Origin of the sequence: Herminiimonas glaciei (assembly GCF_042664955.1) — a bacterium.
Taxonomy (GTDB): Bacteria; Pseudomonadota; Gammaproteobacteria; order Burkholderiales; family Burkholderiaceae_D; genus Oxalicibacterium; species Oxalicibacterium glaciei.
The window spans coordinates 402,408-630,664 of record NZ_JBHTBU010000002.1; the positions used below are offsets into that span (position 1 = coordinate 402,408).

Genomic DNA, 228,257 nt, shown 5'->3' on the forward strand with positions numbered 1-228,257 from the left:
GCAATTCGGGATCGACTTCCGGATCGACCACTTTTTCCATCCAGATATTGATACCGCGATTGAGCCAGATGGCAATCTGTATGCCGATCAGGATGATGCCGACTTGCGATAAGCGCAGTTCGACGATGGCGGGCAGGCTGAGGGTGTTGAGGCCGATCAGGATGGAGAGCAGCAAGAGCAGGAAACGTTTGGTGCCGGCCAGTGTGCCGACGATGACTTCATCGACGCGGCGTTTGGTGAGAAGGTGGAGCACGGACATGCGGCGCTTCATTAAACGCATCAGGAAGCGCGTCAGCAAATCCATGACGAGGAAACTGACGACGGTTGCCAATAATGCGTGCAGCCAATCTTCCAGCGAAATACCAAACATAAACCAGTCTTGCAGTAACATCATTCATTCACTCCTTGTACCAATGCATTTTGCATGATTTGCACATGCGACAACTTTTAGCTATTAAGGTAGAGGTTGCATGGCGGGAATAGTTCGCAAGGAATGTCGACCGATGTTTGTCGATGGCGCGCAGAGGTATGCGGGTTGCGGCTTTCCCGCTTAAGATCAATTACTTATTAAGCTCAGCTTATGGATGCTTCGACTTCTGAATTGCCCTTGTTTCCCGAGTTGCAACCTTATCGCAGTGGAATGTTGCAGGTTGATGCGCGCCATACCCTGTACTGGGAAGAGTGCGGCAATCCGGCCGGGGTGCCGGTCTTGTTCCTGCATGGCGGGCCGGGCGGCGGTATTTCGCCACGGCACAGGCAATTCTTTGACCCCGCGTATTACCGCATTGTTTTGTTTGATCAGCGCGGTGCGGGTAAATCGACCCCGCTCGGCGAGTATCGCGATAACACGACGCAATTGCTGATAGCCGACATCGAAGCCTTGCGCGCCATGCTGGGCATACAGCAGTGGCTGGTATTCGGCGGATCATGGGGTGCGACCCTTGCACTGGCATATGGGCAAACACATCCGCAAACCTGCCTCGGCTTTATATTGCGCGGCATCTTTCTTTGCACCTGTGCGGAAATTGATTGGTTTATGTACGGCATGCGCTGGTTTTTTCCGGAGGCGCATGCGGCATTTGTGGCCGCTATCCCGCCGGAAGAGCGCGGGGATTTGCTGCAAGCTTATAAACGTCGTTTGTTCAGCGAAGATACCGAGGTGTCGTTGCAGGCAGCGCGCGACTGGAGTCGTTATGAGGGCAGTTGCCTGTTCCTGAAACCACCGCCGGAAATACAGCAGATGTTGAACGACGATGTGGTGGCGCTGGGCGTGGGGCGACTGGAGGCGCATTACTTCCTGCATCAGGGTTTTATGGAAGAAGACCAGTTGATCCGTGACATCGGCAAGATCCGGCATTTGCCGGCGATGATTGTGCAGGGACGTTACGACGCTGTATGTCCGCCGGTGTCTGCGTATCGCTTGCATGAAGCGTGGCCAGAGGCGCGTTTGCAGATCATCGCAGATGCCGGCCATGCGGCGCTGGAGCCCGGCACTGCGGCCGCATTGGTCGCGGCAACTGAACAATTCCGTTTGCAGCAAGGCTTTGTCTGAACAAGTAGTGACCAACAGCAAGATGGCGATGTGCGCGCGATGTCGTTAAGATAGTCGCTGACGAGATGCGGTTGGTTGCGCATCGGATAGTTGATTTCATGCAGAAGATAAAAGAGCGATGATAAAAATGCGGATCACCATATGTGCAGTGGCGCTGTTACTGGCGGGCTGCGGCGCGCGCACTTTGCTGGACAAGCCGGCAGAAACCACACCGGACGGCACTTCCACGGCTGACTCGATCAGCGAGTACCAGCTCGCATTGGCCCATCGCATTACGCAGGTTAATTCCACCAAGGTCTATATCGGTCGGCCGCAAGCCTTGCTGCGCTCGGTAGTGGTGGTCAAGTATGTGGTCGATGCGAATGGCAGCCTGTTGCGCAGCGAAATCATGCGCTCGAATCGCGACCGCGTGACCGAGACCACGGCACTCACCAGTGTGCGCAATACCGCGCCTTTCCCCAAGCCCGCGCCGTCCTTGCTGCGCCATGGCCGCGTTGAAGTGATCGAAACCTGGCTCTTCAATAAGGATGGCCGCTTCCAGTTGCGGACCATAGCCGAACCGCAGATGGATGAGTAAGCGCTTCATGCTGATGGCAGGAGCGATACCGTCTTGAGTAGCGGCTGGCTGTTTAATGCAGCAGCGAGCGCATTGCTGTTGCCGCCCTTAAACCTGATCCTCTTGTGCGCGCTGGGTTTGTTGCTGCGATCACGCTGGCCGCGTCTGGGTGTGGCCGTGTCAGTACTGGCTTTGCTGGTGTTGACGGTTTGCAGCACACGGTTCGGTGCCGGACTATTCATCGTGCCGCTGGAAAATCAAAACCCTCCATTGCAAGTTGGCGATGCTGCCGGGGCACAAGCCATCGTGGTGCTTGGTGGCGGCCGTCTAAGCAATGCGCCGGAATACGCCGGGCAAGACATTCCGGGTGCGGCCAGCCTGCAGCGCCTGCGGTATGCGGCGAATCTATATCGCAGTACGCATTTGCCGGTATTGGTCAGCGGTGGTCATCCGGATGGTGGGAGTACATCTGAAGCCAGCGAGATGGCGCGCGTATTGAAGGAAGATTTCTCAGTGCCGGTGCGCTGGTTGGAAGAGGCTTCCAATAACACTGCCGAAAACGCGCAATTGTCAGCGCGCATGCTGCGTGCCGCAGGTGTGCAGCGTATCTTGCTGGTTACCGATGCGATCCATATGCAGCGCGCCAAATGGGCTTACCAGCAAGCCGGGCTGGAGGTTGCGGCCGCACCGACCATCTTCGTCAGCCGCGCACACGCTACCCCGGCCGACTTCCTGCCATCCGGTCAGGGCTTGCAATTGAGCTCTTATGCCCTACATGAATGGCTAGGCCTGGCCTGGTATCGCTGGCGGCATCCGAATCTGGCTAAGTGAGACGCACGAAATAAATTGCGTGGAATAAACATAGCTCAGGCACGCCGCCGCGAATCTGCTTAAAATGGCTGGGCTGGTACTTATTACCGGCGTATCACCATCATTATTTTTTTCGGGGGCCGCAGCATGACTTTGATTGATAGTAAGCGTCCTTCCAAGCTGTACTACTTCTCGGAGCGCAATGGTTTGGAGCGTTCCTTATCCCTGGGCGAGTTCCGCCTCAGTCCGCCAACATCAGACCAGATCTTGCTGCCTAATGACAGTTACCTGGTATTGAGCATGACCAAAACCTGGGACGGCACCCTGTTCGACGCCATGCCCAGCATAGATTCCTATCTGGTGGTGCACGATGCCGAGGAATTCGGTGAGCGCGTACATCGCGCAGCGCAAAAGGTTTTGCCTAACTGGGCGGGCATAGATGCGGCTATTTCCTATGGTGCACCTAGTCCACTCGGCAAGATTTTTTCCAAGGCGCAGAACCTCGCAGGCCAAAACGAATGGCGTTTTGCATGGCGTCCCATGCAGAGCTGGGCTTCGGTCAATCCAGTAGTCATCCAGATCGGCAATATCGAAGATATCGCCGAACTCCATAGCCGGCACGATTAAGCAGTCCAATCTTCGCGTAGGTCCGGCATTTCCAGGAACGGAAAACGATGAAAACACTCACATTCGACGTTGCAGTAATTGGTGCCGGTAGTGCCGGGATGTCGGCCTATCGTGCAGTCAAGGCGCATGGCAAAACCGCGGTCCTGATAGAAGGCGGCCCATACGGTACAACCTGCGCACGCGTAGGCTGCATGCCGAGCAAGTTGCTGATCGCGGCAGCCGAAGCTGCACATGCAGCGAGTGAGGCACCGGGCTTTGGTGTACATCCTGGTCCTGTGCGCATAGACGGCAAGCAAGTCATGCAGCGCGTCAGATCCGAGCGTGATCGCTTTGTCGGCTTCGTGGTGGAAAGCGTGGAATCGATAGACCCGGCCGAGCGCCTGCACGGCTATGCTCGTTTCATTTCTCCCGGTTACCTGCAAGTCGGCGACGATACGCAAGTGATGGCGGAGCGCGTCGTGATTGCGACCGGTTCCACGCCGCAGATCCCGCCGGAACTGCGCGGGCTGGGTTCGCGCGTGATTACCAGTGACGATATTTTCGAACGCGACGATTTGCCGGAATCGGTAGCCGTAGTTGGGGCCGGCGTCATCGGACTGGAACTGGGGCAAGCCTTGCAGCGCCTGGGTGTGCGCGTAGCCTTGTTCGGGCGCAGCGGTCGGGTCGCGCAACTGGACGATGCGGGGGTCAATCAAAGCGCAATCGATGGCATAGGTGCGGATCTGGATTTGCGCCTGAATACCAGCGTGGTGTCAGCGCGAGTGGTGGGCGAGCAGGTCGAATTCGTCTCGCGCGACAAGGATGGCAAGGAGCGTACCGAGCACTTCCAGTATGTGCTGGCAGCTGCCGGTCGTACACCGAATGTACAGAATATCGGACTGGAAAACACCGGTTTGCAATTAAACCCGCAAGGTATCCCCTTGTTCGATTCATTGACGATGCAATGCGGCAATAGCGCGATTTTCATTGCGGGTGATGCGGATAATGACCGCCCGCTGCTGCATGAGGCGGCAGATGAAGGACGTATCGCTGGTGACAATGCAGTGCGCTTCCCGGAAGTCGTGGCAGGTCTGCGGCGTACCCGTCTGATGATTGCTTTCACTGATCCGCAGATTGCAGTGGTCGGGCAAACCAGTAATGATCTCAAGCCGCGGCAATTTGAAGTCGGACAGGTTTCGTTTGCGAATCAGGGGCGCAGCCGTGTGATGCGACAAAATCGCGGCTTGCTGAAAGTCTACGGCGAGCGCGGTACGCATCGCTTCCTCGGTGCCGAAATGGTGGGGCCGCGGGCTGAACACATCGGGCATCTATTGGCATGGGCGTGTCAGAGCGGGATGACGGTGGGACAAATGCTGGATATGCCGTTCTACCACCCGGTGGTGGAAGAGGGGCTGCGGACTGCCTTGCGCGAACTGAAGGAAAACCTGCTGAAAGAAGAGGATGCCATCGAGCACTGCACCGATTGCACGCCAGGTACCTGAAAGCTTCGGCGCAAGGCGGTTTATTTGCGCCAAATGTGCGGTAACGCTTATTCGCGCCAGGCAAAGTATGATAAAACTGAACTACGCGATTGCAACTAAACAATAATGCGCAGGTCACAGCGCTGATTGCCTATATAAGTATCCGGAGAAATCCAGAACACAATGGCAGTATCATAGTCAATCGCAATGCAGTATCTCAACGCAGGCCCGTTTGACAGATCCGTACTGAAAACGCGACACTGCTTTTGTCCAGCCAGAAAAAAAGGGGCCTTATTATGAAAGCATCTACCTTGAAAACCACACGGAGCGATATGAAAACCTTAGTCAAAGACGCCCAGGAATTATTTCGTGAAGCTACCAGCGCGACCGGCGAACGCGCAGATGAGTTGCGTAACCGCGGTTTGCAATTGCTGGATAACGCACTGACAAAAGCACATGAAGTGCAAGCTGCCGCGATTGAAACCGGTAAGGAAGTGGCAGAGAAAGCGGACGATTACGTGCATGAAAATCCATGGCGCGCAGTGGCGATTTCGGCTGGTGTCGGCGTATTGGTGGGGCTTTTGATCTCGCGTAAATAAGTCACCCGGCATTCGATATGGAACAGCAAACTCCGCGTCCTTCGGATTTCAGGCCCGGCTTGGTCAGCGGTGCCGTCAATCTTGCAAAAAACATGTTCGGCTTGTTGATGAGCCGCATCGAGCTGGCAGCGCTTGAGCTGGCTGAAGTCCGTGCCAATGCATTGAAACTGGTCGCGCTGTTTGTACTTGGCGCGATAGTCGCGTTGTTTGCCATCGGCTACTGGAGTGCATTGATTGTCTATCTCAGCTGGCCTGCGCTTGGCTGGAAGATATTATTGATACTTGCGATTATCTTTACGGCGATCGCGGTTGGCATCCTGTTGTATGTCCAGTCCCTGCTGCGGGAAGGAAAACTGTCGATGCCGGCAACCATGGCTGAATTGCGTAATGACCATGACGCGCTGTTGTAAGCCAAGAGGATTTGCATGACTACACATCATCAGGAACCGGAAGAGTCGTCGGCACAACGCAAGCAAAGATTGCTTGAGCAATGCAAAGCCTATCGTGTTGCGATTGGCGAAGCACGTAATGTCGTACGTGAAAACCTCGGTGCGGATGCGATTGCGAAGACGGCGATCGGTTTGGTCAGTGTCCGCGCGCAGTCAGCCTTTGCGAGTGTTTCGGATCTGTTCGACTTGAAAAGCCTGACCGGTGAAAGACTGCGTCGCTTGCTGCCATTGGTCGTGAGTGGCGTATCCTTGCTGACCAAACGTTCGGTCTTGCGGCCTGTCCTGCGTGGCGCTTTGGTGGTGGGCAGTGCCGGTACTGCGCTGTACTTCCTGTCGAAGAAAAAGAAAGCCAAACACGTCGCATTGCACGAGCATTTGTAATTACGTGCGAATGAACGAAAAAAAAGCCGACTTCAAGTCGGCTTTTTTATTTGTTGTGCTTACTTGGCAGGGGCTGGGGCATCTGCCGCCGGTGCCGCTGCAGGAGCAGCAGGTGCCGGTACGGCCGGCTCGGCGAATTTTGCACCGGCGCTGTTGGCCATCAAGACCACGACGCGTTCAACTTCGATATCGTCCAGATCCGGATTGCCACCTTTGGCCGGCATGGCGCGGATACCTTCGATCGCGTGCTTGGCCAGTGTGCTGTAACCCTGGGCAATACGTGCGCTCCAGGCTGCAGTGTCGCCCATTTTAGGAGCGCCAGCTGCGCCGGTTGCGTGGCAGGCGGCACATGCCATCTTGAAGACTTCATCGCCTGTTTTCAGGACTTTCGGTGCATTCACATCTTTGAGTGTGAAGCCGGTATCGGCTACCGGTTTGATGCGGGCGGCAACCGCTTCAGGTGACAAACCATCGGAACCGGCGCCTATGTGTTTTTCGTTGGTGACAAACATTACCAGTAAAACGATACAGACTATCGGGACCAGGAAACCTGCCAGGATTGCCAGGATGAGTTGCTTAGGCGTTTTGATCGCGGATTCTTCTTCGTGGTGTGCGTCGCTCATTATTCCCTCAATACAATTATAAAAATCGTTCTACGGGCGCATGCTCCCTTGCTACGCGTTGCATGCCCAGGCGGATAACACAATTACAATGCCGCCAAACGCTCGATTATAGACGCAAAGCAAATGATAGGGAACGGGAAAACGTCGCTTTACGTGGACGGAAAGGCAGAAAAACGGTATCCTGCAGGCCTCCTCAGTAGTCCTTCATGCGGCTGTAGCTCAGTGGATAGAGTATTGGCCTCCGAAGCCAAGGGTCGCTGGTTCGATTCCAGCCAGCCGCACCATTAAGTCTTGTAAATCAAATAGTTGTAAATCCAGCGAGCAATACGGTTGTCTTTTGACACCTGCTTTTCATTAGTCGTTTTTGAGAGTTTCGTTGTTCCGATACGCGTATTCTGGATTGGGCCAGCTTGGTGGCCAAGATATGCCGTATCCCATATTTAAGGGATGTCCCATTTCTTGCTAAATAGATAAAATGCGGCCGGCAAGTTTCCCTTAAACAACTTTTAATACGGATGAAAACAATGAAGAAACAGTTACTGGTAGTTTTGCTTGGCACCGCTTTGGCCGCACCAATGGCCGCATACGCAGAAGGCGCATATGTAGGTGTCAACGTTGGACGTAGCGACCAGAAATTGTCGGTGGATGGTATCGGTTCGATTTCAGATAGCGGCACCGGTTACAAAGTCTACGGTGGTTACGGTTTCAATAAAAACTTTGGCCTTGAAGCTGGCTACAACAAACTCGGCACAGGCAAGGCATCGTATGTTGATGGCGCCAACTCTGGCTCGATCAGCTCCAAACCGAGTGCTTTCTACCTCGCAGTAACAGGCACATTGCCTGTGAATGAACAATTTTCGCTGTTTGCAAAAGTGGGTGCATCGTTCAATCGCACAAAAGTGTATGCAGAAGAAAATGGTGTGAGCGAGAGCGCAAAAGAAAACCACACAAGCACTTTGTTGGGTCTGGGCGCGTCATACAACTTCACGAAGAACGTCTCGGTAGTGGCTGAGTACGAAGATTTCGGCAAAATCGTTAAAGTGGATGGCTTGCATTTGAAGGCAAACCTGCTTTCGATCGGTGTACGTTACAAGTTCTGATCATTCGGCCTGTAAAAAAAAGCCTGCTGATGCAGGCTTTTTCTTTTTGAAGCGCACCTGTTTGGCTCTGGTACGCAAAGGGATGGCGCTTGTCTTGCTATTCACGGAAAAGCGTAACCATCAAATCACGCATCCATTTGTTCGCCGGGTCGTAATGGAAGCGTTCATGCCAATGTTGCTTAATGTCGACATTCGGGAAAGGTATTGGTGACTCGAGGATTTTGATGTTGGTCGAATAAGATGCGATCTTTTGCGCCATGCGGAAAGGAATCGTCGCGATCGCATCGGTTTGCTCGATGATCATCGGCAGCACCAGGAAATTCTGCGAAGTCATGACTATCTTGCGGCGCAAATGCTCGGTCAGTAAAATTTTTTCGATGGCCGCATCATGTCCGGTATTGGCCGACATCACGATGACATGCGGTGTATCCACATACTGTTGTGGTGTCAGGCTGTCATGCACGGTCGGATGACCCTGGCGTGCTATGCATGCGAATTTGTCGGTATATAGCCGCTGCTGGTAGAACCCTGCTTTCAGGTAGGGAAACAAACCGACCGCCAAATCGATCTCGCCATTGGCCATCGCCTCCTTTGCACCTTGCTCGGGAATCCGACGTACCCGTACACAGGCATTCGGCGCAGCGACCTGGATGTGCTTCAACAGTTTCGGCAGTAACAGGATTTCGCCAATTTCCGTCATATAGAAGGAAAAGGTTTTGGTTGTGGTGGCCGGATCAAACACGGAATTGATCTGCAGGGCGGACGTGATCAGTTCGCATGCGCGACTGACCGGCTCGATCAGCTGCTCGGCGTAGGGGGTAGGCTGCATGCCCTGGCTGGTACGTACGAACAAGGGATCGTTAAAAATAATTCTCAGGCGTGCAAGAGCGTTACTCATGGCCGGCTGGCTAACCCCGAGTCGAACGGCGGCAGACGTCACGTTGCGTTCTTTGACGATCGCATCAAAGGCAACGAGTAGATTGAGGTCTACGGAAGCAATGTTCATATCTTGTGCATATAGGAAGCAGGGAAACGCAATACTGATTCGAACAAACTATATATCACATTAAATTCGCAATATGCCCTGGTCGCAGTATTCATAACACGTATGCATTGCATATCGAACGCCACATAGACAAATGTGAACCCCACCCTTAAATTCTCTTCAAGTATCGCAAGCCAGAGTTGATAACTCGCAATGAGTACCGTAATTGCATAGAAGCGGGAACAGAGTGCATGGATGCCGGAATGAGCGGTACATGCATTCCTGTCACGATCTCCCGCAGTCCCCCGAAGCACGGTATGAATCCAGAAACTCAAGCTGAAAACAGATCAGACCGGGAGCAATGAGATGTTGATGGATGACAAAAGGATAGTGATCGCCTTTGGCGGCAATGCGAGTTATCCACCGAATATCAAGGGGTTGGCGGAAGAGCAATTCGCCCTGATCCAGGTCGCCTGCGAGCATCTGGCGCGTTTGCTGGAAGGCGGTTTCAAGCTGGTCCTGACGCATGGCAACGGGCCGGTGGTCGGGAATATCCTCTACCGCATGGCAAAGACCGCGAATGAACTCGCGCCCATGCCGATGGATATTTGCGTTGCCCATTCGCAGGGCGGCATGGGTTACATGCTGCAGCAGACCCTGATGAATGTGCTGCATGAACATGAGATCGATGTCAGTGTTTCTTCCATCATTACCCAGGTAGAGGTAGCTATCGATGATCCTGCCTTCCTGAAACCGAGCAAGCCGATAGGGAAATTCTTCACCAAAAGAGAAGCCGAGGCGATGGCCAGGGAAACAGGATGGAAGTTTATTGAAGATTCCAATCGCGGTTACCGGCGTGTGGTGCCGTCACCGATACCGTTGCGCATTCTGGACATTGCCGCCGTCGAAGCGTTGATCAAGGCAGGGGTCGTCCCGATCGCCGCAGGTGGTGGGGGGATTCCGGTCATCCGGGATATCCATGGTGAGTTCCACGGCGTGCCGGCAGTCATCGACAAGGATTACACCAGCGCGTTACTGGCAAACCAGATAGGCGCAGGAACCCTGGTCATGTTGACAGGTGTTGAGCGTGTGGCGCTGGATTTCGGTAAGCCAAGCCAGCGCCTGTTAAGCGAAATAAGCATGGCCGATGCCGCCCGTTACATGGCAGACGGCCAGTTCCCGTCCGGCAGCATGGGCCCCAAAATCAGTGCCGCGCTGAAGTATCTGGAAAATGGCGGACGGCGCGTCATCATCACTTCCCTGGAGCATGCGTTTGAAGCGTTGCAGGGGCGGGCTGGTACAAGGATAGTGCCCTAAATGAATTCCATTGCAAACATTACTGAAAACACCATCAAGATAATCGGTTTCAAGGCATATGAGGCATTGACCGCGGCAGGAGGCGATGCGCAATCGATCCCCGGGTTTGCCCATACTCCTTACCTGCACGTATGCGGTGAAATCATATGGCTGGGTTCCGACCCGGCGGAACTGCATCCGCGCGCCGTCATCCTGGAAAAACCGTTCATCATCAAGGGCAAGTTGCAGCATTTTGATACCGGCGATATTCGTCCCTGGTATCCGCGACGCAGCGTGCTGACAGCTGTTGACTTACCGCAGCTCATCGCTGCCTGCCGCCAACTATTTGAGCCCTTGCATGCACTTGGTCCCGTCAGGGGCTTCGGAGCGATGTTGTTGGACCAGGAGCCCGAATATCCACTCAAGCTGGCGATCCGCAATATTGAAAACATTGCCTGTGGCTTCCGCAAGGATAGTCCCGAACATGTCTACCAGGCGGCGCTGCCGCTGATCGGCTTCGGTTCCGGCATGACGCCGTCCGGGGATGACTTCATCGGTGCTGCATTGTTTGGGCGTGCATTGCTGGAAAAAGGGAATGCCCTGGATGTCGATGCCTGGGATGAAGTGGGGCGACGCCTGATTGCAAAGGCCAGGGATCGCAGCCACATCATCAGTGCGACCCTGATGGCGGATCTGGTACATGCACAAAGTTTTGCGCCGCTGCATCGATTGTCTGAAGCGCTGGTCCATGGCGAATCGCAAGACGAAGCCCTGGCGGCGATCCGCGAACTGGTGAGTATCGGCCATTCCTCCGGTTGGGACATGTTAAGCGGATTTATTGTCGGGATTACCGGGCAAGTGTCTTTGCGTGATAGACATTCAATATGAGGTCCAAGTTAAACGGTACGGCTTTGTGCCGACGCCTCGCCAACCTGATGCGACCGCATGTTAACAGGTCGACCAAACTGATAGGAATTCATACCGGTGGTATCTGGGTCGCGGAATACCTGCGCACCGCGCTTGAACTGACTTCACCGATCGGTACGCTGGATGTGTCCTATCAACGCGATGATTGCGGGCACAGACAGTTGAACTTTGGCGTGCACCGATCGAAAATTCCGTTTGATATGAATGGGCAACAGATCATCATCGTTGACGATGTCCTCTATACCGGACGTACGATACGCGCTGCGATCAATGAAGTATTTGAATATGGCCGGCCGGAAAAAATCGAACTGGCGGTAGTGGTGAATCGTGGCGGGCATGAATTACCGGTCAAGGAAACTTTTTGTGCGAAGCACATCAATTTGCCTTACACGCAATCACTGAAACTGATACGCGACAACGAAGGTTGCCTGATCTTTCATCTCAACGAAAACGAAGAAAAAGCGACACGCTAAGCGTGAGCTTTGTTTTTACTGGCGTGCCAATAAAAACAGGTGAACGGCAACTCTGCCGTTCACCTATACCTATGCTGCCAGGCGGCTTACTTTTGTGCGTCCTTGGCAGTGTTCTCAATCTTTTCACCGGCTTTTTCAATTTGCTGGCCGGCTTTGTTCATGGTTTGATCCACTTCTTTCCCCGCTTTTTCGGCAGGACCTTCTTTATGGCACCCGGCCAAAGCCAAGGCCAGCATGCCCGTCGCCATTGCTGCAATTGCCCCGTTTTTATATCTGCTCATTTACTGCCTCCTGGAATGTGTTGACTCGCGGTTTCAGATTTACTTTTTGTTTTTGCCGACTTCGTTACCAATCACACCACCTACTGCTGCACCACCGACTGTGCCCAAGGCACTGCCGCCAGTCAACACTGCACCACCGACTGCACCGGCACCAGCGCCGACTGCCATGCTTTTTTCGCGATGTGACATATTTTCACAACCGGCAGCGCCAAGCAATACAGTGGCGGCCAGCACCGAGAAGAGAATTTTCTGTGTCGATTTCATGGGGAATCCTTTTGAATTATCAATGAGTACATAAGATTGACTACCAACTTACCTGAATAATTCCCCGCGCTTGGTGCGCTAGCGCACCCTGGGGGCGAGAAAGTTGTTTGTTGGCATGAGTCAATTGCCGTTTTGCATTACGACGATGAATGCAAGGGATCATGAATATGAATTGCCTGTGCAATGCAGGCTGTACAGAGTGAACACATGGCAAAAGAAGTGCGCCATTCATTGTGTGAATCAAGGCTATTCGCCAGCGTGCGTAGACGCACATTTCATCCATTCCTAGTATCAGCTCCCATCTTTGCCAGTAAAGATGCACGTGAAAAATTCACACGTGTTCAATCCGCACTGGCATCGATGGTGGAGATGTACCGGAAATAATTTTCGTATGCAACAGCTGTTACTCACATTTAATTAATCTAATAAAAGAGACGAATCGTGAAATCAAAAATATTATTCAGCGTATTGTTGACTGCTTCCATCCTTTCTTACAGCAGCCTTTCGCGGGCACAAAGTTCCGTCACCATGGAAGGTATAGCAGACGGCTTTATGGGCTCCATGCGGAACAGTGGTGACGCAGCGCGCACATCCAAAATTGACAGCGGTGGTTTATCAACGTCATACATAGGCTTCAAGGGTTTTGAAGACCTCGGCGGCGGCCTGAAGGCAAGTTTTGCCCTTGGTGCGTTTTACCGCATTGACGACGGCGCCTACGGTCGTTTTGGCGGCGATACCTTTTTCGCGCGTGATGCCAACGTAGCCTTATCAGGCAGCTTCGGCAAACTGACACTGGGTCGCATGACGCCGCCGACGACCTTGCCGCTGTATATGTTCAATCCGGTAGAGGATTCCTTCTCGCTGTCGCCACTGGTCTTGCACACTATCGTCGGTACGAATGTATTCCCGGGTACCTTTGGCCGTACGGATAGCGCATGGAGCAATTCGATTGCCTATACCTCGCCAACATTTGCCGGCCTGACCATCAACCTGCACTACCAGTTCGGCGAAGCGGCGGGCAATTCATCCAAGAACAACAAGGGGGCGAACGCACTGTATCAAAACGGTCCCTTGGCGCTGGGGCTGGCTTATCACGATGTGCAGGTCGGCAATCCGGTCGACAATCCCATCGTGCCGAACGGGCCGAGTGTAATGTTATCGGTACCGGTACCCGGCGGACCGAACCTGGTGGCAACGCGGCAAAAGCTCGCGTTTGTCGGTGGCAGTTATGATTTTTCCTACCTGAAGTTCTTTGCCACATACGACCGGGCGACGCATGACGTCGACCTCAAGGACCAGACCGGCACGCTGGGTCTGAGCGTACCAATCGGCAATGGCAAATTGCTGGGCGCGGTGGCCCAGACCAAACGCGAGAGCGCCTTGTTTTCAGATGTCAAACGCACGACGGTTTCTGTCGGCTATGACTACTTCCTTTCCAAGCGCACCGATCTCTACTCCTTCCTCATGAACGATAAAACCACAGATTACGCAAATGCGGTCAGCGTTGCCGTGGGTATGCGCCATCGCTTCTGACGAACTGTGTGCCGCCCCGCTCAGGGTGGCACATGACTGCTGTCTTGTAGTTGCTGAAAGCAATCGGATTCCAACCATTCATGCTGTGAATTCACAGCATACGGTTGGGGGCGTAGACAAAGGGAAACCCTATTTCTAAGATCGATTTCAATCTAGCCCATAAGTATTTTCCTGATGCCAAAAAACAAAATGTAGATGGTCAGTTTTGACCTGTGCTGACTTTCTCGGACTGCTTAATCGTAATCAAACATACCTATAAAGGGGACAAGCATGAAGACTAGCCGTAGAACATTTCTGAAAACAGTTGCCACTTCCGCCGGTGCCGGCACACTCGCTTATGGCCTTGCGCCGTTTGCCATGGCTGCGGATCCGATCAAGATCGGGATCCTGATGCCCGGTTCAAAACTGGACCATGGCTGGATGGAATCGGCATACAACGGCATCAAGCGTGCCGAAGCGCGTTACGGCAGCAAGGTAAAAATTTCATTTATTGAAAACGTGAAGTTCGGTGACATGGAACAAGTGCTGGTGTCGCTGGCTTCCAAAAACGACTTGGTGATCGGTGCTGCCGGCCAGACCCAGGCATCGGTGCTCAAGGTCGCACAACGTTTTCCCAAAGTAAAATTTTCTATCGTCGGCCCCACCGGTACTCCAACCAGTAATGTCGCGCAATACGACGTGCTCCAGGCACAGATCGGTTTTATCGCAGGTGCGGTCGCCGCGATGTCGTCGAAGAACGGTGCGGTCAGCTATGTCGGTGGTGCCGAAATCCCGGCCATCGTTAACACCGGCAAGGAATTCGGTAATGGTGCGCGTTACGTCAAACCTGATATCAAATACTTTGAAACTTACACCGGTGACTTTGATGATGTCACCAAAGCCAAAGAGGCGACACTGGCCGCCATCGGGCAGGGCGCGGATGTGCACTACAACATCCTGAACCTCGGTGTACGTGGCATGGAGCAGGCGGCGCGCGACAAAAATACCAGGATGATCGGCAGCTACACCAATTATTGCGCTGATAAAAACCCGCTGTACCTGGCGTATACCGTGAGCGGCATCGGGTTCATGCTGGAGTATGCAATCGACCAAATGGTCGCGGGGACCTGGAAGCCTGAGTACAAGCCATTCGGACTTGCAATGGGTCCGCAATCGGCGGGCATAGAAGTGTGCGGTGGCATGACGCCGCAAATGCAGGCCAAGGTTAAGGAAATACAGGACGCGCTGCTAGCCGGCAAAATCAAAGTCCGGGTGGGATAAAACCATGGCGATCCTGGAAATTGCGGGCGTTACGAAACGCTTTGGTTCGCATTTGGTCCTGAATGATATTTCCCTCAACGTCGAAGCCGGCGAAGTGCATTGCCTGCTGGGTGAGAACGGTGCAGGGAAGTCGACCTTATGCAATCTGATCTTTGGTGTGCATCGGCCGGATGCCGGCCTTATTAAATATGACGGTGGCGAATTCCGTCCTAGTGGACCGGCGCATGCGCTTGAGCTGGGAATCGCAATGGTGCACCAGCACTTCAGCCTGGTTTCCAATATGTCGGTGGTGGAAAACCTGATGCTGGGGCGGGCGCAAGCCATCCTCAAACAGGATTTCATTATCCGGCGCATGCAGGAGCTGGCGGATGAATATGATTTGAAGATTGATCCGCATTGCATCGTCGGCGACCTGTCGGTGGGCGAGCGGCAACGCATTGAAATCATTAAATGCCTGTTGAGCAATCCTCGCCTGTTATTGCTGGATGAACCTACTGCCGTATTGCCGCCGGAAGAAGTTGATTCGCTCCTGACGGTTTGCCGCAAGGTGGCGGAAAGCGGTCGTGGCGTGATCCTGGTCACACACAAGCTGGCGGAAATTGCCAAGGTTGCCGATCGCACCAGCGTCCTGCGCCAGGGACGGATTGTGGAAAGCGTTTGTATGGAAGGAGCCGACATGCATGCGCTGGTGCGTTCCATGGTGGGTCGTGACGTCAAGTCCGGTGACTCCGTACTCGCTGCAACGCTGGGCATACTGAGCGAGGCAGATCAGGATGCAGCGAACGCTACGCCAGTGGCCGCCGCGGTTGTCAACAGCCGTTCACTTGGCTTGCCGGCCCTGCAGTTACAGGGACTGTCATTCCAGGACAAGGATGGCGTCACACGCCTGAGCGACGTGCATCTGTCGGTCGCACGGGGTGAGATCGTCGGCATCGCAGGCGTCGAAGGCAATGGCCAAAGCGAGCTCGGTGCCATCATCGCGGGCTTGCTGACACCGACCGGCGGTGCGATGAAGATAGGTGAACAAGACCTGACCGGCAGTTCAGCCCAGGACATCACCGATGCCGGTGCCGGCATCATTCCGGAAGACCGGCATGCCGTTGCATGTATCTCGGAACTCAGCGTTGCTGAAAATTTATTCCTCGGTTCACTGGAAAAATTCTCCCGCTTCGGTTTGCTCGACCGGGAAAAAATGGCGAAGCAGGCGGCGACCATGATGAGCGAGTTCGACGTGCGTGCCACCAGTCCCAATGCGCCGATGTCCAGCCTGTCCGGCGGCAACCAGCAAAAAGCGGTGCTGGCCCGGGAACTATCGCTGGATCCTTTGATATTCCTGTTGGCGGCACAGCCCACACGCGGCCTGGATGTCGGTGCGGTGGAAGCGGTTTTCAATCGCATTCGTACCGCAGCGAGTAATGGCCTGGGTGTCTTGCTGATTTCCAGCGACCTGAATGAATTGATTGCAGTGTCCGACCGTGTGGCGGTTTTGTATCGCGGGGCTATCGTCGGCGAATTGCCGGCGGATCCGGCCAATCGCGAAAAAATCGGCGCCATGATGTCCGGCCATTTGCACTAGGAGAATAAAGCATGACGAACAAATCCGCTCTTTGGAGCGAGGGGAATAGCCCTTTCAGTTTTAAATTTCATTTGCCCTTGAAAGTCATCGTGCCGGTATTGGCAACCGTGGTCGCCCTGTTGCTGGGCGTAGTACTGATTGCCTGCACCGATAGTTCCGTGAGCGAAGCGATAGAAGCGTTTTGGGATGGCATGGTAGGGAGTGAATACAACATAGGCGCTTCCATCAACCGTTCCATCAGCCTCGGTTTGGTAGGCCTCGGATTTATCTTTGCCAATCGCGCCAACCTGACGAATGTCGGCGGGGAAGGGCAGATCGCAATAGGCGGCATGCTGGCCACGGCGATGGCTTTGCATGGTGCCGGTAACCTGCCTTTCGGCTTGGCTTTCATCCTGCCAATGCTGGCCGGAACCCTGGGCGGTGCCTTATGGGGTGGCCTGGCGGGTGCGCTTAAATCATGGCGCGGCATTAATGAAGTCATCAGCACATTGCTGCTGACCTTCATTGCATTGCCCCTGGTGTATTGGTCGGTGGAATCGGTGCACCTGCTGCGCAAGCCGATGACACAGGTATCTGCTTTGCCGGAATCGATGATTATTCCGGATGCGACCAAGCTGCCTATGCTGTTCCCGTCCAATCCGATGTCGCCCTTGCATATCGGCCTCATCCTCGCCGTGATTGCGGTGATCGCGGTCGGCATCGTACTGAGCCGCACCCCTTTCGGTTTGAAATTGCGCGCGGTCGGACTGAACCAGATGGCTTCGCGCCGTGCCGGTATGCGCTCCGGCTTCCTGGTGGTATTGGCGATGGCAATTGCCGGCGGCTTCGGTGGACTGGCCGGTGCCATCATGATCCAGGGCCAACAGTACTACCTCACCAGCGATTTTTCTTCCGGTTACGGTTTTGACGGCCTGGTTGTGGGCTTGCTTTCACGTGGTTCAGCCTGGGGTGTCGTCGTCGGTGCCTTGCTATTCGGTTTCCTGCGCTCCGGCAGTATCGCGATGGAAATCATGGCACATGTACCGGCTGCGGTGGTGTTGATTAGTCAGGGGCTGATCGTGATTGCGATTGCCGGCTCTGCGATTTTTATGGATAGGAAGGCATCATGAGCGAAGATCAATTGGCAGTATTCCTTGGCTCCGGCCTGCGCCTGGCGATGCCTATCATCCTGGCCGGCATGGGCGAGCTGGTGAGCCAGCGCGCCGGCGTATTGAACCTGAGCCTGGACGGGATGATGTTGACGGCCGCCTTTGCCGCCGCATGGGCTTCGTGGGTAACCGGCAGTCCGGTGATCGGCGTCCTGGTTGGCGTCATGGCATGCCTGATCGTAGCTTTCTTCCAGGCCATCCTGAGTGTCACCCTGCGCGCGAACCAACTGGTGGTGGGCATAGGTTTCAATATCCTGGCGCTGGGGGCGACGACTTTCCTCTATCGGGAAATTTTCGGTCCGCTGTCACGTGACACCATTCCGGGTTTTGCCAAGCTGCATATTCCCGGCCTGAGTGAAATCCCGGTCATCGGTCCCGCACTGTTCCAGCAAACCGGCCTCGCATACATCGGCCTGATTATGGTGGTGGTGACCTGGGCCATGTTGAAGTACACGTCGTTTGGCCTGGCGGTGCGTGCAGTGGGTGAAGATCCGCGCGCTGCCGACAAGGCTGGTATCAACGTGAAACTTATCCGCTATCTGGGCGTGCTGTATGCCGGCACACTGGCCGGCCTGGGAGGTGCATTTATGTCGATTGCAGATAGCAATACTTTCACCGAGGGCATGACACGCGGTGCCGGTTACCTCGCTATTACCGCAGTGATCTTTGGTGGCTGGGCGCCATGGAAAACACTGGGTGCCTGCTTGTTGTTTGGCTTCGCTACCGCGTTGCAATTCCTGGCGCCGGCAATGAACCTGAACATTCCGGTGGCATCCCTGCTGATGCTTCCTTATGTACTGGCATTGTTTGCGATTGCAGGGTTTGTCGGCAAGGGCCGCCAGCCCTCCGGCCTGACCCTTGCATTCGAGCGTGGGCGCTAGCGGGACATGCTTAGGCTTGTATAAAAATTTATAAAAAATAACTTTATCGAAGGAGGATGTATGAATGCGAAGAATGCGCAAGCTGTAAGAAATGAGAATGCGGAAACCGGATTGAACCGTATCGGTTCAGTGCGGGCCCATAACCACTGGATGGTGAACGCAGAGCATGTGGATCTGATCGGTACGCCGGTGCATCCGGCACCGATCACGATTCAATCCGATCCGCAGACCGTGACCTTTGATGCACATCGGACGGCCCTGGTGGTCATCGATATGCAAAATGATTTCTGTGCGAAAGACGGCTGGGTCGATCACCTGGGTGTGGATTACACACCTTGTCGCCAGCCGATAGAACCATTGAAGAAGTTGCTGCCGGTATTGCGTGATGCCAATGTGCCTATCATCTGGGTGAACTGGGGCAATCGCCCGGACCTGCTGAATATGCCGCCTAACCAGCACCATTTGTATAAGCCTAAAGGCAGCGGGATCGGCCTTGGTGAGCAACTGCCGAAGCGTGTCGCCAACGTGCTGGAGAAAGACAGCTGGGCTGCGGCGGTAGTGGATGAACTGGAAATACATCCACAGGATATTTGCGTCGATAAATATCGTATCAGCGGATTCTGGGATACGCCGCTCGACAGCATCCTGCGCAATATGGATATCAAGACCCTGATGTTTGCAGGCGTGAATACCGATCAGTGCGTACTGTGCTCATTGCAGGATGCCAACTTCCTCGGTTATGCCTGCGTCATGGTGGAAGATTGCTGCGCCACGACTTCACCGGAATTCTGTACGCAGAATGCCGTATTCAATGTGAAGAAGTGCTTCGGCTTCGTCTCCGACAGCGACAAGATTATCGCCGGCTTCAAAAACAAATAACCGGCAGGCTGAATTTCCTGTCTCTCTTTTTCCTTTATAAGTTGAGTTTGCTCATGCGTACGGTATCCCAATTGCTGATGTTGAAAAACAAAAGCCTGTGCAGTACATGTTCACGTACGCCCTTGATAGACGCCCTGAAAATTATGGCTGTACATGACGTGGGTGCGATGGTTGTAATTGATGAAGGCAAGCTGGTCGGCATTCTGTCCGAACGGGATTATGCCCGCAAGGTTGCACTTGCCAACAAGAGTTCTACGGATATCTGCGTCGGTGACATCATGACCAGCCGGGTGACGACCGTGAGCAAGGAGCACACGGTGGAAGAGTGCATGACCCTGATGTCGGATGGAAATTTCCGCCATCTTCCGGTGACAGAGAAAGGCTTTGTCATCGGCGTGATTTCGATAGGGGACCTGGTGAAAGAAGTGATTTCTACCCAGGAAGAGACGATCCAGTATCTCAAGACCTATATCCATAGCTGAGCGTAGTGACGCCCGATAGTGGCGGAATGAAGATAGTTGTTTGATGCAAGCCCTATGGTGATCGCAATGCCGGAAGTATCTGCTGATGCGATCACCATTGTTTTTTTCGCCCGGGTCAGATATAAGACAGTTGAAACAATGGGCAAGCCGTGCCATTGAATGAGATGTGTCCTATGTTTAATCCGCACTCCAGCCATTATTGTACAAAGCTTTCTACAGCTTGAATTCATTTGTGCAAAAACGGAGGAGATGGCAATGATCAAACAAATTGGGGTAATGGTCATCAGTGCGGCACTGATGACGCCTGTGCTGGCGCAGGCGGAAGGTGCTTATATTGGCTTCAATGCCGGACGTGCCAATCAGAAAGTCAATGTAAGTGGCGATGACGGAGATGGTTCGGTGAAGGATAACGCTACCGGCTACAAGTTATATGGCGGCTACGAATTCAATCAGTATTTCGGTGTACAGGGCGGCTATATTGATTTGGGAAAAGGAAAAATCGCTTATGCCGATAGTGATGTGCAAGGCAATTTTAGTAGCAAAGTAAGGTCGCTTTATATTGCCGCGACAGCCACCTTGCCCATCAATGAGCAGTTTGCGCTATTTGCCAAATTGGGTGTGTCGCGAAATCGCGTCAAGATAGTGGATGTTTACACGGATGCCGGAGTGGCTGGATATATCTCTGAGTCGGAAACCCGTACGACGCCGCTGATCGGTATTGGTGCTGCTTACAATTTTTCAAAGAAGCTGGCCGCTGTGCTCGAGTATGAAAATTTCGGCAAAGTCGCTAAAGACGATGGTGTCAATCTGAAAGCAAACCTGTTCTCTGTCGGTCTGCGTTACAAGTTTTAATGCTGTTTGACTTAAAAAAGGCCAGCTCTCATCGTGACGAAAATTTGCAAGGTATCAGTGCGTAATTCCTAACGTGGCCAGAAACAGTCAAAAAAAAGCCAGCTTGCAGCTGGCTTTTTATATTTACGCTTTGACGTTGGCAGCGATGTGGGCGAGGGCCTCTTCGACCTGATCGACCAGGATCAGGCATAAATCGCCTGCTTCCAGTTTCGCCAGGGCGGTATCGATGGCGATGAATTCACCCTGGATTTCCTGCGTGAAGCGGGTGCGTTTCGCGTTGCTCAGGCCGTCACGCAGCAAGGCCAATACTTCACCATCGGCACGGCCGCGCTGGCATTGGTCTTCATAGAGGATCACATCGTCGAACGCATCGCCGAGGATCTGGGTCTGGCGACGCAAATCTTCGTCACGACGATCGCCGGCACCGCTGATAACTACCATGCGGCGCTTGGCCGGCATGCCTTCCACGGCACGGGTCAGGGCTTCAATCGCGTCCGGATTGTGGCCGTAATCGGCGATAACGGTTGCACCTTTGTGCGAAAAAATATTGAAGCGACCTGGTGTGGAGCTGGCGCTGTTTTCAAAAGTGCGCAAGCCTTCCAGCACCACGTTCCAGTCGAGGCCAAGGCCCCATGCGGCACCGATTGCCGCCATCGCGTTTTCAACCTGGAAGCCGACAGTACCGTTATGGGTAATTGGAATGTCGGAGAGCTGGATGCGGTGTTCGAACTTGCCTTCGGACAGTACGATCGCATTGCTATCCTGGAACAGGACGCGGTGACCCTGTGCGCGATGCGTAGCGAGTACGGCATGGTTACTGTCTTGTGCAAAGAAGGTCACGCTGCCCGGGCAGCTGTTGGCCATGTTTGCAACCATAGGATCGGCAGCATTCAGCACCGCCGTACCGTTAGGTGCGACGTTTTGTACGATCACGCGTTTGACGACGGCGAGGTCTTCCACCGTCGAGATGAAATTCAGGCCAAGGTGATCGCCGACGCCGATGTTGGTGACAACTGCAACGTTGCAACGATCAAAGCCGAGGCCTTCGCGCAAGACGCCGCCACGTGCAGTTTCGAGTACGGCAGCATCGACGTCCGGATGCATCAGTACATTGCGTGCGCTGCGTGGGCCGCTGCAATCGCCGGTGTCGATGCGTTTGTTTTCGATATACACGCCGTCGGTGCTGGTCATGCCGACACGGTATTTATTACCTTGCAAGATGTGCGCGATCAGGCGGACGGTGGTGGTCTTGCCATTGGTGCCGGCTACCGCGACGACCGGGATGCGGCCATCGTCACCTTCGTCAAACATGGTGGAGATAATTGCTTCGCCGACCGGACGGCCTTTGCCGAACGATGGTTTGATGTGCATGCGCAAACCAGGCGCGGCATTGACTTCAACCACGCCGCCGCCTTGTTCTTCCAGTGTCTTGAGCACGCTTTCGCATACCAGGTCGATACCGCAGATATCCAGGCCTATCATTTGCGCCGCTTCTACTGCGCGTGCTGCAAGGTCGGGATGGACATCGTCGGTGACATCGGTAGCGGTGCCACCGGTACTGAGGTTGGCATTGTTGCGCAAGACAACCTGTACGCCTTTAGGCGGTACGCTTTCCAGCGTGTAGTTGATCTTTGCCAGGGTTGCCAGCGTCAGGTTGTCGACCTTGATTTTGGTCAGCGGGCTGGCATGGCCATCACCGCGCAGTGGATCGAGGTTAACCTGGTCGATCAGCTGGCGTATGGTTTGTACACCGTCGCCGAGGACTTCCGGCGGTGCGCGACGCGCAGCAGCGATCAATTGTTTGCCGACTACCAGCAGGCGGTAATCGTGGCCGGGCAGATAGCGTTCGACCACGACATCACTGCAAATTTCGTAGGCAACCGCAAAAGCGGTTTTAACTTCTTCTTCCGTCTTCATATTGACGGCAACACCTTTGCCCTGGTTGCCATCGCGTGGTTTGATGACGACCGGTGCACCGATATCGAGGGCGGCTTGCCATGCTTCTTCTGCGGTCGTGACCGAAGCTCCGTCAGGTACCGGCACGCCGGCAGCGGCGAGCAAGACCTTGGTCATTTCCTTGTCTTGTGCAATCGACTCAGCAATAGCGCTGGTGAAACCGGTTTCTGCCGCCTGGATACGTTTCTGACGGCTGCCCCAGCCGAATTGCACCATGCTGCCTTCGGTCATGCGGCGGAATGGAATGCCGCGTGCGACTGCAGCATCGACGATGGAGCCGGTGCTGGGTCCGAGGCGGATGTCTTCATCGAGTTCCCGCAAGCTGGCCAGTGCGGTTGCGAGGTCGAAAGGCGTATCTTCGGTCGCGGCGCGACACAGGTTTTGCGCCAGTTCGAACGCGAGGCGGCCGACGGCTTCTTCGGTGTATTCGACGACTACCTGGTAAATACCAGGCTCAACGGTTTGGATGGTGCGGCTGAAAGTGACCGGGCAGCCAGCCTGCGCTTGCAGGCCAATGGCGGCGCTTTCCAGTACGTGTGCCATCGAGAATGTGGTTTCGGCCGGTTCCAGGAATTTGATTTCCGGAAAGCGTGCACGCAAACGGTCTTCGAAACCAGGAATTGCAAGTATGGTTTGTTCGATTCCATTGCAGGACACAATGGCTTCGATCGACGTATGTCGGCTCCACAGGTTGGGGCCGCGCAAGGCGCGAACGCGTGATATTTCCATGAGCATCTTCCTTCTTGGCGCAACGGTTCTCTTTTTGCCGCTAGCCGGTGCTTTATCGATTAACGCATCGAGATAGACTGCGTTGGTCTCTTTATTTTCGTGATGTGCGTATACTGAGCTCATGATTTTCAGGCCCTGATGTTAGCATCTGTTGATTCAAATGTTTCTATCCCGGCCTTCATCAAATCAGGGCTAATGCCCAAGGCCCATGCTGCTGCAATTGCTGCCAAGCTGTTTTCGATACTGAGGTCGGCACGCTCTTGCGCTGCGCTGACCAATACTTCTTCCTTGCCCGTTGCCAGTACGATATTGCCGTCACGTACGAATACGCTGCGGCCTCCTTCGGCCTGGTGCGCGACGATGACAGGTGTCGCTGGTGAAGCTGCAAAGAAAATCACGCTGCCATCGCACAACGAGGCAAATTCCGCGACGCGGGCATCGGCTGCATTGAGTACGGCGACGCCGTCCGGCAATACGATATCGACCTGGGTGCGGGCGACCTTGGTCATCTGGTCCGCGTCTTCGATGTAGTACTCAGGCAGTTTGTCGGCAGGGTCGATATTCGTTACCACGCCAACCTGGCACCAGTCATAAGCGATGCCTTCGGACAGGATTGCCTTGCTGCTGTTTTCAAACACGGCTGCTTCGACCATGCGATTGAGCAAAACCTGGCGGGTGGCCTGCCAGTTGTCGCTCTTTTTCTGCTGGACGTGACGTTGATGCAGGAACAAGCCGTCGCGGCATGCGAGGCCGACGTACTTGCCTTGCAAGTGCAGCAGCCATGCGATCAGGCGCGAGACCACGGTGCTGCCGTGCGAGCCGGTTACGCCGACGATAGGAATGCGGCCGTTTTGATCTTCCGCAAACAGATGATCGACGATTGCACGTCCGACCGGACGCGCCGGGCCGTCAGCTGGTTTCAGGTGCATCAGCAAACCAGGGCCGGCATTGACTTCAACAATGGCGCCACCTTGTTCTTCCAGTGGACGGGAAATATCTTCCGCCACCAGGTCGACACCGGCGATATCCAGGCCGACGATGCGTGCAGCCAATGAGGCGGCCGCGGCAACGCTAGGATGTACCTGGTCGGTAACGTCGAACGCGACATTGCCGTTACGTTGTACCAGGATCTTTTCACCGGCGGGCGGAATGGATTCGGTGGTGTAACCCTGGCGCGCCAATTCCAGCAAGACGACGCGTGGATCATCCGCTTCATCGATCAGGATCAGGTTCAGCGGGCAGTCTTCACTGCTGCCGCGACGCGGATCGCTGTTGAGCTGGCTATTGATCAGGGCGGAAATATTCGACACGCCATCGGCGACGACCGAGGCTTCTTCGCCGCGTGCCGCCGCGACCAGGCGGCCACCGATGATCAGCAAGCGGTGTTCATTGCCGCGCACAAAGCGCTCGACGATGACGTCGCTGCTTTCTTGCTCGGCCAGCAGGAAGGCGGCTTCTATATCTTTTTGGTTATTCAGGTTGGTCGAGACGCCGCGGCCATGGTTGCCGTCCAGCGGTTTGATGACAACCGGCAAACCTATGCTTTCAGCAGCATCCCAGGCATCGGCGACGCTATTGACGATGCGGCCTTCCGGAACCGGTACGCCACAGGATTGCAGCAAGGTTTTTGTTAACTCTTTGTCACTGGAAATGGTTTCTGCGATGGCGCTGGTCTGGTCGGTTTCCGCCGTCCAGATGCGGCGCTGGCGTGCACCGTAGCCAAGTTGCACCAGATTGCCTTCGTTCAGGCGCATCGACGGAATGCGTCTATCGGTCGCGGCATCGACGATACAGCCGGTGCTTGGTCCCAGGGCAACTGATTCCAGGATGTCGCGCAAATTGTCGACCGCGCCTTTGACGTCAAACGGTTTATCCTGGATCGCTGCCATGACCAGGTCACGCGCGGCAACCAGGGCGGCGCGGCTGACTTCTTCGTGGCGGGCGCGGACGACTACCTTGTACACACCGCGTTTTGATGTTTCACGCGCTTTGCCGAAACCGCTTTGCATGCCGGCCAGGTTTTGCAGCTCGATCATCACATGTTCCATGATGTGGCCGGGCCAGGTGCCTTCACGCAGGCGCATCAAAAAACCGCCATGTACGCCGACGCCGCAGTGATGTTCGACCAAGCTAGGCAACCAGGCGGTCAGCCGCTCATAGAAGCCGGGGATAGTGTTGGAAGGAAAGTCTTCCAGTTCACCAATATCAACCCATGCCTCCAGCACTGGACGATAAGTCCAGATATTTGGTCCGCGTAAACTTAGCACATCGATAATATCGATGGTTTTGTTGTTCATTTGTAATGGAAAGTGTGTAGGGGGAAAGCCAAAACTCAGTGGCTAAAATAGCTGTAACGCGCTCGCGGTTCTTTGGTTTACTTATTTAGTGATTATATTTTTGATGCGCGGGAATACGACAAACAAGTCGGGTGCGTTTGGATATACTGGCCGCCAATTTGAGACAAAACCATATATTCTGGTCGCAAGTTCACGAATATTCGTTCTTTACGGAAAAACCCTCCCAGTTTTGATGAAAACCACCTCTTCACTGCCAGCAAAAAATGCCCTCCCTGCGACATGGCAGGATGTTAACGTCCGTTTGGGCAAGGATGAAATCATACTCGCTCACCTCGAGCTTGATCTTGATTTAAGTCTACATTTTGTGTCTGGCATTGTAATTCTTACAAATTTACAACTGTTGTCACGTTCGCATGGCGAATCGACCTGGCAAGCCTGGCCTTTGCGCGCCGACCTGGCGCTGAAACACCATGACCACGCCGGGGTCGGCACGCTGGAATTGCACGATACCAACGCCCGTCTGGCGCAATGGCGTTACACGCTGGCGCAGAATCCGCAAGCCTTGCAGCTCATTACCGAATTCGAACAGCAACGCCATGCGATTGCGACCGGCGTCGCGCAGCTCAGGCCGGAACCAGAAGAAGTCCAAGATGACGATGACGCCGAGGACGGCAACGCAGCGGAAGAGCAACCGCCATCAACGGCATCGCTGTTCCGCTTATGGCGTTTCGCCAAACCGTATCGCGGTCAGTTATTGCTGGGTTTCATCCTGACGCTGGCGTCGACCGCGGCGACCCTCGTTCCACCGTATATGACGATGCCTTTGATGGACAACGTTTTGATTCCATATCAAAACGGTGTGCCTATCGACAAAGGCCTGGTCGCGCTCTATCTCGGCGGCTTGTTCGGCTCGGCCTTGTTTGCCTGGGGTTTGGGCTGGGCGCGGACCTATATCCTCGCATTGGTGAGTGAGCGCATCGGCGCAGATTTGCGCACGACCACTTATGAACATTTGCTGCGGCTATCACTCGAGTACTTTGGCGGTAAACGTACCGGTGACCTGATGACGCGTATCGGTTCCGAGACCGATCGTATTTGCGTGTTCCTGTCGCTGCATTTGCTGGATTTTTTCACCGACGTCCTGATGATCGTCATGACGGCGGCCATCCTGATTTCGATCAATCCCTGGCTGGCCTTGGTGACCCTGTTGCCGCTGCCTTTCATCGCGTGGATGATCCATGTGGTGCGCGACAAACTGCGCAATGGCTTTGAAAAAGTGGACCGCATCTGGTCGCAGGTGACCAATGTGCTGGCCGATACGATACCGGGCATCCGCGTGGTGAAAGCATTCGCGCAGGAAAAACGCGAAGCCGCACGTTTCCGCGAAGCGAATAATCACAACCTGGTCGTCAATGATCGCGTCAACAAAGTCTGGTCACTGTTTTCGCCTACCGTCACTTTCCTGACGGAAATTGGTTTGCTGGTGGTGTGGGCACTGGGTATCTGGCAAGTATCGCAAGGCATGATCACCGTCGGTGTGCTGACAGCATTCCTTGCATACATCAGCCGCTTTTACACGCGCCTGGATTCAATGAGCCGTATCGTATCCGTCACGCAAAAAGCAGCGACCGGCGCCAAGCGTATTTTCGATATCCTGGATCATGTATCCAGCGTGCCCGAAGCAAGCAATCCGGTGCACCTCGAAAACGTAAAAGGCAAAATCACAATCAAGGATATCGGTTTCCGTTATGGTAATCGTGCCGTGATACGCGGCCTCGACCTGACGATCAATCCGGGTGAGATGATAGGCCTGGTCGGCCATAGCGGTTCGGGCAAGAGCACACTGGTCAATCTGATTTGCCGTTTCTACGATGTATCGGCCGGTGCAATCATGGTCGACGGCGTAGATGTGCGTTCGATCCCGATCCCGGAGTATCGCCGTAACATCGGCCTGGTCTTGCAGGAACCTTTCCTCTTCTTCGGCACCATTGCAGACAATATCGCTTACGGTAAGCCGGATGCGAGCCGTGAAGACATCATTGCGGCGGCACGTGCCGCGCATGCGCACGAATTCATCCTGCGCCTGCCGCATGGTTACGATTCGATGGTGGGTGAGCGCGGACAGACTTTGTCCGGTGGTGAGCGCCAGCGTATTTCGATTGCCCGTGCCCTGCTGATCGACCCGCATATCCTGATCCTGGATGAAGCGACCTCATCGGTGGATACAACGACAGAACGTGAAATCCAGAAGGCGCTTGATAACCTCGTGCGTGGTCGTACCACGATTGCCATTGCGCACCGCTTGTCGACATTGCGTCGCGCCGATCGCATCGTCGTGATGGATAGAGGGCAGATCGTCGAAGTCGGTTCGCATGATGAATTATTGCAGCGTGAAGGCGCGTACTACAAGTTGTATCAGGCGCAACAGCGGCAGGCGGAAGATATGCTGGAAGATGGAATCAAAGCCGGGGAGGTCGCATGAGCAATTTTCAATTAACGCGTAACGCCTTCGGCAAACTGATTTATTCTGCGCCGGGCGAGGAAGTGCAGGAGGGTGTAGTACCGGTACGTTCTTTTCCTATCGCCGCACCTGATATCGGTATTGCCATCGTCAGTCCGGACGGACATGAGCTGGCATGGATAGAGAAATTGAGCGACCTGCCTGATGCAACGCGTCTCTTGCTGGAAGAAGAATTGGCGAGTCGTGAATTCTTGCCGGAGATCAAGCAGATCAAGCGCGTCTCGGTATTTGCTTCGCCTAGCACCTGGACACTGGCAACCAATCGCGGTGATGCCACGCTGGTGTTGAAGGGTGAAGAAGATATCCGTCGCATCGGTGAATCGGCATTGATCATTGCCGATACACATGGCATCCAGTTCCTGATTCGTGATTTGAATAAACTGGACAAGGCCAGTCGTAAATTGCTGGATAGATTCTTATAATCTGATGCGCGCCCGGGGGGGGCGCATCACTGCTGAGGAGCAATGTTGATGTCCGAGCGTCCGCAAAATCGTCTGCCAGCAGTACTGCAAAACCTGGCCTTGCCGGTCATCGGTGCGCCGATGTTCATCGCCAGTGGTCCGGCGCTGGTCAAGGCGCAATGCAAGGCCGGCATAGTCGGTGCCTTTCCAGCCCTGAATGCACGGCCGCCTGAATTGCTGGATGCGTGGCTGACTGAAATCCAGGCCGATCTGGCGGCTTACAAAGCGGCCCATCCTGATGCCATCGTCGGACCGATCGCCGTCAATCAAATCGTGCACCAATCAAATGACCGCCTCGCGCATGATGTCGAAGTCTGCGTTCGACATCGTGTACCCATCATCATTTCATCTCTGCGTGCACCACCAAAAGAAATGATGGATGCGATCCACAGCTATGGCGGCATCGTCCTGCACGATGTGATTTCGATACGCCATGCACAGAAAGCACTGGAAGCCGGCGTCGATGGCTTGATCCTGGTTGCTGCAGGTGCGGGTGGCCATGCCGGTACCTTGTCACCATTTGTACTGGTGGGCGAAGTGCGCAAATTCTTCGCGGGACCGATAGCCCTGTCCGGCGCGATTGCGACCGGTGATGCGGTGCTGGCAGCGCAGGCAATGGGGGCTGATTTCGCCTACATAGGTTCACGCTGGCTGGCAACGAAGGAATCGAATGTCGATGATGCCTACCGCGAAGCGATAGTCAGCTCGGCTGCGGCCGATGTGGTTTATACCAATTTGTTTACAGGTGTGCATGGCAACTACCTGAAAAAATCCATCATCAATGCCGGGCTGGATCCGGACAACCTGCCGCAGGCTGACAAGACGGTGATGAATTTCGGTTCCGGCAGCGGCAGCAAGATCAAGGCTTGGCGCGATATCTGGGGCGCCGGCCAGGGCGTTGGCCTGATCGACGAAGTCGCCAGCGTGGCAGATATCGTCCAGCGCATGAGCGCCGAATACGCCGCCGCAAAAAAACGTTTGCAGATATAAAAAAAGCCCTCATCCAGGATGAGGGCTTTGTCGCTTAGCGGCAAGGATTACACACCAAAGCGTGCGCCTGCACCCAGCAAGGTCGCAACACCGAGTATTGCAAAAATGGCCGCGGCGATCCGGTGCACGATTTTCACAGGCATGCGGTCGGCAATCTTGTCACCGAAATAGACCGCCGGTGCATTCGCCAACATCATGCCGAAAGTCGTACCAGCCACTACCCACACGAAGGAATGGAATTGCGCCGCCAGTGCAACGGTCGCGACTTGCGTCTTGTCGCCCATTTCCGCCAGGAAGAAGGCGATCAGCGTGGTCATGAACACACCGTACTTCGCCAGCTTGGTATCGTCTTCATCGAGTTTGTCGGGGATCAGCGTCCAGCCTGCCATCAAGATGAACGACACACCCAATACCCAGCGCAATACTTCCGGCCCGAGCATGGTCGTGATCCAGGTGCCGATGGCGGCAGCGAATGCGTGATTGGCGATGGTCGCAACGAAGATCGCCAAAACAATAGGCAAGGGTCTGCGGAATTTTGCTGCGAGGAGGAAGGCAAGTAATTGCGTTTTATCGCCGATTTCAGCGAGGGCAACGATGCCGGTAGAAACGAAGAATGCTTCCATATTGGGTATGACTTTCTCGGGCCGGACGAATAACCAAAGACCAAACGACGACCCCGGCCCATGCGGTCGTCACTTGATCAATGGTCTCGCCAAGTCTTGCGACTATCTGCACCATGGCATGCGTGCCAAGAGTGTTGATGCAGATCCCCTTGTTGCCAAAGGCCGGCTACTCCCCAATGTTCAGGCGTAATGATAGCAGAATCGCGCGCCGTGGTTTTATCTTTTGCCGCCGGGCATGCCTATTTGTCATCGGTGGGGAATTATCGCGCCGTATAAGGTTCCTACCTTGGTAACAGTTGAAAACGCAGTGGAACAACAAAAACCTGATGACAGGGGTTGTCGGATTGCAATCAAGGAGGAAGCATGAGCAAGCAGATTTCAGTCAATACCAAGCGCCCCACAGAAACAAAGGGAAAAGACCAGAAAGATTTAAAGCTGCCGCATGAAACGGATGAGTCATTCGATAGCCAGGCCAGCGCGCCGCGCAAAGTCATCCATCAGGCCTTCGAAGATATTGAGGAGGGGCAGATGGATACGGATCGCAGGGGTATGCCCGGGGTCGAAGAAGTGCAGCGCAAGCGCGCCGGACAATCAGTGCAAAAAGATATCCCGGCGTCTTCAAGGACGCCGCCCAGTACACCAAAGAAATGAGTGTGTATGAATGCAAACAGCCCTCGCAAATACGAGGGCTGTTTGCATTTGACGTGTACTTGGGCTGTGCTTAATCGCTGATCGGGACGCTGCCGGCAATCGATGAGCGGCTACCGGCGACTGCCTGGTTGCTGCTGCCGTGGTAAGCGAAGGCAAGTGAAGTTTTGACCGATGGCGTGGTGTTGACACCTGCGGCATGGAACAGCTTGCTATGGAAAAACACGACATCTCCCTGGTGCAGGTCGACGGGTACGCCTTGTGCAAACAGGGTTTCATTCGGCGCATGGTCAGGGCGCAGGAAATCCAGGTCATCCAATTGCGCGCGCGTAATATCAAGGCGATGCGAACCAGGGATGAACTTCAAGCCGCCGTTCGCCGCGATTTCATCGCCCAATGCGAGCCACACGCAAATCAGGTCGGGTTGGGTAAACGACCAGTAGCGGATATCGCGGTGCCAGCCGGTCGCCGTGCCGAATTGCGGATGCTTGGTCATCACTGAATTGTGATGTGCCAGCGTCAGGTAAACCTGTTCGCCGAACAGTTGTTTGAGCTTGTCAACGATGCGCGGATCGCGCGCCCAGTCATGGAAGCACGGATCGCGATGATAAGCGCCACGCAAGCGTCGCACGGTACGGCCGCCTTCTGCATCCAGTGATGACGGGGCGCCCGGATAGCCGAGCTCGGCTTCATACTCCAATGGTTGTTGCGCTTCTTGTAGCTGCCTCCGCGCCACGGCCAGCATGTGTTCACACGCGGCCGGTTCCAGCAACTTCCGGAAAACCAGATAACCGTCTTTTTCGAATTGTGCAATCTGTGCGCCGGAAAGTGCCGTGTCCATTGGTGTAATTTGCTCCTTGCTCATTTCGGGTGTAGGGAATATTGATGCAGTGTAGCGCTTTGCCGACTTCATTGCAGGTGGGCAAATGACGTAGATCAAAAATGCTGCAAATTTAAGGTCGACGCTTTGCAGTTGATCCTATAAGCCGCTGGGCTGGTAGTGATTGCCTGCTGCATTCCATTTTTCGACATGCCACTTCCAGTTGATGCGGCCTATGACATTGCCCTCCGCATCCAGGCCTTCGACCGGTCCGTGGAATACGGCGAACATCACGCCGCCATCCGGGCTGACCGGCTGGTGTATCGCACCTTCGTTTTCCCACAGATAGCAGCCGGTGGTAAATGGGCGTTCGGGTTCGTCGTGATAATAAAAACCGCCTTCAATCATATAGCCTTCGACTGCACCGACATGCCTATGGATAGGCGCGACTGCGCCGGCTTCAAATCGGATGAGCAGCGTGAAGTGTCCGGTTGCCGCATTTGCGTGCAACAGTTTGAAGTGTGCACCCGGCATCGCCCATGGCAACCATTCCATGTCTTGCGGATGGCAGGTGAACAAAGTTGCATCTGCTGCGGGTGTTTGCTTCTGTGTACTCATGGTGTTCTTTGCCAATTGCATTTACGTATAATGAAAAAATTCCAACAAGTCCTGCCGCCATGACCCGCATCTGCCCGAAGTGCTCGTATGTCCGCAAACCCGGCGATGAAGCCCCCGAATGGCAATGTCCGTCGTGCCAGGTTGCCTATATCAAGGCATCCGGCGAACCGGTGGCAAGCAATCATGGTCGCTATGGTACGCCTGCTGCAAAAAACCGGAATAAATCTTCCGGTTTCCTGAAATGGGTGCTGGTGTTGGCCATGCTGGGTGTGGCGTTCTTCCTCGGCAAACCGTTATGGTCGGGTAAGCAGGCACCGACGGCAGTGGTTTCCAGCGTACAGCCGGAAGTGACATTGTATGCCACCGAATGGTGTGGCTATTGTGCCGCCACTCGTAAACTGTTTGAAGAAAAAGGCATCGCTTATACCGAGCTTGATGTCGAAAAAACCAGTGCCGGTTATGAAGGCCACAAAAAACTGGGTGGCAACGGGGTACCGCTGATCGTGATTGGCGACGAGGTCATACGCGGTTTTGATGAAAGGGCTTTGCAGAAGAGCCTTAAACCCTGGTTCAAATAATCCTGATTGAAATATGAAAGGTGCATATGCGCAAAACTAAACTTCCATCCGGTACCGCCGTACCTGTTCTTGGCCAGGGCACCTGGTATATGGGTGATGAAGCACATCGCCGGGCCGATGAGATTGCCAGCCTGCGCCTGGGCCTGGATCTCGGTATGACCCTGATCGATACGGCAGAAATGTATGGCGATGGCGCATCGGAAAAACTGGTCGGCGAAGCAATTGCCGGCCGTCGTGATGAAGTCTTCCTGGTCAGCAAGGTATTGCCGAGCAATGCGTCGCGTAGCGCTACCATCGCTGCATGCGAACGCAGTCTGCGGCGCCTCGGTACCGATTGCATTGACTTATATCTGCTGCATTGGCGTGGTCGTACACCGTTCGCGGAAACTATCGCCGCCTTTGAAGCCTTGCAGGATGCCGGCAAGATCCGTCACTGGGGTGTGAGCAATATGGACGTTGACGATATGCGCGAAATTGCACGGGCACCGGGTGGCGATGCGATGGCGACCAACCAGGTTTTGTATAACCTGACCCGTCGTGGGATTGAGTTTGATTTGTTGCCACAGGCGCAAGCACGCGCTTTGCCGCTCATGGCTTATTCACCGATCGAGCAAGGACGGCTGACCGAATATCCGGAAGTGCAGGACATCGCGGAGCGACACGGAGTGACGCCGGCGCAAGTGGCGCTGGCCTGGGTTTTGCGACAGGAAGGTGTGATTGCTATTCCTAAAGCATCGACGCCTGCGCACGTACGGGAAAATCGTGCCGCGCTCGACCTGCAGTTAACAGCTGAAGACCTCGAAGAGCTGGACGATATGTTCCCGCCGCCGGATGGACCGGAATCGCTGGAAATGATTTGATATCGGTTTTATTCGGGTACTTCGCTGCAGTCTTCCAGCGCACCACGCAGTAAATCAAATGCAGCCCGCTGGAATTCTTCGGCCTGGCTGCATTTCATCTTCAGGCGCAGTGTGACGATATCGCCATACTGCGCATCAAGCACGCTGACCCCTTGTTGTTCACAATAGCGACGGAAAGTCGATTCATCGGCGAACTGCAAGGCATAACGTCGTTCACACATTGCTTCGACCGGGATCAATTCGGCGTTCTTGACCGCTTCCGAAATTGCCTGTCCGTATGCACGCGTCAGACCGCCTGCACCCAGCTTCATGCCACCCCAGTAACGCACTACCACCGCCAGTACATTGAAGACATCCTTGTGGACCAGGACGTTGTACATCGGGCGCGCCGCCGTGCCTGAGGGTTCGCCGTCGTCATCCAGGCCGGAGTCGCCATCACACATCAGGACCCAGCAAAAATGCACTGCATTCGGGTGTTCAGCGCGCAATTCGGCCAGCTTCACGCGCGCTTCCGCCCGTGTCGTAAGCGGGTAGAGCAGGCCGATGAAGCGGCTTTTCTTGATTTCTATTTCGGCGCTGGCCGGTGCAACTAGCTGGTACATGGTCGATTGAAAAACTGCAGAACAGCGATGATAAGCGACTAAGGGGCGCAGCGGCTATCCCCATGTCGCCGAGCCGTTTGCGCCCGTAAACCCATATTTATGGGATGGGATATGTTGCCGTACGGATATAACATCAAGGCGTCGGGAGTCATCCGGCCAGATGATTTTCTGCTTCGCCCCGGTGCGCAAGCCATGCCCGGCCCCGGAAATTTCCCCCTATATGCATCGCCAGCCAGACGGATCCTCTCGTATTTCAGACAGAGGCGGATGGCGTTCCTGTTCAATTTATCGAAAGTCGCTTCATTATGAAAAATCTGAAAATCGGTCAACGCCTGACCCTGAGCTTCGGTAGTGTGGTTGCAGTACTCATCATCCTGGCAGTGATCGCCTTCACTCGGCTGGACAAGCTGGACGCAGCGATAGGCATGGTCAGCAATGATCGCTATCCGAAGACTGTCAACGCCCACATCATCAAGGACACACTGAATGAAACGGCGCGCAATATGCGCAACGCCCTGTTGATGACCGATACCGCGCAGATCAAGGGCGAGCTGGATACCATCGCGCAAGGTTCGGTCACGATAGGCGAAGCACTGGATAAACTGGATCGAACGATCAAAAGCGAAAAAGGACGCACCTACATCAAGGCACTGACCGATGCGCGCAGCCGGTTCACGCCGGCCAAGGACAAATTCGTCACACTGATTGCGCAAGGGATGCGGGCGGAAGCGCAGATATTGCTGTTTGCCGAAGTGCGTCCGGCCCAGTTGGAATACATGGCAGGCCTGGACCGGCTGGTCGAATACCAAAGCAATTTGATGCACAAGGCGGGCGAAGACGCGCATGAGGTTTCTGCCAGCGCGCAACAACTGGTGGGCATCCTGTCTGTCCTTGCCGTGATCATCAGTGCTTTCCTCGGCTTCCTTGCGACGCGCAGCATCACCCGTCCGTTGGGCCAGGCGGTGGGATTGGCGCGCAAGGTAGCGGATGGTGACCTGACCGGTACGATCGTCGTGACTTCCAGGGATGAAACCGGCCAACTCTTGCAAGCGCTGCAGGATATGAATAACGGCCTGGTGCGTATCGTCACGCAGGTGCGCATGGGTACCGATACCATCGCCACCGCTTCCAGCCAGATTGCGACTGGTAACCTCGACTTGTCATCGCGCACCGAGGAACAGGCCAGTTCGCTGGAAGAAACCGCATCGTCGATGGAAGAGCTGACTTCCACGGTCAAACAGAATGCCGATAACGCACGGCAATCGAACCAGCTGGCGTTAACGGCTTCGGAAGTCGCGGTGCGGGGTGGTGCCGTGGTATCGCAAGTAGTAGACACCATGGGTTCGATTAATGAGTCCGCCAACAAGATCGTCGACATCATCGGGGTCATTGATGGCATTGCCTTCCAGACCAATATCCTGGCCTTGAATGCGGCTGTCGAAGCCGCGCGTGCCGGCGAACAGGGCCGTGGCTTCGCGGTGGTGGCATCGGAAGTACGTAACCTTGCACAGCGCTCGGCGAGTGCGGCGAAAGAGATCAAGACCCTGATTGATGATTCGGTGGAGAAGGTAAACAACGGGTCACGCCTGGTCCATGATGCCGGTACCACGATGGCGGAAGTGGTCGAAAGCGTTCGGCGCGTGACTGACATCATGGGTGAAATCACCGCAGCGAGCCAGGAACAGACCGACGGCATAGAGCAAATTAACCAGGCCGTGATGCAGATGGATCAGGTCACGCAGCAAAATGCGGCGTTGGTGGAAGAAGCTGCGGCGGCAGCCGAGTCATTGCAGGACCAGGCGAATAACCTGTCGCAGGTGGTGAGCGTATTCAAACTCGATGCGAATGCAGTTGCGTTGGCACCGACGAACCGCGTGAGCACGCCGCCCAGTCGTCCCCTTGGCAAGCCAAACGCGCAACAGACACGTGCTGCCAATGTTGATAAACAGATTGTTCGCCAGCGGGCCAGTGTTGCGGCTGGTGACGGTGATGAGTGGGAGCAGTTCTGACACGGGATAAGCGAAACATAAAAAACATCCAATAAAAAACCAGTCCGCGGACTGGTTTTTTATTGCGGCAGTATTTGCCTGCGTTGGCATTACCAGCGCAACACGCGCGGCCCTATGATTACTCCGATGACGCTGGGAATCAGGATGCCGATCAGGTACCAGAAGCCTATAAACGGCGCGGCGATTTCCGGGCAATGGAATGAATACACCAGTGTTGCCGCGGTGCCTGCCGCAAAGCCGGCACCGGCACCGGCCAGCCGCAGGCGGGTAGGAGCCAGCTGGCGCATGACTTTCAGGATTGCGACCAAGATAGGCAGGGACAGGATGGCGATAAGCCACGAGCAATAGTGCCAGGTATCACCCCAGAACAAATAGGCGCGTTGTTCGGGCGCGGCCTTCATCATCGATATCCCTGCAATAATCCATATCAATAGTATCGGTAGTGCAATCAGCCACGGCAGTTTCTTGATCCGGGCGCCCGGAGCGGACAGGCGGGTGACCGCCAGCCAGCCGCTTGCAGCAAGTGCGAGGACAAAAGCCATTTTGATCCAGAACGCCGGCAGCATTGCCAGTGCACCCAGGTTAGGACGCAAACCGAGGACCACCAACATCAGGATGATGCTGAGCAGCAGGCCACCGGCAATCATCACGGCGAATTGCAGCACCGGTAGCTTGGGTGCTGAAACATCCGGCCCGCTGGCCAGCATATTAATCAAATCATCTGTTTTCATCTTCATTCCGTAGTTTCATCGCCAGGGTCTTCAGGCCGCGATGCACTGCGACTTTGACGGATGCTTCCGATATCTTCAGTGCGTTGGCCGTTTCGCGTACCGACCAGCCCTCCAGTTTGGTATGCATGATGGCGGCGCGCTGCTGTTCCGGTAACAGGTCGAGCACCTTGCTCAAATCGCGTTGCGCCTCATGGGCGTCACTATCGGCTGTGGAAAATAATTCATTTTCATCATCCAGCGGATCGTTCAGCATTTCCCGCCTGGTATGGCGGCGCAACCAGTCAATCAGTTTGTACCTTGCGATTGCATAAACCCATGCAGTCAGGGGCGCATCGACCTCATATGTCATGCGCTGGTTATGTATTGCCAACAGCGATTCCTGTACCAGGTCTTCCACTTCATCCGGCCAGCGGCTGAGGCGTCGTCGCAGGAAGGCGCGCAAATAGCTTGCCGTTAACTGCAGGAAATTGCGATAGGCGGCTTCATCACCCGCCAACCCTTGCACGAATAGCGCATGCAAGCGCAACTCGCCCAGTTCATTGCGATCCGGCTTCTCTCTATTAGTTATTCGTTGCATCGGGGCTTTCGGTAACACGATATGCAAAATAAATTTCGCAAAGAATAAATTTAATTCATTTTTCTTGTAACCAAATTCGTTTTCAGTGCGAACTACCTTTTACATCATCACTGTAATGGATCAGTTTATGAAACCGCCAGCCCTGACTATCTTCGCTTCTGCTGCCTGCATTGCGCTACCGGCGTATGCAGGAACGGCTTGTGAAGTCAAAAGCGGAGCGACGACAGCCGCGCTGGTAGAACTTTACACTAGTGAAGGTTGTTCGAGTTGTCCTCCTGCTGACAAGCAACTGGGTCAATTGAGTCGTCAGTCTGGTGCGCAAGCCGTGGTAGTGCCATTGGCGCTGCATGTCAGTTACTGGGATGCGATAGGTTGGAAAGATCCTTATGCGCAAAAGACATTTGACCTGCGCCAAAGTGCATTATTGGCCAATCGCAAGAATCATATCGTGTACACCCCGCAGTTTTTCGTCAATGGTAATGAGTTGCGTGCATGGCGTAGTGATTTGCCTGCAGCGATCAGGGCGATCAATAGCAAGCCCGCAGCGCTCGACATGCAATTAAAAATGACCGCCACTGGCGGCAATGTCCTTACCTTGACGGCTGACGTGCTTGCACGTGAGCAGAAAGCGACAGGTGCGCTGTATGTTGCGCTCACCGAGAATGCGTTGACATCAGCGGTATCACGGGGAGAGAACAGTGGCGTCACACTCAGGCATGAACATGTCGTAAGGGCCTGGTTCGGTCCCCTACCTTTGGTGCAGGGTGGCGCCAGCTGGCAGCAGCGCATCGCGTTGCCGGCCGAATGGCGGCGCGAGCAGCTGCAGGCTGTGGCCTTCGTGCAGGATGCGCGCGACGGGAGTGTCCTGCAGGCAGTGAGTACGGCATCGTGTAATCAGCGGGGAGAACTATGATGGCCGGCGATCATGCAACGATACATCCGGTGTGGCTGCGAGTGTCGCACTGGATTAATGCCATCGCTGTCCTGTTGCTGATTACCAGCGGCTGGCGCATCTATAACGCATCCCCATTCTTTGATTTTTCTTTTCCGGCAGATCTGACTCTGGGCGGTTGGCTGGGAGGTGCCTTGCAATGGCATTTCTTTGCCATGTGGCTGTTGTTCGTCAACGGCATAGTCTATCTCGCCATCAATCTGTTTTCCGGGCGCATGCGTCGTCAGTTCTTTCCGATCTCGCCACGTGCATTTTTACAGGACATGGCGGCAGCACTGAAAGGCAAATTGGCCCATGCCGATCCACGCAAGTACAACACCGTGCAAAAAGTGGCTTATCTGTTTGTGGTCGCTGATTTGATCCTGATCGTGCTGTCCGGCCTGGTGCTGTGGAAGTCGGTGCAATTTCCCTTGCTGCGTGATTTGTTGGGCGGCTACGAAGCGGCACGTCGCGTGCACTTCTTTGCGATGTCGGCATTGTTTGGTTTTGTGGTCGTACATCTGGTGATGGTGGCACTGGTGCCACGTACCTTGGTCGCGATGATACGCGGCCGTTGAACAGTCGGGGAAAGCATATGTTGAAGAAGAAAAATATAGCAATGCCGGGTAACGGTGCGGCGATATTGGCGGATGCCATTCGGCAGGTGGCCGAGCCATCGCGTCGTGCCTTCCTGCAGCGCACCTTGACCCTGGGCGGACTTTCTTTGCTCACCGGTTGCTCCATTAGTGATGACAGCAGCGTAGAGCAGGCATTGGGCAAGGTATCCCAATTTAATGACAAGGCGCAGGCTTTGATTTTCGATCCGAACCGCCTGGCACCGACTTATCCCGATTCCATGATCACACGGCCGTTTCCATTCAATGCTTACTACGGGGTGGACGAAGTAAGGCAGGTGGATGGTGATGCCTGGCGACTCGAACTGAGTGGACTGATCGCCAATCGCGCGCCTTGGAGTCTGGCACAACTGCGGCACCTGCCGCACAGCGAACAGGTTACCCGCCATATCTGCGTGGAAGGCTGGAGCGCGATAGGAAAATGGGGCGGTGTGCCGTTTTCATACTTCCTGCGTCGCATCGGTGCCGACCTGAGCGCGAAGTATGTCGGCTTTAAATGTGCCGATGATTACTACACCAGCATTGATATGCCGACTGCGCTACATCCGCAAACCTTGATGGCGCTGACGTACGACGGCAAGACCTTGCCGCCGGAGTACGGCTATCCGATGAAGCTGCGCATGCCGACCAAGCTCGGCTACAAGAATCCGAAACACATACAGGCAATTTATGTCACGAATAAGTATCCAGGGGGCTATTGGGAAGACCAGGGATACAACTGGTTCGGTGGCAGCTGATAACAGCCGCCCTGAAGTTTTACACGCGCAGTTCTTTTTTAAATCAATCAAAGGAAATACATCATGAAAACAATTACTACTGCAGTTCTCTCCGCTTGCCTGTTGATGTCGGGTGCCGTATTCGCACAGGATGCAATGAAGAAGGATGGTATGGCACACGACGGCATGGCGAAAGACAGCATGTCCAAGGATGCGATGAAAAAAGATCACATGGCCAAGGATGGTATGGCCAAGGATGGCATGAAGAAGGACTCCATGAAGAAAGACCACATGGGTAAAGATGCGATGAAGAAAGATGGCATGGGCAAGGATGCCATGTCCAAAGATGAAATGAAGAAGTAAGGTGCTATGGCCTTAGCCGTGAGGCTAAGGCCGGATAGTCTTATGCGCGCAGATAAGCCCAGCCTTCGTGCTGGCGCTGCGCAATATGCAGCACAGCTGCGGCTACCACTGCGATGTTGTCCGGTGCCTGCAAGTCATTGGCGACCAGCGAGTTGCGGCATACCAGCAGGTGAGTGTCGACTTCATGCGGCTGTTTCAATGCAGCGACTACAGCGCCTGCGTTGGCGACCAGTTCCACTTGTGCGTCCGGTTCAGCCTTCAGCAGATTGGCGAGATTGCGACGCCCGCGTTCCAGTGCTTCGGGTGTGGGGGCGTGTATCACTAAACGTACCATGTCATTTCCTCTTCATTGAATGCGAAGGTTCTTACTGTACGCCTAGTTGCGCTGACAGGTGTTCGACATACCGGCCGAAGGTGGCATCCGCGCGGTTGCGTGGTCGCGGCAAATCGATTTGCAGGTTTTCGACGACTGTTGCCGGACTGCCACCCAGTACGATGACGCGATCCGCCAGGAAAACGGCTTCATCGATATCGTGCGTCACGAACATCACCGCCGATTGCGTCGCGTGCCAGATGCGCATTAGTTCAGCCTGCAGATTGCGACGCGTCAAGGCATCGACCGCGCTGAATGGCTCATCCATTAGCAACAAGTCCGGTTGCACCGCCAGTGCGCGTGCAATACCGACGCGTTGTACCTGGCCGCCGGAAAGTTGATGTGGCCAGCGTTCACCAAATTCTGCCAGGCCGGTTAACTGCAAGGCTTCCCTGATGCGCAGCTGCTGTTCGCTCGCATCTATGCCCAGTGTTTCCAGGCCGTAGGCGACATTGTCGGCGACAGTGCGCCAGGGTAGTAATCGACCATCCTGGAAAACCACTGCGCGACGACGCCGTCCCGGTAGCTGCGGTAGTTTGAGCTGCACGTCACCACTGCTTGGCGTAATCAATCCGGCTGCCGCGCGCAACAGTGTGGATTTGCCGACGCCGGAACCACCGACGATGGCGACGAATTCACCCGCTTCTATGGTCAGCGACAAGTCCTGTATGACAGGCGCGTTGGCCCCCGGATGCAGGTAGGCGATACGATCGAATTCAATTACGGACGCCATGCCAAAACCCTTTTCTCGATCAGGACGTAGATCAAATCACTGACCGCATACACCAGCGAAATCGCCAGCATGTAAACCACTACCGCTTCATACGCGCCCACACCTGCGGCGGCATTCATCTCTTGCCCCATGCCGGGCACACCCAGCAACTCGGCCGCGATCAGGGTCATCCAGGCCTGGCCTATGCCGGTGCGTATGCCAGCCAGGGTGCCTGGTGCAATCGCGGGCAGGGTAATGCTGATGGCACGCCGCCAGTAGCTGCCTTGTCCGAAGCTGCGTGCCAGTTCGTAGAAACGCGGATCAATGTTGCGTACCGCACTGGCAGTGGCGTAGTAGTTGATCCAGAACACGCCGATGGAAATCACGAAGGCCGCGCCGGCATGACTGACCTTGAACCATGCAATCGCGAACACGACCCAGGCCAGCGGCGGGATAGGGCGCAGGATGCGGATCAGGTAAGCCTGCAATAAATCAAACGGACGTATGGTCGCGGCGGCCAGGCCAAACAGGATGCCGAACAGCGTACCCAGTCCCAGGCCCCAGAAGTAATGGATCAGGCTGGAGCCGATGGCGGGCAGCAGGCGGCCAGCACTCCATTCCTGCATGAAGGCTTGCGGTAACTTGAATGGATCCGGCAGCGTGCCGGGATTGACCCATGCAAAATAACCGGAAGCTTTCCATAACAATACGAATAAAACGACACCTGCGACACCGTAGGCCGCACGCGTCAACCAGCTAACTGAAGACTGCTTCATAAACTGCCATTTCCGGGTTTAGCGACCAGCTGCGACAGCATCATAGAAGCGTGTGTCGAACAACTTGGTGGCATCAGCCGGTGCACCTTCCAGGGTACCGGTTTCGGCCTGGAATTTTTGCAGTACCAGTGTGGCTGGAATGATGGTGTTTGGATTCGCAGTGAATTGGCCTTTGGAGTTGCGTATGGCTTTTTCCACCAGTGCGACATCGAGGCGTCCGCCGCCGACATACTTCTGTACGAACGGTGCCGCCTGCGCCGGATTGGTTTCCAGTACCTTGGTTGCAGCGATATGCGCTTTGACCAGTGCCTTCACTACGTCCGGTTGTTCGCGTATCAGTTTTTCACGCACCAGCAATACAGCACCTGGCTGATGTGGGAACAGTTCCGAACCACGTGCGACTACGCGTGCTTTCGGTGCCTTGGTCAGGACGGTGGTGACAGTAGGTTCGAGGATGGCTGCGCCATCGATCGCGCCGGTCAGCAGTGCTTGCTGGATTTGCGCCTCGCCTTGGTAGATCAGTTTGAAGCTGCTCGGGTCAACCTTGGCGCGCTTGCGCAACCAGTATTGCAAAGCTGCTTCCGGGACCGCGCCGCGTGGATAGCTGGCGATGATAGGCTGACGGCCGTTATCTTTTGCGAAGCGCGCGAAGGCGGTCGAGGCATCACCGGATGCGAAGTAAGGCGCGAGGTTGCCCATCGCGACAAAGCTGACCTGTTCGACGATATTCGATGCCACGACCTTGATGTCAGCACCCTTGGCGCTGGCGACCAGCGCCGGGCCGATGCCGACATAAGCGACATCCAGCTGACCAGCGAGCAAGGCTTGCACCAGCGCCGGACCGCTTTGGAATTGCACCAGTTTGGCGCTGCGTACTTCAGGCGGCAGCGTGTTTTGCTCGTAAGCAATGAATAATTGTGCTGCCGGGATGATCGGCAGGTAACCGACTTCGAGCGGAGCCGCGTGCGCGGCGGATAGGCCGAGTGCGAGGGCAACAGATGCGAGGATGCGTTTCATTTTGATGGCCTTGGGAGACATGTGGGATACAAGACCGTCCATTGTATTGAAAGCATGCTCCAGGCTTTAATAACAAAAAGAAATAACCTTAGTTGCTTTTTGTGGGGCTGTATCGTCCCGGAAGCCGCGACAGTACTGCATTTCTTCGTGACACTTGCTATCGTAAACACAATAAAAAATGGCGACCCGATATCGTGGTCGCCATTTTTGTCGCAGCAAACAAATTCCCGCAAATGCTTACGTGGTCAAAGGCTTGTAGCGGATACGCTTAGGTTTGGCACCTTCTTCACCCAGGCGTTTACGTTTGTCAGCTTCGTATTCCTGATAGTTGCCGTCGAAGAATGAAACTTGCGAATTGCCTTCGAAAGCCAGGATGTGGGTCGCGATACGATCGAGGAACCAGCGATCATGTGAGATCACCAATACGCTGCCGGCAAATTCCAGCAAGGCGTCTTCCAGCGCACGCAGGGTTTCAACGTCCAGATCGTTAGACGGTTCATCGAGCAGCAGGACGTTGCCGCCCATCAGCAGGGTCTTGGCCAGATGCAAACGACCGCGTTCACCACCGGACAGGTTGCCGACGATTTTTTGCTGGTCGCCGCCTTTGAAGTTGAAGCGACCGAGGTAGGCACGCGACGGCATTTCAAAGCGACCCACGGTCAGGATGTCGGCACCGCCGGTGACATCTTCAAACACGGTCTTGCCATCATTCAGCGTATCGCGTGACTGATCGACGATAGAGACTTTGGCGGTAGTGCCGATCACGACTTCACCGCTATCAGGTTGTTCCTTGCCGGTGATCATTTTGAACAACGTCGATTTACCGGCACCGTTCGGGCCGATGATGCCGACGATAGCACCGGCAGGAATGCGGAAGCTCAGGTTGTCGATCAGCAGGCGATCGCCGAATGCCTTGGAGACATTTTTGAATTCGATGACTTCATTACCGAGACGCTCAGCGACCGGGATGAAGATCTCCTGTGTCTCATTGCGCTTTTGGTATTCGTGTTCGGACAACTCATTGAAGCGGGCCAGACGCGCTTTCGATTTGGCCTGACGGCCTTTCGGATTCTGGCGTACCCATTCCAATTCCTTGGCGATGGTTTTCTGGCGCGAGGATTCCGATGCTTCTTCCTGCTTCAGGCGATCGCCTTTTTGTTCCAGCCACGAGCTGTAGTTGCCTTTCCATGGAATACCATGGCCGCGATCCAGTTCCAGGATCCATTCAGCGGCATTGTCGAGGAAGTAGCGATCATGGGTAATCGCGACCACGGTGCCGGGGAAGCGTTGCAGGAATTGTTCGAGCCAGTCCACCGATTCAGCATCCAGATGGTTGGTCGGTTCATCGAGCAGGAGCATATCGGGTTTGGATAGCAGCAAGCGGCACAAAGCGACGCGACGCTTTTCACCACCGGACAGGACACCGATTTTGGCATCCCATGGTGGCAGGCGCAATGCATCGGCAGCCATTTCCAGTTGCTGTTCCGGGTTGTCGCCGGCCGAGGTCGAGATGATGGCTTCCAGTCGTGCCTGCTCGGTTGCGAGTGCGTCGAAATCAGCATCCGGTTCCGCATACGCGGCATACACTTCTTCCAGCTTGGCCTTGGCTTCGAATACTTCACCGAGGCCGCCTTCCACTGCCTGGCGTACGGTTTGTTCCGGATCGAGTTGCGGTTCCTGCGGCAGGTAACCGATGTTGAGGTTAGGTGCCGGGCGTGCTTCGCCGATGATGTCGGTATCGATACCGGCCATGATTTTCAGCAGTGTCGATTTGCCCGAGCCGTTCAGGCCCAGTACGCCGATTTTGGCGCCGGGGAAGAAGGACAGCGAGATGTCTTTCAGGATCTGACGTTTCGGTGGGACGATCTTGCCCACGCGGTTCATGGTGTAAACGTAATTTGCCATTGTTATTTCAAGATGAGGTTGCTTGCCAAAGAGGTGGGTGCAAGGATAACCGATGCGGGGCGTCAGGGTAAGTGCGATATCAATACTGAAGCGGATATCGATGGCAAAATGCATTTAAAACCGAAAATTTCGCGGTTTGTAAACTAGGGCTGGGCGAGATTCAACTTTAGTGCAACACTGTGTAGACGGAAGCTCATGTTTACTTGCATTATGGAGTCGCATATCCTATTGTGCGACGCACCATCCCTCTAAAGAGAGCACTCTTTGGCTTCACCAGATAAAAAAAGCAGTCTCGCTGCATTGACTCTGGCCGCTGTCGGCATTGTGTACGGCGACATCGGTACGAGTCCTTTATATACGATGAAAGAGGTGTTCTCCAAAGAACACGGCCTGGCCCTCACACCGGAAAACCTGCTCGGTGTTGTTTCATTGATCGTCTGGGGCTTGATCATCATCGTTTCACTCAAGTACGTCACGCTGGTGCTGCGCGCGAATAACCGCGGCGAAGGCGGCATCATGGCCTTGATGGCACTGGCGCTTTCTTCGGTGACACGCAATTCACGCTGGTATTTCCCGCTGCTGGTCATGGGTTTGTTTGGCGCCACGCTGTTCTATGGCGATAGCGTGATTACACCGGCGATTTCGGTATTGTCCGCGGTCGAGGGCCTGAGCGTCGCGACCGAAACATTTGATCCCTATGTGGTGCCGCTGACAGTAGCCGTGCTGGTCGGCCTTTATTCGCTGCAGGCGCGCGGTACCGCCGGCATCGGTAAATGGTTCGGTCCCATCATGGTGGTCTGGTTTGCGACGCTGGCGGTGATGGGTGTGGTCAATATCATTGATGCGCCGCAAATCCTGTACGCACTCAATCCATGGCATGCATTGCACTTCCTCGACGGCAATCGCTTCCTCGCATTCATCGCGCTGGGTGCAGTGGTACTGGCGTTCACCGGTGCCGAAGCACTGTATGCGGATATGGGGCACTTCGGTGCCAAGCCGATCCGCATGGCCTGGTTCCTGGTAGCCTTCCCGGCGCTGGCATTGAACTACCTGGGACAAGGTGCTTTGCTGCTGATGCATCCGGATGCCGTGACCAATCCTTTCTATCAGCAACTCGGGGCATGGAGTATTTACCCCCTGGTGGCGCTGTCGACCATGGCGGCCATCATCGCATCACAGGCGACGATTTCCGGCACATTCTCGATGACCAAGCAGGCGATTGCACTGGGCTTCCTGCCGCGCATGAAGATTGAATTTACGTCGGCCAGCCAGATTGGACAGATTTATATTCCTGCGGTGAACTGGCTGCAGATGACGGTAGTAGTGATGGCCGTGGTTGGTTTTGGCTCCTCGTCCGATCTGGCAGCGGCATACGGTATCGCCGTGACTGCAACCATGCTGGTGACCACGATACTGACCTTCTTCGTGATCCGTTATCGCTGGAAATACAATCTCTTGCTGTGCCTGGCTTCGACCGGTTTCTTTCTGGTGATCGATCTCAGCCTGTTTTCGGCGAATATGCTCAAGCTGTTCCACGGTGGCTGGTTCCCGCTCTTGCTCGGTACGATCCTGTTCACGCTGATGCTGACGTGGAAGCGTGGTCGTGAACTGGTGTTCGAGAATTTGCAAAAGCATGCGATTCCGCTGGAGGATTTCCTCGCCTCGCTGTTCATCTCGCCACCAACCCGCGTCCCTGGCACTGCGATTTTCCTGCGTGGTGAATCGGATGGTGTACCGCATGCGATGTTGCACAATCTGTCGCACAACAAAGTGTTGCACGAACGTGTCGTGTTCCTGACGGTGCGTATGATGGAAGTGCCGTATGTGCCGACTACTGATCAGGTTCGCATTCATTTGCTGGGCGATGATTGCTATCAGATGGATGTGACTTACGGTTTCAAAAACGTGCCGGATATTCCTGCCGCTTTGGAACTGGCAAAAGACCAGGGACTGGAATTTGAAATGATGGAGACTTCATTCTTCATCGCACGCCAGACCGTAGTGGCGAATCCGGTGCGCGGTATGGCGTTGTGGCGTGAACACATCTTTGTCGCGATGTCGCGCCATGCACGCGGTGCCGCGGATTATTACCAAATTCCTTCGAACCGCGTGATTGAATTGGGTACCAAGGTAGAAATTTAAGCGTTCATTTCCATCAACAAAAAAGGCAACACAGCTGTGTTGCCTTTTTTAATGCCTGCCTATTTTTGCGTATCAGCAGCAGGCTGCCTGTAGTTTTGCCATAGTCCGTCTGCCGAATACAAACCGAGCGCGATCCAGATCGCAGCAAAGCCGACCAGGCGTGCACTACTGAATGGCTCGTGGTATAGCCAGACACCAACCAGTAATTGCAGCGTCGGCGTGATGTATTGCAACAGCCCGAGCGTGGATAACGGTATGCGACGTGCTGCTGTAGCAAACAGCAGCAATGGAATTGCCGTAATCGGACCGGCCGCAACCAGCAGCCATTGCGATGTAGCCGGCGCATGGATGAAGCTGTTACTGCCATTCCAGGCCATCACCGCCAACGCAAGTACTGCGAGCGGGAACAGCAGCAAGGTTTCCAGCGACAATCCTTCCAGCGCACCGAGTTTGGCCGTTTTACGCAACAAGCCATAAGTGCCGAAAGTCAGTCCCAGTATCAGGCCTATCCACGGTAAATGTCCATTCTCCCAGGTCAGCCACGCGACCCCCAGTGCGGCGACAAGCACAGCGGCCCATTGCAGGCGACGCAGGCGTTCACCCAGAACGAGAAAACCGAGCAGCACATTCACTAGCGGCGTCATGAAATAACCGAGGCTGGCATCGATGATGCGATCGTGATTGACCGCCCAGATATAGACAAACCAGTTGGTTGATAACAGCAGTGCACTGGCGGTAAAGCCGGCCAATACCTTAGGCTGGCGCAAGACAGTGCCTAACCACGCCCATTGCCTGCGCACGGCGAGCACGATGAGCAGGAAACCGAGCGCCCACACCATGCGGTGCAGCAGGATTTCCAGCGGCGCAATATCGTGCAGCGATTTGAAATAAATCGGAAACGAGCCCCAGGCCACATAGGCGCAGAGTGCGTACAGCATGCCGGGATTCATGATGGATAGGTCCGTAAAGAAAGGGCGGAAAGTTGCCCTGTGTAACGGAAGGATTATCCCAGTAATCGGCGAAGCGTGTTTTTGACGGGGAAAATGTGGTTTGTCCGCCAAGATAAAACATGAGCGAATAAAAAAACGCACTAAAGCCGGAAGGCCTTAGTGCGCGAGAGGGCACTGCTGAGAGAGGGTTTAGCCGGGCATCAGAAGGTGTAATTGGCAGAGATCCATAGGCGACGTGGTTCCATAGTGCTGATGTACTGATTGGCAAAGCCGGCTACCGGGCGTGTTGGGCCGTTCGCTGTGGTTGTGACCGGGCGGTAATCAACAAAGTTTTTACTCAACAAATTGTTAATCGCCATGTTGAAGGAGAAAGCTTTATTCACCTTATAAGTGCCACCTATGTTCAGTAATGTATAAGCCTTGAAATCACCGAGTAAGGCTTTGGTATTGGTGAACGCACCGGTATCTTCGGGGCGATAGCGTTCGCTTTTATATTCTGCTTGTGCCCACAAGTTCAATTGTTCTGTGGTGCGCCAGTCAAGTTTCACGTTGGCTGCATGCTTAGGCGTGTTTTCCAAAGGCTTGCCGATGTTGGCGCCGCTTTTTTGTTCGCTATCTGTATAGGTATAGTTAGCCGCTACCCGCCAGACGCGGGCAAATTCCAGGCTACCACCGAGCTCCAGGCCTTTTACCGTCGCATTGCTGACGTTAACAGGAAAACTGCCTTGGGCACCTCCACTTGGGGGGACATAGTTACTAATGTTGCTAATCGCATCCTTGAAGTCGGTCTGGAATATGGTGGCGTTGGCACGGAAGCCTTGGTTATTGTCGAAGTAAGTCCCGAATTCACTGCTCACGCTACGTTCCGGCTGCAATGCGGGATTGCCATATAAGGGAGTGGTGCCCTGACCACCGATACCTGACAAGCCGTTCACTAGTTGTTCCAGCCCCGGGGTGCGATACGCTTTGCTTACCCCGCCTTTAAAGGTCCATTGATCCGTTGCATTCCAGACCAGGTACGCACGCGGCGTGGTGGCACCGCCGAAGGTGCTGTGATTATCGTGGCGCACGCCGACCGTCAGCGCCAGATCCTTGCGGATGCGCCATTCGTCTTCGGCAAAGACACCGACTTGTTTTTGATCAAAGCCGCGCGGAGCGATCGCATCGATCATCTTGGCTTCCCACCATTGCGCGCCTACGCTCAACATGTGGGTATCGAGTGCTGTCACCAGCTTGGTATCAAAAATGGTGCTTTCAGATTCCAGGGTACGTGGGCTGCCTGCAGGTTTGCCACCCGGTGCCAGGGTCGGAATGGTGCGACCTATGGTTTCTGTCTTGGTATGGCTGATGCTGGATTCCAAAACGCTATTGGCCATACGCAAGGTATGCGCCAAGGTGATTTGATCCCGGTTGAATTTTTGTTCCGGCAAATAACCACGGCGGTCGGTTGGTTTGTCGAGTGTGCCCAATTGGCCGCGGCTGTTGTCGTAAGTTTGTCGCGAGCTATCGATATCCAGTGAAATATCATTGTCTTTGTTTGGCGTAAAAGTCAGTTTGGCGCCTGCAGTATCGATGGTCGATTTAACCGGGTCATTGCCCAGTGTCAGGCTACCTGGCAGCTTGCCTGGCCACTGGATATTGGAATCATCGCGGTGATACCGGCGTGCACGCACTTGCAGGCCGAACAGGTTTTCTACCAAAGGCCCGCTCAGATATACGCTGCCTGCTTGTGAATTGCCGAATTGGGATTCACCTTGCAAGGTAGTTTCCGCAGTGACGTTGCCGGACCAGACTTTACCGACTTTGCGGGTGATGATGTTGATGACGCCGCCCATCGCATCCGAGCCGTACAGCGTGGACATAGGTCCGCGTATGACTTCGATACGTTCGATGGCGGAAGGTGGTGGCATAAAGGAGGTGGATGTTTCACCAAAGCCGTTAGGTGTGACGCTACCGGCTGTATTTTGCCTGCGGCCATCAATCAGGATCAGCGTAAAACGACTGTTCATGCCGCGCATGCTGATATTCATGCCGCCGGTTTTACCCGGTGCATCGCCGACGTCCACGCCTTCAACGCCGCGCAATGCTTCCGCAACGCTGTTGACGCGATTGGTTTCCAATTGTTCACGCGTAATGATGGTGATACTGGCTGGTGCTTCCTTAATGGTTTGTTCGAAACCCGATGCACTGACGACGACTTCTGCCAGATGCTGATCCGAGCTTTGCGCCGCAGCAGACGCAGATGCAAACAACAAGGCCGCAGCCAGTGGCCAGCTGCGGCGGGCGTGGCGTTCCAGCGCGGTTTCGGTACGGGATGAATTGGTCGCCAAAGGCTCGAAAGGACGTGCGAAGTCCGGGGAATGCTGCGCTGCCATGCTTGCTCCAGAAAAAGGGGATCCCACGCGGGGGAGGTGTTGATGGCTGGCTAGTACACAGGGGGAAATGGAGCGAGGGCGTCCGACTTCGGTGTTTGGCTGGCTGCGTGTTTAACGTTTTCTTAACGTAAATTTAACGCGATACTAATGCAAACGATAATGATTTGCAATACCAGTCAGGAAAGTCAGGGAATTCTTGATGGGAGTGTTGCGTATTTGCATTGATTCGAGCGAGGGACTGGGCAAAAAGCGGATGTGACGACAAATGCGCCGGACAGCAGGGATAAGGCGGGGAAGAACCGGCCGGGCAGAATGCCTGGCCGTTTCAAACGGTTTAACCGTCGGCCGGGTCGTCGAAAAAAAATTCGACCGATTCCGCTTTTTTGCCGACCTGGAGCAAGCCCTGGTCCAGCAGTTCGTCGTAATAACAGACCTGATTGCGGCCGTGGTCTTTGGCGTAATACAAGGCTTGGTCGGCGTGACCAAGGATTACCACCGGGGTTTCTTGCGAAATGCTGGAAAAGCCGATGCTGACTGTGATTTGCCCGATTTGCGGGAAAGAGTGTTGTTCGATACTGGTGCGGAAGCGTTCGAACACCATTTGTGCATCGGCCAGGGTGGCGGAGCGCAGCAACACCACAAATTCCTCACCGCCGAACCGGAACACGCGATCTTGGGCGCGGAAGGAAGTGCGCAATACATTCGCGACCAGGATTAGCACTTCGTCGCCGTACAAGTGACCGAACTGGTCATTGACCCGTTTGAAGTGATCGATGTCGATTACGGCCAGCCATTGCGATTTCACATCTGCATGATGGCGCCGTTCCTCGCGGTCTTCATCGTCGCGCGCAACTGATTCGGATGGCTTGGCATTGACCATGCGCGCGAACTTTTCGTCGAAGGTTTTGCGATTGAGCAAACCGGTCAGCGAATCGCGTTCGCTGTAATCAAGCAAGCTTTGGTAATTGCGATAAACACTCAGGATGCCTTCCATGACTTGCAGCATCTGCGGTGTGAACGGTTGTGTATGCGCAATTTCGAGACAGGTTGAGACTTTGTCGTTTTGCCAGATCGGTATCCACAGGACATGCCGGCCGTTCTCGGTGCTTTCTTCGAGGCGGTTTTTGCGCTGTGCGATACAGGCGACCAGTCCCGGGAAGGAAACGATAGGTTCGCCCGCCTGTTCGGATGAGGTATGTTCTTCATCCACGGTTTGTACCGCGCCGCCGGAGATCCAGACGCGTGGGCGCACGAAGAGCTCACCGCGTGACTGGAATAACTCCATGACGCGCGCCTCGGCCACGCCCACCATATTCAACAAAGCGGTCATTACCGAAATGTCGAGCAGGTCGTGATCGCGATGGCCGGTGATCTCTACCAGATGATCCAGTAGCGATCCCATCATGAGGGGTTCTGAAGTACTCACACGTTACCCATGCAAAGACATTGATCGGTTGTTTGAATCTGTTTAAGCATGGGGCGTGACTTCAAGAAAAATTTTCTATTGAGAGAAGCTAATTTCAAGAGCGCTGAATAACTGATTAAGCCGTTTTTAATGGTTTTTATTGTCTAATTAGTTAGAACCATTCTATCTGAATAGAAAGCAACAAATCCCTTAGTTACCACATGGAAACTATATTTTACGTTTGCTTTTTGTCCTCGCTGTGACATGGGTTGTACTCAACCAACACGCCGTTTTCGAAAAGTAACAAAATAGTTTCCTTGGGGTAATTTATCTCGTGCATATTCTGTGCCCGGCCTTGTTTCTGCGATACTGCGAGTGGCATAAACAGCGATTATCGGCAGTACAGCAGGCGCCCGAGAGCGGAATTCTCTGTAATGATTTCCCCCGGGGCGGCTTGCGGGGAGGTGCACCGTTCTAGACCACAGGCACACCAATTTGCATCATTTTCATGACGCTGTTGTGAACGCGGTCTGCGTCCATGACCTGCATCTGGGAAATTACTGCAATCTCAAGTAGAATTATTTCCACCAAAGTTGGGCTCATCCAGTTTGCTGAATCATTTCCAACATGACTCAGCCGGCTTCAGGTAACGCCAGTCCCGATACCCAACTGGATTCCTGTATTTCCCACGATGCATTTCGTGCACCGTATCTTCCCACCGATAGACCGCCAAGTACCTTTGCAGAATTTCTGCATTGCTTGAACACGCCTGTGCAGGCGGCGCAATCATCGGTGGGCCAGAACGGATATCACTCCAACTTTTACTAAAAGGACTAAAAATCATGATGATCCGCTTGTCAAAAATCGCGATGGTGCTGGCGATGGCCTTGTTTGCATCGCTGGTCAGTTTCGGCAATATCACCGACTACGACACCAACTTTGCGTTCGTGCACCATGTCTTCCTCATGGATACGACTTTTCCCGGCAACAGCATTACCTACCGTGCGATTGAGTCACCGCTGATCCAGCACGCCGGCTATATATTCATCATCGCGCTGGAAACCCTGACCGCGATCCTGTGCTGGATAGGCGGTTTCAAGCTCTTGCAATCGATCAAGGCGGATGAAGCCGTATTCCGGCGCGCCAAAAAGTTTGCAATTGCCGGTTTGACGCTGGGGTTCCTGACCTGGCAAGTCGGGTTTATGTCGGTGGGCGGGGAGTGGTTTGGCATGTGGATGTCGAAGGAATGGAATGGCGTGCCTGATGCCAGCCGTTTCTTCACCACACTGTTGCTGGTATTGATTTATGTCGTCATGTCGAATGACAAACTTGATGAATAGTGCTTGACCTTCCCACGGTGGGAAGCTCTACAGTGTAGTCAGTTGTCCCACATAAGGAGTTGGCCATGTACGAATTGAAAGTTGAAGATATGAGCTGCGGTCATTGCGTGAGCAAAGTGACTAAAACAGTATTGGGCGTGGATGCCGCCGCCAAGGTGGAAGTCGATCTGCCACAAGGCAAGGTGCGCGTGCAGTCCAGTGCGGACCTGGCGGAGATCTCTGAAGCGATTACGGAAGCCGGTTATCCGGTGACTGCCAGTACTACTGTTTAAAAGCAGCGTACTAAAAAGAAAGAGCGGGATGGCTAAGCCACCCGCTCTTTTTTATTGTCCGGATTCAGGGCGATGCTGTAGCAGATCATCTTGCAGCAGATTATCTCCATACGTCCTTAATACTTCAGAAATGATGACCCGGTAACCGTTGAGCCAATTGGAATGTGCGGCTTTTGCTTGTTGATGCACCGGATGCTGGATCAATGCCTGTAGTGATTCAAGCGTATCCCAGTAGTACACATTTGAAGTCAGGCCGCTAGCGCTGTTTTCCCAGGTTTCTTCGCCCAGATAACCGGGCATGGCTTTGGCGGCATCTGCAATGATGCGATCGAGCCGATGAAATTCGTCATCGAACTGTTTGCTGGCGAAGATGAAAGTGGATGAATACATAGTGCTTATCGACCCGGAGGCAGCCTGCCCGAATGGGCTGGGCGGAATAAATATGCCAAAAGCGAAGTTATGACACTACGCTTTTGGTGGAAACTGATTCTCGTCAGTGAGCGCAGCAATCGTGCGCATCGTTGCCGTCTGCCTGCGCCAATCCTTGCAGGATAGGGCAGTCGGCGCGCGCATCACCATTGCAGGTTTGTGCGAGGTGTTGCAAGGTATCACGCATTTCCGTGAGTTCAGCCACGCGCTTGTTCAGGTCCGCTACATGCGCCAATGCAATTGCCTTGACATCAGCGCTGGCGCGATGCGCATCATTCCATAGCGATAGCAAGTCGCGGATCTGGTCCAGCGCGAAGCCCAGCTTGCGCGCCCGCTTGATGAAACGTAGCGTGTGCAAGTCGTTCTCATTGTAAGTGCGGTAGCCGGCGTCACTGCGCGCGCTGGGTTTGATCAGGGCGATGCTTTCATAATGCCGGATCATCTTGGCAGTGATGCCGGATGCATGGGCTGCTTCTCCGATATTCATACTATGTCCTTTCCGTCTGATGGTCGCTTACTTACCGTCACGCACTGCCTGGGCTGTCGGGTGCCAGCGACGCAGGAGCAGCGCATTGCTGATGACACTGACCGAGCTGAAGGCCATCGCCGCACCGGCGAGCATAGGATTCAGCAAGCCGAATGCCGCCAGCGGAATGCCGACCAGGTTGTAGATAAACGCCCAGAACAGGTTCTGCCTGATCTTGCTATAGGTGCGACGCGAGATATCGATCGCATCGGCCACCAGCGCCGGATCGCCACGCATCAGCGTGATACCCGCTGCATGCATCGCAACGTCGGTACCGGTTGCCATTGCGATGCCGACGTGGGCCGCTGCCAGCGCGGGGGCATCGTTGATGCCATCACCGACCATCGCGACGATGTGATCACCTTGTTGCAGCTCGGTGATCTTTGCGGTTTTATCCGCAGGCAGCACTTGTGCGATCACATGCTTGATGCCGAGTGCGCTACCGACAGCGTTAGCGCTGCCATAGTTGTCACCGCTCAACAGCACGGTATCGATACCCAACCCATTCAGGCTGGAGATTGCGCGGGGCGCACTGTCCTTGATCTGGTCGGCAAAGGCGATCAGGCCCAGCAATTCCGTTGGCTCATCTGCCAGCGCCAGCCATGAAATTGTATGACCGGTGTTTTCCAGTTCCTGGGCGCGTTCAGCGAGTGCACCGCCATTCAGGCCCAGCTCTTCTATCATGCGTGAACTGCCGAGTTGCAGGCGACGACCGTTGATGACGGCAGCGACACCGCGGCCGGGCAAGGCTTGCACTTCGCTGACCGGCAGCAAGTCTATATTTTCCTTGCGCGCAGATTCGATGACAGCATGTGCCAGTGGATGCTCGCTGCCGTTCTGGATGGTAGCTGCGAGTTGCAGCAAAGTCTTCTTCGGTATGCCATTGCCCTGCATGTCCGCCACTTGTGGCTTGCCCAGGGTCAGGGTGCCGGTTTTATCGAAGACGACCGTGTTGACGCGATGCACGGTTTCCAGCGCTTCCGCATCCTTGATCAGGATACCGGCCTTCGCCGCGACGCCGGTACCGGCCATGATGGCGGTCGGCGTAGCCAGGCCCAATGCACATGGACAGGCGATGACGAGCACGCTCACCGCATTGATGATGGCAGTTTCCATACCGGCACCAGCCAGCCACCAGCCTATGAGGGTGGCGAGTGCGATCAGCAAAACGATGGGCACGAAGATCGCGCTGACTTTATCAACCAGGCGCTGGATAGGTGCTTTCGCCGATTGCGCGTTCTCCACCATGCGGATGATGCGCGACAAAGTGGTCTCTGCACCGATAGCATCGGTACGCACCAGCAGCAAGCCATCAGCATTGATGGATGCGCCGGTTACTTTGGCGCCAAGCTGTTTAACCACCGGCAGGCTTTCACCTGTAATCAGCGATTCATCAACCTGGCTATTGCCTTCTATGATGGTGCCGTCTACCGCGATGCGTTCGCCGGGGCGTACGACCACAATGTCGCCGACCTTGACCGAGTCGATCGGAACGTCGCTATCAACACCATCGCGGCGTACGCGGGCGGATTCAGGACGCAGTTTTTGCAGCGCGCGTATGGCCGAGGCGGTTTGTTTCTTGGCGCGTGCTTCCAGCCATTTACCGAGCAGGATCAGGGTAATGACTACCACCGACGCTTCAAAGTACAGATGCGGCATATGGTCAGGCATTGCGGTCAGCAGCAAGTAGATGCTCAGGCCGTAAGCGGCACTGGTACCCAACGCGACCAGCAAATCCATATTGCCTGTGCCGGCCTTGACCGCGTGCCAGCCTGCTTTATAGAAGCGCGCACCGAGCCAGAACTGTACCGGCGTTGCCAGCAACCATTGCAGCCAGCCCGGCAACATCCATTCGATACCGAAGGGTTGCAGGAACATGGGCAATACAAGCGGGATGGCGATTAGTGCGGAGTACATGACCGGCAACCAGTCCGGCGCGGATTTCTGTTCACCGGCTTGTTGTGTGCTTTGAGACTTGGTCAGTGGCAGCGCTGCGCCATAGCCGGCTTTTTCTACAGCCGCGATCAGGGCCGCGTTGCTGGTGCCGCGATTGACTTTGACTTGTGCGCGGTCGGTGGCGAGGTTGATGCTGGCGTCGAGCACGCCATCCACTTTGCGCAAGGCTTTCTCAACACGACCGGCGCAGGAGGCGCAGGTCATGCCGGTGATGTCGAGCGTGACTTCTTCCTGCGGCACTTCATAGCCGGCCTTTTCTATCGCCTGCCGGATCATGTCGGCCTGGACTTGCGAGGTCGCCTCAACCGCGACTGAATCGGTGGCGAGATTGACACTGGTTTGTTGCACGCCGGGGATGGCATTGATGGCTTTTTCCACGCGGGATGCACAGGACGCGCAGGTCATGCCCGCCACATCAAGGGTGATGCGACGGAGATTGTTTGCAGCGGTTTGTGGCTGGGCGGTCGTCATGATGGACTCACTGGTGACTGTAGATGTAAGCAGTGTCGACCTTACCATGATGGGAAGGTCAAGGGCTTTTTTCAAGTGCCATATAAAATCCCCGGGCAGGGTAACGCTTGCTGCGAAATTGATGTAAGTATGCGCTCACTTATTTCAAGATCGCCTATTAAAGGTAGCAGGAAGGATATCCCTGCCGTGCCGGAGGAATAGACGGGGTCGAAGATGGGGGCAGAATATTCCGCATAAATAGGAATGATACGCATTATAATTGCGCGATCTGCGTTGCCCGCAGTGCCATACATCGTGGGCGGCTATCTACACTTATATACATACCGACCATTATGTTGCGTGCATCATTTGTCTTATTACATCGCTGGTGTGGCCTGACGATCGCACTCTTCCTCTTGATTTCCGGTTTGACCGGCGCGGTGATTTCCTGGGATCACGAACTGGATGAGTGGCTCAATGAATCGCTATTCAAGGTGGATAGCCGCGGCCCCTATAAGCAGCCGGTCGAACTGGCGCAGGTAGTAGAGCAGGCCGATCCGCGCGCGACGGTTACTTTCATGCCTTTGCAATTCGAGGAAGGCCATGCAGCGCTATTCGGTGTGAGTCCCAAGGTCAATCCGGCGAATGGCCGCCTGTATGAACTCGGCTACAACCAAGTGTTCGTCGATCCGGTCGCAGCCCGCATCGTGGGCCAGCGCGAGTGGGGCGCGGTTTCGCTGTCGCGGGAAAACCTGATGCCCTTCCTCTATAAACTGCATTACAGCCTGCATATTCCGGAAATGTGGGGTATCGATGAATGGGGTGTCTGGTTCATGGGCATTATTGCCGTGATCTGGGTGGTCGATTGTTTCTTCGGTTTTTACCTGACGCTGCCGGTACGGCGCGAAAAGAAACTGGCAGCGGTCGCAGCAAACGCTGCCGACAACCGGAAAACCTGGTGGCAACGCTGGCAACCGTCGTGGCGCGTGCGCTGGAGCGGCGGTTCTTACAAGCTCAATTTCGATTTGCACCGTGCATTCAGCCTGTGGACCTGGGGCTTGCTGTTCATCCTCGCCTTTACCGCGTTTTCGTTGAATCTGTATCGGGAAGTGTTTTATCCGGCCATGTCGCTGGTATCAAAAGTGACCCCCGGTCCTTTCGACGTGCGTACGCCGGTTGCGCCGAATAAACCTATCCAGGCAAGCCTGAGTTTTCCTGCGGCCATAGAAAAAGCCAAGGCGGAAGCCAATAGCCGTGGCTGGCAAGAGCCGATAGGCAGTGTGTTTTACTCGAATACATTTGGTATTTACGGTGCCAGTTTCTTCCATCCCGGCGATGACCATGGCGGCGGCGGGGTAGGGCCTGCAGCGCTTTACTTCGACGGCAAGACTGGCGCTTATGCGGGTAACAAGCTGCCGTGGCAGGGCACCGCTGCCGATATCTTCCTGCAGATGCAGTTCCCGCTGCATTCAGGCCGCATCCTCGGCTTGCCGGGACGCATCCTGATTTCCTTCATGGGTTTACTGGTTGCCATGCTGAGCGTCACCGGCGTGGTGATCTGGTGGAAAAAACGCAAGGCACGCGTGCGTTCAGAGATCCAGGTGCGTAACAGCCTGGGTGCCAAAACGGATTTGCCGGCAGCTACCGCCTAGTCACGTCCGATATACATCGGGTCAGGCGAGACGTAGGCGACGATGCGTCGTTGCAGCAGGCCCGGTGGCGCGACCAGTTGCAGGTCGAAGGAAGTAACGGTGAAGCCTACATAGAAGTGCCAGGCGAAGGATTTGTCACCGACGATGAAGTTGATGATTTCACCGCCTTCGACATTTACCCATTTGGTGTCAGGTGTAATCACTATGGTGCGCACCGCTGCCGCGGCGGTCGCCGGATAACCGAGCAAATCAACGCGTGTGGTTTCGGCAAATGCCGGAGCACTAAGCAACATGCAGGCGCTAAAGGCGAGGGTAAGTAATCTGGTCTGCATGGCAGCCTCCGGTTTATTGCAACAAATGTGCTCTGTTTAGAGCAGCAATTCATCATACAGGTTCCGCTGTTTCCGCATCGCATGCCCCACAAGCAAGGTCGGGCATTCTCCGCGACAATATATCTTTTTGATATATCCAAAGCCAAAATGGATTATTTACAATCGTGGCGTGGGTGACTAACATCGCCCTGTAGCGTTGGTCGCGCATCCTTGCGTGAGACATCGATTCACTCATGGCTTATAGAACTCATTTCATAAATATCCGTGAGATGCGTTCTTGCCAAAAACGGCGCTAGCTGCGTTGTACTCAGTTCTAAAGGAATAATATGCCCGGCTTCAAACGAAAACACCTATCCGTACTCGCCTTGCTGGGCGCACTGGCTTTGCAGCCGGTTTGGGCGGCCGATTTGAAAATCGCCCTGTCCGCCGACGTTTCTTCACTCGATCCGCACTATTTGAATATCGCACCGAATGTGGCCTTCTCTTCACATATCTTTGATGCGCTGGTGAATGTCGATGCCAACGGTAAATTGGTGCCAGGCTTGGCGACCTCGTGGCGTGCAGTCGATGCGACCACCTGGGAATTCAAGTTACGACACGATGTGAAGTTCCATGACGGCTCGAAGTTCACTGCGGAAGACGTGGTGTTCTCGCTGGACCGTCCGGCGAAGCTGACGAACAGCCCCGGTCCTTATACCGCCTATACCAAACAAATCATCGCAAAAAAAATCGTCGATCCGTATACGGTGCGCCTGAGCACTGCCACACCTTATGGCCCGCTGGCACTGGATGTGAGTGCAATCTTCATTGTTTCGAAGAAGGCCGCAGAGAAAGCGACTACCGAGGATTTCAATAGTGGCAAGGCCTTGATCGGAACCGGTCCGTATACATTTGTCAGCTTCAAACGCGGTGACCGTATCGAAGTCGCGCGCAATGACCAGTACTGGGGTGGCAAATCGGATTGGGACAAGGTCAGTTTCCGCATCATCACCAATTCCGCGCCACGCCTGGCTGCTTTGCTCTCCGGTGATGTTGACGCGATCGAAGGCGTACCGACTGCTGATTTAAGCAAGCTCAAAGGCAATGGCAAGTTCAAGCTGGAACAAAAAATTTCATGGCGCACCATCTTCTGGGAAATCGATCAATCCGAAAAAAGCCCGCGCTATGTGACCGACAAGGCCGGCAAGCCCTTGCCGAAAAATCCTTTGCGCGATATCCGCGTGCGCCAGGCAATTTCCAAAGCCATCAACCGCCAGGCATTGGTTGAGCGGACGATGGAAGGACTGGCTGTGCCGGCTTCGAATATCGTCGCTCCCGGCTTGCTCGGCTATAACGCAGCGCTGAAAGTAGAAGCCTATGATCCGGAAGGTGCGAAGAAGCTCCTCGCTGAAGCCGGTTATCCGAATGGCTTTGCTCTGACCCTGCATGGTCCGAATGACCGTTACATCAATGATGCGCAAGTAGTGCAAACCGTTGCGCAATTCCTGAATCGCATCGGCATCCAAACCAAGGTCGAGACCTTGCCGCTGTCGGTTTACTTCAGCAAGGCGCGCGCCGGCGAGTTCAGTGTGGCCTTGCTGGGTTGGGGCACGCTGGCTGGTGATTTCGGTTTGCGTACCCTGGTCGGGACGTCGAATCCGGACATAGGTTGGGGTACCTGGAACTGGGGCAAGTACAGCAATCCGGAACTGGATAAGCTGATTGCCGCATCCCTGGGCTCGGTCGACCAGGCCAAGCGTGAAGGCTATGCGAAGGAAGCCGCAGCCGTCGCGATGAAGGATTATGCGGTCGTGCCTTTACACCATCAATATGCGACCTGGGCAATGCGCAAAGGCTTGAAGTACACTGCGCGTACCGATGAATTCACTTTCGCACATCAGTTCCATCCAGAATAAATCCAGCGTGCTGCATGCTTGCGCTCGTCAACTTGCGGGCGGAAACTGAATCATGCTGGATTTCATCCTGCGTCGCCTCGGACAAAGCATCCTGGTACTGGCCGTCATGTCGCTGCTGGTGTTTGTCGGCGTCTACGCGATCGGCAACCCTATCGATATCCTGCTCAGTCCGGATGCGGACCAGTTTGAGCGCGCCCGTACGATTGCCGCGTTCGGATTGGACAAGCCCTTGTGGCAGCAATATTTCATCTTTATCCAGAATGCGCTCAGCGGTGACCTTGGACGCTCGTTTGCATTCGGCACTTCGGCGCTGGACCTGATCCTCGAGCGCCTGCCAGCGACTATGGAGCTGGCGATCAGCGCCATCCTGATTTCCATCGTGCTGGGCATACCACTGGGTTTGTGGGCCGGTTTGCGTCCACACAGCTGGATAGGGAAAAGCATCATGGCGGTATCGATACTCGGCTTTTCACTGCCGACATTCTGGGTCGGCCTGATGCTGATCATGGTGTTTGCGGTGCACCTGGGTTGGCTGCCAGCCAGCGGACGTGGTGAAACCACTTTACTGCTCGGCATCCCGGTCAGCTTCCTGAGTTGGGATGGCTTGAAGCACTTGCTGTTGCCATCCTTTAATCTGGCATTGTTCAATATTGCATTGGTGATACGCCTGACACGTGCGGGAGCGCAGGAAGCGCTGCTACAGGATTACGTCAAGTTTGCGCGCGCCAAGGGTTTGCACAATAGCCGCATCATCGGCGTGCATGTGCTGAAGAACATCCTGATCCCCATTGTCACCGTGATTGCACTGCAATTCGGTTCCATCATCGCCTTTGCCATCGTCACCGAATCAGTCTTTGCGTGGCCAGGTATGGGCAAGCTGATCATCGATTCCATCCGCGTGCTGGACCGGCCGGTGATCGTCGCTTACCTGATACTGATCGTGGCGCTGTTTATATTGATCAACCTGATAGTCGATGTCGTGTACTCGCTGCTGGATCCGCGAGTACGTTTGTCGGATGCGAAAGGCTGAGATGGAAGCCACGCTGACGCCGACCCCCATCGAAACGCCGTTCCGGCGCTTTAGCCGCAACTTCTTTGCGAGCAAGGTCGCGACGCTGGGCTTCATCGTCCTGTTACTGATCGTGCTGGCAGCTATCTTTGCACCTGTCATCGCACCGCAAAATCCGTATGACCTCGCGCAGATAGATATCATGGATTCGCGCCTGGAACCGGGTAAACAAAATATCGACCACAGCCTGACCTATGTACTCGGTACCGATGAGCAAGGCCGCGATATGTTGTCGGCCATCCTGTACGGCGTGCGTATTTCGATTATCGTCGGTGTGGTCAGTACGGCGATTGCCTTGCTGATCGGCTTGACGCTGGGCCTGTTTGCCGGTTACTTCGGCGGTCGCATAGAAAGCCTGATCATGCGTATCGCCGATATCCAGTTATCCTTCCCGCCGATCCTGGTCGCGCTGATCCTGCTGGCCTTGATGGGGCCCGGTATCGGCAAAATCATCATCGCACTGGTCGCAGTGCAGTGGGCCTACTATGCCCGGACTGCACGCAGTGCGGCTTTGGTCGAACGCAAGAAGGAATATATAGAAGCGGCCAACGGTCTAGGCTTGTCGCCCTTGCGCATCGTCTTTCATCATCTGTTGCCGAATTGCCTGCCGCCGTTGATCGTGATTGCCGCCTTGCAGGTGGCATCCGCCATCTCGCTGGAAGCAACCTTGTCTTTCCTCGGTATAGGCTTGCCGGTGACAGAGCCGTCGCTGGGCTTGTTGATTGCGAACGGCTTTGATTACATGATGTCCGGTAAATACTGGATCAGCCTGTTTCCCGGCATTGCATTGTTGTTGACGGTAGTTGCCATCAATCTGGTGGCCGATCAATTGCGCGATGTACTGAACCCGCGTTTGCAAACACAATGACGACCATCGCTACCCTTACCGTACAAAACCTGCAGATGCATTTCTCTGCGCGCGAAGGCGTGGTGAAAGCAGTGGAAGATGTTTCCTTCTCAGTCGCGCCGGGCCGCATCATGGGCCTGGTGGGCGAGTCGGGTTCCGGTAAATCGATGACTGCGTATTCGATCATGGGTTTGATCGATGCGCCAGGCAAGATAGTCGGCGGCAAAATCCTGTTGCAAGAACAGAACCTGCTGGATTTATCACCTGAAGCGATGCGGCGCATACGCGGCAACCGTATCGCGATGATTTTCCAGGATCCGATGATGACGCTGAATCCGGTCTTGCGTATCGATACGCAAATGATGGAAGCAGTGCTGGCGCATCAGAATGTAAGCAAGGCGACTGCGCGGGCAATGGCGCGGGACGCTTTGGCGCGGGTTGGTATCGCTGCGCCGGATGAGCGCTTGCAGGCTTACCCGCATCAATTCTCCGGCGGCATGCGACAAAGGGTGGCGATTGCCATCGCCTTATTGAACAAACCTGATCTCATTATTTGCGACGAGCCGACGACGGCATTGGATGTCACGATACAGGGGCAGATCCTGTATGAAATGCAAAAGCTGTGCCGCGAATCCGGCACCGCGCTGATCTGGATTACGCATGACCTGTCAGTGATTGCCGGCCTGGCGGATGATTTGTGCGTGATGTATGCCGGCAAGATAGTCGAGAGCGGTACCGTGCAGCAGGTACTGGAGCAAACACGCCATCCGTATACCTATGGCCTGATCGCATCGTCACCGTCGCGCAATATTGCGGGCCAGCCCCTGCGCCAGATTCCGGGCATGACGCCGTCGCTGTTAAACCTGCCATCCGGTTGTGCTTTCCGTACCCGCTGCGAGCGCGCGACTGCGGAATGTGCCAATACGCCGCCGCTGTCTATACATGGCACGCACACCTGGCGTTGCTTCCATCCGGTACCGCAAGCAGTCGAGGCCGCACATGGCTGATCAAGTTTTGCTGGAACTGCGTGATGTCAGCAAGCGCTTCGTCAAGCCGCTGGATACGGCAGCGCGGATTGCCAATTTGTTTGGCGCGCAGCGTAGTGAAGAAGTTGTGCATGCAGTTGATCATGCGAACCTGTCGATTCATTCCGGTGAAGTCGTCGGCCTGGTCGGCGAGTCGGGTTGCGGCAAGTCGACACTGGGACGCATGGCGGTCGGATTGCATACTTTGTCCGCCGGTACGCGCTGGTGGAAAGGCGCAGACATGGCGCAGCTCAGTACGGCTGAGAGACGTCGCACGCAATTGGCGATGCAAATGATTTTCCAGGATCCGTATGCCTCGCTCAATCCACGTATGCGGATACAGGATATCGTCGGTGAAGCACCGCTGGCGCATGGCATGATCGCGGCGACCGAGCAAAAGGATTATGTCGCAGGCTTATTGCAAAAGGTTGGGCTGGATCCGGCGCTGGTACGTCGCTTTCCGCATCAGTTCTCCGGTGGCCAGCGGGCGCGCATAGGCATCGCCCGGGCGTTGGCAGTCAAACCTGAGTTGCTGGTGTGTGATGAAGCAGTAGCGGCACTGGATGTATCGATACAGGCGCAAGTGTTGAACCTGTTCATGGAATTGCGTAATGAACTGAAGCTGACTTATCTGTTCATCAGTCATGACCTGGGTGTGGTGCGACATGTATCGGATCGCGTCGTCATCATGTACCTGGGGCGCATCGTAGAGTCGTCGCCGACTGCCGAATTGTTCGTACAGCCGAATCATCCTTATACCAACGCCTTGCTGGCTTCCGCACCGAAGCTGGAAGTGAAGAAAATCGATTTCGTTGCGGTCAAAGGTGAAATTCCATCGCCGCTGCATCCGCCTTCAGGTTGCCACTTCCATCCACGTTGTCCGCATGCGATGCCGCGTTGCAGCGTGGAGCAGCCATTGCTGAAAGAGATCGCGCCACAACATTTTTCTGCCTGCCATTTGAACGATGCGACTTAGCCGGCGACTTTGGCTTTATTGATATAGCGTCGCGACAGTGCCTCCAGCGGCCCTTGCGTATGGGTACTGAGCCACCAACGGCTCAATAGCAATTGCAGCAACATGACACCGAAGGCGATCGACAGCCAGCCGGCTGGGGGCAAAGTCGCACCGAGGCCAAAGCCGAAGCCTTGTATCAACACCGAACATAGCAGCGATTGCATCAGGTAATTCGTCAAGGCCATGCGGCCGACCGGTGCCAGCCAGTCAGCGGCCCAACGCTGGATAGCTGGGCCGGCCAGCATCAGGCAGGCGACATAGCCAGCAGCCAGGCAGACGCCGCCCACCGGTAGCCACGCATAAGCGATGTAAGAGTAGGGTGACGGATGTAAAGGGTCGATCGCTTCGCTCAGGATCAACGCCGCCCAGGCCAGGTTGAATGGAATGCCGATGCCAAAACCGATGAGCCGTACCCGGCGCCAGAGGGTAGTGTGACGCCAGGGCTGCGTCAGCCAGCCGCGTCTTACCGACATCACGCCCAGCAGGAAGAGCACGGCAATGTGCGGCAGGATGAACACGGATTGCGTGGTCACCGAGATGTAGTCGCGGATACGCTGCACGGCGATACTGAAGTAGCCGCCGTAGGTATAGATCATGCGGGCCGCTTCCACGCCATAGACTTCGTTTTTACTTTGTGTTGCCAGGTCATCGGCACCGAATAGTTGTGCGCCCAGGAAAAAGTTAAGCAGCAGCAGCGCGAAAAAAACACCCAGCCATACATATAGATGCTTGCGTACCTTGCGCAGCCGCGCATTCGCGAGACCGGATAAAACCCAGAAACCGGCAATTGCATACACGGTCAGGATGTCGCCGAACCAGATCAGCACGCCATGCACGATGCCGCAGGCCAGTAGCCACTTCATCCGGCGGCGGTACAGTTGTTCGGCATCGCTCCAGCGCCCGAGCTTTTGTTTGGCCGAGCGCGTGATGAGGACAAAGCTGGCACCGAACAGGAAGGCGAAGATAGGATAAAACTTTTGTTCGGCGAAGAATGCGACGAAGGCTACCGACAATACGTCGAATAGCGAAGCCGTGGCCGGCAGTACGCCATAACGCAGGCTGTTGAAACCCCAGATGAAAGACCAGATATTGACCAGCAGGATGCCGAAGACGGCGATGCCGCGCAATGCATCGATATGCGCGTAGCGGTCATTGCGGTCGGGGTGATGGATATTACTCATGGTTGCCGTCGAGTATGCACGAAGCGAGGGGCTGCAGTTTAGTGCAGCCCGCTGGATGATGCGTATGGATTAATCTGATACGAGTGCGTCCGAAGCAGCATCCGATGTATTGGCGGCTGCCAGCCGGGCCTGGTGTCTTTGCGACAGGACCCAGGTGAATTCGGCACCGAGCAGGAAGATTTGTGCTGAATAATAAATCCATGCGAGCAGTACGACCAGCGAGCCGGCTGCGCCAAAACCGGAGGCCATATTGGTTTTGCCGAGGTAGAGGCCAATCAGGAATTTGCCGACGGTGAACAGCAAGGCGGTGATCACCGCACCAAACCAGACATCGCGCCATGCGATAGTCGCACGCGGCATGAATTTATAAATCATGGCAAACAGCGTCGTGATGACGCCGAAAGAAACTGCCAGGTTTAATATCTCCAGCACGATAGTCCAGTCGCCCAGCATGCTGCCCCACCATTTGCCGAGTGCCGCCAGTGCCGCACTGAGGATCATGGAAACCAGCAACATGAAGCCGAGGCCCATTACCATGCCGAAGGACAAGAGGCGCGTGAAGACGAATTTCCAGATGCCCCCATTCTTGTTGTCAGTCGTTACCTTCCAGATCCGGTTCAGGGCGCTTTGCAATTCACCGAAGACGGCGGTCGCGCCTATCATCAGGGTCAATGTGCCCAGCGTGGCCGCGACGATACCCTGGCCCGGTTGGCTGACCGAGCGCAATATACCCTCCACTGCAGCGGCCCCGGTATCGCCCACCAGCCCGCGTAGCTGCGCAATAATTTCACCCTGTGCCGTGTTTTGCCCAAAGAAGAAGCCGGCAATTGCGATCACGATGATCAACATTGGTGCAAGTGAAAAAATTGTGTAGTAGGCCAGTGCGGCGCCCATGCTCGGTGCAAAATCCTGCATCCAGGCTTGTACCGCTTCTTTGGTCAGTGACCAGGCGTCTTGCAGGTGCGTTGTTTTCATTGTTGGCGTCGCTTTCTGCGGTGATCGGCAATTGGATTTTTTATCATCTCTACTGCAGTTCTCCGAATTGTACCGATTGTTGGCTTGTCATGTGACGCTCGTCACCGTGGCATAAGAATTGCAGTCCGGTAAAGCGGTGACGACCGTAAGCAGGTGATGCGCGCGGCCTGCTATGCTGAACTATCTGTTGCTCCGGATTCAAAATATCTCCATGCCGCGCCGTCATCATCACCATGTTTATGTCGTCGAGTTATCGCCCGATGTGCTTTACGAAGCCCGCTTCAAAAAAGCGAACCCGGATTACGTCCGCGGGAAACCCTGCGTCTACGTTGGCATGACCGGGCTCGACCCGGACCTGCGCTTCGATAAACACAAGGCAGGTATACAGAGCAATCGATATGTCGAGAAGTTCGGTTTACGCCTGTTGCCGGAGCTCTATGCGGTGTACAACCCGATGCCGTATGAAGCCGCATGCGAGATGGAGGTCGAGCTGGGGATCGCACTGCGCGAGGCAGGCTACGGGGTGTGGCAGGCATGATGCCGGAAAAAACATTTAGACGCGGAACCATTCCACTTTTTGTGAGGTCAGACCGACACTCATGTCAAAAATATACGCAAGAACCAGCCTGGCTGGCTGCGGGATTGGTGACAGGAGTACTACCGTATGACTGCCGCGCCGCGCTATAAAACCCGCGACGTAAAGCCAAAATGCCGGGCACAAGCCGGACAATTTCGCTGTAGTTATCGTCTTTTGTCCATATCATCGGCGACGAAAGGTCAATCTTGTTTTAATTCGTAAAGCGCGTCGCGTGGAGCTAAAACACTTTTCAAATTGGATGCGTATTGCAATTAATTGCCACAAGGACTTGGGGCGACTATTTGGGATGTGCATCTTTGCTCCGTGTGAACCCGCATATCTGCGGTAGCAACGGAGGTCCGGGAGCCAGTATGGGGGCGGACAGTTTGTTTAGATTGGAAATCATGTTCTGGAGTTTATTTACACCTGCGCGGGCCGGTCAGCGTATTGCATTGCTGGTTCTTGCATTCATTCCCTGTATTCCTGCGCTTGCGTTTGAGTTCAACGACGTCGCGAAGAAAGCCAAGCAGTTATCGACGACTTCTTACAAGGCGCCGCAAAAAAATATTTCGAAAGCCCTTGAGGGCCTGAATTACGATCAATATCGTGATATTCGTTTTAAACCTGAACGTGCTTACTGGCATGCAGAAAAATTACCGTTCGAATTGACCTTCTTCCACCAGGGCCGACAATTCGAGAGTCCGGTGCGCATCAATGAAATCGTCGGCCAGCGTGCACGCCAGATTCCATTTGATCCCCGCGCTTTCAATTACGGTGCCAATAAACTGACCCCGCATGACCTGAAGCACCTTGGTTATTCCGGTTTCCGCGTGCACTACGCGATCAATACCCCCAAATATAAAGATGAAGTCATGGTCTTCCTCGGCGCAAGCTATCTGCGCGCGGTTGGCAAGGGACAAATCTATGGTCTGTCCGCACGCGGCCTCGCGATCGATACGGCCTTGAATTCGGGAGAAGAATTTCCGAAATTCGTTGAGTTCTGGATAGAGCGCCCGAGTGCCAATAGTAAACAGCTGACGATATACGCCTTGCTCGATTCCCGTCGCGTCACCGGCGCTTATCGCTTCGTCGTAAAACCGGGCGAGCAAACCGTAACCGAAGTGAAGTCGCAGTTATACCTGCGCGAAAACGTCACCAAGTTAGGTATTGCACCGCTGACCAGCATGTATTTCTTTGGCGAGAACCAGCGCTCGACGACCGAAGACTATCGTCCTGAAGTACACGACTCGGATGGTTTGTCGATCCAGTCCGGTACCGGTGAATGGATCTGGCGCCCACTGGTGAATCCGAAGCGCTTGCTGGTGACTTCGTATGGTTTGAGTAATCCATCCGGCTTTGGGTTGATGCAGCGGGATGAAAAGCAAAGCAGCTACGAAGACCTGGAAGCACGCTATGAAACGCGGCCGAGTGCCTGGGTCGAACCGATCGGCAAATGGGGCGCAGGGCGGGTAGAGCTGGTGCAGATACCGACGCCGGATGAGTTCAACGACAATATTGTTGCGTACTGGGTGCCGGATGTGATTCCGAAACCGGGTACGCCGATCAACCTGGATTATCGCTTGTACTGGAACAAGAGTGCGCAACAACGTCCGCCCTTGTCATGGGTAACGCAAACCAGGCGCGGGCATGGCCATTTGCGCAAACCGGATGACAGCACTGCCTTGTTTGTTGATTTCGAAGGGCCGATCTTCAAGAAGCTGCCACAGAATGCCAAGATAGAATTCCGTGCTTCGGCAGACAGCAATGGCGAAATCCTGGAAGCGCATACCTACCGCAATGAAGCGACCGGCGGCTGGCGTGCGGCACTCAGGGTCAAACGGGCAGACGACAAGAAGCCGATAGAATTGCGCGGCTTCCTGCACACCAACAACACAACTCTATCGGAAACGTGGAGTTACATCTTGCCGGCGGACTGATGGACGCGCCACGTATCCCGACCCAATGTCGGCATTACCTCGACCATCTGTCTTTGCCGCAGGCCGACCGACATTTGGTCGAGCAGCGACTGGAAGAGACCGCGACATTTTCCACGCGCGAGGCGATGGCCGATTTGCATCATGCATTGGCCGGCGAGCATGCGCAGCCGGACAATCCGGCTTTGGGCTCCGTCCTTGCCCGCACCAGGCTGGCCCTCGCAGCGAATGCGCCGGATCAGGTTACACCTGCACTGTGCGATGAAACTGGTGCACCTTTGAGTATTGCGCCACCTATCAATCGCGCGTCGATGGTACCCGAGCCCTGGGGTGCATTGAATCCCTTGACGCGCTGGCTGCAAGGTTTATTCAAACGCCAGCCTGCTACACAAAAAACCAAGCCGAGCGAAACGGCATCCGCCAACGACGGTGCCAAAGGTGGCGCACGCCGCCTGACCCTGCTCTTGCTGATGCTGGGGCAGACCGCAGTAGCGACTTATTACATGAGCACTGTCTTGCCCTATCAAGGCAAGCAGCCGCTGGAAATCGCGATGCTGGCTTTGTTCGCATTGTTGTTTTGCTGGGTCTCCGCCGGATTCTGGACTGCGATGACTGGCTTTATCCTGCTGGCGCGCGGCAAGGATCCGCACCTGATTTCCAGGACCGCAGTGAGCAATGGTCCGATAGCGGCTGCGGCGCGTACCGCGATCGTGATGCCTATCTGTAATGAAGATGTGGCGCGGGTCTTTGCCGGTTTGCGTGCGACGTATGAATCGGTGGAAAAAACCGGCCAGCTTGATCGTTTCGATTTTTATGTGTTGAGCGATAGCAGTAACAGCGATATCTGCGCCGACGAAGTAGCGGCATGGGCGATGTTGAGTAAATCGGTGCAGGGGTTTGGCCGTATTTTCTATCGTCGTCGTCAGCGCCGCGTGCGGCGCAAGAGTGGCAATATCGATGACTTTTGCCGCCGTTGGGGCAAAAACTACCGCTATATGGTGGTGCTGGATGCCGATAGCGTGATGAGCGGCGATTGCCTGACCAAGCTGGTGCAATCGATGGAAGCCAATCCCGATGCCGGGATTATCCAGACTGCGCCGCGTGCCGCCGGTCGCGATACCTTGTATGCACGTATCCAGCAATTCTCGACACGCGTGTACGGCCCCTTGTTTACCGCCGGCCTGCATTACTGGCAATTAGGGGAATCGCATTACTGGGGACATAACGCGATCATACGGATGCAGCCTTTCATCGAGCATTGCGCCTTGTCACTGTTGCCGGGTAAAGGGCCGTTTGCAGGTGAAATCCTGTCGCATGATTTTATCGAAGCCGCCTTAATGCGCCGGGCCGGCTGGAAGGTCTGGATCGCGTATGACCTGGACGGCAGTTACGAAGAAATGCCGCCTAACTTGCTGGATGAATTGAAACGGGATCGCCGCTGGTGCCAGGGTAATCTGATGAACTTCCGTCTGTTCCTGTCGAAAGGCATGCATTCGGTGCACCGGGCAGTCTTCGTGACCGGCGTGATGGCTTATCTGTCGGCACCTTTATGGTTCCTGTTCCTGATTCTCTCCACCGGTATGTTGATGCAGCACACGCTGACTGAACCCATCTATTTCACCGAACCGTGGCAGCTGTTCCCGAACTGGCCGCAATGGCATCCAGAAAAAGCGCTGGCCTTGTTCAGCGCCACAGCGACCTTGCTGTTCCTGCCGAAGATCTTAAGTGTGTTGCTGATCTGCATGCAGGGTGCGCAACAGTTCGGCGGCCGCCTGCGCCTGGTTGGCAGCATGTTGATTGAAATGTTCTTCTCGATGTTGCTGGCACCGGTACGCATGTTGTTCCATACCCACTTTGTGATCGCCGCCTTCATGGGTTGGGCGCTGCGCTGGAAATCGCCACCGCGCGAAGATGCAGAAACCAGTCCGGGTGAAGCAATACGCAAACACGGTTTCCATACCTTGCTGGGGCTGACCTGGGGCGGCATCATCTTTTGGCTTAACCCGACTTTCCTGCCGTGGTTGTTGCCTATCGTCGGTTCCCTGGCGGTGGCGATCCCGGTCTCGATATATTCCAGCAAGGTTTCCAACGGTTTGCGTTTCCGTCGCAAGAAACTATTCCTGATTCCGGAAGAGGCACAGCCGCCACTGGAATTGCAGGATATGGTGGCTTACGTCAAGGCCGCGCCACGTACGATGAACTTCGTCGATGCGGTGGTCGACCCGCGCTTCAACGGTATGATGTGCGCCAGCGCTTATATGCATGCCCATCGTTCACTGGCAGCGCAGAACCGGCGCAAGGATCAGGTACAAAATGCGGTGAAGAATGGCCCGACGGCATTGCCGGACGCTCAAAAGAATGGTTTGCTGGCGGACCCTGTGTTCCTGTCGCAATTGCATCTGGATGTCTGGTCATCCGAGCAGGCACATCCGGCCTGGTTCGCGCATTTGCGCGAAACGAAAGAGAAGGAGCAACGCAGCTTGCGGAGCGTCGGGCGTGGCGCCTTGGGTTTAGAAGAAAGAAAACAGCCAGCCTAATCCGAACAGGCAGAATACGAGGGCAGCGACGGTCAGGAGCAAGACGGGAATCCAGATGATAGTGAAAATCAGGGATTGCAACACTACTGCTTTGACGGGCTCTTCGCCATCGCCCCAGCGCTCAGCTATCTTCTCCGCCAGATAGTTTGAGACCGGATTGATCATGTTGGAAATAAAGCCGCCGATAGTTTCCAGAGCCGCCATGTGTCCTCTTGTGATTGATCGATTGTTGGCAATATAACAGCTACTAATTAGCTCGCAAAGATTTTTCCTTACAGTCTTTACCGTGCTTGAAGAGCTGCCGTAACGGTATTTTCATATGCCGGCGCGGCGGCATTTTCCAACGGCAGGAAGATGCGGAAAGTGCTACCTCCTGCAGTGTCCAGCAAGGCGAGTGTTCCACCATGACGCTCGATCAAGTGACGCGCCAGTGTCAGCCCCAGGCCGGTACCGGCCTGGCTTGCGGAAATACGTCCCCGGTAATAACGACTGAAAATTTTCTCGCGTTCATCGACAGCGATCCCGGGACCATTGTCTGCAATATCGATATGCCAGCCATTGCTGACCGGTGCGGCGCGCAAGACTACGGTGCTGCCGGCAGGAGTGTACTTGACGGCATTGTTAAGCAGTGTGCTGATGACCAGGCGCAGGATATCTGCATCGGCCCGTACCGGCGTCTTGACTGATTCCGAATCGATCAGGAACTGATGATTGTCGGCCAGGGGCTTGGCCATGTTCACGGCATCTTCCAGCAGCAAATGCAGGGTGGTATTGGCCGGCTGTATGCCATGTGCGAACATTTTCAGGCGTTCGCTGCTCAGGTATTGCGTAAACAACGACGACAGGCGTTCCGTAGCGCGATGGATTTTCTCCAGTCGCAGCGGTGCTTTGGCAGACCCTTGTTCCCCTTCACGCGTCATGTTTTGCGCAGCCGCGTCGATCACGGCCAGCGGGGTACGTAATTCATGCGACACCATCGCGATGAATTGTTGTTGCTCCTCATGTGCCGCACGTTCCTGTGCCAGCGCTTTTTCCACGTCTTCCATTGCAACCAGCAGGGCCTGGGTACGTTCCGCCACCTGCTTTTCCAGCTCGCGTTCCGAGCTGCGCACAATCTCGATGATGCGGTTTTGCGCCAATTCATTTGCTTCACGCATACGCTGGTAGCGCTTGGTGATGGCGTAAAAAACCGTCAGAAAGACCAGCACTGAAAATGTCGCGGTTGAGTAATTTAAAAAATCATTGCGGACATAGCCGCGTATCGCCAGGAATTGCAGCATGATCGCCAGCACGAATGTACTGCAGGCGATGAAGAAGGGCAGGCGTACTTCGATATTGCTGCGCAAGACATGCTTGACCAGGATCAGCAGCGCCAGTGGTCCGGTCAGGAAGGTGATGGCAAATGAGAGCAGGTTGATGGCTGTCTCGAAACGACTGGTCAGCGCCACGATGGTCACCAACAAGGCATAGCCGCGTAGCGACCACAGGAAGCCCTTGGTCAGGCGCGGCCGTAGTTCACGCATGCCGACAAAGCGGAACAGGAACTCCACCGCCGTCACCATACCGGCTACGAGTCCGAAGAAACGCATGTAATTCAGCTCCTGCATATAATCGGCACCGAAGGCGGCACGCACCGAACTGGTGGCCGGCAGGTTCATGACAAGGACGCAGATGACGTAGAGCGCGAAGTAAAGATAGACGCCGTCGCGGATAGCGCGTTCGAACCAGAGGGCGGTCAGGATCAGCAGGATACAAATGCCGGTTCGTATGCCCCAGATGAATTCTTCCTTCGCAGTCGCACGTGCGAAAGCGGACGGTTCCCACAGCACCAGGTCCTTGGCCATGATTTGTCCGGTGTGTACCTTCATGTAGAAGGTGCGCGGCTGGCCATCGTTAATGACAATTTTATAGAGCGGATTGCGGTAGTCGGTCGCACGCAAGGGCACCACTCTTTCTCCATCCGTATAAAACTCTACATCCTTGGGATGGTAGTAAGCCATTTGTTCGGTGGCGGCAGGCATTTGTAATTCCAGCCACCATTCCTGGGGCTGCGCCGAATCCGGTTGCAGCGTCGCTTTCAGCCAGGCTGTATTGTTGCGGCCTATCTTTTGTAAAACCTCGGGTCTTGGTTCGAACTGCTGCGCCATCTCTGGCTGCATGACATCCGTCAATGTCAGTTTCCCACTCGGATCGACCAGGCTTTCTATCCGAGATGAAATATCTAGACGTTCCTGATCCAGCACTATCGGTTCAGCCAGTACGATAGAACTGCACAGTAGCAGGAGTAGCGGGCAGAGCCGCGGCAAGAGGGTAAGCATAAGATCGGTTGCCATGCGCGAAAAATGTTGACGCATGATAACAAATGCGGACGGCGGGAAGCCGTGCGACTACTTATAGCTTCAGCGCCTGCCGGCTGTCGAAGCGATGCAATTTGCCTGAGAGTGGGTCGGTGAAACTGATGGATTTCGCCAGCAGTTGCAGCGGCTGGCTGTAGTCTTGCGTTGCACCTTCATCCGGATACAGATGTGGATAGATGCGATCGTTGACGATCGGGATGCCGAGCGCCGCCATGTGGGCACGCAGCTGGTGTTTCTGGCCGCTGACCGGTTGCAGCAGATAGCGGCCAAAGTTGCCGCGCGTTTCCAGCAAGGCGATCGCTGTTTCGGAATTCGCTACACCGCTGACTTCGCACATCTTCATGAAAGCTTCGCTTTCAAGCAGGCGGCTGCGGTAAGTGGTCGGCAGTTCGAGGTCGGCCCGCAGCGGGGCGATTGCTTCATACTCTTTGCTGACACTGCGTTCACGGAACAGGGTCTGGTACAAATTGCGCGTCTGCGGCTGTATGGTAAACAACACCAGCCCTGCGGTCTCGCGGTCGATGCGATGCATGGGGGCCAGCGTATCGATGCCGAGCGAGCGCTTCAGGCGTACTAACAGGGTTTCCTGCAAATAGCGACCGGCCGGTGTTACCGGCAGGAAGTGCGGTTTGTCGACCGCCACCAGATAATCATCCTGATATAGCACTACTTCGTCGAAGGGAATGCGCGGCTCGGCAGGCAGGCTGCGGTAGTAATAGATTTTGCTGTGCGGCTGATAAAGACTGTCGGCTGTTAACAAGCGGCCGGCGGCATCAATGACATCGCCGCGTTGCATGCGTGCCAGCCATTCCGCGTGCGGGATGGCCGGGAAGTGTTCAGTCAGGAAGGCAAGGATGCTGGGCCATGTTCCGGCCGGCAGCGCGACGCTGCTGGGGCCGACGCCATCCTTGCTGGGTGGCTGTTGGGTTGCGGCCTTTTTCACTCGCTGTCTGCATCCAGGCGTTTGGCGCGTTGTAGTCGCCATTCCCAATCGGGCTCGCCACCGTACACATCTTCCAGCGTGGTATCGGTTTCCTGCATTTTGGTATCGAGTGCAATGCGGTTATCGAAGACGAAGCATTCACCTTCCCAGTCCTTTTCGGCATCCGGCATTTCGAGGAAATAATTCAGGATGCCGCCTTCCAGTTGATATACCGGCACACCCATGTCCAGCATCCAGGCGCTGGTTTTTTCGCAGCGTATACCGCCGGTGCAATACATCGCCACGCGCTTGCCGCTGGCTTGCCATTCCGGCACATGCTCTTCTATGTACTTCGGGAAGTCGCGGAAATTATCGACGCCGGGGTCGACCGCGTTTTTGAACTTGCCCAGTTTGAATTCAAAGCTGTTGCGGTTGTCGATGACCACGACGTCATCCTGCGCTATCAGGTCGCGCCATTCCTGCGGACTGACATCGATGCCGGTCCTGCCGATCGCGTCGACATTGTCGACACCGAGGAACACAATCTCGGATTTGCGGTGCACCTTCATGCGGGCAAACGGGGCGGTCTTGCAGGCGCTGCGTTTGAAAACGATATTGCTGAAGGCGCCGCCGAGGCGTGGATTAGTCCGGAGTGCGTGTTCGAAACGGTCGAGTGCGGCCGCATCGCCGGCCAGTACGCCATTGATGCCTTCGTCGGCAATCAGGATGCTGCCGAGCAGATCACGCGTCAGTTCGCGGCAAACGGTGACGGCCGCATCAGCGTTTGCCAGTTTGGCAAACTTGTAAAAGGCGATATGGAACTGTTCTGCGCTGGGGGCTAATGTCGAATTCATAGCGTGAATTGTCGCAGAAATTCCGATGTATGGCTGCTGATGACAAGCAGACAAGGTGCTTGGCACCGGCATTAAAAAAGCCGGCAATTTGCCGGCTTTGTGATTCGCTTATCGTATGTTTAGTCAGGCCTGTGCAATTTTTCCGCTTCCTGTTTTTGCTTGCCGGAAGAAAAGATATCCCACAACGTCATGAACAATGCCGCAATGACCGGTCCGATTACAAAGCCGTTCAGGCCCAGCAAAGCCATGCCTCCGACCGTTGAAATCAATACCACGAAGTCTGGCAACTGTGTGTCCTTGCCGACCAGGATGGGGCGCAGGATATTGTCGACCAGGCCGATGACCAGTACGCCAAATGCAATCAGGCTCACGCCTTGCCAGACTGCACCTGTCAACAGGAAGTAAATCGCCACCGGTACCCAGATCAGGGCAGCGCCTACCGCCGGCAGCAGCGAAAGGAAGGCCATCAGTACGCCCCACAGCAAGGCCCCTTGTACGCCGAGGAACCAGAAGGCAATCCCGCCCAGTGCGCCTTGTACTGCAGCCACGATGATGTTGCCTTTAACCGTGGCGCGGATCGCGGTGGTCAGGTTGTTGAATAGTGTGCGTTTGTGATCCGGATTCAAAGGTGCGGCCTGGCGGATGCGGGCGGCGATCTTGTCGCCGTCGCGCAGCAGGAAGAACAGCATGTACAGCATGATCGTGAAGCTGATCAGGAAGTTGAATGTGTTTTGGCCGATGCTGATCGCCTGCTTGGTAATGAATTCGCTGCCTTGTACCGCGGCTGCCGACAGCTTGGCTTGCAGTGTGGCGATATTGGTCAGGCCAAAGCGGTCCATCTGGTTGACGACCCAGGGCGGTAATGCTGCTACGATTTTTTCAAAGTACACCGCGAAATTAATCTGCCCGGAGCGAATGCTGGTGTAAAGATTCGTCGCTTCATGCACCAGTGAAATTGAAATCAGCACCAGCGGCAGGATGACCACTACCAGGCAAATGCCCAATGTTGCGAGCGCAGCCAGGTTGCTGCGCTGGTTCATTTTGATAAGCAGTTTGCGGTAAAACGGGGAAAACAGGATGGCCAGTACCGCGGCCCAGAACACCGCGCCATAGAAGGGCAGCAGGATCCCGATGAAGGCAGCCGAGAAGGCAATCAATAAGGCCAGGAAAGTCTTTTGCTGGATTTCGGGATAGTTCATATGGGAGGCCTTGTGAGCGGAGCTTCGAGTGTTGTTGCTTATGCTACCCGAAGTTATGCAAAAAGTGAGAGCGCTGGCTCACATAAGCGCATATATGTGATGCCGGGCCGGAAGCGGCGGGAAAGGATGCTGGCCGTTGTGACGGCAATGACGAAATTGCGGGCGAAAAAAAGACCGGCGCGGAGGCCGGTCTTAAGACTTACACCTAGTTACTGTAAGCGACGATTAGTCGTTGCTTGCAATCGCTGGTTTTGCCATGTGCTTGGCGCGCAATGGTTTCAATACAAACCATGCCATCAGGGCTGCGGTTGCATTCAATGCGCTGGCAACTACGAACACTGCATACCAGCCGCCGGTTGCGGATGCCAACACTGCGGACAGTGGGACCAGCAGGGAAGCGGTACCTTTTGCTGTGTACAGCAGGCCGGCGTTCGATGCTGCGTATTTGCTGCCGAATGTATCAGCGCAAGTCGATGGGAACAGCGAGTAGATTTCACCCCATGCAAAGAACACGATACCGGTCAGGATAACGAATGCGATTGGGTTGTGGCCGTAGTGGAACAGAGCCAGGATACCAACTGCTTCGATAGCAAACGCGATGAACATGGTTGGTTCGCGACCGATTTGATCCGATACCCAGCCGAAGAATGGGCGGGTCAAGCCGTTCAATACACGGTCAATCGCCAGTGCGAAAGTCAGTGCTGGCAGGGTCAGGCCCATCATGCTGACTTGAACGTCGAACACTTTGAAGTCACGAGCGATCGAGCCCAGTTGTGCAGTTGCCATCAGGCCACCAGCAGCAACCATCACGAACATTGCGTACATGATCCAGAAAACTGGTTCACGCAGAACTTCGCTTGGCTTGTAATCACGTTTGGTTTGTTGAACGTTAGCGACTGCATCGCCTTTTTTGTGTTCAGGAGCACGTGTCAGGAACAGAGCAACCAGAACCACGATGATGCCTTGGCCGATACCGAAGTACAGGAACGCATCTTGGTAGCCGCGGGTAGCGATCATTGCCGAGATAGGAATGATGGTGACAGCGGAACCAGCACCGAAGCCAGCAGCGGTCAAGCCAGCTGCCAGGCCGCGACGGTCCGGGAACCATTTCAATGCGTTACCAACGCAAGTACCGTACACAGCGCCAGCGCCGATACCGCTGATAACAGCTGCAAAGTACAAGGTTGCCAGCGAATCAGCGAACGAGTTGATGAACCAACCCAGGCCGCACAATACACCGCCGACCAGAACCACTGGACGTGGACCGAATTTATCTACGAACCAACCTTCGATAGGTACCAACCATGTTTCGGTCAGAACGAAGATCGTAAATGCAACTTGAATTGCAGCGCGGCTCCAGCCGTGTTTTGCTGCGATAGGATCGACGAACAGCGTCCAACCGTATTGCAAGTTTGCAATCATTGCCATCGCAACGATACCCAGGATCAATTGCATCCAGCGGTAGGATGCTGAACGGCTAACAGTGCCAGTAGCACTCAGCGTAGTTGTTTGATTCATTTTTGCCTTCTCTCAACTCTCAAGTATGAAAATGCACGTCATAATCGTTATTAAACTGTGTGATTACTCAGTACCCTCGTTGTAATAAACAACGGATGATTCATTTCGATCATTTGCAACCGCATCGATCTGTCGGAAAAGTTTGTAGCTCATCCAAACTCGTGCGCGGCTCGTGTTTATTTAATTCAACGACGCTACTATCAAAGAACGGCGCGTCCTTTGCTAGGCCTGAAAGCAAGAATATGAGATATTCAGATTGTGGATATCACGTATTCACGTCGTGAAAAAAAATGTGAATTGTGGATACCACGTAAGTTTTTTGTGGATACTACGTAGAAATTGCGGAAGGGGATGAAACTCGAAGCGGCGGATAGATGGCCGTTTTGAATGACTCTTCAAATGACCATGTATCCGGCGTGTGGAAACAGCTGTAAACGTCCTGATCGCTATGCCTGCAGGGCTTATAGCCAGTATTTTGGATAAGAGCGTTCCTTCGGGATGTTGTTGAAAACAATGGCTACCAGCACCACGATGATGCTGCCGATCAGTGTCGGTGTGAGCAGGAAGCTCCAGGCTGGAGCCGACAGCATGACGATCACCGGATTGGAGCCGGCCGGCGGGTGCACGGTGCGGGTGAGTTGCATGACGGCGATTGCAGTACCCGCTGCCAGTGCCATGCTCCACCAGTGCGCGCCGAACAGGGTGAGGAACAGCAAACCGATCAAGGACGACAGGAAGTGACCGCCAATGGCGTTGCGCGGCTGCGAGAACGGGCTTTCCGGGAAACCGAAGATCAGTACGCAGCTTGCGCCGAATGATCCCAATACCAGTGGCACGTGGCTGATATCAGTGGCGAGGGCGACGGCGGCAATGGCGAGGAAGCCACCCAGCCAGGAAAGCGCAACATGGCGCAATGGTGCGCGCGGTGGCAAATCGGTACCGCCACGCATTTTGGCAAAGAATTTATTCATATGGTGTCCGTAGGATAGGGTTAAGTCTTGGTGTCGGATAAAATACTGTTGGTTGAAAAGACAGACAGATCTGTATATTATCGATGGCGGCGATAAGCTGCAATACTTCTTTATTGAATTGTGAGTAAAAAACAATGGTGGATAAACGGGAAGTCCTGGTGCAGACGGCGATGCGACTGTTTGCGCAGGGCGGCTATACGGGGATAGGCATAGATCGGATCATCGCCGAGGCGGGGATTGCGAAGATGACGCTATATAAGTACTTTCCATCGAAACAGGACTTGATCCTGGAAGTATTGACCCAGCGCGATGTGTTCTTCCGTACTTCCCTGATGAACTACGTTGACCAGCAGGAGGGGCTGGCGCAACAGATACTCGCGCTCTTCACCTGGCATGACCAGTGGTTCAAGCGCAAGGACTTCAACGGCTGCATGTTCATTAATGCAGCGGCAGAATTCCATGAACGCAAAAACCCTATCCATCAAATCTCCGCCTTGCATAAAAAGCTGATCATTGACTATATAGAGTCGCTGCTGAAGGAGACGCACGGTGCGCGGTCGGCAAAGCTGGCGTCACAGATCAATATCCTGCTGGATGGCGCAATCGACGCCGCCCACCTGAGCGGCAATCCCGATGCCGCCATGCAAGCATGGGAAGTGGCGCAATACCTGGTCGAGCGTCCCGCCTGAAAACCGCCCGTCGCCGCGCAGAAGGTGTAAGGTAGCGGCAGCAATGTGCCAGAGCGGATAAATATTTTCCATTCGATGGAATAAACCGGCAACGCCATCGTTTACCTCAATGTCAGCACATTGTTGTGCGTATTGTTGTGTGTCTTGACGTAAATGATCCAGGCCGATGGGAGGGCACAGCGCTTTCCCTGACCGGCTTGCCACCCTTCATCGAAAAGGAACAAAAAATGAAACTCTCACATATCGTATTGTCCGCAGTTGCTGCAGTCGTCCTGTCGGGTAGCGCTTACGCGCAAAGTGTTCCAGTCAAGAAAGCCGACGGCATCCTGGTGACCACCAGCGGCATGACCGTATATACCTTCGACAAGGATGTCGCCGATAGCGGCAAAAGCGCCTGTAACGGTCCATGCGCCACAGCATGGCCAGCGGTGTCCGCAAAAGACGTCAAAGTCAGCCCTCCATACTCCGTGGTGACACGTGACGACGGCACTCAGCAACTGGCTTACAAGGGTAAACCCTTGTACCTGTTTGCTTCCGACAAAAAGGCTGGTGATCGCACCGGCGACAACTTCAAGGATATCTGGCACGTCGTCAAGGACTAAGGCCTGTTGCCCGGATGAGTTCGGTGAGTTGCCATGCAAGATGAACGTGACCGGCTGATCGCCTGTATCCCCCGACTTCGTCGTTATGCCCGTGCGCTGCTGGGTGATCGCGCGGGCGCGGACGACCTGGTGCAGGACACGATGGAGCGTGGCTGGAAAAAATTGTCTTCATGGCAGCGCGGCAGTGATATGCGCGCGTGGCTGTTCGGCATCATGCATAACCTGCATGTCGACCAGGTACGCAAGCCATCACTGCCGACCGAAGAGCTGGATGAACATACGCCGGTGCCGGCTGCACACAATTCTGTGAGCGATGGCCTGGAAATGCGTGACCTGGAATCGGCATTGCGCGGCTTGCCGGCAGAGCAACGCGAGGTCCTGCTGCTGGTTGCGCTGGAAGAGATGAGTTATGAAGAGGTTGCGGCCACCCTGGGTTTGCCGTTGGGGACCGTGATGTCGCGTTTGTCGCGTGCGCGTCAAAAACTGCGTGCGCAAATGGAAGGGCGAGCTGTAGTCTCGCTGTTAAAGGTAGTCAAATGAGCCAGCTATTAGTGACGGAAGCAGAATTGCATGCTTACGTTGACGGCTTCCTGAGCGAAGTGCGCCAACGCGAAGTGGAAGCATATCTGGCAGAACGGCCGGAAGAGCTGGCGCGGGTGCAAGCCTATCGCGCCCAAAACGAAGACCTGCGCGCATTGTTCCAGCCGGTGCTGGATGAGCCGGTGCCGTCGCGCCTGACCTCAGGATTACAGAGCTGGATGCAAACTTATGGCCGTTACGCGGCCGGGCTCCTGCTTGCAGTTGCCGGTGGTATTGGCGGCTGGATGTTGCACGCTGCGACCCAATCAAACACCATGCTGGCACAATTGAATACGTCGCCTGTGCCGCTCAAGGTATCAACACTGGCGCGCCAGGCAGCGGTTGCGCATAGTGTCTACAGCCCGGACGCGCGACGCCCGGTCGAAGTCAGCGCGGAACAGGAAGACCAGCTGGTGACGTGGTTGTCGAAACGTACCGGCAGCCCGATGCGGCCGCCGAAACTCGGCAAGCTTGGTTATGAATTGATAGGCGGTCGTTTGTTGCCGGGAGAAAGCGGGCCGGTGGCGCAATTCATGTATCAGAATGCTCTGCAACAACGTCTGACGCTATACGTGTCTACCGACCAGGCGCAGAATAAGGACACCGGCTTTCGCTTTGCGCAAGAAGGTGCTGTGAATGTCTTTTACTGGATAGACGGCAAGTTTGGCTATGCATTGTCCGCCGGTATTGATAAGGGCGAGTTGGCGAATATCGCGCATGCGGTCTACGAGCAATTGGACAAGACGCAGTAACTCGCCGCACAGATGGTCGCCATACCTAACGTTAATGAATCAGGAGATCAGGATGCTTTATCAGGGATCGTGTCATTGCGGCTTGCTGAAATTTGAAGCCGAAGGTGAGCTGGAACAAGTCGTAGAGTGCAATTGCTCGCATTGCAGTCGTAAAGGTTTCCTGCTGTGGTTTGTCCCGCGCGCGCAAATGAAAATCACCAGCGGTGACGGCAAATCAACTGTCTACAAATTCAATAAACACCGGATCGACCATCATTTTTGCCCGACCTGCGGTTGCCAGACATATGGTTTTGCCAAGGATAAGGATGGCAACGAGATGGCCGCGATCAACGCGCGCAGCCTGGAGAATGTGGATCTCGCCGCCTTAAAGAAACAGCAGTACGACGGCAAGAGCGCCTAGCCTAGCGTCGGCTTACGGGTAGCCTATCGGCTTGCCCGGTAAATCCGGCAGCGGAATGAATTCGGTTTCGCCCGGCACTGCAGCGAAGCGTTGCAGACGCCAGTCTTCCTTTGCCTGTTCCAGTCGCTCTATCGAGCTCGAAACAAAATTCCATACCAGGTACCGTGAACCATCCATGGGTTCGCCACCCAGCAGCATCAGGCGGGTCGTTGCCGTTCCGCTATTGCGCAAGGTCACGGCGGTATTCGCGCGCAACACCAGCAACTGGCCGGGACCAAAGACACCGTCACGACCGAGGTCGAGCTGGCCTTCCACTACATAAATTGCCTGCTCCGGATACTCGGCCGGTACATCGAGCCGGGCTTTCGGTGCCAGTTGCACGTCGACATAAAACAAATCGGACAAGGTCGGCACCGGCGAGCTCTTGCCGAAAAAACTGCCGGCAATAATCTTGGCTGATGCGCCTTCACCTTCAATGATAGGCAAGGCATTGGCTGCCACATGCACAAAGCCGGGATCGGTTTCTTCGTGTTTCCTGGGCAGCGCCACCCAGCATTGCAAGCCTTCCAGCGAAGAACCGCTTTGGCGCAGCGCTGTGCCGGTACGTTCCGAATGCACAATGCCGCTGCCGGCCGTCATCCAGTTAACCGCACCCGGTTGTATGGTCTGGATCGAACCGACACTATCGCGATGTTCGATTTCACCATCAAACAGATAAGTCACGGTGGCCAGGCCGACGTGCGGGTGTGGACGCACGTCCAGCCCCTGTCCTGCGGTGAAAACGTGAGGCCCCATCTGGTCGAGGAAAACGAAAGGACCGACCATGCGCTTTTGCGACGTCGGTAAGGCACGTCGTACTTCAAAGTTGTCGCCGAGATCGCGCGTGCGCGGGACGACGACGGTTTCAAGTGCGCTTTGGTCGGTATCCATAATCCATCCTAAATAGATTTAGTTGGCTTGCGTAATGATCTTGATTTCGCCGGACAGTGCTTTGTGTACCGGGCACTTGTCAGCAATCTTGTTCAGGCTGTCTTTTTGCTCGGCGCTCAGGTTACCGTGGTAGTGCAGGGTGCGATTGAATACATAAGCGCCATCCTGTTCGGCTGCGGTGACGGTGACGTCGACTTTCTCCAGCGGCAGTTCCTTGCGGCCGGCATACATATTCAGGGTTACTGCGGTGCAGGCGCCGAGTGCGGCGGCCAGCAAATCGTGCGGTACAAAGCCGGCATCGTCGCCGCCGAAAGCGGACGGTGCATCAGCGATCAATGTGTGTGGACCGGCTGAAACGATGTGCTGCAGCTTGCCTGCGCCTTTTGTTACTTTGATTTCCATCTGTAATACCCCTAAATGTAATGCGTGATTGATAAACGGGTGAACACCGGTGTCGGTGCGCCAGCTAATTCGTCCTGCGGTCTGGCGTCTGCTTGCCTGTAACAACAAGCGCGCTACCACTATAGCCCAGGCGGAAATACGCTGTCTTGATCTGGGTTTGGTTTGCTGATTTGCAATCTTGCCAAAAAATTCACGCTTGAAAACTTATTCGGCATAAAAATTTTTAACTCTTATATATGACATAAGACATTTGAGTTAAACTATGGACTGCGGCTTTTACACAAAGCGAACGCGCTCTAATTATCTTGACCATGGATAGGACACAACATGCCTAACAGCAGCACGCAGCAGCAAATTCCGGTAACGCTTATTCCCGGCGATGGTATCGGCCCTGAAATCGTTGATGTGGTTGTGCGCGTGTTTGATGCGCTGGGCAATCCATTCGCATGGGAAACCCAGCAAGCCGGTGTGAATGCACTGGAAAAAAACGGCGATTTGTTGCCGCAAACCACGCTCGACAGCATCGGCCGTACCGGCCTTGCACTGAAAGGTCCGCTGAGTACGCCTATCGGTGGCGGCTTCCGCTCCGTCAATGTGCGCCTGCGTGAGACCTTTCAGTTATATGCCAATGTGCGTCCTGCACGCACCATCGTACCGGGTGGCCGTTACGAAAAAATTGACCTGGTATTGGTACGCGAAAATCTGGAAGGCTTGTACGTCGGCCACGAACATTACGTGCCTATCGGTGACGATGCACACGCCGTGGCGATGGCAACCGGTATCAATACCCGCGCCGGCAGCCGTCGTATTTCGAAGTTCGCGTTTGACTACGCGGTACGCAATAACCGCCGCAAAGTCACTATCGTGCACAAGGCCAATGTATTGAAAGCATTGACCGGCCTGTTTCTGGAAACTGCGAAGCAAGTTGGCCTCAATTACGCTGACCAGATCGAATTCAACGATCGCATCGTCGATGCCTGCGCGATGCAACTGGTATTGAATCCATGGCAGTTCGACGTCATTGTTTCGACCAATCTGTTCGGCGACATCCTGTCTGACCAGATCGCGGGCCTGGTGGGTGGCCTGGGTATGGCGCCGGGTGCGAATATCGGCGAACGTGCGGCTATTTTTGAAGCGGTGCATGGTTCGGCACCGGATATCGCCGGCAAGGGCATGGCCAATCCGACGGCACTCCTGCTGGCTGCAGCATTGATGCTGGAACACAAAGGCCTGCACGGACAAGCCAAGTTCCTGCGCGATGCAATTGATTCGGTCTTGGGTGAGGAAAGCGGTCGTACCGCCGACCTCGGTGGCAGCACATCCACTTCGAAATACGGCGATCTGCTGATAGAACGTATCCGCGACCTGCAGAAATAACAGCCAAAAGCGAAGCGGAGTAGTCGGGCCGCTTATAAGAAAAACGCATGAATCCTTGTTGGGATCATGCGTTTTTTATTTTTGTGGTGCCTGCGGTCGTGTCGGTATCCGTAAGACGGTCGCCGCGCCTATTGCCGCCAGCACCAGCAGGCTGACTTGTATCCACGGCCGGCCGGAAAAACTCCAGATTGAAATCGCAATCATCAGCAACATTGAGCCTATTGCCACGCATTTGGTGCGCACGGTGAGGCTGCGATGTTCTTCCCAATTACGTAGCATCGGGCCTATTAGTTGGTGTTGCAGCATCCATTGATGTACCCGCGGTGACGCTTTGGCAAAGCAGGCTGCGGCCAGCAAGACGAAGGGCGTGGTGGGCAAGCCAGGCAGGAAAATACCGATGATACCCAGGGCTAATGCGACGCCGCCGACCAGGCCGTAGAGCGCTTTGGCCAGGCGGGAGCGAGGCTTGCTGTCAGTTATTGCGGCACTTGGTTCTGTCGTCATGAAGCGGTTGGGGAAATATTGGTGGCTGATTCCGGATGATGTCATCGGCTGCTGACAAGTGCGTCAGGGATCAAGAATACATGCTTCCGGCGCAAGCATGGTTCACGGGCGACGTTAGCATGGAATTCCGGCGATAAGGATTGCAGCTTGCGGTTTCATTTTTGCAACGGAAGATCGCGTCTATAGATGCGCGCATTGCAAACCTTGGGCAGTCTCAGCTATTATGAGAATAGTTCTCATTTACATTGATGCCATTGTCGCAATGTCCGCCACCGACTCCATTTTGCAGCAGCAAGTCCATACGCTATACAGCAACCACCATGGTTGGCTGTTCGGCTGGCTGCGCAAAAAACTTGGTTGTGCGCATAACGCGGCGGACATTGCACAAGATACTTTCCTGCGCATCCTGACTGCGCAAGACAAGCGCAGTGACCTGGATTTGCGCGAGCCGCGAGCCTACCTGACGACGGTTGCCGGGCGTGTACTGCTGAACCATTATCGTCGCCTGTCGCTGGAGCGTGCGTACCTGGAAGCACTGGCACTAGTCCCGGACATGTATGCGCCGGCCCCCGAAGATCGCCTCATCATCCTTGAAACCCTGCATGAAATCGACGCCATGCTGGACGCCTTGCCGCACAAGGCGCGCACCGCTTTCCTGCTGGCGCAGTTTGAAGGCTTGAGTTACGCCGAAATCAGCGTACGCCTGGATGTCAGCGTGCGCACGGTCAAACGCTATATGGCGCAGGCCTTTGAAGAGTGCATCATGCTGGATCTCTGATGATATCGACTACCTTTAACGCAGATGACAGTCGTCCCATAGATCGTGCGATTGCACGCGAGGCGGCGCAGTGGCTGGCATCTTTATACGATGGCCAGAGTGAAGATGACATCGCAGCATGCAAACGTTGGCGCGCGGCTGATCCGGAACATGAACGTGCATGGCAACGCGCACAGCGCATCAATCAAAAATTCGGCATCGTCCCCAAGGCAGTCGGCTTGCCGACGCTCGGGCGCAAGATACGGCTTGACCGACGTCGCGCGATCAAGACGCTGCTGGTATTAATGATGGCGGCTCCGATCGGGTATGTCTCATATCGCCATACGCCATGGGCCGCAATGAGTGCCGATTATCGGACGGCGAAAGGCGAGCACCGCGAAATCCAGCTGGCAGATGGTACGTATGTGCATCTGGGTACGGCGACCAGTATTGATATCGAGTTCGATGGTGCGCAACGTCTGTTGCGTTTGCACGCTGGTGAAATTGAAGTGACGACCGGCAGCGATAGCGGACATCCTGCTTATCGCCCATTCATCGTGCAAACCACGCACGGACATATCCGTGCGCTGGGCACGCGCTTTGTAGTGCGGCGGGATGAAGATGCGACGATGACACGAGTGAGCGTGCTTGAACATGCGGTCGAAATCAGGCCGCAGGCCGCAAACGGCAAATTAATTGTTCTCAACGCGGGACAACAAACACGCTTCAGTGAGAGTGGTTTTGAACCGGTCGAAGCCCTTGACCCACATGTGACGGATTGGACCAAAGGTGTGTTGTTTGCCAGCAGGATGCGGCTGGAAGAGTTTGCCGCCGAACTGAATCGTTACCGTCCGGGGCTCTTGCGCTGCGATCCGGCGGTAGCCGGCTTGCGCATCACCGGTGCCTTCCAGCTTGATAACACCGACAACATCCTTAATGCCCTGCCTGACACCCTGCCGGTAGAGGTGTTGTTTCGGACCCGCTACTGGGTCACCATCGTGCCACCTGCCAAGGAAAGCTGACGCGCGCGAGAAATTATTTTTGGATATTTTTGTCTTGCATGTCCCCTTTGCCGATTTCGCGTGTCATTGACACGTAGCTAATGACACCGATCTCGAACAAAGGACGAATAATGATGCATCACCCAACCCGCTCCCCGCGCGCTGCGCAGGGGCAACTCCCGCCAGCGACGCTGATGGCCAGGAATGTCTATTGCGCGTTACTGGCAATGGGTTTGACACTGGGCAGCGCACTGCTTACAGCGCCGGCCTACGCACAAGAAAATACAGGTGCCGTCAGTGCACGCAAAGCATATTCGATCCCGCCTGGTGCGCTCGGCGAGACATTGGCCGACTTCGCCAGCAAAGCCGGGGTAACGATACAAATCGATTCTTCTGTAGTTGAAGGGCGTCGTTCGCAAGGCTTGAACGGCAGCGTTTCGGTTGCAGAAGGCTTTGCCCGTTTGCTGGCAGGTTCAGGTCTGGAAGCAACGGAGCGCAGTCGCAATATCTATGTATTGCGGACGGCACAAATTGAATCGACTTTGCCGGCGGTGACGGTCTCGGCTGCGGCAACTGAAGATGCAACTTCCTATACCGCCCGTACGATATCGATCGGCAAGACGGATCAAAAACTGAAAGACATTCCGCAATCGGTGAGCGTAGTGACGCGTCAGCGTATGGATGATCAAAACATGACATCCATCTATGACGTGCTGGAAAATGTCACGGGCGTGGTAACGACGGCAAGTCCGATGGCGGGCAAATACTTCTTTGCGCGTGGATTTCCGATTACCTCCATGCAGTACGATGGCGTGCCCTTGACGCGGCAGTTTTACTCACAGGCGAGCAGCCTGACTGAAAATATGGCGCTGTATGAACGCGCCGAGGTACTGCGCGGAGCAGCCGGTTTGTGGCAGGGAGCTGATAGCATGGGTGGCGCCGTGAACCTGGTGCGCAAGCGCGGCCAGGCGGAAAAAACCATCAGCGCCACCCTGAAAGCGGGTTCATACAATCACTATGGCGCACAGCTTGATGTCGGTGGTCCGCTCAATGAAAGCGGAACGGTACGTGGTCGCGCCGTGCTGGATTACGACACGCAGGATTCATTCATCGATTTCGTCGGTAGCAAAAATACGACGCTGTACGGTGCGATCGATATCGACCTGACTTCGCAAACCACCCTGGGTGTCGGCTTAAGCTATGAAAAGACTAATGCCACGCCTTCCTTCGCCGGTTTGCCGCGCTATGCGGATGGCGGTTCCTTGGGTTTGCGCCGCAGCACCTTTCTGGGTTCAGACTGGAATGAATTGAATAACCAGCAGACACGGGTATTCGCAGATTTGACACATCGTTTCAATGACGACTGGCGCCTGAAAGTGGGCGCGGTCTACATGAACGAACGTAATGACTCCTTGTACAGCTACGGCCAGGGTGCTATTTCCCGTACGACGGGAACCGGTGCCAACATGGTCGGTGTCGGTACCGATTTCCGCGGTGAGCACATTGGACTGGATGCCGCCTTGAGCGGGAAATTCCAGGCTTGGGGACGTCGTCATGAAATCATAGTCGGGGCCAATTACTCGAATTACACATCAGACGACAAATACGCTATCGCCACCGGCCTCGGTGCGGTCGATGTATTCAATCCGAATCCATATTCACCAAGACAAAGCATGGCCAGCCTCGCCGCACGGTCAGGTTTGTTGGCGACCGGTGCATATGACGTCACCAGTAAAGGTGTGTATGGCACCACCCGGTTGGCGCTCAGCGATCCGTTGAACCTGATCATAGGTGGTCGCGTCAGTTGGTATGAAAATAATTACGATTCGGTCAGCCGTTGGGGGGCGAGCACCACGACCAGCAAGAGTTCGGCAGAGTTTACGCCGTACATGGGCTTGACCTATGCAATCACGCCGCAATGGACCGCTTACGGTAGTTATACCGAAGTGTTCGTGCCGCAAGCGCAACGCACGGCAGCGCAGCAGACGCTGGATCCTATCGTCGGCAGCAACTATGAGATCGGTATCAAGGGCGAGTTGTTCGATCAACGCGTGAATACTTCTTTGGCCTTGTTCCGTTACGTCCACAAAAATCGTGCGGTACAGGATATTGAATCCGGCATGGTGTGTGATGGTGACTATTGCTCGCGGGCTTCCGGCAAAGTACGCAGCCAGGGGCTGGAAGCGGAAATCGGTGGCAAGCTCACTTCACGCCTGAATCTGACTGCAGGATATACCTACAACACGACCAGGTATCTGCAAGATGTCGCCAATGAAGGCCTGATCTTCAATCCACAAGTTCCCAAACATTTATTGCGCGCCTGGGCTGATTATCGTGTGAGTGCATCTGTGAGTGCCGGCCTCGGCATGAGTACCCAAAGCGATACGCAAGGGCGCGACAAGTCGGTGGTGCAGGGCGGTTACACCCTGTGGAATGCACGTGCCGCTTATCGTATAGATCCGCGCTGGACACTGGCGCTGAACGTCAACAATTTGTTTGATAAGCACTATTACGCAACGATAGACAGGACCAACTTTGGTTCGGTCTACGGAAATCCGCGCGAAGTCATGATGACGCTGCGCGGGACCTTCTGAGTCTTGCAAAAAAGCGAGCTTAAAAAACCGGAAGGGCATATCGCCCTTCCGGTTTTTTTATGCTTGATGCATACCGAATCCGAAACCTGAGACTGTGGATTGGGCACAAGATGGATTGGTAATTTTGCAATCCATGCTGCAAGGCAATCCGGGGGTTTAGCGTGGTTATAGATTTGTAATTTTCTTCGCAATGAGAATAATTATCATTTATAATTGCCTCGGAATACTGTTCGGCGTGCGGATTGAGCCATATTTGCGAGGCCGATAATTGAGCAGTTTGGAGGTGAGCAAATGAGCAAGTCCCATCACAACAACTTCGACAATATCGCCCGCGAGCACAGTGTGTTGCTCAACGAATATGGTCGGGTTCAAAGCCGTTGCAGTGAATTGGTTGCCCGGCAGGTGGACCAGATTGAAGCCTTGCGCGCGGAGTTGGCGCGCAAGGATGCAGAAATAATGCGTTTGCGAGCGGAGCTTATTGCGCGTGATACCGAGGTGGCTTTTGCCCGTGAAGACCTGCAGAGACTGGAAGCATCCATTCCGGGCCTGCCTACCCGCATGAGCCTGGTACGTCGGGTCGAAACCCTGACCGAACATATACAAAGCCTGATGCGCGAGCGCCTCGGTTGGCAATGGTGGGGGAAGCCGGTCAAGCAGGAAGCAAGCGCCGCCCATCCGGTCATTCCAGCCGACCTGCGCCAAAAGTCCGTGCTTTGCATCGGCCAGGATGAATCCAGTACCTCGGTAGCGCAAATGGAAGTTGAACGCGCCGGTGGTTACTTCCTGCATCACGACGGCATGGACAGTGAAGATGAAAATGCGCTGGAAGCAAGCCTGGTTGCAGCCGACCTGGTGATTTGCCAGACCGGTTGTGTCAGCCATAACGCTTATTGGCGCATACAGGATCATTGCAAACGTACCGGCAAACAATGTGTATTGGTCAATCAACCGCGTGCGATGCACTTTGTGCGCGATGCGGATGATTTGCTGGCCGTCAGCGCGAATGCCCAGAAAGCGGTGTTCGAAGTAGCCGGCGCACCAACAACCGCAAAATAAGGCCGCTCCATGTCCGCTAACGATAACGCGCTCCATCAGGAAATCACCACCTTGTATAGCGACCACCATGGCTGGTTGCAGGGTTGGTTGCGCAAGAAATTGGGTGATGCGGGCAAGGCGGCGGACCTCGCGCATGACACCTTTGTCCGCTTGCTGGCAAGGGAAGAATTGATTGCGGCGCGTGAGCCGCGTGCCTTCCTGACTACGGTGGCGCAGCGCGTGCTGTTCAGTCACTGGCGGCGCGAAGAACTTGAACGTGCATACCTGAATGCGCTGGCGCATCTGCCGGAAGAATTGGCACCATCACCTGAAGAGCGGGCGATCTTGCTGGAAAGCCTGGTCGAGATCGATCGCATGCTTGATGGCTTGCCGGTACCGGTGAAGCGCGCATTCCTGTACGCGCAGCTCGATGATATGAGCCACGCCGAGATTGCAGCTGAACTGAACATTTCCATCACTACCGTCAAACGTTATTTGATACGTGCCGGCGTGCAGTGCTACTTCGCGCTGGAGCAAGCATGAGTTCTGCACCACCGGGAGCGGCCATCGACGTTTCGCCGCAGGTAGCCAGGCGTGCAGTCGAATGGCTGGTCGCCTTGCAATCCGGCGATGTGTCGCGTGAAGCTTTACAAGCCTGGTTGACGCAACATCCGGATCACGCACGCGCATGGCAAAGGATCGAAAGCGTTAACCACAAACTGCGTGGCGTGGCTTCACCGCTCGCCACCGCACTTGCGCATGCAACCTTGACTGCGCCGCGTTCGAATAAGCGTCGCGCTGCAATCAAGACACTGGCCGCCTTCTTCTTTGTCGGCGCGACGGCTTATATGGCGGAAGAACATTTGCCGTGGCGTGCATGGTCGGCAGACGAACGCACGGCATTGGGTGAGCGTCGCATTATCGTACTAGTGGACGGTACCGAGCTGGTGCTCAATACAGATACAGCAGTCAATGTACGCTTCACGGAACAGGAGCGCCGCGTGATCTTGCTGGGCGGCGAGATCATGGTGACCACCGCCAAGGATGCGCAGGAATTGCCAAGGCCGTTCGTGGTGCAGACCGCACAAGGCGAACTGCAACCTGTGGGCACGCGTTTTGTTGTGCGCCAACAGACAGACCTTAGCAGGCTGGATGTATTCGAAGGTGCAGTTGAGATCCGACCGAAAGATGGCGCCGGACTGAAACGTGTCATACCGGCTGGCCAGCGCGTGCAGTTTACACATGACGGTATATCCGATCCGGTGGCATTGAAGAGCGATGATGGTGCGTGGACCGAAGGCATGATAGTTGCCAGCGGCATGCGTTTGCAGGAATTCCTGGCCGAACTCTCGCGTTACCGTCGCGGGCGCCTGACTTGCGATCCGGCGATTGCGGATTTGCGTGTTTCCGGTAGCTATCCTTTAAGCGATACGGATTTGATACTCACCGCACTGGGTTCGACCTTGCCGGTGGAGATCCATTTCATGACACGTTACTGGGTAACGATACGGCCGGCGCAGAGCGTTTAAATTTTTTTCAATCAAGGTGGTCTGTTTTCGATTCTGCTTGGACATACGAGATAAGCAGCTCATATCTCTAAACCAAAACAGGAATCGAACATGCAGCAAGCACTTAGTATCGAAGGTGGCGACCGCCTTAAGCCGCGCGTCCTTGGCCCGGGCCGACCGGCCGTACTCGCCAGCGCCATTTCCCAACTCTTTCTGGTGGCAGGCGTAGTCACTATCCTCGCCTTGCCGGAAATTGCACAGGCTGCGGATGCGGCACCGGGCACACCGGCCAGCTTTGCCGCGCGCAAAACCTACAATATCCCGGCAGGATCGCTGGAAGCCGCGCTCAACCGCTTTGGCCGCGAAGCCGGCATCCTGCTTTCCTTTCCGACCGAGTTGACGAACGGCCTCAAAACCAAAGGTTTGCAAGGCAGTTATAACGTGCAGGAAGCTTTGCCCTTGTTACTGTATGGCACCGACCTGGTCGCCAGCATAGACGGTGCCAGCGCAGTCATCCGTCGCCAAAGCGCAGCGGTGTCGGAAGCGACCTTGCCAGCCGTGCATGTGACAGCGGTTGCAACCGCGACCACGGAGGGTAGCCAGTCTTACTCTTCCAGCGTAGTGACGCTGAACCGGGGCGAACAAAAATTGAAGGACATTCCGCAATCGGTCAGTGTACTGACACGACAGCGCATGGATGACCAGGCACTCACCACATTGGCGGATGCCGTTGGCAACACCACCGGCCTGGTGGCAACGCAGGGCGTGGGGCCGGGAACGGTCATCATGTCGCGCGGCTTCCAGATCGACAGCTATCAATACGATGGCGTACCGCTGCCGCGCAACACATACTCCATTGGTAACTGGAGCAGCGAATCGCTGGCCTTCTATGATCGAGTTGAAGTGTTACGCGGTGCGGCGGGTCTGACGCAAGGCACCAATAGTCCCGGTGGTGCGATTAACTTTGTACGCAAACGCGGTCAGGCAAAACCGATGGTGACTGTGACGGGTAAAGCCGGATCATGGGATCACTATGGCTTGCAACTCGATGCGGGTGGCCCGTTGAATGCAGAAGGCACATTGCGCGGCCGCGTGGTGGTGGATGAAGATCGGAGCGATTCCTTCATCAACTATGTCTGGGCGAATACACGCACCCTGTATGCCGCACTGGATTACGACATTAGCCCGAACACCACCGTCGGCATTGGTATCAGCAACAAGGAAACACGGTCTCGCCCATCCTTTATTGGCTTGCCGCGTTATGCAGACAAGAGCGATATAGGCTTGCCACGCTCAACTTATACAGGCTCAAACTGGAACCGGGCATATAACGATCAGAGCAGCGTATACGCTGACCTCGATCATCGCTTCAACGACAACTGGTCGTTCAAAGCGTCAGCCGTCGCCATGAGAGAAAAGAATACTTCTGTGCACCAGCGCATATCCGCGGCGGGTACAGGCATTACACCAGGCGGCAACACTGTGCGTTACGGTGACTTTGCGATGAACCTGGAAGGCGAGCAATACGGACTGGATGCTTATGTGCGCGGACGCTTTGAGGCGATGGCGATGAAACATGAAGTCATCTTCGGTGCCAATTACTCCAGATATCATACCGATGATGCGGTAGCTCGCAGATGGACCACAGGTGGGAATATCTTTGCGATAAACAATAATCGTCCATGGCAGGATTTCGCCAGCATAGCGGCAACTCCCGGCTCAACGGGTACCGTTAGTAGCTATGATGTCGAGCAAACCGGTGTCTACGGTACCTGGCGCGCACAACTGACGGATCGCCTGACAGCGATCCTCGGCGGTCGTGTCGGCTGGTTTGAACAGATGTATTCCCAGCCGGCACGCGGCACGGATCCGCGCTATGAAAGTGTGCAAGAGGCTTCCGGTCGCTTCACGCCATATGGTGGCCTGGTCTATGCGTTAAGTGATCAATGGTCGGCTTACACCAGCTACTCGGATGTGTTCGAGGTGCAGTCGGCTCCTACGCTTTCCGGTGCACCTATCAAACCGGTCACCGGCACCAATTATGAGTTCGGCATCAAGGGTGAACTGGCGGATGGACGTGTGAATACATCGTTCGCCGTATTCCGTTACGATCATAAAAATCGCGCAGTAGTCGATCCGGATGGTTTGGGCATGTGTAACGGTAACGATTGTTCGCGAGCCGCAGGTAAAGTACGCAGCCAGGGTTTTGAAGCTGAAGTCAGTGGCGAAGTACTGCGTGGTTTGCAGCTGTTTGGCGGTTACACCTTCAATACCACCAAGTACCTGATAGATCCGGTAAACGAAGGAAAGGTTTTCAGTACCTGGACCCCGAAACATATGCTGAGATTGTGGGCAGACTATAAATTGCCGGGTAACTTGAGTAAATTCAGTGTGGGTGGTGGTGTGAACACGCAAAGTAAGGCCTTGAGCTTTGATAGCAGCTTCGATGTGCCGGGCTTCACCATCTGGAGTGCACGTGCCGCTTATCAGGTGACGCCTGAATTATCACTGGCACTGAATGTGAATAACCTCTTCGACAAGACTTACTACCTGCCTTCGTACAATAGCACCACCGGCAACAATTACTACGGTACGCCACGCAGTGCCTTGTTGACACTGAAGTACACACCACGGTTTTGATCTGACTGACTAGTGATGACGCTGGAATACCTGTAACGGTATTCCAGTGTTTTTTATTTATCGCTGCAGATTACTATGCTGTCACCAACACCGAACGTATTTGCTGCAATGCTGCCGGATCTTCTATCACCGACAAATCACCTGGATCACGTCCTTCACAAATCGCCTGTATCGAGCGACGTAATAGTTTGCCGGAGCGCGTCTTCGGCAGGGCACTGACAAAGTACACATGTGACGGACGGCCTATAGGTCCGAGCCGTTTATCCACCACCTTCATGATTTCAGCTTCCAGCTTGCGCGCTTCGTCGGGATCGGCCGCTGCCGCTGCATTCTTCAGGATGACGAAGGCGACTGCGCATTGGCCCTTGATCGGATTTTCGACGCCGACTACCGCGACTTCCGACACATTGGCATGACTGGAAATGCTTTCTTCGATCTCGCGTGTACCCAATCGGTGCCCGGCCACATTGATCACATCATCGGTGCGACCGAGGATGAAGTAATAGCCATCGGCATCGCGTATGCCCCAGTCGAAGGTTGAGTAGGCTTCGCGTTTGAAATTGCGCCAGTAGGTACTGACAAAGCGCTGGTCGTCGCCGTACAGGGTTTGCAGGCAACCGGGTGGCAAGGGGCCTTCAATAATGACCACGCCTTTTTCATTGGGCGCGCATTCTTCACCGGTATCTTCATTGATGACCTTGGCCTTGTAGCCATACATCGGTTGACCGGGGCTGCCGGAGCGGGTGGGTTTATCGCCTACGCCTTTGGCGACCGAGATGATGGGCCAGCCGGTTTCGGTCTGCCAGTAGTTGTCTATCACCGGCACGCCCAGTACACCCGAGATCCAGTCCGAGGTGGTCTGGTCCAAAGGTTCGCCGGCCAGGTAGAGCGCCTTCAGTGAAGACAGGTCGTGTTTCTGTAATAGTTCCAGCGGCTGTTTCTTCAGCACCCGGATTGCAGTCGGTGCCGACGACATGCGCGTGACCTTATACTTCTCGACGATGCTCCACCATATCGATGCATCGGGTCGTATCGGCAAACCTTCGTAGAGGATGGTGGTCATACCGGCCAACAGGGGGCCGTAGATGATGTAGGAGTGGCCGACTACCCAGCCTATATCCGAAGTGCAGAAAAAGGTTTCGCCGGGTTTGCCGCAAAAGATCAGGTCCATCGAAGTTGCCAATGCCACTGCGTAGCCGCCGACATCGCGCAATACACCTTTCGGTTTGCCGGTGGTGCCGGAGGTGTAGAGGATGTAGGACGGTGCATTCGATTCCAGCCATGTGACCGGTACCGTGGCATCCATATGCTGGCTGCGCAAGGTCGCGTAATCGACGTCGCGTCCTTCGACCGTTTTCATCGGTGCCAGGCCGCGATCCAGCATCAGCACATGGGCCGGTTTGTGTTCCGCCAATGCAATGGCTTCATCCAGCAGGCATTTATAAGGTGTGACGTGACAGCCGCGGGAACCGGCATCGGCCGAGATGATGAGGACCGGTGTCGCATCATCGATGCGCGTGGCCAGGCTGGTCGACGCAAAGCCGCCGAACACTACCGAATGGATCGCGCCTATGCGGGCACAAGCCAGCATCGCAAATGCCGCTTCGGCGACCATCGGCATGTAAATCAATACGCGATCGCCTTGCCCGACGCCGAGCGCCTGCATCATGGCGGCGCTGCGATTTACCTCGGCATGCAATTGCGCATAGGTATAAGTCGTTTCCGTATCGGTCTCGGTAGAGATGGCGACCAGCGCAGCTTGATCGGCCCGCGTTGCCAGGTGGCGGTCCACCGCGTTGTAACAGAGATTGGTTTCACCACCGATAAACCATTTGGCGAAAGGCGGCTTGTCGTAATCCAGTGTCTTGCTGAATGGCTTGTGCCAATCAATACGCTGGGCCTGCGTCGCCCAAAAGCTGTGCGGGTCATCCACTGACTGACGATAAAACGCGTCGTATGCTGCGGCATCGAAACTCATAAGTCTCCTCCGGCCAGGCTATCTCTATATTTATAGTGTCGCTGTGCCGATATGCAGGCACAGCTGGTGACGCTTGCTAGATCACATACATATCCACGTATTCATGGACCGGCATCGCTTCCAGTTTCTTTTGATCCAGTGACACATCAAGGATTCTTTGTTGCTGTTTGGGTGGGAACTGCCGTGCCAGGTTGATCCTGAACTTGGCTTCCAGCAGCGGGATGCCCTCCTTGCGACGACGTGCATGACCGACCGGATACTCGACCACGATTTCCTTGAGTTTCTTGCCATCCTTGAATTCCACCGTCAACGCATTGGCAATCGAACGCTTCTTCGGATCGTGGTAATCCTTGGTGAAGGAAGTGTCTTCTTCACAAACGATTTTGTCGCGCAGGATATCGATGCGCTTGTCGCCGGCGATATCGTCTTCATAATCGGCGGCGGTCAGGCGACCGAAGATAAGCGGTACGGCAACCATGTACTGGATGCAATGATCGCGATCCGCCGGATTATCCAGTGGACCTTTTTTATCGATGATGCGGATGCAGGCTTCATGCGTACGTATCGTGATTTTCTTGATGTCTTCGACTTTCTTGCCGACGCGAGCCAGTTCCTTGTGCAAGGTCATGGCTGCCTCGACTGCGGTTTGTGAATGGAATTCGGCCGGGAAGGAAATCTTGAACAGCACGTTTTCCATCACATAGGATTCGTACTTGCGCTGGAATTTGAAAGGCTGGCCTTTGAACAGTACATCGTAGAAGCCCCAGGTCTTGGCAGTCAGCACCGATGGATATCCCATCTCACCGGTCTTGGCGATCAAGGCCAGGCGCACGGCACGCGAAGTCGCGTCACCGGCTGCCCAGGATTTGCGTGAGCCGGTGTTCGGTGCGTGGCGATAGGTACGCAGCGATTGACCATCGACCCAGGCCAGCGATACGGCATTCAGGATTTCATCACGGTCCAGGCCCAGCATTTCCGCCACTACCGCAGTCGATGCGACCTTGACCAGTACTACATGGTCGAGGCCGACTTTGTTGAATGAATTTTCCAGCGCGATGCAGCCCTGGATTTCATGTGCCTTGATCATGCCGGTCAGCACTTCGCGCATCGCCAACGGTTTCTTGCCGGCAGCGACGGCTTCACGTGACAGCCAGTCGGCGGTGGCGAGGATGCCGCCGAGGTTGTCGGATGGATGGCCCCATTCCGCTGCCAGCCAGGTGTCGTTGAAATCCAGCCAGCGGATCATCATGCCGATATTGAAAGCGGCCTGTACCGGATCAAGCTGGAACTGCGTGCCGGGGACCTTGGCGCCATTCGGGACGATGGTGCCGGGGATGATGGGGCCCATCAGTTTTTTGCAGGCTGGATACTCAAGCGCTTCCAGGCCGCAACCCAGCGTATCGATCAGGCAATTGCGCGCGGTGTCGTAAGCGAGCTTCGATGAAATCTTGTATTTGCTCACGTAGTCGACGATATCGACCAGCACCTTGTCGTGTTTCGGGCGGACATTTGAAATATGGGCAGACATGGGAATCCTGTAATCGCTAATGAAAAGGGAAAAGTTTTACTTGCGCTTGGCCAGCGGCACGAAGGCAAGGTCTTCCGGACCGACATAGTGGGCGGAAGGGCGGATGATCTTGTTGTCTATCCTTTGCTCGATGATGTGCGCGGCCCAGCCGGAAGTACGCGCGATCACGAACAGCGGCGTGAACATCGCGGTTGGCACACCCATCATGTGATAGGACACGGCCGAAAACCAGTCGAGGTTGGGGAACATTTTTTTGATATCCCACATTACCGTTTCAAGTCGCTCGGCGATATCAAACATCTTCAGTGAACCGGCTTCTTCGGATAAGGTGCGCGCGACTTCCTTGATGACTTTATTGCGCGGGTCCGAGATGGTGTAGACCGGATGGCCGAAGCCGATCACGACTTCCTTGTTTTCCACGCGACGCTTGATATCGGCTTCGGCTTCATCCGGGCTTTCATAACGTTTTTGGATTTCAAATGCGAATTCATTGGCGCCGCCATGCTTGGGGCCGCGCAAGGCGCCGATAGCGCCGGTGATCGCGGAATACATATCGGAGCCGGTACCGGCAATCACGCGACCGGTGAAAGTGGATGCATTGAATTCGTGTTCGGCATACAGGATCAGCGAAGTGTGCATCGCTTTTTCCCACAGCGCGGATGGCTTTTCGCCGTGCAGCAGGTGCAGGAAGTGTGCGCCTATCGAGTCGTCATCGGTTTCGACTTCGATGCGTTTTCCGTTATGGCTGTAGTGATACCAGTAGAGCAGGATGGAACCCAGCGAAGCCATCAGGCGATCGGCGATATCGCGTGCGCCAGGCGCATTGTGATCGTCTTTCTCCGGGATGACGCAACCGAGGGCCGAGACACCGGTACGCATGACGTCCATCGGATGCGATGCCGCCGGCAACCATTCCAGCGCAGCTTTGACATTGGCCGGCAAGCCGCGCAATTCCTTGAGCTTGATCTTGTATGCCTTCAGTTCGGCGGCGGTAGGCAGCTTGCCATGCACCAGCAAATGCGCGATTTCTTCGAATTCGCAACTGTCAGCAATATCCAGGATGTCGTAACCACGATAGTGCAAGTCATTGCCGGTCTTGCCAACGGTACAGAGTGCCGTATTGCCGGCGGTGACGCCCGAGAGTGCGACGGATTTTTTCGGTTTGAAACCTGCTGCCGGGGTTGCTTGTGCTTCGCTCATACCTGTCTCCTGGTGGATTGTTGTATTCGGATTTACTTGTCGGCGTATTTCTTTTCCAGTTGATCGAAGAATGGTTTATTGACCAGGCGCTGGCGTTCGCTGAAAGGGCTAACCAGCTGCGGGTCTTCATCAAGGCGATGTGTGTCACGCAAGACAGTCAGCGCTTTTTGCATACCTGCTACTGCACCTTGCAGCGCGGCGTTGGCGTACAGCACGATGCCGTAACCGAGGCCGGCCAGTTCATCGGCGCTGAAGATGGGTGTCTTGCCGCCGATCACCAGGTTCACCAGTTGCGGTTTATCGAGGGCTTGCGGCAGGCGACGGATTTCATCGGCGGTTTCGGTGGCTTCGACAAACAGGATGTCGGCACCGGCTTCGCTATAGCGTGCGGCGCGTTCCAACGCATCGTCAAAGCCATGCACGCCGCGCGCATCGGTGCGCGCCATGATGAGCATGCCTGCATCGCTGCGGGCATCGACCGCGGCGTGGATCTTGCCGACCATCTCGGCGCAGGAAATGACTTCCTTGCCATTGAAATGGCCGCAACGTTTGGGGGAAACCTGGTCTTCCAGTTGTACCGCATCGGCACCGGCGCGTTCCAGTGTGCGTATGGTGTGGCGCACGTTCAGGGCATTACCGAAGCCGGTATCGGCATCGACGATGATGGGGATGTCGACGGCATCGCGGATGCGTGCGGTGTGGTCGGCCAGTTCATTCAAGCCGATGAAACCCTGGTCCGGCATGCCGAAGTACATATTGGTCACGCCGGCACCGGTGATATAGAGTGCCTCGAACCCGAGGTCGGCAATCACGCGGGCGGACAGTGCATTGAAGGCACCCGGAACCAGCAGGCCGCGGCGGGCATACACCTTGTCACGCAACACTTGCTTGCTGCTCTTAGACTGACTGCTCATCGAATATCCCTTAGCCAAGGTGTTTCATGGAGGTGCCTGTTCTCCATAATGGCAATGCGCGTGCCAAGGCGGGATCTGCGCGTCACGACAAGCCCGGCGATGGAGCAGGTTTGACTTAAATACTTTAAAAATCAAGTGTTTGGGAATTTCGGGTGTGTAACACAGCGCATTCAGGAATCCCGGCACCAGCCCAAAGCCGTGTTACATTTGGAACGTTTGAAACGTTCTGGTGAAACATGAAACGTCCATCCTCTCCGTTCCGCGACAACGCCGACAAGCCGGTCATCTGGACCGTCTCGATTTCGCGTTTATTCGAATTGTTCCGTGATATCACGCTGGAATTCGATGAGCAGGCCGATATCGAGCCGATACACCTGGGCTTTGAAGATGCGGTGCGTCACATCCGCGAACGCCTGGCGACCGAGCGTTGCGATGCCGTGATTGCCGCCGGTTCGAACGGTGCCTATCTGAAAAGCCGTTTATCGGTGCCAGTCATCATTGCCAAGGCCAGCGGCTTTGATGTGATGCAGGCATTGGCGCGGGCGCGCAAGATCACACCGGACATCGGCCTGGTCACCTATCAGGAAACCATGCCGGCACTGGCCGAGTTCCAGACTACCTTCGGCCTCAATATTGCGCAGCGCACTTATGTCACGGAAGAAGATGCGCGGGCGCAAATCAATGAATTGAAAACCGCCGGCATCAAGGCCATCGTCGGTGCCGGACTGATTACCGATCTGGCGGAAGAGGCGGGGTTGACCGGTGTCTTCGTTTATTCATCCGCGTCGATACGGCAGGCATTCGAAGATGCGCTGGAACTCGCGCGCCTGACGCAACTGGAAGCGACCCGCGGGCGTAGCTTCCCGGTTGCCGATACCTTGCGCGCCAGGCATCACATCAAGGATTTACGCGGCGAGTCGGCGGCGATGGAAAGTGTGCGGCAATCGATCACGTTGTTTGCGAAGTCGGCTGCCACGGTATTGATCCAGGGTGAAACCGGTACCGGCAAGGAGTTGGTGGCGCAAGCGATGCATCGCGCCCATCCGCTGATGCAGGGCAAGACGCAGGCCGGGCATCCCTTCGTCGCCGTCAATTGCGGCGCATTGGCCGAGTCCTTGTTGGAATCCGAATTGTTCGGCTATGAAGAGGGCGCATTTACCGGCTCACGGCGTGGCGGACGTGCCGGCCTGTTCGAAGCCGCCCATCGCGGTACTTTATTCCTCGATGAAATCGGCGAGATGCCCTTGTCCTTGCAAACGCGCTTGCTGCGCGTGCTGGAAGAGCGCGAAGTGGTGCGTGTCGGCGGCACCCGGCCAATACCGGTCAGCGTGCGCATCATCAGTGCGACCCATTGCGACCTGGATGCGCGCGTGCGGGAAGGACGCTTCCGTGCGGATCTGTTTTACCGCCTGAGCGTATTGCGCCTGAGTTTGCCGCCCTTGCGCGAACGCCAGGAAGATGTGGCCGCGCTGGCCGAATGGTATTTGAAAAATGCATTGGCTGCGCTTGATGTCCGGCCGCCAGCCAATTTACAGGCAGAGTTGCTGACCTGCCTGCCTTTGCTGCGGGCTTATCGCTGGCCGGGCAATGTGCGCGAGTTGCGTAACCTGATGGAGCGTCTCGCCTTGTTTCTGGCGGCGGCACCACTGCAGGCATTGACGCCGGCCTTCCTGAAAAGCATTGCACCGGAGTTAAGTGGTGTCACGACCCCCGATGCGCCGGCCTCGCATGCGCCGCCGGCAGAAGCAGAAACCCTGCAGCAAGTATTGCAGCGGTATCACGGTAATCGCGAAGCGGCGGCGCATTACCTGGGCATCAGCCGTACGACCTTATGGCGCAGGTTACAGGCTGAAAACAGCGAGGAATAAAGCCGCATCAGCCTGTCGTATATCGACGACAGGCCAGATTCATTTGCATTCCTTGTTTACATCCGGCATTTCAGGCATATACAATTGAGAATGATTCTTATCTGCATTTGGTGGCAACAGCCGCCGCAGGATAAGGGAAGCTCATGTCTACGCCAGAACATACATTGCATCAGGACGTTGCGACGCTATACGGCGACCATCACGGATGGTTGCAGGGATGGCTATGCAAAAAACTGGGTAATGCATTTGATGCTGCAGATCTGGCGCAAGATACCTTTACCCGTATCCTCGGCACGCGCGATCTCGCGGGAATAAAAGAGCCGCGCGCTTACCTGACGACCGTAGCCAAAGGCCTGGTGATTAACTGGTATCAGCGGCAGGCCCTGGAACGCGCCTATCTGGAGGCGCTGGCATTGTTGCCGGAGCCGCAAGCGCCTTCCGCCGAACAGCGTTACATCATCCTCGAAACCCTGTATGAAATCGACGCGATGCTTGATGCCTTGCAGCCCAAGGTCAAACGTGTCTTCCTGCTATCGCAGATTGAAGGCATGAAATACGAAGAAATCGCGGTGCTGATGGAAATTTCCGTCATTACCGTGAAGCGTTACATGAAGCAGGCTTTCCTGCACTGTCTGGAATTCCATGGCTGAAGCGCACGGTATGCAAAGGCTGCGTAAGCCGGATGCGATAGATCCACGCATCCTCGATGAAGCGGCGGAATGGCTGATGCAACTCAGCGCAGGTGCGCGGGTGGAAGACCACCGTGCATGCGAGCGCTGGAGCCAGAGCAGTCCGGAACATGCGCGTGCGTGGGCGCGCGCGCAATTGCTGTTAAATAAATTGGGCGGCTTGCCGCCTTCATTGGCGATGCCGACATTGAATCGTACGCCGGATGCCGGGCGGCGCGCAGCGCTTACCAAGCTGGCGGCGATCCTGGCGCTGGCACCGGCAAGCTGGGGTATCTGGAGCGTATTGCAGGCGCAGGACTGGATGGCTGATTACAGTACCGCCGTCGGCGAGCGACGTGTCATGCACCTGGCTGATAACACCGAGCTGACCTTGAACACCGCCACCGCCGTCGATGTGCGCTTCACGGCAACACAGCGCAATGTCCGCCTGCGTAGTGGTGAAATCCTGGTGCAGACAGCGCATGAGGCTGCGGCAGTGTATCGGCCTTTTAGTGTCAATACGCTACAGGGGCAAATGGAAGCCCTCGGTACCCGTTTTAGTGTGCGCCTGGATGGCGACACGACGCACCTGGCCGTGCTGGAAGGAGCGGTGCGCATCACGCCGGATCGTGCCGGCACCGGAGCGCAGCAAGTACTGCGGGCCGGACAGCAAGCGTCATTCACGGACAAGGCTGTCGCCGGTGTCACGGATGCCGACGATGCAGTGCTTGCATGGACGCAAGGCATGCTGGTCGCCGACAAAATGCGGCTGGCGGATTTCGCCGCCGAACTGAGTCGTTATCGCAGCGGCATTGTGCATGTTGATCCGGCGGTGGCCGATGTACGCGTTTCCGGCGCCTATCCGGTCGGTGACACCGACCAGGAGCTGGCCATGCTGGTGTCCACCTATCCGGTCGATGCGGTGACGCGCATGCGCGGACGTTGGATCACACTGCTTGCGCGCTGAGTCGGGATCATTTTTTTGCAGGGCGATGATACTTTTTTTCGTTTCAACTGGCAGAGAGAGTGAAGAACACATTCTCCCTCGTTGAAAAGGAATCCAATTTCATGTCTGCCGCAAGTCCGCGCTTGGTTGAGCGCCGTTTGAATCACGCTGTCCGGGTTGCTTTAATAAGTATGGCTCTCCTTAGTGCTTCTACCCTCATTCCTGTAAGCAATGCTGCCGCCAATACGCTGGATGCGGTGGCTGCACGCCATTACAACATTGCGTCCGGCCCGCTTGGTCGTACCTTATCCACTTTTTCCGCGCAGGCCGGTATTGCCTTGTCGTTTGATCCGGCTTTGACGGAAGGTCTGGTCAGCCCGGCATTGTCCGGTACCTACGCTGTACGCGACGCGATCAGCAAATTGTTGACGGGTAGCGGGCTGGAACTGGTGCAACGGGCGGATGGCACTTATACCCTGGGCAAAACCCCGACCGGCGCGGCGGCACCGCGTGAAAGCTCGACCTTGCCGGAGGTGCAGGTAACGGCAGTGCAAAGTGCCACCACCGAAGGTACTGGTTCATACACCACCGGCTCTGCCAGCACGGCGACGCGCCTGAATCTATCCATCCGTGAAACCCCGCAGTCGGTCAGCGTCATTACACGCCAGCGTATGGATGACCAGGGCTTGTCGCAGTTGTCCGACGTGGTGACACAAACTCCCGGCCTGGTGATTGCGCAAACAGGTAATGGCGGTTCGGATTCCAGCCCGATCTATTCGCGTGGTTTCGTGGTGGAAAACTATCAGGTCGATGGCGTGGGCCAGGTTTTTTCCGGCTACAACTCGCTGTTTCAAACCAACGATATGGCCATCTATGACCGGGTTGAAGTGGTGCGCGGTGCGACCGGCCTGATGAACGGGGTCGGTTCGCCGAGTGCAACCATCAACCTGATGCGCAAGCGGCCGACAGCCCAATTCCAGGCTTCCGCAAAAGTCGAAGCGGGTTCGTGGAATTACTACCGTGCCGAAGCGGATCTTTCCGCACCGCTGAATGAAGCCGGTACTTTGCGCGGCCGGGTTGTGGCTGCCTATCAGGAAAACGATTCCTACATAGACCGCCTGCACGAAAAGAAGGAAATCCTGTACGGGATTGTAGAAGCGGATCTCGGGCCGGCGACGTTGGCGACATTCGGCGCGTCCTTGCAAAACCATGATGCGACCGGCCATTCGCGTGGTGCGCGACCTGCGTATTTTTCAGATGGCTCACGCGCCATCTGGGCACGCTCGGATTCTGCCGCGGCGGAATGGGCTTATTCCAAACGACACAATCAATCCATCTTCGCGTCCATTGAGCATCAATTCGACAATGAATGGATGGCCAAGGCGACCCTGAGCCAGGGCAAGAGCAATTACGATGAACTATTGGGTTATGCGACTGGTGGTAATCCAGATCGCGCAAGTGGTGCCGGTACTATCCTGTATGCAAGTCGCTGGGTTGGAAACCCTACGCAAAACAGCCTGGATCTCTATGCAAGCGGCCCATTCAATTTGCTGGGACGCAAACATGATTTGGTTGTAGGAGCGACAGTGGCACGCACCCAGGTAAATGCACCGACCTATGGCAGCTGGACTTTGTTATCCATCCCGAATATTTACACATGGGATGGCAACACGCCTTTAAATCCCAATAAGCAGATACAAGGAAGTTACACGGATGAAGAAAATGTAAGCAGTGCATATTCAACGGTGCGCTTCAAACCGACTGATGCGCTTTCTCTGATCCTGGGTTCGCGCATTACGAGCTGGGAGCGTCTCCAGTCGTCCGTGAAGGATGCCCGTTACGAGAACGGCAAGGTGACGCCCTACGCAGGGCTGGTTTATGACTTCAATAAAAACTGGTCCGGATACGCCAGTTATACCGATATCTTCAAACCGCAAAATAACAAGACCGCGAGTGGCGACTATATCGATCCTTTGCTGGGAAAAAGTTACGAGATTGGCGCCAAGGCTGAATTTTTCGATAAGCGCCTGAATCTTGGTATGGCCTTGTACAAAATCGAGCAAGACAATCTCGCCGTTTCCATTCCCAATGTCTTTGCACCGGATGGTTCGCAGGCATATCGCGCGGTTTCCGGTACATCGACACGCGGCTTCGAAGCGGAACTGAGCGGGGAGTTGGCGCGTAACTGGCAGGGCTCTATCGGTTTCTCGCGTGGCATTACCGTGGACCGCAACAAGTTGCGGCTGAATACCAATATCCCGCAAAACACCTTTAAGGTCTTTACGACCTATCGCCTGGCGGGCTTTGGCGATGGTTTGACGGTCGGTGGCGGTGTGCGCTGGCAGAGTGAGATTTATAGCGATAACCAGGGACCGGCCAAAGTACGTTTCACACAAGCAGCATATTCGGTCGTCGATTTGATGGCGCGCTATGAAATTTCCAAACAAATGACGCTGACAGCCAATCTTTATAACGCTTTCGATAAATCGTATTACACCGCTACCGGTAACTCCTACTACGGCGCACCGCGCAATATGCGGGTCGGATTGGATATGCGTTTCTAGGTTATTGGTGCTTTTGCAGGATGTGGCAGGCGCCACCCGGAGTGCCGGAGTGCATTCCGGGTGGCCCTTTTTTCAATCTCGTTGGTCATAGTAAGTAAGGGCGATGCTTTTCCCGTCCCGAAAGACAGTTTTTTGATGCAAGTTTGCATGCGTTTTTCAGGTTTTTCATGCTTGGACTACCCGGTTTGCTGCTGGTTTTGGCAGCAGGCCGCGCTGCGCATTGGCGTGTGAGATAGGAAAAATAGCCACTTTCGGGACCGAAATAGGGGTTCAGGTATTTACAGGGTTGTTCCATTTTATTTAACTAAAGGAGATACACATGATCAAGAAAACACTCGCCACCGTACTGTTGTCGTCGTTTGCCATCGCGGCCAGCGCCCACCAGGTATGGGTCGAGCGCGACGGTGCGGGTCCGGCCAAGGTGTATGTAGGCGACGTTGATGGCGAGCGCGACCACGGTGATGACGTTGCCAAACTGGCCGCGACTACCCAGGTATTCGGCAAGGACAGCAAGCAGCCGGCCAAACTCACAACTACCAATGATTATCTGGAAGCAGCGGTAACCGGTAACGGCGATGTGCGCCTGATCGCCGACCAGGTCTGGAAGCCATGGAAAAACAAGGATGGCCAAATGCAGGCGGCTGTATTCAATTCACGTGCCGGCCGTACCGAAACCGCAGCAGCGCTGGATTTCGAACTCGTGCCTGTGAAGGCAAACGGTGACGTATTTACGCTGACCTTCAAGGGTGAACCGGTCGCAGGCAAAAAAGTCAGCGTCATCAATCCGGACAAATGGGTCAAGGCTTTCACCACCGATAAAGAGGGTCGTATCAAGGTGCCGGTCCAAGGCAAGGGTCGTTACATCCTGATGAGCGGCCATGAACTGAAGGGCGACCTCGAAGTCGCCGGCGATAAAGTGCAAAAAGTGTCGTACACCACGACCCTGAGTTTCGTCGCCAAGTAAGCGTCATTGGATGTCAACGTGCGTTATCAGTATCCGATAACGCACGTGTAGTACGGGCAGTTTACCCGCCTGAATAATGATCACCCATGCCGTGGGCTGGCTCACGGCATTTTCTCCGACGATATTCGGAAAGAATTTATACACGAGGTTTTATGCGCATTTCCTTTTCTCCTTTCGCCTTGCTGGCCACCAGCCTTTTCCTCACCAGTGCTGCCGCGCATGCCGATTATGTCTGGCTGGAGCGTGATACCACCGGTGCTGCACATGCGTATGTCGGCGAGTTCGAAGCGGCAAAGGGTGCACCAGGCACAATTACCGGCGCACGTGCCTTTATGGCGGATGGCAAGGATCTTCCTTTGTCGGTGGAGGCGGAGCGCCTGAACATCGCCGCGCCTGCCAGTGGTGACTTGCGCCTGGCGGCGACACGCAGCAGCGATAAAGGCGTGCTGAACTACTTCCAAGCCAAGAACGGCCGCAGTGAAACCAAGGCCGTCAATGATTTGGAATTGGTGCCGACCGAAGCCAATGGCAATACTTTCAAGCTGGTATGGAAAGGCAATACCGTGGCCGCTTCGCAGGTCAATGTCGAAACATCGGAAGGCTGGCGTCGCGTATTGAAACCGGCCAAGGACGGCACGGTCACGCTGACGACGCCGTTTCCCGCACGTTATCTGTTGGAGGTAAGTGCACGCGTGAATGGTTCCGTCACGCTGGACGGAAAAAAATATGATGACGTGCGCCATACCGCAACGTTGACATTTGAGGTCAAGAAATAATGAATACGCGCAAGAGCTTCACCCGCAAGCAAAAAACAGTAGGGCTGCTCGTCCTGGTAGCTGCATTGGCGGCAATCGGCTTGTGGTCCGGTAATCGTAGTGATGCACAGTTTGAAGTAACACCGGTGGCACGCGGCAGTATAGAAGCTACGGTGACCGCGATCGGCACCTTGCAACCGATGAGTTCGGTGGAAGTCGGCGCGCAGGTATCCGGCCAGGTCCTGAAGCTGCATGTGCAGCCGGGTGCCGTGGTCAAGAAAGGCCAGTTGCTGGCGGAGATTGATGCCAGCGTGTTGCAGGCGACGGTAGACGCCGGTCGCGCTCAGCAAAATGAATTGCAGGCGCAACTGGCGGAACAAAGGGCGCAGCATCGCCTGAGTTCACAACAACACGACCGTCAACAACAGATGCACAAGGATGAAGCTACCCGTCTGGAAGACGTGCAGACGGCGGAAGCAAACCTCGCTGCAGCCGTCGCCCGCATCGCACAGACCCAGGCGCGTATTGTGCAAACGCAATCCAGCCTGAAGGCGGATGAAGCGCGCCTCGGTTACACACGGATTTATGCGCCTATGGGCGGCACCGTGATCGGTATCGATGCGAAAGAAGGGCAGACGCTGAATGCGACCTACCAGACGCCGACCCTGATGCGCATCGCCGATCTGTCGGCGATGACAGTGTGGACCACGGTTTCCGAAGCTGATATCCGTCGGGTCAAGGCCGGACAGGCTGCTTACTTCACAACACTGGCAGGTGACCGTCGTCGCTGGACCGGGGAAGTGCGCCAGGTCTTGCCGGCACCGCCGGTCGCTGCCGCAACACAGTCGAATCCAAACCAGACGCCGGTCAGCAAAGTAGTGCAATACACAGTCTTGTTTGATGTGGACAACAAGGATGCCGAACTATTGCCGCAAATGACGGCGCAGGTTTCCTTCATCACTGCATCGGCACGTGATGTGCTGGTGGCGCCTTTGAGTGCCTTGCAGCCGGTGGAACAAAAGCCGCAGGTATATACCGCCCGTATCCTCGGCAGTGACGACAAGCCGCAGACACGTGAAGTGCGTGCAGGCGTAAGCGACAGGTTGGCGGTCCAGGTAGTCGACGGTTTGAAAGAAGGCGAAAAACTGATTACCGGTGAAGTCGTGGCGCAGAGCAAGACACGGAGGTTTCAGTGGTAACAGCGGCGCCACTGATTGAACTGCGCGAGATACGCAAGCAATACGGGGGCAATGGTGATGTACCTGCGGTGGAAGTGCTGCATGGTTTATCGCTGAAGATCCATGCGGGAGAGTTCGTCGCGATAGTCGGCGCTTCGGGTTCCGGTAAATCGACGCTGATGCATTTGCTCGGTTGCCTGGACCGGCCGAGTTCCGGCAGCTATCTGTTTAGCGGACGCGATGTGGCGACGCTGGATAGCGATGAGCTGGCGTGGTTGCGGCGCGAAGCCTTCGGTTTCGTATTCCAGGGTTATCACCTGATTGCAACCGAATCCGCCCGCGAAAACGTCGAGGTGCCGGCCATTTATGCAGGCATGTCGGAAGCGGATCGTGCCGCGCGCGCGTCTGCTTTGCTGACGCGCCTGGGTCTGAGCGACAAGCTGGATAACCGTCCAAGCCAACTCTCCGGTGGCCAGCAACAACGTGTTTCGATTGCACGTGCGCTGATGAATGGCGGTCGTATCATCCTCGCCGATGAACCGACCGGTGCACTGGACAGCAAGAGTGGTGCCGAAGTCATGGCCTTGCTGAATGAATTGGCGGATGCCGGCCACACCATTATTTTGATTACCCATGACCGTGATGTTGCTGACCAGGCGCGTCGTGTCATTGAAATTCGCGATGGCGAAATCGTCGGTGATTCCGGTGTGTCGGTGGTGAAGCAGGCTTTGCCTGCACCCGATATGACGCAGGCCGGCCGTGATGCCGGTGCTTCCTTCTGGGATGATTTGCGGGAAGCGGCGCGCACCGCCTGGCGTGGCATGCGCATGAACCGCACGCGTACCGGCCTGACCCTGCTCGGCATCGTGATCGGTGTCGCTTCGGTAATCGTGATGCTGGCCGTGGGTGAGGGTGCCAAGCAACGCGTTATCGATGAGATGGGTTCGCTCGGTACCACCATTATGTATCTCGGCAGTGGTCATCCGTCGAATGGCGGACCACCGGGACGCTTGACGATAGAAGACCTCGATGCGGTAGCTGCCTTGCCGCAGATCGGTCATGTCATGCCCATCATCGGTGATCCGGTGACGGTACGTTATGGCAATGTGGATCGCCAGGTCTATGCCTTCGCCAGTGCTTATGTGATGCCGCTGGTGCATCGCTGGCGCGTCGGCAAGGGACGCTTCTTTACGCCGGCCGAAGATCGCGACCTGGCGCCGGTCGTGGTGATCGGGCATAAAGCCTGGAAAAACTTTTTCCCGGATGGCAGTGATCCGATAGGCAAGCAAATCCTGATCGTCGATGCACCGTTTGAAGTCATAGGTGTGATGGCGGAACGTGGTGCGGACTCGGGTTCGCAGGATTACGATGAGATGGTCTTCATCCCGTACAACTCGGGACGCATGCGGGTCTATGATGCGCGCGCTGAACCGGACTACACGGTGGTGGAAGCGGCATCGGAAGACCAGGTACAGGAAGCCGAAGCCGCAATGAGGAAATTATTGATAGAGCGGCGCGGACGCGATGACTTCCGCATCGGTAATGCCGCAGCCAAATTACAGGCGGCAGCCCAAACCAGCAATGCGATGAAGATGATGCTGGGTTTGATTGCCGCGGTGTCGCTGGTGGTCGGCGGTATCGGCGTGATGAATGTGATGCTGATGACGGTGCGGGAACGCACACGTGAAATCGGTATCCGCATGGCGACCGGTGCACGTGAGCGGGACATCCTGCGACAGTTCCTGACGGAAGCCGTGCTGGTGTCGGTGGTCGGCGGCGTAATTGGTGTCGTCTCCGGCCTGACGATAGGCGCGGCGCTGCTGTTCTGGAATGTGGCGGTAATTTTCTCGCTGTCGGCGATCATAGGTGCGTTTGCCTGCGCCGTCGCGACCGGTTTGATTTTCGGCTATATGCCGGCGAAGAAGGCGGCCGGGCTGGATCCGGTGATCGCTTTGGCTTCGGAATGAGCGGACAAAGATAATGATAAAGATATTGACTGGATTTTCTGCTGCCTTGTTGCTCGCCGCTTGTGCGACACAAACCACGCAACAGACATTGGCTCCGGAAGTGGCGTCGCAGTGGCGCCAGTCGCAAGGTACGGTTGATGCATCGCTTATGGCATCGTCCGTGACGCGCGATTGGTGGCGCAGTTTTGGCAGCAGCGAACTGGACAATTTGCTGGAAGCAGCGCAAATACAAAGTTATGACATCGCCGCCGCAGTCGCACGCGTGACGCAGGCACAAGCGACTGCCACCATCGCCGGCGCGGCTTTGCTGCCAGAATTGAACGGCAACTTTGGCGCGACCCGCAATGGCCGCCTTGGCGGCGATGGCAATGGCACCGCGCCTGGCACCGTGTACCAGGCGGGGCTGACGGCTACTTATGAACTGGATTTTTGGGGCCGTAATCGTGCCGCGCGTGATAGCGCGCTTGCCGGTTTGCGTGCGGCCGAGTTTGATCGCGATACCGTACAGCTGACGATAAGCGCCGGTGTTGCATCGGCCTGGTTGCAGACGGTGGGTTTGCGTGAGCGTGTAGCGATTGCAGATCTCAGCGTGGCAAGTGCGCAGCGCTTGCTTGACGTGATCGAATCACGTGCGCGCGCCGGCGCGGCCAATCCGCTTGAACTGGCGCAGCAGCGTGGTGTGTTGGCGGCGCAGATGCGTACCCGCGCCGCGATCCGGCAGCAGGCCGAAGACAGCCTGAGCACACTGGCGGTACTGTTGGGGCGCAATCCATCCCTGTTGACGATCGCCGGTACCAATCTGGGCAAATTGCAGGCACCGACGATCGCCGCCGGCTTGCCGGCTGATTTGTTGATACGGCGTCCGGATATTGCGCGGGCCGAAGCGCAATTGAGCGGTGCCGATGCAAATATCATCGCCGCACGGGCGGCAATGTTGCCGCGTATTTCCCTCGGTGGCGATATCACCGCGGGCAGCAATCGTGTCAGCAGCGTGTTCGACAATCCGGTTTATAGCCTGGCCGCCGGCCTGGCTGCGCCCATCTTCAATGCCGGACGCCTGGCAGCCGGACGTGATTTGGCGCTGGCGCAAAGGGAAGAGCTGCTGGCGAATTACCGGCGCGCCATCGTTGCCGCATTTGGCGATGTGGAAACCGCATTGAATGCAGTAGCGGGGATAGATGCGCAGCGTATCGCGCAAGAAGAAGAACTGCGCCAGGCGCAGCGTGCCTTTAACCTGGCTGAATCGCGTTATCGCGCCGGCGCTGAAACATCGCTGACCCTATTGGATGCGCAACGCACCTTGTATGCGGCACAGGATGCCGCTGCACAATTGCGTACGCTGCGTTTACAGGCTGCAGTAAGCCTGTACAAGGCGCTGGGTGGTGGCTGGCAGCTTACTGCTCAGGGGCAGAAGGAATCGGCACAGCCCGTGTCTTGAACGGCGGACGCAGGTGTTCGTCCGGCATCTCGAGCGCTTCCGGTGCGGGTGCTGCCTCATTCGTCAGGTAGCGCTCCACCAGTTGGAAGAAACGGGAATAGAACTTTTCTGATGCAATCGTGGTGCTGGCAACTTTCACCAGCGAATCGTCGCTGGATGAAAAAGGCAGCGACAGCGAGCCCAGTGCACCGACGCCCACGCTGGCCGAGTTATTGATCTTCTTCAAGGCATAGCGGTCTTCCAGCGCATTTGCAAATACCGACGTCAGGTTGCCGTCGGCATTATCGGTGGTGCACACCACGCGGAAAGCGATCTGTACGTGGACATCATTCTCCGGCTGGAAGCTTTTGCGCGCATCGATTTGCGTTGAGGTCGAGGCGCTGATCACATAGCCCTGGCTCAATAGGGTGCGACGCACCGCTTCGCACGCGACATCGGACGATACCGTGAAGCGGCGCGCATAGATTTCGGTCGAATCGAATTTTTCCGTTTGATAGGCAACAGGCTTGGGCCCTGCGCAACCGGCTATCGTTGCCAGCGCGAGTGCCGACAACAGGATGCGGGAGCTGAATTGCATAAACTAAATTCTCCAAAATGAGCGCGTATCGGGCGATGCGCTGTTGATTGACTCTCGTTGCCCTGAAAAATTCCGTCTATTTTCGCCAAGAAAGCAGGTGTTTGCTTTCTAAAAGGCCATTTTTATGGCTTTTTACGTGTTACCGGCAACGCTATGCAAGTATTCTCCCTGTTTTTTGCCCGAATGAAAAATGCACCGGATGCTCCGGCCTTGGCGAATCTCAGTTAATCTTCATGCTTTGTTGCTTCAATATGAGAAAAGTAATGGGTAATCTGGTGATTGTTCGCCACGGCGAGTCACAGTGGAACAGGGAAAACCGCTTTACCGGCTGGGCAGATATTGACCTGACCGCAAATGGCATAGAGCAGGCCCGCTGCGCCGGGCGCGCGCTGGCCAAGGCAGGTTTCCGCTTCGACCTCGCGATTACCTCCATGCTGAAACGCACCATCCGCTCGCAATGGTTGATCCTGGACGAGATGGATGCAATGTTTACACCCATCATCAGCCATTGGCGCCTGAACGAACGACACTATGGCGCACTGACCGGCCATAGTCGCGCGGAAATGATCGAACGCTTCGGCGAAGAGCAGGTCTGGGCATGGCGTCGTGGTTTCGATGCCCGTCCGCCGTTAATGGATATGAATGATGCGCGTGCCCCGCAACAGGAAGCGCGCTACAAGGGCGTGCCACGCGAAATTTTGCCCTTGGGCGAGTCCTTGCAAGATACGGTAGAGCGCGTCAGGGTGATGTGGGATGAGACGATAGCGCCGGTACTCAAGCAGGGCAAGGATGTGATTATTTCTTCGCATGGCAATAGCCAGCGTGCGCTGGTGAAGTTGCTGGAAGATATGCCGGACGAAGAAGTCGCACGCTTCGATGTACCGAACAGTGTGCCGCTGGTTTATAAACTGGATACCGATTTGCGCGTGCTGGAAAGAAGATCGATGACGGATATCCCGCATCCGGGCGCATCTGCGATACTTTGATTAAGCAAGAATCCAAAAAATAAAAAGCCGGCTGACGCCGGCTTTTTTGTTTGTGCATGACTCAGGCACGCATGAAGTTGATATTGCTGCCGAACGAAGGGCCCGCAGGGAATAATTGCCCCAGCTGTTTGTCATTCAGGTAGAGGTGACGTTCCGCGATCTGTGCCAGCACCGCGCGGAAGTCGGTCGTGACTTGCAGGTCGCGGCCTTCATGCAAGCTCTTGCCGGACAATCCCTGCCAGTCGCCGTACACCTTGCCACCGGCTATATCACCGCCGAGCAACCACATCACATTCCCGTGTCCGTGATCGGTACCGCCATTGCCGTTTTGTCTGGCGGTGCGGCCAAACTCCGACATGACGACGATGCTGGTGTCCTGGAACACCGGACCTAACTGTTGCGCCAGGGTTGCGAGTCCTTGTCCCAAAGGGGCCAGGCGATTCGCCAACTGTCCGCTGCCATTGCCCTGGTTTGCATGCGTGTCCCAGCCGCCGAGCGCGACAAAGGCCAGTTGGATATTGATATCGCTGCGCATCAGTTTGGCCAGGCGTGCCGCATCCTTTGGAAAGCCATTCGGCAGAGGTGCGCCATTGTTGGCCATTTGCATTTCATTTTCCAGCGACGCACTCATGACTTCCTTGTGCGCATCCTTGGCATCCTGATAGGTACGGCCGAACTTTTCATTGTTTTGGTAAAGCTGGTCGAAGGCGTTGCCGACTTGTGGTTTGTCCAGCAGGTTGGCCTTGCTGCCGACATCGCCTGCCGGCAGGTTGGTAGCTGACGCGCGACCGGCCAGGATGCGTGGCATTACCGGTCCTATGCTAATGGCGCGGGTCGGTGAGACCGGGCCGGGCAGTACGGTCAGCATGCGATTGAGCCAGCCATCCTGCGTCGATTTTTTGCCGGGTGTGCCGGACTCCATATAATCTTGCGCATCGAAATGGGAGCGGGTCGGATCGGGCGAGCCGCTGGCATGGACGAAAGCCAGCTTCTTTTCCTCCCATAAGGTTTGCAAGGGCGCGAGTGCCGGATGCAGGCCAAAGTAACCGTCGAGGTCAAGTACGCCATTTTCTTGGCCCGGTGCAGCCAGTCCTATGGTCGGACGCAAGCGGGCGTATTCAGGATCACCGTAAGGTGCGACCACATTCAAACCATCGACCGCACCGCGCAACATGACCACGATGAGTTTGCGCTTGTTGACTTCCTGGGTATTGCCGACAGCGGCCCAGGCCGAGCTGCCAACCGGAATCAAGAGCCCGGCAGCGGCCATCATTTGTAAGAAGTTCCTGCGTTGCATAGCTGGCCTCGTCTTTAATCTGGGGAATTACTGCTGCATGAAATCAGGGCTGCCGAGCACCATTGCACTGCGTAGTCCGGCCGGACTGTTCTCTATCGTGCTGCGGGTCGTTGCCGAAATCGCCGGGCCCAGCGTGTGCAGCAGCGCGCCGGTATCCAGTACCGTCGGCGTAGCTGGCATGCGCGCACCATCCATCGCGTTGTCATCAGTTTTGTTCAGCGGCAGGCGACCGGAAGCCAGTGCATTGGCAAATGTAATCCGGCGTGTCAGTGCATCCGGATTGAGCCACGCACCCTGGGTGTTTTTATAACCGTCAGGCGTCTGGCAACCATATAGCGGCATGCCCAGTTGATTCAACGCATTCATGAAGGGACGCACATTCGTGAACTGTACTTCACCGGCGCGTGCGGCCGAGACGATGAATTGATAGGGTGTCTTGAACTTGCTGCCGGTCCCGGCTTGCGCGATGAATTCACGGCTATTGAATAGCGTACGTAATACTTCACGGATATTGCCACCGGTTTCCAGATAGCGCCGTGACAGTCGCTCTACCAATGCTGCGGGCGGTTGGTCCTGTACAAAGTATTGCGCCAGCTGATAGCTGAGATGGCGCGCTGTCGCCGGATGCATGGCGAGGATATCGAGTGCGATTTCACCTTCGGCTTGCCCTTGCGCTGCGATATTGCGCCCTAACCATTGTTTTTCACCATTGTCATGCTTCTTCGGATCGAAGTAAAAGCCGCGATCGCGGCTTGCCAGCTCGCGTTGATTGAAGGTCCATCCGGTGAAGATGCGTGCCAGTTCGGTCACGTCAGCCTGACTATAGCCGCCGTCGACGCCCAGCGTATGCAACTCCATCAGTTCACGCGCGTAATTTTCATTCAGGCCGATGGGTTTGCCTGGTCCCGGATTCTTGCTGCGTGCGGCCGCGTTGTCCGCAGTCGATAACCAGTTATCCAGATAGAACAACATGGCCGGATGCCTGGCCGTTGCGCCCAGCAAATCGCGGAAAGAACCCAGCACATACGGGCGGATCGCATCACGCTCGTAGCTGGCGACCAGCGCCTTGTCTATGCCTTTGCCGGAAAAGACATTGAAATGGTTGTACCAAAAGTCGACCATCACCTCTTCCAGCTGGCGCGGACTATCGATGGCGCGTGCCAGCCTGGCTTCGGCGGTTTGATCAGTCAGGCGCGTGACGAATTGGCGTTGCTGCTGTTTGGCTCCTTCTTCGTTCTGTTGCGCTTCCTTGCGTAGCGAGAGGAACTCTGCGAGGACTGCGCCAGTCGGCTGATTGATGGTGTCCAGCGCCGCGAGTCGATTGCTGAGTGCGGGCGGCAGCGGAATGTTCTCGGGATGGAGCTGCTGTTCTATATAGTTGTCTAGGCCGATCTGCTTCACACGTTCGAGGTCGCCCGGTTTCGGGCCGTAGCCGAGACGATTCAATACCAGCAATGCTTGCTGATCCTGGGCCACAGTTGCTGCTTGCGTTTGCAACGCGCAAACTGACATCAGCAGGAGGATGACGCTACGCAAGGTGTGACGGATAGGGAAGTGCACGTTCATGCCTCCGGGCAAAATGCAGTGGGCAGGCTTGCAAGTCTGGCATCCCTTGCTGCGATGGAATATCTGCCATTGCTGCCAGCTATCAAAATGAAAAGGCCCATACAGGCCTTTTCATTATCTACTCACGATAGACGATTATTTGCCGATCTGCTTGCTCACACCATTTTCCTGCTGGTTCAGGGTTTTTTGTTCCAGCTTGGTGATGTGGCCGCCATTTTGGCTGGCCATTGATTTTTCTTCCTTACGGATTTGATGGTCTTCCTTGTGCAGGTTTTTCGCTTCTGCCTTGGACATTTTTCCTTCTTTTACATCCTGGTGTATGCGTTTGTCCTGGTTATCCAGGCGATGGTTTACTTCGGCGCGACGCGGATGATCTTTTTGAAACTCAGTCGCTGCAAATGACTGTGCACTAACAGCTGCCAGCATGCCGACCACGCCAATCAGGGAGAGAGTTTTACGAATTGAGTTCGACATGATTTTTCCTTAAGTGTTGTTTATGGAGTCTGGTGAGCAGTAGGGGATTCTACTTAGCTACCCCTACATAAACGTGCACGGAAAATCGGCGCTGACAAGGATTGCAACTGAAGTGTAAGCAAGTGTTTCTGCGCTTATGCGCAGTAAAAAGTGCGGCGATGTCAGTGCTTGTGTATGAAAATTTTTTACGACGAAGCTGGCAACAGCGCCGGTTTACTTTTGATGTTTGTCATCAACATGAAACATTTCAATTTTATTCTCCACCTCGCTGTCGGATTGAGGAATTCAGGGATTACTCAACGATGGAATCGCACGCAGTTGCGATCACAGCGCATCGCTTCGCCCACGCATATGCGGGGCGATTTCTTTTTTAAAATCAGGGGAAATCAATGCAGGCTAAGCTACTCAGCATCGTTATCAGCGCCGCTGTCGGATCATTGTTGTTGGCTGGTAACGCATCGGCACAGAGCAATGTAACTATTTACGGTATCGCAGATGCTGGTCTGGAAGTCATCAATAACGCATCTACAGCGGGTAACTCCAATGTGTCGCGTATCAGCTCCGGCAATCTGTCGGGTTCACGCATTGGTTTCCGTGGTACGGAAGAGCTGGGCGGTGGTTTGAAAGCGGTATTTGTGCTGGAAAGCGGCGTCGCTTATGACACCGGTGCTTACCTGCAAAGCAATCGCGCGTTTGGACGCCAGGCTTACGTCGGCTTGCAAGGTTCATGGGGTAGCTTGTTGCTGGGTCGCCAAAACAGCCTGATGCTGGAATGGATGAGCAAGTACAACACCATGGATAACGCAACCTGGTCGTCCAAAGTACATGACGCTTCCTTCTCGGATCGCATGGATAACTCGGTCAAATACATCGGTAAATTCGGTGCATTCGACGTTTCCACTTACTACAGCACAGGCTTTGATACCGTTAAAGCCGGAGCAGCAGTACCTGCAGCTGGCGAAGTCGCCGGCCACAGCAAAGTTGGTCGCCAAATGGGCGGCGGCGTGCAATACAACGGCGGCGATTTGCGTATGGCTGTCGTCTATGACAAGAAAAATGGCAGCAGTATTGCTGCAGAAAATGATACCGATACACATCTGACTTTCGGTGCGCGTTACAAGTTTGGCGATGCCGAAGTATTGGGTGGTTACCTGCAACGCAAGCAAGAAGTCGTAGGCAAAGCAGACGCACGTACCAATATGTCATGGATAGGTATGACTTATCAGTTGTCGGAAGCATTGCAACTCAGCGGTTCGTACTACAAAACCGACGTGAAAGATTCCGATAAAGATCCATCGTCCATCATCACCATGGTCAAGTATTCCTTGTCCAAGCGTACCGATCTGTACCTGATCAATTCTTACGCGATGAACAAGAACGGTTCCAACCTCGGCGTGAACGGTTTCGGCACCGATATCGTCGCTGGCAAAAACCAGTTCGGTACGATGGCCGGTATCCGTCACACATTCTGATGTGTAAGCAATGACAGAGAGTCCAGCCAAAAAGATGGAAGGTACATCGATTACCATCGATGGCCTGACCCATCGCTTTGCGCAAAACCCGGTACTTGATCGGATCGATATTCATCTCGAACCCGGCCAGGTACTGGCTTTGCTCGGCCCTTCCGGTTGCGGCAAGACTACCCTGCTGAAATTACTGGCAGGTTTGTTACCGGTCGCAGCGGGGCACGGACGCATACTCTTTGGTGACAAATTGGTGGCCGGTGACGGCCACTTTTTGCCGCCCGAAGCGCGTGGTCTTGGCATGGTGTTCCAGGATTATGCGTTGTGGCCGCACATGAGTGTCGGCAAGAACGTCGCCTTCGCGCTGGAAATGCGTGGCATGCCGAAAAAGGAACGTGATCCGCGTGTCGCACGTGCGCTGGAAATCGTCGGCCTGAAAAATCACGAAGACCGCAATCCATCGAGCTTGTCCGGTGGCCAACAGCAACGCGTGGCTTTGGCACGCGCCATCGTGGCGGAACCACAGGTTTTGTTATTCGACGAACCCTTGTCGAATCTTGACCGTGATCTGCGCGAAAGCCTGTGTCACGAAATCGGTCATCTGTTGCGCACCATGGGCACCACTGCCGTCTACGTCACACATGATCAGGAAGAAGCGTTTGCATTGGCAGATGTGGTCGCTGTCATGCAGGGTGGACGCATACGCCAATTGGCAACGCCGGACATGTTGGTGACGGAACCGGCAAATACGCTGATCGCAGAATTCCTCAAACTCGGTACCTTGCTGCATGCGAAGGAAGTCCCGCATTCATGGCATCAACGTTTTGCCCCGAACGCGGCAGTCGACGCGCAGCATTTATTCATCCCTCAATCGGCCTTATCGCTGGCGGCGAATGCTGCACATTGCTTCCGCGGTGAAGTGACGATGCAACGCTACCGCAATGGTCGCTTCATTACCGAAGTTCGTACCCCCGATGCGCCCAAGGGCCTGGTCCTGACGACCGATACCCGCTTGTCGCACGGCCAGATAATAGACCTGACGGTGGACTGGCAGCGCTTGCGCTGGCTGCCGCAGGCTGCATGATCAAACAAGAAAATTACATGAAAAAATTATTGTCGCTGAATATCGCCTGCCTGTCGCTGGCGGCCGCATTCGCAACACCACATGCATCTGCGTTGACTATCTATAGTGCCGGTCCCGGCAAACTGATTGAAACACTGGCGGCAGATTTCAAGGCGAGTACCGGCATTACTGTTGATGTATTCCAGGCCGATACCGGCAAGGTCATGGCGCGCCTGCAGGCCGAAGCGTCAAATCCGCGCGCTGACGTTGTTATCTCTGCATCCTGGGATAGTGCGCAAGATCTGGATAAACGCGGCTGGTTGCTGAACTACCAAAGCCCGAATGCGCAACACGTACCAGCCCGTTTCAAACAACCGGCGTATGTCGCACAAGGTTTGTCAGTACTGTCCATCGTGTGGAATACCAAGAGTGGCACGCCGCGTCCGACGGACTGGAGCGATTTGACGCAAGCGCCATTCAAGGACAAGGTCACCATGCCTGATCCGGCGCAATCCGGTGCATCGCTGGATTTGCTGTCCGGTTTGCAAAGCCGTCAAAGTGAAAAGGCCTGGCAATTGTTTTCTGCATTGAAAGCCAACGGCATGGTTATCTCCGGTCCTAATGCACAGGCTATGAATCCGGTGTTGCAAGGTGCGAAGGCGGCAGTATTCGGTGCGGTTGATTACGTTGCTTTGGGTAGCCAGGCCAAGGGTGAAAGCATAGAAGTTATTTTCCCGAAAAGCGGTACCGTGGTTGCACCGCGTCCGATGATGATTTTGAAATCATCGAAGGCGCAGGATGATGCACGCAAATTCATCGATTTCGTGCTGTCACCGCAAGGCCAAGCGCGCGTCGCCGAGGCTTATCTGATTCCGGCCCGTACTGATATTGCTGCCAAACGTTCGACGTTGAAAGAAATCAAGTTATTGCCGGATGCAGAAGGTGATGCCAACTACGCGTCACGCGCTGCACTGTTGCACCGTTTTTCTACCTTGTTCGGACGCAAGTAAATCGTGCCGGAAACAGTTGGTGCATTGAGGGCACATCGCGGCATCAGGATCAACGGCACGCCGTTGATTTTGGGCGGGACCACCGCAGCGTTATTAATAGTGGTGGCCTTGCCATTGCTGTTCATCCTGTTGCAGGCGATCTTTCCGGAGCTGGCAAATGGTTCATTGCTGGCGCCGTTGTCGCATCTGGCAACAATCTTTAGTGATCCGGCATTGTTCGGCCTGACTTTCAATACCTTGCGATTGGGTGTGTGCGTGGTTTTGCTAAGTGCAACGATAGGCATCCCATTGGGTGCCTTGCGTGGTTTGTTCAAGTTGCCGTTTGCCGGCTTGTGGGATTTGCTGTTCCTGGTGCCCTTCATGATCCCGCCCTACATCGCAGCACTCGGCTGGATCATGATGCTGCAACCGAATGGCTACGCAGAACAATTGCTGGGCTTGCACGCAGCTTCATTCCTGTTTTCATTTGGCGGCGTGGTGTTTGTGATGACGCTGAATGTGTTCCCGGTTGTTTACTTCGCTGTTTCGCGCAGCATCGCCAGTTCAGGTTCACGTCTGGCAGACGTTGGTCGGGTCTGCGGTGGTTCGCCATGGCAGTGTTTTTTCCGCATCACGCTGCCATTGGCAACACCGGGTATCGCCGCCAGCTTATTGTTGGTATTTGCGATGGCGATCGAGGAATACGGTACGCCTGCAGCATTGGCGGCGAATGCGGGTTTCTTTGTACTGGTAACCGGCATAGAACGACGCTTCTCCGATTGGCCGATCGATTTGCCGGGTGCAGCTACGCTGTCCGTCGTGCTGGTGATCCTGGCGATGCTGGCTTTCTGGTTGCAACGTCGTATCCAGGGTAAGCAAATCTTCGAAACCATGAACGGCAAACCGAATGATGTTTCCTTGCGTCCGCTCGGCGCCTGGCGCTGGCCGGTTACCGCCTTGTTTGCAGTCGTTGCCTTGATAGCGACATGTGCACCGATATTCTCCATCGTTGTCACCGCATGCATGCGTACCTTGTCCGGTGGTTTGCAGCGCGACAATCTGTCGCTCACCCATTTCGATGCAATCTTCACCAGTGGCAATTCTGCCTTACAGGCTTTGGCGACGAGTACCGGCCTGGGCGTGGCGACCGCCTTGTTGACTGGCTTGTTGGGTTTGCTCGCAGCTTATTGTGTGGTGAAAACCAGGATGCGTGGGCGGGTTTTGCTCGATGCCTTGTCCGTGATGCCGAATACCTTACCCGGTATCGTGGTCGCGGTTGGCCTGATCCTCGCGTGGAATCAAAGTTTCTGGCCGGTTACGCCGTATAACAGCTGGGTCATCCTGCTGCTCGCATACTGCTGTTTGCTGTTGCCTTATCCGGTACGCTATGCGAGTGCTGCGTTCGCACAGATAGGCGACAATATGGAAGCGGCGGCACGGGTGCATGGTGCGAGCTTGCGCCAGACTTTAATGAAAATATTGTTGCCGCTTATTTTCCCGAGCCTGTTGGCAGCAATGTTGCTGGTGTTTGCCGTGGCTTCGCGTGAATTGGTTGCATCATTACTGTTGGCGCCCACCGGCATCCAGACGACCTCGCTGTTTATCTGGCGTCAGTTTGAGCAAGGCTCGGTCGGGCAGGGTATGGCCATGAGTGTGGTGACTATCCTGATGACAACCACGGTGATGGTCGCTGTGACCTTGTGGCGGCAGCGCCAGCAGTAAGACCCGGCTGCGCGCAGCGTGTAATTAACGAGGGCGTTCTTCGAAGAAGTCACGCTTCAGGAATTCTTCCAGTTCCGCGCTATCACGCATGCGCGCCGACAACACCACGACGCGTCCGAGGCGGGGTGAGTTCCAGTTGAAATCTTCTTTTTCATACAGACGTATCAGGTCTATCATCCGGCGCACGATGGCGGTATCGATATCACCACCCGGGCCGGCATCAACCTGGATTAACTGGCGGGAATTGGTTTTGCGGCGCAAGTCCCAGCCGCGGAACAGGAACTCCGCAGTACGCACACCCTTGAAGGTAATTTGAAACACGCCGCCCGATTCATTGCGGCCGCGTGACTGACGCTGCACCATCTCGGCAATATTGGCGCGGGCAATCGCATTGTCATCTTCGACCGGGCGTGCATCCGGTTCCATAATCCCTGCTGCGCGGCGGCGCTCGCGTGCTGCCGCCAGCATATCGCTCATGTCTGGTGGCAGGGCTTCCTTGCTGGTGGTTTTGGGCGCGACTGGAGGTGGCGTACCTTTATCGGCTTGCCGGATTGGCTCGGTCTTTTTCTGCGCTGCGGATTTTTGCTGGCGTGGTGCAGGATTCGATTTTTCTGCTTTCTTTTGTTCCGGCGCGGGCGGTGTTGCCGCTTTCGCTGCCGGCTTGGGAGCCGGCGCCTGTGTGATCAGGCTCACTTCCAGCGGTGCCGTCGGCGATTCCCCTGATTCCGCTACGCGCACCTTTGCCTGATCCAGCGCAAACAACAGGATCAGCGCGTGTATCAGCAGTGAGAGCCCTATACCTATCGCAGTACGGGCACGCATATTGGTCAGAATAGAATGGAACTTCATGTTCTACTGCAAATGGAAACTGCCGTCATTATGAACGTGCTGAGGAATTTTGTTCGACTGATCTGCTGTCAATAAATTCGCTATTGGTAATGATTAAGCGTTCCCACTGTAAATAAATATAAAAATTGTGTAATTGATACGTTTGTGCTCGGACAAATAGGCGAATGCCGCGTCCAGGGCGTGGCCGCGCAGCAAGTAAAACTATTTGATATCGAAGGAGACCTCGCATGTATTTCATCCGCAAGCATGCCGCTATGGCTTTACTGTTCTCGCTTACGGCTTGCGCGACGCAAGTACCGTTGCAAGCGGAAACGGCGGTTAGCAATACAAAAATGGCCGCAATGGCGGACGCGGATAGCTGGACCTATCTGAGTCCTGCGCAAATAGACAGCACGCGTTTCCTGGGCCCGCCGCCTGATGCCGCGGCCACCCGGCGCGAAATTGAGTTCATGTTGTCGTTACAGGCGCAGCGCACACCTGCGCAGGTAAAGCTGGCGGTGGCGGATCATGAACAAAGCGTTTTTCGTTTTGCCTCGATAATAGGGGATGGATTCCGGCCAGATCGTTTGCCGCTGACTGCCAGCCTGTTTGAAACCTTGCATGAAACTGGCAATGTGATGGAGAAGCAGGGCAAGAATAAATGGAAGCGTGTGCGCCCACCCCTGGCAGATGCGCGGATACAGCCAGTTGCCAAGTACTCGCGCAGCGGCTCCTATCCAAGCGGACACGCGACTTTCAGCTTCCTGTCAGCCATCGTGCTGGCGGATCTGTTACCTGAAAAGAGTGAGCAAATTTTTGCGCGTGCCCGGGAGTTTGGCGAAAACCGCGTCATAGGCGGCGTCCACTATCCTAGTGACGTTGCTGCCGGCCAGCGCCTGGCCACACTGATTGCCGTACTGATACAGCAAAACCCGGCCTTCCAGCAGGACTTTGCCGCGGCGCGTGCAGAGTTGCGCGCCGCCATGCATCTGCCCTAGGCGGAGGCCGGACATTTGCCGGCGCATTGCTTTCCCGCCCCCGTAATTGTTGCCGGCATTACCCTTGCCGGCGTTTTTCATTCGTCATAGCCAACTGTATACATTGCTTCTGCCAAATTTCGAGCAGCCGTTTCCGGACAATAATTTAAAACATCATTTCTGATATCAAAAAAGAAATTGAAATAAATAACTTTTTACGAAAAATCGTAAAAATATTCATATGTTGCGTCGCAGCATATGCATTTGTTTTCAAGCGTCAATCCACCAAAGAATTTTGATGTGCGGAAAAAATCACGCATTCGATTTCAGCTATAAACGGCGCGCTTAAGCGGCTTGTTTGTCATATAAATCTGGTGAATATCTAATATTCATTGCGACGCAACAGACATGTAAAAAACAGGCTTTTTTAAGGGTAAGTACGTATTGCCGATAAGTATAACTACGTATTGTTCGCAAAAGTCCGAGTGCGTATCGTCACGAAATCTTAACGTTAGCTTCACCCTATCGTGAGATGAAAAAAACGGTGTTTCCCACCCTTCCAGCTTGATGTCGCAGTAGTTTCCCCGGGTAACCGGACAGCAAAATTCCTTTGCCGCGAGGCAAAAAAATTCGCTGATCATGACAAATTGGACGGGCTCAGTGAAAACCGCAGGTTTCATCAAAGCAGGGTGGAAACCAGGTTAAGGCGCTGCTTAAGCGATCCCACCCGGATCACAACGGCAAAAGGCGGAACGGCATACGACCGGCTCAGTTATGACCGCCTTGCAAATACAACTTGAGGATGTCTTTGCGATCGAGCTGCACGCGAATGCATTAACTATTAATCATTGTCCGTTTTGCCCTACGTACAAAACTGCGATGAACACGAGGAAGAGAAATGACAACAGCAACACAACAATTATCGGGTGGCGCATCCGGTACATCGAACGCAACGCGCTGGATACAGCTCGTTGTGGGCGTGATCTGTATGATCGCTACCGCCAACATTCAGTACGCATGGACATTGTTCGTACCTGAAATTCAAGGCACATTCGGTTGGGCACGTGCAGAAATTCAAATCGCATTTACGATTTTCGTTCTGGTTCAAACATGGCTGGCACCGATTGAAGGTTACTTCATCGATAAACTCGGCCCACGCCTGATGGTTGCATTCGGTGCAGTCTTCATCGGTTTCGCTTGGTACATCAACTCGCAAGCAACAACCCTGATGGGCTTCTACGTTGGCGCAGCATTGGGTGGTGTTGGTGTTGGCTCGATCTACGCAACCTGTATCAACAACGCGTTGAAATGGTTCCCGGACCGTCGTGGTCTGGCCGTTGGCTTGACAGCTGGTGGTTACGGTGCTGGTTCCGCTGCAACGATTTTGCCTATCGCGGCAATGATCGAATCGTCGGGTTTCCAAGAAACTTTCCTGTTCTTCGGTATCTTGCAAGGCTCGCTGGCGTTCATCGCAGCATGGTTCCTGCGTTCGCCGGCTAAAGGTGAAGTTAAAGCATCCGCCAAACTGGTCCAGGCAACACGTGATTACACATTGAAAGAAGCACTGAACACCAAACTGTTCTGGCTCATGTTCTTCATGTTCATCTGCGTAGTTACCGGCGGTATGATGGCTGTGGCACAACTTGGCGTTATCGCACAAGATTTGGGCGTTAAAGAATTTGAAGTCGATTTGCACTTCTTCGTGATGGCAGCGTTGCCTCTGGCACTGATGCTCGATCGCATCATGAACGGTATCTCCCGTCCATTGTTCGGCTGGATTTCGGACAACATCGGTCGTGAAAAAACCATGGTGATCGCGTTCACACTCGAAGGCTTCGGTATTATCGCTTTGGGCTACTTCGGTCACAATCCATGGGCATTCTTGATCTTGTCCGGCGTCGTGTTCCTGGCATGGGGTGAAGTCTACTCGCTGTTCTCGGCTCTGGCTGGTGATGCATTCGGTACCAAACATATCGGTAAGATCTACGGCGTGCTGTACACCGCAAAAGGTATCGGTGCTCTGTTCGTACCAGTTGGTAACCTGATGATGGAAGCAACCGGCACATGGTCCACCGTTCTGTACACCGTTGCATGTATGGACTTGACCGCAGCTATCCTCGCGATTGTCGCTCTGCGCCCTCTGCTCAAGAAACACGTGGAATTCTCCGCTGATCTCTTGAAGAAGGAGAACGCAGCTAGCGGGGGCGCTACCGCGCATGCCTAAGCTGTAATTAACGCAAAGATTTGAACTCAACTTTCAGGCTCCTTCGGGAGCCTATTTTTTTAGAACCGCATAAGAAGAGCAGTGTCATGACAAATGAACGGCCGAATGCAATGAGTGAACATTTATCCGGCATGAGCCAGGAGCTGCCGCTGGCGGTACGTATGCAGATCGAGCAATCGATCCGGCAGGCGATGACAGACGCAGTCAATACCATCAGCAATCGGATTGAAGGCGGCAAGGCAAAGGACGAGAAAACTTCGGCCAGCGCGAAGAGTGTGCGCTGGTTCATTATCCCCGGTGCGATCATCCTGGCTTTGTGGTTGTACGTGCCCAGCCCGTTCTCGCTGCAACACTTGCGGGAAGAGAAAGCCAAACTGACGAAAGACATCGCCAAGCTGCGGCAAAGCGGCGCCAATGCCGATGTGATTACCTGTGACGTAAATGGCGAGGTGCGCTTTTGCGCCAAAATAGATACCAATGCCCGCGGCAATTGGGACGGATATCAGATCATCCAGAACAAGTAAGAGCTGATAACTCCCGGCTGAGGTTCACTGCACTTCTTGATGCCGGCTGGAATTGTCGCGATAAAAGGCGATGAACTCCCGTGTTGGTAATGCCTTCGAGAACAGCCAGCCCTGACCAAAGTCCACATCGCGAGCAAGCAGGTAGTCTGCCTGTTCCTGTGTTTCTACACCTTCTGCCACAATCTGTAGCTTGAGCGCCTTTGCCATTTCAATGATGTAGGGTGTGACATTGCTGGTGGCGGCGTCAATACCTATCGTATCGATGAATGATTTATCGATCTTCAATGCATCCAGCGGCAAGCCTTGCAAATAGGACAGGCTGGAATAGCCGGTGCCGAAATCATCGATGGCAACTGCATGTCCCATTTCACGCGCCCTGCTTATCGTGCTGCGTGCAGCATCTATATCCATGAAGCCGCGCTCAGTCGCTTCCAGCCAGATCTGATCGGCCAGTATGTTGGTATCGACCAACGCATGCTTTACAACATCCAGCACGCGCCCGGTCTTGATATCTTGCGCGCTGATATTAATAGCAATGTGTAATCTGCGGTTGGTCCGCAACACTTCTCCCAAATCGCGGATGACTGCTGCGATTACCTGATCCGTGATGGGCAGGATCAAGCCGCTTTCTTCCGCCAGAGGTATAAACAGATCCGGCCGCGTCATCTTGCCATCCGGACGTTGCCAGCGTACCAAGGCCTCGGCTCCTATGCATACTCCGCTTTTCAGCGCGATGATAGGTTGGTAGTGCACGATAAACTCATGCTTTTCAACCGCCAGCTTCAGTTCCCCTAATGGTGACAGGCGCTTACGCGATACCCATATCACCAGGCCGACTATAAAAGCGGCCATTAATACTCCGAGCGGCAGCAGCACCATGGTTTCGCGTTTCATTTGTGCTGCCAGGCTATCGTCCGGCTCAATCACAACCGCAATCAGATCATCGTTGCGCAATATGCTGGAAGCACGATGGCTATGTTTCTCCCGCAGCAGGGCTTGCACTTGAGAAGGATCCGGTAGGTGCAGGCTGCCCAGCATTTTTCCGTTTGACGTTGTGATTGCAAGCTGCATGCTCGGGTCAAGGATTATGTCTACAAAGCGCATCGGGTCGATCAATACCTTGTAAGCGCCGTAACTCAGGCCGACCATGCCGATGCCGCCATTGATCGCCGGAATAACGTTGAGGCTGACTTCCAGGCCACTGGTGGTAGTGAAGTCGGCAGGTGTTTGCGTGATCTTGGTGTGGATTTCGCCCGCCGAAGTACATTTCAAAAAGCCATTCTCGAAATAGCCGAGGTCTTCGATGCTGCGGGTATTGATGGCGATGATGCGCATTTGCCGTATGTGCTCGGCCGAGCACGGGGTGTTATTCAATTGTTGCGCGGCTTTGAGTGCTTTATCTGCATCGCCCAAAGAAATACGTGCACGTTCAAGTCCACGTTGGGCAACGCCTTGCAAACGTTCTGCCTCTATATCAGTGGCGCGTAGCCAGGATAGATAAAGGGTGGCGGAGATGGGGAGCAGGGCGCCGACCACGGCCAGTAGCGTCGCAATGATGATAATCCTGGCACGATTCAAGTGATCTCCCTGTTCCCGGGTACGGGTGTCTGATGTGGGCGGACTTGGTATGGCGTCGTTCAACTCCGCTCAATGTACTTCGTTTTCCGCGAGTTATGTGTGCCCGCGGCCCCTGTTCAAACCGGTTTATTCAGGCAGGGGCTTCACGACGCGGGCCGGATTTCCCAGTGCCAGTACATTCGGCGGGATATCTTTCGTGACGACCGAACCTGCGCCAATCACGCTGTTCTCACCTATCGTCACGCCGGCCAGCACCATCGCGCCACTGCCGATCCAGACGTTATCGCCGATGATGATGGGCTTGCCGCCCTCCAGCCTTTGCAGTCTTAACGCCGGTTCCAGCGGGTGGGTAGGTGTCAACAGTTGTACATTGCTGCCCAACTTGACGTTCTTGCCTATCGTAATAGTGGCGACGTCGAGCGCGACCAGTCCGAAATTGGCAAAACTACCGGCACCTATCGTTATGTATCTGCCATAGTCGACATACAGCGGTGGCTTGATATGGACATCAGGTGCGACGCTACCCAATAATTCTTCCAATACCTTGTGGCCGGCTTCCGCGCTTTCCGCATAGCTGGTTTCGTACTTGCGCGTCAGCAGGTAAGCGCGGCGTGTCGCCAGTGCCAGTTCCTCGTCGTCTGCCGTATAGGCTTCACCGGCTTCCATTCTCTCGCGCTGGCTGCGTTGCTTCCGGTCTGTCTGCATGCTGTTTCCTTATCTTGCTATTAATAGGCTGGGCGGGGCTACGCTTTACCCCGGGATATCTATATATAAGGCGCGGAAAGCGCTTGCTTGGTTCCCTTCAGAGGCCTAGATTGAGCTTGTGATCACTCATAGTCGCGGAGTTTGGGCGCCAAGAGAGTAAACTGCGTGCATCTTTTCGCACTCCGCGATACGAACATTCTTGTGAGTAACTATGTCTGAACCATCCTTTCCCCTCTTTGCCGACCTGAAACTGAGCGAGCCGCTGCTGCGCGTGCTGCAGGAATTGGGTTATGAATCGCCTTCGCCGATTCAGGCCGCCACCATTCCCCTGTTGCTGAATAATCGCGATGTATTGGGGCAGGCACAAACAGGGACTGGTAAAACCGCATCGTTTGCCTTGCCTATCCTGGCACGCATCGATATCAAACAGACCACGCCGCAAGCACTGGTGCTGGCACCTACGCGCGAGCTGGCAATCCAGGTCGCGGAAGCGTTCCAGCGTTATGCGACCTATATCCCGGGTTTTCACGTGTTGCCAATTTATGGCGGCCAGAGCTATGGCGCGCAGTTGAGCGCCTTGCGCCGTGGGGTCCATGTCGTAGTAGGAACGCCGGGCCGCGTGATCGACCATTTGGAAAAAGGCTCGCTCGACCTGTCCAAAATCAAGACCATGGTGCTGGATGAAGCAGATGAAATGCTGCGCATGGGTTTTATCGATGATGTCGAAACCATCTTGCAAAAAACTCCGGAGTCGCGCCAGACCGCCTTGTTCTCGGCGACCATGCCGTCGGCCATTAAACGGATAGCGACCACTTACTTGCGCGATCCCGACCTGATCACGGTCGCCGCCAAGACCGGTACCGCCGACAACATCCGTCAACGCTACTGGCTGGTCAGTGGCATGCAAAAGCTGGATGCTTTGACCCGCATTCTGGAAGCAGAAAATTTCGACGGCATGATTATCTTTGCGCGTACCAAACTGGGTACCGAAGAATTGGCCAGCAAATTGCAGGCGCGTGGTTTTTCCGCCGCCGCTATCAATGGCGACATCCAGCAGCAGCAGCGCGAGCGCACCATCCAGCAATTAAAGGATGGCAAGATCGATATCCTGGTTGCTACCGATGTGGCGGCACGCGGTCTGGATGTGGAGCGTATCAGCCACGTCATCAATTACGACGTGCCGCATGATCCGGAAAGCTATACCCACCGCATTGGCCGTACCGGCCGTGCCGGCCGCAGCGGCGAAGCGATTCTATTTATCGCCCCGCGCGAACGTAATTTGTTGAAAGCGATTGAGCGCGCGACACGCCAGCCGATCTCGGTGCTGGAATTGCCTAGTGTGGAAGCGGTCAATGACGTGCGTATTTCGCGCTTCAAGGAACAGATTGCAGAAACCATTGCCGCCGGCGGCCTTGAAGTATTCCACTCGCTGATAGAAGACTATGAGCGCGAGCACAATGTGCCGGCGGTAGAAATCGCGGCGGCGCTGGCCAAACTGGCGCGCGGCGATGTGCCGCTCCTGCTGGATAAAAAGAATGAAGTGCGCGAACGCTCATGGTCGGACGAACGACCGGTCTCCGGTGGTCGCTTTGAACGGGCCGAACGCTTTGAGCGCAATGACCGCCCGGAACGCGGTGACCGTTTCGAGCGTAGCGAGCGTCCTGCCGCTCCGCGCAAAGAACGTATCCCGCGCGAGCCGGATGCCGGCATGCAAAGTTTCCGCATTGAAGTCGGCCATGCACACGGCGTCAAGCCGGGCAACATCGTGGGCGCGATTGCGAACGAAGCCAGCCTCGATTCCAAATACATAGGCCGGATTGAAATCTACGACGACTACAGCACGCTGGACTTGCCGGAGAATTTGTCGCCGGAGCAGTTCAATCACCTGAAAACAGTATGGGTAGCCGGCCAGCAATTAAATATCAGTCGCGAGGGTGAGGCAGCAGCAGCTGCTGCGCCGGCCCGGACCGCGAGCAAACCCGCCTTCGAAAAAGCGGCCGACAGCGATGCCGCTCCGGCCACGAAGCCGGCACGCAAGGAAATGAAAGAACGCGTGGAACGCTCAGTCGCACCAGCCGCTGCGCCAGTTGAGGCGGCTGCGGCACCGGCCAAGAAAGAGCGCGAACGTAAAGGTAGCGGCGTCGACATGGAGCCCTACCGTATCGAAGTGGGTCATGCGCATGGTGTCAAACCGGCAAATATTGTTGGCGCGATTGCCAATGAAGCAGGGCTGGAGGCAAAATATATCGGCCGTATCGAGATTTTTGATGACTACAGCTTGCTCGACTTGCCGGCCGGGATGCCGACCGAAGTATTTGACCAATTGAAATCGGTCGCCATCGGCACCCACAAGCTGCGCCTCAGCCGTTCCAGCGTAGCACCGGCGCCGGAAAAAACCAGCGGCAAGAAAATCACCTTGTCTGCGCCAAACAAGGGTGGTGACCGCCGGGTTGCGGAGAAGGGGCGTAACAGCAAACCACCTTCCAAGCGTGCTGGCGCCATGGGTAGCCGCCCAGCCGACGCAGCCAAACCGAAGTCGCATCGCAAGGGTTGAAGCAGGTGTAGCTTTTTTACAAAGAGTGCGGCAGAAGTGAGCACTACGGCAAAGCTGCGCTATGATGTCCCATCGGCAATGTTAGCGAGGTAATGATGAACGTCTTACTTTACGCACTCTGTTGTTTACTTCTGCCACTCTGGATATTCAGTGGCTTGTATCTGTTGGTAGAGATCGTCGATGATCTCAAGAAGCGCTATATAAAGAGCCAGTCCAAGCGACATTGAAGGTGTCGATGGTCGTCGCTCTTTATGCCGATATCAGCGATACATGTGCTGCCACGATGCGCCAGCCTTCCGGCAGGCGTAACCAGGTATGGCTTTGTCGACCGATCCGGGTTTCGCCCTTGCGGGTAAATTCGGTATTGGCAGTCGCATAGTCGCGGCCGTAAGTCGTAATCACCGTATTCATCAAATCACGTTCCAGGCCTTTGGATGGTCGCGCCAGCCGGAATGCCTTGATCGCCTCATACCCCAGCAAGTTTTCACCGGCGCCATAGCGTAGCGTGTTCGGATTATTCCAGAACAGTTCGTCCAGTACCGCCACATCGTTGCCGGTCAGTGCTGCTTCATAACGCTGGAAAGCCGCAGTAACTTCGGCGACCACTTCCGGCAGGTTGATTGCATATTCCATTGCAGCTCGTCCTCTTCAGGTTCTTTTGGTATTGGCGTTCTTTTGGCTGGCCCGATGCAGGGTTTGCACCGCATTCAGCAAATCCCCTTTGCTCATTGCATCGTCGACTGTGATTCCGCATTGCGCAGCTTCTTCAATATGCTGCGGCTCGGCAGGCTCGTCCTGGTCTTCGCGCACAGTCATTGATTGCCTGATTGCGTATTCGAGGGTGACCAGGCGTTCGATTGGATTTTGCACAAGCTTCTCCAGAAAAGGATGATCGACAGCTAGCTGTTACAGCCAAGTGCGCCGCTTGGGTTGGGCGGATATGGAATCCGGAACGGGGTACGAAATTCGTCACCGTTCCTGTGCTGTGTAGATGCCCTTACTCTACCGTCACCGATTTCGCCAGATTACGCGGCTTGTCGACGTCGGTGCCGCGTGCGAGTGCCGTGTGATAAGCCAGCAATTGCAATGGCACTACATGCAGGATAGGTGACAGCAAGCCATAGTGTTCCGGCAGGCGGATCACGTGCAAGCCCGGTCCTGAAGTGATGCGTGAGTCGGCGTCGGCGAAGACATATAGTTCGCCGCCGCGCGCACGGACTTCCTGCATATTCGATTTCAGTTTTTCTATCATCGGATCGTTAGGCGCAACCGTGACGACCGGCATTTCTTCGGTCACGAGTGCGAGCGGACCGTGTTTCAATTCACCCGCCGGATATGCTTCAGCGTGGATGTATGAAATTTCTTTCAGTTTCAATGCGCCCTCCAGTGCGATCGGATAATGCAGGCCACGGCCGAGGAAGAGAGCGTTTTCCTTGCGTGCAAAGGCTTCCGCCCACGCAATGATTTGCGGTTCCAGTGCGAGTACGGCCGTAATTGCGGATGGCAGGTGGCGCATGGCTTTCAGTTGTGCAGCTTCCTGCTCATCGCTGAGGCGGCCTTTGACTTGCGCCAGCGATAGCGTCAACAGGAACAGGGCTGCCAGCTGTGTAGTGAAGGCTTTGGTCGAGGCAACGCCGACTTCGACACCGGCGCGTGTGATGTAGGCCAGCTCACATTCACGCACCATCGCGCTGGTAGCTGCATTGCAGATGGTCAGTGTATGACGCATGCCTTGTGCTTGCGCATGGCGCAATGCGGCCAGCGTATCGGCGGTTTCACCGCTTTGTGAGATGGTGACAACCAGCGAATTCGGATTCGGTACGCTGTCGCGGTAACGATATTCGCTGGCGATTTCCACATTACAGGTGACACCGGCCACTGCTTCTATCCAGTACTTCGCCGTCATGCCCGAGTAGTAGCTGGTGCCACAGGCGAGGATCAGTACTGAATCTATTTTCTTGAAAATGCCATATGCCTTGTCGCCGAAAATTTCAGGCGTGATGGCCGTGATGCCTTCCAGTGTGTCGGAGATTGCACGTGGCTGTTCGAAGATTTCCTTTTGCATGTAGTGGCGATAAGGGCCGAGTTCGACCGCGCCGGTATGCGCGTGCACGGTTTTGATTTCGCGTTCTACCTGCTTGCCGTTTTCATCAACGATCCATACGCGTTGCAATTGCAGGTCAACTACATCGCCTTCTTCCAGGTAAATGATTTGGTCGGTAGTGCCGGCCAGCGCCAGCGCATCTGAGGCCAGGAAGTTTTCGCCGTCGCCGACACCGACGATCAGTGGTGAACCACGACGTGCACCGACGACGCGATGCGGTTCATCGCGGCTGAAGACGGCAATCGCAAAAGCACCGTTCAGGCGCTTGGTTGCGGTTTGTACGGTTTCGAATAAGTCGCCGGTATACAGATGATCAACCAGGTGGGCGATCACTTCAGTATCGGTCTGGCTTTCAAACACATAGCCCAGGGTTTGCAATTCGTCGCGCAGCTCATCATGGTTTTCGATGATGCCGTTGTGTACGAGTGCGATGCGATCGCGCGAAAAATGCGGATGCGCATTGTGCGAAGCCGGTGCGCCGTGGGTGGCCCAACGGGTGTGGGCAATGCCGGTAAAGCCGGACAGGTGTTCCTTGGCGATTTGCTTTTCCAGTTCCGCCACGCGTGCGGTACTGCGGGCGCGCTCCAGCTTGCCGTCTACATGCAGCGCGATGCCGCAGGAGTCGTAACCGCGGTATTCGAGTCGTTTAAGGCCTTCGACCAGAATAGGAGTGATATTGCGTTGAGCGACTGCGCCGACGATACCGCACATAGGAACCTCGTTGTATTTGAATGAATTTCACAATACTAGCGAAAGGCAAATGAAATAAGATTCCGAAATTTATTAATAATTGGCTTATTATTTCGTTGATGATATATAGTGAAATATAAATTCAAATAAATGAAATATTTTAAATAAATGATCAATAAGCAATTGGATTTGGATGAATTGGACAGGCGTATCCTGAATGCCTTGCAAATGGATGCCTCGCAGACCAATAACGATCTGGCGGCCGCTGTACACGCATCGCCCCCGACCTGCCTGCGTCGCGTCAAGCGCCTGATAGACGCCGGGGTGATAGAGCGCCAGGTCGCGATCGTGGCACCACAGATGGTGGGTGCGGGGCTGACTTCGATAGTCGAAATTACGCTGGACAAGCAAGCCGACGAGCAGCAAGTCGAGTTCGAAGCATTGGTCGCGCAGGAGAGCGCCGTACTGCAATGTTATCGGGTGTCACCCGGGCCGGATTTCGTATTGGTGGTGCAGGTGGCGGATATGCAGGCATACCACGCCCTGGCGCATCGCCTGTTTGCCACGCATGCGAATGTACGCAATGTGCGCAGTTTCTTTTCTATCAATCGCAGCAAATTCGAGACGCGCATCGCGGTTTAATTCCACCGCAATGGCGTCACGGCGATACTTACTTCTTGATCTTGACCGGACGTTGCCAACTGTCGACAGTGATTTGCTTGGCGCGTGAAACAGTCAGTTTGTCGGCCGGTGCATCCTTGGTCAGCGTCGTACCTGCGCCCAGTGTTGCGCCTTTGCCGACGCGTATCGGTGCTATCAATTGCGTTGCGCTGCCAACGAAGACATCGTCTTCTATGATGGTGCGTGATTTGTTGACGCCATCGTAGTTGCAGGTAATCGTGCCGGCACCGATGTTGACGCGTGAGCCGACCGTCGAGTCGCCGATATAGGTCAAATGATTGGCTTTGCTGTGCGCGGCGATGTCGCTGTTTTTGACTTCGACGAAATTGCCGATGTGTACGTCTTCCGCCAGTACGGTGCCGGGACGCAGGCGCGCATAAGGGCCGATGATGCATTCCGCGCCGACCACCGCATTTTCAAAATGGCTGTAAGGCCGCACATGGCTGCGTGCACCGATGGTGGAATTGTGGATCACGCAGTTGGCATCGATGCGCACGCCGTCCGCCAGGCTGACATCACCTTCGAATACACAACCGACATCGATCGTCACGTCGCGACCGCAGGTCAGGGTGCCGCGTATGTCTATGCGCGCCGGATCGGCCAGGGTTACGCCTTGTTCCAGCAGCGCATGCGCGATGTTGTGCTGATGGATGCGTTCCAGTTCGGCCAGTTGCACCTTGCTGTTGACGCCATGGGTTTCCCACTCGTGATCGGGTTGTGCCGAAACGACCGGCACTCCGTCTGAGACTGCGCTGGCGACAATGTCTGTCAGGTAATACTCGCCTTGCGCATTGTTATTGGACAACTTGGCCAGCCAGCGTTTGAGCGCTGCCGTAGGCGCAACCATGATGCCGGTATTGATTTCATTGATTTCGAGCTCGGCCGGTTTGGCGTCTTTTTGCTCGACTATCCGGGTAATAGCGCCATTTTCACGGACGATGCGACCATAGCCAGTTGGATTGCCGAGGTTGACGGTCAATATCCCCAACTTATCGTTACCGGCGCTGTCCAACAGACGCTGTAGCGAAGCGGCGGTGGTCAGCGGCACGTCGCCATACAAAATCAGCGTCGGCGTATGATCATCTAATTGCGGTACCGCCTGCATCACGGCATGCCCGGTACCCAGTTGTGGTTCCTGCTTGGCAAATGACAGATCCCCGGCTTGCAGCAATTGCGGCACTTGTTCGCCGCCGTGGCCATAGATGACACACAAGTGCGACGGCGACAATTGCCGCGCAGTATCAATCACGTGGGATAGCAGTGGCTTGCCCGCCAAAGGATGTAGCACTTTCGGCAGCGCAGATTGCATGCGCTTTCCCATACCTGCAGCAAGAATGACGATATTCATAGGAAGCCAGTTAAAAGAATGCAAAATTTTATCACGCGTCCCTTTAGCCATTTTGCAAAAAAAGCAGCAATCTGCGGCATAGCCTTGCTGTTGCTTGGTTGCAGCGCCGCGCGCCTCGGTTATAGCAATGGCGAGACCATTTCCTATTGGTGGCTGGATAGCTATGTCGACTTCGATAGTTCGCAGAAGCAATGGGTTAAACAGCGCATCGACAAGGTCTTTGCCTGGCATCGCAAAACCCAGCTCAAGGAATACGTGCAATTGATCAATCGCATGCAGCATCGTGATTTCGGCGCAGTGACACAAGCTGATTTATTGGGCGATTACCGTGATGCGACGGCCAAGGTATTGGACATTACAGACAAGGCGGCCCCTGATTTTGCCGACCTGACGTTATCGCTGACGGCAGAGCAAATCGCCAATATCGAAAAGAAATTCGCCAAAAACAATGACAAGTTCCGCAAGGAATATCTGGTCGGTAGTACAGAAGAACGGCAAGAGTTCCGTTATCGTAAGGCATTGCAGCAGGCGCAATACTGGTTCGGTGGTTTCAGCCGTGAACAGGAAGCAGCCATCCGCGGTTTGTCTGATGCACGTCCCCTGAATAATGAGTTATTGATGGCAGAGCGCATGCACAGGCAGCAGGCACTGATCGATTTGCTGAAAAAAATACAGACGGAAAAACCGGGTAAGGAAGCCACCGTTGCCATGCTGAAGAAGTACGTCAACGCCACGATGGATCGTTTCGGCAATCCGCAGCACAAGGCTTTCTTTGAGCAATCAAATGCCGCGAATGCCCATATGGTGGCCGGCATCATGCAGATGGCGACGCCCAAACAAAAAAACTATTTTGTGCAAACCCTGCAGGATTGGGTGAATGACTTTAGTAAGCTGGCAGCCAAGGCGGTTTGATGGCCAGCATTTTTGTTATCTGTTTAAATATGGAGAATCAAAATGGTCGCGAAAAACACGATTTGTCTCTGGTATGACGGTACCGCGCTTGATGCGGCAAAGTTTTATGCGCTGACCTTTCCTGATACCACCGTCGGCGCGGTTTATCGTGCACCCGGCGATTTTCCGTCCGGCAAGGAAGGTGATGTGTTGACGGTTGAATTCAACGTGATGGGTATTCCATGCCTGGGTTTGAATGGCGGGCCGACGTTCAAACACAATGAAGCGTTTTCATTCCAGGTCGCCACTGACGATCAGGCGGAAACAGACCGCTTGTGGAATGCAATTGTCGGCAACGGCGGACAGGAAAGCGCTTGCGGCTGGTGCAAGGATAAGTGGGGGGTGTCGTGGCAGATTACGCCACGTGCGTTGACTGCAGCGATCGCTAATCCTGATCGTGCCGCCGCCGGGCGCGCCTTCGAAGCCATGATGCAGATGACCAGGATCGATATCGCTGCAATTGAAGCTGCGCGTCGCGGCTGATTATCTTAAACAAACGCGGGTAAATCACCGGCACGGCCAGGCGTGCCGGATCGCTGGTGCGTTAAGCCGCCTTAGTCGTCTGCGCGCAGCGGGATGATGCCGGGGATGCTGGTGCTGCCGGTTGAGCACGGTTCTTCGTCAAATGCGATATCGCCATTGGCCATCGCTACGCCGGTCGCCTTCAAATCAGCAAAGCCAAACAATTCCTTGTCCATCAAATGTGATGGCACTACGGTCGAGAGCGATGAGAAAATATTATCGACGCGGCCGGGGAATTTCTTTTCCCATTCGCGCAGCATGCCCTTGATTTGTTTGCGTTGCAGGTTTTCCTGGCTGCCGCACAAATCGCACGGGATGATGGGGAAGTTTTTGACCGCCGCATAGCGCTCGGTATCGGCTTCTTTCACATAGGCCAGCGGGCGGATCACGATGTGCTTGCCGTCATCGGATTGCAGCTTCGGCGGCATGCCCTTGATCTTCGCGCCGAAGAACATATTCAGGAAAAAGGTTTCCATGATGTCGTCGCGGTGATGGCCGAGGGCGATTTTGTTCGCGCCGAGTTCATCGGCGACCCGGTACAGGATGCCGCGGCGCAGGCGCGAGCATAGCGAGCAAGTGGTCTTGCCTTCCGGGATCAGGCGTTTGACGATGCTATAGGTATCCTGGTTTTCGATGTGGAAAGGGATGTCCAGTTGCTTCAGGTAAGCCGGCAGGATGTGGTCCGGGAAGTTCGGTTGTTTCTGGTCGAGGTTGACGGCGACGATGTCGAACTTGATCGGTGCGCGTTCGCGCAGCGTCATCAGGATATCCAGCAGTGCATAGCTATCCTTGCCGCCGGACAGGCAAACCATGACCTTGTCGCCGTCTTCTATCATATTGAAGTCGCCGATGGCCTGGCCGACCTGGCGGCACAGGCGTTTGTGCAGCTTGTTGTTTTCGTAAACGATCTTTTCGTTTTGCTTGAAGCTCAATGCGGCATCGGTTTCCGCAGCGGCAGCAGCCGTATTCATAAGGGCTTGTGACACCTTAGTTCCCCTTGATCTGGAAGACCTCGACGCCTACCGATTCGCAATCAGGATAGACGTCAGGCTTTTCGGTTGAAACGCGTGCGGCGCGGACTTTCGGGTGCGCCAGCATGGCTTTGACCACGTCGTCACACAGGGTTTCCTGCAAATGGATATGGCCTTCCGCCATGCGCTTGGCGATGGTGCTGCGCATGTAATCGTAGTCGACCACTTCATCCAGGTTGTCTGCGGTCGGCGTCGATTCCTTCAGCGGAATGAACAGGTCGACGTTGATCAGGACGCGCTGTTCCCCTTTTTTTTCAAACTCGTGCACGCCGATATTGATTTGTACTTCGTAGTTGCGCAGGAAGAGGCGGCGGCAGTCGGCGAGTTGTGGATGGAACAGGAACGAATTCATATAAGTAAACCGGTTGTCTTGCAGGTGAAAAATCTGGATTGGTCAGGATGCGACAAACATCACGTCGCGTTGTAATGGGATCAGGTGCTGGCCGCCATCGACCAGCAGGGTGGTGCCGGTCATTGCCTGCGCTTCAACGACGAAGCGCACTGCATGAGCGATATCGTCGGGCGTGCTGGAACGGCCCAGCGGCGTGACCTGGTGCGCGCGTTCGAATTCTGCTTCGCTCTGGTCGCCGGAAACCAGCGTAATGCCGGGCGCCACGCCGACCACCCTTACCTTGGGCGCGAGGGCCTGCGCCAGCATGGTGGTGGCGGTGTGCAGCGCGGCTTTCGACAAGGTGTAAGACAGGAAATCGGGATTCAGGTTAAACAGCTTTTGATCCAGCAGGTTAACCACGACCGCTTGCGCGCCTTCCGGTGTGGCCTGGTGCAGCGCTTGCGCCAGCAGGATGGGAGCGGCCAGATTGGTGTGCATATGCGCATCCAGCGTGGCGGCGGAAAAATCAGCGGCGCTGTCGTAATCAAATAGCGAAGCATTATTGACGACGCAGGAAATCGGTCCCAACTGTGCAGTGGCGCGGCTCAATAAGGTTTTCACCGCAGCTTCATCCGCGAGGTCGCATTGCAGGGCAATCGCGCGTCGGCCGAGCGCGCTGATATCGGCAACGGTCGCCTGCGCTTCGCGCTCCGAGCGTGAGTAATGCACCACCACATCCCAGCCGCCTTGCGCCAGCGCGAGCGCAATCGTGCGGCCGATGCGTCTGGCGGCACCGGTCACGAGGGCGGTCTTTTTCAATGACGTTTGCTTATCTGTGGACATGAATGGTTGTGTGTTTCGCTGATTTCTCTACAATACCGCCATGCAACTGCAACTCCCAGAACCTTCTTCGGACGCATTATCCGCGTCCAATACGCTCCAGAACCTGATTGCTGACGAAATTAACCGTCATGCGGGCTGGATTTCTTTCGCCCGTTATATGGAGCTGGCACTGTATGCGCCGGATGTCGGTTATTACAGCGGCGGTGCTGCAAAACTTGGCAAAGACGGTGATTTTACAACCGCGCCCGAAATTACGTCGCTTTTTGGTGAAACACTGGCGCATGCCGCCGGTGAGCTGATGGCCCAAAGCGCGCCGCAAATCCTCGAATTCGGCGCCGGCACCGGCAAACTGGCACTGGATATCCTGACCGAATGCGCGGCGGCCGGTATTCCGCTCGAACGTTATTCCATCGTTGAGCTGTCAGGCGAATTGCGCGCGCGCCAGCAGCAAACCCTGGCTGGTTTCCCGCAAGTAACATGGCTGGATGACTTTCCTTCGGCATTTTCCGGCGTCGTACTGGGCAATGAAGTGCTGGATGCGATGCCGGTGTCACTGGTTGTCAAAGGTGAAACGGAATGGCTGGAGCGCGGGGTCAGTGTTGAAAATGGCCGCTTTGTCTTCGCCGATCGTCCCTGCGACCAGGAGCTGATCACGCAAATACCGGATGCGGCTGGGTTGCCGGTCGGCTACCTGACCGAGGTGCATCCGATCGCGGCCGGCTTCATGCATACGCTGGCGACCATGCTGACGGCCGGTTTCGAGCAAGCGGGCAAGGGCGGGGCGGCGATCCTGATCGATTACGGCTTCCCGGCCAGTGAATACTATCTGGACCAGCGCGTCGAAGGTACGCTGATGTGCCACTATCGACATCATTCCCATCCGGATCCGTTTTACTTGCCGGGTTTGCAAGATATCACTGCCCACGTTGATTTCACCAGCATGGCATATGCCGCGGTGCGTAACGGCCTGGAAATGGTCGCTTATATGAGCCAGGCCGGTTTCCTGCTGACGGCCGGCTTGGGTGATCGTTTGCTGGCGACCGCACCGGAAGACCATATGGCATACCTGCCCAAGGCAAATGCGGTGCAAAAATTGACGTCACCGGCGGAAATGGGCGAGTTGTTCAAAGTGCTGGTGGTGGGCAAAGGAGTGCAACTGCCCGAACAGTTCGATCGCGCGGATCAAAGCCGCCGACTTTAAACGCCGGACGCCGGATGGAATTGCCGGTGTGTCATGAAGGTTGCCCATGCTGCGCTGGTTTATTACCATTTTTATTGCCGTCATCGTGTTTTCCGCCGCTTTGCCGTGGCTGGAAAAATTTGGCATAGGCCGCCTGCCCGGCGATATACGTTTCAAGCTGTTTGGCAAAACCATCTTTTTGCCATTCGCCTCTACTGTTTTGTTATCTACTGCCATTTTTTTAGTGGCGCGCCTGTTTTGAGTGGCCTCGGGCATTGTTTAGCGAGGGATAAGTAATGATTCGTTGGGTTGCAGTGATTTTTATCGGTCTGACCGTGTTTTACGCCCTGATCCCGTGGGTGATCGAAAAGCTGGGCGTGGGGCGGCTGCCTGCCGATGTGCGCTTCCAGCTGTTTGGCCGGATTTTTGTCCTGCCCTTCGGTTCCACCGTGTTATGGTCGGCCATTGCCTTCCTGATCGCGGAGATCGTAAAACGTACCTGCCTGTTTTGCTAAAACGCCCGAAAACCCACGTTTCACGCAGCTAGTTTTGTGATTTTTCTGGCATTTGGCGCGCTAATGATATTATTCACGACTTATCAACAGTAGGGCTGGCGGGTAGAAACTGCGAGTTCCCTTAGTAGTGGACATATTTATTATCCTGGGTTTGATCCTGGTCAATGGCGTTTTTGCCATGTCTGAAATTGCGATCGTTACCTCCAAACGTATTCGTCTCCAAAAATTATCTGAAAACGGCAGCCGGGGTGCACAAGCGGCACTTGATCTGTCCGATAGTCCTAGTCGCTTCCTTTCCACCATCCAGGTTGGCATTACGCTGATCGGTATTTTCAACGGTGCGTTCGGTGAAGCTTCGCTGGTCGAACGCCTCACGCCTGAAGTTGCCCTGATCCCCGTCCTGAACGTCTATGCGCGCGAAATCGCTTTGGGTGTGGTGGTGGTCGGCATTACCTTCGCTTCGCTGATCCTGGGTGAACTGGTACCCAAGCGCATCGCGATGCAATATCCGGAAGTTGTCGCGTCAGTAGTGGCTGCACCCATGCTGTGGCTGTCGCGCCTGATGGGGCCTTTCGTCAAAGTGCTGACCGGCACTACCGAATTCATCCTGCGCGTGCTCGGCATGCATCACAAGAAAGATGATGCGGTGACCGAAGAGGAAATCGCCGGTTTGTTCCGCGAAGGCACCGATGCCGGCCTGTTTGAAAAGACCGAGCACGATATCGTCTCGCGCGCCCTGCGCCTGGACGACCAGCGTGTGGCCGGCCTGATGACACCGCGCCTGGATGTGCACTTTATCGATCTGGAAGATCCGATAGAAGTGAACCTGGCCAAGATTGCCGATAGCTCCTACAACCGCTTCCCGGTGTGCAAGGGCGATATCTCGCATGTAATCGGTATCGTCCACGCCGGCAGCCTGTTTGAACAGGCGATCCGTGGCAAGGCCATCAATACCGTCGATATCGCTGCTGCGACCCGTCCACCCTTGTTCGTGCCGGAAACCATCAGCGCGATGCAATTGCTGGAAACGCTGAAGAAAAACCGCGCCGAATTGGCGCTGGTCATCGATGAATACGGTGAAATCGAAGGTATTGTCACCCTGAGCGACGTGCTGGGCGCCCTGGTCGGTGATGTGTCGGTGATCGATGAACACCATGAAGTCGATGGTGTACGCCGTGACGATGGTTCATGGCTGATCGATGGCGGCGTTTCCTTCGACCGTTTCCGCGAATTGCTGGAAACCGATGTACGCTTCCCGGAAGAAGCATCCGGTACTTACCATACGCTGGCCGGTTTCGTGATGACCTTCCTCGGCCACATTCCGCAAATGTCTGACTCCTTTGAGTGGGAAGGCTATCGCATCGAAGTGGTGGATATGGACCGCAACCGTATCGACCGCTTGTTGATTACCAAGCTGGATCCGGGACCGGACGACGTGTTACCGGACGAAGCGGGTTGAGCTTGAGCTGATGCAGTATTAAAAAGGGCCGGATAATTATCCGGCCCTTTTTGTTTGGCGCTACCCGACTTACATGGAGGCACGGTAAAACACGTAGTCGGCCTGGTATTTGACGATTTGCTTGGCACCGACATTGCCGGCACCACAGGCGGAAGCCGGTGCTGCTCCACCGACGGTATTCAGACGCTGGATGTAGGTGATGTCTGCCATGGCGCCCTTGCCCATGGATGGGTTGGCCTGGACCAATTGCAACGGGATGGAACCGGGGTTAGGGGAGACCGCCAGTTGCTTGCCGGTGACTTTGCTGCCATCGTTGGCTTCCCAGGTCGGGCCACCATAATATTTGCCCACGGCCATCTTATTGCTGTCATACAAGATGGCGTCCGGTCCTGCCAGCACCCACTCGAATGCGCCTGCCATATTTGCTTTGGCGCGACACTGATAGGTCAGCTCACCAATACCGACGGTCTTCATCACGACTTTGTTGCCCGCCGGGACTGTCACGGCGGCTGGCGCATCCGGTGTGCTCATCATCATGCTGGAGCAAGCTGTCAGTGTCAGCGCGGCAACACCGGCGAGTAGGGTAATTTTTGTGTGCATGGAAGTCTCCTGATTATGGATAGGGTTTCGCAATACGTTTAGCCATATAGGCTCTGGATGAGGGCTGGCTGGCACCCTCATCCATATACGTACCCTCTGTCCATGCAGATTCAAAAAACTTGCCTGATTTCCAATGATGGTTTTACAGCCGGCAGCAGTGAGGTCTATATACTGGTTTATCTTGTTGCTACCGGCTTCCACTATGCGAGCACTTACTCTGGAAGAACTGCGCGACCGCCATGGTGCGCGTTATAAATGGCTGGTCTTGCTGACCTGCATGATAGGCAGCGTTGCAGCCATCCTCTCGTCGACCATCGTCAACGTCGCGATCCCCGACCTGAGCCGTTACTTCGCATTGGGGCAGGAACGGGCGCAGTGGGTCTCGACCGGTTTCATGCTGGCGATGACCTTGTCGATGTTGCTGACGCCATGGCTATTGCTGCGCTTTGGCTTGCGTCGCACTTACGGCGGCGCGATTTGCCTGCTGCTGATCGGCGGTGTGGTGGGCGGCTTCAGTATCAATTACCCGATGTTGCTCAGCATGCGGGTGCTGGAAGGGCTGGCCTCCGGCGTGATGCAACCGATACCGGCAATTGTTATCTTGCGCGCGTTTGACCAGCACGAGCAGGGCAAGGCGATGGGTATCTTTGGCTTTGGCGTGGTGTTGGCACCTGCAGTCGGTCCCAGCGTTGGCGGATTCCTGGTTGAATTGTTTGGCTGGCGTTCGATCTTTTTCGTCGTCGTGCCGCCCTGTTTGCTGGTGCTGGTACTGATCCAGCGCTTCCTGGCTTCTTATACCCCGGTACCGGATAGCGACAAGCCGCTGGACTGGAAGGGTTTGTTATTGATAGGTGTGAGCATAGTCAGCCTGTTAAATGGTGTGGTCGAGTTGCGTGGCGATATGCCACAAGCGGTCATCCTGCTAGTGATCGGCGTTGCGACTTTAATCGGCTTCATCCTGTACCAGACCCGGACCAGGGCCGAGCCTTTAATGAATATGCAATTGTTCCGCCATCGACAGTTTGCCATGGGTGCACTGGTGGCTTTCATTTACGGCATGGGCTTGTTTGGTTCGACTTATCTTTTGCCTATTTATATGCAGATGGCGATGAATTACGCGCCGTCGCAAGCCGGCCTGGTATTGCTGCCGGCCGGCATCGTGCTGGCCGTGACCATACCGTTGGCCGGCCGGTTGGCAGATCGCTATCCGCCCAATATATTGGTGGCGATCGGCTTATTCCTGTTGGCAAGCTCCTTTGCGCTAATGGCCAATGGTTCGCCTGCCACCAGTTACCTCGCATTGATGGCGTGGGCGGTGATCGGGCGTATTGGTTTGGGTTTCGTGTTGCCGGCGCTGAGCCTGGGCGCTATGCGCGGATTGGATATCGGGCTGGTGGCGCAAGGCGCGAGTGCGATCAACTTCGTGCGACAACTGGGTGGGGCGATAGGGGTCAGCCTGGTCGGGGTAGTGCTGGAATGGCGTATCGCCTTGCACCAGGCGCAGTCAGCCTTGGGTGCTGACAATCATCGCAATGCTTTTAATGAAACCTTTTTCCTGGTTGCCGTACTGTGCGCAATCGCCGTCGTCGCGGCCTGGTATATGCGAGAAAAACCCATGACGAAAGATCAATAAGCGATAGAAAAATGAATGTGACTTATGGTTAAAAGGCAATAAAAGTGCGTGTCTTTTGCCGGCGGGTATGGTCTAGTTAGGTGTGCAGGAATTTCGCTGTAATCCGCAGCAAGCAAGTCGTACAACATAATCGGTACAACGCATCAATAGATTGCAGTAGTAGATCGCGGTAATAAATCACGGCAGTAAATTGTTTCGGTCGGACGGTGTGCTCAACCAAGTTGGCAGGACTTTCTCAGACGGATTTACATGCAACAGATTAGCGAACACAACACTGTGCCCGCGACGGATGATGCTCCGGTGCGCACTGCCGCGCCCGACAGCCAGCCGCATGGTTCCAAATCCGCCAAGTCTGCAAAAATCCATGTGGTACGCGCGCGGCGCCAAACCATACTCAATCACCGCAATCGTCAAAACGCACGTCTGCAGCGCCTGTTGCTGATCGGCTTATTCGGCCTGTTTTACCTGGTCGGCGTGGCAGTTTTCTATATGCATGGCCTGGTTGACCATGTGGCATTGACGACGTCGACGGTCTTGATCACCAGTACGGTATCTTTTTTCTATCTGTGCTTTTTGGTCGGCTGGAATAATCGCGCACGCGAAAAGAATCTGCGCGTCCCGATCAGCTTGTGCGCGATCGGCATCATGTTGCTGATGTCGTATATGGCGCCGGCAACGCAAATCCTGTTTACGCCCTTCCTGTTCCTGACGATGACTTTTGTCTTGCATCGCGTGTCACCGAAGATGATGTTCTTGCTGACGATAGTGACGCTGTGCGGCTACCTGCTGGTGATTGTCGTGCACTACCAGCAGTATCACGATTGGGCGATGTTGCAACTGGAAGGTGCCTTGTTGTTGAGCCTGTTGTTGACCTTGCCCGGATTCGTCGTGTTGGCGAGCCGTATGCAGCAATTGCATAACGCCCTGTTCAAGGCGACCCGCAAGATCAAGGATATTGAAGAAGATGCGCGCCGCGATGTCTTGCTCGGTTGCTTCAACCGGCGCTATATCGTCGCAGCGCTGGAGCAGCAAAAGCGGATGGCGGATGAAAGTGGCGCACCTTTGTGCCTGGCGGTGATTGACCTCGACCATTTCAAGCGCGTCAACGACGAGGCGGGTCATCTGGGCGGTGATGAAGTCTTGCGCACCTTCGCCCGTGTGGCCGAGAGCAATGTACGCAAGCACGATATTTTCGGGCGCTATGGCGGTGAAGAATTCCTGTTGGTCTTGCCGGAGACGCCACTTTCGGCGGCGCTGAATATCTCCGAACGCATACGCACGCAAATCGAACAGCATGATTGGCAGGGCAAATTGCGTAACCGTGTCACGGTCTCCATCGGACTGACGCAATACATTGCCGGTGAATCGGTGCTCGATTTGTTTTCGCGTACCGATACGGCGATGTATATGGCCAAGCAGGGTGGCCGCAATCAGGTCGTGGTCGAAGCGGCGGCAGCCGATGGTGTGAACGGCTGAAGTTTGCAATCGGATATTTGACCGCAGGCCTCACCTCTTGCATGTTTGGCATCTTGGCTTGGAATTGTGTCTTTTGTGTGGCCGTATTGAAGGGGAGAGCAATTAAATTGCGCTGACACCGTTTAACAAATGTAATATTGTTCTACGGAAAGATTCCCTTTGTACTCGTGCCTAAGGCCAGGTGCACCATCTCATTTGGCGTTGAAATACCATGCAAGAACTTGCCGGACTTACCGCATTGATCATCGAGCCGCATGCCGGCATGCGTGCCAGCATCCACAATATGCTGAGCATAGGCGGCATAGGCAAAATCGAGTACGCCGCCGGTTCCGGTAGCGCAATTCGCCCCTTGAAGCACAAGCAGTTCGATCTGGTGATCTGTGAATATGATTTGGGCGAAGGGCAGGATGGCCAGCAATTGCTGGAAGACCTGCGTCATCACAAGATCATGCCGCCGTCGACCGTCTTCATCATGGTGACTGCCGAGCGCAATCATGAAAAAGTCGTCAGCGCTGCGGAGTTGGCGCTGAACGATTACGTGCTTAAGCCTTTCACCGCAGAAACCCTGATGGACCGGATTGCGCGCGCAATCGACAAGCGCAACGCACTTAGCCCCATCTACCAATTGATAGAGCAGGGCAATCTGAGTGATGCGATCAATGGCTGCGTATTGGCAGAACGCGCGCAGCCACGTTACCAGGCCGAATTCATGCGCTTGCGGGCCGAGCTGCATATGACTTTGGGCGAGTTGCCCGAGGCAGAGGCGATATACGCCGAGATCTTTGCCAAGCGTTCGATAGCCTGGGCCCGCCTTGGCCTCGCAACCAGCCTGTTCATGCAGGACCGCCTGGAAGAAGCGGAAGAAATGTTGAGTTCGCTGGTTTCCGAGAAAAGACAATTCCTTGAAGCCTATGACTGGCTGGCGAAAACGCAGGAAGCCCGGGGCATGCTGCCACAGGCGCAAGCTACGCTGGAACATGCGGTCATACGTTCGCCCCATGCCTTGCAGCGCTTGCGCAAGCTGGGTAATGTGGCGCTGGAAACCGGCGATATCGATACCGCGCACAAGGTATATCAGCAAGTGATCAACAAGGCGAAATTCTCCGAGTTTCGTGAGCCGGAAGACCATGTGCACTTGGTTCGCACTTCGATTGCGAAGGGTGAATTGCAATTGGTGCCACCCATTATTCGCGATCTCGCAAAATCACTGGCGAACGTCAAGAAAACGCCGGCCTGCCGCGCTTTGGCAACCGCCATGCTGCATAAACATAACGGCGAAGACGAACAAGCCGTTGAGGAACTGGAAGCGGCGGTGCTGGCGTGCAAGGAAGCGATAGGCTTGTCCAGCGATACCAAGCTGGCCCTGGCGCAGAATTGCCTGGACAGCGGTTTGGAGCAGGGCGCGGTTGAAGTGATGACTTCGGTCGTCGGCAATGCGTCTACCAATGTCGCCATGACGCGCGCGATGCGCTTGTTCCGTGAAGCAGGGCGCGAGGATCTCGCCAAGCGTGTGACACGTGAAAGCAAAAGCCAGGTGGTGGACCTGGTGTCAGCTGGTGCCGAGAAGGCGCGCCTGGGTGATTACCACGGTGCAGTGGCACTGATGTCGGAAGCGGCGGAGCGATTACCGGAAAATCCGCAAGTCGTTTTCAATGCAGCGGTCGCGGTATTGAAGTGTCTCGATAGCCTGGGTTGGGATGTGCAACTGGGGGAGCAGGCGCGCAGCTATATCGCGAATGCGCGTCGCCTCGATCCGCGCAATCCGCGCCTGTCGCTACTGGCCAGCATGTATCGTGACATCCTTAAAAAATATGCGATGGAACGCGTCTACGGCGTTCCGATCAAGGCCCTCAATACGGCGCCGCAAACTGAAAAGCAATAAAGCCGATGCTGGTCGCCGCGGTTTAAGGTGCGACCAGGATGGCTTTCACCAACTCCGGCGGACGGCCAATGGCGGCGCGCTGATTGAAGCGCACGATAGGTCTTTGCAAGAGCTTCGGATGGCTGGCGAGGGCGTCCAGCAGTTGCGCGTCATTCGCATTGCTTAACTGCAGGGCGCTGAATTCATCTTCATTGTCGCGCACCATCGCCGCTACGCTGACAGGGCCTTCGGATTGCAGCAGCTGATGCAATTCAACGAGTTGCTGGCGGCTCAATGGCGTTTTTTGATAATCGACGACATTCAATTCCAGTCCTTGTTGCGCAGCGAATGCTTCGGTCAGGGCCAGGGTTTCGCGGGATTTTGAGCAGCGGGGATTGTGATAAATGGTCAGCATGATGTGATTCGAATTGTGTGGGGAAGGATGCGACATTATGCCGTTTTCGGCTTGCATCATTGGCGTCGCCGGCCGCAAGGTTGCCGAAGTTGAAAGGGCGCGCCTATAATCAAGGCAAGATCCGGTGAAATGATGTTGGTTTGCGCGACATTCAGTAATTTTATGTATTTTTAAACAATTCGGGTTACTTGTGGATAGTTCGACGATAACTGTTGTCTTACCCATACTCGATTTAAAAGTGATGCCATGTCTGACAATTCCGATAGCAATTTGCCGCCCGTACCAAAGTCCGTACCTCCTGAAGCAACCTCGCCCAGTGAAGCCACACCGCCGCCAGCTGCAGTGCCCAGCGCAGAGCCGCAAGTAGGGGCGGTGCCGTCGCCGGCTTCTTTCAAAACCAAGCCGGATTTCGGCAAGCACAGTGTGCCAGCCTACCAGATGCCGGACGATACGCCATGGAAGCAAACCTGGCGCATCTTTCAGGCGCGCCTGCAAAGCCTGTCCGAGCAAGTTGGCCGACGCCTGACGCAGCGCACCTTAAAGATAGGTGTTTCAGCGCGTATATTCCATCCCGAAAGCGGTGCCAAGGGTTTGCAGGCGAAAACGCTGCAATATCTGGAAGAATCGATTGCACAGTGGGTGATGTCGCGCGATGTGCTGGTCCTGATGATCCCGACCGTGAATACCAATGGCTTGCTGCATCCGAGCAAGATACGTTTGCGCGATTACGCGAAACATCTGGATGGCCTGGTACTGCAAGGCGGTGCCGACGTCGCACCGCAGACCTACTCGCAAACCGCGACCCGTCCGGAGTGGAGTGGCGATAGCTCACGCGATATGTATGAGCTCGAGTTGTTGCATGAATTTATTGAGGCCGGCAAACCGGTGCTGGGCATATGCCGCGGTTGCCAGTTGATCAATGTTGCCTTTGGCGGCACCTTGTACCAGGACATTGCGACCGATGTGCCGTCGGCAATGCTGCATGTCAATGACTTGTACGATAGTCATCGCCATGAAATCGCCTTCCCGCCTGGTTCATCGCTGGCTTCGCTGTTCCCGGGCCACACTTCGCCACTGGTCAATTCCATTCACCATCAGGCGGTGCGCGATCTGGGGCGCGACCTGACCATAGAAGCGATATCGCAAACCGACAATATTGTCGAAGCGGTACGTTATACCAAGGCGCGTTTTGTCATGGGTTTGCAATGGCACCCGGAATTCCATCGTGCCGGTGGCTCCGAACTGCTGGACTGCACGCCCATCCTTGATAATTTCCTACGTGCAGCAAGGGAAACGCGTTTCTGATCCCCCTTTGACCCCACCCTTGGCTAAGCATCTATAAAAATATTTTAAAAAAATAGGTGTAGAAGCGTAGCAAATTGTTGACAAGGGTGACCGACTCCCATATAGTTTGGGGTTCCCCGCGGAGGGGTGGCCGAGTGGTTAATGGCAGCAGACTGTAAATCTGCCCTCTTACGAGTACGCTGGTTCGAATCCAGCCCCCTCCACCAAGGTTTTCGCAGTAAATCAGTAAGAATAAGCAGCAAAAAAGAGATGTGCAGTGGTGACCCTCGCGGGTGTAGCTCAATGGTAGAGCTGAAGCCTTCCAAGCTTATGACGAGGGTTCGATTCCCTTCACCCGCTCCAGTTTTTTAAAGGTTGGACGTGCCGCAGTTGTTGGTATCGGACGGCTAGTTTGCCCTTTTAGCTCAGTGGTAGAGCACTCCCTTGGTAAGGGAGAGGCCACGTGTTCAATCCACGTAAAGGGCACCATAGAATTCAGTAGTTCATTTTTTCGGTAAAGTCGGTCGGGCGTGTGCCTGAACATTCTCATCAAAATTGTTAGGAGTCTAAGATGGCAAAAGGCAAATTCGAGCGGACCAAGCCGCACGTGAATGTGGGCACAATTGGTCACGTCGATCATGGTAAAACCACACTGACAGCTGCGATCGCGACTGTTCTGTCGAAGAAATTCGGCGGCGAAGCAAAAGGCTACGATCAAATCGATAACGCGCCGGAAGAAAAAGCGCGCGGTATCACGATCAACACCTCGCACGTTGAATACGAAACCGAAACCCGCCACTACGCACACGTAGACTGCCCAGGCCACGCCGACTATGTTAAAAACATGATCACCGGTGCTGCGCAGATGGACGGCGCGATCCTGGTTTGCTCCGCAGCAGACGGCCCAATGCCACAAACCCGCGAACACATCCTGTTGTCGCGTCAAGTTGGTGTTCCATACATCATCGTGTTCCTGAACAAAGCGGACATGGTTGATGATGCAGAATTGCTGGAACTGGTTGAAATGGAAGTGCGTGAGCTGCTTTCGAAATACGAATTCCCAGGCGACGACTTGCCTATCGTTAAAGGTTCGGCAAAATTGGCGCTGGAAGGCGACACCGGTCCATTGGGCGAGCAAGCAATCCTGGCCCTGGCTAACGCACTCGACACCTACATCCCAACACCAGAACGCGCAGTTGATGGCGCCTTCCTGTTGCCAGTAGAAGACGTGTTCTCGATCTCGGGGCGCGGTACCGTTGTTACCGGTCGTATCGAACGCGGCATCATCAAAGTCGGCGAAGAAATCGAAATCGTTGGTATCCGTGATACCCAAAAAACCACCTGTACCGGTGTTGAAATGTTCCGCAAATTGCTGGATCAAGGTCAAGCTGGTGACAACGTTGGTGTATTGCTGCGCGGTACCAAGCGTGAAGACGTGGAACGTGGTCAAGTTCTGGCAAAGCCAGGTTCGATCAAGCCACACAAACACTTCACAGGCGAAATCTACGTTCTGTCGAAGGATGAAGGCGGTCGTCACACACCATTCTTCAACAACTACCGTCCACAGTTCTACTTCCGTACAACGGACGTAACTGGCTCGATCGAGTTGCCGAAAGACAAAGAAATGGTAATGCCAGGCGATAACGTGTCGATCACAGTAATGCTGATCAACCCGATCGCGATGGAAGAAGGTCTGCGTTTCGCGATTCGCGAAGGTGGCCGTACCGTTGGCGCTGGTGTTGTAGCTAAAATTATTGAGTAATAAATGAATACTGCGGCGATCTCGATGTTGAGATCGCCGCAAGTGGTTCAGGTAGTGGTAGTGTAAAAACCGTAGGGGCGTAGCTCAATTGGCAGAGTGTCGGTCTCCAAAACCGAAGGTTGGGGGTTCGAGGCCCTCCGCCCCTGCCACCGATTCAGGTGCAGGGCATCGAAAGTAAAGTGTATGGCTAATCAACCCGTAGAAACTGTTGGCGCGTCAGGCGATAAGATTAAGATCGTTTTGGCGATTCTTGCCGCAATCGCGGGCGTAGTCGGATTCTATTTTTTGTCGGATAAAGCGACGGCTGTCCGCGCCGCTGCATTGGTTGGTGGTTTGGTAGCGGCGATTGCGATTGCGTGGACTTCCGCGTCAGGTCGCGATTTCCTCAATTTTTCAAAAGAAGCAGTTCGCGAAACCAAGAAAGTAGTTTGGCCAACACGTAAAGAAGCATTGCAGATGACCGCAATCGTTTTCGGTTTCGTCTTGGTCATGGCGCTTTTCCTGTGGGGTACGGATAAGTTACTCGAAGTTGTGCTGTACGACCTGATTTTGGGCTGGAAAAGATAATGAGCGACAATATTCAGGATGACGCGCAAGGCGGTGCCCAAGGCGCCGCTGCAGCAGCTTCCACAAGTAAAAAACGTTGGTACGTCGTGCACGCCTATTCCGGTATGGAAAAGAGCGTGCAACGTGCGTTGATAGAGCGCGCAGCACGTGCCGGCATGGAAGATAAATTTGGGCAGATTCTGGTGCCTACCGAAGAAGTGATCGAAGTCAAGAATGGTCACAAATCGGTTAGCGAACGCCGCTTCTTCCCTGGTTATGTTCTCGTCGAAATGGAAATGACCGACGAAACATGGCATTTGGTTAAGAATACGAACAAAGTGACCGGTTTCATCGGTGGCAAGTCCAACAAGCCTACCCCGATTCCGCCGCACGAAGTCGACAAAATCATGCAGCAAATGCAGGATGGCGTCGAAAAGCCGCGTCCAAAAGTGTTGTACGAAGTGGGCGAGCTGGTACGTATCAAGGATGGTCCGTTCACCGATTTCAACGGCAATGTCGAAGAAGTCAATTACGAGAAATCCAAGGTTCGTGTTTCAGTCACGATTTTTGGCCGCGCTACCCCGGTAGAGCTGGAATTCGGTCAAGTCGAAAAAGTCTGATTCAATAAGTGTTAACGCAGGCCGGAGCGTCTGGAACGTCAAGTTCCAAAAATCCGGAAGCAGTAAAAAGAGGAGCCCCAGTAATAAGCCGTATGGCAAGTGAACAGGCGCTACCACTCAATCAATGTAGGAGCCATCATGGCAAAGAAAATCATTGGTTTTATCAAGCTGCAAGTTCCAGCTGGTAAAGCAAACCCATCCCCACCAATCGGACCTGCACTGGGTCAACGTGGCCTGAACATCATGGAATTCTGCAAAGCGTTCAACGCACAGACCCAAGGTGTTGAGCCAGGTATGCCAATTCCGGTTGTAATTACAGCGTTCGCGGACAAATCATTCACTTTCGTGATGAAAACCCCGCCGGCAACGTACCTGATCAAGAAACATTCGGGCGTAACCAAAGGTTCGCCGAAGCCACATACCGACAAAGTCGGTAAGTTGACACGTGCGCAAGCTGAAGAAATCGCTAAATTGAAAGCCCCAGATCTGACCGCTGCTGACTTGGATGCTGCTGTACGCACCATCGCTGGTTCGGCACGTTCCATGGGCATCACGGTGGAGGGTCTGTAATGGCTAAGTTATCGAAACGCGTAAAAGCATTTAAAGCAAAAGTTGACCGTACCAAAGCGTACCCGTTCGACAATGCAGTTGCTTTGATCAAAGAATGCGCATCGGCAAAATTCGATGAATCGATCGATATTTCGGTTCAATTGGGTGTTGATGCCAAGAAGTCCGACCAGGTAGTTCGTGGTTCGGTTGTTTTGCCAGCTGGTACCGGTAAATCGGTTCGCGTTGCAGTATTTGCAACCGGCGAAAAAGCAGAGCAAGCGAAAGCTGCTGGTGCAGATATCGTTGGTATGGATGACCTGGCTGAGCAAATCAAAGCCGGCAACATGCCTTTCGACATCGTTATTGCATCGCCAGACACCATGCGTATCGTTGGTACCCTGGGTCAAATCCTGGGCCCACGCGGCATGATGCCTAACCCGAAAGTCGGTACTGTTACTCCTGACGTAGCAACTGCAGTTAAAAATGCAAAAGCTGGTCAAGTTCAATACCGTACTGACAAGGCTGGCATTATCCACGCCACCATCGGTCGTAAATCGTTCTCCGACGAAGCGCTCAAATCCAACTTGTTGGCTTTGATCGATGCGTTGAATAAAGCCAAGCCAGCGACCAGCAAGGGTGTTTACCTGCGTAAAGTTTCGCTGTCGTCGACGATGGGCGCTGGTGTACGCGTCGATCAATCGACCCTGGCTGCTTAAGTATTGAATTAAGTCCCGTTGCCGATTCGGCAGCGGGCGCATCTTTGGGCTGGACCTGATTCGTAGTATTGAAGAGGGTCCAGGCAATCAAAGACCGTTGGGCGGCGTGCATGTAGTCAGTGTGCAAAGTTAAATGTGGATTCGGCAACGATGCCATACCCAACGCAGATGGTGAACCCGAACAAGTTTTGTAGTCTCTTCGCTGGCTTGCCAGTATGAACTCCTAACTTCGGACGCCGTGTTCGAACCGATGTGAGGCAAGCAATCAATGATGATTGTGTATCCGCTGAACATCATTTTTGGAGGTTGATCTTGAGTCTCAATCTGAATGACAAAAAGGCCGTAGTCGCCGAAATCTCTGCCAAAGTTGCATCGGCACAGACCATCGTCGTGGCCGAATACCGTGGCATCCAGGTTGGTCACTTGACACAACTGCGCGCCAAAGCGCGGGACCAAGGTGTGTACTTGCGCGTATTGAAAAATACGCTCGCACGTCGCGCTGTTGAAGGTACCGCATTTGCCAGCCTCGCTTCCGAAATGACCGGTCCGTTGATCTATTCGATCTCGGATGATGCCGTTGCAGCAGCAAAAGTCATCAGTGACTTTTCTAAAACCAACGACAAACTGGTCGTCAAAGCGGGTAACTACGCAGGTAAGCCGCTTGATAAAGCAGCTGTTACAGCGTTGGCAAACATCCCTAGCCGTGAAGTCCTGCTGGCCCAAGTTTTGGGCATGATGCTGGTTCCGGTTGCGAGCTTTACGCGTGGTCTGGCTGCTCTTGCTGCTAAAAAAGCTGAAGGCGCTGAGCCTGTCGCTGCAGCAGCACCAGCCGCCGAATCGACCGAAGCAGCAGCGGAATAAGGGATGCCGCATTAAGCGGCGCCCTCGCTCTTGTTTCGACGCATTCGCGTCAGTACCAATCAGATGTATTTATTGAAAAAATTTAGGAGTTTCAAATGGCAATTAGCAAAGACGACATCCTGGAAGCCGTAGGCAACCTGACAGTTCTGGAACTGAATGACTTGGTAAAAGCATTCGAAGAAAAATTCGGCGTATCCGCTGCTGCAATGGCTGCTCCAGCAGCTGGCGGCGCAGCTGGTGGTGCCGCTGCTGAAGAACAAACCGAGTTCACCGTTGTTCTGGCCGATTTCGGCGCGAACAAAGTTGGCGTGATTAAAGCAGTTCGCGAAATCACCGGCTTGGGCTTGAAAGAAGCGAAAGACCTGGTTGATGCAGCACCAAAACCACTGAAAGAAGGCGTTTCGAAAGCAGACGCAGAAGCAGCGAAGAAAAAACTGGAAGAAGCTGGCGCAAAAGCCGAGATCAAGTAATCTCGATTTGCCCGCGCGACTTTACAGCGCCCGAGTCAAAGTTCGAAACCTCCCGAAAGGGCGGTTCGGCTTTGGCTCCTTTGTCGTTCTTGATTCTATGTGGCCAAGGGCAGACTTGATGGACTTCATGTAATCTTGTCAGCATTTGGTTGTTAAAGGGCAGAGACTTGAGGTTTCAATGTTTCGAATTGTGCAATGTTTGCAATTCGGCAATGCAGCCTGAATCCTGAATTCTCTATCCTTCCCTGTCACTCACGGAGTGTCCATGCACTACTCATTTACTGAGAAAAAGCGCATTCGCAAATCATTCGCGAAACGCGCTAACGTTCACAACGTTCCGTTCCTGCTGGCGACCCAGCTCGAGTCTTACCACGGCTTTTTGCAAGAAGACAAGATACCGTCCCAACGCAAAAATGAAGGCTTGCAATCCGCCTTCACGTCTATTTTCCCTATCGTTTCGCACAATGGTTTTGCGCGTCTCGAATTCTTGTCATATGTGCTCGGCGATCCGCCGTTCAACATTAAAGAATGCCAACAACGTGGATTGACCTACGCGTCACCTCTGCGTGCCAAAGTTCGTCTGGTGATCCTGGATAAGGAATCGCCAACCAAGCCTGTCGTTAAAGAAATGAAAGAACAGGAAGTCTACATGGGCGAATTGCCTTTGATGACTTCGACCGGTTCCTTCGTGATTAACGGTACAGAGCGCGTTATCGTGTCGCAGTTGCATCGTTCGCCAGGCGTGTTCTTTGAACATGATCGCGGCAAGACGCACTCGTCCGGTAAATTGCTGTTCTCCGCACGTATCATTCCTTACCGCGGTTCATGGCTGGACTACGAATTCGATCCGAAAGACATCCTGTTCTTCCGCGTCGATCGTCGCCGCAAGATGCCTGTCACGATCCTGTTGAAGGCAATCGGCATGACGCCGGAACAAATCCTCGAAAACTTCTTTGTTTTCGACGATTTTGCATTGCATTCCGATGGCGCCGAAATGGCTTTCGTCGCAGAACGCCTGCGCGGTGAAGTTGCTCGTTTTGACATCACCGACAAAGCCGGCAAAGTGCTGGTGGCAAAAGACAAGCGTATCAACAGCAAGCACGTGCGTGACGTGGAAGCTGCCGGCATCAAGAATATCTCGGTACCGGAAGACTACCTGCTCGGCCGTATCCTGGCGAAAAACATCGTTGATAAAGAAACCGGCGAAGTCATTGCCAACGCCAACGATGAATTGACCGAAGACCTGCTGGCACGTCTGCGCGAAGGTAAAGTCACCAATATCCAGACCTTGTACACCAACGATCTGGATCAAGGCGGCTACATCTCGCAAACACTGCGTATGGATGACACCACCGATCAGATGGCAGCGAAAGTCGCTATCTATCGCATGATGCGTCCAGGCGAACCGCCAACCGAAGATTCGGTTGAAGCCTTGTTCAACGGCTTGTTCTACAACGCAGATCGCTACGACCTGTCGGCTGTCGGTCGTATGAAATTCAACCGTCGTATCGGTCGCGATGAGCTGACCGGCGACATGACCTTGTCGAACGACGACGTACTGGCCGTGATCAAGATCCTGGTTGAGCTGCGCAATGGTCGCGGCGAAGTCGATGATATCGATCACTTGGGTAATCGTCGCGTACGTTGCGTCGGCGAATTGGCTGAGAACCAATTCCGTGCCGGCCTGGTGCGTGTTGAGCGTGCTGTCAAGGAACGCCTCGGCCAAGCCGAAGCTGATAACCTGATGCCGCATGATCTGATCAACTCCAAGCCGATTTCGGCTGCGATCCGTGAATTCTTCGGTTCGTCGCAGTTGTCGCAGTTTATGGATCAAACCAATCCATTGTCGGAAATCACGCACAAACGTCGCGTTTCCGCTCTCGGACCTGGCGGCTTGACCCGTGAACGTGCCGGCTTTGAAGTACGTGACGTGCATCCGACCCACTACGGGCGTGTATGTCCGATTGAAACACCTGAAGGCCCGAACATTGGTCTGATCAACTCGCTGGCTCTGTATGCCCGCCTGAACGAATACGGTTTCCTGGAAACCCCATATCGTAAAGTCGAAGGCAGCAAAATCACCGACCAGATCGATTACTTGTCCGCGATTGAAGAAGGTCGTTACATCATCGCCCAGGCGAATGCGACCATCGACAAATCGGGCGCGCTGTCAGATGAATTGGTTTCCGCACGTGAAGCCGGCGAAACAATTCTGGTATCGCCAGAACGTGTCCAGTACATGGACGTTGCGCCAGGCCAGGTTGTGTCGGTTGCTGCTTCGCTGATTCCGTTCCTCGAACACGATGATGCGAACCGCGCATTGATGGGTGCCAACATGCAACGTCAGGCAGTTCCTTGCTTGCGTCCAGAGAAAGCATTTGTCGGTACCGGTATCGAACGCACCGTGGCAGTTGATTCGGGTACGACAGTACAGGCATTGCGTGGCGGTATCGTTGATTACATCGATGCAGGCCGTGTCGTGATTCGCGTCAATGATGACGAAGCACAAGCGGGTGAAGTCGGTGTAGATATCTACAACCTGATCAAGTACACCCGTTCGAACCAGAACACCAATATTAACCAACGTCCTATCGTGCAAGTCGGCGATCGCGTTGCAAAACATGACGTCATCGCTGACGGCGCATCGACAGATCTGGGCGAATTGGCCCTGGGTCAAAACATGCTGGTCGCGTTTATGCCATGGAACGGTTACAACTTCGAAGATTCGATTCTGATCTCCGAAAAAGTTGTGGCTGATGACCGTTACACCTCGATTCATATCGAAGAGTTGTCGGTTGTTGCACGTGACACCAAGTTGGGTGCGGAAGAAATCACACGTGATATCTCCAACCTGGCTGAGAACCAACTGGCACGTCTGGATGAATCCGGTATCGTCTACATCGGTGCAGAAGTGACCGCTGGCGACACCCTGGTCGGTAAAGTAACGCCTAAAGGCGAAACCCAACTGACACCGGAAGAAAAACTGCTGCGCGCGATTTTCGGCGAAAAAGCATCCGACGTAAAAGATACATCGTTGCGCGTACCGTCCGGCATGGTCGGCACCGTCATCGACGTGCAAGTGTTTACACGTGAAGGCATTCCACGCGACAAACGTGCACAACAGATTATCGACGACGAACTGCAACGCTATCGTTTGGATTTGAACGATCAGCTGCGTATCGTTGAAGGCGATGCATTCCAGCGTCTGGAAAAAATGTTGATCGGCAAGGTCGTCAACGGCGGTCCTAAGAAAATCGCCAAAGGCGCGAAAATCACTAAAGAGTATTTGGACGATCTGGACAAATACCACTGGTTCGATATTCGCCCTGCAGACGACACATCGGCCAATGCTTTGGAAGCTATTAAAGAATCCATCGCTGAAAAACGCCATCAGTTCGATCTGGCATTTGAAGAAAAACGCAAGAAACTGACGCAAGGCGACGAATTGCCGCCAGGCGTACAGAAGATGGTCAAAGTGTATCTGGCAGTCAAACGTCGCCTGCAGCCTGGTGACAAAATGGCGGGTCGTCACGGTAACAAAGGTGTGGTATCACGCATCTTGCCTATCGAAGACATGCCGCACATGGCTGACGGTACACCAGCAGACGTCGTGCTGAACCCATTGGGTGTTCCATCGCGTATGAACGTTGGTCAGGTTCTGGAAGTTCACTTGGGCTGGGCCGCTAAAGGCCTGGGCTTGCGTATCGGCGAAATGCTGAATGCACAAGTACAAATCGCTGAACTGCGTAAATTCCTGGCTGCGATTTATAACGAATCCGGCAAAACGGAAGATCTGGACAGCTTCAGCGATGCAGAAATCCTGGAACTGGCTGGCAACCTGAAAAACGGCGTACCGTTCGCAACACCGGTGTTTGACGGTGCTGACGAAGGCGAAACCCGCCGCATGCTGGATCTGGCTTACCCGGATCACATTGCGAAGCAATTGGGTATGACCGCTTCCAAGAACCAGGTCACGATGTATGACGGTCGTACCGGTGAAGCGTTTGAACGTACAGTAACCGTCGGTTACATGCACTACCTCAAACTGCATCACCTGGTTGATGACAAGATGCATGCTCGTTCGACCGGTCCTTACTCGCTGGTTACGCAGCAACCACTGGGCGGTAAAGCTCAGTTCGGTGGCCAGCGCTTCGGTGAGATGGAAGTCTGGGCACTGGAAGCATACGGCGCGTCCTACGTCTTGCAAGAGATGTTGACCGTCAAGTCCGATGACGTGAATGGCCGTACCAAAGTGTACGAAAATCTCGTCAAGGGCGACCACGTCATCGACGCCGGCATGCCGGAATCCTTCAACGTTCTCGTTAAGGAAATCCGCTCGCTGGGTATCGATATCGACCTGGAACGCGACTGATGTAAAGCAGGGGAGAAGCGAGTCGCTTCTCCCTTCGCTGTTTGGAATTTGAAGTAAAAGTAGTCAGTAAAAAATAGTAGTAGCGAAATAGTAAGAACGAAATAGCAGTTTTTGGTAGTGTCGTCTGTCCCGGTATGCGCGGAACTCAGCTCGTGAAGTATGCTTCAGGCTCAGCTCTCCCGCCCATGCGAACAGGGTATAAAGCAGCGCCGCCTCTACCGTCTCATCATCAAGCGTTTTTTCACGCCAACTGGAGTGATACATGAAAGCACTGCTCGATCTATTCAAGCAAGTTCAGCAAAATGAACAATTCGACGCGATCAAAATTGGTCTGGCGTCACCTGAAAAAATCCGTTCGTGGTCCTACGGCGAAGTTAAAAAGCCGGAAACCATCAACTATCGTACGTTCAAGCCAGAACGCGACGGCCTGTTCTGCGCAAAAATCTTTGGCCCTATCAAAGATTATGAATGCCTTTGCGGCAAATACAAACGCCTGAAACACCGCGGCGTTATCTGCGAAAAATGCGGCGTTGAAGTAACGCTGGCCAAAGTGCGTCGTGAACGCATGGGCCACATCGAACTGGCATCGCCAACCGCACACATCTGGTTCCTGAAATCGCTGCCATCCCGCCTGGGTATGGTGCTCGACATGACCCTGCGGGATATCGAACGCGTCCTGTATTTTGAAGCCTACGTTGTGACCGATCCAGGCATGACCCCGCTGAAAAAATGCCAGATCATGTCGGAAGACGACTACGCTGCCAAATACGAAGAATTCGGCGACGACTTCACCGCATTCATGGGCGCCGAAGGTATCCGTGAATTGCTGCGCGCTATCGACATCGATCGCGATGCTGAAATGCTGCGTCAGGAATTGAAAGATTCCAAATCCGAAGCCAAGATCAAAAAATACGCTAAGCGCCTGAAAGTGCTGGAAGCGTTCCAACGTTCGGGTATCAAACCGGACTGGATGATCATGGAAGTGTTGCCAGTCTTGCCGCCAGAACTGCGCCCATTGGTGCCGCTGGATGGTGGTCGCTTCGCAACCTCCGATCTGAATGATCTGTATCGCCGCGTTATCAACCGTAACAACCGTTTGAAGCGTCTGATGGAACTCCGCGCGCCGGAAATCATCACCCGCAACGAAAAACGTATGTTGCAGGAAGCAGTTGACTCGCTGCTGGACAACGGCCGTCGCGGCAAAGCGATGACCGGCGCCAACAAGCGTCCACTGAAATCGCTGGCCGAAATGATCAAAGGCAAGGGCGGTCGTTTCCGTCAGAACTTGCTGGGCAAACGCGTCGATTACTCGGGTCGTTCCGTTATCGTCGTGGGCCCACAACTGAAATTGCATCAATGCGGTTTGCCGAAACTGATGGCGCTGGAACTGTTCAAGCCATTCATTTTCAACAAGCTCGAATTGATGGGCCTGGCCACCACTATCAAGGCAGCTAAAAAACTGGTTGAGATTCAAGAGCCAGTCGTTTGGGACATCCTGGAAGACGTGATCCGTGAACATCCGGTTATGTTGAACCGTGCACCTACCTTGCACCGTTTGGGCATCCAGGCGTTTGAGCCGGTCCTGATCGAAGGTAAGGCAATTCAATTGCACCCATTGGTCTGTGCTGCATTTAACGCCGACTTTGACGGCGATCAAATGGCGGTCCACGTTCCACTGTCGATCGAAGCACAGATGGAAGCACGCACATTGATGCTGGCTTCGAACAACATCCTGTTCCCATCGAACGGCGAACCATCGATCGTTCCTTCGCAAGATATCGTGTTGGGTCTGTACTACGCGAGCCGCGAAGCGATCAACGCCAAGGGCGAAGGCATGATGTTCCCGGACGTGTCCGAAGTCATCCGCGCCTACGACAACAAAATGGTTGAACTGGCGACGCGTATCACCGTTCGTATCACCGAGTATCCAAAAAATGTGGAAACCGGTGAATTCGAAAAAACGGTTACCCGTTACGAAACCACCGTCGGTCGTGCGATCCTGTCCGAAATTCTGCCTAAAGGCTTGCCGTTCTCCGTTCTGAACCGCGCGCTGAAAAAGAAAGAAATTTCGCGTCTGATCAACTTGTCCTTCCGTAAGTGCGGTCTGCGCGCAACGGTTGTGTTCGCTGATCAACTGCTGCAATCGGGCTTCCGCCTGGCAACCCGTGCCGGTATCTCGATCTGCGTCGATGACATGCTGGTACCTAAGCAAAAAGTTGACATCATCGCGACCGCTGAAGGCGAAGTTAAACAGATCGAACAGCAGTACTCGTCCGGTCTGGTTACCGCTGGCGAACGTTACAACAAAGTGGTTGATATCTGGGGCAAAGCAGGCGATGACGTCGGCAAGGCCATGATGGATCAACTCAAAGTTGAAGACGTCACCAAACGTGATGGCACCAAAACAACACAAGAATCGTTCAATGCGATTTACATGATGGCCGATTCCGGTGCGCGCGGTTCCGCAGCACAGATTCGTCAGCTGGCCGGTATGCGTGGCCTGATGGCGAAACCGGACGGTTCCATTATTGAAACGCCGATCACCGCGAACTTCCGCGAAGGTCTGAACGTTTTGCAGTACTTCATCTCGACTCACGGTGCGCGTAAAGGCCTGGCCGATACCGCTCTGAAAACAGCGAACTCGGGTTACCTGACACGTCGTCTGGTTGACGTGACACAAGATCTGGTTGTAATCGAAGACGATTGCGGTACCTCGAACGGCGCATCGATGAAAGCGCTGGTTGAAGGCGGTGAAGTGATCGAAGCATTGCGTGACCGTATCCTGGGTCGCGTTGCTGCGAATGACATCGTCAATCCTGAAACACAGGCAACCCTGTACGCGGCCGGCACACTGCTGGACGAAGACATGGTTGAAGAAATCGAACGCCTCGGCATCGATGAAGTAAAAGTACGTACACCGTTGACATGCGACACCCGCTTCGGCCTGTGCGCACAATGTTACGGTCGTGACCTCGGCCGCGGCACACTGGTTAACGCCGGTGAAGCAGTCGGTGTGGTGGCAGCGCAATCGATTGGTGAGCCAGGTACACAGCTGACTATGCGTACCTTCCACATCGGTGGTGCGGCATCGCGTGCAGCGGTGGCATCGTCGGTCGAAGCGAAATCGAACGGTACCGTTCGATTCACCGCGACCATGCGTTATGTCACCAACGGTAAAGGCGGCCAGATCGTCATTTCCCGTTCCGGTGAAGTGTTGATTACCGATGACCACGGTCGTGAACGTGAACGTCATAAAGTACCGTACGGCGCAACCCTGATCGTCAAGGACGGCATGGTTATCAAGGCCGGTACCGCATTGGCAACATGGGATCCATTGACCCGTCCTATCATTACCGAATACACCGGTACGGTGAAATTCGAGAACGTAGAAGAAGGTTCGACCGTTGCACGTCAGATCGATGAAGTAACCGGTCTGTCGACCCTGGTTGTTATCGATGCGAAACGTCGCGGCTCGGTGACCAAAACTGTACGTCCACAGGTCAAACTGTTGAACGAACAAGGCGAAGAAGTGAAGATCGCCGGTACCGAACACGCAGTGACGATCGGCTTCCAGGTTGGCGCGCTGATTACCGTGAAAGACGGCCAGCAAGTTACGGTCGGTGAAGTATTGGCTCGTATCCCGACCGAATCGCAAAAAACACGTGACATCACCGGTGGTCTGCCGCGTGTTGCCGAGTTGTTCGAAGCGCGTTCGCCGAAAGATGCCGGTATGCTGGCTGAAGTCACAGGTACTGTGGCATTCGGTAAGGAAACCAAAGGTAAGCAACGTCTGGAAATCACAGACATGGACGGCAACAAGCACGAGTTCCTGATCACCAAGGACAAGCAAGTGCTGGTACATGACGGCCAGGTTGTGAACAAAGGCGAGATGATTGTTGACGGCCCGGCCGATCCGCAAGACATCCTGCGCCTGTTGGGTATCGAAGCGCTGGCGCGTTACATCGTCGACGAAGTTCAAGACGTGTATCGCTTGCAAGGCGTGAAGATCAACGACAAGCACATCGAAGTCATCGTGCGTCAGATGTTGCGTCGCGTTCAAGTGGTTGATGCTGGCGATGCTAACTACATCGTTGGTGAACAAGTTGAGCGTTCCGAACTGCTGGACGAAAACGACCGCGTTGTCGCTTTGGGCAAAATCCCTGCAACCTACGAGAACGTATTGCTGGGTATTACCAAAGCATCGCTGTCGACCGATTCCTTCATCTCGGCCGCATCGTTCCAGGAAACAACTCGTGTCCTGACCGAAGCTGCGATCATGGGCAAAAAAGACGGCTTGCGCGGTCTGAAAGAAAACGTGATCGTTGGTCGTCTGATTCCTGCCGGTACCGGCCTGGCGTTCCACCGCGCCCGCAAGGAAAAAGAATCGTGGGAAGCGGAAGAACGTACAGCGTTGCTGCAATCCGAAAAAGCTGCCCGTGCAGCGGAAGCGGAAGCGCAGTTTGCTGACGTTGCCAGCGTACCGGATAGCGACACCGACGCGTCCTAAGCACGACACGTTGCAAGTATCCAAAGCGGCATCAGGAGCAATCCTGGTGCCGTTTTTTTATGTCCTCTGGCTTTCTGAATCGATGAAGTTTTACGGCTCAAAGATGTATAGGAATCATCGGTAAAGAATGCTCTTGTTGCAGGAAAGCGTCATTTTTCCTGTCGCCAACAAAATATCTTTAATAATAATGATTATCATTTAATGGATCGGCTATGATCTCCATCCTGATACGTGCTGACAGACGTGATCACTGATCTCATGGCGCGCTTTGCAAGGAAAAGCGCCGCGCACAAATACTAAAAACTACGGCAGCCAGCATTACTTTCGCTAGCAACCTATCCACGAAAACAAGGAAGGGTTGTTATGAAACTATGCAAAAACAAACTCGCCCTGGCTACCGTGCTGGTCCTCCAGCAATGGCCGGTGCATCAGGCTGGCGCGCAACAAATCGCCAAACTCGACGAAATTACTGTCACCTCGACGCGCGGACTGGGCGGTGATATCAATCGCGCCGCTGCGACAGTATCAGTAGTCACGGCAGAAGAGATTGAGGAACAGAATGCCAAGGATATAAAGGACGCCTTGCGCTATGAGCCGGGTGTCGAAGTTCGCCGGTCGGTCTCCCGCACCAGTGGTATCAGTGGCGCCAGCGCCACTGCGGGACGTGGCGGAAATGAAGGGATTACCATCCGCGGATTGGACGGCAATCGCGTGTTGATGCTGGAAGATGGTGTTCCGGTTCCGCGTGCTTTCAGTGTCGGCACTTTAAGTGCCGGACGTGGCAGCTATCTGAACACCGATCTGTATCAACGTATCGAAGTTTTGCGCGGCCCTGCTTCATCCATGTATGGCAGTGATGGCTTGACGGGCGCAGTTAATTTCGTCATCAAGGACCCGCAGGACTACCTGAACATTTTCAATAAAAATACCTACTTCTCGGTTCGTCCATCCTTTGATTCGGTCGACAACAGCTTCGGTGCCACCGGCACCTTCGCCGTGGGCGGTGAACGTTGGCAAGGTATGGTATTGCTGAATGCGCGTCATGGAAAAGAGACTGATAACAAAGGTGATCGTGATATCACAGGTACTAATCGTACAGCGCCAGATCCGCTGACCTATGACACGCAATCTGCGCTGGGCCGCGTGGTATTCCGCGCTACGGCAAATGATGTCTTCAAGTGGACATTGGCAACGACAGAAAACAAGACCTCGGGTAGCAGTCCTTCAGCCATAGGTCCTGCAGCGGGCGGAACTTTTGTCACCGGGTATCAAACCTCGAGCAAGGTGCAAAGCGATCGCTTTACCTTTGCATACGAACGCGACGATGCTGACAACCCGCTGGTGCAGAAAATCCGTGCCAATGTGTTCTATCGCGATGCCAATACAAACCAATATACGTTTGAAAGCGGCACCGGTCCGACGCGTCCGCGCTTCCGTGATGTGACTTACAAAGACCAGGCAGTTGGCGGTGGCGTGATGGCCGAAAGCAGTTTCAATGTCGGTGGGATCAAGAATCAACTGGTGTACGGATTTGACGCCAGCAAAAGTCAGTTAAGCCAACAAGCGACTGGAACCGGTTGGACTACCTGTACCGGTACGCAATACTGTGAACTCTTTCCTAAAACGAATTATTCGATTTTTGGCGCTTACGTGCAGGACGATATACGCATAGGGAAGCTGAGTATTATTCCCGGTTTGCGCTATGACTCATATGAGCTCGATCCCAAGGCAAGTGCGCGCTATGACGCACAAGCGAATGCAAACGGACAGCCGGCGGCACGCAGCAAAGACAATGCGGTTTCGCCGCGTCTGGCATTCCTCTATGAAGTAACACCAGCGTTTGTGCCTTACGCGCAATATGCGCGCGGATTCCGTGCGCCATCGCCACAAGAAGTGAACTCTTACTTCAATAACGTCGGTGTGCCCGGCGGTTCTTATATGCAGATTGCTAATCCGAACCTCAAAGCGGAAACCAGCAATTCATATGAGATCGGTTTGCGCGGCAAGGTGGATCTGGCCGATAGCCGTGTGCGTTATAGCGCGGCTGCATTTGCCGGACGATATAAAAACTTTATCGAACTGGTCCAAATTGGCGGCAACTTCCAGGTGGCGACCCCGGCCATCAATCAATACATCAATGCGTCACGAGCCAACATACACGGCGTGGAAGCGCGCGTCGACTGGCGTTGGGATGCAGGTTGGGCGCTGCGTGGTGGCTTTGCTTATACGCAGGGTGACAGCATTAATCGCAATGGTGTCAAAACCGGGCTGGATTCCGTTGCGCCGTTGTCGGTGGTGACCGGCTTGCGCTATGAGCCAAATCAAACCTGGTTCGTACAAGGAGATTTGATATACGCCGCTGCAAAGAAGCGTAGCGACCTTGCGAATCCTAACGTCGGTACGCAGCCCGCGTTTACTCCGTCGTCGTTTGCAATCCTGGATGTGTTCAGTGGCTATCGTGTGAACAAAAACGTCAGCTTCAACGCGGGCATACGCAATCTGTTTGACCGTAAATACTGGGTATGGAACGACATACGTGGTTTGGGTCTGGCGAGTACGGCAACCAATCTGGATGCCTATACATCACCTGGCCGCAGTTTCAATGTGAGCATGAAAATAGAGTACTAATCGCGCCATTGCGGCGTTTCGTATAGAAGCGGGTCGCCGCTTATTTTTAAAGAAAGAGAAAATAAATGAGATACACAAAATTGATGAGTGCCCTGCTGGCAGCTTTGGCGCTGTCCGGAAATGCAATGGCGGATGCCGATGCCGACGCTCTCAAAGCAAAGCAAGTCGCCTTGCAAGCAGAGCAGCCAGGTTTGTTTGCAAGAGACATCGCACAAAAACTCGGCGTCAGCGAAGCGAAACTGCTGGCTGCCGATATCGGTCGTGGCGCGACACTGCTGCGTTCAGATGTCGCTACCTACAAAGCCTTGTTCAATCGTATGCATGAACTGGGCCGGATCAAGGCAATTACGCGCAACGAAAATGGCGTTATCGAGCGCACCGCAGTCGCGTTGCCGCCGAAGCTGGATGAGCAGGGCCGTGTGAAGCCGGGTAGTGGCTTCGTTGGCACCGAGATCGACTTGCGCTTCAAGATGGATAGTTGGGGTTATGCATTTGCCGTGGTTGCGCCCCGGGCCGGTGGCAGGACCAGCCGCAGCCTGCAGTTCTTTGACAAGAATGGCGAGGCTATCCACAAGGTTTACCTGAATGATGAAAAGGGCGTGCCGGCGTTTGATAAGCTGGTTGCCGAGTACAAGGCGGCAGAGCAAAAGCCGGACTGGACCGTTTCCGTTGCCAAGCCGCCCAAACCGTTGACCGATATGAATATCAAGGAGCTGCGTAGCGCCTGGTATGAAATGACGGATGTGCATGAATTCCAGCGCTTAATCAATGACTTCGGTATCTCGCGCGAACGTGCGTTTGAGCTCATCGGGACCGACGCGGCATACAAAATCACCGGCAAATCGGTGGAAACCCTGCTGGAAACGGCTTCCAAGCGTGAACAGCCGATCATGGTGTTCGTGAGCAACTCTGGCATGGTCCAGATTTACAGTGGCCTGATCGAAAAAACCGAAGCCAAGAATGGCTGGTTCAATGTGCTGGATCCGGACTTCGACCTGCACCTGCGCCAGTCGGGTGTCGACCACGGCTGGGTGGTGCGTCGTCCGGCCAAGAGCGGAACCATTACTTCGGTGGAATTCTATGATACCAAAGGTGAGCAAGTTGTTAACTTTTTCTCCCGCCGTGATCAAGGCAAGGAAGAAACCAAAGTCTGGCGCGATATTGTTGGCAGCCTGACACGTTTACCTTAAGAGTTCGGTACCCGATGCGTAGCAATTACGCATCGGGCGAGGCTCGCGTATGAAAACTGTCCTTGACCCTTGATAATTTGGGGAATATACTCGCGAGTTCTCGATTTTAAGCTCTGCTGGGCTTAAGCGTTCTTTGATCTGCCGTGTTGTATTTCCTTCCTGGCAATTCCTGCGCGCTTTTTCCTTCATGGTTAATCGAGCCGCGCGTTGATTTAATTCTTCCGCAATGATTCTTTAGTCCCCGGACAACCGTTTTCGGGTTCGTATTATTAATGTTGTACTAGCTGGATAGAGAGCGATGCCAACCATCAATCAACTGATTCGCCAGCCGCGTGTTTCTGCACGCGTCAAGAGCAAATCGCCGGCGCTGGAAAACAGCCCGCAAAAACGCGGCGTATGTACCCGCGTTTACACCACAACTCCAAAAAAGCCTAACTCGGCTTTGCGTAAAGTTGCCAAAGTTCGTCTGACCAACGGTTTCGAAGTTATTTCGTATATCGGCGGTGAAGGCCATAACCTGCAAGAACATAGCGTCGTGCTGTTGCGCGGCGGTCGTGTAAAAGATTTGCCGGGTGTGCGTTATCACATGGTTCGCGGCGCGTTGGATACCCAAGGTGTTAAAGACCGTAAGCAAGCACGTTCGAAGTACGGTACCAAGCGTGCAAAAGCTGGCAAGAAGTAATTAAAGTTTTTCGCAGTCTCTGCGAAATGAGTGTCGGTCCCCAATGGGCCGAGTAAGTGGATGGTTATGATGACCTCCGCGAGTGTGCAGCAAATTTGTTGTTGCGCCTCAACTGAAGATTGAAAGGAATCGAAATGCCACGTCGTCGTGAAGTTCCCAAGCGGGAAATCCTGCCAGATCCGAAGTTCGGTAATGTTGATGTTGCCAAATTCGTTAACGTTTTGATGTTGTCCGGTAAAAAATCGGTCGCAGAAAACATCATTTACGGTGCGTTTGAGCACATCCAGACAAAATCCGGCAAAGATCCGCTGGAAGTGTTTACAGCTGCTATCGCAAACTGCAAGCCACTGGTTGAAGTAAAATCCCGTCGCGTTGGTGGTGCAAACTACCAGGTGCCGGTTGAAGTCCGCCCAGTTCGTCGTATGGCTTTGTCCATGCGTTGGTTGCGTGAAGCTGCAAACAAGCGCAGCGAAAAATCGATGCCACAACGTCTTGCTGGTGAATTGCTCGAAGCGGCTGAAAGCCGTGGCGGTGCAATGAAAAAGCGCGATGAAGTTCACCGTATGGCAGAAGCGAACAAAGCGTTCTCGCACTTCCGCTTCTAATAAAAGTAGCGTCAACGTTTGCGCGTTGACGTTTGTCTGCTTATATAAATTGTTCGGAGCCGGGCACCTCATTTAAAAAAATGATGCTCGGTTTTGTTCGTTAAAGAGATATTGGATTAATCATGGCTCGCAAGACCCCCATTGAGCGTTACCGCAATATCGGTATTTCGGCTCACATTGACGCTGGTAAAACCACCACGACCGAGCGCGTCCTGTTCTACACCGGCGTAAACCACAAGCTGGGTGAAGTGCATGATGGTGCTGCTACCACCGACTGGATGGAACAGGAACAAGAGCGCGGCATCACGATTACATCGGCTGCTGTGACTTGCTTCTGGAAGGGCATGGCGAACAATTTCCCTCCGCATCACATCAACATCATCGATACCCCGGGCCACGTTGACTTCACAATTGAAGTTGAACGCTCGATGCGCGTACTCGACGGTGCTTGCATGGTTTACTGTGCAGTGGGTGGCGTGCAGCCGCAATCGGAAACAGTTTGGCGTCAAGCTAACAAGTACAAAGTCCCACGTTTGGCATTCGTCAACAAGATGGACCGTACCGGCGCGAACTTCTTCAAAGTCTACGATCAAATGCGTGCGCGTTTGAAGGCTAACCCTGTGCCTATGCAAGTGCCTATCGGCGCTGAAGATTCGTTCGCAGGCGTAATCGATCTGGTCAAGATGAAAGCGATCATCTGGGATGACGCATCGCAAGGTATGAAGTTTGAATACGGCGATATCCCTGACAACCTGTTGGCTGACGCGAAAAAATGGCGCGAAAACATGGTTGAAGCCGCTGCTGAGGCATCGGAAGAGCTGATGAACAAATATCTGGAAGAAGGCGACCTGTCTGAAGCCGATATCAAGGCTGCGATTCGTCAACGTACGATCGCCAGTGAAATCGTTCCTATGCTGTGCGGTACCGCCTTTAAAAACAAGGGCGTACAAGCTATGTTGGACGCGGTTATCGAATACCTGCCGTCGCCAGTGGACATTCCACCAGTGCCAGGCCTGGATGAAGATGATGAGCCTACCGTTCGTAAATCGGAAGACACCGAGAAGTTCTCGGCTCTGGCGTTCAAGATCGCAACCGATCCGTTCGTTGGTCAACTGTGCTTCATCCGTTGCTACTCCGGTATTTTGAATTCCGGCGATACCGTCTACAACTCTGTTAAAGAGAAGAAAGAACGTATTGGCCGTATCGTTCAGATGCAGGCGAACCAACGTGAAGAAATCAAGGAAATGATGGCCGGCGATATCGCTGCTGTTGTTGGCTTGAAAGACACCACCACAGGCGACACCCTGTGCGACGACAAAGCTATCGTTGTCCTCGAGCGCATGGTCTTCCCTGAGCCGGTTATTTCGCAAGCTGTTGAGCCAAAAACCAAAGGCGACCAAGAGAAAATGGGCCTGGCGTTGAACCGCCTGGCAGCTGAAGATCCATCGTTCCGCGTGCGTACCGATGAAGAATCAGGTCAAACCATCATCGCTGGTATGGGTGAGTTGCATCTGGACATTATCGTTGATCGTATGAAGCGTGAATTCAACGTGGAAGCAACTGTTGGTAAGCCACAAGTTGCATACCGCGAAACAATTCGCAAAACATGCGAAGAGATCGAAGGCAAATTCGTTAAGCAATCTGGTGGTCGTGGTCAATACGGTCACGTGGTTCTGAAAATTGAACCGCAAGAGCCAGGTAAGGGTTTCGAATTCGTCGACGCGATCAAAGGCGGTACGGTTCCACGCGAATACATCCCTGCAGTTGAAAAAGGTGTGCGCGAAACATTGACCTCGGGCGTCCTCGCGGGCTACCCAGTGGTTGACGTTAAAGTCACCCTGTTCTTCGGTTCGTACCATGACGTCGATTCGAACGAAAACGCGTTCCGTATGGCTGCATCGATGGCATTCAAGGACGGCTGCCGTAAAGCAAGCCCGGTTATCCTCGAGCCTATGATGGCTGTGGAAGTTGAAACACCTGAAGACTACGCTGGTACCGTGATGGGCGATCTGTCCTCACGTCGCGGCATGGTTCAAGGTATGGATGAAATCGCGGGCGGCGGCGGCAAGATCATTAAAGCCGAAGTGCCTTTGTCCGAGATGTTTGGTTATGCGACATCGTTGCGTTCCGCAACACAAGGTCGTGCAACCTACTCGATGGAATTCAAGCACTACTCTGAAGCACCTAAGAACGTGATCGACGCAATCGTCACATCGAAGGCGCCTAAGTAATAGCAAGCGTTAAGGATCGGGGAGTGGGGCGTGTGCACTGCTCCCCGGCCTGCAGTAAATTAATTAAACGATGCCCGATGACGGACATCCTAATGTAAATAAATCGTTCTTTTTGAAGGAAGAATAAAATGGCAAAAGGTAAATTCGAACGGACTAAGCCGCACGTGAACGTGGGCACAATTGGTCACGTCGATCATGGTAAAACCACACTGACAGCTGCGATCGCGACTGTTCTGTCGAAGAAATTCGGCGGCGAAGCAAAAGGCTACGATCAAATCGATAACGCGCCGGAAGAAAAAGCGCGCGGTATCACGATCAACACCTCGCACGTTGAATACGAAACCGAAACCCGCCACTACGCTCACGTTGACTGCCCAGGCCACGCCGACTATGTTAAAAACATGATCACCGGTGCTGCGCAGATGGACGGCGCGATCCTGGTTTGCTCCGCAGCAGACGGCCCAATGCCACAAACCCGCGAACACATCCTGTTGTCGCGTCAAGTTGGTGTTCCATACATCATCGTGTTCCTGAACAAAGCGGACATGGTTGATGATGCAGAATTGCTGGAATTGGTTGAAATGGAAGTGCGTGAGCTGCTTTCGAAATACGAATTCCCAGGCGACGACTTGCCTATCGTTAAAGGTTCGGCAAAATTGGCGCTGGAAGGCGACACCGGTCCATTGGGCGAGCAAGCAATCCTGGCCCTGGCTAACGCACTCGACACCTACATCCCAACACCAGAACGCGCAGTTGATGGCGCCTTCCTGTTGCCAGTAGAAGACGTGTTCTCGATCTCGGGGCGCGGTACCGTTGTTACCGGTCGTATCGAACGCGGCATCATCAAAGTCGGCGAAGAAATCGAAATCGTTGGTATCCGTGATACCCAAAAAACCACCTGTACCGGTGTTGAAATGTTCCGCAAATTGCTGGATCAAGGTCAAGCTGGTGACAACGTTGGTGTATTGCTGCGCGGTACCAAGCGTGAAGACGTGGAACGTGGTCAAGTTCTGGCAAAACCAGGTTCGATCAAGCCACACAAACACTTCACAGGCGAAATCTACGTTCTGTCGAAGGATGAGGGCGGTCGTCACACACCATTCTTCAACAACTACCGTCCACAGTTCTACTTCCGTACAACGGACGTAACTGGTTCGATCGAGTTGCCGAAAGACAAAGAAATGGTAATGCCAGGCGATAACGTGTCGATCACAGTAATGCTGATCAACCCGATCGCGATGGAAGAAGGTCTGCGTTTCGCGATTCGCGAAGGTGGCCGTACCGTTGGCGCTGGTGTTGTAGCTAAAATTATTGAGTAATAAACCCGATTAAATGGCAGGCAACCCTGCCGTTTAAATATCGCCGCGAGTGCTAACCCGCTCGCGGCTCGCTCTTTTAAGGAATCAAAATGTCAACAGCACCGAAATCAGCTCCAAACCAAAAGATCCGTATTCGCCTGAAAGCATTCGACTACCGTCTGATCGATCAATCGGCACTCGAAATCGTTGATACAGCAAAACGTACCGGCGCAGTTGTCAAAGGCCCAGTGCCACTGCCAACACGTATCCAGCGTTTTGACGTTCTGCGTTCGCCGCACGTCAACAAAACTTCGCGTGACCAGTTCGAAATTCGTACGCACGTTCGCCTGATGGACATCGTTGATCCAACCGACAAAACAGTTGATGCATTGATGAAACTGGATTTGCCAGCTGGCGTTGATGTAGAAATCAAGTTGCAATAATTTTATGTATTACGGGGATGGGCTCGGTTTACTGATGCCAAATCCCCGGAAATGCAGGCTGGGCACAACAATTCACACATTTATGTGTTGTGGAAGCGCTGTTTGCCAGTTATAATCTCGGGCTTCGCTGTGGATTCCCATTTTGGAGTCTCAGTGGTACTCGTAGTTTTTGAAGTTTCAAATACATCAGCCCCGCCCAATCGTAGGTGGGAATGGAGAAAAAATGAACCAAAACCAAGATAAAGGCCAAGGCCTGCTTGGTCGCAAGGTTGGTATGATGCGCATCTTCACAGATGACGGGGATTCGATTCCTGTCACTGTGTTGGACGTGTCTAACAATCGTGTGACGCAAATCAAAACGTCTGAAGTCGATGGTTATTCGGCTGTTCAGGTCGCCTTCGGCAGCCGTCGTGCTTCCCGTGTCAACAAAGCAGCGGCAGGTCACTATGCTAAAGCTGGTGTTGAAGCAGGCACATTGCTCAAAGAATTCCGCGTTGCCGCTACTGCTGCTTCCGAACTGAAAGTCGGCGATGTTATCGCTGCCAGCCTGTTCGAAGTCGGTCAAAAAGTAGACGTGCAAGGTGTGACGATCGGTAAGGGTTACGCTGGTGTTATCAAGCGTTACAACTTCGGTTCCGGTCGCGCAACCCACGGTAACTCCCGTTCGCATAATGTTCCAGGTTCCATCGGTATGGCGCAGGATCCAGGTCGTGTTTTCCCTGGTAAGCGCATGACTGGTCACTTGGGTGACGTTACTCGCACCACACAAAACCTCGAGATCGCTCGTATCGACGCTGATCGCCAACTGTTGTTGGTTAAAGGTGCTGTTCCTGGTGCAAAAAACGGTCAGGTGATTGTATCGCCGGCTGTTAAAGTCAAAGCAAAGAAGGGGGCTTAATCCATGGAACTCAAGCTCCTGAATGACCAAGGTCAAGCTGCTTCGAACGTTGCTGCTCCGGATACCATTTTCGGTCGTGACTACAATGAAGCGCTGATTCACCAAGTCGTCGTTGCCTATCAAGCCAACGCACGCAGCGGTAATCGCAAGCAAAAAGATCGTGAAGAAGTTCATCACACGACCAAAAAGCCATGGCGTCAAAAAGGTACGGGCCGTGCTCGTGCTGGTATGTCGTCTTCGCCTTTGTGGCGCGGCGGCGGTCGGATTTTCCCGAACTCGCCTGATGAAAACTTCTCGCACAAAGTTAACAAGAAGATGTATCGCGCAGGTGTTTGCTCGATCCTCTCCCAGTTGGCTCGCGAAGGTCGTCTCTCCGTAATCGAAAACCTGTCAGTTGAAGCGCCAAAGACCAAGCTCTTGTCGCAAAAATTGAAAGGTATGGGTCTGGATTCCGTGCTCGTCATCACTGACAGCCTGGATGAAAACCTGTTGTTGGCATCGCGCAATCTGCCTAACGTGCTGATTTGCGAGCCACGTCATGCTGATCCAGTTTCGTTGGTGTTCTATAAAAAGATCCTGATCACGAAATTGGCATTGGCCAAGATTGAGGAGATGCTGGCATGAGCGCGATTCTGAAACATAGCGAAGAACGCCTGATGAAAGTATTGTTGGCGCCAGTCATTTCCGAGAAAGCTACTTTCGTTGCTGAAAAGAACGAACAAGTTGTTTTCCTCGTGATGCCGGATGCTACCAAGCCAGAAATCAAGGCTGCAGTTGAGTTGCTGTTCAAGGTTCAGGTTGAATCTGTTCAAGTTGCCAACCGTCAAGGTAAACAAAAACGTTCGGGCCGCTTCAATGGTCGCCGCAACCACACACGTCGTGCGTTTGTGTGCCTGAAGCCAGGTCAAGAAATCAACTTCACCGAGGAGGCTAAATAATGGCACTCGTTAAAGTCAAGCCGACCTCGCCTGGTCGTCGTGGCATGGTCAAGGTCGTTAATAGCGACCTGTACAAAGGCCGTCCATTCGCAGGCCTGCTCGAAAAGAAATCGAAAACTGCCGGCCGTAACAACAACGGTCACATCACTACACGCCACATCGGCGGTGGTCATAAGCAGCACTATCGCGTTATCGACTTCAAACGCACCAAAGATGGTATTCCGGCGAAAGTGGAACGTATCGAATACGATCCAAACCGCACGGCTAACATCGCTCTGGTGTTGTATGCAGACGGCGAACGTCAATACATCATCGCAACCAAAGGTATGGCTGTCGGCGATCAATTGATGAATGGCTCGGAAGCGCCGATCAAGTCGGGCAACTGCCTGCCGATCCGCAATATTCCAGTCGGTACTGTTATGCATTGCGTTGAAATGCTGCCAGGTAAAGGCGCGCAAATGGCGCGTACAGCTGGCGCCGGCGTAGTGTTGATGGCACGTGAAGGTACATACGCTCAAGTTCGTTTGCGCTCCGGTGAAGTTCGCCGTGTGCATATCGAATGCCGTGCAACCGTTGGCGAAGTTGGCAATGCTGAGCATAGCCTGCGCAAAATCGGTAAAGCAGGTGCGATGCGCTGGCGTGGTGTTCGTCCTACCGTTCGCGGTGTGGTCATGAACCCGGTTGATCACCCACACGGTGGTGGTGAAGGTAAAACGGCAGCAGGTCGTCATCCAGTATCGCCATGGGGCCAGCAGACAAAAGGCAAGAAGACACGCAGCAACAAGCGTACTACTTCTATGATCGTCTCGCGCCGCGGCAAGAAATAAGGATAAGACATGACACGTTCATTAAAAAAAGGGCCGTTCTGTGACGCCCACTTGGTGAAAAAAGTTGAGACCGCGCAAGCGATCAAAGACAAAAAGCCAATTAAAACCTGGTCGCGCCGTTCGACAATCATGCCTGACTTCATTGGCCTGACAATCGCGGTGCATAACGGTAAGCAACACGTACCGGTTTACGTATCCGAGAACATGGTTGGTCACAAGCTCGGCGAATTCGCGCTGACCCGCACGTTCAAAGGTCATGCTGCTGATAAGAAGGCTAAGAAATAAGGTCCGATGATGGAAACTAAAGCTACCCTCCGTGGTGTGCGCCTGTCGGCTCAGAAGGGCCGCCTTGTGGCAGACCAGATCCGCGGCAAAAAAGTGGATCAAGCGCTCAATATCCTGCAATTCAGCCCTAAAAAAGGTGCTGCGATCATTAAACGTGTATTGGAGTCCGCAATTGCGAACGCCGAGCACAATGATGGTGCGGATATCGACGAATTGAAAGTTACAACGATTTACGTTGAAAAAGGTTCGGTCTTGAAGCGCTTCACAGCGCGTGCAAAAGGCCGTGGTGATCGTATCTCTAAACAATCCTGTCACATTTACGTGACTGTCGGTAATTAAGGAGTCACGATGGGACAGAAGATACATCCAACCGGTTTCCGCCTTGCGGTTTCGCGTAACTGGGCATCGCGTTGGTATGCTGGCAATAGCAACTTTGCCACCATGCTCAACGAAGATCTCAAAGTTCGTGCATACCTGAAAACAAAACTGAAGAACGCTTCAGTTGGTCGCGTCGTTATCGAGCGTCCAGCGAAGAATGCCCGCATCACTATTTACAGCTCGCGTCCAGGTGTCGTGATCGGTAAAAAGGGTGAGGACATCGAAGTGTTGAAATCCGCACTGACCAAAATGATGGGCGTGCCGGTCCATGTCAATATCGAAGAAATTCGTAAGCCAGAAACCGACGCTCAACTGATCGCTGATTCGATTGCACAGCAATTGGAAAAACGCATCATGTTCCGTCGTGCAATGAAGCGTGCAATGCAAAATGCAATGCGCCTCGGTGCACAAGGTATCAAGATCATGTCGTCCGGTCGTTTGAACGGTATCGAAATCGCACGTAAAGAATGGTATCGCGAAGGTCGCGTGCCACTCCACACACTGCGCGCAGATATCGACTACGGTTTCGGCGAAGCTGAAACAACCTACGGCATCATCGGTATCAAAGTCTGGGTCTACAAAGGTGACCGCCTCGCCAATGGTGAAGCGCCGGTAATCGATGTTGCATCCGATGATGACAAAAAACGTCGTGGCCCACGCCGTGACGATGGTAAACCAAGCGGTCGTCCACGTGCTCCGCGTCCAGAAGGTCAACCAGGTGCGGCTGCGCCAGGTTCCGCGCCGGCCGCCAAGCGTGTTCGCGCTAAAAAGCCGGATGGCGCCGTTGACGCTGCTGTGTCGGCTGAGAAAGCAGGAGAATAATCATGCTGCAACCAGCACGCAGAAAGTATCGTAAAGAGCAAAAAGGCCGTAATACCGGTATTTCACATTCGCGCGGCACCGCCGTGTCGTTTGGTGAATTCGGTCTGAAAGCGATTGGTCGTGGTCGTATTACTGCTCGCCAAATTGAAGCGGCTCGTCGTGCAATGACGCGTCACATCAAACGTGGTGGCCGTATCTGGATCCGTATTTTCCCGGACAAGCCAATTTCGCAAAAACCTGCTGAAGTCCGTATGGGTAACGGTAAGGGTAATCCGGAATACTACGTGGCTGAAATTCAGCCGGGCAAAATGTTGTACGAGATGGATGGTGTGGACGAGGCACTGGCACGCGAAGCGTTCCGGTTGGCTGCAGCTAAGCTGCCGCTGTTGACCACGTTTGTCGTTCGTCAAGTCGGCCAATAATAGGGGCGAACATGAAAGCATCTGAACTCCAAGGCAAAGACCAAGCGGCTTTGACCAAAGAACTGAACGATCTGCTGAAAGCGCAGTTCGGTCTGCGTATGCAGATTGCAACACAACAGTTGAACAATACATCGCAACTGAAAAAAGTACGTCGCGACATAGCACGTGTAAAAACGGTCATGAATCAGAAGGACGCCAAATAATGAACGATCAAGTAAAACAAGCGCTCAAGCGTACGTTGATTGGCAAAGTCGTGTCTGACAAGATGGACAAGACCGTAACCGTGCTGATCGAGCGTCACGTCAAGCATCCGTTGTACGGCAAAATCATCATGCGTTCGAGCAAGTACCATGCGCATAATGAAGGTAACCAGGCAAAAGCTGGTGATACGGTCGAAATTCAAGAAGGTCGTCCTATCTCCAAAACCAAAGCCTGGACCGTGACACGTGTTGTACAAGCAGCGCAAATAGTTTAATTAGTTGTTGCGGACCCGCTATTTCGATGTAATAATAGCGGGCTTCGTTCTTGTAACGTAAAAGTTGCAAGGCAAAAAGTTTTAGTACCAAGAAGTTGTTGTGCTAATCGAAGTTTTGGAAATCGTCCACCTCATCAGTCTGCTTTCGGCGGGCTGCCGGGACCAAGACTGACCGCAAATGTGCATTGTGTGCAAGAGCGGGTTAAGTTGGGAAAGAAAATACTATGATTCAAACTGAAAGCCGGCTCGAAGTAGCCGACAACACTGGTGCCCGCGAAGTAATGTGCATCAAGGTGCTGGGCGGTTCAAAACGCCGTTACGCTGGCATTGGCGACGTGATCAAGGTCACCGTTAAAGTCGCAGCACCACGTGGTCGTGTGAAAAAAGGCGAAATTTATAACGCAGTTGTCGTGCGTACAGCCAAAGGTGTCCGTCGTCAAGATGGTTCCCTGGTCAAGTTCGACGGCAATGCAGCAGTTTTGCTGAACGCAAAGCTGGAGCCAATTGGCACGCGTATTTTTGGACCGGTTACACGTGAATTGCGCACTGAGCGCTTCATGAAAATCGTTTCTCTTGCGCCTGAAGTTCTGTAAGGAGTCGTGATGGATAAGATTCGTAAAAGCGACGAAGTCATTGTGCTGACTGGCAAAGACAAAGGCAAACGTGGCGTTGTGCAACGCCGTGTTGATGCTAACTACGTGGTTGTCGAGGGTGTCAACGTTGCTAAAAAAGCGACCAAGCCTAACCCAATGACAGGCGCAACTGGCGGCATCGTCGATAAGTTGATGCCAATTCATGTGTCGAATGTTGCATTGTTTAATGCTGCAACCGGCAAGGCAGATCGTGCTGGCTTTAAAGACGTGGACGGTAAAAAAGTCCGCGTTTACAAGTCAAGCGGCGAAGCAGTGAAGGTTTAAGAGATCATGGCCCGTCTCCAAGAATTCTATAAAGAAAAAGTCGTTGGCGATTTGACTGCAAAATTTGCATACAAATCGGTAATGGAAGTTCCGCGCATCCTGAAGATCACCCTGAACATGGGTTTGTCGGAAGCGGTTGCGGACAAGAAAATCATCGAACACGCAGTTGGCGATTTGACCAAGATTGCTGGTCAAAAACCAGTGGTTACCAAAGCGCGTAAGGCGATTGCAGGTTTCAAAATTCGCGAAGGTTATCCTATCGGTTGTATGGTGACTTTGCGTGGCGCTCAGATGTATGAGTTCCTTGATCGTTTCATCACAGTTGCGTTGCCACGTGTGCGCGATTTCCGTGGTGTGTCCGGCAAGGCGTTCGATGGGCGCGGCAACTACAATATCGGTGTGAAAGAGCAGATCATTTTCCCCGAAATTGAGTACGACAAGATTGATGCATTGCGTGGTATGAATATCAGTATCACGACAACTGCAAAGACCGACGATGAAGCAAAAGCGCTTCTCGCCGCATTTAAATTTCCGTTCAGAAACTGAGGTTGCCATGGCAAAACTGGCACTGATTAACCGTGAACAAAAGCGTGCAGACCTGGTAAAGAAATATGCCGGCAAACGCGCTGAGTTGAAGGCGATCATTGATGACCAATCGAAGTCGGAAGAAGAGCGCTACGAAGCGCGCCTGAAATTGCAGGCGTTGCCACGTAACTCGGCTCCTACTCGTCAACGTAACCGTTGCACTTTGACTGGTCGCCCCCGTGGCACTTTCCGTAAGTTCGGTTTGGGCCGTATTAAGCTCCGTGAAATCGCCATGCGTGGTGAAATCCCGGGTATGACTAAAGCCAGCTGGTAATAGGAGAATAAGCAATGAGTATGAGCGATCCTATCGCCGATATGCTGACCCGTATCCGCAATGCGCAAGTAGTACAAAAGACTTCGGTAGCAATGCCGTCGTCCAAAGTCAAAATCGCAATTGCAAACGTCCTCAAGGACGAGGGTTACATTGAAGACTTCGCCGTAACAGAAGCTGCTGGTAAGGCAGAGCTGAAAATCGGTTTGAAATATTATGCAGGTCGTCCAGTTATTGAGCGCTTGGAGCGCGTATCCCGTCCAGGATTGCGCATCTACAAGGGCAAGGACGATATTCCAAACGTCATGAACGGTTTGGGTGTGGCTATTGTGTCGACACCAAAAGGCGTTATGACTGACCGCAAAGCGCGCGCAACCGGTGTCGGTGGCGAAGTTATTTGCTACGTCGCCTAAGGAGTGCAAGATGTCTCGTGTAGGTAAAATGCCGATTGCACTGCCAAGTGGCGCGGAAGCGACTATCACTGCAGCGCAAATCACAGTTAAAGGCCCGTTGGGTACCTTGTCCCAGTCCTTGAATGGCCTGGTCAACATTGAAAACGACAACGGCACACTGAATTTCAAAGTCGCTAACGACAGCCGCGAAGCAAATGCGATGTCGGGTACCTTGCGTGCATTGGTCAATAACATGGTCAACGGCGTAACTAAAGGCTTCGAAAAGAAATTGACGCTGGTTGGCGTTGGTTACCGTGCCGCTGCGCAAGGTGACAAGCTGAATCTTTCGTTGGGTTTCTCGCATCCAGTCGTGCACCAGATGCCGCAAGGCGTCAAAGTGGAAACGCCGACACAAACTGAGATCCTGATTAAAGGGATTGACCGTCAAAAAGTCGGTCAGGTGGCTGCCGAAGTTCGTGCGTACCGCGAACCTGAGCCTTATAAAGGCAAGGGCGTTCGTTACTCGGACGAAGTGGTTGTGATTAAAGAAACCAAGAAGAAGTAAGGGTTGACGATGGATAAGAAACAATCACGTCTGCGCCGCGGACGCCAAACTCGAGCAAAGATTGCCGAGTTAAAGGTGAATCGCCTGGCAGTGCATCGCACCAACTTGCACATCTACGCCAGCATCATCGGACCAGATGCCACAGTATTGGCATCTGCCTCGACACTCGAAGCTGAAGTTCGCCAAGAGTTGGCTGGTCAGTCCGGCAAGGGCGGTAACGTTGCCGCTGCTGCACTGGTAGGCAAGCGCGTTGCAGAAAAAGCACTGAAAGCAGGAATCGCCGAAGTTGCGTTCGATCGCTCCGGTTTCCGTTATCACGGCCGCGTCAAAGCAGTTGCTGAAGCTGCGCGTGAAGCTGGTCTGAAGTTCTAAGGAAGAATCGTCATGGCAAAAATGCAATCCAAAATGCAAAGCGATAAGCCGGATGATGGCATGCGCGAAAAAATGATCGCGGTCAACCGTGTGACCAAAGTGGTCAAGGGTGGTCGTATCATGGGTTTCGCAGCATTGGCTGTAGTCGGTGATGGCGATGGCCGCATCGGCATGGGCAAAGGCAAATCGAAAGAAGTGCCGGTCGCAGTGCAAAAAGCAATGGAAGAAGCGCGCCGCAAAATGATCAAAGTAACGTTGAAAAACGGTACTTTGCAACACACAGTTACCGGTAAGCACGGTGCGTCGTCAGTTTTGATGCTGCCAGCTAAAGACGGTACTGGCGTGATCGCTGGTGGTCCTATGCGCGCAATTTTTGAAGTAATGGGTGTAACGAACGTTGTGGCGAAATCCACTGGTTCGACCAACCCTTACAACATGGTTCGTGCAACTCTGGACGGCCTGGCAAAGATGAACACTGCTTCGGAAATTGCTGCCAAGCGCGGTAAATCTGTTGAAGAAATCCTGGGCTAAGGTGAGCGCAATGGCAAACACAGTTAAAGTTAAATTGGTCAAAGGTTTGATCGGTACCCGCGAAACACATCGCGCTACCGTTCGCGGCCTGGGCTTGCGCGGTATCAACTCGGTATCCGAGTTGGAAGACACACCGGCAGTTCGCGGCATGATTAACAAAGTATCGTATCTCGTGAAAGTAGTGTCGTAAGCCTCGGCTTGCACACGGAGAAAATCATGGAATTGAATAGCATTCAACCAGCTGACGGCGCCAAGCATTACAAACGCCGCGTCGGCCGTGGCATCGGTTCCGGTCTGGGTAAGACATCGGGCCGTGGTCACAAAGGTCAAAAATCCCGTTCAGGCGGTTTCCATAAAGTCGGTTTCGAAGGCGGTCAAATGCCTTTGCAACGTCGTTTGCCTAAGCGTGGTTTCAAATCGCTGGCAACGCCATACAAAGCAGAAGTTCGCTTGTCCGACCTGGAAGCATTGCCAGTTACGGAAATCGATATCCTGGCATTGAAACAAGCTGGCGTCATCGGTGAGCTCGCACGTGTCGTTCGCGTGATCCTGTCCGGTTCGATCACTAAAAAAGTGACCGTCAAAGGCTTGATCGCAACAAAAGGCGCAAAAGCAGCTATCGAAGCAGCTGGCGGTTCGGTTGCTTAAGTTTGTAGTCTGATAACGGAGTAAACATTGGCGACTACTCCTCAGCTTGCTAAGGGTGCGACAAGTGGATTTCCATGGGGTCGCCTCTGGTTCTTGCTCGGTGCATTGGTAGTATTTCGTATCGGTGCACACATTCCTGTACCAGGAATTGATCCGGAACAGTTAGCGCAGTTGTTTAAGCAAAATCAGGGCGGTATCTTGGGCATGTTCAACATGTTCTCGGGTGGCGCATTGTCCCGCTTTACGATTTTCGCGCTCGGTATCATGCCGTACATTTCTGCATCGATCATCATGCAATTAATGTCGGTAGTGTCTCCGCAGTTGGAAGCGCTAAAGAAAGAAGGCGAATCCGGCCGTCGTAAGATCACCCAGTACACGCGCTACGGCACGTTGTTATTGGCGACCTTCCAGGGCTTGGGTATCGCAGTGGCGCTGGAATCGCAGATTGGCCTGGTCATTGATCCGGGCATGGCATTCCGCCTCACGACAGTAATCACGCTGGTTACCGGCACAATGTTTTTGATGTGGTTGGGCGAACAGATTACCGAGCGTGGCTTGGGTAACGGTATCTCGATCATCATCTTTGCAGGTATCGCAGCAGGTTTGCCTAGCGCAGTTGCAGGTTTGTTTGAGCTGGTTCGCACCGGTTCGATGAATGCACTGTCGGCGATTCTGATCTGTGTAGTGGTTGCTGCAGTAACGTATCTGGTGGTGTTCATTGAACGCGGCCAACGCAAGATCTTGGTGAACTATGCCAAGCGTCAAGTGGGTAACAAGATTTACGGTGGTCAAAGCAGTCATTTGCCGCTGAAGCTGAACATGGCTGGTGTGATTCCTCCAATTTTCGCCTCGTCGATCATTTTGTTCCCGGCGACGATTACGAGTTGGTTCACATCGGGGGAAACGACAAGCAAGTTCGTCGGTTTCCTGAAAGATCTGGCCGCCTCGATGGCACCAGGTGAACCGATTCACGCTTTGCTGTATGCTGCTGCGATTGTTTTCTTCTGCTTCTTCTATACCGCTTTGGTATTCAACAGCAAAGAGACAGCCGATAATTTGAAGAAGAGTGGTGCGTTTGTTCCGGGTATTCGTCCTGGTGATCAAACCGCTCGGTATATTGACAAGATTCTGACTCGGTTGACATTAGCTGGCGCGGTCTACATTACGCTGGTGTGTTTGCTACCTGAGTTCTTGATTGCGCGCTGGAAGGTACCGTTCTATTTCGGTGGAACATCACTTCTGATTATTGTGGTGGTAACGATGGACTTCATGGCACAGGTGCAAAACTACGTGATGTCGCAGCAATATGAATCGTTGCTCCGCAAAGCGAATTTCAAGGGCGGGATTCCAACGCGCTAAGCGCGAAGGAAAACGGGCAAACGAATGGCAAAAGACGACGTAATCCAAATGCAGGGGGAGATTCTAGAAAATCTCCCAAACGCAACATTTCGAGTTAAGTTGGAAAATGGGCACGTAGTGCTTGGTCATATTTCAGGAAAAATGCGCATGAACTATATACGCATTCTGCCTGGCGACAAGGTGACGGTAGAGTTGACACCTTATGATTTAAGTAGGGCACGTATCGTGTTCCGTACTAAGTAACTTTAAAAACGAATCAAGAACTGTAAGAAAGAGGGCAAAAATGAAAGTGCTCGCATCAGTTAAGCGGATCTGCCGCAACTGTAAGATCATCAAGCGCAAGGGCGTCGTTCGAGTAATTTGCATCGAACCGCGTCATAAGCAGCGCCAAGGTTAATTTAACGTTATTGATTGAGGAATAACGAATGGCACGTATCGCAGGGGTAAACGTACCCAACCATCAACATACCGTAATCGGCTTGACAGCTATTTATGGTATTGGCCGCCCACGTTCGCAAAAAATTTGCGACACAGCCGGTGTTCCGACCACTAAAAAGGTCAAAGATCTGGACGACAACGAGCTCGAGAAGCTGCGCGATGAGATTGCAAAATTCATCGTTGAAGGCGATCTGCGCCGTGAACTCTCGATGAACATCAAGCGCCTGATGGACTTGGGTTGCTATCGTGGTATGCGTCATCGCAAAGGTTTGCCTTGCCGTGGTCAACGTACCCGTACGAATGCACGTACTCGCAAGGGTCCGCGTAAAGCAGCACAATCGCTGAAGAAATAATTCAAGTAAGCAGTTCGATTAGACGTCGGATTCAAGGAAAGAATAATGGCAAAAGCACCTAATAACGCCGCAGCAGCACGTGTGCGTAAGAAAGTTAAAAAGAACGTTGCTGAAGGCATCGCGCACGTACACGCGTCTTTCAACAACACCATCATCACGATCACCGATCGTCAAGGCAATGCGCTGTCATGGGCAACGTCTGGCGGTGCCGGCTTCAAGGGTTCGCGTAAATCGACCCCGTTTGCAGCGCAGGTTGCAGCTGAAGCAGCAGGTAAAGTCGCGATCGAATGCGGCATCAAGAATCTGGAAGTTCGCATCAAGGGCCCAGGCCCAGGCCGTGAATCGGCAGTGCGTGCGTTGAACAACCTGGGTATCAAAATTACCCAGATCCAAGACGTTACTCCAGTGCCACATAACGGTTGCCGCCCACCTAAGCGTCGTCGTATCTAAGCATTTGTTGTATCAACGGTAGTTTGTTGTACCGTAATTCGCCCGCCAAAGACCTTGGCGGGTTTTGTTCTTAAGCCCACCGTCTGTTGCACGCCGCACAGACTAGCGCTCAATGAATTTGTGATGAATTTTAATAAACAAAAAATTCATTCGGAGCGTCATATATTTAAAGGAAATTCTCGTGGCACGTTATATTGGACCTAAAGCAAAACTCTCACGTCGTGAAGGTACCGACCTTTTCCTGAAAAGCGCACGTCGTTCGCTGGACTCGAAATGCAAACTTGATTCGAAACCTGGTCAACACGGTCGCACTTCCGGTGCTCGTACCTCCGACTACGGCAATCAATTGCGTGAGAAGCAAAAAGTTAAACGCATGTACGGCATCCTGGAACGTCAATTCCGCCGCTACTTTGCAGAAGCCGATCGTCGTAAAGGCAACACCGGTGAAACACTGTTGAAGTTGCTGGAAGCGCGTCTGGACAACGTTGTATATCGTATGGGTTTCGGTTCGACACGTGCTGAAGGCCGTCAATTGGTTTCGCACAAAGCGTTCACCGTCAACGGTATCGTTGTCAACATCGCTTCGTACCAGGTTAAACCAGGCGACGTGATCGCTGTTCGTGAAAAATCGAAAAAACAAGTGCGTATCGTTGAAGCCCTGTCGCTGGCTGAACAATCGGGTATGCCTTCTTGGGTTTCGGTTGATGCGAAGAAAATGGAAGGCACCTACAAGGCAGCTCCAGATCGCAGCGAAATCGCTAACGACGTCAACGAATCGCTGATCGTCGAATTGTATTCCCGTTAATAAAGAATCCCGGCCCACCTTCTGGTGGGCTTTTCTCGTAATGCCATCAGCCTTATCGGTGTAATGAGCCGAGGGTATTGAAAAGGACATTTCATGCAAAACAGTTTGTTGAAGCCACGTATTATTGAAGTTGAAGTACTCGGTGCCGGTCACGCCAAAGTCGTGATGGAGCCGTTTGAACGCGGCTACGGCCACACACTGGGTAACGCGCTGCGTCGCGTACTGTTGTCGTCGATGGTTGGCTACGCGCCGACAGAAGTGACGATCGCCGGTGTTGTGCACGAATATTCTTCACTCGACGGCGTGCAGGAAGACGTTGTTGATCTGTTGTTGAACCTGAAGGGCGTTGTGTTCAAATTGCACAACCGTGACGACGTCACCCTGACCCTGAAGAAAGACGGCGAAGGCGCAGTGTTGGCATCGGATATCGAATTGCCACACGACGTAGAACTGGTTAATCCGGATCACGTGATCGCTCACCTGACCGCCGGCGGCAAACTCGACATGCAGATCAAAGTCGAAAAAGGCCGTGGTTATGTACCGGGTAACGTACGTCGCCTGTCCGAAGATACCAACAAGACCATCGGTCGTATCATTCTGGACGCTTCGTTCTCGCCTGTACGTCGTGTTTCCTACGCTGTTGAGTCGGCTCGCGTTGAACAACGTACCGATCTGGACAAACTGGTTATCAACATCGAAACCAACGGTGTGATCTCGCCAGAAGAAGCGATCCGTCAATCGGCACGCGTCCTGGTTGATCAACTGAATGTATTCGCTGCGCTGGAAGGTACAGAAGCACCGGCAGATGCTCCATCGCGTGCGCCTGCAGTTGATCCTATCCTGTTGCGTCCAGTTGATGATCTGGAACTGACAGTACGTTCGGCTAACTGCCTCAAAGCAGAAAATATTTACTACATTGGTGACCTGATCCAACGTAGCGAAAATGAACTGTTGAAAACGCCTAACCTCGGCCGTAAGTCCCTGAATGAAATCAAGGAAGTACTGGCATCCCGCGGTTTGACTTTGGGCATGAAACTCGAAAACTGGCCACCAGCCGGTTTGGAGAAGTAATTAGTAATGGGGATAGGGGCAACCCTATCCCTTTTGTAGTAGAATCCACCGTCGTAAAAATATAGATACCGGTCCGCGTCCCTGCAAAGTGGCGATAGAAGAACTGGATTTAAACTCAACTAGAAAGGTATTACCATGCGTCACCGTCACGGCCTCCGTAAATTAAATCGTACCTCTTCGCACCGTCTCGCGATGTTGCGCAACATGACTGTTTCGCTGCTGCGTCACGAAGCAATCAAAACAACCTTGCCAAAAGCAAAAGAACTGCGTCGCGTGATCGAACCGATCCTGACTTTGGGCAAAACCGACAGCCTGGCAAACAAACGCCTCGCATTCAACCGTCTGCGTGATCGCGAAATGGTTGTCAAACTGTTCGCTGAATTGGGCCCACGTTACGCAAACCGCAATGGCGGCTACCTGCGTATCCTGAAAATGGGTTTCCGCGTTGGCGACAATGCACCTATGGCATTCGTTGAACTGGTTGATCGTCCAGACACCACCGAAGCAGTAGAAGACAACACCGGCGAATAAGCTGCTTGTTAGCAAAAAAAAAAGCCAGGCCTAGCCTGGCTTTTTGCTTTTCCGGGCGGCATCCTGCATGCGCGCTTGTGGCAAGATGGGCATAATTAACTTAACGTTACTTGCCTATGCCAGACCCAGCCATCCTCGCCGTTGCCGATCTGCATAAATCCTTTGGTCGCAACGGTTCGGGTACCAAAGTGATAGACGGCCTGTCTTTCGCCCTGCGGCGCGGCGAGTGCTATGGTTTGCTCGGTCCCAACGGTGCCGGCAAGACAACAACCTTGCGCTTGTGCCTGGGCCTGACTGCACCGGATAGCGGCAGCATTACCCTGGTTGATCACGCGATCCCGGCGCATGCGCGGGAAGCACGCGCACGGGTCGGTGTCGTGCCACAGGGTGACAACCTTGATCCCGACTTTACGGTAGAAGAAAACCTGCTGGTCTTTGGCCGTTACTTCGGCATTCCCGACAAAACCATACAGGCGCGTATTCCCTTCTTACTGGAGTTCGCCAACCTGACGAATAAAAAGGATGCGCAGATCGGTGAACTGTCCGGCGGTATGCGCCGGCGTCTGACCCTGGCGCGTGCATTGGTCAATGATCCAGACCTGATCTTTATGGATGAGCCGACCACCGGGCTGGATCCACAGGCACGCCACATGATCTGGGAGCGCCTCAAGGCTTTGCTGGCGCGCGGCAAAACCATATTCCTGACCACCCACTTCATGGACGAAGCGGAGCGCCTGTGTGACCGCCTGGCCGTGATGGATTACGGCAGGCTGATCGCCGAAGGCTCGCCGCGTGAACTGATTGCGCAACATATAGAAAGCCAGGTGCTGGAAGTCTATGGTGACGGTGCCGCGGCCTGGGGCGCGCAGCAGGGGCGGGCGCAGGCAACGCGCTATGAAGTCAGCGGTGAAACCATATTCTGCTATACCGACGATGCGCAGCCCTTGCTGCATGGTTTGGCGCACACATCGAATGTCCGGTACGTGCATCGCCCGGCGAATCTGGAAGATGTATTCCTCAAGCTAACCGGAAGGGAGATGCGGGATTGAAATCGACCCTATATGCATTGCCGGTATTTTCTGCGCGCGCCTTTCCAATCTGGCGCAGGAACTTCCTGGTCTGGAAAAAACTGGCCGGTGCCAGCGTACTCGGCAATATTGCCGATCCCTTGATTACCCTGCTTGCTTTCGGTTATGGTTTGGGCAGTTTGCTGACGCATGTCGATGGTATTCCCTATATCCAGTACCTGGCTTCTGCTTCTATCTGTATGTCCATCATGATGGCGGCTTCATTTGAAGCGCTGTACTCGGCCTTTTCGCGCATGCATGTGCAAAAGACCTGGGAAGCTTTACTGAACGCGCCGCTGGCTTTGGATGATGTGGTGGTGGCAGAGATGTTATGGGCGGCGACCAAGGCGCTGATTTCCGGTGTGGCGATCTTGTGCGTGATCTTTGCGCTGGGCATAGGTTTGCACTGGCATACCCTGCTGGTACTGCCTTTGCTGTTCCTGATCGGGATGATGTTTGCATCGCTGGGCCTGGTGATGAATGCCTTGGCTAAAGGTTATGATTTCTTTACCTACTATTTCACGCTGGTGCTCACCCCTATGGTTTTCCTGTCAGGTGTGTATTATCCGGTGGCGCAGTTGCCAGGATGGCTACAGGGTATAGCCGGCGTCCTGCCTTTGGGTGCTGCGGTGAACCTGGTGCGTCCATTATTATTGGGACACTGGCCGCCTACACCCTGGCTGGATATCGCGATACTGCTGGCATATTGTGTTGTCGCCTTTTACGCGGCGACCGTATTGACGCGCAAGCGTCTGTTGAATTGAACGAAGGACGTGTAGTGATGTCGATACCAGCGCAAGTATTGCTCGTTTTCAGCAATGTACCGGATCTGGAACTTGCCAAGAAGCTAGCGCGGCATTTGCTCGAACAGCGTTTGGCGGCATGCGTGAATATCCTGCCTGCAGTGCATTCGATGTATCGTTGGCAAGGTGCGCTGGAAGAGGGGACTGAAGTAGCGTTGCAGATCAAAACCACGCAAGCGTTGTATGCTGAGCTGGAAGCAGCGATCAGATCCATGCATCCGTATGAAGTACCCGAAATTATTGCCCTTCCCCTTAGCCAAGGTTTGCCGGCTTATCTGGACTGGGTCAGGCAGGAAACCAACAAGGATAGAAATGTTTAAGAATCAGGTGTGTATGCCCTTGGGCATACATCGCGTTGCAGCGCTGTTCAACCAGTTCATGCTCGCGCTGGGCTGTGTCCTTATGCTCGGCTTGCTGGCGCCGGCTGCACATGCCGATGAAGAATTCCTCGCACCTGAAGTCGCCTTTCAGTTTTCTGCGCGTATGGATGATGCGCACACCATCGCCGTCACCTATGCGATTGCGGATGGCTATTACATGTATCGCGAACGCTTTGCATTCCGGGCAACGGGGGCAAGCCTGGGCGAGCCGCAAATCCCTGATGGCAAAATCAAATTTGATGAAACTTTCCAGAAAGATGTAGAGACGTATCGCAAGAGCGTGACGATACGCATACCGGTCGAAGCTTCTGCACCATTCACGCTGATCGCGACCAGCCAGGGTTGTTCGGATAAAGGTTTATGTTATTCGCCTATGGATTCCGAGGCACGTTTCTCGGTTGCCAGTGGCAATGTAGAAGTACTTGCATCGTCGGCATCAGCTGCGCAGGCAGGGAATACCTTGCCTGAATCTGAAATGGGCCAGATAGAACGTTCGCTGAAAAGCGGCAAGCTACTGGCCATCCTGCCGCTGTTTTTCCTGCTTGGCCTGGGGCTGGCATTTACTCCTTGTGTCTTGCCCATGGTACCTATCCTTTCCAGCATCATCGTGGGTGAGGGTACGCAAGTTAAACGCAGCCGCGGTTTTGTATTGGCGCTGGTGTATTCGCTGGGGATGGCGATCGTCTATACCCTGCTTGGCACGGCAGCCGGCCTGATCGGTGAAGGCTTGGCGGCGGCGCTGCAGAATCCCTGGGTATTGGGTACCTTCGCGATCCTGATGGCGGTGCTGGCCTTGTCGATGTTCGATGTCTATCAATTACAAATGCCGGCTGCGATACAAACGCGTTTGACGCAAGCTTCCGAGAAGCAGTCTGCCGGCAAGCTGATAGGCGTATTTATCATGGGTGCCTTGTCGGCGCTGATCGTCGGTCCATGCGTGGCGGCGCCTTTGGCCGGTGCTTTGGTCTATATCAGCCAGACCCGCGATGTGATGATAGGTGGCAGCGCCTTGTTTGCGATGGCGATAGGCATGAGCGTGCCGCTGTTGCTGGTTGGTTTATCGGCCGGTGCCTTGTTGCCGCGTGCCGGGATGTGGATGGATGCGGTCAAGCGCTTCTTCGGCGTGCTGATGCTGGCCGTCGCCTTGTGGATGGTGTCGCCAGTGATTCCTGCCGTGGCGCAAATGCTGGGCTGGACTGCATTGCTGGTTGGCTATGGCGCTTACTTATTGTGGGGCGCAAAAGGCGGCTGGTTCTCGAAAGCGGTCGGCTTGATTTGTGTCGTGCTTGGGATGCTGCAATTGGTCGGTGTCGCAACCGGTGGCCGTGATGCATTGGCACCGCTGGAACATTTGCAGGGTGAGCGGCAGGAAAAAGTAAGCTTCAAGCGCGTCAAGACGGTGGCGGATCTGGATGCTGCCTTGATCCTGGCTAAAGGCAAGCATGTGATGCTGGATTTTTATGCGGACTGGTGTGTCTCCTGCATCGAGATGGAGAAGCTGACTTTCACGGATAAGCGTGTACGCGCCCACTTCGCTGAAATGGTCTTGTTGCAGGTCGATGTGACGGCGAATGATGCGGAAGACAAAGCCATGTTGCGGCGTTTCAATTTATTCGGGCCACCGGGCATTATTTTCTTTGACAAGGCGGGGCAGGAGATTCAGGGTGGACGCGTCATTGGTTTCCAGAACGCCGACAAGTTCACGCAATCGCTGGCCTTGATCAAGCAGTTTTAAGTGTGGCGCTGCTTGCGCTATGATCATAGCTCCCCGTTATTTGTATAGTTGTTATTTGTCGTTGGGAAAGTTGTCTGGCCGGGCTATAGTCAGACTTTGATGATTACAGTGTTAAGGAGAAAGCAATGACTTTACGTTTAGGCGATACTGCCCCCGATTTCACGCAAGATTCGTCAATCGGAAAAATAAAATTTCACGAATGGGCAGGCGATTCCTGGGTTGTTTTATTTTCGCATCCAGCTGACTTTACGCCGGTCTGCACCACTGAGCTGGGCCTGACTGCCAAGCTGAAACCTGAATTCGACAAACGCAATGTGAAAGCGATTGCCTTATCCGTCGATCCGGCAGAAAAGCATGTGGAGTGGATCAAGGATATCGAAGCGACACAAAAAACCGTGGTTGGATTTCCTATCGTTGCAGATGCGGACAAATCGGTTTCCACCTTGTATGACATGATTCATCCAAACCAATCGGCGACGGCAACCGTGCGCTCGTTGTTCGTGATCGATCCGCAAAAGAAAATCCGTTTGACGATTACTTATCCTATGAGCACCGGTCGTAACTTCGATGAAGTCTTGCGCGTGATTGATGCCCTGCAACTGACTGATGGTTATACGGTTGCGACACCAGGCAACTGGCGCGATGGTGACGACGTCATTATTCCGCTGACCGTGCAGGATGAAGCTGTCATCAAGCAAAAGTATCCTAAGGGCTTCAAAGCTGAGCGTCCTTATCTGCGCCTGACGCCACAGCCGAATAAATAATCTGAATGCGGTAAATAAAAAAGCATCCATCTGGATGCTTTTTTTAATGGTGCAAATGTTTTCCGGCCAAGTGTCGGGTGATGATGGCACCAACGATTGCTGTAACAAGGACGATGCTGATTACATAAGCGGCAGGATTTCGTAGGCCAACAAAGTCAGCAATCCAAATTAGTGCCGCGGCAGCGATAAGCTCGGAGACAAGCACCAGCGGGAGTATTTTCTTTGTCGGTAGCTTACTTCGCTTATACAGAATCCATACGCTGGGCGCCCACAATATGGCCAGGACAGTGATTACTCCTATTAGTGGGAATAAAAATAGGAATAAGGAGTCACTCATGTATTGTGGTCTTGCCGGTTTTAACCTAGCTTCAAGCGACGTGCGATATCGCGTGCGAAGTAAGTCAGTACGCCATCAGCGCCGGCACGTTTGAAGGCGATCATGGCTTCCATCATGGTTTTGTCATGATCCAGCCAGCCTTGTTGCGCGGCCGCCTTGATCATCGCGTACTCACCGCTGACCTGGTAGGCAAAGGTCGGGACCTTGAATTCGTCTTTGACACGACGCACGATGTCCAGATAAGGCATGCCCGGTTTGACCATGACCATGTCAGCACCTTCTGCCAGATCCAGCGCAACTTCGCGCAATGCTTCATCGCTATTGGCCGGGTCCATCTGGTAGGTCGATTTATTGCTCTTGCCCAGTGTGGCGGACGAGCCGACCGCGTCGCGGAACGGGCCGTAAAAGGCCGAAGCGTATTTGGCGGAGTAAGCCATGATGCGCGTGTAAATATGATGGTGCGATTCCAGTGCTGAACGTATCGCACCTATACGACCATCCATCATGTCGGACGGGGCAACGATATCGACACCGGCTTCGGCTTGCGCCAGCGCCTGCTTGGTAAGGATGGCGCAAGTTTCGTCGTTGAGAACGTAACCATGTGCATCCAGTACGCCATCCTGGCCGTGGCTGGTATAAGGGTCGAGTGCAACGTCCGTCAATATGCCCAGCTCCGGGAAGCGCTTTTTCAATTCGCGTACCGCGCGTGGAACCAGGCCGTTCGGATTGCAGGCTTCAATACCATCCGGTGTTTTCAACGAAGCCTGGATCACCGGGAACAAGGCCATGACCGGAATATTCAACTCGACGCATTCCTCCGCCACGCTCAACAGCAGATCGACCGACAGGCGCTCAACGCCCGGCATCGATGATACTTTCTCCCGCTGGTTCTCGCCTTCGGTGATGAAGACCGGATAAATCAAGTCAGCAGCTGTCACCACATGTTCGCGCATCATCGCGCGCGAGAACGCGTCCTTGCGCATGCGGCGCATACGCAGGGCGGGGAATTGGGCATTTTGTAAAAGTTTGGACATGGCGGTCTTCGACGAAATGAGGGTTATCAAGATTACTAAAAAACGAAATGGAGAAAAATAATTGAAACTTTTTCGCCGTCTGTCGCTCCTAGTAGCAGGTGCTTTGCATCTCCCGCTTCTCCTCCCTGAGCGGGGCCAGGTCGCACAAGCGCGATATGGCGTTATTGCCCTGGAGATACTCCCCTTTCTCCAGGGCCTTTTTTTGCCCGGTGCCTTTATCTTCAGACATCGTTTGCGGCAGGACCGTTCGATTCTTCCTGTGGCTCTTCATTCAAACCGAGCAACTCTATTATCTTGTCATTGGCTTCGTCCAGGCCGCTGCGTTTAAGCGCCGAGAACATTTGCGCGGTAAACGGAAACGGCTGGCCGTTTTCATCGACATAACTTCCCAGGATGGTACGCGCGGTACGCAGCGCATTGGCGGCATCGTTGCGATTGAGCTTGTCGGATTTTGTTAACAGGCAATGGATAGGTTTGCCGGTCGGGGCAAACCATTCCAGCATCTGGATATCGAGTTCGGTAAATGGACGGCGTGAGTCAACGATCAGGACCAGGGCAGCCAGCTGTTCGCGGCGTTGCACATAATCACCGAGCAGTTCCTGCCAGTGCAGTTTGGCCGAGCCGGACACTTCGGCATAGCCGTAGCCGGGCAAATCAACCAGCAGGGCGCGGATTTCATCGACCTTGGTTTCGTCTTTGCGATGCTGGCCGACATGCGCGCCACCGATGGAAAAATAATTGATATGCTGTGTGCGGCCCGGGGTTTTGGACGCAAAAGCCAGTTTTTTCTGGTTGCACAGGATATTGATCGCGGTTGATTTACCAGCGTTAGAGCGGCCGGCGAATGCAATCTCGGGAACTTGCGTTTTTGGCAAGTCACGGAGATGATTGACCGTGGTGAAGAAGCGGGCTTGCCAAAGTAGGGACATAGGATGGGAGAAAATGCTTAAGGGGTGGCAAAAATGCCGGAAAGCTATTGTACAATGAGTGGTTACGCATTGTTGCGCCGCAGAAGCGAACTAGCATCTTAAGTGGCAGTATAAAGTCGCCAATAGGGCAGAATTTTAATAAGTCTCCAGGGTGTTTGAATGAATCGTATTTGTATACCAATCGTAAAATCCTTGTTCGTTGCGCTATTGGCAATTGCCTCTACCGCTAATGCTTCTGAAGATAAAAAAGTAGCCAAAGCCGATCCAGCCAAAGGAGAAGCGCTCTACAACACAGGCGACGCAACCCGTAATGTCACAGCCTGTATCGCCTGTCACGGCGCTGCCGGCAATTCCAGCATCGCCGAAAACCCGAAACTGACCGGGCAGCATGGTGCTTATATCCACAAACAATTAGTCGATTTCAAAGGTCCGGCGCGTAATAACGCGATCATGGCGCCGATAGCCAAGGGCATGACGGAAGAAGATATCCAGAATGTCATCGCCTACCTGGCCAAGCAAAAGCCAACCCCGGGCGCGGCGAAAAACAAAGACACGGTTGAATTGGGCAAGAAAATTTACCGTGGCGGTATCGCCGAGAAGAATGTCCCGGCTTGTGCTGCCTGCCATAGCGCCAACGGTGCAGGCTTGCCGGCACAGTACCCACGCCTGGCCGGTCAACACCAGACTTATACGGCGGCGCAACTGATCAACTTCCGTAACGGCACGCGTAAAAATAGCGAGCCGATGACAACTGTTGCCAAACGGATGTCGGATGAAGAAATTCAGGCAGTATCGGATTACGTCGCTGGCTTGAAATAATAAAAATAAGCGCCAAAAAATAAAAAAAGGGGTGGCTCAGGCTACCCCTTTTTGCTTTATACGGAGACATCGTGCCAAACAGCTAATTTACTGCTGTGCATCTGGCCGACTGCAGTAGATTGAGGATGAAGTAATGACAAGTGAAACAGAAACAAGCACGGGTGGTTGGGAACTGAAAACCAGCCGCCGTTGGTTGGCAGATAGTGTTGAATTGCTGTCCTCGATGCGTTTTGCAATCAGTTTGCTGACACTGATTTCGATTGCATCGATTATCGGTACCGTCCTCAAACAAAATGAACCGATGACGAATTACGTCAATCAGTTCGGTCCTTTCTGGTTCGAAGTCTTTAGTAAGCTGAACCTGTACGCGGTGTATTCCACCTGGTGGTTCCTGGTGATCATGGGCTTCCTGGTTGTTTCCACTTCGCTGTGCCTGTTGCGCAACGCTCCCAAGATGCTGAAAGACATGCGCAGCTGGCGCGAGAATGTGCGCGAGCAATCGTTGCGCAACTTCCATCACAAGGCGGAATGGCGCGTCGATATTTCGCGTGCGGCCCTGACGGCACAGACCTTGGCACGGGTAACTGCAAATGGGTATAAGACCAAGGTCGTCGAAAAAGAAAATGCGACCCTGATTGCGGCCAAGCAAGGTGCGGCGAATAAATGGGGCTACATCTTTGCGCATGCATCGATTGTGATTATCTGCCTCGGTGGCTTGCTCGATTCCGACTTGCCTATACGCATACAAAAGCTGCTCTTTAATAAAACACCATTCGTAGGCAACGGCGTCATTGCGCAGATTCCGGAACAGCACCGATTGGGTTTGGGTAATCCGACTTTTCGTGGCAATACCCTGATCCCGGAAGGAAGCAGCAGTAGTACCGCCATCATTTCGCAGCAGGAAGGTGTGCTGATCCAGGATTTGCCGTTCACGATCCAGCTCAAGCGTTTCATCATTGATTACTATTCGACCGGCATGCCGAAGTTGTTTGCCAGTGAAGTAGTGGTGACGGATCACGAAAACGGCAAAGTCTTTCCGGCCACGATCAAGGTGAACGAACCTTTGATTTATCGTGGCGTCGCGGTGTATCAATCGTCGTTTGAAGATGGTGGCAGCAAGCTGAAAGTTACCGGCTACCCGATGCAGGGTGCAGCGCATGCGGCCTTCTCCTTGCAGGGCGAAGTAGGTAACACCACACCGCTGGCTGCGTCCGGGAAAAATGCTGATTACACGGTCGAGTGGTCCGGCTTCCGAGCCTTCAACGTCGAGAATATGGCGAAGAACGGACAGGATGTGCGGGCGGTGAATCCGAACCAGGGTTTGTCTTCAAGTTTTGACAAGCACCTGGGCTCTGCGGCAAAGAGCGCCAATAATAAAGACTTGAAAAACGTCGGCCCCAGCGTGCAATACAAATTGCGTGATCGCAACGGCCAGGCGCGTGAATATCACAACTATATGCAACCGGTACTGGTCGATGGTGCGTACGTGTTCCTCGCCGGCATGCGTGAATCGCCGGCAGACCAGTTCCGCTTCTTGCGGATTCCGGCCGATGACAACGATACGGTAGATGAGTGGATGCGTTTGCGTGCCGCCATCCTCAATCCGCAGTTGCGTGAACTTGCTGCGCAGCGTTATGCACAACGTGCATTGCCGGAAGCACGCGATGGCGTCAGCGCCCTGCGCGCGCAATTGCAGGCCTCGGCCCTGAAGGGTTTGACAATTTTTGCCGGTGACGGACAGGATGCGGGTTATATTGCCGTGTCGAAGTTCCTGGAACGCATTCCGGCGCAGGACCAGGAAAAGGCTGCCGATATTTTCATGAAGATCATGAACGGCAGCATGTGGGACCTGTGGCAAATTGCACGCGAGAAAGAAGGTTTGAAGCCGGTCGAGCTGGATGAAAAGCATGGTCGTTTCCTGCAACTGGCGACGAATGCCATTTCCGATGCTTTCTTCTATGGTGCGCCGGTTTACCTGCAATTGCAGGGCTTTGATGAAGTCAAGGCTTCGGTCTTGCAAGTCACACGCTCACCAGGGAAAAACATCGTTTACTTCGGCTGCCTGTTACTGGTGCTAGGTGTGTTCTCGATGTTTTATATACGCGAACGCAGGGTCTGGATCTGGATCAAGTCGGAAGACGATGGCGGTGCGCATGCGATCATGGCCATGAGTTCGCAACGCAAGACACTGGACTTTGAAAAAGAATTTGAAGTATTTAAACAGCAGTTGCTGCAAGCAGGGCCGTCACAGAAATAAGCAGGATCTGGATGGTGTTTGTGGTTTCGCTTTTATATAAGAACGCATATCACGTATATTTGTGAGATGAGTTCTGGATGCATATAAAGAATTTACACTGAGCCTGGCTTGCTGGTCAGCCGGTAGTAAACATTACGGAGATAGCAATGGACGCAGTACAAGAGCAGATTTATACGCAGCCGCCCGGTTTTTTCAAACGCCTCACTGCGCTGGATTGGTTGTATGGCGCGGCCTTGCTGGCGGCCTCCTTGTTTGCGCTGAATCGCTTTGGCCATCACATGGATATTTACGAGGAAGTGATCCTCGTATTGGCGGCGCCGACTTTCGCATGGCTCGGCTGGCACTGGAAATCGGTGCGTTGGTTGATGGCTTTGCTGGCGGTCTTGTCCCTTTCTGCGATTGCCATGTACGGCGGCGCGCTGGCAATGGCTGACCAGAAATTTTTCCTTAAATATTTATTGTCCAGCCAGTCTGCAATCTTGTGGATGAGTACGCTGTTCCTCTTGTCCACCGTGTTTTATTGGGGCGGCCTGATTACACGGTCGGCGACCGGTGCTTCGCTTGGCAGTAAATTATGCTGGGCGGCGGTGGTGATGGGCTTTACCGGCATGCTGGTACGCTGGTATGAGTCTTACCTGATAGGTGCGGACGTCGGGCATATCCCGGTTTCCAACCTGTATGAAGTATTCATCCTGTTCTGCATGATCACAGCCTTGTTTTATTTGTATTACGAACAAGTGTATGCGACGCGTCAATTGGGGCCATTCGTCTTGCTGGTGATATCGGCGGCGGTCGGGTTCCTGCTCTGGTACACCGTCACCCGTGATGCGGCAGAAATCCAGCCTTTGGTTCCAGCCCTGCAAAGCTGGTGGATGAAGATACATGTGCCGGCCAACTTTATCGGTTACGGGACCTTTGCGTTGGCGGCGATGGTGGCGATTGCTTACCTGCTGAAATCACATGGCATGCTGGTTGATCGCCTGCCTGCGCTGGAAGTGCTGGACGATGTCATGTACAAGGCGATTGCCGTCGGTTTCGCTTTCTTTACCATTGCGACTATCCTCGGTGCCTTGTGGGCGGCCGAAGCATGGGGTGGTTACTGGTCGTGGGATCCGAAGGAAACCTGGGCGCTGATCGTCTGGCTAAACTATGCTTCGTGGCTGCATATGCGCCTGATGAAGGGTTTGCGCGGCAAGGTCGCGGCCTGGTGGGCGGTCATCGGTTTGCTGGTGACAACATTTGCTTTCCTGGGTGTGAATATGTTCCTGTCCGGTTTGCATTCCTACGGCGAACTGTAAGATTTAACTTTGGAATAAATACACAGTTCCAAAGTGGCATGAAGAGGGGAAACTGAATTTTCGGTTTCCCCTTTCTATTTTGAAACTCCTGTAAGGTTGGCGGGTCTGAAGAGACTAATGAGCACAATCCTCATACGGAGTTGCCATGTTAATCAAACGTAATTCGAACGGGATAGAACTCCCGTTTGCATCTGAAATCACGCCGCGCCAGGTTTTTGAGTCGCGGCGTGACTTTATCCGCAAACTTGCGGTCGGTTCTATCGCCGGTGGCGCTTTGCTGGAGATGGCCACGCGCGACGCCTTCGCCGCGTCCGCCGCGCAAAAGCTGGCGGCGCAGCAAAATCCAGCCTATGTCGTGCTCGACAAGCAAACGTCATATAAAGATGCGACGACCTACAATAATTATTACGAGTTCGGCACCGACAAGGAAAGCCCGGCCCGCTATGCATCGGCTTTGAAGACGCGGCCATGGACCGTGTCTATAGAGGGTGAAATCAAGAAGCCGATGACATTGGACATCGACAGCTTGCTGAAACTGGCGCCGCTGGAAGAACGTGTTTATCGCCTGCGTTGTGTCGAAGGCTGGTCTATGGTGATTCCATGGATAGGTTATTCATTGTCGGAACTGATTAAAAAAGTTGAGCCGAATTCCAATGCCAAGTACGTCGAATTCGTGACGGTTGCCGATAAGGAAGCTATGCATGGCCTGAATCGCGCCGTGCTGGACTGGCCCTATGTAGAAGGACTGCGTATAGATGAGGCGAACCATCCGCTGACGCTGTTGACGCTGGGCATGTATGGCGAAGTATTGCCGAACCAGAATGGCGCGCCTGTGCGTATCGTGACCCCGTGGAAGTATGGCTTTAAGTCAGCCAAGTCCATCGTCAAGATCCGCTTTGTCAAGGACCAGCCGCGTACTGCGTGGAATCTGGCTGCGCCACGGGAATACGGTTTCTATTCGAATGTAAATCCGCAGGTCGATCATCCGCGCTGGTCGCAAGCCAGTGAGCGCAGGATAGGCGAAGACGGCTTGTTTACGAAGAAACGCCCGACCCTGATGTTCAACGGTTATAGCCAGGTTGCGTCCTTGTACACCGGCATGGATTTGAAGAAATTCTTTTGACGTAGGCGCTGTAACCTTTAGTCGTGGGCGACGAACTAAGCATAATGAACATCAACCCCTCTCCGCGCCAACTCACGCTATTGAAATGCGTGTTGTTCCTGCTGGCTTTGCTGCCTTTCATCCGTCTCGCCGTGTTCACGGTGACGGAACAGCTGGGTGCCAATCCTATTGAGTTCATTACGCGTAACACCGGTGACTGGACCTTGTACTTCCTGTGCATGACGCTGGCGGTGACGCCGCTACGTCGCTTCAGCAAGTGGAACTGGTTACTCAAGCTGCGGCGCATGCTGGGTCTGTTTGCCTTCTTTTACGCCAGCCTGCATTTCATGACCTTTTTCTGGTTCGATCATTTCTTTGATGTCAGCGAGATGTGGGCAGATGTACTCAAGCGCCCGTTCATCACCGTGGGCTTCACCGCTTTTGTCTTGCTGATACCGCTAGCGGTGACGAGCACAAACGGCATGGTAAAACGATTGGGTGGCAAGCGCTGGCAATGGCTGCATCGCCTGATTTATGCGATCGCACTATTGGGGATATTGCATTACTGGTGGATGAAAGCGGGCAAGCACGATTTCGAACAGCCGATTATCTTCGGTTCTGTCGTGGCTGTGCTGCTGTTGCTGCGGGTGTACTGGTGGTGGCAAAAGCGTGCGCAGGCACCAATGGTGGCGGGGCGTGTAACTTAAAAACAAACGGGATGCAGTGTGCATCCCGTTTGTTTTCAGCCTATCAAGGCAGCAGCGATTCCAGTGCAAACAAATCACTGGCAGCTTCGCGCTTGCGTATCAGGTGCACCTTGTCACCATCCACCATGACTTCTGCCGCCCTGCCGCGTGTGTTGTAGTTGGATGACATGGTCATGCCATACGCACCCGCCGACATGATGGCCAGCAAATCACCTTCTTCTATTGCCAGCTCACGTGAGCGCGCCAGCCAGTCGCCGGATTCGCATACCGGACCGACTACATCGTAGGTTGCTACTGCGCTATCGCGTTGCTGTACCGGCAGTACGCCGTGCCAGGCTTCATACATGGCTGGACGCATCAGGTCATTCATTGCCGCGTCGACGATGGCGAAGTTTTTGGTTTCGCCGTGTTTAATGTACTGAACTTCGGTCAGCAGGATGCCGGCGTTGCCGACGATGGAGCGACCTGGTTCAAACAAAACCTTGATAGGCGCACCGCCGTGTTTTTGTTTGCGCCATGCGTCTATCTTGGCAAACAGGCGGGCCAGATAATCACCGACGGCAACCGGTTGATCATTGTCGTAGTTGATGCCGATGCCGCCGCCGATATCCAGGTGATGCAGATGGATGCCTTCAGCATCCAGCGTGTCTATCAGTTCTATCAACTTGTCGACTGCTTCCAGCAGCGGCGCGTCATCCAGTAATTGCGAACCGATATGGCAATCGATGCCGACTACCTCGATATTGGGCAGGGCTGCCGCTACGCGATAAGTCGTCAGCGTGTCTTCGTAAGCGATGCCGAATTTATTGTCTTTCAATCCGGTCGAGATATAAGGATGGGTCTTGGCGTCGACATTCGGATTGACGCGCAGCGAGACCGCAGCCTTTTTGCCCATTTCTGTGGCAACGGCATTCAATCTATGTAATTCAGGAATCGATTCAACGTTGAAGCACAGGATGTCGTGCGACAAGGCGAGCTGCATTTCTTCGCGTGATTTGCCGACGCCGGAAAAAATAACTTTGCGTGGTGAGCCACCGGCTGCCAATACGCGTAATAATTCGCCACCGGATACGATATCGAAACCCGAGCCCAGTTTGCCCAGCAGGTTCAGCACCGCCAGATTGGAGTTTGATTTGACGGAATAGCAAACCAGCGCCGTTTCATCGTTGCGGCCATGTTGTTTGCAGGCGTCGGCATACGCCGAGAAGTTCTCAACCAGCGCAGCTTTGGAATAGATGTAGGTTGGCGAGCCGAATTGTTGGGCAATTTGCGCCAGCGGTGTATTCTCCGCGCAGAGCACACCGTCTTGGTAAGAAAAATGCGACATGATGGGTTTTACTTGGTATCGGATGACGGAACTGCTGGAGCAGGAGTTGGCGGAGGAATGGTCGGTGTTGATTTTTTGGATTGCCCTGCGACTGGCTTGCTTCCCGGCATATAAAGCGGACCTTTTTGGCCGCAACCGGCGAGCAGGCTGATGCAGGCTATGCCGGCAAGAGTAGAGAGCAACGCGACGAAGCGCGATAAACCAGATTGGGACTTCACGATTAGAATCACTGTTTAACGAAACGTGTTGGAGTGTAGCATGACCGAATCAGAATTCCTGAAGCAAGCGGAAGCAACTTTGGATCAAATTGAGGCCAGCCTGGAAGATTTGGCCGATACCAGTGATCTGGATGTCGAATGCACCCGTAGCGGCAATGTGCTGGAGATCGAATTTATCGATAACGGCTCAAAAATCATCGTCAATAGCCAGGCTCCCATGCAAGAGCTGTGGGTGGCGGCCAAATCCGGCGGCTTCCATTTCAAGGCGACTGGCACGCAATGGATCAATACGCGCGATGGTGCCGAGTTATTTGCGGCTTTGTCGGAAATGGTGAGCAAGCAAGGCGGGATTCCGGTCGTTCTGCAAGACGCGGGCTGATCAGCTACGGATTGATGCAATAAAAAAGCGGGAGGTCCTCATCGGAGTTCCCGCTTTTTATTGTTTGCTTGTCAAAATTAAAACAATTCGTTTTTCACTTCATCCTTGGTCGGTGCATTCGACGGGCTGTTTGCATCGCCCGCGTCCAGGTTGCGTACGCCCAGGCCAGGCGGGCTCTCGGCATAATAGTATTCGCCATTCACCGTAATGATGCCTTCCGGTACGGTGCGCTCGACCATAGGCACGTCCTTGAGTGCCTTTTGCATGTAATTGATCCAGATCGGCAGCGCCAGGCCACCACCGGTTTCGCGATTGCCGAGATTTTTCGGTTGGTCGAAGCCGATCCAGGCGATACCGACAATATTCGGCTGGTAACCCGCAAACCAGGCATCAAATGAGTCGTTGGTGGTGCCGGTTTTACCTGCGAGATCGGTGCGCTTCAATGCCATTGCCTTGATCGCGGTGCCTGACGTCACTACGCCCTTGAGCATGCTATCCATCAGGAAGGCATTACGCGGGTCGATTGCACGGTTTGCTTCGTCGCCCGCCATGTCCGGTTTGACTTCCGACAGCAGCTTGCCATTGGCGTCGGTAATCCGGGAAATCATATACGGGCTGATTTTGTAGCCGCCATTGGCGAATACCGAGTAGGCCGCGGCCATTTGCAGCGGCGTCACTGCGCCCGCACCCAATGCCAGCGTCAGGTAAGGCGGGTTCTTGTCGGCATCGAAGCCAAAGCGCGTAATGTATTCCTGGCCGTACTTGGCACCGATTTTATGCAGGATACGGATCGAAATCATATTCTTCGATTTGGCCAGGCCCTTGCGCATCGTCATCGGGCCATCGTACTTGCCGTCGTAGTTCTTTGGTTCCCATGGCTGGCCGCCGGTCTGGCCGGCATCGAAACTGATAGGCGCGTCATTGATGATGGTGGCTGGCGACAGGCCTTTTTCCAGCGAAGCCGAATAGATGAAAGGCTTGAATGAGGAGCCGGGCTGGCGCCATGCCTGCGTGACGTGGTTGAATTTATTGCGGTTGAAGTCAAAGCCGCCGACCAGTGCGCGTATCGCCCCGTCATTCGTATTGGCGGCGACAAAGGCAGACTGTACTTCAGGCATCTGGATGATGCTCCAGGCCTTGCCCTCCTGCATCACACGGATGACAGCGCCGCGTTTGACGCGCTTGTTAGGCGCGGCTTTTTCACTCAATAGATTGGCGGCAAAGGTCAGGCCGGCGCCTTCAATCTGGATTTCCTCACCGGACACCAGGACTGCGCGGACCAATTTTGGTGTCGCTTCCAGCACAACGGCTGCGACCAGGTCGTCACTGTCCGGGTGGTTAGCCAGTTCCACTTCAATCGCAGCTTCGGCTTCTTCCTTATTGTTCGGGATTTCGATATAGCTTTCCGGGCCGCGATAGCCGTGGCGCTTTTCGTAATCCATGACACCGCGGCGCACTGCTAGGTAGGCGGCATCCTGATCAGCTTTGGTAATGGTGGTGAAGACGTTCAGGCCGCGCGTGTAGGTTTCTTCCTTGAATTGTTCATACACCAGTTGGCGTGTCATTTCGGCTACGTATTCAGCATGTACGCCGAACTCGCTGCTATTTGTCTTGATCTTGAGCTCTTCATCCTTGGCTTGCATGTATTCCGGCTCACTGATGTAGCCGAGCTGGTACATGCGCTGCAAAATGTATTGCTGACGTGCTTTGGCGCGTTTCGGATTGACGACCGGATTGTAGGCGGAAGGCGCTTTCGGCAGGCCGGCCAGCATTGCTGCTTCAGCGATGGTGATTTGCTGTAATTTTTTGCCGTAATAGATTTGGGCTGCTGATGAAAAACCGTAGGCGCGTTGACCAAGATAAATCTGGTTCATGTAGACCTCAAGGATTTGATCCTTGCTCAGGTTTTTTTCGATTTTCCACGCCAGCAGTACTTCGTAAATCTTGCGCTTGAGTGTTTGTTCGCTCGACAGGAAGAAATTGCGCGCTACTTGCTGGGTAATGGTGGATGCGCCTTGACGTGCACCACCACTCAGGTTGTGTACCGCCGCGCGCACGATCCCGACATAGTCGACGCCACCATGTTCAAAGAAGCGATCATCTTCGATCGCCAACACGGCTTTCTTCATGATGTCCGGAATTTCCCTGATGTGTACCAAATTCCGTCTTTCTTCGCCAAATTCGCCGATCAGGACGTTATCTGCAGAAAAAATGCGTAATGGGATTTTGGGGCGGTAGTCAGTCAGCGAATCCAGTGCCGGCAGGTTCGGATAGGCCATGGTCAGGGCAAACACCAGAATCAATGCGCCTATCACGCCCAAACCGGTAATCAGGCCGATCACCCCGAGTGTGATTCGCAATGCCAGATTAGGTGCGCGTTTTTTAGCTGATTTTGGTTCGGTACTGCCGGACGATGATTGTTTGGAAGCCATGCAGGGAGGAAAAGTGAGGGGTCGATATTCGGGCCATTATAGCTGGCTGCCGCTAAGGGACGCGATTGTTACTAATAAACAGTACTAATTGCAACATCGGTTTTTGCGCGTGGATTTTTGGCAACGGATTTGCAAATTACTTTGTGGAAAGTGCTTTACACTTTTGAAGGCTTGTTGCTACGATTTAATGTAACGTTTTACCAATGTGCTCTAAATATAAGTTTTTAAACGATTTTTATCGAAAAATCATTACTTTTTCATTCCGGTCGAGTTTTTGACAAGCTAAACGGCGTGGCGTTCACATACTAAATTACGTTTCTAGGGAGAACTGCCCTTGGCTTTAGATTTTGGCTCCTTATTCGGCAAAAAGAATCCGCCGTTGATTGGTTTGGATATTAGTAGTTCCGGGGTGAAACTCGTTGAATTGTCTGAGGTTGGGAAAAACGAACTCCGTCTGGAGTGTTTCGCCTCAGAACCATTGCCGCGGGGAGCGGTAGTGGACGGAAATATCGAAAATATCGATCAGGTATCGGATGCCGTGCTGCGCGTTTGGAAAAAGAGCGGTACGCGCGCCAAGTTTGCCGCTATGGGCATGCCGCCCGCATCAGTTATTACTAAAAAGATAATTCTTCCCAGTGGCTTGTCGGAAGAGGGGCTGGAATTGCAGGTTGAGACCGAGGCCAGCCAATACATTCCATTTGCACTGGATGAAGTCCGGCTCGACTTTGACGTGATCGGCCTGGTCGAGAATTCGCCGGACGACGTAGAAGTCATGCTGGCTGCAACGCGCAAAGAGAAAGTCGAAGACCGCGTAGCTGTCGCCGAAGCGGCTGGCTTGAAACCTACCATCATGGATATCGAGTCATATGCGGCGCGTGCTGCGATCGATCGCCTGACAGCGCAAATGCCGAACCGCGGACAGGGCCAGATCATGGGTTTGTTCCAGATCGGTTCGCAAGTCATGCACGTATCGATGTTGCTGGATGGTCAATTGATTTACGAGCGTGAACAACCATTCGGCGGCCATCAACTGACGCAAGAGATCGTACGTACTTACGGCTTGTCGTATGAAGAAGCTGAAGTCAAAAAGCGCAACAATGATTTGCCGGATGGTTATCAAGCTGAAATCCTCGAGCCTTTCCTGGAAACCGCCGCGCAAGAAGTAACGCGTGCAATTCAATTTTTCTTTACTTCCACTCCTTATACCCGCGTCGACCAGCTATTTCTGGCAGGTGGCTGCGCGATTATCCCCGGCATGGTGGATACCGTTGCCAACCGCACCAAGTTATCAACGTCAGTGGTTAGTCCATTCAAGGGTATGCAGTTGAGCCCGAATGTACGGGAAAAGCAGTTGCGCATCGAAGCACCGGCTTATCTGGTTGCATGCGGTTTGGCGATGCGGAGGTTTGACCGATGATCCGTATCAACTTATTGCCACACCGTGAAGCAAGACGGAAGCAGCGGCAAAAGGATTTTGTTGCACTGCTGTTGTTGAGCGGGATTTTTGGGGCGCTGATTGTGATCGCAGTCGGTGCTTATTTCTCCAATCAGCTTTCCGATCAACAGCAACGTAATAGTTTCATCAAGGCGGAAAACACGCGTCTCGATGGCGAAATCAAGGAAGTCGCGAACCTGAAACAGGAAATCGAAGCCTTGAAGGCGCGCCAGCAAGCGGTTGAAGATTTGCAGAGTGATCGTAATCAACCTGTTTACTTGATGGATGAACTGGCGCAACAAGTGCCGGAAGGCGTTTACCTGAAGTCCTTCAGGCAGGATGGACAGCGCGTGCTGTTGAATGGTTATGCGCAATCAAACGAGCGGGTCTCCGAGCTGTTGCGCAATCTTGGCAATCAATCGCCATGGCTGGAGCGTCCGGATTTGATTGAAATCCGCTCCACTGGTATCGGTGCGGGCAAGGACGCGAAGAAAGTATTCGAATTCACCATCAATGCCGGCATCAAGCGTCCACGTGACCAGGATCCCGCCGCTACAGCTGCGCCAGTCGCAGCTGCGCGGAAACCTTGATATGAGACAGGCACCATGGCAGATCTGAAAAATATTGGGGAATCGATCAGTGCACAGTTCCGTGACCTGAACGGCTTGCATCCTGGACTATGGCCGGTGGTGCCGCGCATGTTGTGTGCGGCTGGCGTACTGGTGGCGGTACTTGGGGTGGGCTGGTATTTGTATTGGAGTGATCAGCTCGATGAGCTTGATCGCGCGGTAGCGGAAGAAGTGACGCTGAAGGATGCGTACAAGTCCAAGGTACAACAGGCGATCAATCTGGTCGGTTTGCGCAAGCAAAAAGAACAGGTGAACGAATACGTCTCTACGCTGGAAAAGCAGTTGCCGAGCAAGGCTGAGATGGATGCGTTGTTGTCTGATATCAATCAGGCGGGTCTGGGGCGCGGCCTGGCCTTTGAGTTATTCAAGCCGGGCCAGGTCGTCGTGCGCGATTATTACGCCGAGTTGCCGATTGTGATCAAGGTGACTGGTAGCTATCACGACGTCGGGGCCTTCTCCAGCGATATAGCGAATTTGCCACGGATCGTGACGCTCAATAATATGAATCTGGTGGTCGCCAAGGGCAATACCCTGACGCTGGATGCCGTAGCAAAGACCTTCCGTTATTTGGATGATGAAGAAGTTGCGGCACAACGCAAGGCTGCCGCCGGCAAGAAGAAGGGTGGCAAACGATGATGCATGCTCCATTCATTAAGCGCGCTCTTCCTATCCTGTTTGCGGTGATTTTGTCCGGTTGCAGTGATAGCGGCACAGCCGATGTCAGCCAGTGGATGAAGGAAACCCGTCAGCAAACACGTGTATCGATCAAGCCTTTGTCCGAACCGAAAAAATTCACGCCTTTCAGCTACGACGCGAAGAATCGCGAAGATCCATATAGCCCGAACAAGCTGGCGGCTGCCCTTGCCAAGGCTCGCAAGGATGGCGGCACGATACGGCCTGATCTGGACCGCAGGCGTGAAGCATTGGAAAGTTATCCGCTGGATACCATGGTGATGGTGGGCACGTTAGCCAAGCCGGGGCTGACCTATGCCTTGCTGCAAGTCGACAAGTCCATTTATCAGGTCAAGGTAGGGAATTACATCGGACAGAATCTCGGCATGGTGACAAAAATTACCGATAACGAGGTTTCGTTAAAAGAAGTAATTCAGGATGCGGCCGGTGACTGGGTCGAGCGTGAAGCCAAGCTGGAGTTGCAGGAGTCGCAAAAATGATCACGCTACAAAAACAATTCAAAAGTTCTCAAGGGATGGTGCAAAAAATGTGGCGACTTACTGCGTTTGTCGGTCTCTTATTCATCGGCGGTTTAGCTTCCGCACAGGAAAACGCGATTCAATCCATCACGGCAAATCAGCAGGGTTCAAATATTGTCGTGAAAATCGCTTTGACGAATCCGCTGGTCAAGCCGCCGGTTGGCTTTACGATTAATAGTCCTGCCCGCATTGCGCTCGATTTCGCCAATACTGCGAATGCAACCGGAAAAGGTTTGCAGGATATCGGCCTGGGCGATGTGCGCAATGCCAATATCGTTCAGGTTGGTGATCGTTCCCGCCTGGTTTTCAACCTGACCCGTCCTTTGAATTACGCCACTACGGTTGATGCCAATACCGTCATCGTGACGATAGATGGTACCGGTGCTGTCGCCACTCCTTTGAATGCAGCCGGTTTGCCGGTCCCCGTTGCAAAAAACAATGCGGGACGCCAAGCCTTGCGGGATATCGACTTCCGTCGTGGCAGCAATGGCGAAGGCCGCATCGTTATTGACTTGCCGAATAACCAGGTTGCTGTTGACGTTCGTCAGCAAGGTAAGAAAATTGAGGTCGATTTCATGAAAGCGACCTTGCCGGATGTCTTGCGGCGTCGCCTCGATGTGGCGGATTTTGGCACCCCTGTAAATGTCGTCACTACCCAGCAGCAGGGTGATAATGTGCACATGACGATTGAGCCAAAAGGTTTGTGGGAACACAGTGCCTATCAAAGCGATACCCAACTCGTAATCGAGGTCAAGCCGCTGAAGGAAGAGCCTAACAAGCTTGGACAAGGTGTACGTGATTATCGCGGCGATAAATTATCGTTGAATTTCCAGAATGTGGAAGTGCGGGCGGTATTGCAGGTGATCGCAGACTTCACAGGCTTGAACATCATTACCAGTGACACGGTCAGCGGTAATCTGACTTTGCGACTGAAAGACGTTCCCTGGGATCAGGCACTGGACATCGTGATGCAAGCCAAGGGTTTGGACATGCGCAAGAACGGCACCGTGCTGTGGATTGCGCCCCGTGACGAGTTATTGACCAAAGAAAAACTGGAGCTGGAGCAGCGCGCCCAGATCGCTGAACTGGAACCTATCAAGACAGAAACCTTCCAGCTCAATTATCAAAAAGCTGAGTCGTTCAAGCAAATTTTCGGTATTGATGGCGGCAGTCGTAGTATTTTGACCAAGCGCGGTAGCGCTGTGGTCGATCCGCGGACTAATCAATTGTTCATTACCGATATCGCATCCAAGTTGGAAGAAATTCGCGCTTTGGTAGCCAAGACGGATATTGCGACCCGTCAGGTTATGATTGAGGCGCGTATCGTTGAAGCCGATGACAAGTTCAGCAGTAGTCTCGGTGCCAAACTATCGTTTGGGGTGCAGAATCAAGGCAACTATCAACTCGGTGGACGCCAAACGAGCACAACGGCGGCGATTGGACCACCTACCTTGGGCGGCAGTGCAGTCAATTTGCCAGCTGGGAACATCAACGGTAATTCACCTGGCTCAGTGGCCTTAACCCTGTTTAATGCCGCAGCGACACGTTTCATTGGCTTGGAGTTGTCTGCGCTTGAAGCCGATGGCAAGGGCAAAATTATCTCCAGCCCGCGCGTCATTACGGCGGATCAGTTGAAAGCCTTGATTGAACAGGGCACCGAGTTGCCGTATCAACAAGCGACCAGCAGTGGTGCTACCAGTGTTTCCTTCCGTAAAGCCAACCTGAAACTGGAAGTCACGCCGCAAATTACCCCGGATGGCAATGTGATCCTGGATGTGGACGTGAATAAAGATACGGTGGGTGTGGAAACCCGTTCCGGCTTTGCGATTGATACCAAACACGTCAAAACCCAGGTCTTGATCGATAATGGCGGGACGGTGGTGATCGGTGGTATTTTCCAGCAAACCGAGCGTGATTCGGTATCAAAAGTGCCGTTTTTCGGGGATATCCCGGTCTTTGGTAATTTGTTTAAAACCACCGGTCGCACCAACGACAAGACTGAATTGCTGATCTTCCTGACACCTAAAATTCTGACTGACAAGGTCTCAATCAGGTAGGATGCCGCTTATAGGCAGCGCCATGTCGGCTGCTGCACCTGGTAAAGAGAGTTTGTGCAACGTGGGTGGAAACATTTTTCTGGTCGGTTTGATGGGTGCCGGCAAAACGACAGTCGGTCGTGCGCTGGCAAAAAAGCTGAACAAAAGGTTCATCGATTCCGACCATGAAATCGAAGAGCGCACGGGCGCGACCATCCCGTTGATTTTTGAAATTGAAGGCGAAGCGGCCTTTCGGCAGCGGGAAGCGGAAGTCATCCGTGATCTGACCGCGCAGCAAGATATCGTTTTGGCAACTGGTGGTGGCGCGGTCCTGAATGCGGAAAGCCGCGCCTATCTCAAGTCACGCGGCACCGTGATTTACCTGCGTGCCAGCGTCAACAGCATAGTCCAGCGTACCAGCCACGACAAGAATCGCCCACTGCTGCAAACCGGCGATCCGCGTAAAACCATAGAGGAATTATCGCGCATACGCGAGCCGCTTTATAATGAGGTGGCGCACATCGTCATTGACACCGGGCGGCCTAACGTACAATTCCTGATGCAGTCCATATTGTCCCAGCTGGGGCCTGAGCATACACAGGCTGTTGCGGCACAGGATCATCATTCTTTATCGAAACACGACATGACGTCTCAGCTTTCTTCTACTTCGAATACCTTGCAGGTTGATCTGGGGGCGCGTAGCTACCCGATTACCATCGGACACAGCCTGCTCGGCGATTCCTCCTTGCTGGCTGCGCATGTCGCCGGAGCGCGTGTCGCCATTGTGACCAACACGGTAGTGGCGCCTTTGTATCTGGAGCAGGTCAGCAAGTCCTTGCAGGCTGCCGGCAAGCAGGTCACGGAAATTGTGTTGCCGGATGGCGAGGAAGAAAAAAACTGGGCCAACCTGATGAAGATATTTGACGTCCTGCTCGCGGAAAAATGCGATCGCAAGACGACCCTCATCGCATTGGGTGGCGGCGTGATCGGTGACATGACCGGCTTTGCCGCAGCAGCTTACATGCGTGGCGTACCTTTTATCCAGGTGCCGACCACCTTGCTGTCGCAAGTGGATTCATCGGTAGGCGGCAAGACCGGCATCAATCATCCGCTCGGCAAGAACATGATAGGCGCGTTTTATCAGCCGCAAGCGGTTATTGCAGATACTGCGACCTTGAATACCCTGATTGCGCGTGAGTTATCGTCCGGCCTGTCGGAAGTGATCAAGCACGGCGCAATTATTGATGCAGCATTCTTTGACTGGATCGAAGCCAATATCGGCAAGCTGGTAGCGAAAGATGCGGAAGCCCTGGCATACGCCATCAAGCGCTCCTGCGAAATCAAGGCAGATGTTGTGCGCCAGGACGAACGCGAAGGCGGTTTGCGCGCGATCCTGAATTTTGGTCATACATTCGGTCATGCGATCGAAGCCGGCATGGGTTACGGCGTCTGGCTGCACGGTGAAGCGGTCGGTTGCGGCATGGTGATGGCGGCAGATTTGTCGCATCGCCTTGGCTTCATCGATGCGCAAACCAAGGACAGGATTGCTGCGGTAGTCAAAGCCGCTGGTTTGCCAACGATCGCACCGAACCTCGGTACCGAGCGCTGGCTGGAATTGATGGAGGTCGATAAGAAAAATGAAGGCGGCCAAATCAAATTCATCTTGCTGAAACCCTTGGGCACTTCGGTGATCATGCCGGTGCCGCAAGAAGCGTTGTTGCAAACATTAAACGCATGCGTCGCCTGATCATTCTTCAGACGACTATGTGTCTGGCTCAGTCCTGACATGAATATCGAGGCTCATCTTGCGCCTTACGCGGCCCGTTCCGATACATCGACGGGTCGCCGCTACACTGAACCATCCACCTCTTCCCGCACGGAATTCCAGCGCGACCGCGATCGCATCATCCACTCCGCCGCATTTCGCCGGCTGGAGTATAAAACCCAGGTATTCGTCAATCACGAAGGTGATTTATTCCGTACGCGCCTGACGCACAGCATAGAAGTAGCCCAGATCGCCCGTTCGATTGCGCGCAATTTGCAATTGAATGAAGACCTGGTTGAAGCCATTTCGCTGGCACATGATTTGGGGCACACGCCTTTTGGCCATGCCGGGCAGGATGCCTTGAATGCCTGCATGAGCGACTACGGCGGCTTCGAACATAATCTGCAAAGCCTGCGCGTGGTTGATACGCTGGAACAGCGTTATGGTGCCTTCGATGGTTTAAACCTGATGTTTGAAACACGTGAAGGCATACTCAAACACTGCTCACTGGCGAATGCGAAGAAGCTCGATGCGATAGGGCAGCGCTTCATAGAAAAGAAACAGCCGACGCTGGAAGCACAGCTGGCGAATCTGGCAGATGAGATTGCCTATAACAACCACGATATTGACGATGGTTTGCGCTCGGGTTTGCTGACGACTGCGCAACTGGATGAAATAGAATTTTATGCACGCCATCGGCATCAGGTTGAACTTGCATTTCCGGGCATCACCGGGCGTCGCGCAATTAATGAAACGATACGCCGGATGATCAATGCGTTGATTGTCGATGTGATTGAAACATCGAAGCAGCGTATCGCTGTGGCACAGTTAAAAACCATGGACGACGTGCGCAACGCGCCGGCTCTGATAGCCTTTTCTGACGGCATGCGTGCAGAAGCGGCTTTGCTCAAGCGCTTCCTGCGCGAAAATCTGTACCAGCATTATCAGGTCAATCGGATGACCAGCAAGGCGCGACGCATAGTGGCGGAATTGTTCGATACCTTCATGCGCGAGCCGAACCTGTTGCCGCCGGATTACCAGCAGCCGTGCAGCGATGCGCCCCAGGCTATTACAGCGCAGGCACGCAAAGTGTCGGATTACATTGCCGGCATGACAGACCGTTATGCCATACGCGAGCATAAACGCCTGTTTATGATCGATGAAATGTAAGCTGCTTACAGTCGTAAATTAGTTGAGCGCGCGCAGCGGATGTGCGTAGTCAGGCCAGGCCGATTCAAAAAACGGTGCGATCATTTCCGGCGTCACTTCTTTCAGCGTGGCCGGCCGCCATTGCGGTGTATTGTCCTTATCAATCACCAGTGCCCGGATTCCTTCTACGGTTTCACCATGTTCAAAGCAACGCCGCACCATGGTGCGTTCCAGGCGCAGGCAATCGGCCAATTCCAGTTTCGCAGAACGACGGATTTGCTCCAGCGAGACATGGATCATCAGCGGTGAGCGTTTGTGCAAAATTTCCAGGGTCTTTTGTGCAAAGGGATCGTCATCGCTTGTTAGCGATGCGACGATAGCCGCGACTTCGTCGTGTGCGAAATGGCGGTCTATCAGTGCACGTTGTCGCGCCAGCAGACTATTGGCCGGATCGATCTGCGATTTAAAGGGCGCAGCAAAATTTTCTATCGCTTGCCGATACTGCCCATCTTTGACTGATGTAAGCAGGTTCATTAATGCCGGCAATTCGGTACGGGGGACATAGACATCAGCCAGGTTTGCGTACAAGGCATCGGCTGCGCCGACGATCTCACCGCTCAAGCCGAGGTAGGTGCCCAATTCGCCTGGCAGGCGCGACAGGAAGTAACCGCCGCCCACATCCGGAAACAAGCCGATATTCACTTCAGGCATAGCCATCCGCGTACGTTCGGTCACGACACGTATGCTGGCCGCCGCACTGCTTTGTGCAATGCCCATGCCGCCGCCCATCACGATTCCATCCATTAAGGCGATATACGGCTTGGGATAGTGATGAATCAAATGATTCAACGCGTATTCTTCGGTGAAGAAATCCTCCAGCAAGGCACTACCGCCTGTCAATCCGCCCTGTGCCACCTCATGAAAAAAACGGATGTCGCCGCCGGCGCAAAACGCTTTCGGCAAGCTGCTGTCGATGACGACCGCGCGCACTGCCGGGTCATGTTCCCACGCGCCCAGCTTTTCCGCGAGCGTTCGCACCATGGGTAGTGAAAGGGAATTCATTGCCTCGGGCCTGTTCAGCGTCAGGCGTGCGAGACCATTTTCAACGGTGCTGCGGATGTGTTCAGACATGGAGCGATGATCAAATTGGTAAGGTCTGGCCATTTTATCGGCTTATGTTGTTGCAGGGAGGACAAATAGTTCAACCACTGGGGCACCGGATTGCGCCGTCCGTCGGCTGCCTCTGATGCCGGGGAGGAGTTGGTTTAAATTAATGTTAACTACAGGAAAGATGTTATGAAACATATATATTTGCCAAACATGCGTGCATCCAGGGGTTTTACCTTGATGGAATTGATGATCACGATGGTCATCATCGGCATTCTTGCCGCGATAGCCGTGCCGATGTATAGCGCTTACGTTACGCGCTCAAAAATCCCCGAGGCGACCAGCGCCCTGGCTGGTATGCGCATCAGGCTTGAGCAATATTATCAAGACAACAGGAATTATGGCTCGACTGCCGCCGCCTGCGGACTGGCTGTGCCAAGCGGGTCAAATTTTACATATACATGTGTGTGGCGCGGCACTGATCAAACTTATCTGATCACAGCGAACGGTGTTGGCAGCATGAATGGTTTTACTTACACCATAGACGAGGGCGGGAACAGGGCGACATCGGCTGTGCCTGCTGGTTGGGGTACCGCTCCGATTTCTTGCTGGGTGTCTAAAAAGGGTGGCGAATGCTAAATCGCCGGCACGAACTGGGTGTCACCCTGCTTGAGTTGATAGTGGGGATTGCTGTTGTATCCATGCTCCTCATGGTTGGATTGCCGAGTTTCGGTTTGTGGATACAAAACACTCAGGTGCGTACCGCGGCGGAAGCTGTACAGAACGGTTTGCAAGTTGCGCGGAGTGAAGCGGTCAGGCGCAATGCAAATGTGCGTTTCACTTTGTCGAATGCAAACGGCCGAGTGGAGTGGACGGTTGGTTGTGTTGTGGAGCGCGACACTTGCCCGGCCGTGATCCAGACGCGGAATGCTGCAGAGGGTGGTGTAAATGGACGAGTGGGCGTCAGCACCGAGATCCCGCCTGCAGTGGTGCCTGCTACCCAGTACAGCACAGCACTGGCCGCAGGCGAGGGGTTGACCGGCGCGGGCGGTGCGGGCGTCACTTTTAGCAGTTTGGGAATGATGGCGAATCCTGCCGCGGATGTGCATCGTATTGATGTCATTAATAGCACGACAGCGGATGCGCGGCGCTTGGTGATCATCATCGGTTCCGGCGGCTTGACGCGCATGTGCGATCCGCGTCTGTCTTTGTCAGAAAATCCACAAGGCTGTTCCTGATCTGTTGTTCATCATGAAAAATAAAAAACTTCATCTACAACAGGGTTCGATCATGCTGGAAAGCCTGATTGCAATTCTCATTTTTTCGTTCGGCATATTGGCACTGGTGGCATTGCTGGGTGCTTCAGTGAAGAACTCGTCCAGCGCCGTTTATCGTACCCAGGCCAGTCTCTTGGCCAGCCAGCTGGTTGGTGAAATGTGGACCGGGGACAAATCAAATGCCGCCTTGATTTCCAACTATCAAGGCAGTGGTCCGGAAGCATGGCGCGAGAAGGTAATGCAGGCCTTGCCCGGCGTAGTCAACGCCGGCACAAATCCACCTAGTGCAGGACAAAATCTACCGGTCATTACTGTCGCGGCAGATAACACGGTAACTATCACTATTTCCTGGCAAGCGCCAGGTGATGCCGACGTACACAAATACGTTGCTGTTTCGCGTATTACATCAAGCGACGGTAGCTAGCATGAGAAAACCAGTCGTGACTCAATTATTCAAACGCGCGCAAGGCGGATTCAGCCTGGTGGAAATTATGGTGGGTGTCACCATCGGTTTGCTCGGCGTGCTGATTATCATGCAAGTCTCCAGCGTCTTCGAAGGGCAAAAACGTACGACCACCGGTGGCGCCGATGCGCAAACAGCCGGCACGATTGCTTTTTATTCGCTCGAGCGTGATTTGCGCAGGGCTGGATATGGACTGACGGAGCCCAGCGTCATAGGCTGCAATATCAAACGCTATTACGACGGCGCACCAGCTCCGGATGTCAGGTTGACACCAGTAGTGATTACGGATGGCGCCGATGGCAAGCCGGACACGATTCATATATTTGCCAGTGGCAAAGGCAACTGGAGTGTGCCGAATCGCCTGATTATCGAGCATCCGGCAACTGCCGTCGAAGCTACGCTCAATACCAAGCTCGGAATCCGCATCGATGACCTGTTAATTGCGTACGTCCCGGGACAGGACAATTGCACGATGTTCCAGGTGACCGGACCGTTAGACGCGCTGAACAACCTGAAAATGGATGATTTAAAAGTTGAGCATAAACGCGGTACCAAGGAGGGTGAGGGGATCTGGAATCCGGACAATCCGGCAGATCTTTTCCCGGCTATAGGTTATCCGGTCGGCACGCTGGTTTTCAATATGGGTGCAATGGTGGACCACACCTACACCATCGATGCCGGCAGCAACCTGATGTTGACCGACGCCACCGGCGCGAAAGTGATTGCTAGTGATGTCATCAGCATGCAGGCGGAATATGGTTTCGATACCAGGGCCGGAGTGCAAGTGGAACCGCGTGTCGATACATGGAGCGCGACGATGATAGATGCGAATGGGAATGGCACGACACTCAATGATGGTGGCGATGTGGCGCGTATTGTTGCAGTCAGGATGGCGATGGTGGTACGGAGCAGCCTGAAAGAAAAGCCGAATGCCGCAGGAACATGTGACGTCACGATCGCGACAGCGGTCGGCTCACGGGCCGCTAATGCGCCGAGCTGGGCAGCAGGCGCAATTGATGTCAGCAAACTTCCAAATGGGGATGCGAATCCGGATTGGCAATGTTATCGATACAAGACTTTTGAAAACATCATTCCCATGCGCAACCTGATGTGGAGGGAAAACAGTGCGACCTGATCTCTCATCTTTCATGAATTTTCGCAAACAACAAGGGGTGGTGCTGTGGGTGGCGTTGATTGTCCTGGTGGCGATGACGCTGGCGGGAATTGCGCTGGTCCGCTCGGTTGATACCAGCAATACGATCGCCGGAAATATGGCATTCAAGCAGGGCATTATGCTATCCGCGGATTCAGGCGTTGAAGTCGCGATTAATTGGCTTAATGCACGACAGGCAACGGCGGCGGCGAATGACGATGCAGCCAATTCCGGTTACTACGCAAACAGTCAGGAGGGACTGGATTTAACCAGTAGCCTGAATGATCCCAAGCTGGCCGTCGTCGACTGGGATCATAACAATTGCCAGGGCTCATCTTCTTCCGTTTGTATCAAGCCTTCGCCGGCGGTTACTGTGGGAGACAACACTGTTTCCTACATCATCCACCGCCTATGCCGCAGCTCTACCAATTTTAACGATAGCGCGAACTCATGCGTTACCTACCAGAGCCGGGGTGCAGTCAGTAAAAACAGGGATAGCCTGGAGAATGGGACAGTCCGCTTTGAACCCTTGCCGACACCTTACTATCGCATCACTGCGCGTGTGCTCGGGCCGCGTAATACCACCAGTTTTGTACAGACAGTTATCCATTACTAGGCTGTGTGCTGATTAGATTGGTGCCTTCAAGTTTTCACCGATCCGGCATTGCAGTACAGGAGAAAGTTTCATGAAGAAATCTTGTTTGCTTCGCATCCAGAAGTTTTTGCTGCTGATGGCATTGGCGACATGCCTGGGGACGGTGGCGTATGCTGCGGTGACTGACATTTCAGATACGCCGCTGGCTTCCGCATCCAACAGCATCGTCAAACCGAATGTCATGTTCATTCTTGATGATTCCGGCAGTATGGCCTGGAGTTATCTGGGTGACGATGTGTATAGCAAGGGCTACGTCAACAAAGTCGGATATAGGAATTCGATTTGTAACAAAGCCTATTACAACCCGGCAGTGACTTACGTGCTGCCGGTGTATGCAGATGGTACTCCCTATCCGGCGCCGGCTTTTACAGCTGCGTACTATGATGGATTTCGCAACAATTCTGTACAAGTCAATTTGAGTACGGGTTTTATGGCGTGGCGTTCCAGTTCCAGTAGCCCGAGGACACCAACCGGTTATACACAAGACTGTACCAGTGGTAATGATTCTTGTGATCCGAGTAGCGGATCGGATCAAATTTCCAATAGTCAATCGGCTGCTTACTATTTTGTTTATAAGGGTAGTCGGTCAGCAAATCTTGGCGATAATTCCAGCAATGACCATTGCAAAAATGGGAACAGTAATTACAGTTCGAACTGGACCAAAGTGGTTGTCAGCGCGACATCCGGTGCCGGAAATACAGACGAACGTCAAAATTTCGCCAACTGGTTTAGTTATTACCGCACCCGTATGTTGGCAATGAAGACTGCTGCCGGCCTGGCTTTCAAGAGCATTAATGATAATTATCGTATCGGCTATACCACCCATAGTTATACCGGTGTTAGTGCATCGAGTTCCAGCTTTCTGAAAATTGACGATTTTACTTATGCATCAGATGGAACCGGACACAAGAACAAATGGTATGACAAGCTTTATGGCGCAGGAACATCAGGAGGTACACCCCTGCGCACCGCGCTGTCCAAGGTCGGTCGCATATATGCAGGGAAGCTGCTGACCGGAGTTAATGATCCGATTCAATATTCTTGCCAACAGAACTTCGCTATTTTGGCGACAGATGGATATTGGAATGGTGGGGCCGGTTATCAAATGGACGGTTCCACTGCGGTTGGCAACCAGGATGGCGGAACGACGGCGCGGCCCATGTTCGATGGCTTAAGTCGTAGCGATACACTGTCTGATGTTGCGATGTATTACTACCAGACAGATTTAAGAGCGGAAGATGATCTTGGTGCCTTGGGCATTAAAGTTGGTAAAAACAATGTGCCAGGTTCCGGTGCTGACGTGCAGCTACAGCAGCATATGACGACCTTCACCCTGGGCCTGGGTTTGAACGGAACATTGAATTATTCTGAAAACTATCTGTCCGGCGGTTCCAGTGATTTCAATGCAATTACCGCGGGTACCAAAAACTGGCCGGCGCCGAAGGCGGATGATCCGACCGCAATTGATGATCTTTGGCATGCTGCGGTCAATGGTCGCGGTACTTACTTCAGCGCACAAAATCCTAATTCACTGATTAGCGGACTGAGCAAAGCATTGGCCGGCGTTAGCGCACGTACCGGTGCTGCTGCATCAGCTGCGACCAGTAACCTTGAACCGGTGGCAGGAGATAACTTTTTGTTTGTTGCTTTATATCGGACCGTCAAGTGGGATGGTGATTTGCAAGCCAGGACGATAGATCCAAGCAACGGTTCCATATCGACCACCCCGCTATGGGGCGCGCAGGCCGAATTGAATAAAAAAGTGTCCGCCACGACAGATACCCGGACCATTTATACCTTTGACGCGAGTGCCACCAATAAGTTAAAGAGCTTCACCTGGGATGCCTTAACTAATGCGGAAAAAACCTATTTCAAAAATACCTGTACCAATAATCTTTTGTCGCAATGTCCTGATCTGACCAGCACCCAGCGTGATGCAGTCGATGTCGGCGATACCCTGGTGGCGTTTCTTCGTGGACGCACCGGCAACGAAGATCAGACCGGCAATGCCAATCCCTTGTTCCGGGATCGCGAGCACGCTCTGGGCGACATGATAGGCGGGCAACCGGTATATGTGAAACGACCAACCTTTAACTACCTGGATGCCAACTATCTGGAATTCAAGGAGGTGACCCAGGCCAATCGTTTAGCCATGGTTTATGCTGCCGCAAATGACGGGATGTTGCATGCTTTTGAGGCAACGACCGGACTCACGACTTCCGGTAGTGAAAAATGGGCATATATCCCACCTATCGTTTTACCTAACCTCTACAAACTGGCCGACAAGAATTACGCCACCAAGCATCAATACTATGTTGATGGCTCCCCCACGATTGCCGATATTTGTCCTAATGCGCCGACCAGTACCTGTACTGCGGGCGAGTGGAAAACGATTTTAGTTGGCGGTTTGAACAAGGGTGGCAAGGGTTACTACGCGCTGGATATCACCGACCCGGACAATCCCAAGGCGCTATGGAATTACAGCGTCGCCGATGATGCCGACATGGGCTATAGCTTCGGCAATCCGATTATTGCCAAACGCCGTGACGGGACTTGGGTGGTAGCCATTACTTCGGGCTATAACAATACCGGCGGTGACGGCAGGGGGCATTTGTATTTGCTCAACGCAAATACCGGTGCACGCCTGGAAAAACTGAATACCAACGCGGGTAGTGCCGGTTCTCCGAGTGGGTTGGCAAAGATTAATGCCTGGGTTGACACGGCGGTCGACAATACCGCCAAGCGGTACTACGGTGGTGACCTGTTGGGCAATGTATGGCGCTTCGATACGGAAGATATCATCCTTCCTGCCGGTAAGGAGGCAACGCTACTCGCGGAGCTTGGTAATGTTTCGCCTGCCGGTGTGCAGCCAATTACCACCAGACCTCTTCTGAGTGAAATTTCGGTAGGTGGTAACAATTATGCAGTCGTCACGGTCGCGACCGGACGTTACCTGGGTGATACCGATCGTAGTGATATCAGCCAGCAGTCCGTTTATGCATTGAAAGACACCTTGGCGGAAACCGGTTTGGGACAGGTGCGGGCACCGGATGTATTGGTGCAGCAGACGCTCACAACAAATCAGGCGGGCACAGAACGCACGACCTCGTCGACAGCTGTGGACTGGAATACAAAATCCGGCTGGTTTGTAGACCTGAATCCAAACAATGAATCACCTGGCGAACGGGTCAATGTCGGAATGCAGCAACAGCTGGGCTTGTTGACAGTTGCAGGTAATGTACCGGAACAAAATGCCTGTACCGTTGGTGGTTATGCCTGGTTGTATTTCTTTGATTACCGGACCGGGCAGTACTCGATGAACTCAACCAATCAAATGGCTGGACGTCGTTTGACAGGCAATGCTTTGGTCGCGGGTATTACGACCATACGACTGGGTACCGGGAAAACCACGACACTGGTGACTGATACCGGTGGTGTACTGAATAATGAAAGTAATCCGCCGCCACCACCGGATTCCCTCAAAGGTGCGCGTCGCGTCTCCTGGCAAGAGTTGATTGTTGATTAGTGTCCGTCAAATGTAATGGCGCAATATTTCATGAAACTGGCGCGACGCCCTTGTGAGTTGTCGGCAGGCTTGCTTGCAGTGCTTGCACATATATTATTGGTCGTCTATTTCGCGACCGCGACGGTGGGTAATTCTGTTGCAGGGGCGATGACACAGCGCGTGGTGGACGTTGCATTGCAGGAGGGACGGGCGAGTATTCTTGCCGTTTCGCAGCAAACCTCGTCTGTTGTCAGGAAGAGTGTGGAAGTAGCACGGGAAGCAGTTGCGGCCGCGCCCATATTGCCGCATCTGCCTGACGCCAGCTTGCGCGGCCAACATTACTTTGCGTCAAGCGAGCTGACGCAAAAACCTTTGGTCGCGGTCGATATTCCGGAAAATTTTGCCTTACTGGTGCCGGGGGCACCTGATCAAGTGGCGGTTTTACGCTTGTTAATAAGTGAATACGGGGATGTCGACCAGGCGCTCATTGAAGATACTGTGGTGCCGCTTGATACGGAAGAGATATTGTCCGCCACTTTCAAGAAAGTAAAATTTCATCCCGGCGAAATCAATGGACGTACAGTCAAAAGCCAGCTCAGGATCGCAATCCGCCTGGGTGAAGAAGTCACTGCAGCCAGCAATGAAATAGGCCTGCGATGACGCAGCAAGCGGACACAAAAAAGGGCGCAATCTGCGCCCTTCATTTCATCCGGCCGATTTGCCCGGCCTTGCCTTTAGCTTAAGGCGTTACAGCGTCTGACGCATCCGGCAATCGTTTGATCGCATCGTGTTGATGGTCTTGCTGTTTGGTTTTGTATTTGATCACTTGTCGATCGAGCTTGTCGATCAGTGTATCAATGGCAGCGTATAAATTATCTGCGATACTTTCCGCGTGCAGATCCTTGCCTCTCACTCGCAAGTTAATTTCCGCCCTTTGGCGTTTTTCTTTCTCGGGAAGATTGTCTACAGTCAGGATGACTGCAATATCGATAACGTGATCAAAATGTCGTTTGATGCGCTCCAATTTACCTTGTACATATTCGCGGATGGCGGGGGTCAATTCGAGGTGATGTCCACTGATTGTGAGATTCATACAGTGCTCCTATGAAAGTCACTGGAGGTTATGCGCGTCTTGTTAAGTGACTACGCCGAACACAGCAACGTATAACTACAACAAAAACTACAAAGGACGATATCTACAACGACTTGCGCAGATTGACCGGTGGGATCTTCAGGGCTTCGCGGTATTTTGCTACTGTCCGTCGCGCTACCACCATGCCTTGTTCTGCCAGCATGTCGGCAATCTTGCTATCAGAGAATGGAATTTTCGGGTCTTCAGCTCCTATCAATTGTTTGATCAGTGCCCGTATCGCCGTCGACGAAGCTTCACCACCGGCTTCTGTTGCGACATGGCTGCCGAAAAAGTATTTCAATTCGAACATCCCGTGGGGAGTCAGCATGTACTTCTGGGTGGTTACACGTGAAATAGTACTCTCGTGTAGACCCAGTGTATCAGCTATTTCACGTAAAACAAGCGGTCTCATTGCGACCGCACCGTGCGAAAAGAAGTTCCTCTGACGTTCAACAATTGCCTCTGCGACACGCAGGATGGTGTCGAAGCGCTGACGCATATTCTTGATTAACCATTTTGCTTCTTGCAACTGGGAACCAAGCGATGCCTCGCCCTTGCTTTGCTTCAAAATGTTGGCATACATGCTATTAACGCGCAGCCGTGGCATCACGTCGTGGTTCAGCATGACTTGCCAGCCGCTACGGGTACGTTTGACGATGACGTCAGGCACCACATAGTCGGAAGCATCCGTTGCAAAAATGGAACCTGGATGCGGATTGCATTGCTTGATGATGGCTTGTGCTTCGCGCAAGTCTTCGTCATCGCAATCCAGTGCCTTGCGCAATTTGTTGAAGTCGCGCTGGGCGAATAGCGGCAAGTGATTTTCCACGATGGCGAGGGCCATGCGGCGGGTCACCATTGCCACTTTGGGCATACGTTTGATTTGCAGTGCCAGGCATTCGGCAGCATCACGCGCACCTACGCCCGGTGGATCGAAGCTCTGCAACATTTTGAGAGAGATCTGCAGTTCTTCCAGTTCGATCTCCAGCTCTTCCGGCAGGCGGGCATGGATTTCTTCCAGCTCTTCTTCCAGATAGCCATTGTCATTCAATGCATCAATGATTAACTCAAGCAGCGCACGGTCGCGGTGTTCGCGTACGGTAACGCGCATTTGTTCGAGCAGATGCTCACGCAAGGTTGTTTCATGCGCTTCGAGTTGCGGGCGGGCATCATCGTCCTCCGGGGCCTTGGAGGTGCGTGCTACATCGTCGAAACTCCATTCGCTGTCACCGCTTGACGCTTCCGGCAAATCGGGCGCGTCGGAGCCGCCTTCGCTATCCGGGGTTTGGGGGGTATTGGCTTCGATGCTGGCGCCTTCCGGCGTCGTGCCGCTGGCACCGATGGCACCGTCAGCCAGCAGGCGTACTGCATGATCCAGCGGATCATCGGTACGTTCCAGCATCGGGTTGTCGGCAAGAATCTGTTCCAGTTCCTGATGCAATTCAAGAGTCGATAACTGCAGCAGGCGGATCGATTGCTGCAGTTGTGGCGTAAGTGCCAGGTGTTGCGAGACTCGTAGTTGCAGGGATTGCTTCATAGATGTTTTTTCTTCCGCTTACATGCGGAAATGTTCACCTAAGTAGACGCGCCGTACCGATTCATTGGCGATGATGTCGTCCGGTCGTCCGCTGGCCAATACCGCACCCTGGTTAATGATGTAAGCGCGATCGCAGATGCCCAGTGTTTCGCGCACATTGTGATCGGTGATCAGCACGCCGATGCCACGTTCTTTGAGGAAACGCACAATGCGCTGGATTTCAATCACCGCGATAGGGTCGACACCTGCAAACGGTTCATCGAGCAGGACGAAACGCGGATTGGTCGCCAATGCACGGGCAATTTCGACCCGGCGGCGTTCACCACCGGATAGCGACATCGCCTGGTTTTCGCGCAGCTTTTCAATTTGCAAATCGGCCAGCAAGGTGTCCAGGCGCTGTTCCAGTTGCGACGAGTTCAATGCCTTGCCGTTGACGCGCTGCAATTCAAGCACAGCGCGGATATTGTCTTCGACGCTGAGCTTGCGGAAGACCGATGCTTCCTGCGGCAGGTAGGACAGGCCGAGTTGTGCGCGCTTGTGGATAGGCAGGCGCGAGATGTCGACGCCATCCAGTTCGATGCGGCCGGCATCAGACGGTACCAGGCCCACGATCATGTAGAAGGAAGTGGTCTTGCCGGCGCCGTTAGGGCCGAGCAAACCGATCACTTCGCCGCTTTCAACTTGCAATGCGACATCGCGCACAACCTGGCGCGCGCCATAGCTTTTCTGGAGTCCGTTAACGATCAGCTTGCTAGACATCTTATTTTGCCTTTGTATCTGCGGCACGCGGTTGGATTACGGCCTTGATGCGGCCGGCACCTTGTTTGCTGTCGCCGCTTGACGTGTTATGTACGGTAAAGAATTCAGCGCGTGTGTCGTAGGAGATGAATTCGCCTTCGACTTCATCGGTGGGCTTGCCGTTTTCCAGGCGACGCATGCGGGCCTTGGAAAACAACTTCATGATTTCGGCCTTGTCATCGTATTCAATGCGTTCAGCCTGGCCTTCTATCCATTGGTCCGGACCGCCATCGCGCTTTTGCTTGAAGTTAGCCAGCGTATCGGAGGAGCCGTATAGCGTGATGAATTGATAGCCGGCCGGGTCTTGCTTGACCACCATCTTGTTGGCTTTCATCAGGATGGTGCCGCGGGTTAACACGACATTGCCGGTGAAGGTGTTGATCTGCTTGATGTCGTCGTATTCCATTTTATTGGCTTCGACATTGGTGGGCTTGGTGGCATCGGCCTTTTCGGCAAAGGAGCCGACCGTTGTGCCCAAGCCGCAGAGAACCAGAAGTACGGAAAGGAAGCGTTTCATGAAAGTTCTCTAAATGAATGCGTCGGATAAAAATCGTCTATGCGCTTAGCGCGGATGTGCGGCTTGATACTGCGCATTAACATTGCTGGATAAATTGAATTCGCCGGTTGCATTATTGGCGAACATACCGCTGCCGTTCAATGTCGATGTG

Annotated in this window: 222 protein-coding genes, 5 tRNA genes and 1 riboswitch (2 of these 228 cut by a window edge); of the genes, 159 read left to right on the forward strand and 68 right to left on the reverse strand. The window is 54.1% G+C overall.

What is annotated here, in order from left to right:
* Positions 1-394: the 5' portion of a mechanosensitive ion channel family protein gene (locus ACFQPC_RS12705; protein ID WP_382272297.1), read on the reverse strand. 728 nt of this gene lie to the left of the window's left edge; only the first 394 of its 1,122 coding nucleotides appear in the window; it begins with the start codon at positions 392-394; the stop codon falls past the left edge of the window.
* 186 nt (positions 395-580) lie between these two features.
* Here ACFQPC_RS12705 and pip point away from each other — a divergent pair, with 186 nt between their 5' ends.
* The 8 genes from pip to ACFQPC_RS12745 all read left to right on the forward strand — a co-directional run bounded on the left by pip (position 581) and on the right by ACFQPC_RS12745 (position 6,434).
* A complete protein-coding gene (pip, locus tag ACFQPC_RS12710; protein ID WP_382272298.1) occupies positions 581-1,552 on the forward strand; it encodes a prolyl aminopeptidase in 972 nt (323 codons plus the stop codon).
* Between the two features lie 118 nt (positions 1,553-1,670).
* On the forward strand, positions 1,671-2,129 hold the full coding sequence (locus tag ACFQPC_RS12715) for a TonB family protein (RefSeq protein WP_382272299.1): 459 nt from the start codon (positions 1,671-1,673) through the stop codon (positions 2,127-2,129).
* A gap of 33 nt (positions 2,130-2,162) precedes the next feature.
* On the forward strand, positions 2,163-2,939 hold the full coding sequence (locus ACFQPC_RS12720) for a YdcF family protein (protein ID WP_382272300.1): 777 nt from the start codon (positions 2,163-2,165) through the stop codon (positions 2,937-2,939).
* 126 nt (positions 2,940-3,065) lie between these two features.
* Positions 3,066-3,545, forward strand: a complete 480-nt coding sequence (locus ACFQPC_RS12725; protein WP_382272301.1) for a hypothetical protein — start codon at positions 3,066-3,068, stop codon at positions 3,543-3,545.
* Between the two features lie 47 nt (positions 3,546-3,592).
* On the forward strand, positions 3,593-5,026 hold the full coding sequence (locus tag ACFQPC_RS12730; RefSeq protein ID WP_382272302.1) for a dihydrolipoyl dehydrogenase: 1,434 nt from the start codon (positions 3,593-3,595) through the stop codon (positions 5,024-5,026).
* 275 nt (positions 5,027-5,301) lie between these two features.
* Entirely contained in the window at positions 5,302-5,604 is a 303-nt protein-coding gene (locus ACFQPC_RS12735) for an ElaB/YgaM/YqjD family protein (RefSeq protein WP_382272303.1), read from the forward strand.
* 17 nt (positions 5,605-5,621) lie between these two features.
* Positions 5,622-6,014: a phage holin family protein gene (locus tag ACFQPC_RS12740; RefSeq protein ID WP_382272304.1), complete on the forward strand. Its 393-nt coding sequence runs from the start codon at positions 5,622-5,624 to the stop codon at positions 6,012-6,014.
* Positions 6,015-6,029: 15 nt separating this feature from the next.
* A complete protein-coding gene (locus tag ACFQPC_RS12745; RefSeq protein ID WP_382272305.1) occupies positions 6,030-6,434 on the forward strand; it encodes a hypothetical protein in 405 nt (134 codons plus the stop codon).
* A 59-nt stretch (positions 6,435-6,493) separates the two neighbouring features.
* Here ACFQPC_RS12745 and ACFQPC_RS12750 read toward each other — a convergent pair whose 3' ends face one another.
* Positions 6,494-7,057, reverse strand: coding sequence for a c-type cytochrome (locus ACFQPC_RS12750; RefSeq protein WP_382272306.1), 564 nt, complete (start codon positions 7,055-7,057; stop codon positions 6,494-6,496).
* 208 nt (positions 7,058-7,265) lie between these two features.
* Here ACFQPC_RS12750 and ACFQPC_RS12755 point away from each other — a divergent pair.
* Both ACFQPC_RS12755 and ACFQPC_RS12760 read left to right on the forward strand, forming a co-directional pair.
* Positions 7,266-7,341, forward strand: a tRNA-Arg gene (locus ACFQPC_RS12755).
* Between the two features lie 240 nt (positions 7,342-7,581).
* Positions 7,582-8,157 (forward strand): outer membrane beta-barrel protein, encoded by a 576-nt coding sequence (locus tag ACFQPC_RS12760; protein WP_382272307.1) that lies wholly within the window; start codon positions 7,582-7,584, stop codon positions 8,155-8,157.
* A 97-nt stretch (positions 8,158-8,254) separates the two neighbouring features.
* Here ACFQPC_RS12760 and ACFQPC_RS12765 read toward each other — a convergent pair whose 3' ends face one another.
* Complete coding sequence (locus tag ACFQPC_RS12765; RefSeq protein WP_382272308.1) at positions 8,255-9,163, reverse strand: LysR family transcriptional regulator; 909 nt, start codon at positions 9,161-9,163, stop codon at positions 8,255-8,257.
* A gap of 351 nt (positions 9,164-9,514) precedes the next feature.
* On the opposite strand from ACFQPC_RS12765, the gene ACFQPC_RS12770 reads away from it, so the two are divergent.
* Genes ACFQPC_RS12770 through pyrR form a run of 3 tightly spaced genes read left to right on the forward strand, consistent with a single transcriptional unit; the run spans position 9,515 to position 11,838 of the window.
* Complete coding sequence (locus tag ACFQPC_RS12770; RefSeq protein ID WP_382272309.1) at positions 9,515-10,459, forward strand: carbamate kinase; 945 nt, start codon at positions 9,515-9,517, stop codon at positions 10,457-10,459.
* Entirely contained in the window at positions 10,460-11,326 is an 867-nt protein-coding gene (locus ACFQPC_RS12775) for an oxamate carbamoyltransferase subunit AllH family protein (protein ID WP_382272310.1), read from the forward strand. It begins immediately after the preceding gene.
* Complete coding sequence (pyrR, locus tag ACFQPC_RS12780) at positions 11,323-11,838, forward strand: bifunctional pyr operon transcriptional regulator/uracil phosphoribosyltransferase PyrR (protein ID WP_382272311.1); 516 nt, start codon at positions 11,323-11,325, stop codon at positions 11,836-11,838. Before ACFQPC_RS12775 ends, pyrR begins: the two co-directional genes overlap by 4 nt.
* Positions 11,839-11,924: 86 nt before the next feature.
* Here pyrR and ACFQPC_RS12785 read toward each other — a convergent pair whose 3' ends face one another.
* Together ACFQPC_RS12785 and ACFQPC_RS12790 are read right to left on the reverse strand one after the other, a co-directional pair.
* Entirely contained in the window at positions 11,925-12,074 is a 150-nt protein-coding gene (locus ACFQPC_RS12785; protein WP_382272312.1) for a hypothetical protein, read from the reverse strand.
* An 84-nt stretch (positions 12,075-12,158) separates the two neighbouring features.
* A complete protein-coding gene (locus tag ACFQPC_RS12790) occupies positions 12,159-12,383 on the reverse strand; it encodes a glycine zipper 2TM domain-containing protein (protein WP_041296728.1) in 225 nt (74 codons plus the stop codon).
* Between the two features lie 441 nt (positions 12,384-12,824).
* Here ACFQPC_RS12790 and ACFQPC_RS12795 point away from each other — a divergent pair, with 441 nt between their 5' ends.
* The 8 genes from ACFQPC_RS12795 to ACFQPC_RS12830 all read left to right on the forward strand — a co-directional run bounded on the left by ACFQPC_RS12795 (position 12,825) and on the right by ACFQPC_RS12830 (position 20,994).
* Positions 12,825-13,916, forward strand: coding sequence for a porin (locus ACFQPC_RS12795; RefSeq protein WP_382272313.1), 1,092 nt, complete (start codon positions 12,825-12,827; stop codon positions 13,914-13,916).
* Positions 13,917-14,186: 270 nt separating this feature from the next.
* Positions 14,187-15,176 carry a BMP family protein gene (locus tag ACFQPC_RS12800; RefSeq protein WP_382272314.1) on the forward strand — a complete coding sequence of 330 codons (990 nt, stop codon included), beginning with the start codon at positions 14,187-14,189 and terminating at the stop codon, positions 15,174-15,176.
* 4 nt (positions 15,177-15,180) lie between these two features.
* A complete protein-coding gene (locus ACFQPC_RS12805) occupies positions 15,181-16,752 on the forward strand; it encodes an ABC transporter ATP-binding protein (RefSeq protein WP_382272315.1) in 1,572 nt (523 codons plus the stop codon).
* 11 nt (positions 16,753-16,763) lie between these two features.
* Positions 16,764-17,861 carry an ABC transporter permease gene (locus ACFQPC_RS12810; protein WP_382272316.1) on the forward strand — a complete coding sequence of 366 codons (1,098 nt, stop codon included), beginning with the start codon at positions 16,764-16,766 and terminating at the stop codon, positions 17,859-17,861.
* On the forward strand, positions 17,858-18,781 hold the full coding sequence (locus ACFQPC_RS12815; protein WP_012081398.1) for an ABC transporter permease: 924 nt from the start codon (positions 17,858-17,860) through the stop codon (positions 18,779-18,781). Before ACFQPC_RS12810 ends, ACFQPC_RS12815 begins: the two co-directional genes overlap by 4 nt.
* Positions 18,782-18,841: 60 nt before the next feature.
* Positions 18,842-19,660, forward strand: coding sequence for a cysteine hydrolase family protein (locus ACFQPC_RS12820; RefSeq protein ID WP_382272317.1), 819 nt, complete (start codon positions 18,842-18,844; stop codon positions 19,658-19,660).
* 53 nt (positions 19,661-19,713) lie between these two features.
* Positions 19,714-20,142: a CBS domain-containing protein gene (locus ACFQPC_RS12825; protein WP_012081396.1), complete on the forward strand. Its 429-nt coding sequence runs from the start codon at positions 19,714-19,716 to the stop codon at positions 20,140-20,142.
* Between the two features lie 249 nt (positions 20,143-20,391).
* Positions 20,392-20,994: an outer membrane beta-barrel protein gene (locus ACFQPC_RS12830; protein WP_382272318.1), complete on the forward strand. Its 603-nt coding sequence runs from the start codon at positions 20,392-20,394 to the stop codon at positions 20,992-20,994.
* 123 nt (positions 20,995-21,117) lie between these two features.
* On the opposite strand, the gene cphA is transcribed toward ACFQPC_RS12830, so the two are convergent.
* Positions 21,118-23,679: a cyanophycin synthetase gene (cphA, locus tag ACFQPC_RS12835; protein WP_382272319.1), complete on the reverse strand. Its 2,562-nt coding sequence runs from the start codon at positions 23,677-23,679 to the stop codon at positions 21,118-21,120.
* A gap of 128 nt (positions 23,680-23,807) precedes the next feature.
* Positions 23,808-25,976, reverse strand: coding sequence for a cyanophycin synthetase (locus tag ACFQPC_RS12840; protein ID WP_382272320.1), 2,169 nt, complete (start codon positions 25,974-25,976; stop codon positions 23,808-23,810).
* A gap of 232 nt (positions 25,977-26,208) precedes the next feature.
* On the opposite strand from ACFQPC_RS12840, the gene ACFQPC_RS12845 reads away from it, so the two are divergent.
* The 3 genes from ACFQPC_RS12845 to ACFQPC_RS12855 are packed head-to-tail and all read left to right on the forward strand — an operon-like array spanning position 26,209 to position 29,948.
* Positions 26,209-28,458, forward strand: a complete 2,250-nt coding sequence (locus tag ACFQPC_RS12845; protein ID WP_465261805.1) for a cyanophycin metabolism-associated ABC transporter — start codon at positions 26,209-26,211, stop codon at positions 28,456-28,458.
* Positions 28,455-28,919, forward strand: a complete 465-nt coding sequence (locus ACFQPC_RS12850) for a cyanophycin metabolism-associated DUF1854 family protein (protein WP_382272322.1) — start codon at positions 28,455-28,457, stop codon at positions 28,917-28,919. The genes ACFQPC_RS12845 and ACFQPC_RS12850 overlap by 4 nt, the downstream gene beginning before the upstream one ends.
* 48 nt (positions 28,920-28,967) lie before the next feature.
* Positions 28,968-29,948 carry an NAD(P)H-dependent flavin oxidoreductase gene (locus tag ACFQPC_RS12855; RefSeq protein ID WP_382272323.1) on the forward strand — a complete coding sequence of 327 codons (981 nt, stop codon included), beginning with the start codon at positions 28,968-28,970 and terminating at the stop codon, positions 29,946-29,948.
* A gap of 47 nt (positions 29,949-29,995) precedes the next feature.
* Here the strand turns inward: ACFQPC_RS12855 and ACFQPC_RS12860 are convergent, their stop codons facing one another.
* Positions 29,996-30,571: a TMEM165/GDT1 family protein gene (locus tag ACFQPC_RS12860; RefSeq protein ID WP_382272324.1), complete on the reverse strand. Its 576-nt coding sequence runs from the start codon at positions 30,569-30,571 to the stop codon at positions 29,996-29,998.
* A gap of 19 nt (positions 30,572-30,590) precedes the next feature.
* Positions 30,591-30,758, reverse strand: a riboswitch (yybP-ykoY riboswitch).
* A gap of 176 nt (positions 30,759-30,934) precedes the next feature.
* On the opposite strand from ACFQPC_RS12860, the gene ACFQPC_RS12865 reads away from it, so the two are divergent.
* Complete coding sequence (locus ACFQPC_RS12865; protein ID WP_382272325.1) at positions 30,935-31,222, forward strand: hypothetical protein; 288 nt, start codon at positions 30,935-30,937, stop codon at positions 31,220-31,222.
* Positions 31,223-31,292: 70 nt separating this feature from the next.
* Here ACFQPC_RS12865 and ACFQPC_RS12870 read toward each other — a convergent pair whose 3' ends face one another.
* Together ACFQPC_RS12870 and ACFQPC_RS12875 are read right to left on the reverse strand one after the other, a co-directional pair.
* Complete coding sequence (locus ACFQPC_RS12870) at positions 31,293-32,060, reverse strand: phytanoyl-CoA dioxygenase family protein (protein ID WP_382272326.1); 768 nt, start codon at positions 32,058-32,060, stop codon at positions 31,293-31,295.
* A gap of 138 nt (positions 32,061-32,198) precedes the next feature.
* Positions 32,199-32,657: a 2,4'-dihydroxyacetophenone dioxygenase family protein gene (locus ACFQPC_RS12875; protein ID WP_382272327.1), complete on the reverse strand. Its 459-nt coding sequence runs from the start codon at positions 32,655-32,657 to the stop codon at positions 32,199-32,201.
* 59 nt (positions 32,658-32,716) lie between these two features.
* Here ACFQPC_RS12875 and ACFQPC_RS12880 point away from each other — a divergent pair, with 59 nt between their 5' ends.
* On the forward strand, positions 32,717-33,235 hold the full coding sequence (locus ACFQPC_RS12880) for a glutaredoxin family protein (RefSeq protein WP_382272328.1): 519 nt from the start codon (positions 32,717-32,719) through the stop codon (positions 33,233-33,235).
* A gap of 26 nt (positions 33,236-33,261) precedes the next feature.
* Complete coding sequence (locus ACFQPC_RS12885; RefSeq protein WP_382272329.1) at positions 33,262-34,095, forward strand: aldo/keto reductase; 834 nt, start codon at positions 33,262-33,264, stop codon at positions 34,093-34,095.
* A gap of 8 nt (positions 34,096-34,103) precedes the next feature.
* On the opposite strand, the gene ACFQPC_RS12890 is transcribed toward ACFQPC_RS12885, so the two are convergent.
* Positions 34,104-34,697, reverse strand: coding sequence for an IMPACT family protein (locus tag ACFQPC_RS12890; protein WP_382272330.1), 594 nt, complete (start codon positions 34,695-34,697; stop codon positions 34,104-34,106).
* Between the two features lie 305 nt (positions 34,698-35,002).
* Between ACFQPC_RS12890 and ACFQPC_RS12895 the strand changes: the two genes are divergently transcribed.
* Positions 35,003-36,706 (forward strand): methyl-accepting chemotaxis protein, encoded by a 1,704-nt coding sequence (locus ACFQPC_RS12895; protein ID WP_382272331.1) that lies wholly within the window; start codon positions 35,003-35,005, stop codon positions 36,704-36,706.
* 89 nt (positions 36,707-36,795) lie between these two features.
* Here ACFQPC_RS12895 and ACFQPC_RS12900 read toward each other — a convergent pair whose 3' ends face one another.
* Entirely contained in the window at positions 36,796-37,437 is a 642-nt protein-coding gene (locus ACFQPC_RS12900; protein ID WP_382272332.1) for an NrsF family protein, read from the reverse strand.
* Positions 37,424-38,014: a sigma-70 family RNA polymerase sigma factor gene (locus ACFQPC_RS12905; RefSeq protein ID WP_382272333.1), complete on the reverse strand. Its 591-nt coding sequence runs from the start codon at positions 38,012-38,014 to the stop codon at positions 37,424-37,426. The genes ACFQPC_RS12900 and ACFQPC_RS12905 overlap by 14 nt, the downstream gene beginning before the upstream one ends.
* A 127-nt stretch (positions 38,015-38,141) precedes the next feature.
* Between ACFQPC_RS12905 and ACFQPC_RS12910 the strand changes: the two genes are divergently transcribed.
* From ACFQPC_RS12910 to ACFQPC_RS12925, 4 genes are all read left to right on the forward strand, one after another.
* Positions 38,142-38,927: a DUF1223 domain-containing protein gene (locus tag ACFQPC_RS12910; protein WP_382272334.1), complete on the forward strand. Its 786-nt coding sequence runs from the start codon at positions 38,142-38,144 to the stop codon at positions 38,925-38,927.
* A complete protein-coding gene (locus tag ACFQPC_RS12915) occupies positions 38,927-39,523 on the forward strand; it encodes a cytochrome b/b6 domain-containing protein (RefSeq protein ID WP_382272938.1) in 597 nt (198 codons plus the stop codon). Before ACFQPC_RS12910 ends, ACFQPC_RS12915 begins: the two co-directional genes overlap by 1 nt.
* 17 nt (positions 39,524-39,540) lie before the next feature.
* Entirely contained in the window at positions 39,541-40,317 is a 777-nt protein-coding gene (locus tag ACFQPC_RS12920) for a molybdopterin-dependent oxidoreductase (protein WP_382272335.1), read from the forward strand.
* 63 nt (positions 40,318-40,380) lie between these two features.
* Entirely contained in the window at positions 40,381-40,659 is a 279-nt protein-coding gene (locus tag ACFQPC_RS12925) for a pentapeptide MXKDX repeat protein (RefSeq protein ID WP_382272336.1), read from the forward strand.
* A gap of 40 nt (positions 40,660-40,699) precedes the next feature.
* Here ACFQPC_RS12925 and ACFQPC_RS12930 read toward each other — a convergent pair whose 3' ends face one another.
* From ACFQPC_RS12930 to ettA, 5 genes are all read right to left on the reverse strand, one after another.
* On the reverse strand, positions 40,700-40,993 hold the full coding sequence (locus tag ACFQPC_RS12930; protein ID WP_382272337.1) for a DsrE family protein: 294 nt from the start codon (positions 40,991-40,993) through the stop codon (positions 40,700-40,702).
* Between the two features lie 31 nt (positions 40,994-41,024).
* Positions 41,025-41,765, reverse strand: coding sequence for an ABC transporter ATP-binding protein (locus ACFQPC_RS12935; RefSeq protein WP_382272338.1), 741 nt, complete (start codon positions 41,763-41,765; stop codon positions 41,025-41,027).
* Complete coding sequence (locus ACFQPC_RS12940; RefSeq protein ID WP_382272339.1) at positions 41,753-42,520, reverse strand: ABC transporter permease; 768 nt, start codon at positions 42,518-42,520, stop codon at positions 41,753-41,755. Before ACFQPC_RS12940 ends, ACFQPC_RS12935 begins: the two co-directional genes overlap by 13 nt.
* An 18-nt stretch (positions 42,521-42,538) precedes the next feature.
* Positions 42,539-43,537 carry an ABC transporter substrate-binding protein gene (locus ACFQPC_RS12945; RefSeq protein WP_382272340.1) on the reverse strand — a complete coding sequence of 333 codons (999 nt, stop codon included), beginning with the start codon at positions 43,535-43,537 and terminating at the stop codon, positions 42,539-42,541.
* 237 nt (positions 43,538-43,774) lie between these two features.
* On the reverse strand, positions 43,775-45,442 hold the full coding sequence (ettA, locus tag ACFQPC_RS12950) for an energy-dependent translational throttle protein EttA (protein WP_012081370.1): 1,668 nt from the start codon (positions 45,440-45,442) through the stop codon (positions 43,775-43,777).
* 264 nt (positions 45,443-45,706) lie between these two features.
* On the opposite strand from ettA, the gene ACFQPC_RS12955 reads away from it, so the two are divergent.
* The gene (locus ACFQPC_RS12955; RefSeq protein ID WP_382272341.1) at positions 45,707-47,584 is read left to right on the forward strand and encodes a potassium transporter Kup; all 1,878 of its coding nucleotides are present in this window, start codon (positions 45,707-45,709) and stop codon (positions 47,582-47,584) included.
* A gap of 59 nt (positions 47,585-47,643) precedes the next feature.
* On the opposite strand, the gene rarD is transcribed toward ACFQPC_RS12955, so the two are convergent.
* The 3 genes from rarD to ACFQPC_RS12970 form a co-directional block, all read right to left on the reverse strand.
* On the reverse strand, positions 47,644-48,534 hold the full coding sequence (rarD, locus tag ACFQPC_RS12960) for an EamA family transporter RarD (protein ID WP_382272342.1): 891 nt from the start codon (positions 48,532-48,534) through the stop codon (positions 47,644-47,646).
* 200 nt (positions 48,535-48,734) lie between these two features.
* On the reverse strand, positions 48,735-50,909 hold the full coding sequence (locus ACFQPC_RS12965; RefSeq protein WP_382272343.1) for a TonB-dependent receptor domain-containing protein: 2,175 nt from the start codon (positions 50,907-50,909) through the stop codon (positions 48,735-48,737).
* A 334-nt stretch (positions 50,910-51,243) separates the two neighbouring features.
* Complete coding sequence (locus ACFQPC_RS12970; protein WP_382272344.1) at positions 51,244-52,314, reverse strand: GGDEF domain-containing protein; 1,071 nt, start codon at positions 52,312-52,314, stop codon at positions 51,244-51,246.
* Between the two features lie 842 nt (positions 52,315-53,156).
* Here ACFQPC_RS12970 and ACFQPC_RS12975 point away from each other — a divergent pair.
* The gene (locus ACFQPC_RS12975; RefSeq protein ID WP_382272345.1) at positions 53,157-53,654 is read left to right on the forward strand and encodes a DUF2165 family protein; all 498 of its coding nucleotides are present in this window, start codon (positions 53,157-53,159) and stop codon (positions 53,652-53,654) included.
* A gap of 65 nt (positions 53,655-53,719) precedes the next feature.
* Positions 53,720-53,926: a heavy-metal-associated domain-containing protein gene (locus ACFQPC_RS12980; protein ID WP_382272346.1), complete on the forward strand. Its 207-nt coding sequence runs from the start codon at positions 53,720-53,722 to the stop codon at positions 53,924-53,926.
* A gap of 51 nt (positions 53,927-53,977) precedes the next feature.
* Here the strand turns inward: ACFQPC_RS12980 and ACFQPC_RS12985 are convergent, their stop codons facing one another.
* The 3 genes from ACFQPC_RS12985 to ACFQPC_RS12995 all read right to left on the reverse strand — a co-directional run bounded on the left by ACFQPC_RS12985 (position 53,978) and on the right by ACFQPC_RS12995 (position 57,308).
* The gene (locus tag ACFQPC_RS12985; protein WP_382272347.1) at positions 53,978-54,316 is read right to left on the reverse strand and encodes an antibiotic biosynthesis monooxygenase family protein; all 339 of its coding nucleotides are present in this window, start codon (positions 54,314-54,316) and stop codon (positions 53,978-53,980) included.
* A 103-nt stretch (positions 54,317-54,419) separates the two neighbouring features.
* The gene (gene cueR, locus ACFQPC_RS12990; protein WP_382272348.1) at positions 54,420-54,842 is read right to left on the reverse strand and encodes a Cu(I)-responsive transcriptional regulator; all 423 of its coding nucleotides are present in this window, start codon (positions 54,840-54,842) and stop codon (positions 54,420-54,422) included.
* 27 nt (positions 54,843-54,869) lie between these two features.
* Positions 54,870-57,308 carry a heavy metal translocating P-type ATPase gene (locus tag ACFQPC_RS12995; RefSeq protein WP_382272349.1) on the reverse strand — a complete coding sequence of 813 codons (2,439 nt, stop codon included), beginning with the start codon at positions 57,306-57,308 and terminating at the stop codon, positions 54,870-54,872.
* A 335-nt stretch (positions 57,309-57,643) separates the two neighbouring features.
* Between ACFQPC_RS12995 and ACFQPC_RS13000 the strand changes: the two genes are divergently transcribed.
* Complete coding sequence (locus tag ACFQPC_RS13000) at positions 57,644-58,939, forward strand: PepSY-associated TM helix domain-containing protein (protein WP_382272939.1); 1,296 nt, start codon at positions 57,644-57,646, stop codon at positions 58,937-58,939.
* Here ACFQPC_RS13000 and ACFQPC_RS13005 read toward each other — a convergent pair.
* Entirely contained in the window at positions 58,936-59,271 is a 336-nt protein-coding gene (locus ACFQPC_RS13005; RefSeq protein WP_382272350.1) for a CzcE family metal-binding protein, read from the reverse strand. The two genes, ACFQPC_RS13000 and ACFQPC_RS13005, sit on opposite strands and share 4 nt — an antisense overlap.
* Before the next feature lie 326 nt (positions 59,272-59,597).
* Here ACFQPC_RS13005 and ACFQPC_RS13010 point away from each other — a divergent pair, with 326 nt between their 5' ends.
* From ACFQPC_RS13010 to ACFQPC_RS13030, 5 genes are read left to right on the forward strand one after another with little or no spacing between them, the layout of a single operon-like run.
* Entirely contained in the window at positions 59,598-61,166 is a 1,569-nt protein-coding gene (locus ACFQPC_RS13010; protein ID WP_382272351.1) for an ABC transporter substrate-binding protein, read from the forward strand.
* Positions 61,167-61,218: 52 nt separating this feature from the next.
* Complete coding sequence (locus ACFQPC_RS13015; RefSeq protein WP_382272352.1) at positions 61,219-62,196, forward strand: ABC transporter permease; 978 nt, start codon at positions 61,219-61,221, stop codon at positions 62,194-62,196.
* A gap of 1 nt (position 62,197) precedes the next feature.
* Positions 62,198-63,103 carry an ABC transporter permease gene (locus ACFQPC_RS13020; protein ID WP_382272353.1) on the forward strand — a complete coding sequence of 302 codons (906 nt, stop codon included), beginning with the start codon at positions 62,198-62,200 and terminating at the stop codon, positions 63,101-63,103.
* A complete protein-coding gene (locus ACFQPC_RS13025) occupies positions 63,100-64,089 on the forward strand; it encodes an ABC transporter ATP-binding protein (RefSeq protein ID WP_382272354.1) in 990 nt (329 codons plus the stop codon). The genes ACFQPC_RS13020 and ACFQPC_RS13025 overlap by 4 nt, the downstream gene beginning before the upstream one ends.
* Positions 64,082-65,083, forward strand: coding sequence for an ABC transporter ATP-binding protein (locus ACFQPC_RS13030; RefSeq protein WP_382272355.1), 1,002 nt, complete (start codon positions 64,082-64,084; stop codon positions 65,081-65,083). The genes ACFQPC_RS13025 and ACFQPC_RS13030 overlap by 8 nt, the downstream gene beginning before the upstream one ends.
* Here the strand turns inward: ACFQPC_RS13030 and ACFQPC_RS13035 are convergent.
* Positions 65,080-66,303, reverse strand: a complete 1,224-nt coding sequence (locus ACFQPC_RS13035; protein WP_382272356.1) for a DUF418 domain-containing protein — start codon at positions 66,301-66,303, stop codon at positions 65,080-65,082. The genes ACFQPC_RS13030 and ACFQPC_RS13035 overlap by 4 nt on opposite strands.
* 69 nt (positions 66,304-66,372) lie before the next feature.
* On the reverse strand, positions 66,373-67,278 hold the full coding sequence (locus tag ACFQPC_RS13040; RefSeq protein ID WP_382272357.1) for a YihY/virulence factor BrkB family protein: 906 nt from the start codon (positions 67,276-67,278) through the stop codon (positions 66,373-66,375).
* 211 nt (positions 67,279-67,489) lie between these two features.
* Here ACFQPC_RS13040 and ACFQPC_RS13045 point away from each other — a divergent pair, with 211 nt between their 5' ends.
* The 3 genes from ACFQPC_RS13045 to mdoH all read left to right on the forward strand — a co-directional run bounded on the left by ACFQPC_RS13045 (position 67,490) and on the right by mdoH (position 72,326).
* Positions 67,490-67,816: a hypothetical protein gene (locus ACFQPC_RS13045; RefSeq protein ID WP_382272940.1), complete on the forward strand. Its 327-nt coding sequence runs from the start codon at positions 67,490-67,492 to the stop codon at positions 67,814-67,816.
* A 443-nt stretch (positions 67,817-68,259) separates the two neighbouring features.
* Positions 68,260-69,792, forward strand: a complete 1,533-nt coding sequence (locus ACFQPC_RS13050; protein ID WP_382272358.1) for a glucan biosynthesis protein G — start codon at positions 68,260-68,262, stop codon at positions 69,790-69,792.
* Complete coding sequence (mdoH, locus tag ACFQPC_RS13055; protein WP_382272359.1) at positions 69,792-72,326, forward strand: glucans biosynthesis glucosyltransferase MdoH; 2,535 nt, start codon at positions 69,792-69,794, stop codon at positions 72,324-72,326. The genes ACFQPC_RS13050 and mdoH overlap by 1 nt, the downstream gene beginning before the upstream one ends.
* Here mdoH and ACFQPC_RS13060 read toward each other — a convergent pair.
* From ACFQPC_RS13060 to ACFQPC_RS13090, 7 genes are all read right to left on the reverse strand, one after another.
* Positions 72,300-72,530 carry a hypothetical protein gene (locus ACFQPC_RS13060; RefSeq protein WP_382272360.1) on the reverse strand — a complete coding sequence of 77 codons (231 nt, stop codon included), beginning with the start codon at positions 72,528-72,530 and terminating at the stop codon, positions 72,300-72,302. The two genes, mdoH and ACFQPC_RS13060, sit on opposite strands and share 27 nt — an antisense overlap.
* A 77-nt stretch (positions 72,531-72,607) precedes the next feature.
* Positions 72,608-74,659: a sensor histidine kinase gene (locus ACFQPC_RS13065; protein ID WP_382272361.1), complete on the reverse strand. Its 2,052-nt coding sequence runs from the start codon at positions 74,657-74,659 to the stop codon at positions 72,608-72,610.
* A 58-nt stretch (positions 74,660-74,717) separates the two neighbouring features.
* Entirely contained in the window at positions 74,718-75,668 is a 951-nt protein-coding gene (locus ACFQPC_RS13070) for a pseudouridine synthase (protein ID WP_382272362.1), read from the reverse strand.
* A complete protein-coding gene (trhO, locus tag ACFQPC_RS13075) occupies positions 75,623-76,459 on the reverse strand; it encodes an oxygen-dependent tRNA uridine(34) hydroxylase TrhO (protein ID WP_382272363.1) in 837 nt (278 codons plus the stop codon). Before trhO ends, ACFQPC_RS13070 begins: the two co-directional genes overlap by 46 nt.
* A gap of 119 nt (positions 76,460-76,578) precedes the next feature.
* The gene (locus tag ACFQPC_RS13080) at positions 76,579-77,658 is read right to left on the reverse strand and encodes an AI-2E family transporter (RefSeq protein WP_382272364.1); all 1,080 of its coding nucleotides are present in this window, start codon (positions 77,656-77,658) and stop codon (positions 76,579-76,581) included.
* Between the two features lie 225 nt (positions 77,659-77,883).
* Positions 77,884-79,176: an oxalate/formate MFS antiporter gene (oxlT, locus tag ACFQPC_RS13085; protein WP_382272365.1), complete on the reverse strand. Its 1,293-nt coding sequence runs from the start codon at positions 79,174-79,176 to the stop codon at positions 77,884-77,886.
* A gap of 461 nt (positions 79,177-79,637) precedes the next feature.
* On the reverse strand, positions 79,638-80,147 hold the full coding sequence (locus ACFQPC_RS13090) for an HPP family protein (RefSeq protein ID WP_382272366.1): 510 nt from the start codon (positions 80,145-80,147) through the stop codon (positions 79,638-79,640).
* A gap of 134 nt (positions 80,148-80,281) precedes the next feature.
* On the opposite strand from ACFQPC_RS13090, the gene ACFQPC_RS13095 reads away from it, so the two are divergent.
* From ACFQPC_RS13095 to ACFQPC_RS13115, 5 genes are all read left to right on the forward strand, one after another.
* A complete protein-coding gene (locus tag ACFQPC_RS13095) occupies positions 80,282-80,836 on the forward strand; it encodes a TetR/AcrR family transcriptional regulator (RefSeq protein ID WP_382272367.1) in 555 nt (184 codons plus the stop codon).
* Positions 80,837-81,063: 227 nt separating this feature from the next.
* On the forward strand, positions 81,064-81,438 hold the full coding sequence (locus ACFQPC_RS13100) for a COG4315 family predicted lipoprotein (RefSeq protein ID WP_382272368.1): 375 nt from the start codon (positions 81,064-81,066) through the stop codon (positions 81,436-81,438).
* 33 nt (positions 81,439-81,471) lie between these two features.
* Positions 81,472-81,978 carry an RNA polymerase sigma factor gene (locus ACFQPC_RS13105; protein WP_382272369.1) on the forward strand — a complete coding sequence of 169 codons (507 nt, stop codon included), beginning with the start codon at positions 81,472-81,474 and terminating at the stop codon, positions 81,976-81,978.
* Positions 81,975-82,769, forward strand: a complete 795-nt coding sequence (locus tag ACFQPC_RS13110; protein WP_382272370.1) for an anti-sigma factor family protein — start codon at positions 81,975-81,977, stop codon at positions 82,767-82,769. The genes ACFQPC_RS13105 and ACFQPC_RS13110 overlap by 4 nt, the downstream gene beginning before the upstream one ends.
* 52 nt (positions 82,770-82,821) lie before the next feature.
* Positions 82,822-83,169 (forward strand): GFA family protein, encoded by a 348-nt coding sequence (locus tag ACFQPC_RS13115; protein ID WP_382272371.1) that lies wholly within the window; start codon positions 82,822-82,824, stop codon positions 83,167-83,169.
* 12 nt (positions 83,170-83,181) lie between these two features.
* On the opposite strand, the gene ACFQPC_RS13120 is transcribed toward ACFQPC_RS13115, so the two are convergent.
* Positions 83,182-84,099 (reverse strand): pirin family protein, encoded by a 918-nt coding sequence (locus ACFQPC_RS13120; protein WP_382272372.1) that lies wholly within the window; start codon positions 84,097-84,099, stop codon positions 83,182-83,184.
* A gap of 18 nt (positions 84,100-84,117) precedes the next feature.
* A complete protein-coding gene (locus ACFQPC_RS13125) occupies positions 84,118-84,501 on the reverse strand; it encodes an OsmC family protein (protein ID WP_012081336.1) in 384 nt (127 codons plus the stop codon).
* A 327-nt stretch (positions 84,502-84,828) separates the two neighbouring features.
* Here ACFQPC_RS13125 and ACFQPC_RS13130 point away from each other — a divergent pair, with 327 nt between their 5' ends.
* Positions 84,829-85,878 carry an isocitrate/isopropylmalate dehydrogenase family protein gene (locus ACFQPC_RS13130; RefSeq protein WP_382272373.1) on the forward strand — a complete coding sequence of 350 codons (1,050 nt, stop codon included), beginning with the start codon at positions 84,829-84,831 and terminating at the stop codon, positions 85,876-85,878.
* Between the two features lie 75 nt (positions 85,879-85,953).
* Here ACFQPC_RS13130 and ACFQPC_RS13135 read toward each other — a convergent pair whose 3' ends face one another.
* Positions 85,954-86,382, reverse strand: a complete 429-nt coding sequence (locus ACFQPC_RS13135; RefSeq protein WP_382272374.1) for a YbaN family protein — start codon at positions 86,380-86,382, stop codon at positions 85,954-85,956.
* A 262-nt stretch (positions 86,383-86,644) separates the two neighbouring features.
* Between ACFQPC_RS13135 and ACFQPC_RS13140 the strand changes: the two genes are divergently transcribed.
* From ACFQPC_RS13140 to ACFQPC_RS13170, 7 genes are all read left to right on the forward strand, one after another.
* Positions 86,645-87,160 (forward strand): sigma-70 family RNA polymerase sigma factor, encoded by a 516-nt coding sequence (locus ACFQPC_RS13140; protein ID WP_382272941.1) that lies wholly within the window; start codon positions 86,645-86,647, stop codon positions 87,158-87,160.
* Positions 87,160-88,161, forward strand: a complete 1,002-nt coding sequence (locus ACFQPC_RS13145; protein ID WP_382272375.1) for a FecR domain-containing protein — start codon at positions 87,160-87,162, stop codon at positions 88,159-88,161. The genes ACFQPC_RS13140 and ACFQPC_RS13145 overlap by 1 nt, the downstream gene beginning before the upstream one ends.
* Positions 88,162-88,271: 110 nt before the next feature.
* Positions 88,272-90,734 (forward strand): TonB-dependent siderophore receptor, encoded by a 2,463-nt coding sequence (locus ACFQPC_RS13150; RefSeq protein WP_382272376.1) that lies wholly within the window; start codon positions 88,272-88,274, stop codon positions 90,732-90,734.
* Positions 90,735-91,025: 291 nt separating this feature from the next.
* Positions 91,026-91,790, forward strand: coding sequence for a DUF2325 domain-containing protein (locus ACFQPC_RS13155; protein ID WP_382272377.1), 765 nt, complete (start codon positions 91,026-91,028; stop codon positions 91,788-91,790).
* Between the two features lie 9 nt (positions 91,791-91,799).
* Positions 91,800-92,312 (forward strand): sigma-70 family RNA polymerase sigma factor, encoded by a 513-nt coding sequence (locus ACFQPC_RS13160; RefSeq protein ID WP_382272378.1) that lies wholly within the window; start codon positions 91,800-91,802, stop codon positions 92,310-92,312.
* Complete coding sequence (locus ACFQPC_RS13165; RefSeq protein WP_382272379.1) at positions 92,309-93,298, forward strand: FecR domain-containing protein; 990 nt, start codon at positions 92,309-92,311, stop codon at positions 93,296-93,298. The genes ACFQPC_RS13160 and ACFQPC_RS13165 overlap by 4 nt, the downstream gene beginning before the upstream one ends.
* Positions 93,299-93,388: 90 nt before the next feature.
* Positions 93,389-95,917, forward strand: a complete 2,529-nt coding sequence (locus tag ACFQPC_RS13170; RefSeq protein ID WP_382272380.1) for a TonB-dependent siderophore receptor — start codon at positions 93,389-93,391, stop codon at positions 95,915-95,917.
* A gap of 73 nt (positions 95,918-95,990) precedes the next feature.
* Here the strand turns inward: ACFQPC_RS13170 and ACFQPC_RS13175 are convergent, their stop codons facing one another.
* From ACFQPC_RS13175 to ACFQPC_RS13190, 4 genes are all read right to left on the reverse strand, one after another.
* Positions 95,991-97,895, reverse strand: a complete 1,905-nt coding sequence (locus tag ACFQPC_RS13175) for a propionate--CoA ligase (protein WP_382272381.1) — start codon at positions 97,893-97,895, stop codon at positions 95,991-95,993.
* Between the two features lie 76 nt (positions 97,896-97,971).
* Positions 97,972-99,423 (reverse strand): bifunctional 2-methylcitrate dehydratase/aconitate hydratase, encoded by a 1,452-nt coding sequence (locus tag ACFQPC_RS13180; protein ID WP_382272382.1) that lies wholly within the window; start codon positions 99,421-99,423, stop codon positions 97,972-97,974.
* 36 nt (positions 99,424-99,459) lie between these two features.
* On the reverse strand, positions 99,460-100,623 hold the full coding sequence (prpC, locus tag ACFQPC_RS13185; protein WP_382272383.1) for a bifunctional 2-methylcitrate synthase/citrate synthase: 1,164 nt from the start codon (positions 100,621-100,623) through the stop codon (positions 99,460-99,462).
* A 32-nt stretch (positions 100,624-100,655) separates the two neighbouring features.
* Positions 100,656-101,537: an isocitrate lyase/PEP mutase family protein gene (locus tag ACFQPC_RS13190; RefSeq protein WP_382272384.1), complete on the reverse strand. Its 882-nt coding sequence runs from the start codon at positions 101,535-101,537 to the stop codon at positions 100,656-100,658.
* 236 nt (positions 101,538-101,773) lie between these two features.
* On the opposite strand from ACFQPC_RS13190, the gene prpR reads away from it, so the two are divergent.
* From prpR to ACFQPC_RS13235, 9 genes are all read left to right on the forward strand, one after another.
* Positions 101,774-103,405: a propionate catabolism operon regulatory protein PrpR gene (gene prpR / locus ACFQPC_RS13195; RefSeq protein WP_382272385.1), complete on the forward strand. Its 1,632-nt coding sequence runs from the start codon at positions 101,774-101,776 to the stop codon at positions 103,403-103,405.
* A 143-nt stretch (positions 103,406-103,548) separates the two neighbouring features.
* Positions 103,549-104,055 carry a sigma-70 family RNA polymerase sigma factor gene (locus ACFQPC_RS13200; protein ID WP_382272386.1) on the forward strand — a complete coding sequence of 169 codons (507 nt, stop codon included), beginning with the start codon at positions 103,549-103,551 and terminating at the stop codon, positions 104,053-104,055.
* Entirely contained in the window at positions 104,048-105,040 is a 993-nt protein-coding gene (locus ACFQPC_RS13205) for a FecR domain-containing protein (protein WP_382272387.1), read from the forward strand. Before ACFQPC_RS13200 ends, ACFQPC_RS13205 begins: the two co-directional genes overlap by 8 nt.
* 170 nt (positions 105,041-105,210) lie before the next feature.
* On the forward strand, positions 105,211-107,583 hold the full coding sequence (locus tag ACFQPC_RS13210; RefSeq protein ID WP_382272388.1) for a TonB-dependent siderophore receptor: 2,373 nt from the start codon (positions 105,211-105,213) through the stop codon (positions 107,581-107,583).
* A 319-nt stretch (positions 107,584-107,902) separates the two neighbouring features.
* Complete coding sequence (locus tag ACFQPC_RS13215) at positions 107,903-108,547, forward strand: nickel uptake transporter family protein (protein WP_382272389.1); 645 nt, start codon at positions 107,903-107,905, stop codon at positions 108,545-108,547.
* Positions 108,548-108,699: 152 nt separating this feature from the next.
* Positions 108,700-109,323, forward strand: a complete 624-nt coding sequence (locus tag ACFQPC_RS13220) for a hypothetical protein (protein ID WP_382272390.1) — start codon at positions 108,700-108,702, stop codon at positions 109,321-109,323.
* Positions 109,323-110,501, forward strand: a complete 1,179-nt coding sequence (locus ACFQPC_RS13225; RefSeq protein ID WP_382272391.1) for an efflux RND transporter periplasmic adaptor subunit — start codon at positions 109,323-109,325, stop codon at positions 110,499-110,501. The genes ACFQPC_RS13220 and ACFQPC_RS13225 overlap by 1 nt, the downstream gene beginning before the upstream one ends.
* Positions 110,495-112,447: a MacB family efflux pump subunit gene (locus ACFQPC_RS13230; RefSeq protein WP_382272392.1), complete on the forward strand. Its 1,953-nt coding sequence runs from the start codon at positions 110,495-110,497 to the stop codon at positions 112,445-112,447. Before ACFQPC_RS13225 ends, ACFQPC_RS13230 begins: the two co-directional genes overlap by 7 nt.
* A gap of 13 nt (positions 112,448-112,460) precedes the next feature.
* Complete coding sequence (locus ACFQPC_RS13235; RefSeq protein ID WP_382272393.1) at positions 112,461-113,885, forward strand: efflux transporter outer membrane subunit; 1,425 nt, start codon at positions 112,461-112,463, stop codon at positions 113,883-113,885.
* Here the strand turns inward: ACFQPC_RS13235 and ACFQPC_RS13240 are convergent.
* Positions 113,842-114,462: a DUF2242 domain-containing protein gene (locus tag ACFQPC_RS13240; protein WP_382272394.1), complete on the reverse strand. Its 621-nt coding sequence runs from the start codon at positions 114,460-114,462 to the stop codon at positions 113,842-113,844. The genes ACFQPC_RS13235 and ACFQPC_RS13240 overlap by 44 nt on opposite strands.
* A 263-nt stretch (positions 114,463-114,725) precedes the next feature.
* Here ACFQPC_RS13240 and gpmA point away from each other — a divergent pair, with 263 nt between their 5' ends.
* Positions 114,726-115,448 carry a 2,3-diphosphoglycerate-dependent phosphoglycerate mutase gene (gene gpmA / locus ACFQPC_RS13245; RefSeq protein WP_382272942.1) on the forward strand — a complete coding sequence of 241 codons (723 nt, stop codon included), beginning with the start codon at positions 114,726-114,728 and terminating at the stop codon, positions 115,446-115,448.
* Positions 115,449-115,509: 61 nt separating this feature from the next.
* Here gpmA and ACFQPC_RS13250 read toward each other — a convergent pair whose 3' ends face one another.
* The 3 genes from ACFQPC_RS13250 to ACFQPC_RS13260 all read right to left on the reverse strand — a co-directional run bounded on the left by ACFQPC_RS13250 (position 115,510) and on the right by ACFQPC_RS13260 (position 118,737).
* Positions 115,510-116,721 (reverse strand): DUF1501 domain-containing protein, encoded by a 1,212-nt coding sequence (locus ACFQPC_RS13250; RefSeq protein ID WP_382272395.1) that lies wholly within the window; start codon positions 116,719-116,721, stop codon positions 115,510-115,512.
* A 51-nt stretch (positions 116,722-116,772) separates the two neighbouring features.
* Positions 116,773-118,311 (reverse strand): DUF1800 domain-containing protein, encoded by a 1,539-nt coding sequence (locus tag ACFQPC_RS13255; protein ID WP_382272396.1) that lies wholly within the window; start codon positions 118,309-118,311, stop codon positions 116,773-116,775.
* A gap of 135 nt (positions 118,312-118,446) precedes the next feature.
* Positions 118,447-118,737, reverse strand: coding sequence for a hypothetical protein (locus tag ACFQPC_RS13260; RefSeq protein WP_382272943.1), 291 nt, complete (start codon positions 118,735-118,737; stop codon positions 118,447-118,449).
* A 437-nt stretch (positions 118,738-119,174) separates the two neighbouring features.
* On the opposite strand from ACFQPC_RS13260, the gene ACFQPC_RS13265 reads away from it, so the two are divergent.
* Genes ACFQPC_RS13265 through ACFQPC_RS13280 form a run of 4 tightly spaced genes read left to right on the forward strand, consistent with a single transcriptional unit; the run spans position 119,175 to position 124,022 of the window.
* Complete coding sequence (locus ACFQPC_RS13265; protein ID WP_382272397.1) at positions 119,175-120,257, forward strand: porin; 1,083 nt, start codon at positions 119,175-119,177, stop codon at positions 120,255-120,257.
* A 10-nt stretch (positions 120,258-120,267) separates the two neighbouring features.
* The gene (locus ACFQPC_RS13270) at positions 120,268-121,332 is read left to right on the forward strand and encodes an ABC transporter ATP-binding protein (RefSeq protein ID WP_382272398.1); all 1,065 of its coding nucleotides are present in this window, start codon (positions 120,268-120,270) and stop codon (positions 121,330-121,332) included.
* Complete coding sequence (locus ACFQPC_RS13275) at positions 121,329-122,321, forward strand: ABC transporter substrate-binding protein (protein ID WP_382272399.1); 993 nt, start codon at positions 121,329-121,331, stop codon at positions 122,319-122,321. Before ACFQPC_RS13270 ends, ACFQPC_RS13275 begins: the two co-directional genes overlap by 4 nt.
* Positions 122,322-122,324: 3 nt before the next feature.
* Positions 122,325-124,022: an ABC transporter permease gene (locus ACFQPC_RS13280; RefSeq protein ID WP_382272400.1), complete on the forward strand. Its 1,698-nt coding sequence runs from the start codon at positions 122,325-122,327 to the stop codon at positions 124,020-124,022.
* A gap of 24 nt (positions 124,023-124,046) precedes the next feature.
* On the opposite strand, the gene ACFQPC_RS13285 is transcribed toward ACFQPC_RS13280, so the two are convergent.
* Positions 124,047-124,871, reverse strand: coding sequence for a hypothetical protein (locus tag ACFQPC_RS13285; RefSeq protein ID WP_382272401.1), 825 nt, complete (start codon positions 124,869-124,871; stop codon positions 124,047-124,049).
* A 227-nt stretch (positions 124,872-125,098) separates the two neighbouring features.
* Here ACFQPC_RS13285 and ACFQPC_RS13290 point away from each other — a divergent pair, with 227 nt between their 5' ends.
* The 3 genes from ACFQPC_RS13290 to ACFQPC_RS13300 all read left to right on the forward strand — a co-directional run bounded on the left by ACFQPC_RS13290 (position 125,099) and on the right by ACFQPC_RS13300 (position 128,575).
* Positions 125,099-125,848 carry an acid phosphatase gene (locus ACFQPC_RS13290; protein ID WP_382272402.1) on the forward strand — a complete coding sequence of 250 codons (750 nt, stop codon included), beginning with the start codon at positions 125,099-125,101 and terminating at the stop codon, positions 125,846-125,848.
* Positions 125,849-126,725: 877 nt separating this feature from the next.
* The gene (oxlT, locus tag ACFQPC_RS13295) at positions 126,726-128,051 is read left to right on the forward strand and encodes an oxalate/formate MFS antiporter (protein WP_382272403.1); all 1,326 of its coding nucleotides are present in this window, start codon (positions 126,726-126,728) and stop codon (positions 128,049-128,051) included.
* Between the two features lie 86 nt (positions 128,052-128,137).
* Entirely contained in the window at positions 128,138-128,575 is a 438-nt protein-coding gene (locus ACFQPC_RS13300; RefSeq protein WP_382272404.1) for a hypothetical protein, read from the forward strand.
* Between the two features lie 24 nt (positions 128,576-128,599).
* On the opposite strand, the gene ACFQPC_RS13305 is transcribed toward ACFQPC_RS13300, so the two are convergent.
* Positions 128,600-130,153 (reverse strand): EAL domain-containing protein, encoded by a 1,554-nt coding sequence (locus ACFQPC_RS13305; protein ID WP_382272405.1) that lies wholly within the window; start codon positions 130,151-130,153, stop codon positions 128,600-128,602.
* A gap of 126 nt (positions 130,154-130,279) precedes the next feature.
* On the reverse strand, positions 130,280-130,858 hold the full coding sequence (locus ACFQPC_RS13310) for a sugar O-acetyltransferase (protein WP_382272406.1): 579 nt from the start codon (positions 130,856-130,858) through the stop codon (positions 130,280-130,282).
* A 211-nt stretch (positions 130,859-131,069) separates the two neighbouring features.
* Here ACFQPC_RS13310 and ACFQPC_RS13315 point away from each other — a divergent pair, with 211 nt between their 5' ends.
* The gene (locus ACFQPC_RS13315; RefSeq protein ID WP_382272407.1) at positions 131,070-133,412 is read left to right on the forward strand and encodes a DEAD/DEAH box helicase; all 2,343 of its coding nucleotides are present in this window, start codon (positions 131,070-131,072) and stop codon (positions 133,410-133,412) included.
* 249 nt (positions 133,413-133,661) lie between these two features.
* Here the strand turns inward: ACFQPC_RS13315 and hpxZ are convergent, their stop codons facing one another.
* The 3 genes from hpxZ to glmS all read right to left on the reverse strand — a co-directional run bounded on the left by hpxZ (position 133,662) and on the right by glmS (position 136,227).
* Positions 133,662-134,045 (reverse strand): oxalurate catabolism protein HpxZ, encoded by a 384-nt coding sequence (gene hpxZ, locus ACFQPC_RS13320; protein WP_382272408.1) that lies wholly within the window; start codon positions 134,043-134,045, stop codon positions 133,662-133,664.
* A gap of 15 nt (positions 134,046-134,060) precedes the next feature.
* Positions 134,061-134,282 (reverse strand): hypothetical protein, encoded by a 222-nt coding sequence (locus tag ACFQPC_RS13325; RefSeq protein WP_382272409.1) that lies wholly within the window; start codon positions 134,280-134,282, stop codon positions 134,061-134,063.
* A 127-nt stretch (positions 134,283-134,409) separates the two neighbouring features.
* Entirely contained in the window at positions 134,410-136,227 is a 1,818-nt protein-coding gene (gene glmS, locus ACFQPC_RS13330; protein WP_382272410.1) for a glutamine--fructose-6-phosphate transaminase (isomerizing), read from the reverse strand.
* A gap of 147 nt (positions 136,228-136,374) precedes the next feature.
* Here glmS and ACFQPC_RS13335 point away from each other — a divergent pair, with 147 nt between their 5' ends.
* Positions 136,375-136,848, forward strand: a complete 474-nt coding sequence (locus tag ACFQPC_RS13335) for an Lrp/AsnC family transcriptional regulator (RefSeq protein WP_382272411.1) — start codon at positions 136,375-136,377, stop codon at positions 136,846-136,848.
* A 28-nt stretch (positions 136,849-136,876) separates the two neighbouring features.
* Here ACFQPC_RS13335 and glmU read toward each other — a convergent pair whose 3' ends face one another.
* On the reverse strand, positions 136,877-138,235 hold the full coding sequence (gene glmU, locus ACFQPC_RS13340; protein WP_382272412.1) for a bifunctional UDP-N-acetylglucosamine diphosphorylase/glucosamine-1-phosphate N-acetyltransferase GlmU: 1,359 nt from the start codon (positions 138,233-138,235) through the stop codon (positions 136,877-136,879).
* 18 nt (positions 138,236-138,253) lie between these two features.
* On the opposite strand from glmU, the gene ACFQPC_RS13345 reads away from it, so the two are divergent.
* Together ACFQPC_RS13345 and ACFQPC_RS13350 are read left to right on the forward strand one after the other, a co-directional pair.
* Positions 138,254-139,147 carry a DUF6279 family lipoprotein gene (locus ACFQPC_RS13345; RefSeq protein WP_382272413.1) on the forward strand — a complete coding sequence of 298 codons (894 nt, stop codon included), beginning with the start codon at positions 138,254-138,256 and terminating at the stop codon, positions 139,145-139,147.
* A 42-nt stretch (positions 139,148-139,189) separates the two neighbouring features.
* A complete protein-coding gene (locus ACFQPC_RS13350) occupies positions 139,190-139,669 on the forward strand; it encodes a VOC family protein (RefSeq protein ID WP_382272414.1) in 480 nt (159 codons plus the stop codon).
* A gap of 71 nt (positions 139,670-139,740) precedes the next feature.
* Here ACFQPC_RS13350 and ttcA read toward each other — a convergent pair whose 3' ends face one another.
* From ttcA to ACFQPC_RS13365, 3 genes are read right to left on the reverse strand one after another with little or no spacing between them, the layout of a single operon-like run.
* Positions 139,741-140,679, reverse strand: coding sequence for a tRNA 2-thiocytidine(32) synthetase TtcA (gene ttcA / locus ACFQPC_RS13355; RefSeq protein ID WP_382272944.1), 939 nt, complete (start codon positions 140,677-140,679; stop codon positions 139,741-139,743).
* 16 nt (positions 140,680-140,695) lie between these two features.
* Positions 140,696-141,091, reverse strand: a complete 396-nt coding sequence (locus ACFQPC_RS13360; protein WP_012081273.1) for a dihydroneopterin aldolase — start codon at positions 141,089-141,091, stop codon at positions 140,696-140,698.
* A gap of 42 nt (positions 141,092-141,133) precedes the next feature.
* Positions 141,134-141,913, reverse strand: a complete 780-nt coding sequence (locus ACFQPC_RS13365) for an SDR family oxidoreductase (RefSeq protein WP_382272415.1) — start codon at positions 141,911-141,913, stop codon at positions 141,134-141,136.
* 40 nt (positions 141,914-141,953) lie between these two features.
* Between ACFQPC_RS13365 and ACFQPC_RS13370 the strand changes: the two genes are divergently transcribed.
* The 4 genes from ACFQPC_RS13370 to ACFQPC_RS13385 all read left to right on the forward strand — a co-directional run bounded on the left by ACFQPC_RS13370 (position 141,954) and on the right by ACFQPC_RS13385 (position 145,067).
* Positions 141,954-143,114, forward strand: a complete 1,161-nt coding sequence (locus ACFQPC_RS13370; protein WP_382272416.1) for a class I SAM-dependent methyltransferase — start codon at positions 141,954-141,956, stop codon at positions 143,112-143,114.
* Positions 143,115-143,160: 46 nt separating this feature from the next.
* Positions 143,161-143,355, forward strand: coding sequence for a DUF2905 domain-containing protein (locus tag ACFQPC_RS13375; protein WP_382272417.1), 195 nt, complete (start codon positions 143,161-143,163; stop codon positions 143,353-143,355).
* Positions 143,356-143,389: 34 nt separating this feature from the next.
* A complete protein-coding gene (locus tag ACFQPC_RS13380; protein ID WP_382272418.1) occupies positions 143,390-143,608 on the forward strand; it encodes a DUF2905 domain-containing protein in 219 nt (72 codons plus the stop codon).
* A 127-nt stretch (positions 143,609-143,735) separates the two neighbouring features.
* Complete coding sequence (locus ACFQPC_RS13385) at positions 143,736-145,067, forward strand: hemolysin family protein (RefSeq protein ID WP_012081269.1); 1,332 nt, start codon at positions 143,736-143,738, stop codon at positions 145,065-145,067.
* 69 nt (positions 145,068-145,136) lie between these two features.
* Here the strand turns inward: ACFQPC_RS13385 and ACFQPC_RS13390 are convergent, their stop codons facing one another.
* Complete coding sequence (locus ACFQPC_RS13390; RefSeq protein ID WP_382272419.1) at positions 145,137-145,667, reverse strand: DUF3455 domain-containing protein; 531 nt, start codon at positions 145,665-145,667, stop codon at positions 145,137-145,139.
* A gap of 202 nt (positions 145,668-145,869) precedes the next feature.
* Between ACFQPC_RS13390 and ACFQPC_RS13395 the strand changes: the two genes are divergently transcribed.
* The 3 genes from ACFQPC_RS13395 to ACFQPC_RS13405 all read left to right on the forward strand — a co-directional run bounded on the left by ACFQPC_RS13395 (position 145,870) and on the right by ACFQPC_RS13405 (position 150,658).
* Entirely contained in the window at positions 145,870-147,300 is a 1,431-nt protein-coding gene (locus ACFQPC_RS13395; RefSeq protein ID WP_382272420.1) for an MDR family MFS transporter, read from the forward strand.
* A gap of 249 nt (positions 147,301-147,549) precedes the next feature.
* Positions 147,550-148,776, forward strand: coding sequence for a GGDEF domain-containing protein (locus ACFQPC_RS13400; protein WP_382272421.1), 1,227 nt, complete (start codon positions 147,550-147,552; stop codon positions 148,774-148,776).
* A gap of 211 nt (positions 148,777-148,987) precedes the next feature.
* A complete protein-coding gene (locus ACFQPC_RS13405; RefSeq protein WP_382272422.1) occupies positions 148,988-150,658 on the forward strand; it encodes a response regulator in 1,671 nt (556 codons plus the stop codon).
* A 22-nt stretch (positions 150,659-150,680) separates the two neighbouring features.
* On the opposite strand, the gene arsC is transcribed toward ACFQPC_RS13405, so the two are convergent.
* Positions 150,681-151,052, reverse strand: coding sequence for an arsenate reductase (glutaredoxin) (gene arsC, locus ACFQPC_RS13410; RefSeq protein WP_382272945.1), 372 nt, complete (start codon positions 151,050-151,052; stop codon positions 150,681-150,683).
* A 246-nt stretch (positions 151,053-151,298) separates the two neighbouring features.
* Here arsC and ACFQPC_RS13415 point away from each other — a divergent pair, with 246 nt between their 5' ends.
* The 54 genes from ACFQPC_RS13415 to ACFQPC_RS13680 all read left to right on the forward strand — a co-directional run bounded on the left by ACFQPC_RS13415 (position 151,299) and on the right by ACFQPC_RS13680 (position 194,898).
* Positions 151,299-152,357 carry a gamma-glutamyl-gamma-aminobutyrate hydrolase family protein gene (locus ACFQPC_RS13415; RefSeq protein WP_382272423.1) on the forward strand — a complete coding sequence of 353 codons (1,059 nt, stop codon included), beginning with the start codon at positions 151,299-151,301 and terminating at the stop codon, positions 152,355-152,357.
* A 120-nt stretch (positions 152,358-152,477) separates the two neighbouring features.
* A tRNA-Tyr gene (locus ACFQPC_RS13420) sits at positions 152,478-152,563 on the forward strand.
* Positions 152,564-152,625: 62 nt separating this feature from the next.
* Positions 152,626-152,699: transfer RNA gene (locus ACFQPC_RS13425), tRNA-Gly, on the forward strand.
* Positions 152,700-152,750: 51 nt separating this feature from the next.
* Positions 152,751-152,825: transfer RNA gene (locus ACFQPC_RS13430), tRNA-Thr, on the forward strand.
* Positions 152,826-152,907: 82 nt separating this feature from the next.
* The gene (gene tuf / locus ACFQPC_RS13435) at positions 152,908-154,098 is read left to right on the forward strand and encodes an elongation factor Tu (protein WP_382272424.1); all 1,191 of its coding nucleotides are present in this window, start codon (positions 152,908-152,910) and stop codon (positions 154,096-154,098) included.
* Between the two features lie 73 nt (positions 154,099-154,171).
* A tRNA-Trp gene (locus ACFQPC_RS13440) sits at positions 154,172-154,247 on the forward strand.
* A 34-nt stretch (positions 154,248-154,281) separates the two neighbouring features.
* Complete coding sequence (secE, locus tag ACFQPC_RS13445) at positions 154,282-154,665, forward strand: preprotein translocase subunit SecE (RefSeq protein ID WP_382272425.1); 384 nt, start codon at positions 154,282-154,284, stop codon at positions 154,663-154,665.
* Positions 154,665-155,264: a transcription termination/antitermination protein NusG gene (nusG, locus tag ACFQPC_RS13450; protein ID WP_012081262.1), complete on the forward strand. Its 600-nt coding sequence runs from the start codon at positions 154,665-154,667 to the stop codon at positions 155,262-155,264. The genes secE and nusG overlap by 1 nt, the downstream gene beginning before the upstream one ends.
* A 138-nt stretch (positions 155,265-155,402) precedes the next feature.
* Positions 155,403-155,834 carry a 50S ribosomal protein L11 gene (rplK, locus tag ACFQPC_RS13455; protein WP_012081261.1) on the forward strand — a complete coding sequence of 144 codons (432 nt, stop codon included), beginning with the start codon at positions 155,403-155,405 and terminating at the stop codon, positions 155,832-155,834.
* The gene (gene rplA / locus ACFQPC_RS13460; RefSeq protein ID WP_124575663.1) at positions 155,834-156,529 is read left to right on the forward strand and encodes a 50S ribosomal protein L1; all 696 of its coding nucleotides are present in this window, start codon (positions 155,834-155,836) and stop codon (positions 156,527-156,529) included. The genes rplK and rplA overlap by 1 nt, the downstream gene beginning before the upstream one ends.
* Positions 156,530-156,841: 312 nt before the next feature.
* Positions 156,842-157,390, forward strand: a complete 549-nt coding sequence (gene rplJ, locus ACFQPC_RS13465; RefSeq protein ID WP_012081259.1) for a 50S ribosomal protein L10 — start codon at positions 156,842-156,844, stop codon at positions 157,388-157,390.
* 95 nt (positions 157,391-157,485) lie between these two features.
* Positions 157,486-157,860: a 50S ribosomal protein L7/L12 gene (gene rplL / locus ACFQPC_RS13470; RefSeq protein WP_012081258.1), complete on the forward strand. Its 375-nt coding sequence runs from the start codon at positions 157,486-157,488 to the stop codon at positions 157,858-157,860.
* Positions 157,861-158,125: 265 nt separating this feature from the next.
* Positions 158,126-162,232 carry a DNA-directed RNA polymerase subunit beta gene (gene rpoB / locus ACFQPC_RS13475; RefSeq protein ID WP_382272426.1) on the forward strand — a complete coding sequence of 1,369 codons (4,107 nt, stop codon included), beginning with the start codon at positions 158,126-158,128 and terminating at the stop codon, positions 162,230-162,232.
* A 262-nt stretch (positions 162,233-162,494) separates the two neighbouring features.
* Positions 162,495-166,739 (forward strand): DNA-directed RNA polymerase subunit beta', encoded by a 4,245-nt coding sequence (gene rpoC / locus ACFQPC_RS13480; protein ID WP_382272427.1) that lies wholly within the window; start codon positions 162,495-162,497, stop codon positions 166,737-166,739.
* 363 nt (positions 166,740-167,102) lie between these two features.
* A complete protein-coding gene (locus ACFQPC_RS13485; RefSeq protein ID WP_382272428.1) occupies positions 167,103-169,367 on the forward strand; it encodes a TonB-dependent hemoglobin/transferrin/lactoferrin family receptor in 2,265 nt (754 codons plus the stop codon).
* A 65-nt stretch (positions 169,368-169,432) separates the two neighbouring features.
* A complete protein-coding gene (locus tag ACFQPC_RS13490; RefSeq protein WP_382272429.1) occupies positions 169,433-170,557 on the forward strand; it encodes a hemin-degrading factor in 1,125 nt (374 codons plus the stop codon).
* Positions 170,558-170,855: 298 nt separating this feature from the next.
* Positions 170,856-171,239 (forward strand): 30S ribosomal protein S12, encoded by a 384-nt coding sequence (rpsL, locus tag ACFQPC_RS13495; RefSeq protein WP_011872533.1) that lies wholly within the window; start codon positions 170,856-170,858, stop codon positions 171,237-171,239.
* A gap of 134 nt (positions 171,240-171,373) precedes the next feature.
* A complete protein-coding gene (rpsG, locus tag ACFQPC_RS13500; protein ID WP_012081253.1) occupies positions 171,374-171,844 on the forward strand; it encodes a 30S ribosomal protein S7 in 471 nt (156 codons plus the stop codon).
* Between the two features lie 122 nt (positions 171,845-171,966).
* Positions 171,967-174,075: an elongation factor G gene (gene fusA, locus ACFQPC_RS13505; RefSeq protein ID WP_382272430.1), complete on the forward strand. Its 2,109-nt coding sequence runs from the start codon at positions 171,967-171,969 to the stop codon at positions 174,073-174,075.
* Positions 174,076-174,203: 128 nt separating this feature from the next.
* On the forward strand, positions 174,204-175,394 hold the full coding sequence (gene tuf, locus ACFQPC_RS13510; protein ID WP_382272424.1) for an elongation factor Tu: 1,191 nt from the start codon (positions 174,204-174,206) through the stop codon (positions 175,392-175,394).
* Positions 175,395-175,483: 89 nt separating this feature from the next.
* Positions 175,484-175,816, forward strand: a complete 333-nt coding sequence (rpsJ, locus tag ACFQPC_RS13515; protein ID WP_012081250.1) for a 30S ribosomal protein S10 — start codon at positions 175,484-175,486, stop codon at positions 175,814-175,816.
* Positions 175,817-176,039: 223 nt separating this feature from the next.
* Positions 176,040-176,714 (forward strand): 50S ribosomal protein L3, encoded by a 675-nt coding sequence (gene rplC / locus ACFQPC_RS13520; RefSeq protein ID WP_382272431.1) that lies wholly within the window; start codon positions 176,040-176,042, stop codon positions 176,712-176,714.
* Positions 176,715-176,717: 3 nt separating this feature from the next.
* A complete protein-coding gene (gene rplD, locus ACFQPC_RS13525) occupies positions 176,718-177,338 on the forward strand; it encodes a 50S ribosomal protein L4 (RefSeq protein WP_012081248.1) in 621 nt (206 codons plus the stop codon).
* Entirely contained in the window at positions 177,335-177,652 is a 318-nt protein-coding gene (gene rplW, locus ACFQPC_RS13530; RefSeq protein ID WP_012081247.1) for a 50S ribosomal protein L23, read from the forward strand. Before rplD ends, rplW begins: the two co-directional genes overlap by 4 nt.
* Positions 177,652-178,479 (forward strand): 50S ribosomal protein L2, encoded by an 828-nt coding sequence (gene rplB, locus ACFQPC_RS13535; RefSeq protein WP_382272432.1) that lies wholly within the window; start codon positions 177,652-177,654, stop codon positions 178,477-178,479. The genes rplW and rplB overlap by 1 nt, the downstream gene beginning before the upstream one ends.
* 9 nt (positions 178,480-178,488) lie before the next feature.
* Entirely contained in the window at positions 178,489-178,764 is a 276-nt protein-coding gene (gene rpsS, locus ACFQPC_RS13540) for a 30S ribosomal protein S19 (RefSeq protein ID WP_008113170.1), read from the forward strand.
* A 6-nt stretch (positions 178,765-178,770) separates the two neighbouring features.
* Positions 178,771-179,103, forward strand: coding sequence for a 50S ribosomal protein L22 (gene rplV, locus ACFQPC_RS13545; RefSeq protein ID WP_012081245.1), 333 nt, complete (start codon positions 178,771-178,773; stop codon positions 179,101-179,103).
* 9 nt (positions 179,104-179,112) lie between these two features.
* The gene (gene rpsC, locus ACFQPC_RS13550) at positions 179,113-179,964 is read left to right on the forward strand and encodes a 30S ribosomal protein S3 (RefSeq protein ID WP_012081244.1); all 852 of its coding nucleotides are present in this window, start codon (positions 179,113-179,115) and stop codon (positions 179,962-179,964) included.
* 2 nt (positions 179,965-179,966) lie between these two features.
* Complete coding sequence (gene rplP / locus ACFQPC_RS13555) at positions 179,967-180,386, forward strand: 50S ribosomal protein L16 (RefSeq protein ID WP_012081243.1); 420 nt, start codon at positions 179,967-179,969, stop codon at positions 180,384-180,386.
* An 11-nt stretch (positions 180,387-180,397) separates the two neighbouring features.
* A complete protein-coding gene (rpmC, locus tag ACFQPC_RS13560) occupies positions 180,398-180,589 on the forward strand; it encodes a 50S ribosomal protein L29 (RefSeq protein WP_011872521.1) in 192 nt (63 codons plus the stop codon).
* Positions 180,589-180,861, forward strand: coding sequence for a 30S ribosomal protein S17 (gene rpsQ / locus ACFQPC_RS13565; RefSeq protein WP_012081242.1), 273 nt, complete (start codon positions 180,589-180,591; stop codon positions 180,859-180,861). Before rpmC ends, rpsQ begins: the two co-directional genes overlap by 1 nt.
* Positions 180,862-181,085: 224 nt before the next feature.
* Positions 181,086-181,454, forward strand: coding sequence for a 50S ribosomal protein L14 (rplN, locus tag ACFQPC_RS13570; RefSeq protein WP_012081241.1), 369 nt, complete (start codon positions 181,086-181,088; stop codon positions 181,452-181,454).
* A gap of 9 nt (positions 181,455-181,463) precedes the next feature.
* On the forward strand, positions 181,464-181,778 hold the full coding sequence (gene rplX, locus ACFQPC_RS13575; RefSeq protein WP_012081240.1) for a 50S ribosomal protein L24: 315 nt from the start codon (positions 181,464-181,466) through the stop codon (positions 181,776-181,778).
* A gap of 6 nt (positions 181,779-181,784) precedes the next feature.
* Positions 181,785-182,324 carry a 50S ribosomal protein L5 gene (rplE, locus tag ACFQPC_RS13580; protein WP_382272433.1) on the forward strand — a complete coding sequence of 180 codons (540 nt, stop codon included), beginning with the start codon at positions 181,785-181,787 and terminating at the stop codon, positions 182,322-182,324.
* A gap of 7 nt (positions 182,325-182,331) precedes the next feature.
* The gene (gene rpsN / locus ACFQPC_RS13585) at positions 182,332-182,637 is read left to right on the forward strand and encodes a 30S ribosomal protein S14 (protein WP_041296706.1); all 306 of its coding nucleotides are present in this window, start codon (positions 182,332-182,334) and stop codon (positions 182,635-182,637) included.
* Positions 182,638-182,651: 14 nt separating this feature from the next.
* A complete protein-coding gene (gene rpsH / locus ACFQPC_RS13590) occupies positions 182,652-183,047 on the forward strand; it encodes a 30S ribosomal protein S8 (protein WP_012081237.1) in 396 nt (131 codons plus the stop codon).
* Between the two features lie 10 nt (positions 183,048-183,057).
* A complete protein-coding gene (gene rplF / locus ACFQPC_RS13595) occupies positions 183,058-183,591 on the forward strand; it encodes a 50S ribosomal protein L6 (protein ID WP_382272434.1) in 534 nt (177 codons plus the stop codon).
* A 9-nt stretch (positions 183,592-183,600) separates the two neighbouring features.
* Complete coding sequence (rplR, locus tag ACFQPC_RS13600; protein ID WP_012081235.1) at positions 183,601-183,963, forward strand: 50S ribosomal protein L18; 363 nt, start codon at positions 183,601-183,603, stop codon at positions 183,961-183,963.
* Between the two features lie 12 nt (positions 183,964-183,975).
* A complete protein-coding gene (rpsE, locus tag ACFQPC_RS13605) occupies positions 183,976-184,494 on the forward strand; it encodes a 30S ribosomal protein S5 (RefSeq protein WP_012081234.1) in 519 nt (172 codons plus the stop codon).
* Positions 184,495-184,504: 10 nt separating this feature from the next.
* Positions 184,505-184,684 (forward strand): 50S ribosomal protein L30, encoded by a 180-nt coding sequence (rpmD, locus tag ACFQPC_RS13610; RefSeq protein WP_011872511.1) that lies wholly within the window; start codon positions 184,505-184,507, stop codon positions 184,682-184,684.
* 26 nt (positions 184,685-184,710) lie between these two features.
* Positions 184,711-185,142, forward strand: coding sequence for a 50S ribosomal protein L15 (rplO, locus tag ACFQPC_RS13615; protein ID WP_012081233.1), 432 nt, complete (start codon positions 184,711-184,713; stop codon positions 185,140-185,142).
* A gap of 27 nt (positions 185,143-185,169) precedes the next feature.
* Positions 185,170-186,501: a preprotein translocase subunit SecY gene (secY, locus tag ACFQPC_RS13620; RefSeq protein WP_012081232.1), complete on the forward strand. Its 1,332-nt coding sequence runs from the start codon at positions 185,170-185,172 to the stop codon at positions 186,499-186,501.
* Between the two features lie 24 nt (positions 186,502-186,525).
* A complete protein-coding gene (gene infA, locus ACFQPC_RS13625) occupies positions 186,526-186,744 on the forward strand; it encodes a translation initiation factor IF-1 (protein ID WP_005663428.1) in 219 nt (72 codons plus the stop codon).
* A 40-nt stretch (positions 186,745-186,784) separates the two neighbouring features.
* Positions 186,785-186,898, forward strand: a complete 114-nt coding sequence (gene rpmJ / locus ACFQPC_RS13630) for a 50S ribosomal protein L36 (protein ID WP_012081231.1) — start codon at positions 186,785-186,787, stop codon at positions 186,896-186,898.
* A gap of 28 nt (positions 186,899-186,926) precedes the next feature.
* Entirely contained in the window at positions 186,927-187,292 is a 366-nt protein-coding gene (gene rpsM, locus ACFQPC_RS13635; protein WP_012081230.1) for a 30S ribosomal protein S13, read from the forward strand.
* A 45-nt stretch (positions 187,293-187,337) separates the two neighbouring features.
* Positions 187,338-187,742 (forward strand): 30S ribosomal protein S11, encoded by a 405-nt coding sequence (rpsK, locus tag ACFQPC_RS13640; protein WP_007875349.1) that lies wholly within the window; start codon positions 187,338-187,340, stop codon positions 187,740-187,742.
* Positions 187,743-187,923: 181 nt separating this feature from the next.
* On the forward strand, positions 187,924-188,547 hold the full coding sequence (gene rpsD, locus ACFQPC_RS13645; protein ID WP_012081229.1) for a 30S ribosomal protein S4: 624 nt from the start codon (positions 187,924-187,926) through the stop codon (positions 188,545-188,547).
* 93 nt (positions 188,548-188,640) lie between these two features.
* Complete coding sequence (locus tag ACFQPC_RS13650; protein WP_012081228.1) at positions 188,641-189,618, forward strand: DNA-directed RNA polymerase subunit alpha; 978 nt, start codon at positions 188,641-188,643, stop codon at positions 189,616-189,618.
* 135 nt (positions 189,619-189,753) lie between these two features.
* Positions 189,754-190,149: a 50S ribosomal protein L17 gene (gene rplQ / locus ACFQPC_RS13655; RefSeq protein ID WP_382272435.1), complete on the forward strand. Its 396-nt coding sequence runs from the start codon at positions 189,754-189,756 to the stop codon at positions 190,147-190,149.
* Positions 190,150-190,265: 116 nt separating this feature from the next.
* Positions 190,266-191,198, forward strand: coding sequence for an ATP-binding cassette domain-containing protein (locus ACFQPC_RS13660; protein WP_382272436.1), 933 nt, complete (start codon positions 190,266-190,268; stop codon positions 191,196-191,198).
* Positions 191,195-191,980 carry an ABC transporter permease gene (locus ACFQPC_RS13665; RefSeq protein ID WP_382272437.1) on the forward strand — a complete coding sequence of 262 codons (786 nt, stop codon included), beginning with the start codon at positions 191,195-191,197 and terminating at the stop codon, positions 191,978-191,980. Before ACFQPC_RS13660 ends, ACFQPC_RS13665 begins: the two co-directional genes overlap by 4 nt.
* A 17-nt stretch (positions 191,981-191,997) precedes the next feature.
* Positions 191,998-192,339: a divalent-cation tolerance protein CutA gene (cutA, locus tag ACFQPC_RS13670; RefSeq protein ID WP_382272946.1), complete on the forward strand. Its 342-nt coding sequence runs from the start codon at positions 191,998-192,000 to the stop codon at positions 192,337-192,339.
* Positions 192,332-194,134, forward strand: coding sequence for a protein-disulfide reductase DsbD (dsbD, locus tag ACFQPC_RS13675; RefSeq protein WP_382272438.1), 1,803 nt, complete (start codon positions 192,332-192,334; stop codon positions 194,132-194,134). The genes cutA and dsbD overlap by 8 nt, the downstream gene beginning before the upstream one ends.
* 125 nt (positions 194,135-194,259) lie before the next feature.
* Positions 194,260-194,898, forward strand: coding sequence for a peroxiredoxin (locus ACFQPC_RS13680; protein ID WP_012081222.1), 639 nt, complete (start codon positions 194,260-194,262; stop codon positions 194,896-194,898).
* 357 nt (positions 194,899-195,255) lie between these two features.
* Here the strand turns inward: ACFQPC_RS13680 and hemB are convergent, their stop codons facing one another.
* Positions 195,256-196,269 carry a porphobilinogen synthase gene (gene hemB / locus ACFQPC_RS13685; protein WP_012081221.1) on the reverse strand — a complete coding sequence of 338 codons (1,014 nt, stop codon included), beginning with the start codon at positions 196,267-196,269 and terminating at the stop codon, positions 195,256-195,258.
* A 221-nt stretch (positions 196,270-196,490) separates the two neighbouring features.
* Positions 196,491-197,198 carry a ribosome biogenesis GTP-binding protein YihA/YsxC gene (gene yihA / locus ACFQPC_RS13690; RefSeq protein ID WP_382272439.1) on the reverse strand — a complete coding sequence of 236 codons (708 nt, stop codon included), beginning with the start codon at positions 197,196-197,198 and terminating at the stop codon, positions 196,491-196,493.
* 159 nt (positions 197,199-197,357) lie between these two features.
* Between yihA and ACFQPC_RS13695 the strand changes: the two genes are divergently transcribed.
* The 5 genes from ACFQPC_RS13695 (at position 197,358) to msrQ (ending at position 203,381) form a co-directional block, all read left to right on the forward strand.
* Entirely contained in the window at positions 197,358-198,017 is a 660-nt protein-coding gene (locus tag ACFQPC_RS13695; RefSeq protein ID WP_382272440.1) for a c-type cytochrome, read from the forward strand.
* Positions 198,018-198,150: 133 nt separating this feature from the next.
* A complete protein-coding gene (locus tag ACFQPC_RS13700; protein ID WP_382272441.1) occupies positions 198,151-200,274 on the forward strand; it encodes a cytochrome c biogenesis protein ResB in 2,124 nt (707 codons plus the stop codon).
* 146 nt (positions 200,275-200,420) lie between these two features.
* The gene (gene ccsB, locus ACFQPC_RS13705) at positions 200,421-201,572 is read left to right on the forward strand and encodes a c-type cytochrome biogenesis protein CcsB (RefSeq protein ID WP_382272442.1); all 1,152 of its coding nucleotides are present in this window, start codon (positions 200,421-200,423) and stop codon (positions 201,570-201,572) included.
* A gap of 145 nt (positions 201,573-201,717) precedes the next feature.
* A complete protein-coding gene (msrP, locus tag ACFQPC_RS13710) occupies positions 201,718-202,695 on the forward strand; it encodes a protein-methionine-sulfoxide reductase catalytic subunit MsrP (RefSeq protein WP_382272443.1) in 978 nt (325 codons plus the stop codon).
* Positions 202,696-202,739: 44 nt separating this feature from the next.
* Positions 202,740-203,381: a protein-methionine-sulfoxide reductase heme-binding subunit MsrQ gene (msrQ, locus tag ACFQPC_RS13715; protein ID WP_382272444.1), complete on the forward strand. Its 642-nt coding sequence runs from the start codon at positions 202,740-202,742 to the stop codon at positions 203,379-203,381.
* Between the two features lie 43 nt (positions 203,382-203,424).
* Here msrQ and lysA read toward each other — a convergent pair whose 3' ends face one another.
* Complete coding sequence (lysA, locus tag ACFQPC_RS13720; protein WP_382272445.1) at positions 203,425-204,708, reverse strand: diaminopimelate decarboxylase; 1,284 nt, start codon at positions 204,706-204,708, stop codon at positions 203,425-203,427.
* 8 nt (positions 204,709-204,716) lie between these two features.
* Positions 204,717-204,938, reverse strand: a complete 222-nt coding sequence (gene lptM / locus ACFQPC_RS13725; protein ID WP_382272446.1) for an LPS translocon maturation chaperone LptM — start codon at positions 204,936-204,938, stop codon at positions 204,717-204,719.
* A 28-nt stretch (positions 204,939-204,966) separates the two neighbouring features.
* On the opposite strand from lptM, the gene cyaY reads away from it, so the two are divergent.
* Complete coding sequence (gene cyaY, locus ACFQPC_RS13730) at positions 204,967-205,305, forward strand: iron donor protein CyaY (RefSeq protein WP_382272447.1); 339 nt, start codon at positions 204,967-204,969, stop codon at positions 205,303-205,305.
* A 77-nt stretch (positions 205,306-205,382) separates the two neighbouring features.
* On the opposite strand, the gene ACFQPC_RS13735 is transcribed toward cyaY, so the two are convergent.
* Entirely contained in the window at positions 205,383-207,737 is a 2,355-nt protein-coding gene (locus tag ACFQPC_RS13735; RefSeq protein ID WP_382272448.1) for a penicillin-binding protein 1A, read from the reverse strand.
* A 334-nt stretch (positions 207,738-208,071) separates the two neighbouring features.
* Here ACFQPC_RS13735 and ACFQPC_RS13740 point away from each other — a divergent pair, with 334 nt between their 5' ends.
* The 7 genes from ACFQPC_RS13740 to ACFQPC_RS13770 all read left to right on the forward strand — a co-directional run bounded on the left by ACFQPC_RS13740 (position 208,072) and on the right by ACFQPC_RS13770 (position 215,983).
* Positions 208,072-209,154 carry a pilus assembly protein PilM gene (locus ACFQPC_RS13740; RefSeq protein ID WP_382272449.1) on the forward strand — a complete coding sequence of 361 codons (1,083 nt, stop codon included), beginning with the start codon at positions 208,072-208,074 and terminating at the stop codon, positions 209,152-209,154.
* On the forward strand, positions 209,151-209,762 hold the full coding sequence (locus ACFQPC_RS13745) for a PilN domain-containing protein (RefSeq protein ID WP_382272450.1): 612 nt from the start codon (positions 209,151-209,153) through the stop codon (positions 209,760-209,762). The genes ACFQPC_RS13740 and ACFQPC_RS13745 overlap by 4 nt, the downstream gene beginning before the upstream one ends.
* Positions 209,763-209,777: 15 nt before the next feature.
* A complete protein-coding gene (locus tag ACFQPC_RS13750) occupies positions 209,778-210,437 on the forward strand; it encodes a type IV pilus inner membrane component PilO (protein ID WP_382272451.1) in 660 nt (219 codons plus the stop codon).
* Positions 210,434-210,973 (forward strand): pilus assembly protein PilP, encoded by a 540-nt coding sequence (locus ACFQPC_RS13755; protein WP_382272452.1) that lies wholly within the window; start codon positions 210,434-210,436, stop codon positions 210,971-210,973. The genes ACFQPC_RS13750 and ACFQPC_RS13755 overlap by 4 nt, the downstream gene beginning before the upstream one ends.
* 47 nt (positions 210,974-211,020) lie before the next feature.
* Complete coding sequence (gene pilQ / locus ACFQPC_RS13760; RefSeq protein ID WP_382272453.1) at positions 211,021-213,069, forward strand: type IV pilus secretin PilQ; 2,049 nt, start codon at positions 211,021-211,023, stop codon at positions 213,067-213,069.
* A gap of 61 nt (positions 213,070-213,130) precedes the next feature.
* On the forward strand, positions 213,131-214,795 hold the full coding sequence (gene aroKB / locus ACFQPC_RS13765) for a bifunctional shikimate kinase/3-dehydroquinate synthase AroKB (RefSeq protein WP_382272947.1): 1,665 nt from the start codon (positions 213,131-213,133) through the stop codon (positions 214,793-214,795).
* Between the two features lie 39 nt (positions 214,796-214,834).
* Positions 214,835-215,983: a deoxyguanosinetriphosphate triphosphohydrolase gene (locus ACFQPC_RS13770; RefSeq protein ID WP_382272454.1), complete on the forward strand. Its 1,149-nt coding sequence runs from the start codon at positions 214,835-214,837 to the stop codon at positions 215,981-215,983.
* Between the two features lie 18 nt (positions 215,984-216,001).
* Here the strand turns inward: ACFQPC_RS13770 and ACFQPC_RS13775 are convergent, their stop codons facing one another.
* Positions 216,002-217,093: an enoyl-CoA hydratase/isomerase family protein gene (locus tag ACFQPC_RS13775; protein ID WP_382272455.1), complete on the reverse strand. Its 1,092-nt coding sequence runs from the start codon at positions 217,091-217,093 to the stop codon at positions 216,002-216,004.
* A 165-nt stretch (positions 217,094-217,258) separates the two neighbouring features.
* Between ACFQPC_RS13775 and ACFQPC_RS13780 the strand changes: the two genes are divergently transcribed.
* From ACFQPC_RS13780 to ACFQPC_RS13810, 7 genes are all read left to right on the forward strand, one after another.
* Entirely contained in the window at positions 217,259-217,708 is a 450-nt protein-coding gene (locus ACFQPC_RS13780) for a type IV pilin protein (RefSeq protein WP_382272456.1), read from the forward strand.
* On the forward strand, positions 217,702-218,307 hold the full coding sequence (locus tag ACFQPC_RS13785) for a GspH/FimT family pseudopilin (RefSeq protein ID WP_382272457.1): 606 nt from the start codon (positions 217,702-217,704) through the stop codon (positions 218,305-218,307). Before ACFQPC_RS13780 ends, ACFQPC_RS13785 begins: the two co-directional genes overlap by 7 nt.
* A 13-nt stretch (positions 218,308-218,320) precedes the next feature.
* Complete coding sequence (locus ACFQPC_RS13790) at positions 218,321-218,770, forward strand: type IV pilus modification PilV family protein (protein WP_382272458.1); 450 nt, start codon at positions 218,321-218,323, stop codon at positions 218,768-218,770.
* A 1-nt stretch (position 218,771) separates the two neighbouring features.
* The gene (locus ACFQPC_RS13795) at positions 218,772-219,944 is read left to right on the forward strand and encodes a PilW family protein (protein ID WP_382272459.1); all 1,173 of its coding nucleotides are present in this window, start codon (positions 218,772-218,774) and stop codon (positions 219,942-219,944) included.
* 13 nt (positions 219,945-219,957) lie between these two features.
* Complete coding sequence (locus ACFQPC_RS13800; RefSeq protein WP_382272460.1) at positions 219,958-220,578, forward strand: pilus assembly PilX family protein; 621 nt, start codon at positions 219,958-219,960, stop codon at positions 220,576-220,578.
* Between the two features lie 70 nt (positions 220,579-220,648).
* Complete coding sequence (locus tag ACFQPC_RS13805) at positions 220,649-224,143, forward strand: pilus assembly protein (protein ID WP_382272461.1); 3,495 nt, start codon at positions 220,649-220,651, stop codon at positions 224,141-224,143.
* A 15-nt stretch (positions 224,144-224,158) separates the two neighbouring features.
* Positions 224,159-224,782 (forward strand): hypothetical protein, encoded by a 624-nt coding sequence (locus ACFQPC_RS13810; protein ID WP_382272462.1) that lies wholly within the window; start codon positions 224,159-224,161, stop codon positions 224,780-224,782.
* 79 nt (positions 224,783-224,861) lie between these two features.
* Here the strand turns inward: ACFQPC_RS13810 and hpf are convergent, their stop codons facing one another.
* The 5 genes from hpf to lptC form a co-directional block, all read right to left on the reverse strand.
* The gene (gene hpf / locus ACFQPC_RS13815; RefSeq protein ID WP_012081196.1) at positions 224,862-225,215 is read right to left on the reverse strand and encodes a ribosome hibernation-promoting factor, HPF/YfiA family; all 354 of its coding nucleotides are present in this window, start codon (positions 225,213-225,215) and stop codon (positions 224,862-224,864) included.
* Positions 225,216-225,318: 103 nt separating this feature from the next.
* Entirely contained in the window at positions 225,319-226,791 is a 1,473-nt protein-coding gene (locus tag ACFQPC_RS13820) for an RNA polymerase factor sigma-54 (RefSeq protein ID WP_382272463.1), read from the reverse strand.
* A gap of 18 nt (positions 226,792-226,809) precedes the next feature.
* Positions 226,810-227,550, reverse strand: coding sequence for an LPS export ABC transporter ATP-binding protein (gene lptB, locus ACFQPC_RS13825; RefSeq protein ID WP_382272464.1), 741 nt, complete (start codon positions 227,548-227,550; stop codon positions 226,810-226,812).
* Position 227,551: 1 nt separating this feature from the next.
* Positions 227,552-228,106, reverse strand: a complete 555-nt coding sequence (gene lptA, locus ACFQPC_RS13830; RefSeq protein ID WP_382272465.1) for a lipopolysaccharide transport periplasmic protein LptA — start codon at positions 228,104-228,106, stop codon at positions 227,552-227,554.
* Positions 228,107-228,151: 45 nt separating this feature from the next.
* Positions 228,152-228,257 carry the 3' end of an LPS export ABC transporter periplasmic protein LptC gene (lptC, locus tag ACFQPC_RS13835; protein WP_382272466.1) on the reverse strand. Its footprint extends 491 nt past the window's final position, so only the last 106 of its 597 coding nucleotides appear in the window; its start codon lies off the right edge, out of view — the gene reads right to left on this strand; the stop codon is at positions 228,152-228,154.

Coding starts and splice junctions, on each gene's coding strand:
- ACFQPC_RS13415 (WP_382272423.1), top strand. CDS start 151,299: ATGTCTGACAATTCCGATAGCAATTTGCCGCCCGTACCAAAGTCCGTA.
- ACFQPC_RS13120 (WP_382272372.1), bottom strand. CDS start 84,099: ATGGATACCGACCAAAGCGCACTTGAAACCGTCGTCGTCCCGCGCACG.
- ACFQPC_RS13155 (WP_382272377.1), top strand. CDS start 91,026: ATGAGCAAGTCCCATCACAACAACTTCGACAATATCGCCCGCGAGCAC.
- ACFQPC_RS13250 (WP_382272395.1), bottom strand. CDS start 116,721: ATGATGGCCGCTGCCGGGCTCTTGATTCCGGTTGGCAGCTCGGCCTGG.
- rpsN (WP_041296706.1), top strand. CDS start 182,332: ATGGCAAAACTGGCACTGATTAACCGTGAACAAAAGCGTGCAGACCTG.
- ACFQPC_RS13680 (WP_012081222.1), top strand. CDS start 194,260: ATGACTTTACGTTTAGGCGATACTGCCCCCGATTTCACGCAAGATTCG.
- ACFQPC_RS13070 (WP_382272362.1), bottom strand. CDS start 75,668: ATGGCGACTACAACGCGCCAAACGCCTGGATGCAGACAGCGAGTGAAA.
- ACFQPC_RS13190 (WP_382272384.1), bottom strand. CDS start 101,537: ATGAGCAGTCAGTCTAAGAGCAGCAAGCAAGTGTTGCGTGACAAGGTG.
- ACFQPC_RS13150 (WP_382272376.1), top strand. CDS start 88,272: ATGATGCATCACCCAACCCGCTCCCCGCGCGCTGCGCAGGGGCAACTC.
- ACFQPC_RS13040 (WP_382272357.1), bottom strand. CDS start 67,278: ATGAAAACAACGCACCTGCAAGACGCCTGGTCACTGACCAAAGAAGCG.
- rplF (WP_382272434.1), top strand. CDS start 183,058: ATGTCTCGTGTAGGTAAAATGCCGATTGCACTGCCAAGTGGCGCGGAA.
- rplR (WP_012081235.1), top strand. CDS start 183,601: ATGGATAAGAAACAATCACGTCTGCGCCGCGGACGCCAAACTCGAGCA.
- rpmJ (WP_012081231.1), top strand. CDS start 186,785: ATGAAAGTGCTCGCATCAGTTAAGCGGATCTGCCGCAACTGTAAGATC.
- ACFQPC_RS13390 (WP_382272419.1), bottom strand. CDS start 145,667: ATGCACACAAAAATTACCCTACTCGCCGGTGTTGCCGCGCTGACACTG.
- cueR (WP_382272348.1), bottom strand. CDS start 54,842: ATGAATATCGGAGAAGCAGCCCATGCATCCGGCATCACTGCCAAGATG.
- ACFQPC_RS13795 (WP_382272459.1), top strand. CDS start 218,772: ATGAGAAAACCAGTCGTGACTCAATTATTCAAACGCGCGCAAGGCGGA.
- secE (WP_382272425.1), top strand. CDS start 154,282: ATGGCTAATCAACCCGTAGAAACTGTTGGCGCGTCAGGCGATAAGATT.
- hemB (WP_012081221.1), bottom strand. CDS start 196,269: ATGTCCAAACTTTTACAAAATGCCCAATTCCCCGCCCTGCGTATGCGC.
- ACFQPC_RS13025 (WP_382272354.1), top strand. CDS start 63,100: ATGACGACCATCGCTACCCTTACCGTACAAAACCTGCAGATGCATTTC.
- ACFQPC_RS13215 (WP_382272389.1), top strand. CDS start 107,903: ATGATCAAGAAAACACTCGCCACCGTACTGTTGTCGTCGTTTGCCATC.
- ACFQPC_RS12715 (WP_382272299.1), top strand. CDS start 1,671: ATGATAAAAATGCGGATCACCATATGTGCAGTGGCGCTGTTACTGGCG.
- ACFQPC_RS13660 (WP_382272436.1), top strand. CDS start 190,266: ATGCCAGACCCAGCCATCCTCGCCGTTGCCGATCTGCATAAATCCTTT.
- rplC (WP_382272431.1), top strand. CDS start 176,040: ATGAACCAAAACCAAGATAAAGGCCAAGGCCTGCTTGGTCGCAAGGTT.
- ACFQPC_RS12845 (WP_465261805.1), top strand. CDS start 26,209: ATGAAAACCACCTCTTCACTGCCAGCAAAAAATGCCCTCCCTGCGACA.
- ACFQPC_RS12910 (WP_382272334.1), top strand. CDS start 38,142: ATGAAACCGCCAGCCCTGACTATCTTCGCTTCTGCTGCCTGCATTGCG.
- ACFQPC_RS13775 (WP_382272455.1), bottom strand. CDS start 217,093: ATGTCTGAACACATCCGCAGCACCGTTGAAAATGGTCTCGCACGCCTG.
- ACFQPC_RS13315 (WP_382272407.1), top strand. CDS start 131,070: ATGTCTGAACCATCCTTTCCCCTCTTTGCCGACCTGAAACTGAGCGAG.
- ACFQPC_RS13175 (WP_382272381.1), bottom strand. CDS start 97,895: ATGAGTTTCGATGCCGCAGCATACGACGCGTTTTATCGTCAGTCAGTG.
- oxlT (WP_382272403.1), top strand. CDS start 126,726: ATGACAACAGCAACACAACAATTATCGGGTGGCGCATCCGGTACATCG.
- msrP (WP_382272443.1), top strand. CDS start 201,718: ATGTTAATCAAACGTAATTCGAACGGGATAGAACTCCCGTTTGCATCT.
- rplX (WP_012081240.1), top strand. CDS start 181,464: ATGGATAAGATTCGTAAAAGCGACGAAGTCATTGTGCTGACTGGCAAA.
- ccsB (WP_382272442.1), top strand. CDS start 200,421: ATGGACGCAGTACAAGAGCAGATTTATACGCAGCCGCCCGGTTTTTTC.
- rplK (WP_012081261.1), top strand. CDS start 155,403: ATGGCAAAGAAAATCATTGGTTTTATCAAGCTGCAAGTTCCAGCTGGT.
- ACFQPC_RS13060 (WP_382272360.1), bottom strand. CDS start 72,530: ATGGCGGCTCTGGAAACTATCGGCGGCTTTATTTCCAACATGATCAAT.
- ACFQPC_RS13235 (WP_382272393.1), top strand. CDS start 112,461: ATGATAAAGATATTGACTGGATTTTCTGCTGCCTTGTTGCTCGCCGCT.
- rpsQ (WP_012081242.1), top strand. CDS start 180,589: ATGAACGATCAAGTAAAACAAGCGCTCAAGCGTACGTTGATTGGCAAA.
- rpsS (WP_008113170.1), top strand. CDS start 178,489: ATGACACGTTCATTAAAAAAAGGGCCGTTCTGTGACGCCCACTTGGTG.
- ACFQPC_RS13360 (WP_012081273.1), bottom strand. CDS start 141,091: ATGAATTCGTTCCTGTTCCATCCACAACTCGCCGACTGCCGCCGCCTC.
- infA (WP_005663428.1), top strand. CDS start 186,526: ATGGCAAAAGACGACGTAATCCAAATGCAGGGGGAGATTCTAGAAAAT.
- ACFQPC_RS13365 (WP_382272415.1), bottom strand. CDS start 141,913: ATGTCCACAGATAAGCAAACGTCATTGAAAAAGACCGCCCTCGTGACC.
- gpmA (WP_382272942.1), top strand. CDS start 114,726: ATGGGTAATCTGGTGATTGTTCGCCACGGCGAGTCACAGTGGAACAGG.
- ACFQPC_RS13260 (WP_382272943.1), bottom strand. CDS start 118,737: ATGCTGGCAGCTGTTAGTGCACAGTCATTTGCAGCGACTGAGTTTCAA.
- ACFQPC_RS13005 (WP_382272350.1), bottom strand. CDS start 59,271: ATGCAGACCAGATTACTTACCCTCGCCTTTAGCGCCTGCATGTTGCTT.
- ACFQPC_RS13310 (WP_382272406.1), bottom strand. CDS start 130,858: ATGCAGACAGACCGGAAGCAACGCAGCCAGCGCGAGAGAATGGAAGCC.
- ettA (WP_012081370.1), bottom strand. CDS start 45,442: ATGGCAAATTACGTTTACACCATGAACCGCGTGGGCAAGATCGTCCCA.
- ACFQPC_RS13035 (WP_382272356.1), bottom strand. CDS start 66,303: ATGAGTAATATCCATCACCCCGACCGCAATGACCGCTACGCGCATATC.
- ACFQPC_RS13100 (WP_382272368.1), top strand. CDS start 81,064: ATGAAACTCTCACATATCGTATTGTCCGCAGTTGCTGCAGTCGTCCTG.
- ACFQPC_RS12840 (WP_382272320.1), bottom strand. CDS start 25,976: ATGAACAACAAAACCATCGATATTATCGATGTGCTAAGTTTACGCGGA.
- ACFQPC_RS13375 (WP_382272417.1), top strand. CDS start 143,161: ATGCTGCGCTGGTTTATTACCATTTTTATTGCCGTCATCGTGTTTTCC.
- ACFQPC_RS13335 (WP_382272411.1), top strand. CDS start 136,375: ATGATCAATAAGCAATTGGATTTGGATGAATTGGACAGGCGTATCCTG.
- ACFQPC_RS13285 (WP_382272401.1), bottom strand. CDS start 124,871: ATGAAGTTCCATTCTATTCTGACCAATATGCGTGCCCGTACTGCGATA.
- rplB (WP_382272432.1), top strand. CDS start 177,652: ATGGCACTCGTTAAAGTCAAGCCGACCTCGCCTGGTCGTCGTGGCATG.
- msrQ (WP_382272444.1), top strand. CDS start 202,740: ATGAACATCAACCCCTCTCCGCGCCAACTCACGCTATTGAAATGCGTG.
- ACFQPC_RS13395 (WP_382272420.1), top strand. CDS start 145,870: ATGCGAGCACTTACTCTGGAAGAACTGCGCGACCGCCATGGTGCGCGT.
- ACFQPC_RS12995 (WP_382272349.1), bottom strand. CDS start 57,308: ATGACGACCGCCCAGCCACAAACCGCTGCAAACAATCTCCGTCGCATC.
- ACFQPC_RS13275 (WP_382272399.1), top strand. CDS start 121,329: ATGATCAAACAAGAAAATTACATGAAAAAATTATTGTCGCTGAATATC.
- ACFQPC_RS13030 (WP_382272355.1), top strand. CDS start 64,082: ATGGCTGATCAAGTTTTGCTGGAACTGCGTGATGTCAGCAAGCGCTTC.
- ACFQPC_RS12765 (WP_382272308.1), bottom strand. CDS start 9,163: ATGAACATTGCTTCCGTAGACCTCAATCTACTCGTTGCCTTTGATGCG.
- ACFQPC_RS13650 (WP_012081228.1), top strand. CDS start 188,641: ATGCAAAACAGTTTGTTGAAGCCACGTATTATTGAAGTTGAAGTACTC.
- pip (WP_382272298.1), top strand. CDS start 581: ATGGATGCTTCGACTTCTGAATTGCCCTTGTTTCCCGAGTTGCAACCT.
- ACFQPC_RS12805 (WP_382272315.1), top strand. CDS start 15,181: ATGGCGATCCTGGAAATTGCGGGCGTTACGAAACGCTTTGGTTCGCAT.
- ACFQPC_RS13015 (WP_382272352.1), top strand. CDS start 61,219: ATGCTGGATTTCATCCTGCGTCGCCTCGGACAAAGCATCCTGGTACTG.
- ACFQPC_RS13400 (WP_382272421.1), top strand. CDS start 147,550: ATGCAACAGATTAGCGAACACAACACTGTGCCCGCGACGGATGATGCT.
- ACFQPC_RS12735 (WP_382272303.1), top strand. CDS start 5,302: ATGAAAGCATCTACCTTGAAAACCACACGGAGCGATATGAAAACCTTA.
- oxlT (WP_382272365.1), bottom strand. CDS start 79,176: ATGAATCAAACAACTACGCTGAGTGCTACTGGCACTGTTAGCCGTTCA.
- rplL (WP_012081258.1), top strand. CDS start 157,486: ATGGCAATTAGCAAAGACGACATCCTGGAAGCCGTAGGCAACCTGACA.
- ACFQPC_RS13490 (WP_382272429.1), top strand. CDS start 169,433: ATGAGATACACAAAATTGATGAGTGCCCTGCTGGCAGCTTTGGCGCTG.
- lysA (WP_382272445.1), bottom strand. CDS start 204,708: ATGTCGCATTTTTCTTACCAAGACGGTGTGCTCTGCGCGGAGAATACA.
- glmS (WP_382272410.1), bottom strand. CDS start 136,227: ATGTGCGGTATCGTCGGCGCAGTCGCTCAACGCAATATCACTCCTATT.
- rplW (WP_012081247.1), top strand. CDS start 177,335: ATGAGCGCGATTCTGAAACATAGCGAAGAACGCCTGATGAAAGTATTG.
- pilQ (WP_382272453.1), top strand. CDS start 211,021: ATGTGGCGACTTACTGCGTTTGTCGGTCTCTTATTCATCGGCGGTTTA.
- ACFQPC_RS13205 (WP_382272387.1), top strand. CDS start 104,048: ATGGCTGAAGCGCACGGTATGCAAAGGCTGCGTAAGCCGGATGCGATA.
- prpR (WP_382272385.1), top strand. CDS start 101,774: ATGAAACGTCCATCCTCTCCGTTCCGCGACAACGCCGACAAGCCGGTC.
- rplN (WP_012081241.1), top strand. CDS start 181,086: ATGATTCAAACTGAAAGCCGGCTCGAAGTAGCCGACAACACTGGTGCC.
- ACFQPC_RS13020 (WP_382272353.1), top strand. CDS start 62,198: ATGGAAGCCACGCTGACGCCGACCCCCATCGAAACGCCGTTCCGGCGC.
- lptA (WP_382272465.1), bottom strand. CDS start 228,106: ATGAAACGCTTCCTTTCCGTACTTCTGGTTCTCTGCGGCTTGGGCACA.
- ACFQPC_RS13225 (WP_382272391.1), top strand. CDS start 109,323: ATGAATACGCGCAAGAGCTTCACCCGCAAGCAAAAAACAGTAGGGCTG.
- ACFQPC_RS13065 (WP_382272361.1), bottom strand. CDS start 74,659: ATGGCAACCGATCTTATGCTTACCCTCTTGCCGCGGCTCTGCCCGCTA.
- ACFQPC_RS12730 (WP_382272302.1), top strand. CDS start 3,593: ATGAAAACACTCACATTCGACGTTGCAGTAATTGGTGCCGGTAGTGCC.
- ACFQPC_RS12880 (WP_382272328.1), top strand. CDS start 32,717: ATGACCCGCATCTGCCCGAAGTGCTCGTATGTCCGCAAACCCGGCGAT.
- glmU (WP_382272412.1), bottom strand. CDS start 138,235: ATGAATATCGTCATTCTTGCTGCAGGTATGGGAAAGCGCATGCAATCT.
- ACFQPC_RS13110 (WP_382272370.1), top strand. CDS start 81,975: ATGAGCCAGCTATTAGTGACGGAAGCAGAATTGCATGCTTACGTTGAC.
- rplV (WP_012081245.1), top strand. CDS start 178,771: ATGATGGAAACTAAAGCTACCCTCCGTGGTGTGCGCCTGTCGGCTCAG.
- ACFQPC_RS12740 (WP_382272304.1), top strand. CDS start 5,622: ATGGAACAGCAAACTCCGCGTCCTTCGGATTTCAGGCCCGGCTTGGTC.
- ACFQPC_RS12775 (WP_382272310.1), top strand. CDS start 10,460: ATGAATTCCATTGCAAACATTACTGAAAACACCATCAAGATAATCGGT.
- rpsE (WP_012081234.1), top strand. CDS start 183,976: ATGGCAAAAATGCAATCCAAAATGCAAAGCGATAAGCCGGATGATGGC.
- ACFQPC_RS13140 (WP_382272941.1), top strand. CDS start 86,645: ATGTCCGCCACCGACTCCATTTTGCAGCAGCAAGTCCATACGCTATAC.
- pyrR (WP_382272311.1), top strand. CDS start 11,323: ATGAGGTCCAAGTTAAACGGTACGGCTTTGTGCCGACGCCTCGCCAAC.
- ACFQPC_RS12850 (WP_382272322.1), top strand. CDS start 28,455: ATGAGCAATTTTCAATTAACGCGTAACGCCTTCGGCAAACTGATTTAT.
- ACFQPC_RS12865 (WP_382272325.1), top strand. CDS start 30,935: ATGAGCAAGCAGATTTCAGTCAATACCAAGCGCCCCACAGAAACAAAG.
- fusA (WP_382272430.1), top strand. CDS start 171,967: ATGGCTCGCAAGACCCCCATTGAGCGTTACCGCAATATCGGTATTTCG.
- rplE (WP_382272433.1), top strand. CDS start 181,785: ATGGCCCGTCTCCAAGAATTCTATAAAGAAAAAGTCGTTGGCGATTTG.
- ACFQPC_RS13350 (WP_382272414.1), top strand. CDS start 139,190: ATGGTCGCGAAAAACACGATTTGTCTCTGGTATGACGGTACCGCGCTT.
- ACFQPC_RS13380 (WP_382272418.1), top strand. CDS start 143,390: ATGATTCGTTGGGTTGCAGTGATTTTTATCGGTCTGACCGTGTTTTAC.
- ACFQPC_RS13405 (WP_382272422.1), top strand. CDS start 148,988: ATGCAAGAACTTGCCGGACTTACCGCATTGATCATCGAGCCGCATGCC.
- ACFQPC_RS12790 (WP_041296728.1), bottom strand. CDS start 12,383: ATGAAATCGACACAGAAAATTCTCTTCTCGGTGCTGGCCGCCACTGTA.
- ACFQPC_RS13780 (WP_382272456.1), top strand. CDS start 217,259: ATGAAACATATATATTTGCCAAACATGCGTGCATCCAGGGGTTTTACC.
- ACFQPC_RS12985 (WP_382272347.1), bottom strand. CDS start 54,316: ATGTATTCATCCACTTTCATCTTCGCCAGCAAACAGTTCGATGACGAA.
- rplA (WP_124575663.1), top strand. CDS start 155,834: ATGGCTAAGTTATCGAAACGCGTAAAAGCATTTAAAGCAAAAGTTGAC.
- ACFQPC_RS12920 (WP_382272335.1), top strand. CDS start 39,541: ATGTTGAAGAAGAAAAATATAGCAATGCCGGGTAACGGTGCGGCGATA.
- ACFQPC_RS13750 (WP_382272451.1), top strand. CDS start 209,778: ATGGCAGATCTGAAAAATATTGGGGAATCGATCAGTGCACAGTTCCGT.
- rpsH (WP_012081237.1), top strand. CDS start 182,652: ATGAGTATGAGCGATCCTATCGCCGATATGCTGACCCGTATCCGCAAT.
- ACFQPC_RS12855 (WP_382272323.1), top strand. CDS start 28,968: ATGTCCGAGCGTCCGCAAAATCGTCTGCCAGCAGTACTGCAAAACCTG.
- ACFQPC_RS12895 (WP_382272331.1), top strand. CDS start 35,003: ATGAAAAATCTGAAAATCGGTCAACGCCTGACCCTGAGCTTCGGTAGT.
- ACFQPC_RS13485 (WP_382272428.1), top strand. CDS start 167,103: ATGAAACTATGCAAAAACAAACTCGCCCTGGCTACCGTGCTGGTCCTC.
- ACFQPC_RS13050 (WP_382272358.1), top strand. CDS start 68,260: ATGTTCTGGAGTTTATTTACACCTGCGCGGGCCGGTCAGCGTATTGCA.
- tuf (WP_382272424.1), top strand. CDS start 152,908: ATGGCAAAAGGCAAATTCGAGCGGACCAAGCCGCACGTGAATGTGGGC.
- ACFQPC_RS13045 (WP_382272940.1), top strand. CDS start 67,490: ATGCCGCGCCGTCATCATCACCATGTTTATGTCGTCGAGTTATCGCCC.
- rarD (WP_382272342.1), bottom strand. CDS start 48,534: ATGAATCCCGGCATGCTGTACGCACTCTGCGCCTATGTGGCCTGGGGC.
- rpsL (WP_011872533.1), top strand. CDS start 170,856: ATGCCAACCATCAATCAACTGATTCGCCAGCCGCGTGTTTCTGCACGC.
- mdoH (WP_382272359.1), top strand. CDS start 69,792: ATGGACGCGCCACGTATCCCGACCCAATGTCGGCATTACCTCGACCAT.
- ACFQPC_RS13255 (WP_382272396.1), bottom strand. CDS start 118,311: ATGAACGTGCACTTCCCTATCCGTCACACCTTGCGTAGCGTCATCCTC.
- ACFQPC_RS13105 (WP_382272369.1), top strand. CDS start 81,472: ATGCAAGATGAACGTGACCGGCTGATCGCCTGTATCCCCCGACTTCGT.
- ACFQPC_RS13265 (WP_382272397.1), top strand. CDS start 119,175: ATGCAGGCTAAGCTACTCAGCATCGTTATCAGCGCCGCTGTCGGATCA.
- ACFQPC_RS12760 (WP_382272307.1), top strand. CDS start 7,582: ATGAAGAAACAGTTACTGGTAGTTTTGCTTGGCACCGCTTTGGCCGCA.
- rpsC (WP_012081244.1), top strand. CDS start 179,113: ATGGGACAGAAGATACATCCAACCGGTTTCCGCCTTGCGGTTTCGCGT.
- ACFQPC_RS13695 (WP_382272440.1), top strand. CDS start 197,358: ATGAATCGTATTTGTATACCAATCGTAAAATCCTTGTTCGTTGCGCTA.
- cphA (WP_382272319.1), bottom strand. CDS start 23,679: ATGGAAATATCACGCGTTCGCGCCTTGCGCGGCCCCAACCTGTGGAGC.
- ACFQPC_RS12800 (WP_382272314.1), top strand. CDS start 14,187: ATGAAGACTAGCCGTAGAACATTTCTGAAAACAGTTGCCACTTCCGCC.
- ACFQPC_RS12930 (WP_382272337.1), bottom strand. CDS start 40,993: ATGGTACGTTTAGTGATACACGCCCCCACACCCGAAGCACTGGAACGC.
- ACFQPC_RS13010 (WP_382272351.1), top strand. CDS start 59,598: ATGCCCGGCTTCAAACGAAAACACCTATCCGTACTCGCCTTGCTGGGC.
- prpC (WP_382272383.1), bottom strand. CDS start 100,623: ATGAGCGAAGCACAAGCAACCCCGGCAGCAGGTTTCAAACCGAAAAAA.
- ACFQPC_RS13820 (WP_382272463.1), bottom strand. CDS start 226,791: ATGAAGCAATCCCTGCAACTACGAGTCTCGCAACACCTGGCACTTACG.
- hpf (WP_012081196.1), bottom strand. CDS start 225,215: ATGAATCTCACAATCAGTGGACATCACCTCGAATTGACCCCCGCCATC.
- rpmD (WP_011872511.1), top strand. CDS start 184,505: ATGGCAAACACAGTTAAAGTTAAATTGGTCAAAGGTTTGATCGGTACC.
- rpoB (WP_382272426.1), top strand. CDS start 158,126: ATGCACTACTCATTTACTGAGAAAAAGCGCATTCGCAAATCATTCGCG.
- ACFQPC_RS13800 (WP_382272460.1), top strand. CDS start 219,958: ATGAATTTTCGCAAACAACAAGGGGTGGTGCTGTGGGTGGCGTTGATT.
- lptB (WP_382272464.1), bottom strand. CDS start 227,550: ATGTCTAGCAAGCTGATCGTTAACGGACTCCAGAAAAGCTATGGCGCG.
- ACFQPC_RS12875 (WP_382272327.1), bottom strand. CDS start 32,657: ATGAGTACACAGAAGCAAACACCCGCAGCAGATGCAACTTTGTTCACC.
- ACFQPC_RS13210 (WP_382272388.1), top strand. CDS start 105,211: ATGGCTCTCCTTAGTGCTTCTACCCTCATTCCTGTAAGCAATGCTGCC.
- ACFQPC_RS12975 (WP_382272345.1), top strand. CDS start 53,157: ATGATGATCCGCTTGTCAAAAATCGCGATGGTGCTGGCGATGGCCTTG.
- ACFQPC_RS12945 (WP_382272340.1), bottom strand. CDS start 43,537: ATGAAACGCATCCTCGCATCTGTTGCCCTCGCACTCGGCCTATCCGCC.
- ACFQPC_RS13290 (WP_382272402.1), top strand. CDS start 125,099: ATGTATTTCATCCGCAAGCATGCCGCTATGGCTTTACTGTTCTCGCTT.
- tuf (WP_382272424.1), top strand. CDS start 174,204: ATGGCAAAAGGTAAATTCGAACGGACTAAGCCGCACGTGAACGTGGGC.
- rpsJ (WP_012081250.1), top strand. CDS start 175,484: ATGTCAACAGCACCGAAATCAGCTCCAAACCAAAAGATCCGTATTCGC.
- ACFQPC_RS13790 (WP_382272458.1), top strand. CDS start 218,321: ATGAAAAATAAAAAACTTCATCTACAACAGGGTTCGATCATGCTGGAA.
- ACFQPC_RS13810 (WP_382272462.1), top strand. CDS start 224,159: ATGGCGCAATATTTCATGAAACTGGCGCGACGCCCTTGTGAGTTGTCG.
- ACFQPC_RS13700 (WP_382272441.1), top strand. CDS start 198,151: ATGACAAGTGAAACAGAAACAAGCACGGGTGGTTGGGAACTGAAAACC.
- ACFQPC_RS12970 (WP_382272344.1), bottom strand. CDS start 52,314: ATGATGGGATCGCTACTGGATCATCTGGTAGAGATCACCGGCCATCGC.
- rplD (WP_012081248.1), top strand. CDS start 176,718: ATGGAACTCAAGCTCCTGAATGACCAAGGTCAAGCTGCTTCGAACGTT.
- ACFQPC_RS13145 (WP_382272375.1), top strand. CDS start 87,160: ATGATATCGACTACCTTTAACGCAGATGACAGTCGTCCCATAGATCGT.
- rpmC (WP_011872521.1), top strand. CDS start 180,398: ATGAAAGCATCTGAACTCCAAGGCAAAGACCAAGCGGCTTTGACCAAA.
- ACFQPC_RS12810 (WP_382272316.1), top strand. CDS start 16,764: ATGACGAACAAATCCGCTCTTTGGAGCGAGGGGAATAGCCCTTTCAGT.
- ACFQPC_RS12900 (WP_382272332.1), bottom strand. CDS start 37,437: ATGAAAACAGATGATTTGATTAATATGCTGGCCAGCGGGCCGGATGTT.
- ACFQPC_RS12825 (WP_012081396.1), top strand. CDS start 19,714: ATGCGTACGGTATCCCAATTGCTGATGTTGAAAAACAAAAGCCTGTGC.
- ACFQPC_RS13745 (WP_382272450.1), top strand. CDS start 209,151: ATGATCCGTATCAACTTATTGCCACACCGTGAAGCAAGACGGAAGCAG.
- cutA (WP_382272946.1), top strand. CDS start 191,998: ATGTCGATACCAGCGCAAGTATTGCTCGTTTTCAGCAATGTACCGGAT.
- cyaY (WP_382272447.1), top strand. CDS start 204,967: ATGACCGAATCAGAATTCCTGAAGCAAGCGGAAGCAACTTTGGATCAA.
- nusG (WP_012081262.1), top strand. CDS start 154,665: ATGAGCGACAATATTCAGGATGACGCGCAAGGCGGTGCCCAAGGCGCC.
- ACFQPC_RS12860 (WP_382272324.1), bottom strand. CDS start 30,571: ATGGAAGCATTCTTCGTTTCTACCGGCATCGTTGCCCTCGCTGAAATC.
- ACFQPC_RS13735 (WP_382272448.1), bottom strand. CDS start 207,737: ATGGCTTCCAAACAATCATCGTCCGGCAGTACCGAACCAAAATCAGCT.
- rpoC (WP_382272427.1), top strand. CDS start 162,495: ATGAAAGCACTGCTCGATCTATTCAAGCAAGTTCAGCAAAATGAACAA.
- ACFQPC_RS13220 (WP_382272390.1), top strand. CDS start 108,700: ATGCGCATTTCCTTTTCTCCTTTCGCCTTGCTGGCCACCAGCCTTTTC.
- ACFQPC_RS13770 (WP_382272454.1), top strand. CDS start 214,835: ATGAATATCGAGGCTCATCTTGCGCCTTACGCGGCCCGTTCCGATACA.
- ACFQPC_RS12905 (WP_382272333.1), bottom strand. CDS start 38,014: ATGCAACGAATAACTAATAGAGAGAAGCCGGATCGCAATGAACTGGGC.
- ACFQPC_RS12820 (WP_382272317.1), top strand. CDS start 18,842: ATGAATGCGAAGAATGCGCAAGCTGTAAGAAATGAGAATGCGGAAACC.
- ACFQPC_RS12885 (WP_382272329.1), top strand. CDS start 33,262: ATGCGCAAAACTAAACTTCCATCCGGTACCGCCGTACCTGTTCTTGGC.
- ACFQPC_RS13755 (WP_382272452.1), top strand. CDS start 210,434: ATGATGCATGCTCCATTCATTAAGCGCGCTCTTCCTATCCTGTTTGCG.
- ACFQPC_RS13345 (WP_382272413.1), top strand. CDS start 138,254: ATGCAAAATTTTATCACGCGTCCCTTTAGCCATTTTGCAAAAAAAGCA.
- ACFQPC_RS13300 (WP_382272404.1), top strand. CDS start 128,138: ATGACAAATGAACGGCCGAATGCAATGAGTGAACATTTATCCGGCATG.
- ttcA (WP_382272944.1), bottom strand. CDS start 140,679: ATGAATACGGCTGCTGCCGCTGCGGAAACCGATGCCGCATTGAGCTTC.
- ACFQPC_RS12925 (WP_382272336.1), top strand. CDS start 40,381: ATGAAAACAATTACTACTGCAGTTCTCTCCGCTTGCCTGTTGATGTCG.
- ACFQPC_RS13805 (WP_382272461.1), top strand. CDS start 220,649: ATGAAGAAATCTTGTTTGCTTCGCATCCAGAAGTTTTTGCTGCTGATG.
- ACFQPC_RS12935 (WP_382272338.1), bottom strand. CDS start 41,765: ATGGCGTCCGTAATTGAATTCGATCGTATCGCCTACCTGCATCCGGGG.
- ACFQPC_RS12890 (WP_382272330.1), bottom strand. CDS start 34,697: ATGTACCAGCTAGTTGCACCGGCCAGCGCCGAAATAGAAATCAAGAAA.
- ACFQPC_RS12750 (WP_382272306.1), bottom strand. CDS start 7,057: ATGAGCGACGCACACCACGAAGAAGAATCCGCGATCAAAACGCCTAAG.
- trhO (WP_382272363.1), bottom strand. CDS start 76,459: ATGAATTCGACATTAGCCCCCAGCGCAGAACAGTTCCATATCGCCTTT.
- ACFQPC_RS13370 (WP_382272416.1), top strand. CDS start 141,954: ATGCAACTGCAACTCCCAGAACCTTCTTCGGACGCATTATCCGCGTCC.
- ACFQPC_RS13115 (WP_382272371.1), top strand. CDS start 82,822: ATGCTTTATCAGGGATCGTGTCATTGCGGCTTGCTGAAATTTGAAGCC.
- ACFQPC_RS13170 (WP_382272380.1), top strand. CDS start 93,389: ATGCAGCAAGCACTTAGTATCGAAGGTGGCGACCGCCTTAAGCCGCGC.
- yihA (WP_382272439.1), bottom strand. CDS start 197,198: ATGTCCCTACTTTGGCAAGCCCGCTTCTTCACCACGGTCAATCATCTC.
- ACFQPC_RS13130 (WP_382272373.1), top strand. CDS start 84,829: ATGCCTAACAGCAGCACGCAGCAGCAAATTCCGGTAACGCTTATTCCC.
- arsC (WP_382272945.1), bottom strand. CDS start 151,052: ATGCTGACCATTTATCACAATCCCCGCTGCTCAAAATCCCGCGAAACC.
- ACFQPC_RS13165 (WP_382272379.1), top strand. CDS start 92,309: ATGAGTTCTGCACCACCGGGAGCGGCCATCGACGTTTCGCCGCAGGTA.
- ACFQPC_RS13080 (WP_382272364.1), bottom strand. CDS start 77,658: ATGAACTATCCCGAAATCCAGCAAAAGACTTTCCTGGCCTTATTGATT.
- ACFQPC_RS13125 (WP_012081336.1), bottom strand. CDS start 84,501: ATGGAAATCAAAGTAACAAAAGGCGCAGGCAAGCTGCAGCACATCGTT.
- ACFQPC_RS12745 (WP_382272305.1), top strand. CDS start 6,030: ATGACTACACATCATCAGGAACCGGAAGAGTCGTCGGCACAACGCAAG.
- ACFQPC_RS13160 (WP_382272378.1), top strand. CDS start 91,800: ATGTCCGCTAACGATAACGCGCTCCATCAGGAAATCACCACCTTGTAT.
- ACFQPC_RS13095 (WP_382272367.1), top strand. CDS start 80,282: ATGGTGGATAAACGGGAAGTCCTGGTGCAGACGGCGATGCGACTGTTT.
- ACFQPC_RS13090 (WP_382272366.1), bottom strand. CDS start 80,147: ATGAATAAATTCTTTGCCAAAATGCGTGGCGGTACCGATTTGCCACCG.
- ACFQPC_RS12915 (WP_382272938.1), top strand. CDS start 38,927: ATGGCCGGCGATCATGCAACGATACATCCGGTGTGGCTGCGAGTGTCG.
- ACFQPC_RS13240 (WP_382272394.1), bottom strand. CDS start 114,462: ATGCAATTCAGCTCCCGCATCCTGTTGTCGGCACTCGCGCTGGCAACG.
- ACFQPC_RS13270 (WP_382272398.1), top strand. CDS start 120,268: ATGACAGAGAGTCCAGCCAAAAAGATGGAAGGTACATCGATTACCATC.
- rplO (WP_012081233.1), top strand. CDS start 184,711: ATGGAATTGAATAGCATTCAACCAGCTGACGGCGCCAAGCATTACAAA.
- hpxZ (WP_382272408.1), bottom strand. CDS start 134,045: ATGGAATATGCAATCAACCTGCCGGAAGTGGTCGCCGAAGTTACTGCG.
- ACFQPC_RS12940 (WP_382272339.1), bottom strand. CDS start 42,520: ATGAAGCAGTCTTCAGTTAGCTGGTTGACGCGTGCGGCCTACGGTGTC.
- ACFQPC_RS12815 (WP_012081398.1), top strand. CDS start 17,858: ATGAGCGAAGATCAATTGGCAGTATTCCTTGGCTCCGGCCTGCGCCTG.
- rplP (WP_012081243.1), top strand. CDS start 179,967: ATGCTGCAACCAGCACGCAGAAAGTATCGTAAAGAGCAAAAAGGCCGT.
- ACFQPC_RS12980 (WP_382272346.1), top strand. CDS start 53,720: ATGTACGAATTGAAAGTTGAAGATATGAGCTGCGGTCATTGCGTGAGC.
- ACFQPC_RS12965 (WP_382272343.1), bottom strand. CDS start 50,909: ATGGCAGCGCAGCATTCCCCGGACTTCGCACGTCCTTTCGAGCCTTTG.
- rpsK (WP_007875349.1), top strand. CDS start 187,338: ATGGCAAAAGCACCTAATAACGCCGCAGCAGCACGTGTGCGTAAGAAA.
- ACFQPC_RS12870 (WP_382272326.1), bottom strand. CDS start 32,060: ATGGACACGGCACTTTCCGGCGCACAGATTGCACAATTCGAAAAAGAC.
- ACFQPC_RS12785 (WP_382272312.1), bottom strand. CDS start 12,074: ATGCTGGCCTTGGCTTTGGCCGGGTGCCATAAAGAAGGTCCTGCCGAA.
- rplQ (WP_382272435.1), top strand. CDS start 189,754: ATGCGTCACCGTCACGGCCTCCGTAAATTAAATCGTACCTCTTCGCAC.
- ACFQPC_RS12725 (WP_382272301.1), top strand. CDS start 3,066: ATGACTTTGATTGATAGTAAGCGTCCTTCCAAGCTGTACTACTTCTCG.
- ACFQPC_RS12770 (WP_382272309.1), top strand. CDS start 9,515: ATGGATGACAAAAGGATAGTGATCGCCTTTGGCGGCAATGCGAGTTAT.
- ACFQPC_RS13200 (WP_382272386.1), top strand. CDS start 103,549: ATGTCTACGCCAGAACATACATTGCATCAGGACGTTGCGACGCTATAC.
- ACFQPC_RS13180 (WP_382272382.1), bottom strand. CDS start 99,423: ATGTCTGCCCATATTTCAAATGTCCGCCCGAAACACGACAAGGTGCTG.
- rpsM (WP_012081230.1), top strand. CDS start 186,927: ATGGCACGTATCGCAGGGGTAAACGTACCCAACCATCAACATACCGTA.
- ACFQPC_RS12830 (WP_382272318.1), top strand. CDS start 20,392: ATGGCAATGATCAAACAAATTGGGGTAATGGTCATCAGTGCGGCACTG.
- dsbD (WP_382272438.1), top strand. CDS start 192,332: ATGTTTAAGAATCAGGTGTGTATGCCCTTGGGCATACATCGCGTTGCA.
- ACFQPC_RS13785 (WP_382272457.1), top strand. CDS start 217,702: ATGCTAAATCGCCGGCACGAACTGGGTGTCACCCTGCTTGAGTTGATA.
- ACFQPC_RS13135 (WP_382272374.1), bottom strand. CDS start 86,382: ATGACGACAGAACCAAGTGCCGCAATAACTGACAGCAAGCCTCGCTCC.
- rpsG (WP_012081253.1), top strand. CDS start 171,374: ATGCCACGTCGTCGTGAAGTTCCCAAGCGGGAAATCCTGCCAGATCCG.